The sequence below is a fragment of the Aurantibacter sp. UH7 genome, from assembly GCF_056839165.1.
The window spans coordinates 4,426,002-4,656,687 of record NZ_CM166388.1 but is presented as its reverse complement, the minus strand read 5'-3'; the positions used below and the strand labels follow the sequence as shown (position 1 = coordinate 4,656,687).

210 protein-coding genes, 2 tRNA genes and 1 other RNA gene (2 of these 213 only partly in view) are annotated in these 230,686 nt (G+C 33.3%); 103 read left to right on the top strand and 110 right to left on the bottom strand.

Annotated elements, in window-relative coordinates; all coding sequences use genetic code 11:
- Positions 1 to 46, bottom strand: the beginning of a protein-coding gene (gene ribD, locus UH7x_RS19845) for a bifunctional diaminohydroxyphosphoribosylaminopyrimidine deaminase/5-amino-6-(5-phosphoribosylamino)uracil reductase RibD (protein WP_482361668.1). Its footprint begins 980 nt before the window's first position; only the first 46 of its 1,026 coding nucleotides appear in the window; it begins with the start codon at positions 44 to 46; the stop codon falls past the left edge of the window.
- A 124-nt stretch (positions 47 to 170) separates the two neighbouring features.
- On the opposite strand from ribD, the gene prmC reads away from it, so the two are divergent.
- The 4 genes from prmC (at position 171) to UH7x_RS19825 (ending at position 4,359) form a co-directional block, all read left to right on the top strand.
- Positions 171 to 1,040 (top strand): peptide chain release factor N(5)-glutamine methyltransferase, encoded by an 870-nt coding sequence (gene prmC / locus UH7x_RS19840; protein ID WP_482361667.1) that lies wholly within the window; start codon positions 171 to 173, stop codon positions 1,038 to 1,040.
- A 77-nt stretch (positions 1,041 to 1,117) separates the two neighbouring features.
- A complete protein-coding gene (ligA, locus tag UH7x_RS19835; RefSeq protein WP_482361666.1) occupies positions 1,118 to 3,112 on the top strand; it encodes an NAD-dependent DNA ligase LigA in 1,995 nt (664 codons plus the stop codon).
- A 61-nt stretch (positions 3,113 to 3,173) separates the two neighbouring features.
- Entirely contained in the window at positions 3,174 to 3,767 is a 594-nt protein-coding gene (locus tag UH7x_RS19830) for a M23 family metallopeptidase (RefSeq protein ID WP_482361665.1), read from the top strand.
- 94 nt (positions 3,768 to 3,861) lie between these two features.
- Entirely contained in the window at positions 3,862 to 4,359 is a 498-nt protein-coding gene (locus tag UH7x_RS19825; protein ID WP_482361664.1) for a shikimate kinase, read from the top strand.
- Between the two features lie 26 nt (positions 4,360 to 4,385).
- Here the strand turns inward: UH7x_RS19825 and UH7x_RS19820 are convergent, their stop codons facing one another.
- The 3 genes from UH7x_RS19820 to UH7x_RS19810 all read right to left on the bottom strand — a co-directional run bounded on the left by UH7x_RS19820 (position 4,386) and on the right by UH7x_RS19810 (position 10,520).
- Positions 4,386 to 5,519 carry a glycerate kinase gene (locus UH7x_RS19820; protein ID WP_482361663.1) on the bottom strand — a complete coding sequence of 378 codons (1,134 nt, stop codon included), beginning with the start codon at positions 5,517 to 5,519 and terminating at the stop codon, positions 4,386 to 4,388.
- Positions 5,520 to 5,637: 118 nt separating this feature from the next.
- Positions 5,638 to 6,342, bottom strand: coding sequence for a hypothetical protein (locus tag UH7x_RS19815; protein WP_482361662.1), 705 nt, complete (start codon positions 6,340 to 6,342; stop codon positions 5,638 to 5,640).
- Between the two features lie 5 nt (positions 6,343 to 6,347).
- A complete protein-coding gene (locus tag UH7x_RS19810; protein ID WP_482361661.1) occupies positions 6,348 to 10,520 on the bottom strand; it encodes a DUF7619 domain-containing protein in 4,173 nt (1,390 codons plus the stop codon).
- Between the two features lie 128 nt (positions 10,521 to 10,648).
- On the opposite strand from UH7x_RS19810, the gene UH7x_RS19805 reads away from it, so the two are divergent.
- Positions 10,649 to 10,951, top strand: coding sequence for a hypothetical protein (locus UH7x_RS19805; protein ID WP_482361660.1), 303 nt, complete (start codon positions 10,649 to 10,651; stop codon positions 10,949 to 10,951).
- Here the strand turns inward: UH7x_RS19805 and UH7x_RS19800 are convergent.
- On the bottom strand, positions 10,948 to 11,859 hold the full coding sequence (locus tag UH7x_RS19800; protein WP_482361659.1) for a bifunctional metallophosphatase/5'-nucleotidase: 912 nt from the start codon (positions 11,857 to 11,859) through the stop codon (positions 10,948 to 10,950). The two genes, UH7x_RS19805 and UH7x_RS19800, sit on opposite strands and share 4 nt — an antisense overlap.
- Positions 11,860 to 11,864: 5 nt before the next feature.
- Positions 11,865 to 12,656, bottom strand: a complete 792-nt coding sequence (locus tag UH7x_RS19795) for a 5'-nucleotidase C-terminal domain-containing protein (protein WP_482361658.1) — start codon at positions 12,654 to 12,656, stop codon at positions 11,865 to 11,867.
- 45 nt (positions 12,657 to 12,701) lie between these two features.
- Here UH7x_RS19795 and UH7x_RS19790 point away from each other — a divergent pair, with 45 nt between their 5' ends.
- The 13 genes from UH7x_RS19790 to UH7x_RS19730 all read left to right on the top strand — a co-directional run bounded on the left by UH7x_RS19790 (position 12,702) and on the right by UH7x_RS19730 (position 25,165).
- Positions 12,702 to 13,232 carry a DUF6913 domain-containing protein gene (locus UH7x_RS19790; protein ID WP_482361657.1) on the top strand — a complete coding sequence of 177 codons (531 nt, stop codon included), beginning with the start codon at positions 12,702 to 12,704 and terminating at the stop codon, positions 13,230 to 13,232.
- On the top strand, positions 13,232 to 14,122 hold the full coding sequence (gene dapA, locus UH7x_RS19785; protein WP_482361656.1) for a 4-hydroxy-tetrahydrodipicolinate synthase: 891 nt from the start codon (positions 13,232 to 13,234) through the stop codon (positions 14,120 to 14,122). Before UH7x_RS19790 ends, dapA begins: the two co-directional genes overlap by 1 nt.
- A 121-nt stretch (positions 14,123 to 14,243) precedes the next feature.
- On the top strand, positions 14,244 to 15,086 hold the full coding sequence (locus UH7x_RS19780; RefSeq protein WP_482361655.1) for an outer membrane protein assembly factor BamD: 843 nt from the start codon (positions 14,244 to 14,246) through the stop codon (positions 15,084 to 15,086).
- A gap of 12 nt (positions 15,087 to 15,098) precedes the next feature.
- The gene (locus UH7x_RS19775; protein WP_482361654.1) at positions 15,099 to 15,431 is read left to right on the top strand and encodes a DNA-directed RNA polymerase subunit omega; all 333 of its coding nucleotides are present in this window, start codon (positions 15,099 to 15,101) and stop codon (positions 15,429 to 15,431) included.
- A 21-nt stretch (positions 15,432 to 15,452) separates the two neighbouring features.
- Positions 15,453 to 16,658 carry a bifunctional phosphopantothenoylcysteine decarboxylase/phosphopantothenate--cysteine ligase CoaBC gene (coaBC, locus tag UH7x_RS19770; protein ID WP_482361653.1) on the top strand — a complete coding sequence of 402 codons (1,206 nt, stop codon included), beginning with the start codon at positions 15,453 to 15,455 and terminating at the stop codon, positions 16,656 to 16,658.
- A complete protein-coding gene (gene porD / locus UH7x_RS19765; RefSeq protein ID WP_482361652.1) occupies positions 16,651 to 17,538 on the top strand; it encodes a type IX secretion system protein PorD in 888 nt (295 codons plus the stop codon). The genes coaBC and porD overlap by 8 nt, the downstream gene beginning before the upstream one ends.
- A gap of 62 nt (positions 17,539 to 17,600) precedes the next feature.
- Positions 17,601 to 19,253 carry a DNA repair protein RecN gene (gene recN / locus UH7x_RS19760; RefSeq protein ID WP_482361651.1) on the top strand — a complete coding sequence of 551 codons (1,653 nt, stop codon included), beginning with the start codon at positions 17,601 to 17,603 and terminating at the stop codon, positions 19,251 to 19,253.
- A gap of 93 nt (positions 19,254 to 19,346) precedes the next feature.
- Positions 19,347 to 20,156, top strand: a complete 810-nt coding sequence (locus UH7x_RS19755) for an enoyl-ACP reductase FabI (protein ID WP_482361650.1) — start codon at positions 19,347 to 19,349, stop codon at positions 20,154 to 20,156.
- A 74-nt stretch (positions 20,157 to 20,230) separates the two neighbouring features.
- A complete protein-coding gene (locus UH7x_RS19750) occupies positions 20,231 to 21,232 on the top strand; it encodes a glycosyltransferase family 2 protein (protein ID WP_482361649.1) in 1,002 nt (333 codons plus the stop codon).
- A 6-nt stretch (positions 21,233 to 21,238) separates the two neighbouring features.
- Positions 21,239 to 22,195 (top strand): CdaR family protein, encoded by a 957-nt coding sequence (locus tag UH7x_RS19745; RefSeq protein ID WP_482361648.1) that lies wholly within the window; start codon positions 21,239 to 21,241, stop codon positions 22,193 to 22,195.
- The gene (coaE, locus tag UH7x_RS19740) at positions 22,195 to 22,797 is read left to right on the top strand and encodes a dephospho-CoA kinase (protein ID WP_482361647.1); all 603 of its coding nucleotides are present in this window, start codon (positions 22,195 to 22,197) and stop codon (positions 22,795 to 22,797) included. Before UH7x_RS19745 ends, coaE begins: the two co-directional genes overlap by 1 nt.
- Before the next feature lie 67 nt (positions 22,798 to 22,864).
- On the top strand, positions 22,865 to 24,445 hold the full coding sequence (locus tag UH7x_RS19735) for a sensor histidine kinase (protein ID WP_482361646.1): 1,581 nt from the start codon (positions 22,865 to 22,867) through the stop codon (positions 24,443 to 24,445).
- Between the two features lie 6 nt (positions 24,446 to 24,451).
- Positions 24,452 to 25,165 (top strand): response regulator transcription factor, encoded by a 714-nt coding sequence (locus tag UH7x_RS19730; RefSeq protein ID WP_482361645.1) that lies wholly within the window; start codon positions 24,452 to 24,454, stop codon positions 25,163 to 25,165.
- A 50-nt stretch (positions 25,166 to 25,215) separates the two neighbouring features.
- On the opposite strand, the gene UH7x_RS19725 is transcribed toward UH7x_RS19730, so the two are convergent.
- The 8 genes from UH7x_RS19725 to UH7x_RS19690 are packed head-to-tail and all read right to left on the bottom strand — an operon-like array spanning position 25,216 to position 32,568.
- Positions 25,216 to 25,707 (bottom strand): gluconokinase, encoded by a 492-nt coding sequence (locus tag UH7x_RS19725; protein WP_482361644.1) that lies wholly within the window; start codon positions 25,705 to 25,707, stop codon positions 25,216 to 25,218.
- A complete protein-coding gene (gene miaA / locus UH7x_RS19720) occupies positions 25,700 to 26,611 on the bottom strand; it encodes a tRNA (adenosine(37)-N6)-dimethylallyltransferase MiaA (protein WP_482361643.1) in 912 nt (303 codons plus the stop codon). Before miaA ends, UH7x_RS19725 begins: the two co-directional genes overlap by 8 nt.
- Positions 26,611 to 27,444, bottom strand: coding sequence for an ion transporter (locus tag UH7x_RS19715; protein ID WP_482361642.1), 834 nt, complete (start codon positions 27,442 to 27,444; stop codon positions 26,611 to 26,613). The genes miaA and UH7x_RS19715 overlap by 1 nt, the downstream gene beginning before the upstream one ends.
- Before the next feature lie 2 nt (positions 27,445 to 27,446).
- Positions 27,447 to 28,730 carry an exonuclease domain-containing protein gene (locus UH7x_RS19710; RefSeq protein WP_482361641.1) on the bottom strand — a complete coding sequence of 428 codons (1,284 nt, stop codon included), beginning with the start codon at positions 28,728 to 28,730 and terminating at the stop codon, positions 27,447 to 27,449.
- Between the two features lie 41 nt (positions 28,731 to 28,771).
- Complete coding sequence (locus UH7x_RS19705; RefSeq protein WP_482361640.1) at positions 28,772 to 29,431, bottom strand: YggS family pyridoxal phosphate-dependent enzyme; 660 nt, start codon at positions 29,429 to 29,431, stop codon at positions 28,772 to 28,774.
- A gap of 41 nt (positions 29,432 to 29,472) precedes the next feature.
- Complete coding sequence (locus UH7x_RS19700) at positions 29,473 to 30,708, bottom strand: DUF1015 domain-containing protein (RefSeq protein ID WP_482361639.1); 1,236 nt, start codon at positions 30,706 to 30,708, stop codon at positions 29,473 to 29,475.
- Between the two features lie 7 nt (positions 30,709 to 30,715).
- Positions 30,716 to 31,603: a 3-hydroxybutyryl-CoA dehydrogenase gene (locus tag UH7x_RS19695; protein WP_482363632.1), complete on the bottom strand. Its 888-nt coding sequence runs from the start codon at positions 31,601 to 31,603 to the stop codon at positions 30,716 to 30,718.
- Entirely contained in the window at positions 31,603 to 32,568 is a 966-nt protein-coding gene (locus tag UH7x_RS19690) for a Gfo/Idh/MocA family protein (protein WP_482361638.1), read from the bottom strand. Before UH7x_RS19690 ends, UH7x_RS19695 begins: the two co-directional genes overlap by 1 nt.
- Positions 32,569 to 32,770: 202 nt before the next feature.
- On the opposite strand from UH7x_RS19690, the gene UH7x_RS19685 reads away from it, so the two are divergent.
- The gene (locus UH7x_RS19685) at positions 32,771 to 33,412 is read left to right on the top strand and encodes a protein-L-isoaspartate(D-aspartate) O-methyltransferase (RefSeq protein WP_482361637.1); all 642 of its coding nucleotides are present in this window, start codon (positions 32,771 to 32,773) and stop codon (positions 33,410 to 33,412) included.
- A gap of 22 nt (positions 33,413 to 33,434) precedes the next feature.
- Here UH7x_RS19685 and UH7x_RS19680 read toward each other — a convergent pair whose 3' ends face one another.
- The 3 genes from UH7x_RS19680 to UH7x_RS19670 all read right to left on the bottom strand — a co-directional run bounded on the left by UH7x_RS19680 (position 33,435) and on the right by UH7x_RS19670 (position 37,265).
- Entirely contained in the window at positions 33,435 to 34,928 is a 1,494-nt protein-coding gene (locus tag UH7x_RS19680; protein ID WP_482361636.1) for a mannitol dehydrogenase family protein, read from the bottom strand.
- Complete coding sequence (locus UH7x_RS19675; protein WP_482361635.1) at positions 34,928 to 36,649, bottom strand: purine-cytosine permease family protein; 1,722 nt, start codon at positions 36,647 to 36,649, stop codon at positions 34,928 to 34,930. Before UH7x_RS19675 ends, UH7x_RS19680 begins: the two co-directional genes overlap by 1 nt.
- A 139-nt stretch (positions 36,650 to 36,788) precedes the next feature.
- Positions 36,789 to 37,265: a GNAT family N-acetyltransferase gene (locus UH7x_RS19670; RefSeq protein WP_482361634.1), complete on the bottom strand. Its 477-nt coding sequence runs from the start codon at positions 37,263 to 37,265 to the stop codon at positions 36,789 to 36,791.
- A gap of 303 nt (positions 37,266 to 37,568) precedes the next feature.
- Between UH7x_RS19670 and UH7x_RS19665 the strand changes: the two genes are divergently transcribed.
- The 7 genes from UH7x_RS19665 to UH7x_RS19635 all read left to right on the top strand — a co-directional run bounded on the left by UH7x_RS19665 (position 37,569) and on the right by UH7x_RS19635 (position 43,399).
- Entirely contained in the window at positions 37,569 to 37,970 is a 402-nt protein-coding gene (locus tag UH7x_RS19665; RefSeq protein WP_482361633.1) for a response regulator, read from the top strand.
- Between the two features lie 76 nt (positions 37,971 to 38,046).
- Positions 38,047 to 38,589 (top strand): heme NO-binding domain-containing protein, encoded by a 543-nt coding sequence (locus UH7x_RS19660; protein WP_482361632.1) that lies wholly within the window; start codon positions 38,047 to 38,049, stop codon positions 38,587 to 38,589.
- Positions 38,582 to 40,177, top strand: a complete 1,596-nt coding sequence (locus tag UH7x_RS19655) for a PAS domain-containing sensor histidine kinase (RefSeq protein ID WP_482361631.1) — start codon at positions 38,582 to 38,584, stop codon at positions 40,175 to 40,177. Before UH7x_RS19660 ends, UH7x_RS19655 begins: the two co-directional genes overlap by 8 nt.
- Positions 40,174 to 41,307 (top strand): FIST signal transduction protein, encoded by a 1,134-nt coding sequence (locus UH7x_RS19650; RefSeq protein ID WP_482361630.1) that lies wholly within the window; start codon positions 40,174 to 40,176, stop codon positions 41,305 to 41,307. The genes UH7x_RS19655 and UH7x_RS19650 overlap by 4 nt, the downstream gene beginning before the upstream one ends.
- Entirely contained in the window at positions 41,307 to 42,365 is a 1,059-nt protein-coding gene (locus UH7x_RS19645) for a sensor histidine kinase (RefSeq protein ID WP_482361629.1), read from the top strand. Before UH7x_RS19650 ends, UH7x_RS19645 begins: the two co-directional genes overlap by 1 nt.
- Before the next feature lie 3 nt (positions 42,366 to 42,368).
- The gene (locus tag UH7x_RS19640) at positions 42,369 to 42,686 is read left to right on the top strand and encodes an Hpt domain-containing protein (protein WP_482361628.1); all 318 of its coding nucleotides are present in this window, start codon (positions 42,369 to 42,371) and stop codon (positions 42,684 to 42,686) included.
- A gap of 2 nt (positions 42,687 to 42,688) precedes the next feature.
- Positions 42,689 to 43,399, top strand: a complete 711-nt coding sequence (locus UH7x_RS19635; RefSeq protein WP_482361627.1) for a LytR/AlgR family response regulator transcription factor — start codon at positions 42,689 to 42,691, stop codon at positions 43,397 to 43,399.
- A gap of 438 nt (positions 43,400 to 43,837) precedes the next feature.
- Here the strand turns inward: UH7x_RS19635 and UH7x_RS19630 are convergent, their stop codons facing one another.
- Complete coding sequence (locus UH7x_RS19630) at positions 43,838 to 45,898, bottom strand: tetratricopeptide repeat protein (protein WP_482361626.1); 2,061 nt, start codon at positions 45,896 to 45,898, stop codon at positions 43,838 to 43,840.
- Between the two features lie 482 nt (positions 45,899 to 46,380).
- On the opposite strand from UH7x_RS19630, the gene UH7x_RS19625 reads away from it, so the two are divergent.
- The 4 genes from UH7x_RS19625 (at position 46,381) to UH7x_RS19610 (ending at position 50,452) form a co-directional block, all read left to right on the top strand.
- Positions 46,381 to 47,520: a response regulator gene (locus UH7x_RS19625; protein WP_482361625.1), complete on the top strand. Its 1,140-nt coding sequence runs from the start codon at positions 46,381 to 46,383 to the stop codon at positions 47,518 to 47,520.
- A gap of 132 nt (positions 47,521 to 47,652) precedes the next feature.
- Positions 47,653 to 47,955: a hypothetical protein gene (locus UH7x_RS19620; protein WP_482361624.1), complete on the top strand. Its 303-nt coding sequence runs from the start codon at positions 47,653 to 47,655 to the stop codon at positions 47,953 to 47,955.
- Between the two features lie 37 nt (positions 47,956 to 47,992).
- Positions 47,993 to 49,195 carry an MATE family efflux transporter gene (locus UH7x_RS19615; protein WP_482361623.1) on the top strand — a complete coding sequence of 401 codons (1,203 nt, stop codon included), beginning with the start codon at positions 47,993 to 47,995 and terminating at the stop codon, positions 49,193 to 49,195.
- Between the two features lie 18 nt (positions 49,196 to 49,213).
- On the top strand, positions 49,214 to 50,452 hold the full coding sequence (locus UH7x_RS19610; protein WP_482361622.1) for a glycosyltransferase: 1,239 nt from the start codon (positions 49,214 to 49,216) through the stop codon (positions 50,450 to 50,452).
- A gap of 54 nt (positions 50,453 to 50,506) precedes the next feature.
- Here UH7x_RS19610 and UH7x_RS19605 read toward each other — a convergent pair whose 3' ends face one another.
- From UH7x_RS19605 to UH7x_RS19575, 7 genes are all read right to left on the bottom strand, one after another.
- Positions 50,507 to 52,042, bottom strand: coding sequence for a cellulase family glycosylhydrolase (locus tag UH7x_RS19605; RefSeq protein WP_482361621.1), 1,536 nt, complete (start codon positions 52,040 to 52,042; stop codon positions 50,507 to 50,509).
- Complete coding sequence (locus UH7x_RS19600) at positions 52,032 to 53,264, bottom strand: hypothetical protein (RefSeq protein WP_482361620.1); 1,233 nt, start codon at positions 53,262 to 53,264, stop codon at positions 52,032 to 52,034. The genes UH7x_RS19605 and UH7x_RS19600 overlap by 11 nt, the downstream gene beginning before the upstream one ends.
- Position 53,265: 1 nt before the next feature.
- The gene (locus UH7x_RS19595) at positions 53,266 to 56,361 is read right to left on the bottom strand and encodes a hypothetical protein (RefSeq protein ID WP_482361619.1); all 3,096 of its coding nucleotides are present in this window, start codon (positions 56,359 to 56,361) and stop codon (positions 53,266 to 53,268) included.
- A gap of 303 nt (positions 56,362 to 56,664) precedes the next feature.
- Positions 56,665 to 57,660, bottom strand: coding sequence for a glycoside hydrolase family protein (locus UH7x_RS19590; protein ID WP_482361618.1), 996 nt, complete (start codon positions 57,658 to 57,660; stop codon positions 56,665 to 56,667).
- A 21-nt stretch (positions 57,661 to 57,681) separates the two neighbouring features.
- Entirely contained in the window at positions 57,682 to 58,563 is an 882-nt protein-coding gene (locus tag UH7x_RS19585; protein ID WP_482361617.1) for an alpha/beta fold hydrolase, read from the bottom strand.
- A 98-nt stretch (positions 58,564 to 58,661) separates the two neighbouring features.
- Complete coding sequence (locus UH7x_RS19580; protein ID WP_482361616.1) at positions 58,662 to 59,753, bottom strand: SGNH/GDSL hydrolase family protein; 1,092 nt, start codon at positions 59,751 to 59,753, stop codon at positions 58,662 to 58,664.
- A 121-nt stretch (positions 59,754 to 59,874) separates the two neighbouring features.
- The gene (locus UH7x_RS19575) at positions 59,875 to 61,335 is read right to left on the bottom strand and encodes a potassium/proton antiporter (RefSeq protein WP_482361615.1); all 1,461 of its coding nucleotides are present in this window, start codon (positions 61,333 to 61,335) and stop codon (positions 59,875 to 59,877) included.
- Between the two features lie 291 nt (positions 61,336 to 61,626).
- Between UH7x_RS19575 and UH7x_RS19570 the strand changes: the two genes are divergently transcribed.
- The 3 genes from UH7x_RS19570 (at position 61,627) to UH7x_RS19560 (ending at position 62,961) form a co-directional block, all read left to right on the top strand.
- A complete protein-coding gene (locus tag UH7x_RS19570) occupies positions 61,627 to 62,103 on the top strand; it encodes an Hsp20/alpha crystallin family protein (protein WP_482361614.1) in 477 nt (158 codons plus the stop codon).
- 95 nt (positions 62,104 to 62,198) lie between these two features.
- Positions 62,199 to 62,429 carry a YodC family protein gene (locus UH7x_RS19565; RefSeq protein WP_482361613.1) on the top strand — a complete coding sequence of 77 codons (231 nt, stop codon included), beginning with the start codon at positions 62,199 to 62,201 and terminating at the stop codon, positions 62,427 to 62,429.
- A gap of 43 nt (positions 62,430 to 62,472) precedes the next feature.
- Positions 62,473 to 62,961, top strand: a complete 489-nt coding sequence (locus tag UH7x_RS19560; protein ID WP_482361612.1) for a hypothetical protein — start codon at positions 62,473 to 62,475, stop codon at positions 62,959 to 62,961.
- Positions 62,962 to 63,096: 135 nt separating this feature from the next.
- Here UH7x_RS19560 and UH7x_RS19555 read toward each other — a convergent pair whose 3' ends face one another.
- The 5 genes from UH7x_RS19555 to smpB all read right to left on the bottom strand — a co-directional run bounded on the left by UH7x_RS19555 (position 63,097) and on the right by smpB (position 68,874).
- Entirely contained in the window at positions 63,097 to 64,197 is a 1,101-nt protein-coding gene (locus UH7x_RS19555; RefSeq protein ID WP_482361611.1) for a polysaccharide lyase family 7 protein, read from the bottom strand.
- 141 nt (positions 64,198 to 64,338) lie between these two features.
- Positions 64,339 to 64,971: a DUF998 domain-containing protein gene (locus tag UH7x_RS19550; protein WP_482361610.1), complete on the bottom strand. Its 633-nt coding sequence runs from the start codon at positions 64,969 to 64,971 to the stop codon at positions 64,339 to 64,341.
- A 65-nt stretch (positions 64,972 to 65,036) separates the two neighbouring features.
- Positions 65,037 to 66,620 (bottom strand): SGNH/GDSL hydrolase family protein, encoded by a 1,584-nt coding sequence (locus UH7x_RS19545; protein ID WP_482361609.1) that lies wholly within the window; start codon positions 66,618 to 66,620, stop codon positions 65,037 to 65,039.
- A 155-nt stretch (positions 66,621 to 66,775) separates the two neighbouring features.
- Positions 66,776 to 68,242 (bottom strand): Gfo/Idh/MocA family protein, encoded by a 1,467-nt coding sequence (locus tag UH7x_RS19540; protein ID WP_482361608.1) that lies wholly within the window; start codon positions 68,240 to 68,242, stop codon positions 66,776 to 66,778.
- A gap of 167 nt (positions 68,243 to 68,409) precedes the next feature.
- Positions 68,410 to 68,874, bottom strand: coding sequence for an SsrA-binding protein SmpB (smpB, locus tag UH7x_RS19535; protein WP_482361607.1), 465 nt, complete (start codon positions 68,872 to 68,874; stop codon positions 68,410 to 68,412).
- 118 nt (positions 68,875 to 68,992) lie between these two features.
- Here smpB and UH7x_RS19530 point away from each other — a divergent pair, with 118 nt between their 5' ends.
- Positions 68,993 to 69,745 (top strand): DUF6503 family protein, encoded by a 753-nt coding sequence (locus UH7x_RS19530; RefSeq protein WP_482361606.1) that lies wholly within the window; start codon positions 68,993 to 68,995, stop codon positions 69,743 to 69,745.
- Here the strand turns inward: UH7x_RS19530 and UH7x_RS19525 are convergent.
- The gene (locus UH7x_RS19525) at positions 69,723 to 70,274 is read right to left on the bottom strand and encodes a SixA phosphatase family protein (protein ID WP_482361605.1); all 552 of its coding nucleotides are present in this window, start codon (positions 70,272 to 70,274) and stop codon (positions 69,723 to 69,725) included. The two genes, UH7x_RS19530 and UH7x_RS19525, sit on opposite strands and share 23 nt — an antisense overlap.
- A gap of 192 nt (positions 70,275 to 70,466) precedes the next feature.
- Here UH7x_RS19525 and UH7x_RS19520 point away from each other — a divergent pair, with 192 nt between their 5' ends.
- On the top strand, positions 70,467 to 72,374 hold the full coding sequence (locus UH7x_RS19520) for a PorP/SprF family type IX secretion system membrane protein (RefSeq protein WP_482361604.1): 1,908 nt from the start codon (positions 70,467 to 70,469) through the stop codon (positions 72,372 to 72,374).
- Between the two features lie 141 nt (positions 72,375 to 72,515).
- Here UH7x_RS19520 and UH7x_RS19515 read toward each other — a convergent pair whose 3' ends face one another.
- Both UH7x_RS19515 and clpB read right to left on the bottom strand, forming a co-directional pair.
- On the bottom strand, positions 72,516 to 73,112 hold the full coding sequence (locus UH7x_RS19515; RefSeq protein ID WP_482361603.1) for a TetR/AcrR family transcriptional regulator: 597 nt from the start codon (positions 73,110 to 73,112) through the stop codon (positions 72,516 to 72,518).
- A gap of 115 nt (positions 73,113 to 73,227) precedes the next feature.
- Entirely contained in the window at positions 73,228 to 75,828 is a 2,601-nt protein-coding gene (clpB, locus tag UH7x_RS19510) for an ATP-dependent chaperone ClpB (RefSeq protein ID WP_482361602.1), read from the bottom strand.
- A gap of 163 nt (positions 75,829 to 75,991) precedes the next feature.
- Here clpB and ytxJ point away from each other — a divergent pair, with 163 nt between their 5' ends.
- A complete protein-coding gene (ytxJ, locus tag UH7x_RS19505; protein ID WP_482361601.1) occupies positions 75,992 to 76,384 on the top strand; it encodes a bacillithiol system redox-active protein YtxJ in 393 nt (130 codons plus the stop codon).
- Positions 76,385 to 76,455: 71 nt separating this feature from the next.
- Here the strand turns inward: ytxJ and UH7x_RS19500 are convergent, their stop codons facing one another.
- Positions 76,456 to 77,667, bottom strand: a complete 1,212-nt coding sequence (locus UH7x_RS19500; protein ID WP_482361600.1) for a hypothetical protein — start codon at positions 77,665 to 77,667, stop codon at positions 76,456 to 76,458.
- A 306-nt stretch (positions 77,668 to 77,973) separates the two neighbouring features.
- Here UH7x_RS19500 and glyA point away from each other — a divergent pair, with 306 nt between their 5' ends.
- Positions 77,974 to 79,248 carry a serine hydroxymethyltransferase gene (gene glyA, locus UH7x_RS19495; protein WP_482361599.1) on the top strand — a complete coding sequence of 425 codons (1,275 nt, stop codon included), beginning with the start codon at positions 77,974 to 77,976 and terminating at the stop codon, positions 79,246 to 79,248.
- A gap of 13 nt (positions 79,249 to 79,261) precedes the next feature.
- Here the strand turns inward: glyA and UH7x_RS19490 are convergent, their stop codons facing one another.
- From UH7x_RS19490 to UH7x_RS19455, 8 genes are all read right to left on the bottom strand, one after another.
- Positions 79,262 to 79,921, bottom strand: a complete 660-nt coding sequence (locus UH7x_RS19490) for a hypothetical protein (protein WP_482361598.1) — start codon at positions 79,919 to 79,921, stop codon at positions 79,262 to 79,264.
- A 121-nt stretch (positions 79,922 to 80,042) separates the two neighbouring features.
- Positions 80,043 to 80,711 (bottom strand): histidine kinase, encoded by a 669-nt coding sequence (locus UH7x_RS19485; RefSeq protein ID WP_482361597.1) that lies wholly within the window; start codon positions 80,709 to 80,711, stop codon positions 80,043 to 80,045.
- Positions 80,712 to 80,726: 15 nt separating this feature from the next.
- Positions 80,727 to 82,841: a tetratricopeptide repeat-containing sensor histidine kinase gene (locus UH7x_RS19480; protein ID WP_482361596.1), complete on the bottom strand. Its 2,115-nt coding sequence runs from the start codon at positions 82,839 to 82,841 to the stop codon at positions 80,727 to 80,729.
- Between the two features lie 75 nt (positions 82,842 to 82,916).
- Positions 82,917 to 83,078 carry a hypothetical protein gene (locus tag UH7x_RS19475; protein ID WP_482361595.1) on the bottom strand — a complete coding sequence of 54 codons (162 nt, stop codon included), beginning with the start codon at positions 83,076 to 83,078 and terminating at the stop codon, positions 82,917 to 82,919.
- A gap of 141 nt (positions 83,079 to 83,219) precedes the next feature.
- Complete coding sequence (locus UH7x_RS19470) at positions 83,220 to 83,951, bottom strand: LytR/AlgR family response regulator transcription factor (RefSeq protein ID WP_482361594.1); 732 nt, start codon at positions 83,949 to 83,951, stop codon at positions 83,220 to 83,222.
- A gap of 144 nt (positions 83,952 to 84,095) precedes the next feature.
- Positions 84,096 to 85,637, bottom strand: a complete 1,542-nt coding sequence (locus UH7x_RS19465; protein WP_482361593.1) for a hypothetical protein — start codon at positions 85,635 to 85,637, stop codon at positions 84,096 to 84,098.
- 26 nt (positions 85,638 to 85,663) lie between these two features.
- Entirely contained in the window at positions 85,664 to 86,065 is a 402-nt protein-coding gene (locus UH7x_RS19460; RefSeq protein ID WP_482361592.1) for an acyl-CoA thioesterase, read from the bottom strand.
- Positions 86,066 to 86,067: 2 nt separating this feature from the next.
- Positions 86,068 to 87,114: a glutaminyl-peptide cyclotransferase gene (locus UH7x_RS19455; protein ID WP_482361591.1), complete on the bottom strand. Its 1,047-nt coding sequence runs from the start codon at positions 87,112 to 87,114 to the stop codon at positions 86,068 to 86,070.
- Positions 87,115 to 87,441: 327 nt separating this feature from the next.
- Between UH7x_RS19455 and ffs the strand changes: the two genes are divergently transcribed.
- The 3 genes from ffs to fsa all read left to right on the top strand — a co-directional run bounded on the left by ffs (position 87,442) and on the right by fsa (position 89,132).
- Positions 87,442 to 87,540: signal recognition particle sRNA small type (gene ffs / locus UH7x_RS19450), an RNA gene on the top strand.
- A 70-nt stretch (positions 87,541 to 87,610) separates the two neighbouring features.
- Positions 87,611 to 88,417 carry an SDR family oxidoreductase gene (locus UH7x_RS19445; protein ID WP_482361590.1) on the top strand — a complete coding sequence of 269 codons (807 nt, stop codon included), beginning with the start codon at positions 87,611 to 87,613 and terminating at the stop codon, positions 88,415 to 88,417.
- Positions 88,418 to 88,478: 61 nt separating this feature from the next.
- The gene (fsa, locus tag UH7x_RS19440; protein WP_482361589.1) at positions 88,479 to 89,132 is read left to right on the top strand and encodes a fructose-6-phosphate aldolase; all 654 of its coding nucleotides are present in this window, start codon (positions 88,479 to 88,481) and stop codon (positions 89,130 to 89,132) included.
- Positions 89,133 to 89,187: 55 nt separating this feature from the next.
- Here the strand turns inward: fsa and UH7x_RS19435 are convergent, their stop codons facing one another.
- Positions 89,188 to 90,612 (bottom strand): transaldolase, encoded by a 1,425-nt coding sequence (locus tag UH7x_RS19435; protein WP_482361588.1) that lies wholly within the window; start codon positions 90,610 to 90,612, stop codon positions 89,188 to 89,190.
- Between the two features lie 197 nt (positions 90,613 to 90,809).
- On the opposite strand from UH7x_RS19435, the gene UH7x_RS19430 reads away from it, so the two are divergent.
- Positions 90,810 to 92,438 (top strand): ABC-F family ATP-binding cassette domain-containing protein, encoded by a 1,629-nt coding sequence (locus tag UH7x_RS19430; RefSeq protein WP_482361587.1) that lies wholly within the window; start codon positions 90,810 to 90,812, stop codon positions 92,436 to 92,438.
- Between the two features lie 27 nt (positions 92,439 to 92,465).
- On the top strand, positions 92,466 to 93,617 hold the full coding sequence (locus UH7x_RS19425) for a hypothetical protein (protein WP_482361586.1): 1,152 nt from the start codon (positions 92,466 to 92,468) through the stop codon (positions 93,615 to 93,617).
- Positions 93,618 to 93,668: 51 nt separating this feature from the next.
- Here UH7x_RS19425 and UH7x_RS19420 read toward each other — a convergent pair whose 3' ends face one another.
- Entirely contained in the window at positions 93,669 to 94,382 is a 714-nt protein-coding gene (locus UH7x_RS19420) for a hypothetical protein (RefSeq protein WP_482361585.1), read from the bottom strand.
- A gap of 215 nt (positions 94,383 to 94,597) precedes the next feature.
- On the opposite strand from UH7x_RS19420, the gene UH7x_RS19415 reads away from it, so the two are divergent.
- Positions 94,598 to 95,152 (top strand): fasciclin domain-containing protein, encoded by a 555-nt coding sequence (locus tag UH7x_RS19415; protein ID WP_482361584.1) that lies wholly within the window; start codon positions 94,598 to 94,600, stop codon positions 95,150 to 95,152.
- A gap of 18 nt (positions 95,153 to 95,170) precedes the next feature.
- Here UH7x_RS19415 and pheT read toward each other — a convergent pair whose 3' ends face one another.
- From pheT to UH7x_RS19400, 3 genes are all read right to left on the bottom strand, one after another.
- Complete coding sequence (pheT, locus tag UH7x_RS19410) at positions 95,171 to 97,597, bottom strand: phenylalanine--tRNA ligase subunit beta (protein WP_482361583.1); 2,427 nt, start codon at positions 97,595 to 97,597, stop codon at positions 95,171 to 95,173.
- A gap of 128 nt (positions 97,598 to 97,725) precedes the next feature.
- Entirely contained in the window at positions 97,726 to 98,844 is a 1,119-nt protein-coding gene (leuB, locus tag UH7x_RS19405) for a 3-isopropylmalate dehydrogenase (RefSeq protein WP_482361582.1), read from the bottom strand.
- Positions 98,844 to 100,016, bottom strand: a complete 1,173-nt coding sequence (locus tag UH7x_RS19400) for a 2-isopropylmalate synthase (RefSeq protein ID WP_482361581.1) — start codon at positions 100,014 to 100,016, stop codon at positions 98,844 to 98,846. The genes leuB and UH7x_RS19400 overlap by 1 nt, the downstream gene beginning before the upstream one ends.
- Before the next feature lie 146 nt (positions 100,017 to 100,162).
- On the opposite strand from UH7x_RS19400, the gene UH7x_RS19395 reads away from it, so the two are divergent.
- Both UH7x_RS19395 and UH7x_RS19390 read left to right on the top strand, forming a co-directional pair.
- On the top strand, positions 100,163 to 101,707 hold the full coding sequence (locus UH7x_RS19395; RefSeq protein WP_482361580.1) for a hypothetical protein: 1,545 nt from the start codon (positions 100,163 to 100,165) through the stop codon (positions 101,705 to 101,707).
- A 6-nt stretch (positions 101,708 to 101,713) separates the two neighbouring features.
- Entirely contained in the window at positions 101,714 to 102,586 is an 873-nt protein-coding gene (locus UH7x_RS19390; protein WP_482361579.1) for a DMT family transporter, read from the top strand.
- 50 nt (positions 102,587 to 102,636) lie between these two features.
- Here UH7x_RS19390 and UH7x_RS19385 read toward each other — a convergent pair whose 3' ends face one another.
- From UH7x_RS19385 to panB, 5 genes are all read right to left on the bottom strand, one after another.
- The gene (locus tag UH7x_RS19385) at positions 102,637 to 103,809 is read right to left on the bottom strand and encodes a hypothetical protein (protein ID WP_482361578.1); all 1,173 of its coding nucleotides are present in this window, start codon (positions 103,807 to 103,809) and stop codon (positions 102,637 to 102,639) included.
- A 335-nt stretch (positions 103,810 to 104,144) separates the two neighbouring features.
- Positions 104,145 to 104,675 carry a DUF4252 domain-containing protein gene (locus UH7x_RS19380; protein ID WP_482361577.1) on the bottom strand — a complete coding sequence of 177 codons (531 nt, stop codon included), beginning with the start codon at positions 104,673 to 104,675 and terminating at the stop codon, positions 104,145 to 104,147.
- Between the two features lie 51 nt (positions 104,676 to 104,726).
- Positions 104,727 to 105,422 (bottom strand): RluA family pseudouridine synthase, encoded by a 696-nt coding sequence (locus UH7x_RS19375; protein WP_482361576.1) that lies wholly within the window; start codon positions 105,420 to 105,422, stop codon positions 104,727 to 104,729.
- A gap of 2 nt (positions 105,423 to 105,424) precedes the next feature.
- Entirely contained in the window at positions 105,425 to 105,922 is a 498-nt protein-coding gene (gene lspA, locus UH7x_RS19370) for a signal peptidase II (RefSeq protein ID WP_482361575.1), read from the bottom strand.
- Positions 105,923 to 106,007: 85 nt separating this feature from the next.
- Positions 106,008 to 106,826: a 3-methyl-2-oxobutanoate hydroxymethyltransferase gene (gene panB / locus UH7x_RS19365; RefSeq protein ID WP_482361574.1), complete on the bottom strand. Its 819-nt coding sequence runs from the start codon at positions 106,824 to 106,826 to the stop codon at positions 106,008 to 106,010.
- A 96-nt stretch (positions 106,827 to 106,922) separates the two neighbouring features.
- Here panB and UH7x_RS19360 point away from each other — a divergent pair, with 96 nt between their 5' ends.
- Positions 106,923 to 107,378, top strand: coding sequence for a nuclear transport factor 2 family protein (locus tag UH7x_RS19360; protein WP_482361573.1), 456 nt, complete (start codon positions 106,923 to 106,925; stop codon positions 107,376 to 107,378).
- Between the two features lie 40 nt (positions 107,379 to 107,418).
- Here the strand turns inward: UH7x_RS19360 and UH7x_RS19355 are convergent, their stop codons facing one another.
- Both UH7x_RS19355 and UH7x_RS19350 read right to left on the bottom strand, forming a co-directional pair.
- A complete protein-coding gene (locus UH7x_RS19355) occupies positions 107,419 to 108,621 on the bottom strand; it encodes a sensor histidine kinase (protein ID WP_482361572.1) in 1,203 nt (400 codons plus the stop codon).
- 38 nt (positions 108,622 to 108,659) lie between these two features.
- Complete coding sequence (locus UH7x_RS19350) at positions 108,660 to 109,817, bottom strand: alpha/beta hydrolase (RefSeq protein WP_482361571.1); 1,158 nt, start codon at positions 109,815 to 109,817, stop codon at positions 108,660 to 108,662.
- Positions 109,818 to 110,124: 307 nt separating this feature from the next.
- On the opposite strand from UH7x_RS19350, the gene dnaK reads away from it, so the two are divergent.
- A complete protein-coding gene (gene dnaK / locus UH7x_RS19345; protein ID WP_482361570.1) occupies positions 110,125 to 112,026 on the top strand; it encodes a molecular chaperone DnaK in 1,902 nt (633 codons plus the stop codon).
- A gap of 77 nt (positions 112,027 to 112,103) precedes the next feature.
- Here the strand turns inward: dnaK and UH7x_RS19340 are convergent, their stop codons facing one another.
- Positions 112,104 to 113,009: a metallophosphoesterase gene (locus UH7x_RS19340; RefSeq protein ID WP_482361569.1), complete on the bottom strand. Its 906-nt coding sequence runs from the start codon at positions 113,007 to 113,009 to the stop codon at positions 112,104 to 112,106.
- 152 nt (positions 113,010 to 113,161) lie between these two features.
- Between UH7x_RS19340 and UH7x_RS19335 the strand changes: the two genes are divergently transcribed.
- The gene (locus UH7x_RS19335) at positions 113,162 to 114,076 is read left to right on the top strand and encodes a hypothetical protein (RefSeq protein WP_482361568.1); all 915 of its coding nucleotides are present in this window, start codon (positions 113,162 to 113,164) and stop codon (positions 114,074 to 114,076) included.
- Positions 114,077 to 114,082: 6 nt separating this feature from the next.
- Here UH7x_RS19335 and UH7x_RS19330 read toward each other — a convergent pair whose 3' ends face one another.
- A complete protein-coding gene (locus UH7x_RS19330) occupies positions 114,083 to 114,727 on the bottom strand; it encodes an alpha/beta hydrolase (RefSeq protein ID WP_482361567.1) in 645 nt (214 codons plus the stop codon).
- 76 nt (positions 114,728 to 114,803) lie between these two features.
- Between UH7x_RS19330 and UH7x_RS19325 the strand changes: the two genes are divergently transcribed.
- The 9 genes from UH7x_RS19325 (at position 114,804) to UH7x_RS19285 (ending at position 124,347) form a co-directional block, all read left to right on the top strand.
- Positions 114,804 to 115,226, top strand: a complete 423-nt coding sequence (locus tag UH7x_RS19325) for a PaaI family thioesterase (RefSeq protein ID WP_482361566.1) — start codon at positions 114,804 to 114,806, stop codon at positions 115,224 to 115,226.
- A 1-nt stretch (position 115,227) separates the two neighbouring features.
- A complete protein-coding gene (locus tag UH7x_RS19320; protein WP_482361565.1) occupies positions 115,228 to 116,265 on the top strand; it encodes a chorismate-binding protein in 1,038 nt (345 codons plus the stop codon).
- A 57-nt stretch (positions 116,266 to 116,322) separates the two neighbouring features.
- The gene (gene menD, locus UH7x_RS19315) at positions 116,323 to 118,074 is read left to right on the top strand and encodes a 2-succinyl-5-enolpyruvyl-6-hydroxy-3-cyclohexene-1-carboxylic-acid synthase (RefSeq protein WP_482361564.1); all 1,752 of its coding nucleotides are present in this window, start codon (positions 116,323 to 116,325) and stop codon (positions 118,072 to 118,074) included.
- 52 nt (positions 118,075 to 118,126) lie between these two features.
- Complete coding sequence (locus tag UH7x_RS19310) at positions 118,127 to 118,474, top strand: DUF2853 family protein (protein WP_482361563.1); 348 nt, start codon at positions 118,127 to 118,129, stop codon at positions 118,472 to 118,474.
- A gap of 80 nt (positions 118,475 to 118,554) precedes the next feature.
- Entirely contained in the window at positions 118,555 to 119,385 is an 831-nt protein-coding gene (locus UH7x_RS19305; protein WP_482361562.1) for a CvfB family protein, read from the top strand.
- A 180-nt stretch (positions 119,386 to 119,565) separates the two neighbouring features.
- Positions 119,566 to 120,168, top strand: a complete 603-nt coding sequence (locus UH7x_RS19300; RefSeq protein WP_482361561.1) for an SPOR domain-containing protein — start codon at positions 119,566 to 119,568, stop codon at positions 120,166 to 120,168.
- 2 nt (positions 120,169 to 120,170) lie between these two features.
- A complete protein-coding gene (menA, locus tag UH7x_RS19295) occupies positions 120,171 to 121,079 on the top strand; it encodes a 1,4-dihydroxy-2-naphthoate octaprenyltransferase (protein ID WP_482361560.1) in 909 nt (302 codons plus the stop codon).
- 37 nt (positions 121,080 to 121,116) lie between these two features.
- Positions 121,117 to 121,875 (top strand): LytR/AlgR family response regulator transcription factor, encoded by a 759-nt coding sequence (locus UH7x_RS19290; RefSeq protein ID WP_482361559.1) that lies wholly within the window; start codon positions 121,117 to 121,119, stop codon positions 121,873 to 121,875.
- A gap of 504 nt (positions 121,876 to 122,379) precedes the next feature.
- Entirely contained in the window at positions 122,380 to 124,347 is a 1,968-nt protein-coding gene (locus UH7x_RS19285; protein ID WP_482361558.1) for a histidine kinase dimerization/phosphoacceptor domain -containing protein, read from the top strand.
- Between the two features lies 1 nt (position 124,348).
- On the opposite strand, the gene UH7x_RS19280 is transcribed toward UH7x_RS19285, so the two are convergent.
- The gene (locus tag UH7x_RS19280) at positions 124,349 to 125,143 is read right to left on the bottom strand and encodes an SDR family oxidoreductase (protein WP_482361557.1); all 795 of its coding nucleotides are present in this window, start codon (positions 125,141 to 125,143) and stop codon (positions 124,349 to 124,351) included.
- 47 nt (positions 125,144 to 125,190) lie between these two features.
- On the opposite strand from UH7x_RS19280, the gene UH7x_RS19275 reads away from it, so the two are divergent.
- The 4 genes from UH7x_RS19275 to UH7x_RS19260 are packed head-to-tail and all read left to right on the top strand — an operon-like array spanning position 125,191 to position 130,038.
- Positions 125,191 to 126,243, top strand: a complete 1,053-nt coding sequence (locus UH7x_RS19275) for an o-succinylbenzoate synthase (protein ID WP_482361556.1) — start codon at positions 125,191 to 125,193, stop codon at positions 126,241 to 126,243.
- On the top strand, positions 126,234 to 127,208 hold the full coding sequence (locus UH7x_RS19270; RefSeq protein WP_482361555.1) for a CPBP family intramembrane glutamic endopeptidase: 975 nt from the start codon (positions 126,234 to 126,236) through the stop codon (positions 127,206 to 127,208). The genes UH7x_RS19275 and UH7x_RS19270 overlap by 10 nt, the downstream gene beginning before the upstream one ends.
- On the top strand, positions 127,183 to 128,253 hold the full coding sequence (locus tag UH7x_RS19265; protein WP_482361554.1) for an AMP-binding protein: 1,071 nt from the start codon (positions 127,183 to 127,185) through the stop codon (positions 128,251 to 128,253). The genes UH7x_RS19270 and UH7x_RS19265 overlap by 26 nt, the downstream gene beginning before the upstream one ends.
- A 42-nt stretch (positions 128,254 to 128,295) precedes the next feature.
- A complete protein-coding gene (locus UH7x_RS19260; RefSeq protein ID WP_482361553.1) occupies positions 128,296 to 130,038 on the top strand; it encodes a carboxypeptidase-like regulatory domain-containing protein in 1,743 nt (580 codons plus the stop codon).
- Here the strand turns inward: UH7x_RS19260 and UH7x_RS19255 are convergent.
- Positions 130,035 to 131,663, bottom strand: coding sequence for an acyl-CoA carboxylase subunit beta (locus UH7x_RS19255; RefSeq protein WP_482361552.1), 1,629 nt, complete (start codon positions 131,661 to 131,663; stop codon positions 130,035 to 130,037). The two genes, UH7x_RS19260 and UH7x_RS19255, sit on opposite strands and share 4 nt — an antisense overlap.
- 71 nt (positions 131,664 to 131,734) lie before the next feature.
- Here UH7x_RS19255 and UH7x_RS19250 point away from each other — a divergent pair, with 71 nt between their 5' ends.
- The 3 genes from UH7x_RS19250 to ettA all read left to right on the top strand — a co-directional run bounded on the left by UH7x_RS19250 (position 131,735) and on the right by ettA (position 134,747).
- The gene (locus tag UH7x_RS19250) at positions 131,735 to 132,718 is read left to right on the top strand and encodes a Gfo/Idh/MocA family protein (protein ID WP_482361551.1); all 984 of its coding nucleotides are present in this window, start codon (positions 131,735 to 131,737) and stop codon (positions 132,716 to 132,718) included.
- Between the two features lie 79 nt (positions 132,719 to 132,797).
- Positions 132,798 to 132,974, top strand: a complete 177-nt coding sequence (locus UH7x_RS19245) for a CAL67264 family membrane protein (RefSeq protein WP_172976327.1) — start codon at positions 132,798 to 132,800, stop codon at positions 132,972 to 132,974.
- 81 nt (positions 132,975 to 133,055) lie between these two features.
- Positions 133,056 to 134,747, top strand: coding sequence for an energy-dependent translational throttle protein EttA (gene ettA / locus UH7x_RS19240; protein WP_482361550.1), 1,692 nt, complete (start codon positions 133,056 to 133,058; stop codon positions 134,745 to 134,747).
- A gap of 78 nt (positions 134,748 to 134,825) precedes the next feature.
- Here ettA and UH7x_RS19235 read toward each other — a convergent pair whose 3' ends face one another.
- Complete coding sequence (locus UH7x_RS19235) at positions 134,826 to 135,635, bottom strand: MBL fold metallo-hydrolase (RefSeq protein WP_482361549.1); 810 nt, start codon at positions 135,633 to 135,635, stop codon at positions 134,826 to 134,828.
- Between the two features lie 4 nt (positions 135,636 to 135,639).
- A complete protein-coding gene (locus UH7x_RS19230; protein ID WP_482361548.1) occupies positions 135,640 to 136,104 on the bottom strand; it encodes a GNAT family N-acetyltransferase in 465 nt (154 codons plus the stop codon).
- 156 nt (positions 136,105 to 136,260) lie between these two features.
- Between UH7x_RS19230 and UH7x_RS19225 the strand changes: the two genes are divergently transcribed.
- Positions 136,261 to 137,148, top strand: coding sequence for a hypothetical protein (locus UH7x_RS19225; RefSeq protein WP_482361547.1), 888 nt, complete (start codon positions 136,261 to 136,263; stop codon positions 137,146 to 137,148).
- Between the two features lie 78 nt (positions 137,149 to 137,226).
- Here the strand turns inward: UH7x_RS19225 and fumC are convergent, their stop codons facing one another.
- Positions 137,227 to 138,624, bottom strand: coding sequence for a class II fumarate hydratase (gene fumC / locus UH7x_RS19220; protein WP_482361546.1), 1,398 nt, complete (start codon positions 138,622 to 138,624; stop codon positions 137,227 to 137,229).
- Between the two features lie 139 nt (positions 138,625 to 138,763).
- Between fumC and UH7x_RS19215 the strand changes: the two genes are divergently transcribed.
- Entirely contained in the window at positions 138,764 to 138,937 is a 174-nt protein-coding gene (locus UH7x_RS19215; protein ID WP_172976326.1) for a hypothetical protein, read from the top strand.
- A gap of 47 nt (positions 138,938 to 138,984) precedes the next feature.
- Here UH7x_RS19215 and UH7x_RS19210 read toward each other — a convergent pair whose 3' ends face one another.
- The 7 genes from UH7x_RS19210 to UH7x_RS19180 form a co-directional block, all read right to left on the bottom strand.
- Complete coding sequence (locus tag UH7x_RS19210) at positions 138,985 to 141,468, bottom strand: TonB-dependent receptor (RefSeq protein ID WP_482361545.1); 2,484 nt, start codon at positions 141,466 to 141,468, stop codon at positions 138,985 to 138,987.
- A gap of 1 nt (position 141,469) precedes the next feature.
- Positions 141,470 to 141,976: a hypothetical protein gene (locus UH7x_RS19205; RefSeq protein ID WP_482361544.1), complete on the bottom strand. Its 507-nt coding sequence runs from the start codon at positions 141,974 to 141,976 to the stop codon at positions 141,470 to 141,472.
- A gap of 105 nt (positions 141,977 to 142,081) precedes the next feature.
- On the bottom strand, positions 142,082 to 142,423 hold the full coding sequence (arsC, locus tag UH7x_RS19200; RefSeq protein WP_482361543.1) for an arsenate reductase (glutaredoxin): 342 nt from the start codon (positions 142,421 to 142,423) through the stop codon (positions 142,082 to 142,084).
- Between the two features lie 28 nt (positions 142,424 to 142,451).
- Positions 142,452 to 143,553 (bottom strand): peptide chain release factor 2 gene (gene prfB, locus UH7x_RS19195; protein WP_482361542.1). Its coding sequence is split into 2 segments (ribosomal slippage): positions 142,452 to 143,486 and positions 143,488 to 143,553, totalling 1,101 coding nucleotides; the frame shifts between segments, so codons are not numbered across the junction.
- A gap of 52 nt (positions 143,554 to 143,605) precedes the next feature.
- Positions 143,606 to 144,460 (bottom strand): transglutaminase-like domain-containing protein, encoded by an 855-nt coding sequence (locus tag UH7x_RS19190; protein WP_482361541.1) that lies wholly within the window; start codon positions 144,458 to 144,460, stop codon positions 143,606 to 143,608.
- A 41-nt stretch (positions 144,461 to 144,501) separates the two neighbouring features.
- On the bottom strand, positions 144,502 to 145,449 hold the full coding sequence (locus UH7x_RS19185; protein WP_482361540.1) for an alpha-E domain-containing protein: 948 nt from the start codon (positions 145,447 to 145,449) through the stop codon (positions 144,502 to 144,504).
- An 80-nt stretch (positions 145,450 to 145,529) separates the two neighbouring features.
- Positions 145,530 to 146,993 carry a circularly permuted type 2 ATP-grasp protein gene (locus UH7x_RS19180; protein ID WP_482361539.1) on the bottom strand — a complete coding sequence of 488 codons (1,464 nt, stop codon included), beginning with the start codon at positions 146,991 to 146,993 and terminating at the stop codon, positions 145,530 to 145,532.
- Between the two features lie 208 nt (positions 146,994 to 147,201).
- Between UH7x_RS19180 and UH7x_RS19175 the strand changes: the two genes are divergently transcribed.
- Positions 147,202 to 148,224, top strand: a complete 1,023-nt coding sequence (locus UH7x_RS19175) for a threonine aldolase family protein (protein WP_482361538.1) — start codon at positions 147,202 to 147,204, stop codon at positions 148,222 to 148,224.
- Here UH7x_RS19175 and UH7x_RS19170 read toward each other — a convergent pair whose 3' ends face one another.
- Positions 148,225 to 148,533, bottom strand: coding sequence for a YegP family protein (locus UH7x_RS19170; RefSeq protein WP_482361537.1), 309 nt, complete (start codon positions 148,531 to 148,533; stop codon positions 148,225 to 148,227).
- 186 nt (positions 148,534 to 148,719) lie between these two features.
- On the opposite strand from UH7x_RS19170, the gene UH7x_RS19165 reads away from it, so the two are divergent.
- Positions 148,720 to 149,820, top strand: a complete 1,101-nt coding sequence (locus UH7x_RS19165; RefSeq protein WP_482361536.1) for an OmpA family protein — start codon at positions 148,720 to 148,722, stop codon at positions 149,818 to 149,820.
- An 82-nt stretch (positions 149,821 to 149,902) separates the two neighbouring features.
- Here the strand turns inward: UH7x_RS19165 and UH7x_RS19160 are convergent, their stop codons facing one another.
- Positions 149,903 to 150,355, bottom strand: a complete 453-nt coding sequence (locus UH7x_RS19160; RefSeq protein WP_482361535.1) for a thioredoxin family protein — start codon at positions 150,353 to 150,355, stop codon at positions 149,903 to 149,905.
- 62 nt (positions 150,356 to 150,417) lie between these two features.
- Positions 150,418 to 150,744, bottom strand: a complete 327-nt coding sequence (locus UH7x_RS19155) for a YbaB/EbfC family nucleoid-associated protein (RefSeq protein WP_482361534.1) — start codon at positions 150,742 to 150,744, stop codon at positions 150,418 to 150,420.
- A gap of 56 nt (positions 150,745 to 150,800) precedes the next feature.
- Between UH7x_RS19155 and UH7x_RS19150 the strand changes: the two genes are divergently transcribed.
- The 3 genes from UH7x_RS19150 to capB all read left to right on the top strand — a co-directional run bounded on the left by UH7x_RS19150 (position 150,801) and on the right by capB (position 155,563).
- Positions 150,801 to 152,939 carry a S9 family peptidase gene (locus UH7x_RS19150; RefSeq protein WP_482361533.1) on the top strand — a complete coding sequence of 713 codons (2,139 nt, stop codon included), beginning with the start codon at positions 150,801 to 150,803 and terminating at the stop codon, positions 152,937 to 152,939.
- A gap of 83 nt (positions 152,940 to 153,022) precedes the next feature.
- Positions 153,023 to 154,063: a cysteate synthase gene (capA, locus tag UH7x_RS19145; protein ID WP_482361532.1), complete on the top strand. Its 1,041-nt coding sequence runs from the start codon at positions 153,023 to 153,025 to the stop codon at positions 154,061 to 154,063.
- 240 nt (positions 154,064 to 154,303) lie between these two features.
- The gene (gene capB, locus UH7x_RS19140; RefSeq protein ID WP_482361531.1) at positions 154,304 to 155,563 is read left to right on the top strand and encodes a cysteate-C-fatty acyltransferase; all 1,260 of its coding nucleotides are present in this window, start codon (positions 154,304 to 154,306) and stop codon (positions 155,561 to 155,563) included.
- A gap of 80 nt (positions 155,564 to 155,643) precedes the next feature.
- Here the strand turns inward: capB and UH7x_RS19135 are convergent, their stop codons facing one another.
- Both UH7x_RS19135 and UH7x_RS19130 read right to left on the bottom strand, forming a co-directional pair.
- Positions 155,644 to 156,762: a GTP cyclohydrolase gene (locus UH7x_RS19135; RefSeq protein ID WP_482361530.1), complete on the bottom strand. Its 1,119-nt coding sequence runs from the start codon at positions 156,760 to 156,762 to the stop codon at positions 155,644 to 155,646.
- 69 nt (positions 156,763 to 156,831) lie between these two features.
- Entirely contained in the window at positions 156,832 to 157,947 is a 1,116-nt protein-coding gene (locus tag UH7x_RS19130; protein WP_482361529.1) for a transporter, read from the bottom strand.
- An 87-nt stretch (positions 157,948 to 158,034) separates the two neighbouring features.
- On the opposite strand from UH7x_RS19130, the gene UH7x_RS19125 reads away from it, so the two are divergent.
- From UH7x_RS19125 to UH7x_RS19110, 4 genes are all read left to right on the top strand, one after another.
- Entirely contained in the window at positions 158,035 to 158,316 is a 282-nt protein-coding gene (locus tag UH7x_RS19125) for a DUF4834 family protein (RefSeq protein WP_482361528.1), read from the top strand.
- A 194-nt stretch (positions 158,317 to 158,510) separates the two neighbouring features.
- The gene (locus tag UH7x_RS19120; protein WP_482361527.1) at positions 158,511 to 160,946 is read left to right on the top strand and encodes a YfhO family protein; all 2,436 of its coding nucleotides are present in this window, start codon (positions 158,511 to 158,513) and stop codon (positions 160,944 to 160,946) included.
- A complete protein-coding gene (locus tag UH7x_RS19115; protein ID WP_482361526.1) occupies positions 160,946 to 162,217 on the top strand; it encodes a glycosyltransferase in 1,272 nt (423 codons plus the stop codon). The genes UH7x_RS19120 and UH7x_RS19115 overlap by 1 nt, the downstream gene beginning before the upstream one ends.
- On the top strand, positions 162,217 to 163,668 hold the full coding sequence (locus tag UH7x_RS19110; RefSeq protein ID WP_482361525.1) for an oligosaccharide flippase family protein: 1,452 nt from the start codon (positions 162,217 to 162,219) through the stop codon (positions 163,666 to 163,668). Before UH7x_RS19115 ends, UH7x_RS19110 begins: the two co-directional genes overlap by 1 nt.
- 100 nt (positions 163,669 to 163,768) lie before the next feature.
- Here the strand turns inward: UH7x_RS19110 and UH7x_RS19105 are convergent, their stop codons facing one another.
- Together UH7x_RS19105 and uvrA are read right to left on the bottom strand one after the other, a co-directional pair.
- Positions 163,769 to 165,004 (bottom strand): hypothetical protein, encoded by a 1,236-nt coding sequence (locus UH7x_RS19105; RefSeq protein ID WP_482361524.1) that lies wholly within the window; start codon positions 165,002 to 165,004, stop codon positions 163,769 to 163,771.
- Between the two features lie 172 nt (positions 165,005 to 165,176).
- Complete coding sequence (uvrA, locus tag UH7x_RS19100) at positions 165,177 to 167,963, bottom strand: excinuclease ABC subunit UvrA (protein ID WP_482361523.1); 2,787 nt, start codon at positions 167,961 to 167,963, stop codon at positions 165,177 to 165,179.
- A 255-nt stretch (positions 167,964 to 168,218) separates the two neighbouring features.
- Here uvrA and UH7x_RS19095 point away from each other — a divergent pair, with 255 nt between their 5' ends.
- The 4 genes from UH7x_RS19095 to UH7x_RS19080 all read left to right on the top strand — a co-directional run bounded on the left by UH7x_RS19095 (position 168,219) and on the right by UH7x_RS19080 (position 170,234).
- Positions 168,219 to 168,803: an RNA polymerase sigma factor gene (locus UH7x_RS19095; RefSeq protein WP_482361522.1), complete on the top strand. Its 585-nt coding sequence runs from the start codon at positions 168,219 to 168,221 to the stop codon at positions 168,801 to 168,803.
- A 73-nt stretch (positions 168,804 to 168,876) separates the two neighbouring features.
- The gene (locus UH7x_RS19090; protein WP_482361521.1) at positions 168,877 to 169,020 is read left to right on the top strand and encodes a hypothetical protein; all 144 of its coding nucleotides are present in this window, start codon (positions 168,877 to 168,879) and stop codon (positions 169,018 to 169,020) included.
- Positions 169,021 to 169,434: 414 nt separating this feature from the next.
- Positions 169,435 to 170,016, top strand: a complete 582-nt coding sequence (locus UH7x_RS19085; protein ID WP_153754829.1) for a sigma-70 family RNA polymerase sigma factor — start codon at positions 169,435 to 169,437, stop codon at positions 170,014 to 170,016.
- Positions 170,017 to 170,090: 74 nt separating this feature from the next.
- Positions 170,091 to 170,234 carry a hypothetical protein gene (locus UH7x_RS19080; protein WP_172976324.1) on the top strand — a complete coding sequence of 48 codons (144 nt, stop codon included), beginning with the start codon at positions 170,091 to 170,093 and terminating at the stop codon, positions 170,232 to 170,234.
- A gap of 49 nt (positions 170,235 to 170,283) precedes the next feature.
- Here the strand turns inward: UH7x_RS19080 and UH7x_RS19075 are convergent, their stop codons facing one another.
- Positions 170,284 to 170,943, bottom strand: a complete 660-nt coding sequence (locus UH7x_RS19075; protein WP_482361520.1) for an endonuclease III domain-containing protein — start codon at positions 170,941 to 170,943, stop codon at positions 170,284 to 170,286.
- 49 nt (positions 170,944 to 170,992) lie between these two features.
- Between UH7x_RS19075 and bcp the strand changes: the two genes are divergently transcribed.
- Positions 170,993 to 171,451, top strand: coding sequence for a thioredoxin-dependent thiol peroxidase (gene bcp, locus UH7x_RS19070; protein WP_482361519.1), 459 nt, complete (start codon positions 170,993 to 170,995; stop codon positions 171,449 to 171,451).
- An 18-nt stretch (positions 171,452 to 171,469) separates the two neighbouring features.
- Here bcp and UH7x_RS19065 read toward each other — a convergent pair whose 3' ends face one another.
- Positions 171,470 to 172,936: a TonB-dependent receptor gene (locus UH7x_RS19065; protein ID WP_482361518.1), complete on the bottom strand. Its 1,467-nt coding sequence runs from the start codon at positions 172,934 to 172,936 to the stop codon at positions 171,470 to 171,472.
- A gap of 76 nt (positions 172,937 to 173,012) precedes the next feature.
- Between UH7x_RS19065 and UH7x_RS19060 the strand changes: the two genes are divergently transcribed.
- A complete protein-coding gene (locus UH7x_RS19060) occupies positions 173,013 to 173,789 on the top strand; it encodes an MBL fold metallo-hydrolase (RefSeq protein WP_482361517.1) in 777 nt (258 codons plus the stop codon).
- A gap of 71 nt (positions 173,790 to 173,860) precedes the next feature.
- Entirely contained in the window at positions 173,861 to 174,355 is a 495-nt protein-coding gene (locus tag UH7x_RS19055; protein WP_482361516.1) for a hydrolase, read from the top strand.
- On the opposite strand, the gene UH7x_RS19050 is transcribed toward UH7x_RS19055, so the two are convergent.
- The 10 genes from UH7x_RS19050 to UH7x_RS19005 all read right to left on the bottom strand — a co-directional run bounded on the left by UH7x_RS19050 (position 174,352) and on the right by UH7x_RS19005 (position 185,119).
- Complete coding sequence (locus UH7x_RS19050; protein WP_482361515.1) at positions 174,352 to 175,011, bottom strand: alpha/beta hydrolase; 660 nt, start codon at positions 175,009 to 175,011, stop codon at positions 174,352 to 174,354. The genes UH7x_RS19055 and UH7x_RS19050 overlap by 4 nt on opposite strands.
- Positions 175,012 to 175,026: 15 nt before the next feature.
- Positions 175,027 to 175,350: a hypothetical protein gene (locus tag UH7x_RS19045; protein WP_482363631.1), complete on the bottom strand. Its 324-nt coding sequence runs from the start codon at positions 175,348 to 175,350 to the stop codon at positions 175,027 to 175,029.
- 26 nt (positions 175,351 to 175,376) lie between these two features.
- The gene (locus UH7x_RS19040; protein ID WP_482361514.1) at positions 175,377 to 176,633 is read right to left on the bottom strand and encodes a dihydroorotase; all 1,257 of its coding nucleotides are present in this window, start codon (positions 176,631 to 176,633) and stop codon (positions 175,377 to 175,379) included.
- On the bottom strand, positions 176,630 to 178,558 hold the full coding sequence (locus UH7x_RS19035) for a BatA domain-containing protein (RefSeq protein WP_482361513.1): 1,929 nt from the start codon (positions 178,556 to 178,558) through the stop codon (positions 176,630 to 176,632). Before UH7x_RS19035 ends, UH7x_RS19040 begins: the two co-directional genes overlap by 4 nt.
- Positions 178,559 to 178,653: 95 nt before the next feature.
- A complete protein-coding gene (locus UH7x_RS19030; protein WP_482361512.1) occupies positions 178,654 to 179,661 on the bottom strand; it encodes a glycosyltransferase in 1,008 nt (335 codons plus the stop codon).
- A gap of 25 nt (positions 179,662 to 179,686) precedes the next feature.
- Positions 179,687 to 180,529 carry a universal stress protein gene (locus UH7x_RS19025; protein WP_482361511.1) on the bottom strand — a complete coding sequence of 281 codons (843 nt, stop codon included), beginning with the start codon at positions 180,527 to 180,529 and terminating at the stop codon, positions 179,687 to 179,689.
- Between the two features lie 187 nt (positions 180,530 to 180,716).
- Complete coding sequence (locus UH7x_RS19020; RefSeq protein WP_482361510.1) at positions 180,717 to 181,580, bottom strand: SDR family oxidoreductase; 864 nt, start codon at positions 181,578 to 181,580, stop codon at positions 180,717 to 180,719.
- 54 nt (positions 181,581 to 181,634) lie between these two features.
- A complete protein-coding gene (locus UH7x_RS19015; protein WP_482361509.1) occupies positions 181,635 to 182,186 on the bottom strand; it encodes a TetR/AcrR family transcriptional regulator in 552 nt (183 codons plus the stop codon).
- A gap of 135 nt (positions 182,187 to 182,321) precedes the next feature.
- Positions 182,322 to 184,244: an alginate lyase family protein gene (locus UH7x_RS19010; protein ID WP_482361508.1), complete on the bottom strand. Its 1,923-nt coding sequence runs from the start codon at positions 184,242 to 184,244 to the stop codon at positions 182,322 to 182,324.
- 185 nt (positions 184,245 to 184,429) lie between these two features.
- Positions 184,430 to 185,119, bottom strand: a complete 690-nt coding sequence (locus UH7x_RS19005; protein WP_482361507.1) for a Crp/Fnr family transcriptional regulator — start codon at positions 185,117 to 185,119, stop codon at positions 184,430 to 184,432.
- A 119-nt stretch (positions 185,120 to 185,238) separates the two neighbouring features.
- On the opposite strand from UH7x_RS19005, the gene UH7x_RS19000 reads away from it, so the two are divergent.
- The 11 genes from UH7x_RS19000 to UH7x_RS18950 all read left to right on the top strand — a co-directional run bounded on the left by UH7x_RS19000 (position 185,239) and on the right by UH7x_RS18950 (position 196,782).
- Entirely contained in the window at positions 185,239 to 187,635 is a 2,397-nt protein-coding gene (locus UH7x_RS19000; protein ID WP_482361506.1) for a heavy metal translocating P-type ATPase, read from the top strand.
- Between the two features lie 130 nt (positions 187,636 to 187,765).
- Positions 187,766 to 188,200: a doxx family protein gene (locus tag UH7x_RS18995; RefSeq protein ID WP_482361505.1), complete on the top strand. Its 435-nt coding sequence runs from the start codon at positions 187,766 to 187,768 to the stop codon at positions 188,198 to 188,200.
- A 209-nt stretch (positions 188,201 to 188,409) separates the two neighbouring features.
- Positions 188,410 to 188,601, top strand: coding sequence for a cbb3-type cytochrome oxidase assembly protein CcoS (gene ccoS / locus UH7x_RS18990; protein WP_482361504.1), 192 nt, complete (start codon positions 188,410 to 188,412; stop codon positions 188,599 to 188,601).
- 15 nt (positions 188,602 to 188,616) lie between these two features.
- Entirely contained in the window at positions 188,617 to 190,812 is a 2,196-nt protein-coding gene (ccoN, locus tag UH7x_RS18985; RefSeq protein WP_482361503.1) for a cytochrome-c oxidase, cbb3-type subunit I, read from the top strand.
- Positions 190,813 to 190,819: 7 nt separating this feature from the next.
- Positions 190,820 to 190,987, top strand: coding sequence for a CcoQ/FixQ family Cbb3-type cytochrome c oxidase assembly chaperone (locus UH7x_RS18980; protein ID WP_482361502.1), 168 nt, complete (start codon positions 190,820 to 190,822; stop codon positions 190,985 to 190,987).
- A gap of 43 nt (positions 190,988 to 191,030) precedes the next feature.
- Positions 191,031 to 191,915: a cbb3-type cytochrome c oxidase N-terminal domain-containing protein gene (locus UH7x_RS18975; RefSeq protein WP_482361501.1), complete on the top strand. Its 885-nt coding sequence runs from the start codon at positions 191,031 to 191,033 to the stop codon at positions 191,913 to 191,915.
- 95 nt (positions 191,916 to 192,010) lie between these two features.
- Positions 192,011 to 193,429, top strand: a complete 1,419-nt coding sequence (gene ccoG, locus UH7x_RS18970) for a cytochrome c oxidase accessory protein CcoG (protein ID WP_482361500.1) — start codon at positions 192,011 to 192,013, stop codon at positions 193,427 to 193,429.
- Between the two features lie 5 nt (positions 193,430 to 193,434).
- Positions 193,435 to 193,881, top strand: a complete 447-nt coding sequence (locus UH7x_RS18965) for a FixH family protein (protein ID WP_482361499.1) — start codon at positions 193,435 to 193,437, stop codon at positions 193,879 to 193,881.
- A 1-nt stretch (position 193,882) separates the two neighbouring features.
- Complete coding sequence (locus UH7x_RS18960; RefSeq protein WP_482361498.1) at positions 193,883 to 194,608, top strand: sulfite exporter TauE/SafE family protein; 726 nt, start codon at positions 193,883 to 193,885, stop codon at positions 194,606 to 194,608.
- Positions 194,605 to 195,093 carry a GTP-binding protein gene (locus tag UH7x_RS18955; RefSeq protein WP_482361497.1) on the top strand — a complete coding sequence of 163 codons (489 nt, stop codon included), beginning with the start codon at positions 194,605 to 194,607 and terminating at the stop codon, positions 195,091 to 195,093. The genes UH7x_RS18960 and UH7x_RS18955 overlap by 4 nt, the downstream gene beginning before the upstream one ends.
- Before the next feature lie 99 nt (positions 195,094 to 195,192).
- Positions 195,193 to 196,782, top strand: a complete 1,590-nt coding sequence (locus UH7x_RS18950; RefSeq protein ID WP_482361496.1) for an FMN-binding glutamate synthase family protein — start codon at positions 195,193 to 195,195, stop codon at positions 196,780 to 196,782.
- 20 nt (positions 196,783 to 196,802) lie between these two features.
- Here UH7x_RS18950 and UH7x_RS18945 read toward each other — a convergent pair whose 3' ends face one another.
- Both UH7x_RS18945 and UH7x_RS18940 read right to left on the bottom strand, forming a co-directional pair.
- Positions 196,803 to 197,624, bottom strand: a complete 822-nt coding sequence (locus UH7x_RS18945) for a universal stress protein (protein WP_482361495.1) — start codon at positions 197,622 to 197,624, stop codon at positions 196,803 to 196,805.
- Between the two features lie 85 nt (positions 197,625 to 197,709).
- On the bottom strand, positions 197,710 to 199,461 hold the full coding sequence (locus UH7x_RS18940) for a PQQ-dependent sugar dehydrogenase (protein ID WP_482361494.1): 1,752 nt from the start codon (positions 199,459 to 199,461) through the stop codon (positions 197,710 to 197,712).
- Between the two features lie 430 nt (positions 199,462 to 199,891).
- On the opposite strand from UH7x_RS18940, the gene UH7x_RS18935 reads away from it, so the two are divergent.
- Genes UH7x_RS18935 through UH7x_RS18925 form a run of 3 tightly spaced genes read left to right on the top strand, consistent with a single transcriptional unit; the run spans position 199,892 to position 203,145 of the window.
- Positions 199,892 to 200,755 (top strand): UDP-2,3-diacylglucosamine diphosphatase, encoded by an 864-nt coding sequence (locus UH7x_RS18935; RefSeq protein ID WP_482361493.1) that lies wholly within the window; start codon positions 199,892 to 199,894, stop codon positions 200,753 to 200,755.
- Positions 200,756 to 200,766: 11 nt separating this feature from the next.
- Positions 200,767 to 201,771, top strand: coding sequence for a glycosyltransferase family protein (locus UH7x_RS18930; RefSeq protein WP_482361492.1), 1,005 nt, complete (start codon positions 200,767 to 200,769; stop codon positions 201,769 to 201,771).
- 3 nt (positions 201,772 to 201,774) lie between these two features.
- Entirely contained in the window at positions 201,775 to 203,145 is a 1,371-nt protein-coding gene (locus UH7x_RS18925; protein WP_482361491.1) for a GH1 family beta-glucosidase, read from the top strand.
- Between the two features lie 12 nt (positions 203,146 to 203,157).
- On the opposite strand, the gene UH7x_RS18920 is transcribed toward UH7x_RS18925, so the two are convergent.
- Positions 203,158 to 204,054 (bottom strand): sugar phosphate isomerase/epimerase family protein, encoded by an 897-nt coding sequence (locus tag UH7x_RS18920; RefSeq protein WP_482361490.1) that lies wholly within the window; start codon positions 204,052 to 204,054, stop codon positions 203,158 to 203,160.
- A gap of 176 nt (positions 204,055 to 204,230) precedes the next feature.
- Between UH7x_RS18920 and UH7x_RS18915 the strand changes: the two genes are divergently transcribed.
- Positions 204,231 to 204,301 (top strand) — tRNA-Cys (locus tag UH7x_RS18915).
- 13 nt (positions 204,302 to 204,314) lie between these two features.
- Here the strand turns inward: UH7x_RS18915 and UH7x_RS18910 are convergent.
- The 7 genes from UH7x_RS18910 to UH7x_RS18880 all read right to left on the bottom strand — a co-directional run bounded on the left by UH7x_RS18910 (position 204,315) and on the right by UH7x_RS18880 (position 211,424).
- Positions 204,315 to 205,493: a sialidase family protein gene (locus UH7x_RS18910; protein WP_482361489.1), complete on the bottom strand. Its 1,179-nt coding sequence runs from the start codon at positions 205,491 to 205,493 to the stop codon at positions 204,315 to 204,317.
- A gap of 31 nt (positions 205,494 to 205,524) precedes the next feature.
- Entirely contained in the window at positions 205,525 to 206,985 is a 1,461-nt protein-coding gene (locus UH7x_RS18905; protein ID WP_482361488.1) for a sulfatase, read from the bottom strand.
- A gap of 196 nt (positions 206,986 to 207,181) precedes the next feature.
- Positions 207,182 to 207,655: a hypothetical protein gene (locus UH7x_RS18900; protein ID WP_482361487.1), complete on the bottom strand. Its 474-nt coding sequence runs from the start codon at positions 207,653 to 207,655 to the stop codon at positions 207,182 to 207,184.
- A gap of 189 nt (positions 207,656 to 207,844) precedes the next feature.
- On the bottom strand, positions 207,845 to 208,243 hold the full coding sequence (locus UH7x_RS18895; protein WP_482361486.1) for a hypothetical protein: 399 nt from the start codon (positions 208,241 to 208,243) through the stop codon (positions 207,845 to 207,847).
- 320 nt (positions 208,244 to 208,563) lie between these two features.
- Positions 208,564 to 208,648: transfer RNA gene (locus tag UH7x_RS18890), tRNA-Ser, on the bottom strand.
- Between the two features lie 164 nt (positions 208,649 to 208,812).
- Positions 208,813 to 210,315 carry an ATP-binding protein gene (locus UH7x_RS18885; RefSeq protein WP_482361485.1) on the bottom strand — a complete coding sequence of 501 codons (1,503 nt, stop codon included), beginning with the start codon at positions 210,313 to 210,315 and terminating at the stop codon, positions 208,813 to 208,815.
- Positions 210,316 to 210,326: 11 nt separating this feature from the next.
- Positions 210,327 to 211,424, bottom strand: a complete 1,098-nt coding sequence (locus UH7x_RS18880) for an ABC transporter substrate-binding protein (protein WP_482361484.1) — start codon at positions 211,422 to 211,424, stop codon at positions 210,327 to 210,329.
- 282 nt (positions 211,425 to 211,706) lie between these two features.
- Here UH7x_RS18880 and UH7x_RS18875 point away from each other — a divergent pair, with 282 nt between their 5' ends.
- The 4 genes from UH7x_RS18875 to UH7x_RS18860 all read left to right on the top strand — a co-directional run bounded on the left by UH7x_RS18875 (position 211,707) and on the right by UH7x_RS18860 (position 215,224).
- Complete coding sequence (locus UH7x_RS18875; protein WP_482361483.1) at positions 211,707 to 212,462, top strand: sulfite exporter TauE/SafE family protein; 756 nt, start codon at positions 211,707 to 211,709, stop codon at positions 212,460 to 212,462.
- A gap of 75 nt (positions 212,463 to 212,537) precedes the next feature.
- Positions 212,538 to 213,173 (top strand): NAD(P)H-dependent oxidoreductase, encoded by a 636-nt coding sequence (locus UH7x_RS18870; protein ID WP_482361482.1) that lies wholly within the window; start codon positions 212,538 to 212,540, stop codon positions 213,171 to 213,173.
- 36 nt (positions 213,174 to 213,209) lie between these two features.
- Positions 213,210 to 214,403 carry a DegT/DnrJ/EryC1/StrS family aminotransferase gene (locus UH7x_RS18865; RefSeq protein WP_482361481.1) on the top strand — a complete coding sequence of 398 codons (1,194 nt, stop codon included), beginning with the start codon at positions 213,210 to 213,212 and terminating at the stop codon, positions 214,401 to 214,403.
- A gap of 32 nt (positions 214,404 to 214,435) precedes the next feature.
- A complete protein-coding gene (locus UH7x_RS18860; RefSeq protein WP_482361480.1) occupies positions 214,436 to 215,224 on the top strand; it encodes a 3-keto-disaccharide hydrolase in 789 nt (262 codons plus the stop codon).
- A gap of 100 nt (positions 215,225 to 215,324) precedes the next feature.
- Here the strand turns inward: UH7x_RS18860 and ribB are convergent, their stop codons facing one another.
- The 11 genes from ribB to nhaC all read right to left on the bottom strand — a co-directional run bounded on the left by ribB (position 215,325) and on the right by nhaC (position 227,070).
- Entirely contained in the window at positions 215,325 to 216,467 is a 1,143-nt protein-coding gene (gene ribB, locus UH7x_RS18855; protein ID WP_482361479.1) for a 3,4-dihydroxy-2-butanone-4-phosphate synthase, read from the bottom strand.
- Positions 216,464 to 217,960 carry an LptF/LptG family permease gene (locus UH7x_RS18850; protein ID WP_482363630.1) on the bottom strand — a complete coding sequence of 499 codons (1,497 nt, stop codon included), beginning with the start codon at positions 217,958 to 217,960 and terminating at the stop codon, positions 216,464 to 216,466. The genes ribB and UH7x_RS18850 overlap by 4 nt, the downstream gene beginning before the upstream one ends.
- Before the next feature lie 61 nt (positions 217,961 to 218,021).
- Positions 218,022 to 218,663: an outer membrane lipoprotein periplasmic chaperone LolA1 gene (lolA1, locus tag UH7x_RS18845; protein WP_482361478.1), complete on the bottom strand. Its 642-nt coding sequence runs from the start codon at positions 218,661 to 218,663 to the stop codon at positions 218,022 to 218,024.
- Positions 218,664 to 218,673: 10 nt separating this feature from the next.
- Entirely contained in the window at positions 218,674 to 221,055 is a 2,382-nt protein-coding gene (locus tag UH7x_RS18840) for an FtsK/SpoIIIE family DNA translocase (RefSeq protein ID WP_482361477.1), read from the bottom strand.
- A 113-nt stretch (positions 221,056 to 221,168) separates the two neighbouring features.
- On the bottom strand, positions 221,169 to 223,091 hold the full coding sequence (locus UH7x_RS18835; protein WP_482361476.1) for an LTA synthase family protein: 1,923 nt from the start codon (positions 223,089 to 223,091) through the stop codon (positions 221,169 to 221,171).
- Positions 223,092 to 223,133: 42 nt separating this feature from the next.
- A complete protein-coding gene (locus UH7x_RS18830; RefSeq protein ID WP_482361475.1) occupies positions 223,134 to 223,496 on the bottom strand; it encodes a diacylglycerol kinase in 363 nt (120 codons plus the stop codon).
- A complete protein-coding gene (gene tpx, locus UH7x_RS18825) occupies positions 223,489 to 223,995 on the bottom strand; it encodes a thiol peroxidase (RefSeq protein ID WP_482361474.1) in 507 nt (168 codons plus the stop codon). Before tpx ends, UH7x_RS18830 begins: the two co-directional genes overlap by 8 nt.
- A 118-nt stretch (positions 223,996 to 224,113) precedes the next feature.
- Positions 224,114 to 224,371, bottom strand: coding sequence for a DUF6952 family protein (locus tag UH7x_RS18820; protein WP_482361473.1), 258 nt, complete (start codon positions 224,369 to 224,371; stop codon positions 224,114 to 224,116).
- Positions 224,352 to 224,666, bottom strand: a complete 315-nt coding sequence (locus tag UH7x_RS18815; protein ID WP_482361472.1) for a thioredoxin family protein — start codon at positions 224,664 to 224,666, stop codon at positions 224,352 to 224,354. The genes UH7x_RS18820 and UH7x_RS18815 overlap by 20 nt, the downstream gene beginning before the upstream one ends.
- Before the next feature lie 57 nt (positions 224,667 to 224,723).
- Entirely contained in the window at positions 224,724 to 225,368 is a 645-nt protein-coding gene (locus UH7x_RS18810; protein ID WP_482361471.1) for a peroxiredoxin, read from the bottom strand.
- 232 nt (positions 225,369 to 225,600) lie between these two features.
- Positions 225,601 to 227,070, bottom strand: coding sequence for a Na+/H+ antiporter NhaC (gene nhaC, locus UH7x_RS18805; RefSeq protein WP_482361470.1), 1,470 nt, complete (start codon positions 227,068 to 227,070; stop codon positions 225,601 to 225,603).
- Between the two features lie 132 nt (positions 227,071 to 227,202).
- Between nhaC and lpdA the strand changes: the two genes are divergently transcribed.
- Complete coding sequence (gene lpdA, locus UH7x_RS18800) at positions 227,203 to 228,603, top strand: dihydrolipoyl dehydrogenase (RefSeq protein WP_482361469.1); 1,401 nt, start codon at positions 227,203 to 227,205, stop codon at positions 228,601 to 228,603.
- A 51-nt stretch (positions 228,604 to 228,654) separates the two neighbouring features.
- Here lpdA and UH7x_RS18795 read toward each other — a convergent pair whose 3' ends face one another.
- Together UH7x_RS18795 and UH7x_RS18790 are read right to left on the bottom strand one after the other, a co-directional pair.
- Positions 228,655 to 228,885 carry a CDGSH iron-sulfur domain-containing protein gene (locus UH7x_RS18795; protein ID WP_482361468.1) on the bottom strand — a complete coding sequence of 77 codons (231 nt, stop codon included), beginning with the start codon at positions 228,883 to 228,885 and terminating at the stop codon, positions 228,655 to 228,657.
- A 102-nt stretch (positions 228,886 to 228,987) separates the two neighbouring features.
- Entirely contained in the window at positions 228,988 to 229,944 is a 957-nt protein-coding gene (locus UH7x_RS18790) for a YHYH protein (protein ID WP_482361467.1), read from the bottom strand.
- Positions 229,945 to 230,168: 224 nt separating this feature from the next.
- Between UH7x_RS18790 and UH7x_RS18785 the strand changes: the two genes are divergently transcribed.
- A protein-coding gene (locus UH7x_RS18785; RefSeq protein ID WP_482361466.1) for a hypothetical protein crosses the window boundary here: on the top strand, positions 230,169 to 230,686 show its 5' portion. 181 nt of this gene lie beyond the right edge of the window; 518 of the gene's 699 nt are visible here — the first part of the coding sequence; the start codon lies at positions 230,169 to 230,171; the stop codon falls past the right edge of the window.

Here is a 230,686-nt window from a genome sequence, read left to right as displayed (position 1 = left end):
AGGTGCTACCCAAACCATTTTTGCCTAATTCTATGCAGCGCAACATGTATTTTGTATGTATATTCACTTCACAAAAATAGAATATTAAATCTTGTCTATTTCAATTGAAAAGGGTTTGCTTAATAGGAAGCTAAATCAATGTTAATTGTAAAAAGTAAATTATATAAAGTATGCTGCTTAAAGAGATAAAAAATGTTTTCCATTTAGAACTGGATTCAATTTATGGTAGAGAAGAAGTAGCTAGTTTTTTTTATATCTTAATTGAGCATCACCTTAAATTAGAACGTTTTGTTTTGGCGTTCCAGCCCGATATAAATATCAGCAAAGAAGATGAACAACCGCTTTTTGAAGGCTTGGCAAAGTTGAAATTGAATCATCCAATTCAATATATAATTGGTGCTACTAACTTTATGGATATGGATTTTAATGTGGATGAAAATGTGTTAATACCTAGACCTGAAACTGAAGAATTAGTTCGGTGGGTGATAGCTGAAGTGTCAATCAAAAAGGCTAGTGTAAAAAGTGATATAAACAAGCTAAAAATAATCGATATTGGTACCGGAAGTGGCTGTATTGCAGTTGCATTGGCAAAGAATTTACCAGATGCTAGAGTATACGCCTTGGATATTTCTAAGGAAGCCTTGGCGGTTGCAAGAAAGAATGCCTTACGAAATAAAGTTGAAATTGAATTTATAAAAGCAGATATTTTAAAGGAGTTTTGTATCGAAGAAAAGTTCGATGTTATTGTTTCCAATCCGCCTTATGTTAGAGAATTAGAAAAAACTGAAATGACAACCAATGTTTTAGAGTTTGAACCCAGTTTAGCTTTATTTGTTTCTGATGAAAATCCTTTAATCTTTTATGAAAATATTACTGTTTTCGCTACTAAGAATTTGAAAAAGGGAGGTGTTTTGTTTTTTGAAATAAATCAATATTTAGGGAAAGAGACAATACAACTTTTAGAAGCGAATAATTTTATAGATATTGAACTGCGAAAAGATATTTTTGGGAATGACAGAATGGTAAAGGCTGTATTATAAGCACATTTTCAATCTCTTTTAATTGATGAATAATTATAATTTAATTCTAGACTTAATGGTCGAGAATAACTATAGAAATGAATATAAAAAATCAAATAGAATCCCTTCGAAATCAATTAAGAGAGCATAATTACAATTATTATGTGCTTGATAATCCAACGATTTCAGATTATGATTTTGACATGCAATTGAAGGAGTTAAAAGCTCTAGAAGATAAGCACCCAGAATACTATGACGCTTCTTCACCGACTTTACGAGTAGGAGGTGAAGTAACTAAAAATTTTAATACGGTTGCCCATGAACAACGTATGTATTCATTAGATAACTCGTATTCCAAAGAAGATTTGGAAGAGTGGGAAAAACGAGTTCAAAAAATTTTAGGGAACCTTGAAGTTGAATTTACTTGTGAATTAAAGTATGATGGAGCGAGTATTAATTTGACCTATGAAAACGGAAAACTTACACGAGCAGTAACGAGAGGCGATGGTTTTCAGGGTGATGATGTTACGACCAATATAAAAACAATACGTTCCGTACCCTTGCAATTAAAGGGTAATTATCCTCCCAAGTTTGACATTCGCGGTGAGATAGTTTTGCCCTTTGAAGGTTTTGCAAAAATGAACCTTGAGCGAATTGAAAATGGTGAAGACCCTTATATGAATCCCCGTAATACGGCTTCCGGTAGTTTAAAATTACAAGATAGTGCTCAGGTAGCACAACGACCTTTAGACTGTTTGCTTTACGGAATTGTTGGTGAGAATACTGGAATTGAATCGCAATGGCAAATGCTCGAGAAAGCTCGGGAATGGGGATTTAAAGTACCCTCTATCGCAAAATTGTGTAAATCTACAGATGAAGTATTGGCTTTTATTGAACATTGGGATGTAGCACGTCACAACTTACCTTATGAAACAGATGGCGTTGTTATTAAAGTTAATAGCATACAACAACAAGAAGAATTGGGTTATACTGCCAAAGCTCCTAGATGGGCGATGGCGTATAAGTTTAAAGCAGAACAAGTTTCAACAGTTCTTAATGAAATCACGTATCAAGTTGGGCGTACAGGGGCGATTACTCCAGTTGCAAATCTAAAACCGGTTTTATTAGCGGGTACAACGGTAAAACGTGCTTCATTACATAATGCGGACCAGATAGCTAAATTAGACATTAGAGAAGGTGATACTGTTTTTGTAGAAAAGGGTGGTGAGATAATCCCAAAAATTGTTGGAGTGGATTTAACCCAGCGAAATACAAATTCAAATCCCACCAAATATATTTCAGAGTGTCCTGAATGCGGAACCGAATTGGTCCGGCAAGATGGTGATGCCAAGCATTATTGTCCTAATGAATATGGATGTCCAACCCAGATTACAGGTAGGATTCAACATTTTATTTCTAGAAAAGCTATGGACATAGATGGCTTAGGAAGTGAAACGGTAGAATTGCTTTTTAAAGGCGGACTACTAACAAATTGCGCAGATTTGTACACTCTAACAAAGGAACAAATATTGCCTTTGGAACGTATGGCAGAGAAATCTGCAGAGAATTTAATCGCTGGTGTAGCTGCTTCAAAAAAAATTCCCTTTGAACGCGTGTTATTTGGACTGGGGATTCGATATGTCGGAGAGACTGTGGCCAAAAAACTAGCAAAAGCATATAAAAATATTGATGCTTTAATGCTGGCTAATATTCTGGATTTAACTGCGGTTGATGAAATAGGGGAACGTATTGCACAAAGCGTAGTTGCCTTTTTTAGCAACCCGGAAAATGTAGAAATCGTAAATCGATTAAAATCATACGGACTACAATTTTCGCTTTCTGAAGAGCAGTTACAAAATCAGACTGATACATTAAAAGGTAAGTCCTTTGTGGTTTCTGGAGTTTTTGAAAAAGTAAGTCGAAACGAATTAAAAAAATTAATTGAGGACAATGGAGGCAAGGTTTCTTCTTCAATTTCTTCGAAAACTTCATATGTTGTTGCCGGGGATAAAATGGGACCAAGTAAAAGAACTAAAGCTGAAGATTTAGGCATAGCAATTATTACAGAAGATGATTTTTTAGCGATGGTTTAGTAATGAATAAAATTGTTTTTAAACATAAGCATACCTATTTGAATTCAGTTTTTAAGAACGCATGATAACCAACACTACTAATAGATTCTGGTTTGCAATGCTAACGGTTTTTGCTTTTATTTTTCGAAATAAAGGAATGCGAAAATGGTTTTGGGTTCCATTGGTATTTTTACTGATTGGATTTTTATTACCTCAAAATATGATTATTCCAGTTGAAGATGCGACCACGAAAAGTTGGGATAAAGAATCATTTTGGGCATACCCATGGGGTTCTTCAATTACCCATAAAGGCATCGATATTTTTGCAGAAAAAGGCTCGGCTGTAGTAGCCTCAACAAATGGAATTGTAATTTATACCCATGAAGGTGGTAAAGGAGGGAAGTCGGTAATGATATTAGGGCCGAAGTGGCGATTTCATTATTATGCTCATTTAAATGAAATACAAACATTCTCATTAAAACCTATAAAGAGAGGGACCACATTGGGTACTGTTGGCGATACTGGCAATGCGGCAGGGAAACCTCCACATCTGCATTATGCAATTACTACACCTTTTCCATATCCTAAATTATATGATTCTGTTGCCGTACAAGGTTGGAAGAAAATGTTTTATTTGAATCCAGATATTTGGCTGCGATTTGAAAGTGATTATTAATAAAATCTAAAGATTATTTGCTGCGGATAATGGTTTAAGTTAAACCATAATTCTTATATTTGGTAAACCAATCTGGTAAACCAATTAATTTTATATGAAAAATCACAATTACGTTGTTGTTCTAGTAGGAGTGTGTGGAACAGGGAAAAGTGCTATAGGTCAGAAAATTGCTAAGGTTTTAGATACTCCTTTTTTTGATGCAGATAAACTCTTTGCAAGTAAATTGCAAGAAGGTAAAAGCGGACAGGATGTAAATATCGAAAATTGGTTGAATTCAATTAAAGAACTAATAAGCAAGGAATCAAAATTAAAAGGTTGTGTTGTTTCTTGTTCGGTATTAAAAAAGGAAGATCGTTTAATGTTAGATGAAAATATTAATCATCAATTGGATTGGATTTTTATGAAGGGTTCTTACGAATTTGTCGCAGAACGAATTGAAAATACCCCAAATCACGACCGTCCAGCTTCTTTACTTAAAGCCGATTTTGAGACATTAGAAATGCCTAAACGCGCTTTAACTGTTGATATGACAACTTCGGAGGAGGACATTCTAAATACTATTTTAAAATATATGGTTCGTAAATATGAATAGTGCGATATCGTTCATTTAAATTCCCCCTATAGTTTACTTTGTAACAGCTTGGCAAAATTATAACTTGCTTTAACCAGATTGCCATAACTAGAGTCCATTGCCTCCTGCAAATTGGAGATTCCTTGAACAATTGAGGTAACATAGGTTAAATTTAATTTTTGTTGTTCTGCTATAGTAAGATTAACAGAACCACATAAAGCAGCTACTGGAATGTTCTTTTTAGCAGCAGAAGAAATTACACCGGCTATCGTTTTTCCAGCTAGTGTCTGAATGTCTATCATACCTTCGCCAGTAATAATCCAATCAGCAACTGAAATTTTAGAGTCAAAATTTGCAAGTTCTTTAATAAGTTCAATTCCAGAAGTTAGTTGTCCACCAAGAAATACTACAGCTCCACCGCCAATTCCACCAGCTGCTCCGGACCCAGAAATGTTCTGAAGATCAACCTCATATTTATTTGATACTACATTAGCAAAGTTCTGAAGACCGCCATCTAGTTGGGTTATTTCTTTTTCACTTGCTCCTTTTTGCTTTGCATACACATGTGCCGCTCCATTCTCACCATAAAAGGGATTAGAAACATCACAGGCTACTTTAAATTCTACGCCTTTAAGCTTGGAATTTTTTTCTGTGTCATCTATACTGGTAACTAAATTCAGATTGCTTCCTATTGGTTGTAATTCTTTGCCATTATTATCCATAAAACGGAAACCTAATGCATTAGCCATGCCCATTCCGCCATCGTTTGTTGCGCTTCCACCAATACCTATAATTATCTCTTTTGCACCACGTTCTAAAGCATCAACAATTAATTCACCAGTGCCATAGGATGTTGCATTTATACAATCGAATTCTGAAGGTTTTAATAACTTTAAACCCGAAGCTTCAGCCATTTCTATAAATGCAATTTTACTAGTATTTGAATAGAGGTACGTGGCTTGTATAGGCTTAAAAAAAGGATCGTTTACTGTAACTATAATTTTGTTGCCATTTAAATAATAATCGACAACATCAATGGTGCCATCGCCACCATCTGCTAATGGCATTTTTGAGAATTTTGCCTCGGGAAATACTTTGACGATACCTTCTTGAACGGCGTCGCAAAAATCGAATCCACTTAATGATCCTTTATATTTATCGGGTGCTAGTATGAATTTCATTTAACTAAATAAAGTTGGAAGGAAGATACTGAAAACGACTTTGAACCCAAAGAAAGAACCCAAAGAAGTTCTTTCCATCAAGCATTCTAACAAAAAAGGTGATATAAAATAATTTACACTAATTAGCCAAAAAGTTGAAAACTTCTGATGTGGATATATTCCCGGCTTCATCTTGTGTTTTAATCTTCCAAAAATATTCAATACCAGCTATCACATTAACCTCAAATGTATTTTCGTTTACGATTCCCAGACTTTCGGTTAATGTACTTTCAGTTCCAAAAAAAACTTCATATTCCTTTATATCATTATCGAGATCGGTAGCAGTCCATTCTAAAATAATTTTGCCATCTATTGGAGAAATCTCTTGATTATTTTCGGGCGAGATAATATCGGCCGGAAAAGGCGCATAATTAGTTGTTCCTTTACCAGCATTGTAAAATTGCCATGAATCACTCTCAGCTGTTTTGTCGCTATTTTCTGATTTTGATATTACGTACCATCTGTATGACGTACTTCTTTCAATAATTATTTCGGCTGAATTTGATGCACTTTCTGTTTCAAAAATTGTATCTATATCTAAATTTTTGAGGACAACCGTATAGGTGTCAGTGAATTCAGAATCGTTCCATTGAAAGTTTACACGACTTTCATTTTCGTTAATAATTACCCCTTCATTACATTCGGTATTGTCATCAGGAAAAGTTAAAATTGCAGCGATTGGATTGTTTACTAATTCTTTTGGTATGGTATCATTTGATTTATTACAAGACCAAATAATTAGTAATAGTATTATACTTAAATCATATTTTATAAAGGTTTTCATCCCCATTACTTTTTAATAATTTTAGCTATATCGTTCGATGATGCTGTAGTCATGATAATGGTATAAATTCCAGAAGGTATTTCGTCCATATTCAATTTGATAATGCCATTTTCGGTTTTTTCAATTTTTTCCAATATCCGTTTTCCGTTAATAGAAAATAGGGTTAGAAGTACTTCATTTTGGCTACTATTAGGCAAATGAATGCTTACTTCACCTTTTTCAACAGGATTCGGATATACTGTAACTTTGTCAAAAGTTGAAAGAATTGTTTCGGTATGTTGCCCTTGACAATCAATGTCAGTTGTAACGGAAATTGAATTATTTTCTGATGAAAGAGGGATTGTTATACTATTATCCGTAGTTGAATACTCCTTGCCGTTTATCTCAATATCGTATTTGTTAGCACCTTGCATTTTTAATGTTACCAATTTACCGGAAGGGTCTATATCAGATTGTACTATGAGCTTTTCAGGTTCGGTAACTTGTACCGTAAAACATTTTTCATATTCAGCTTCGTCTATAACTGTAATGCATATTTCGTAGTTGTCTGCCTCTAAATTTTGAAAACTTGTAAATGTGCTAAATGCTTTATCAATTGTACTGTTCTCAGTTTTTAGTGTGACTGAATAATTGTGATTTTCTACAGCCGTTATTAGTATTAAACCGTTGTTGCTTGAAGCACAGGTTTCACTAGTTACTTGTATTTTAAAATTATCTGAAGGCAAAGAAAAAGCGCTACAGTTATTTTTTTCTAATCCTTGACTTATTTCAAAAATTAAATCAGCTTGGCAGCCATTAGCGTCCCGCACAATTCCAGAATAAGATCCTGTATCTAAGTTCTCAAAACTAGCGCTTGTTTGAAAAGTGTTTCCTGAGTCTATAGAAAACTCGTATGGAGCAGTGCCGCCAGTAGCCATTAAAGTTGCTTGGCCATCATTGCTATTAGAACAAGTCAACCCATTTACTGAGAAAGATGCAGTTAAGAATTCGGGTTCTGAAATATCGATTAAAGCACTTTGTTCTTGACTTAAATTAGCGTCAGTAACCAATACGGAATATTGACCTGGTGGAAGGTCCGTAAAAATGTTACTTGTACCACTACTAATGGTAGTATTGTTCCCATCTAACAATTCATAACTATAGGGTTGTATGCCCCCAGTGGTATTTAATTCGAGCATTCCGTTGTTCTCACCATTACATTTGACGTTAGTATAGCTTGACAGTAGCACTTGCACTGGTAAGTCTGAATCTTGAACTATTTCTGTAGTAACTGTATTTGTTATTATTGCTGGATTAAAATCAAAATAGATTTCGGCATTTCCAGAAATAATGTCTCCAATTTGAATAGCTGATTTTGGTTTTATTTTAAAGGCTACATAACCATGACTTTCGACCTCGTTAGAATTGCTATCCGGTAAATTAATATCTTCAAACAAGAAGGTTACTTCATTACCATTCGCAACAGATGTTGTATTGGTATGGCTTGAGGATAAAAAAGTAAAGGAAGACCAATCTAATTTGGAATCTAACTCATGTGCTACGCTCACATTAATTGCTGATGCCGTACCAGTATTTTGAAACCTGATAATATAATTTAGATACTTGTCTTTATCCTCAACAGAAATTGAGTCTCCTTCAACAACTAAAATGTCATTTGGATCATAAGAACCAATTAATGTCTGCTCTAAATGAAAAATATTATCCTCGGGCAAGTAATCATTATCTACAGGATTAATGGTGCCAGTAAATTCAATAATATCATCAATATTAGCGGTTGGTGGAGCTAGAATAGTAAAGGTTGCATTTATTGATCTAGCCTCAAACGGTTTTAAATTAGTATAATTAAAGGATATAGCGCTTGGTGATTCTGACGATGTGGTTTTACTAGCTTCTAGAAAAGTTAGTTTGTCACTATCGAATTGTATAGTAATATCTCCTGAAATTGTTTTAGTGCCTTTATTATTAATATTTATACTGTAACTAGTTTCAAAGCCTGGTCTTGCTTCGGTAAGTGGCAGTATGGTAATTTGAACATCCTTGGCTTCAATTAATTTTGTTACGCAAAAGTCAATTGTGTCCTTTGCTTTTAAATTTTCAAAGGTGGAATACTGGTTCTGAGGCGAAATTGTAAAAACATCTTCGTTTAAAAAACTAGTAGTGGTGTAACTACCTTCCGAAACATAAATATTGAATATACCATTGCTGTCAGTTACATTGGAAAACACTTTAGTTCCGTTAGTAGCTTTTATGAGCTGGTTTTGAACAGGGTAATCAGTTAGGTCGCAACCATCTCCAATTTCGTCATATAAAATTTGTCCGGTAATTAGGTTTAAAGCACTACCACATCGGTTTAGAATTTCTACTTCCGTATCGCAACCCACTTGATTGTTAGTAATACTTCGCGGACCAGAATTACTTAAATAGTTACAAATACTTAAAGCTTCACAAACAGCTAAAGCCGGATTATCTTCGATAACCAGATTAGAAATAGATTCGTTATCAATATTTTGTATGCCAGATAAACTCTCTAATTTTTCATTATCATTTATTGAAAGAGTTCCTTCGATATAATTTAAAGATTCTAAACCTGAAAAATCAACTAAAGAATCATTATTCTGTAAAATTAAATCTCCTTTTATTTGAGATAGATTTTCTAATCCATTGATATTAGTAAGTTCCGTGTTGTTCGATAATTCAAATTCAAAAGCGTTTACACTTTTTAGCGAAGAAAGACCGTCTAATGATTTTAAGGTTATATTATTATTAATGTTCGAACTCGAAAGAATAGACTCTAAGTTGTTCAATCCATTAAGATTTAATAATGAAGCATTATAACCGATATATAAGTTTCTACCGACTTCAGTAATTTTTTCTAAACCTACTAGATTTAATAATAATGGATTTTGGCTAACACTTAAGTCACCACTTATTGTTTCTAAATTTTTTAATGCTTTTATTTCTTCTAAACTAGCATTTTGTGAAATTTCTAGATGACGTGTTACTGTTTTAAGATTATCAAGCCCGTTTATGTTTTGAAGGTTTGGATTGATGTTTATTTGAAGGTCGAGTCCTATGAATTCTAAAGACTCTAAACCAACTAAAGTTTCTAATGATGGGTTGTCACGAATCTGTAATTCTTGATTAATTGTAGCTAGAGAAGAAAGGCCTGTTAAATTTTGAAGTAATTCATTTGATCTAATTTCAACATTACCATTAATTGTAGATAAACCCGTTAAACCAGTAAAATCATCTAGTTTTTCATTATTAAATATTGTAAAATCTCCATCAATTAAAACTAAATTTTGACAACCATTAAAATTTTGCATTTCACTATTATGTGCGATTCTAACATTTCCTGAAATATTATTTAACGCATTGAAACCTTGTAAATTAAGAAGCGAAGAATTTGTTTCTATTTGTAAATCACTACCTATACTTTGTAACGAATTTAAACCTTCAAAATTTATTAATGATGAGCAATTAGTTATTGCTAATCGCGTAGTTATTGCAACTAAATTATTTAACCCATTAAGATTAGTCAATCCAGCACCGCTAATCACTAAACCTCCACTAATCATACTTATACCTTCTAGACCCGTTAAGCTGGTTAACGAATTATTGCCTTGTATGGTTAAGGTTAGAAAATTACCAAGAATTAAGGTCTGAAGATTTGCTAACGCATCAATCGAAGTTAATGAAGCATTATTCTGTATATTAAAACTATTGTTGACCCTGTTTAAGCCATTTAAACCATTTAAATTTAATAAAGATGGATTTAAACTTATTGAAATACCACTTCCGACTTGCGTACTGCCGACTTCTGTTAATTTAGATAGACCAGTTAATGTCTCTAAACTTGCATTTCGATTTATATCGAGCTTGCCTGTTATGGTTTCAAGGTTCTCAAGCCCAGATAAATTAGTAATCGATGTGCCTAAATTAAAGCCTCCTATTACAAGATTACCTGTAATTGAGGTAATTTGCGATAAGCCATTCAAATTTGTTATTCCTGATCCTTGAATTAAAAGGTTGTTTGTTAAATCGGTACAATTAGGGTAGTTAATTACAAAAGAATCAATGTCTTGTTGGCTGTTTATTACAATCTCTGAAGTAGGGCATTGTCCAAAAAAATAGGTGCTTGAAAAAATGAATAAAAGTGAGATTATATAATTCTTCATTCTTTGGTTGGTAGTTGTATAAAACTGAAAATATTGTTGTTTTGGTTTTTTTTTAACGCCAAATTCTATAATATATTTTTAACTAGACTCTCTATCTTTGTAATCATCAATGGTAAAATTCTTTAATAATGAGCATACCCAAAGAATATTCTGAGTTCCAACTGTCTTTAAATAGCGAAACTCCTCTAATAGATTGGCCAGAAGGATTAAAAGCATTATGGTTTGATGCAAAGGATGATTGGGAGTCTTCACATAACATTGCCCAAGACATGCATAATAGTTTGGGTAGTTGGATACATGCGTATCTCCATCGCAAGGAAGGTGATGAATTTAATGCAGGTTATTGGTACCGTAAAGCAGGAAGACCTTTTTCCAAACTAAGTTTAGATGAAGAATTACAAGAAATAGTAGAGTTTGTTTTAAAAAGCTAAACCGCAATACTAACGCCGTCGGTAGCTATATTTTTGGCATCATCAAAGTAGAAATCTATTCTCCCAAGATTAATACCATAACAACCAGCTTGGTTCACTAATATATCGTTACCTTTTCTGTTTTTCACAACTGTTGGTTTATCTAAAAAGGTATGCGTATGTCCACCGATAATTAAATCGGTATGTTCAGTTTTTGAAGCTAAACCTAAGTCAGAAGGTCTGTTTTCATTTTTATATGCATAACCGATATGCGAAAGACAAATAACTAAATCACAATTATCCTCAACTTTTAATTTATACTCCATATCCTGAGCTATTTCGTAGGGATCTAAATATTTAGTTTCTTGATAGAGCTTTTTAGTTACTAATCCATCTAAATGAACACCTAGGCCATACACACCAATTTTTAATCCATCAATATCATAAATGTGATATGGTTTGGTATGGCCATCCATAATGGTATTTGAAAAATCATAATTTGCCGACAACATCTTAAACGTTGCATGTGGCATTTGAGCCAACAGTCCTTCTAAACCATTGTCAAAATCATGATTTCCAATTGTGGCAGCATCATATTTTAATTTGCTCATTAATTTGAACTCAAGTTCGCCGCCATAGAAGTTGAAGTAGGGGGTACCCTGAAAAATATCACCAGCATCAAAAAGTAAAGTATTCGAGTTTTCTTGTCGTATTTGTTCAACCAAAGTTGCTCTACGTGCTAAGCCACCAAGATTTGGATAGCGGCTATGATTTTTTGGAAAAACATCAATATGACTATGAACATCATTGGTGTGTAATATGGTTATGTGCTTTTTTAAATTGGCATTACATGCATTTAAAGAAAGTCCGCCTATGCCAATTAAAGTACTAGCCGCTGTGGTATTTTTTATAAATTTTCTTCTTTCCATATAACTCATAACTTAATGACCCTATTATCTACTGTTGATTTGATGGTGTCTTTCTTCTTGAAATAATCAATCATAGCATTCCGAATGGAATAATCAATATCGGTGAAAGACAATCCATCTTTAAAAAATATCATATTATCGCCGCCGGTTACTAAATAACTACTTGTTGCAACAAAATAGTTTTTGTTTGGATTTAATGGTTTTCCATTTATTTTTATATCCTTTGTGCTGCCATCTTTGCCAATAGTTATTTGTATTCCGGCAACAGGATGCGGACGATCATAATCTTTAACATAGTTCACCAGTTCAGCGACCGACTTGCCACTTAACTCAACAATAATTATTGCATTTTCAAAAGGCATAACTTCATATGCTGTTCTTGCCGATATATTACCTTGAGAAATTATGGAGCGCATGCCACCATGGTTAAACAATACAAAATCTACAGTCTTGCCAGTGCGTGAATTAAAAGTTGGATTTGATTGTTCTAATAAAATGTCAGCCATTAAATTACCTAAAGAACTATTGTACTTTCCATCGTCTTTAGTAAGTGTTTTAGGAGTGAATGATAAAGTGCTATCTAAAACAACATTAATTCTATTATAATACGGTTGTATAAAACTATCTATTGCTGCATTTTTAAGCAAGCTGCTATCGATGGTTATTTCTTTGCCTGTAACAGAATTCAGTGATGTTTTCTTGGGCGTACACGATGTCAATAAACAAATTGTTATAAATACAACAATTTGTTTTATTTTAAAAAAAGAGGACTGTTTATCTTCGTATGAGAAATGCATGTAGAATTCTTTACATTTGTGTGATTGTTGAAAATGTAAAAATACATGTTTAAGGGAATAAAAGATAAATTTAAGCATAGATCGGCAGAAAAATTTCTGAAAGAGGAATTGAAAAAACCGATGCCGACTGTGCAACGTACACAGGGGATAACCTCTTTGGCATGTATAGTTGATTTGGATAATTTTGATGATGCTAACTTATTTTATGAGTTTGTAGAAGATTACAAATTGAGACCAAATGCTGTAAAAATAATAGGATACAAGAGTTTTTATGATAAGAATTCTCCGTATTCAACACCAGTGTTTTCTGATAAAGATTTAGGCTGGAATGGTGAAATAGAGAATAGTTATGTGCATGAATTTTTGAGTAGGGAGTATGATTTATTGGTAAATTATTACAATAGAGAAAGCCTTATGATTCAATTAATGAGCGTAAAAACAAAAGCAAGAGTACGTGTTGGTTTTAAAGAAGTAGATCAAATTTATAACGATATTATTCTAGATTCCCCCATAAAGGAATTTAAAGTATTTAAGTCAGAACTAAAAAAGTACCTCGGTGTACTAAACGAAATATAATGAAAGAATTAGTAGGAACAGGTGTAGCTTTGGTTACCCCTTTTAATGAAGATTTGTCAATTGACACGCTTGCGTTAACACGTATTGTAAATTTCTGTATTGATGGTGGTGTAGATTATCTTGTTGTTCTAGGAACAACTGGTGAATCCGTTACTTTAAATAAGGCAGAAAAGATGCAAGTGATGGATGTTGTTGTTGAAGCAAATGCAGGTCGCTTACCACTAGTTTTAGGTATTGGAGGAAATAGTACCTATAGAATAGTAGATGAAATTAAATCTTTTGAATCGGAAGATTTTGCTGCAATTCTATCTGTTTCTCCATATTACAATAAACCAACGCAAGAAGGAATTTATCAGCATTTTAAAGCAATTTCTGAGGTTACTAATAAGCCAATTATTTTATATAATGTACCAGGTAGAACAGGTAGTAATATGTTGCCTGAAACTAGTTTAAGATTGGCACATGATTTTGATAACATCATAGGTATTAAAGAGGCTTGTGGCGATATGGTGCAAGTGCAAGAAATAATCAAAAATAAACCAGATGACTTTATGGTGATATCTGGAGATGATATTACTGCGTTGCCTACTGTTTTAGCAGGTGGTTCTGGAGTGATTTCAGTATTAGGGCAAGGAGTTCCTGTAGCATTTTCAAGAATGATAAATTTTGCATTGGAAGGAAATGTTACAAAAGCATATGAATTGCACTACGAACTACAAGATGGAATGAGTTTAATTTTTAATGAAGGCAACCCAGCTGGTATCAAAGGAATATTTGAACAATTAGGACTTTCAAATGCTGTAGTTAGACTACCATTAATCGAAGCTACACCAGGCTTAAAAGCTAAACTTTCTACCTTTATTAAACCTTTTGCAAAGATTACGGCATAACAACTCATTTCTTTATCTAAAGTTAAAGTTTATTAAAATACCTATTTCATTGCTGAAATGGGCCTAAATTCGGATCTCGAAAATGTTTTTTAAACCCAACTATAATTCCTAATTTTGCAAAATGTTTTTAAAAATGAGGCAGTTACTTCTTTTTCTATTTGCTTTGGTCACCTTAGCTTCTTGTAGTGAATACCAAAAGGTACTCAAAAATGAAGACGTTAAGCCTAAATACGACTTGGCGCAGAAATTTTATGAAGCAAAAGATTTTAAACGAGCAAATCGTTTATTTGAACAAATTGCTCCAAAATATGCTGGTAAACCACAAGGTGAGCGCGTTATGTTCTTTTTAGCGGATACGTATTTCCAAAGAAAAGATTACAACATGGCTGGGTATCAATTTGAGCGTTTTTTAAAACAGTATCCTAAAAGTGATAAAGTACCGGAAGCTGCCTATATGGGCGCGAAAAGCTACTACGAACTTTCGCCTAATTATTCGCTAGATCAAGCAGATACCGATAAAGCATTAGCAAAGCTCCAAAACTTTATTAATACTTTTGGTGAATCTGAATATTTTGAGGAAGCCAATAATATGGCTATGGAATTGACGCAAAAAAAAGAGCGTAAAGCTTTTGAAATAGCAAAGCAATATAATAAACTAGGAAAGTTTCAATACGATTTGTTAAAAACAGCCGTTGCTGCTTTTGATAACTTTATATCTGATAACCCTGGTTCAATTTATAGAGAAGAAGCACTTTACTACAGAGTTGAGGCTAATGCTAATTTAGCATTTAATAGTTACGACTTTTTGAAAAAGGAAAGAATAGAAACAGCAAAAGCGGCATATGCCACTTTGTTTAAGAATTTTCCAGAAACTCAATTTGCTGAAAAAGCAAATACTTTAAATGAAAAACTAGATAAGGAATTAGCTAGTATTGAGAAACCCGCAGATACAAGTGCGAAATAAATTTATTTAATCATGAATATGAACGATTTAAAGAATTCGAATGCGGCGGTTAGCACAACCACCATCAACAAAAATGAGTTTGATGCAAAAACCGATAACATATACGAAGCTATTTCTATAACTGCAAAAAGAGCAATTCAGATTAATTCTGAAATAAAAAAGGAGTTGTTAGAAAAACTTGAAGAATTTGCTACTTATAGCGATAGTCTAGAAGAAGTTTTTGAAAACAAAGAACAAATCGAAGTTTCAAAATTCTACGAAAAATTACCAAAACCACATGCTCTTGCAGTTGAAGAGTGGTTGATGGATAGAATTTATTATAGAAATACTGAGAAAGATAATTAATCGAGTTCTAAAATAAGGCTCATGTTAAGCGGAAAAAATATCCTTTTAGGTATTACTGGAGGTATTGCCGCTTACAAAACTACCTTTCTTGTACGTTTACTTATTAAAGCTGGTGCTCAGGTTAAAATTATTTTAACAGAGAGTGCCAGCTCTTTTGTTTCTCCACTAACATTGGCAACGCTTTCTAAAAATGCGGTGTTAATTGATTTTGCCAAAGAGGATGAGCATAGTGTTGATTGGAATAATCATGTGGAATTAGGTCTTTGGGCTGATTTAATGATTATTGCCCCAGCTACTGCAAATACAATGTCGAAAATGGCAAATGGTAATTGCGATAACTTATTGCTTGCCACCTATCTTTCTGCGAAATGTCTTGTTTATTATGCGCCAGCGATGGATTTGGACATGTATAAACATCCATCCACTAAACATTCATTTGAAAGATTAGATTCCTTTGGAAATATCATGATTCCTGCTACTTCTGGTGAATTAGCAAGCGGATTACATGGCGAGGGGAGAATGGCCGAACCTGAGGATATAGTAGCGTTTATTGAAAACGATCTCGCCAATGGCTTGCCGCTCAGTGGCCAAAAAGTTTTAATTACCGCAGGCCCAACGTATGAGGCTATTGATCCTGTTAGGTTTGTAGGGAATCATTCTTCAGGTAAAATGGGATATGAACTAGCCATGGCAGCCGCCGAATTGGGGGCTGAAGTTATTTTAATTTCTGGTCCTTCTCATTTGCAAATTAATAATAGTCGTATAGAATTGATAAAAGTGGTGTCTGCTGATGAAATGTATGATGCTGCTCACGAATATTTTGATGAGGTTAGTGTCGCAATTGCAGCAGCTGCAGTAGCCGACTACCGACCGAAAACAGTTGCAGATCAGAAAATCAAAAAGTCTGATAATGATTTAAGTGTCGAATTTGTTAAGAATAAGGATATCCTTTTTTCTCTTGGTGAAATTAAGAAAAAACAGTTTTTAGTTGGCTTTGCACTGGAAACAGAAAACGAAGTAGAAAATGCCAAAAAGAAACTAAAAAAGAAGAATTTGGATGCTATTGTGCTCAATTCTTTAAACGATGCCGGAGCTGGCTTTGGCAAACCAACGAACAAAATTACCTTTATAGATAAGAATTTGACTATAAAAGCGTTTGAACTTAAGACGAAGGCCGAAGTAGCGGCCGATATTTGGGGCGAAATCGTAAATCGAATTCATGCGTAAATTAATTTTCACTTTTCTTTTTATGTGCTTAGCGTTTGTAGCTAAGGCACAAGAGCTTAATTGTACGGTTACCATCAATTCTGATCAGGTATCGCAAACCAATCAGCAAATTTTTAAAACCTTAGAGCGTGCTTTAAACGATTTTGTTAATAAGACGAAATGGACAAATAGAGTTTATAAAGAAAACGAACGGGTTAATGCTAATATGTTTATTACCATAACCGATTACGATTCGAATCAGTTTAAAGGTAATATTCAAATTCAATCATCTCGGCCTGTATATAACACTTCGTATGAGAGCCCGGTTTTTAATTATAAAGACAATCAATTAAATTTTGAGTATATAGAGTTTCAGCCTTTAATTTTCAATGAAAACTCTTTTGAAGGAAATCTTACGAGTGTAATAGCGTATTACGCTTATATTATTTTGGGCTTAGATGCCGATACTTTCTCATTAGAAGGCGGTAATGACGATTTTAGAATAGCTCAAAAAATAGTAACTCAGGCACAAGGAAATAACTCTGCGGGTTGGAGTCAGTCTAGTAATCGTGGTCGTTTTGAATTGATTGATAATTTATTGTCAAATACGTATCGTGAATACCGCATTGCTATGTATCAGTATCACAGAAAAGGATTAGATGTATTTGGTGATAATAATTCGACAGGAAAAGAACAGATAGCAGGCGTTATGCGCTTGTTTGAGACGATAACAAAGAGAAGACCTAATGCCTTTTTAATCACTACTTTTTTTGATGCAAAATCTGAAGAGATTCAGAATATATTTTCTGATGGTCCTAAATATGACATTGTTAGTTTAAAAAAGACACTTAATAGTATTGCACCGCTTTATTCTAGTACTTGGAATGATATTAAATACTGATACTTTTAGATCTCAGTAATTCTTATTGCTTTGCATATCTTTGTTCGTATTAAATAGAACAAGTGTTAAGCAACCTTTCCATAAAAAATTACGCATTAATAGATAAGTTAAACGTTTCGTTTGACTCAGGTTTTACTTGTATTACTGGTGAAACTGGTGCTGGTAAATCTATATTATTGGGTGGACTTTCATTAGTCTTAGGTAAAAGAGCAGACCTTTCTACTTTACGAGATAAAGATCAAAAATGTGTTATCGAAGCTGAATTCAAAATTGATAAATACAGCTTAAAGCCATTTTTTAAAACTCATGATCTCGATTTTGAGAAACTAACAATAATAAGAAGAGAAATTCATCCGAGTGGTAAATCACGCGCTTTTATTAATGATACCCCAGTAACTTTAGATGTGCTATCTAAATTGGGTAATAGGCTTATTGATGTGCATTCACAACATCAAACATTGCAATTAGCTGATAACAATTTTCAGTTAAAAATGTTAGATGCCTTAGCTGAAAATCACAAATTCCTAATATCTTATTCTGAGGCGTTACAGCGTTATAATAAAACTTCAGTAGATCTTGTTGAACTTGTTGATATTCAGAACAATGCAAACAAGGAATTAGATTATAATAGTTTCTTGTTAACTGAACTACAGGCAGTTACATTAAAAGCGGGAATTCAAGAAGAACTTGAAACGCAATACGAGCAGCTAAATAATGTTGAAACCATAACGGAGGAGCTTTCTAAAAGCCATCAAATTTTAAATGATGAGCAAATTGGGGTAGTTACGATGCTAAGTCAATTAAAGCAAGTTGCAAGTAAGTTAACCGAGTTTGGTAGCGGATATTCTGAATTGTACGAGCGAATTAATTCTGCTTTTATTGAATTGGACGATATTTCTTCTGAACTAGAAAGCTTACAAGATACTATTGAAGCCAACCCACAATTACTTGAAGAGGTAAATGAAAAGTTACAGCGACTTTACGATCTACAAAAGAAACATAGTGTACTTGATATTTCTGAATTGATTAACATCCGTGAGGAGTTGGCTGAGAAAGTGGGTATTACCGAAAACATAGAAAAGCAAATACGAGAAAAGGAAAACCTACTTAAGATTCAAGAAAACGAATTAGACGTTATTGCTACTAAGATTAGCGATAGACGAAGAAAGGTAATTCCAAACCTAAAGAAACAGCTGGAAGAAAAGTTAGCCATTTTAGGTATGCCTAGCGTTTCTTTTAAAATTGAAGTAAACCCTGCAGAAACATTTAAGGCGAGTGGAAAAGATGATTTAATATTTCTCTTCGCTGCAAATAAAGGAAGTAACTATGGTGAACTTAAAAAAGTTGCTTCTGGCGGTGAGCTTTCAAGAATAATGTTGACGATTAAGTCAATTCTGGCAAAATATGAGCAATTACCCACTATGATGTTTGATGAAATTGATAGTGGTGTTTCCGGTGAGATTTCGAATAAAATGGGTGATATTATGTTGGAAATGAGTAAAACAATGCAGGTTTTTTCCATAACGCATTTGCCACAAGTGGCATCTAAGGGGCATCAACATTTTAAAGTATTTAAGCAAGAGGAAGGGGAGACCACAAGAACCCAAATGCGTAAATTAACTAATGATGAGCGTGTAGTAGAACTTGCCGAAATGTTAGGAGGAAAGGACCTTTCAGATTCAGCCTTAGCTCATGCGAGACAATTACTCAACTAAATTTAAAATCAAAATTGTCAAGAGTAGGTTGGAAACTAGGATGCCAACTTTTTTAAATATCTTTGGCAAACTAAATACTACAAAATAAAGTGTATGTCTTACAATCTTCTTAAAGGAAAAAAGGGAATTATTTTTGGAGCCTTGGATGAAAATTCAATTGCTTGGAAAACTGCAGTGCGTGTGCATGAAGAAGGAGGAACTTTTGTATTAACAAATGCCCCAATAGCAATGCGTATGGGGCAAATTAATAAACTGGCAGAGGAAACAGGTTCTCAAATAATACCTGCTGACGCTACATTAGAAGAAGATTTAGATAATCTGGTTGAAAAATCATTGGAAATTTTAGGCGGAAAAATTGACTTCGTTTTGCATGCTATTGGCATGTCGGTTAATGTTCGTAAAGGACGGGCTTACACCGATGAAAAATATGATTTTACGCAAAAAGGGTGGGATATTTCTGCATTGTCTTTTCATAAAATGATGCAAAGTCTTTACAAAGCTGATGCCATGAGTGAATGGGGTAGTATTGTTGGATTAACATATATGGCAGCTCAAAGAACGTTCCCAGATTATAATGATATGGCTGATAATAAAGCTTACTTAGAATCTGTAGCGCGTAGTTTTGGATATTTCTTTGGGAAAGAAAAGAAAGTTCGGGTAAATACTATTTCGCAGTCACCAACTGCTACAACGGCTGGGCAAGGAATTAAGGGCTTTGATGGTTTTATTAGCTACGCTGAAAAGATGTCGCCTTTAGGTAACGCATCTGCTTTAGATTGTGCAGATTATACAATTACCTTGTTCTCAGATTTGACAAGAAAAGTTACCATGCAAAATTTATTTCATGATGGTGGTTTTTCTAACACTGGGGTAAGCCAAGAAGTAATAGATAAGTTTTCTTAACGTACAAAACCATATTTTCACAAGTAAGAGGAATCTTTTACATCTTTCGAATATTTAATAAGGGCGATTAGAATATGAACCTCTCTTTTTCATTTGTAATTCCTGTTTACAATAGGCCCGAAGAAATTCGTGAGCTACTTGAAAGCATGGCTGCGCAAACATACCATAGGCCTTTTGAGGTGGTAATTGTTGAAGACGGGTCTTCGTTGAGTTCCAATCATGTGATTGAAGAATTTTCAGAGAAATTGAATATTTCCTATTTCGAGAAAGAAAATTCGGGTCCTGGACCTTCCAGAAATTATGGAATGGAACGAGCAAAAGGGAATTATTTTATAATATTAGATTCAGATTGTATTCTTCCTACACAGTATTTGGCTGAAGTAGATAAGGCACTAGAGTTGTCTTTTGTACCATGTTTTGGTGGTCCAGACGCAGCACATGACTCTTTTAGTGTAGTTCAGAAAGCTATAAATTTTTCTATGACTTCTGTGCTAACAACAGGAGGTATTCGTGGTAATAAGGCTGCTGTAGGTAAATTTCAACCGAGGAGTTTCAATATGGGAATTTCAAAAGAAGTGTTTGAAAGGGTAGGCGGTTATGGAAAAATTCATCCAGGCGAAGATCCAGATTTAACTTTCAGAATCTGGAAGGCAGGATATAAAACTAAGCTTATACCTAAAGCATTTGTTTACCATAAACGTAGAATTGATTGGAGTAAGTTCTATGCACAGGTAAATAAATTTGGTATGGTTAGACCAATTTTAAATCAATGGCATCCAAAAACCGCTAAAATGACCTATTGGTTTCCAACAGTATTCTGTTTGGCTTTCATTGCTGCTACGCTACTATTTTTTTTAGGTATTCAAATGCCTATGTGGCTTTTTGGATTCTATTTTGCGCTAATATTTATTGACTCTTTAATTAAGAATAAAAATCTTGTTATTGCTATATTATCAATATTTGCGGTATTAGTGCAGTTTGTGGGTTATGGTTATGGTTTTTTAAAATCGACCATCTTGATTAACTTTAGCAAACGAAAACCACAAGAAATATTTCCGAATTTATTTTTTAAATAGAAACAATTGTCAAATTTTCTCAAAAATCGAATCAATAAACGAAAAGCTAAAGTATTTGTACTTTTTCTATTGGCTTCAGGTTTAATATGGTTTTTAAGTACTTTGTCTCATACGTATTCGGCCAAAGCTACTTTTAAAATAAACTATATAAATTCTAATAAAAGTTTAAAACTTAAGAAAGCGTATACAGATAGAGTGGAAGTTAAATTAAAAACCGGAGGCTTTAAATTTTTAGGTTTTAATCTTCAAAAAAAAGCGATAGCACTAGATTTGGCAGGAGTTCAGAAAAGTAATGATACTTATTACTTAGCTCCTAATGATTATAAAAGTCAGATTGAAAAACAGCTTCCTAAGTCAATGGTTTTGGTAGAAATGGCAACAGACACCTTGTTTTTTGATTTCTTGGAGATGACATCAAAAGAAGTATCAATTGTGTCTAATATAAAATTAGGTCTTGCACATAACCATATGTTAGAAGGTGAATTGAAAATTGAACCATCGAGTATTAAAATATTTGGACCTAAAAATGAAATTGATAGTATTAATGAGGTGCACCTTGTTAATGCTGATTTAACGGAAATAACTTCTAGCTTTAATAGGAAGGTGCCCATATATAAAGCCCCAGATTTAGTAAATACGAGCTATTCGGTAAATTACGTTCAGGTGAATGGTAAAGTTTCTAAATTTTCAGAGAAACTTGTAGATGTCCCTATTGAAGTTATCAATTTGCCTGCAGGCAAACAAATTATAACTTTTCCGGATGTGGTATCTGTTTTATGTAAAGCAAAAATTCTAGAATTAAAAATAATTAAAGCTTCCGATTTTAAGGTAGTTGCAGATTACGCTAAGTTAAGTAGCAATCGCTCTAACGAAATGGCACTAAAATTGGTTAAAAAGCCTAAAGATATCTTCAGTGCTACTTTAATGGAGACGAAAGTTGAATATATTTTGAATAAAGAATAATGATTATTATTGGATTAACAGGAGGTATTGGAAGTGGGAAAACTACTGTTGCAAAATTATTTAAAAACTTAGGTGTTCCTGTTTATAATTCAGATAAGGAGGCGAAAAAACTAATGAATTCTTCTAAAGAACTTAGAAAATCTATAACGAAACTTTTTGGAAAAGAGGCCTACAAGAAAAAAAAACTAAATCGTTCATTTATTGCTGAAAAGGTTTTCGCTAATAAAGAATTATTGGAAAATTTGAATGATATAGTCCATCCAGCAGTACGTCAGCATTTCAAAGATTGGGCGGTTGCTCAAAATACGCCCTATGTAATTCAAGAATCTGCTATCATTTTCGAGCAAAATAATCAGGATTTTTATGATAAAGTTGTGCTCGTAACGGCTCCAAAATCAATTCGGATTGAACGAGTACTTCAAAGAGAGAATACACAAGACAAAACTCAGATTGAGGCGCGCATGGCAAATCAATTGCCTGACAGTGAAAAGATTAGGCTTTCAGATTATGTAATAGAAAACCTCGAACTTGAGGCTACAGAAAAAAGGGTTTTAGCATTACATAATGTTTTTAGTTCCTTTAATCAAAATATTGCGGATTAAGCTTTATTGTTAAGTTTAGGTTAAACCAAAGAAGTGCTATTTGTTAAATTTCTAAATTTACACTCAGATGAATAAGAGGTTGTTTGTGCTTTTGGTGATTTTGATGAGCCTCTCGTTAATTGGAATCATCTTCGTTCAGGTTTTTTGGATTAAGAAATCGATTGAAGATAAAGAAGATCAGTTTTCAAATACGGTGTCGGAGGTAATCAATCGAGTTACTGATAAGATTGAAAAGAGAGAACAGAAAAATTATTCTGACCGCTATTTTAATTTAAAAGATAGCGTTGGTGAGTTAAAAAGTTCTCAATTAAATAATATTTTATTTATTGACCGCGATGAAAATTCGAATGAAATACGCTTGTATCAACATGGTATTTTAGAAGAAGATTATAACATCGCATCTACGTTCTTTGATTTTGGTAATGGTAGTGATAGCAGTACTATTAGGAATTTTACTAGTAAACGAACAACTACAATTTTAAGAGAAGATTTTGATTTGGATGGAAATCGAATGCGATTGAGTCCTGTTCAAACTTTACAAAAAATTGGAGGGTTATCTTCTATAGAGAAGGCACAGTGGGAAGATATGTTTAGTGAGATTGCTAAGAAAGTTCCGGTACACAAGCGGGTTTCAACTCAAGAAATTGAGTTGTTATTAGAACGTGAACTGGAGAATCGCAATTTAGATGTTGCTTTTGAGTATGGTATCTATAGTAAAGGTTTACCGACAAAAATAAAATCGCGAAAGTTTAAACCGACTGAGTCAACGTCGTACGAAGCTCCTATTTTTAGAGATGGTGAGGGGAATACAGATTTTTCATTGTTGATTAATTTTCCTAAAAAGGAAGGGTTTTTATTCAGTGAAATACTCGGTATGGCATTTTTGTCGTTCTTATTTACTTTAGTAATTCTCGTGGCTTATGCAGGTGCTATTTATCAACTTATTCGACAGAAGCAGATTTCTGAAATAAAATCGGATTTCATAAATAATATGACGCATGAGTTTAAAACACCTATTGCGACTATTAATTTGGCCGTTGAAGCAATAAGAAACCCAAAAATAATGGGTGATAAAGAAAAAACCTTACGCTATTTAGAAATGATTAAGGATGAGAATAAACGAATGCATGCTCAAGTTGAAAATGTATTGCGAATCTCTAGATTGGAAAAAAATCAACTAGATATTAGTAAGGATAGGGTAGATGTACACGACATAATAACAGATGCAATTGCACATGTAGAATTAATAGTTGAGGATAGAGGCGGTTATATAAAAACGCATTTAAATGCTACTAGATCAGAAGTTTTAGCGAACGAAATGCATTTTACCAATGTAATTGTAAATGTGTTGGATAATGCAGTAAAATATTCTCCTAAAGCGCCTAAAATAGATGTTTATACGGAGGTTGCCAATACTAGTATTATAATAAAAATTAGAGATCAAGGAGCCGGAATGAGTAAGGCTGTATTGAAAAAAGTATTTGAGAAATTTTATCGGGAACATACCGGTAATATACATAACGTAAAAGGCCATGGTTTAGGTCTGTCGTACGTAAAACGAATTATAGATGATCACCAAGGTGAGGTGTATGCAGAAAGTGAAAAGGATAAAGGAAGCACATTCTTCATAAAATTACCGTTAATTTAGAAAATTATGGAAACAGTAAACAAAAAGATTTTATTAGTTGAAGATGATCCAAACTTTGGCATTGTACTAAAAGATTATCTATCGATGAATGATTTTGACGTCACATTGGCGAAAAATGGAATGGAAGGGTTTGAGAAATTCAAGAAGGACAACTACGATGTATGTATTCTTGATGTTATGATGCCTTACAAAGATGGATTTACTTTAGCGAAGGAAATTCGCGAGAAGAATGAAGAGGTGCCAATTGTTTTCTTGACGGCTAAAACCATGAAAGAAGATGTATTAAAAGGTTATAAAGCAGGTGCAGACGACTACCTTAACAAACCTTTTGATTCTGAGGTATTGTTAGTGAAGCTTAGGGCTATCATACAACGTAAATCATCTAACACACTAGCGGATAGTAAGAAGTTTGAATTTGAAGTGGGTAACTTCCATTTAAACTCTAAACTAAGATTCCTAAAGTATAAAGACGAAGAAACTATTAAACTATCTCCAAAAGAGAATGATTTATTACGTTTACTCGCTTTACATGAGAATGATTTAATGCCTAGAGAATTAGCTTTAACAAAAATCTGGCGCGATGATAACTACTTTACTTCAAGAAGTATGGATGTATACATTGCAAAGCTTAGAAAGTATTTAAAGCGTGATGATACAGTAGAAATATTGAATATTCATGGTGAAGGTTTCCGTTTAGTTGTGAAAACTGAAAGTGAATAGAAAATATTGGAATTATATGGAGAGGCATTTCACTTGTGGAATGCCTTTTTTTATTTTACTTGTTTTAAAACATTCGCAACAATTTCTTCAGGTGTTCCAATAATAGAAACCACAATTGCATTCTTTGGCGGTTCAAGGGTCTCAAATTGAGACTTTAATAGTCCTGCTGGCATAAAATGACCTTTACGTGCCTGCATTCTTTCGTTTATTTCATCAAAAGTTCCTTCCAAATAAACGAATTCTACAGTGTCTTTAATTGATTCGCATAACGTAACTCTATATTTTTCTTTAAGAGCAGAACAAGCAATAACTGCACCTTTAGGGCTATGTTCAATTGCTAATTTATTTAAAGCTAGCAACCAAGCTTGTCTATCCTCATCATTTAATGGATGACCTTTCGACATTTTTAGTACGTTTGATTCTGGGTGAAAATCATCTCCATCAAAATAAGGTAAGTTTAATTTGTTTGCCAAAAGTTGACTTATAGTAGACTTGCCACAACCCGAAACACCCATAACTATGTAAACATTGTGATTACTCATTTATTTTGTTTTTAACCTTTAAAACAATTTCGTTAATATCATATTCAAAATCAACCCAAACCGTGTCTTCATTTTTCTTAAACCAGGTCATTTGCCTTTTAGCAAATCTACGCGTGTTCTTTTTAATCTCTGAAATAGCAAAATCAAGCTCCCAAGTCTTATCAAAATAATTAAATAACTCTTTGTAACCTACTGTCTTTAAGGCATTTAAATCTTTGTGTTTTAATAGTGATTCGGCTTCGTTTAATAAGCCAGCTTCCATCATTAAATCAACCCGATGGTTTATTCTGTCATATACTATTTCTCGTTCCGCTTTTATGCCAACTGTTATTATATTAAAAGGTCTTTTTTTCTTTTTCTTGTTTAAAAAAGAAGAATATGGTTTACCGGTACTAATACATATTTCTAATGCGCGAACTAAGCGATGCGGATTGTTTAAATCAATTCTATTGGCATGCTTTGGGTCTCTCTCCTTTAATTCTTCCTGTAGTATTGTTATGCCTTCTTTTTTTAATCTGCTATTTAATTCGTTGCGAATCTCTGGTGGTACTTCCGGGAATTCGTCTAAGCCTTTAGTAATGGCGTCAACATAAAGTCCACTGCCTCCAACAAGAATTAATATATTGGTTTTCTTAAATAAATTACTTATCAAGGCTAAACCTTCTTTTTCAAAATCGCCAACCGAATAATTCTCAAAGATACTTTTGTGTTGAATAAAATGGTGCGGTGCTGCTGCTAATTCTTTAATTGACGGAACGGCAGTACCTATCGACATTTCTTTATAAAACTGCCTAGAATCGGCAGAAATAATAGCTGTATTAAATTCTTTTGCAAGAGAAATGGCTAATTTGGTTTTACCAATAGCAGTTTGCCCAACAACAGAAATAAGCGTTTTATTGCTCATTAATCTTCTTCTAATTTACAACCACATTTTCTGCAATATTCAGCATCCATTCCCATTATATGTGTGCCACAGTCGCGACAAGAACTACCTTTTATCTCTTTGTCTTTGTCGTCTTTAGAAGCATATTCTGCTGAAACAATGCCAGTTGGTACGGCAATTATCCCATAACCTATAATCATAATAAAGGTTGCGATAAACTGACCTAAAGCTGTTTCTGGTGAAATATCACCATAGCCGACGGTTGTAAGTGTAACAATGGTCCAATAAATACTATGCGGAATACTCTCGAAACCATGTTCTGGGCCTTCTACTAAGTACATTATCGTACCTAATAAAACAGCGACAATGAGAACAAAAAATACGAATACGAATATTTTGGTACGACTTGCTTTTAGGGCGCGGACCAGGTTATTAGATTCCCCTACAAAACGCACAAGTTTTAAAATTCTAAATACTCGTAGTAAACGCAATGCTCTAAAAGCTGTAATGTATTGAGATCCGATAACGAAATACGATAGATACTTTGGTATTGTTGAAAGCAAATCTATGATGCCAAAAAAACTAAAAACGTACTTTTTTGGCTTGTTGATACAGATTATCCGCAATATGTATTCTATGGTAAAAAGAATGGTTACTACCCATTCCGATATATCTAAAAATCGATGGTATTTTACATCAAACCTCGGTAAACTTTCAAGCATTACAATGATTACACTGTAAAGAATTAAAACCAATAATAGGATATCAAAAAGCTTACCAGCCGGGGTATGCGTGCCATAGATTATCTCATGTATCTTAGCTCTCCAACCATGTTTTTTAGCGCTTGTTTCCATTATTATGGATTTAATTCAACAATCTTGTGGCTGCCTTTTTTTCGTAGGTGCGACATAATAAAATGATTGGTGTTTGCATCACCTTTTGCAGGTGTAATAATTGATTCTAAGATATGAATATTATTTATTTGATGGTTTAATTCGCAATAACCATATCCCTTATAAACTCCGTCTTTAATATATACAACACTTTGTTCCCCTATTTCGCGACCTTTATCAATAAGTAATATGGAGCGATTTCCAATACTATATCTTAAAAGTATAGCCTCAATCTCAGCATTATATGCCGTAATATTTTCTTTGCTAGTAGTAATTTCATTACTTACTTTTTGCAAGAAACTTGCGCCAGACTCAGTACCATTAAAAGTAATAATAGGTTTAGAGTTCTTATAAAGCACATTCATTTTTATTTGTAATACACCATTATCATCTTTCTCTTTATAGATGCCGTGTGTAAATAGCTTTCCTTTTGGCTGGTTATATCTTGGACGAATTCTCTTTAATTCTTCATATTCTTTTAGTTGTGCAATAAGATCGCTGCCAGTTTTTTCAAATGTTACTTTGCGCGTTTCTTTTTGGAGTTTCCTAGCTCTTGCTCCTGGTTTTATAAACTGCTGATTTACTCTTTTTTTAATATTACTTGACTTTGACAGATAAATGATTTCACCATCTTTATTGTGCATATAAAATACACCAGTAGCACTAGGTAATCTTTCAACTATATCTAACAAACGATCTGAAAGTTCACCCGTACTTGCTTCTCTTAAAACCGTTTTTATGATTACTTTTTCAGAATCTTTTGCTAATAAAAGTTTAAACAATTTTAAGGTTGCTAGAGCATCACCATTTGCACGATGTCTATCACTTACGGCTATACCTAATGAACGAACTAGCTTTCCTAAACTATGTGATTCAGCCTCTGGTAGTAATTTTTTTGATAAATCAACGGTGCAAATTGTTTTTCTTTCGTAGTCATAACCAAGGCGTCGAAATTCTGTTCTTAATATTCTATAATCGAACTGGGCATTATGTGCTACGAGTACGGTGTCTTCTGTAATTTCAACAATACGTTTGGCAACTTCATGAAATTTGGGTGCAGAATGCAACATCTTATTATTGATGCCAGTTAATTTAACAACAAACGGTTGTATGTCTTTTTCTGGGTTAACAAGACTTATGAATTTATCTACTACTTCATGGCCGTCGAATTTATGAATGGCAATTTCAGTGATGCCTTCTTCATTATATTTTCCTCCGGTTGTCTCTATATCAAGAACTGTGTACATATATTTTTTATCAGACAGCAAGCTTCTTTTGCCGCTTAAGTCTAGTGGTAATTTCTCGAACCAAAGATACTACTTCCCACGCGGATCATTGTACTGCCTTCTTCAATAGCTATTTGATAATCGCCACTCATACCCATTGAGAGTACAGAAATACTTGGTATTGTGTTTTTTAGAGCGTCAAATATAACTTTCAATCCTCCGAATTCTTTTCGCACTTGCGATTTATTATCGGTAAAAGTAGCCATACCCATTAGCCCAACTATTCGAACATTTTCTAAATTATTAAGCTCTCCTGAAGTAATAATTTCCTCAATTTCTTTTTTATCCAATCCAAATTTGGTGTCTTCTTCCGCAATGTGAATTTGAAAAAGGCAGTCGATTACTCGATTATGTTTTTTTGCCTGTTTGTTTATTTCTTGCAACAAACGTAAGCTATCTACTCCATGAATTAACGAAACAAATTCGGCCATGTATTTTACTTTGTTACGTTGTAAATGACCAATCATATGCCACTCAATATCTTTAGGTAACGTTTCCCATTTTTGAACCATTTCTTGAACCTTATTTTCACCAAATACTCTTTGGTCAGACGCATAAGCTTCTTCGATAGCTGAGTTGGGCTTTGTTTTAGATACGGCAACCAACATTACATTTTCAGGTATATTTTTACGAATTTGAGCTAGATTATTTTTTATGGACATTTTTAAATTTTAATAATAAATTAATCAATAAAAGATGCAAGTTACAATTCATAAATGGCGATGCCACTACGCAGCTTAGGTTCTATATAAGTACTTTTTGGAGGCATTACTTGTCCAGCATCAGCAATAGCTTTAATTTCAGAAATGGTTAATGGCATCATGCTAAAACCAATTGCGAATTTACCTTTATCAATTTCATCTTTCATTATAGCAATATTGTTTTTACCATAACCATAAGCAATGCGCTTATCCTTTCTTAAATCTTTTAAATTTAGAATAGGTTCTAGAATTGTTTTGTAAAGAATTTGTGTGTCTAAAGTACGTAACGAATTGGTTAAAGAATAATTTTTTTCTAGCAGGGTAAGTGAATAAAAATCACCAGCTAAATACATGCTAAATTGATGTTTTTTATTTGGCTTAAATATATTACTTCCTTTGTTTTCTATAATAAATACTTTGGCTAGCTTAGCAAGGAACTCTACTTTACTTAAACCATTTAAGTCCTTAATTTTACGATTGAATTCATAAATTTTAATTTCTGATTCGGGAATTAAAAAACTCATGAAATAATTATATGGTTCTTTTCCCGTATGGTTTGGATTGGCAGCCTTCGACATTTGTGCAAATAAATTCGATGATGCACTTCTATGATGACCATCTGCTATATATAGCGCATCGATTTTCTTGAATTCGGCTTCCATTTGAATTTTGACTTCCGTATTGGAAACAACCCAAAGTTTATGACTAACATTATCTCTAGTTGTAAAATCATATTCAGGTGACTTTGTTTTTTCCTTTTCAATTATATTGGCAATAGCATCATTATCTTCATATGTCACTAATACTGGCTCCGCATTAAATTCGACCGTTTTTAAATATTTCGCGAACAGTTCTTCACGACGCTGCAATGTAGCTTCATGTTTCTTAATAATGTCGTTTTGGTATTCAGCTATACTTGCACCACAAAGAAGTCCGCAACAAACAAAGTCATCTTTTTGAATTTGATACAGATAAAAACAATCTTGCGCATCCTTTAGTAAAACATTATTGGCTAAATATTCTAAATAAATTTGATGTACTAGTTTATAACGTTCTTGACCTTTAAAAATTCGAGAATGACGATACCCAGGATTTATGATATGTAAAAACGAAAACGGATTGAAGGCTAGTACAGCATTTAATTCTTTTCGTGAATATTCTTGATATGATCTTGAAGCAACGAATGCTACTTTATCCTTAGCAGGTCGTATTGCTTTAAAAGGTTTTATTATAGCCATTAAGGAGCTAGTTGAATTGTGAAGAAACTATTTCTGCTTTTTTTGAACTGGAATAATCATAAAAACCTTCACCAGATTTAACGCCTAATTTGTTCGCCATTACCATATTAACAAGTAGGGGACAAGGGGCGTATTTCGGATTTTTAAAGCCGTCATACATTACATTTAATATTGATAAACAAACATCAAGACCAATAAAGTCAGCTAATTGTAAAGGACCCATAGGGTGTGCCATTCCCAATTTCATTACTGTATCAATTTCTGAAACTCCAGCTACCCCGTTGTATAAGGTTTCAATAGCTTCATTAATCATCGGCATTAAAATGCGATTGGCAACAAAACCCGGATAATCATTAACTTCTGTTGGCGTCTTTCCTAATTTTTCGGAAAGTTGCATTATTGTTTTTGTAGTATTATCCGAAGTGCTATAACCTCTAATAATTTCTACTAACTGCATTATAGGTACCGGATTCATAAAATGCATGCCTATTATCTTATCTGCTCTTTTAGTTACCGCTGCTATTTGTGTAATAGATATAGACGAAGTATTCGAAGCAAGAATAGTTTGCGTATCACAAAGCGAGTCTAACTCCTTAAAAATTTTCAATTTCAAATCTAGGTTTTCAGTAGCAGCCTCAACAACTAGATCAACACCTTTTACGCCATTCGCTATGGACGTATGTTTTGTAATTTTATCTAGCGTGGCAAGCTTATCTGCTTCCGAAATTTTGTCTTTTGCAATCATTCGGTCTAAGTTTTTGTTAATTATAACCAAACCCATATTTAATGCTTCTTCAGAGATGTCTATTAAGTTTACCTCAAATGCATTTTGTGCAAATACATGGGCTATTCCGTTGCCCATTGTGCCTGCTCCTATGACCGCTATTTTCATAATTATTTTTTAAAAGAATCTATAATTCTTAGTGCAACTTCTAATGCTTTTGCACCCTGCTTTAGAGATACTACTGGTGTGGTATTATTTTCAATTGCATCTGCAAAAGCTTCTAATTCGTCTTTAATAGCGTTGTTCGTTTCAATCTCAGGATTCTCAAAGTATATCTGTTTTTTCTCCCCTTCGGCATTTTGTAAAACCATATCAAAATCACCAACTTCATCGGGCGCATCTTTCATTTTCACAACCTCTACTTTCTTCTCTAAGAAATCGACGGCTATGTACGCATCTTTTTGAAAGAAACGAGATTTACGCATGTTCTTCAAAGAAATTCTACTGGCCGTTAAATTTGCTACACAACCATTTTCGAACTCGATTCTTGCATTGGCTATATCTGGCGAATGGCTAATAACTGAAACACCACTAGCATTAATTTGAGCTACTTCTGAATCTACAACACTTAGGATAGCGTCTATATCATGTATCATTAAATCTAAAACAACAGGAACATCTGTTCCTCGTGGATTAAACTCAGCAAGCCGATGCGATTCAATAAACATTGGGTTGTTTATCTTTCCTTTTACTGCACTAAAGGCAGGATTAAAACGCTCAACATGGCCCACTTGCCCTTTTACATTATACTCTTTTTCTAATTTTAAAAGTTCTTTTGCTTCTTTGGCAGTATTGGTTATAGGTTTTTCAATAAAAATATGTTTGCCTTTTTTTATTGCTTTTTCTGCACACTCAAAATGAGAAAGAGTAGGGGTTACAATGTCCACAACATCGACTGCATCAATTAGGTTATTGATGTTGTCAAAATAAGTATAGCCAAATTCATCGGCAACTTTTTTCCCATTTATTGCATCAGCATCATAAAATCCAACAAGATTATATTTGTCCGATTCGTTAAGTAAACGCAAATGAATTTTACCTAAATGACCGGCTCCTAAAACACCAACTTTCAGCATAAGTATATTTTTATTCAAAAATAGGGAATAGTTGGTGGATTAGAAATATGACTAAATAGCTAATGCTTAGTGAATAAGAATTATTTGACTCTAATTAAGTACTAGTAATGGATAATAAAAGGAAAATTAACTTGTCTTTTACCGTTTTCTGTTTGTAAAAATTTAATTTTCTTCGCTAACTTTACAATCCAAAACCAAACCTTTGAAGGATACTTTAAAACACAGTGGCATGCGTAATAAATTAGCAGAAGTGCTAATTGAAAAAGGCATAGTCGACAAGAAAGTTCTTGATGCCATTCGTAAAATTCCACGGCATTTTTTTATGGATAGCAGTTTTGAAGGCCATGCCTACCAAGATAAAGCTTTTCCTATCTCAGCAGGACAAACCATCTCACAACCTTATACAGTTGCATTTCAATCGGAACTATTAGAAGTAAAACCAGGTCAGAAAATTTTAGAAATTGGTACAGGCAGTGGTTACCAAACAGCTGTACTTTTATTATTGCGAGCGCAAGTATATTCTATAGAACGTCAATTGGAACTTTTTAAAAAAACAAAACTCTTTTTTAAGAAGATGGGGTATCGTCCTAAACAATTAATTTTTGGTGATGGCTATAAAGGTTTGCCGAAAGAGGCTCCTTTTGATAGTATAATAGTTACAGCCGGAGCTCCTGAGACCCCGAAAGCATTATTAGGACAGTTAAAAGTTGGCGGACGTTTGGTTATTCCTGTAGGAATAGAAGACCAAATTATGACACTTTATGTGCGTACATCTGCAACAGAATTTGAGAAAAAAGAATTCGGTAATTTTAGATTTGTTCCACTTTTAGAAGATAAAAACTAGGTTTCGATTTTTTATTAGCTTTTTAGCCTTCGGTTAGAAGTTGTTTCATAATTACTTTGATGTTTTTAGTTTCATAAACCTCTTTAACCAATTTGGAATAAGTACTGGTGAAACGTGTATCATGTGCAAGATTTCCAAAAAGCGACTCTTGTTTTATAAATGCTAAGGAGTCTTGATTGGTAAGTTTTGCGGCTTCATGCAATTCGTTAGATTTTGCATCTATTATTTCAATTGGATTTCCGTTTTCATCTACAGTTTTATCATGATAATAACACCATGCAACTATTACTAAGGTTGCTAAAGTAATATTACCACCGGCTGCTAAATTCTCGTGGATTGTTGCAATCAAAAACTTTGGCAATTTTGCAGAACTCTCAGAGCAAATTCTTGCGACGCTATCTTTTATATTCGTATTAGCAAAACGTTCTTCTAAACTGTCTTTATAATCCTTTAAATTAATTCCTTTTACTTCATCAAGTACAGGACTTGCTTCGGTGTCCATGAACGTTCTTAAGTAAGACACAAACAACGGATCTTCCATACAGGCATTTATTGTTTGATGCCCATGGATGGAACCCAAAATTCCGAGTACTGAGTGCCCTGCGTTTAGCAATCGAAGTTTCATTTTTTCGTAAGGTTTTACATCAGGCACAAATTGCACGCCAACTTTCTCTAATTCTGGTCGCCCATTAGAAAAATTGTCTTCAATAACCCATTGTATAAAAGGCTCACAGGTTACCGGCCATTCGTCTTGTAATGAAAATGTATCACTTAAATATTGAATATCTGAAGGTGTGGTTACTGGTGTGATTCTATCCACCATACTATTCGGAAAGCATACCTGCGTAGCAATCCATTTGGCTAACTCCGGATCTTGTTGTTCTGCAAAAGCTAAAACCATTTTACGCGCTACATCGCCATTGTGTTCAATATTATCGCAAGACATAATTGTAAATGCCGGTAGGTTTTCATCACGTCGCTTCCTTAAAGCTGCCGTTAAAAAACCATATACCGTTTTCGGTTCTTGCGGATAATTTAATTCGTGTTGAATGTCTTTATTCTCAAAATTAAATTCTCCTGTAACTGCATTAAAATTATATCCACCTTCGGTAATAGTTAGTGATACAATTTTAGTATCTGTATTTGCCATCTTTTCTATTACACCATTAGGATTATCAACTCCCAATTCAAAATCAATTATAGCACCTAAAACTTCAGAATCGACATCACCGTTGGGGTGTTTTATAATTAAGGTATATAGACTGTCTTGCTTTTTAAAAATATCATATATTTTTCTATCACCTTCTCGTAAACCAACACCGCAAATTCCCCAATCGACAGCACCAAATAGTTCTTGTAATTGATTCATGTAGTATGCCTGATGTGCTCTATGGAAACCGCCAACCCCAATATGCACAATCCCAACTTTAATAGCTTCTCTATCGTATGGCGGAACTTTTATTTTTTCTTTAAGTTTCCCTAAATTGTTTTGTCTTAACTGTATAAGATTCTTCATTATAATGTAGGTTTTTTTGGTTTGCCTCGTTGTAAAGCCCAATATGCTGTAACAAAATATATAAGAGTGCAAATAAATGCATAGGTGTAAAAGGTATCTCTGTTGGCGATATACTCACTTTCATCTGCCGACCCAAACATAACTTTTATAGCTAAAATTAATGTAATTACTAAAACAGAAATTGATACAACTTTAAGTAGTTTCGAGAAGTTACTTTTATCTTTTATATGTACTATTTCTTCTTTAGCTTTTTGTTCTTGAAACTTTACAATATTTTCATTACGAACTTTTTCATTTTCTACTTCTTTGGGGTATTTTTCTTTTGCCCCGTATTGCCCCGCTAGTAATGTGTAAATTATAATAGTGAATACCCAAGTCGGTAAGAATAGATAAAAGAACGACATCACATTTAAGGCGTTAAGACCAAATCCGAATATTAAACCTAAGGTCCATGACGCAACGGCCGGCGTACTAAAAGTTAGTTTTTTATAGGAAGACCAATAACGTGTGTATCCAATTCTAGGAAATATTTGATGCTCTGCAAATACAATAGCTCCGACAGGAACAACTAATAAACCTGCATAAGTTAACAATGGTAATATTTGTGAGAATACAAATGGGAAACAAGCAATTACAATTGTTACTAGCCCTACAACTATAGTGGTTTGTTTTCTTGAATGGTTATAGAAAACTGCTTGGGCGGCCAAACCTGCTCTGTAAAGATTAGTTATAGCGGTGGTCCATCCTGCCACAATAACTATTACAAAACCAGACCAACCTAAAGCATAATAGGCAACATCACCTGGATCTAATTCTACAATAGTTTTTCCAATAATTACAGCAGCACCTGCTCCCATAATACCTGCAGCAATCCAAGCTACATAATGGCCAAACATCATCCCTGTACTAGTTGCCAAGCCGTATGATTTCTTTTTAGCAAATCGTAATAGGGCCATATCAATGAGTCCAAAATGGGTAATGGTATTTGCAGCCCAGGCAAAACCAATTACTTCAATTAAACCGATTCCAGGTTCTCCATTACTGTCAATACCTGTCCATATAGATTGATTACCTAATGCGATAAAATCACTCATACCACTGGGTAATGTTTTATTAAGAACATCTAAAGATAATGCAGGCATAAGTACCATTGCACCACTGGTAAACATTACAAAAAGCCAAGGGGCACAAATACCCGAAAATTCTGAAACAGCCTTAAAACCATACAAAGCAATCGATACTACGACAATACCTACAACAAAAACAATAACAATAAACCATAGGTTTGTTGGGTACCAATTTAGTTGCGCTGGTATGTCGAAGGCAAAACGAACAGCAGTTGAAGAAACAGTAATCATGGCTGCTGAAATCACCGAGAAAATTATAATATTAGCCCAATTGTAAAGTTTGGTCATAGAATCACCAGCAATCTTATTAAGGTAAGTGTATAGACTTAGTCGAGTGTCTACAGCTATAGGTGAAGTAATAAACGTCCAACTGAGAACTGCTAAAATGTTACCAATTAATAAGCCTAGTAGAATATCTTTTGTTTGGGCGCCTAATGCTACAAAAGTAGCTCCAATCACAAATTCAGTAGCTGCAACATGCTCAGCAGCATAGAGACCTGCAAAATGAGTCCAATCATGTAATTTGTGTTTTGCAACGGGTAGTTGCTCTTCTTCTAAGTTCTCGAACTGCTCATTTGAATTGTTATAATCCATTTATTTAAGTTAGTTGGTTAAAATGTATTTGATGTAATGAGCACATCAAAACTGTGAAAATAGTTGATTTTTCAATTTAACTAATTCTATTTTATTTCAGGGTGTTTCTAAAATTTATTTAGATTTAAAGGAGCTAGCATTAAAGATTTTTAACCATCCAAATGTTACAGGAGGTATGCCCGGAGTCACCCAAAGGTTTATCAAGATGAACAAACCCTGAATTTTCATACATCTTTATTGCGCTCGAAAAGTGAGGTAGGCATTCAAGATACATTTGGGTGTATCCAAAATCTTTTGCCGATTTTATATTATATTCTAAAATCTGAAGTCCCCATCCATTATTTCTTGCTTTAGGAGAAAAATAAAACTTGACTAGCTCCACACAATTCTCTGGCAAGCCTTTGGTTGGATAAATTCCACAGCAACCCAATACTTGGTTATCTTGTTCAATTACCCAAAGTATTGATTTTTCTTGTTCAAATAATTTATACAAGCTATCGGTCGTGGGATCCGAATATACAGTGCCTACTTTTGGAGCATTATATTCAACGAATATTGCCTTAATAATCTTCGCAAGTGATTTATTATCAGCCGCTAAAATTTCTCTTATTATCATATTTTATTCCTTCTCAATTCAGATGGTGCTCATTTTCGTTTAAAGAAACGCATTTTCGGATTCTTTCAAATCTAATAAATGAGATTTTAACTTAATAGTATAGCTGATTTCAATTGAAACTCCTTAAATCAATTTGATATAGCATATCAAAAATGCAGTATATATTGCTTTTTTGTCTGTTTTTGTGAATCCTTAACCGTCCGAAATAAACCATTGGTCGACAGTAAATCTCCATTCGTCTACACTTCTAAATCTAATTCTTCGTTATTGTAGAATATTGCACCACAACAAAACCTAAGTGCTATGAATATATTATTTATTGAAGATGATGCTATTGAAACAATGAAATTACTACGAACTGTTTCAAAATTAGAATGTAAGCATAATATAACTGAAGCTAAAAATGGCGAGGAAGCTTTAAATATCTTAAAATCGGATGCCGATTTACCAGATATTATCCTTTTAGACCTAAATATGCCTAAGATGAGTGGAATAGAATTTTTACAGATTCTTAAGAATGATGATGTATTAAAATATCTACCTACAATTATATTGACAACATCTGAAAATAGAGCAGATCTTTTAGAATGTTATAAAATAGGTATTGCTGGATACGTTCTAAAGCCCTTAAAATATGAGGATTACGAAACTAAAATTAGAAAAGTTCTTGAGTATTGGGAAACTAATGAAGTGGTAAAGGCATAAGAAAATAGCCATTTCACAACAAAAATTACTTTGAAAGTAATACATTTCCTACTTTTATTTTAAATTTAACTAGATAATGAAAGGAATTGTTTTTACTGAGTTTTTAGAAATGGTCGAATCTTCTTTCGGACTTGAAATTACCGATAATATTATTGAAAATTCTGATTTAGCTTCAGAAGGTATTTATACTTCAGTAGGTACTTACGATTTTAATGAAATGGTTAGTCTAATTACAAGTTTAAGTAATGAGGTTAATATACCCGTAAGTGATTTGATATATACTTTTGGTCTGTATTTGTTTAATAGCCTTGCTAGTGCACACCCAGAGGTAATAAATAGTTATAAATCTCCATTGTCTTTGTTATATTCTATTGAAGACCACATACATGTTCATGTTAAAAAGTTATATCCCGAAGCTGAACTTCCAACATTTAAAATTTTAGAGAAAACGGATAACTCTATTTCAATGATATATTCATCTTCCAGAGGTTTATATCGTTTGGCAGAAGGTTTAATGCAAAAATGTTTCGAACATTTTAATGGTAATGCTACTATAGTTTACGAATTATTAAAGGAGGATGGTACTGAAGTAAAATTTGATGTTACTCAAAATGGATAGCAAAGAAGTACTCTTACTTAAAAAAGCATTAGAGCGTCAGAAAAAAGCACGCGTTCAAGCTGAACAAATCTTAGAAGCTAAATCTAAAGAATTGTATGATGTTGCACATCATTTAAAAGAAACCAACGCGCGATTAGAGAGTTTAATTTGTACAAAAACAACGGATATTGATGGTGCATTTGTAAATATTATTGATCCTTATGTGGTTATGGATTTACAATTTAATGTTATATCTATGAATTCTTCGGCGAAAGAATTTTTTGGATACAAGTCTGGTGAAGAATATGTAAACTTATCGCAATTAGTTCATCCCGATTATTTAGAGTACAATATAAATTACATGCAGAATTTACTTCAGTATGGTACTTTTAATAAATATGAGTCTAAATTAATACTTAAAGATAAATCCGTTAAACTCGTTCAAATAAATGGGAGTTTAATTTACGATAAAGATAAAAATCCAATTGCAGCCCAAGGAATTGTTAGAGATATTACAAGAGAAACAGAAATTAAGCATTTGTTATCTGCTCAAAAGAAACAACTTGATATTATAGTAGAAAATTCACCATTAGGTATTGTACTTACAAATGCTGGTAGAATAATACGGTCTAATAAAACTTTCGAAAAATTAATAGGTTATACCGAACTAGAGTTAAAAAACTTATATGTAAGTGATATTTCTGTGCCAGAAGATATTGAACAATCTAAGGAACTAATTAATAAAATGCAATTGGGCGAGATTGATAATTTTACTTTATCAAAAAAATATACCTGTAAAAATGGTTCGTATTTATGGGCTAAAACTTCTGTTAATGTTTATAAAAATGATGATGATATAGATTACCAAGTTGCAATGATTGAAGATATTAGTGCACAACATGATCTTGAAATAGAAAGAAAGCAACTACTAGAAGATTTAGAAAAAAGTAATAAAGGATTACAAGAATATGCTCATATAGTTTCGCATGATTTAAAATCACCATTGCGCAGTATTAGTGCGCTGGCAACATGGCTTTATGAAGATTATAAAGATGTTTTAGACGAAAACGGAGTAAGCCAATTGCGCATGATGCAGGAGAAAGTTGAATCCATGGATAAACTTATTGTTGGTATCTTAAAATATTCTACTGTTAATAGTGATACAGTAAATAACACCAATGTAGATGTAAATGAAGTTATTAAAGAAATAACAGATATTATTTACATTCCGGAGCATGTACAGGTGAAAATCGTTAAAAAATTACCTACACTTTTTGCAGATAAAACTATGATTCATCAATTGTTTCAAAACTTTTTAAGTAATGCTGTTGTGCATATTGAAAAGGAAGTAGGCTTGGTAAATATAGATTATACAGAAACTTCAACACATTGGCAATTTAGTATCGAAGATAATGGAGTAGGAATACCTAAGGAGTATCACGAAAAAATATTTAAGATTTTTCAATCGGTAGGTGATAATGAACGCTCAACTGGTATTGGTTTGTCAATAGTAAAAAAAGTTATCGACTTATATGAAGGAGAAGTGTGGTTAGATAGTGCACCAGGTGAGGGTACAACTTTTTATTTTACCTTAAAAAAACAATCATGAAAATAGATCAGGGGGTTAAGGAGAAGAACAAACAATGGAAATTTGTAGATTCTCGTAAAGAATTAAAAGAACCTTTGGTTTTAGTTTTCGGTAATAGATATGCGCTAGAATCTGAAAGTATTTATCAAGAAATAAAATCATTGTATCCGGAAGGACATATTGTTTTTGGTACTACCTCTGGTGAGATTTTGGAAAGTCGGGTTTATGACGACAGCGTAGTTCTTACGGCCATCGAATTCGAAAAAAACAGCTTTAAAGTGGTACGAGAAAATATGACTACTTTCGATATGGATGTTGAGGCTTTAGGAAGAAGTTTAGTAAGTAAACTTCCGAAAGAAAATTTAAAACATGTTTTTATAATTTCAGAAGGAACTAACGTAAATGGTAGCGGATTAATTAAAGGCATTGAAGAGAGCCTAGACGCTCAGGTTTCTATATCAGGAGGACTTTGTGGTGATGATGCGCGCTTTGAGCGCACTATGGCATCTTACAACCAAAACCCAAAAGAAGGAGAAGTGGTTGGGATTGGATTTTATGGTGATACCTTAGAAATTACCAGTGCCAATTTTGGAGGGTGGACAGGTTTTGGTCCTGAACGCACTATCACCAAATCTAAGAATAATATTTTGTATGAATTAGACGGAAAACCTGCTCTTGATTTATATAAACTCTATTTAGGCGATAAAGCAAACGACTTGCCAGAAGCAGCACTTTTGTTCCCATTAAGTGTACAAAAACCAAATAGTAAAGAAGTAATTGTTCGAACAATTTTAAATATTGACGAAGCTAATAATGCCATGATTTTGGCAGGTGATGTTCCTGAAGGTTCTAAAGTACAATTAATGATGTCAACCGTTGATGATATTGCAGAAGGTGCTTCAGTAGCTGGTGATTATGCTATGAGAGATAGAAAAAATGAACCTGAACTAGCCTTATTAGTTAGTTGTGTAGGTAGAAAATTAGTTTTAGACCAGCGTACCGAAGAAGAAGTTGAAGAAGTAATTGGTAGTATAGGATCTAATGCAAAAATTGTAGGGTTTTATTCTTATGGAGAATTGGCACCTTTTGCCGGGCAGAAAGAGTGTAAATTACACAACCAAACAATGACTTTATCTCTATTTAGTGAATAATGCATAAATTATTAGCCAGACAAATTCGGAAATTCTTGCCTACGCAGTGGGCTGAGCAGGAATCTATAGCCAATTTTTTAGAGGCTATTAGTAAGTCTTATGCTGATAATGATTCTAAACTTGAAATAGTACAACGCTCCACTGTAATAAGTTCGCAAGAACTTTCTGAAGCTAATGAGGTCTTGAGAGAGCGAGCAGCATCACAAAAGAAAGTAATAGAATCATTAGAGCGTTCGATAGCTTCATTAAACCCAAATCCTAATAAGGCTTCTCATGGTGAAACTGAAGAGCATTTGTCGTACGAGCCTCTTGTATTAGCAAAAAAACTTGAAGAACAAGCATCGGAAATAAATAGAATATCTGAAGAGAAAGATTTGCTGCTAAAGAATTTGGAAGAACGTAATGAGGCATTAAATAATTATGCTCATATGGTTTCTCACGATTTAAAATCTCCAATGCGTAATATTAATTTTCTTATTGGATGTATTAAGGAAGATGATTTCGAAAATTTCTCTGAGCAAACAAAAGGTAATTGTCAGATTATTAGTGAGAATTTAGAAAAGATGGATGCCTTAGTAGATGGTATCTTAAAACATGCTACAATTACCAACCTTGAGGAAAAGGAAGTTTTAGTTGACGTTAAGGAATTACTAGATGAGTTGATAAAAACAATTTATGTTCCGGAAAATATTAAAATTGAATATTCAGAATCTTTACCAACTATTTTAATCGGTAAATATAAATTAGAACAGTTGTTTAAAAATCTTCTGCTAAATTCTATAAGTGCCACCGAAAGTAATCCGAACGGACTTATTAGAATAGATGCAAATGAACTAAAAGAGGCTTGGAAGTTTGCTGTCTCTGATAACGGAAAAGGAATTGCTAAAAAATATCAAGAAGATATATTTAAAATGTTTAAGAAACTTGAAGATGATTTTAAAGCTACAGGAATAGGATTGGCATTGGTAAAGAAAATTGTCAATTCATATAGCGGCGAAGTATGGTTGAATTCAGAAGAAGGGCAGGGGGCAACGTTCTTTTTTACAATTAAAAAATAAATTATGGAAACTCCGAATATAAAATACATAAATGAACTTGCAGGTAATGATGAACCCTTTAAAATTAAGTTCATTGAGATACTGAAAATGGAATTTCCTGTTGAAAAACTGGAGTACCTTGAAAATATAAAAAACAAAAGAACTGAAGAAGGTTCACAGAACGTTCATAAATTAAAACATAAGTTTAATATTCTTGGACTTGAAGAAAGTTATCGCTTGGCTGTAATTTTTGAAGAGGAATTACGTTTAGGAAATGACAGATTGAAAAGTGAGTTTGTTAAAATTCTAGATAAAATAGAAGAATATCTAAAAACTATTTAATTATGAATTGTATTATCATTGATGATGAGGCTACAGCGAGAGCCGTAGTTAGTCAGCTTTGTTCAAAAGTACCTGAATTAGATGTAATTCAGGAATTTGATAATGCAATAGAGGCTATTAAGTTTTTAAACCAACAAAATATAGATATCATCTTTTTAGATATTCACATGCCTGGTTTTAGTGGTATAGATTTAGTACAGACCATAAAAAATCCACCCAAAATTGTTTTGACTACTTCAGATACAAATTTTGCCATAGCATCATATGAATATGAGGCTATTGTTGATTACTTATTAAAACCAATAACCTTTGATCGTTTTGAAAAATGTATAGAAAAGGTAAAAAAAGAACTCTCTAAAAAATCGAATACGCCACAATCGACCGATAAGAACATTGATGTTAATGAAGATTTATACATAAATATTGATCGTCGGTTAATTAAGCTTAAGTATAATGATATTTTAGTAGTTGAAGCTCAAGGTGATTATATTGAGGTTAAGACTATAAATAAAAATTTTCGCGTACATACTACCTTGAAAAATATTAAAGACAAATTACCCGATAACATCTTTTTACATATTCATAGGTCTTACATTATTAATTTTACTAAAATTATTGATATTGAAGATAACAGCGTGTTAATTGAAAAGAATGTTGTTCCAATTAGCCGCTCTAATCGACCTGAACTTATGCGTCGATTAAACTTGTTATAAATCATTCTTCCTTAGTCATTTACCATTCATCTATAGTAATTGTTTGCTGGTCTATAGCACTCGATTTAGGATGTTATTCTATTATATATTTGAAGTATACTAAAGAAAAATATAACCTTAAATCTATACATTATGAAAACTTTCCTACTTGTTCTTATTTTGAAAGCTATGGTAACCGGACTTAAAACAGTTATTAGTACAGTAGTTGTTGGTACGGCATTAGCAATGGCAGGGATGCTTTAAATCTAATGACATAAATAAATGGGCTCAAACCCCATTGTTTCCCTTTTATTTTTTTTGGGTTCGGGGGAAACATTGTCAAACTAAAAAAAACAACCATATGTAATATATGGTTGTTTTTTTATGCTCTTTTTTTGATGATGGATAAACTAGGAAAGCATTTTCTTATAGCCTTTTAAACAAGTAAATCTGATTTTGTTAATTCTGAATTTTATTGAAGAACAATGGTTTTTTAAGAAATAACCATTTTACTTTAAGTCCTATTTCAGTAAATTCAAACCCAGCAGCAGTCGCTGAAGCGATGTTACTATACTTACCATAAATGCTACCACTTAACCGTTTAGAAAATTGATGTTTTAATGCAATTTCTGCCCTAAAAATAGCAGTATAAGGGTCTTCTTCAACTTTTTGAAAACCTGTAGCGGCACTAGCCATATATGTTGTTTTTTCTGTTATTTCACCGCGTATATCAGCAAATAATTCAAAGGCTTGATATTTTTCGGGACTAAAATAAATGGTAGGGACTTGATTTTTAAATGTAATATATTGATAATTTAATCCCATCTTTAAAGCTGGTTTTTGTGAAAGGGTATAGTACAGTGATGTAAATAATAGGTTTCGAACATTATCATCACTTTGTTGGGTGTGCATTAATTGTGTATACCAACCAAAATTTACATTAGTTCCTAAATTATAATTCAATCCATAGTGGTGTTGCACAATTTCACGCTCTATTAAATCTGCATTAAAATTTTGTACTTCTCTTTGATACCCAAGAGTTAGATTTTGCAATTTAAAAGGTTGCATCATTAATTTTACATCTAATACGGGTTGCGTATAGGAATCTGTAGTAAAGCTGGAATTGTTTAGCCCCACCACTGCTTTTAAAATTGTTTTAGGTAATAACTTATATTGTAGTCCACCTAAAAGTACGTGCGACTGTGCTTTGTTACCAGAAATACTGTTTTCAGTGGTACGATAAAAGTAAGAGACTGTAGTTCTAAATTTAGTGGTGAATGGAACGTCAACGGTTGTATTGGTGAAAAATGCAGCATTTTTACCATTGTCAAAGGTATAAGCTACATGTTCTTCTATTGTTGGAGTATGCATTAAATTGAGTTTCTCAATAAATCCTAATGCATCTTTTTGGTTGTCGTAATAATTAAGTGTGTTGTAAGCAGATTTATATGCTGGTATAATTAAGTCTGCAGCAAATAACGCATTAGCCTTACCTAGATTTCCGTCAAACGAAGTACTGTCATTTACCAGTATTCGATTGTAACTTTTCACACTTGTTTTTGAATCACCAGTATACAGGCCTAATGTTGCCCTTAATGCATGAATCCAATTCTTATTAGAGTTTTCTTGTTCTAAACTATCAATTTGTTTTTTAGCTGAAATAAATTTTCGATTCCATATTAACGCTTGAACATATCTATCATAAGTACGTTCAGTGAGCTCAGTATCTTCAATATTACATACCTTAGACTTTGATAATTCAGCTACTTCTAAAGCTTTTTTATCTGCCTCACCAATATGCTCTGCCAGTGCTATACCGTTTAATGCTGTTATAGAGTCTTTCGGTGAAGTAGCAAAACGTACATAGGTTTTTTTAGCACTTTTTACATTCTTAGTAATAAGATATAAATTAGCTAGATTTAAAAGAACATCTTTATCTTCAGGAAAATCTATAAAGATTTCTTTTAAGGTAGTTTCGGCTTTCGAATAATCTTGTTTATTTACAAATTCATTGGCATAGCCTAAGCGCATATATTTTCGTGATATTTTAGCATTATCGTTCTCAGGATCAAGTTTTAATGCATCTTCAACTATTTTTAAGGCCTCTTTATACTCTTTTAAATTGCTTAGCGTATTGGCATATCCTAAAACTGCTGCAAATTTATCGGGATTTTCTTTTACCATTTGTGCATACAGAGGTTTGGCTTCCGCATATTTCTTGGCCCATAAAAAAGACTCATTATAGTTAATAGCTACTTCAAAATCACCTGGGTACGATTCCAATAACTCTGCGAATAGTTTAGTTGCTTTAGTAGGCTCACCACTTAAACCCACAGCACGACCATAACAAAGCTTGGCAGTTTTGTTTTCAGGTTCAATTTTAAGGTAGTCATTAAAAAAAGACTCAGCCTGCTCAAAATCTCCTTTTTCTAGGAGTGAAAATCCTTCTTGCATGTCATTCTGAGAACTAACTTCTATAAATGAAAGCATAGCAAAAAGAAATAGATAAAAACGAATCATAAATTAGTGAGATTTTTACTACAAATACATAACGCTAATTGTTTGTATTTATTAGTGTTTAATTCATGTCGTAAAGGTAAAAGGGAAGAATCTGCTTTGGAAGTAGCCAATTTACCAACCATCTATAGATAATTGCAATCGAACGACTTCAATCAAATTTCTCATGTAATGTTAATGATATTTGCCTAACGAAAATATAATTTAAGTCTTGTAAATAGAATTTTAAGTTCCCCCGAGTGGTTGTTTAAGGGTAATTATTTCCTTAAAAAGATTTGATTACCCAAACAACTTTTAATATGTAAAAATAACTGTGTATTTCATCGAAAATACAGGTGTTTCAGCAATAATTAAGCTCAGTTGCGTTATTAGTAAGAATATACCTACATTATTTCAGGTTTATACAATTGCGCCAAATATCGCTTTTATATTAATTCATAAAAAATAAAGATTACACAAATCAATTTCTATATAAAACCTCAACTATGAAGATTTTAACTATTGACGACCAAGAATTAATTCTACTTTCAGTAGATAAGCGACTTAAAGAATTAGGCTATACTGTTGAGACGGCTAATTCTGGTGAAATAGGAATTGAACTTTTTAATTCATTTAAACCCGATTTAGTATTAGTGGATATAAATATGGGTGATATGTCCGGACTTGATGTTGTAAAGCATATTCGTGCTCATGAAACTGAAAAGACTCCGATTCTTATAATGTCTGGTAATACTGAAGAAAAAATCATCATGGATGGTTTTGACCTTGGCATCGATGATTATATGAAAAAACCTGTCAGTCTTGACGAAATGGCAGCAAGGATAAAAAGACTAATAGGAGTTCCTGAGACCGAAACTAACGTTGAAAGCTCTAACGATACTCAAATGCTGCAAAAAAATGTGGTTGGTGTTGTAATCCCTTGTTATAACGAAGAAGAGCGTTTATCCAGTGATGATTTTAAGGATTTTGCAAACAGAAACTTGGGATATCACTTGTGCTTTGTTAATGATGGATCTACAGATAATACTTTAAAAGTACTTGAGGAACTTAGAAAAGGAAATGAAAACAATATTAGTGTCTACGATTGTAAAAAGAATGGTGGAAAAGCTGAAGCTGTAAGACAAGGGATGCTTCATTTATATAAAGACGAACAATTTGATTGTCTAGGTTTCTTAGATGCAGATTTGTCTACAGATTTTAGAGATTTTGATGATTTGGTAAAAACCTTAGATGAATCTAATTATAAAATTGTTAGCGGTTCTAGAATGAGTAGAATGGGCGCCGATATTACTAAAGAGTCCGCACGTAAAATTATAAGTATGACTATAAATTTAATCATACGCTCAATATTAAAAATGCCTTTTAATGATACGCAATGTGGAGCAAAAATAATGGAGCGCGATATAATCCCAATGCTTTTCACAAAACCTTTTATTACCAAATGGATATTTGATGTAGAGATATTTATGAGAATGCGTAAACATTATGGCAAAGCAAAAGTACAACAGTTAATTTGTGAGCAACCTTTAAAACGTTGGATACATGCTGATGGGTCTAAGCTTTCGATGAAAGATTCTGTAAAAATTGTCGGTCAGTTAGCTAAAATAGCTATCTCTTACAGGTAATAATTAAATAACAATTCTTTTGAATTCACAGTCTATTTGGATTTAAAAATGACCGGTAAAATTGTAGTTTATTTTGACTCCATTTATTGCGAAAAATTAACGAATTAAACTCTTAATCTTAATTATATTATTATGGCATTACAAGTAAAAAAGAAAAATCAAATGTTGGAAGTTTTGGGAGAACTTACTTCTGAAAATACGCTAATCTTAAAGCAACATCTTGATAATTTCTTAAATGAATTTGATAATGTTATACTCAATTTAGAAAATGTTACAGTATTAGAAGAGAGTAGTGCAATAACAATGGAACAATTGTATCTAGATTATATCCAAAAAAGTAAAGGAATTCTGATAATCGGGAAGCAAAACAAGAATATTACCGAAATTATGAAGCAAACGAAAACCTCATATATTTTGTGTAATGACCGCGCTTAAACTGGTATTAAAAAAAGTTTCTCCCCAACAATTATTTATGGGTAGTGCTCTCATTGTTAATGGGGGTAACTATTTATATAATTTATTATTAGGTCGTTTGTTAGGTCCTGAAGCTTTTGCCGATGCGGCTTTACTTGTAACGCTATTATTAGTGTTGTCATTTGTAGGGATGACTTTTCAACTTGCAACTACAAAATTTGCTGTTCTTTTTTCTGGTGATAGTTGGTCCGCCTTTAAAAATACAATTTATAAGTATGCTTTAATATTTGGTCTTTTTACAGGTATAGTTATTCTCCTTTTTTCAAAATCACTTCAAGAGCTTTTCCACACGCAAAATCATTGGATGTTCGTAATATTTGCGATTGGAATACCACTTTACTTTGTAATGAGTGTGAACAGAGGAAGATTTCAAGGAAAACAAGAATTCACCAAATTAGCTGGTACCTACCAAACAGAAATGTGGAGTCGTTTAATTTTGACTTTTGTATTCCTATGGTTTATTCCATTACAACCTGGAATTTTAATAGCGCTCGGTATCGGAATATCTTTTGTATTTGGTTTGATACCCTCAGACTTAAAATCGATAAATCTTTTTTCAAAAAATCAATTAGTTGGAGACGATCTTAAACAAGTCTGGATTTTTATAGGATTAACTGTTGGTTATGAACTAACACAGATTATTATTAATAATAGTGATGTGCTTTTGGTAAAACATTTTTTTAATGCTGTAGATGCAGGACTTTATTCATCATTAGCATTAATAGGTCGTGTAGTATATTTTGTAGCATGGATGTTTGTTATGCTTTTAATGCCAACGGTAATGCAAAAGCAAAAAGATGGTGAACCAACAGCTCCAGTACTTTTTAAATATGTTTTCTTTATTGGAGGTTTGTCTGCACTTATTGTGGTTGTATGTTATTTAATGCCTGAGACTATCATAACATTAATGTTTGGCGATGCTTATATTTCTGTAGCTCATTTATTATGGCAATATGCCTTAGCCACTTCATTATTTGCAATCTCTAATATTTTTGCATACTATTTTCTTTCATTAAACCAATATGCACCGGTAGTTTTATCTGGTGTATTAGGATTATCTCAAGTCTTCCTAATTATAATTTTTCACAGTAGTCTAGCTATAGTTGTTCAAGTACAAATTCTTGCAATGGTATTACTATTGGTAGCTCAATTATTATTCTTTGTTTTTAAGAATTTCAATATTCAAAAAAAATCTATATAACCATATAAAATTACCAAGATGAAATTAGCAATAGTTACAGCATACCCTCCAAGTAAAGTTACGCTAACCGAGTATGCTTATTATTTGGTTAAACATTTTAGATTACAAGAAGATGTAACAGAATTAGTACTAATCACTGACTATACAGACGAGCCTAAAGATTTAGATTTTGAAGAGGAAGGATGTAAGATTACCGTAGAACAAAGTTGGAAATTTAATGGTTACGCGAATCTTTTAAATGTTAGTAAAACTATTTCTAGAACCAAGCCAGATGCTGTATTATTTAATTTACAGTTTTTAAAGTTTGGGGATAAAAAGGTGCCTGCAGCATTAGGTTTAATGTTACCTATGTTTTGCAAATTTAAAGGTATACCAACCATATCATTGCTTCATAATATTCTTGAACAAGTAGATTTAGAGAATGCTGGTTTTACCAAAAATCGATTGTTACAGAAAGCCTATAATTTTATTGGTACAACATTAACTCGATTTGTTTTAGCCTCAGATATCTTAGCAGTAACAATTAGTAAATATGTTACTATTTTAGAAGCGAAATATAAAGCTAGAAATATTGCATTAATTCCTCACGGTTCTTTTGAAACACCACCAGAGCCGAATTATCAATTACCAACAGGGCCAAAACAAGTAATGGCTTTTGGTAAGTTTGGCACCTATAAAAAAGTGGAAATATTAATAGAAGCTGTTGAAGTAATAAGAGCAAGAACGTCTGAAGATATTGAAATAGTTATTGCTGGTACTGATAGTCCTAATACACCTGGTTATTTAGATGCTATGAAGACTAAATATAGTCACGTTCCGCAAATAAGGTTTACCGGCTATGTAGCCGAAGAAGATGTTCCTGGTTTGTTTGGTGAAAGTGCAGTTACTGTATTCCCATATACATCAACAACTGGTAGTTCTGGTGTTTTACACCAAGCCGGTAGTTATGGTAATGCTGTTGTATTACCAGATTTAGGCGATTTAGGTGTATTAGTAAGAGAAGAAGGGTATACAGGTGAGTTTTTTGATCCAGCAAGTACAGAATCTCTAGCAGATGCTATCGAGAAAATAATAGTTAATGAAGACTATAGAATAGAATTAGGTAAAACTAATTATAAAGCGGCTTGTTCGTTACCTATGTCTGAAATTACAAGAATGTATGTTGAGTATTTTAAAGCAATAAAACTTTCTAAAAGTGAAGGTTTTGAGCTTGATTTGCCTAAGAAAATTAGTGAGCTGGAAGATCAGCACGCTTAAAAAAAAGGTTAGTGTTAATGTAAGGGGGATAGCAATTAATGTTATTCCCCTTTTTTATTTTTGTATTAGAATATTGAATATTTCCTTTCTGTTCCCTTCATGGTCAATAAGTCCAAAATAACCTTGTTTTTTTGTCTTCCAAGGTAAACTACCCGCTACAGCAGTAGGTACTTTTTCAAAATCATGAAGTGTCCAAAATATGAATGGTATTCCCGCATCTTTTAATTGATTCTGCATGGTAGTATAATATGCTATATGTTCTTTTTCACTGCTTTGATATAAATTCCATAGGCCATCATAAGATGAGTAACCATATTCTTGCAGGACAATAGGTTTCTCGTTCACAGCTTTTTTTAAATGGTTGTGAGCAGTTAAAAAATCTTTTGGCTTTCTATAATAATGATACGATACAAAATCGACTTCATCAACCAGTTCAGCTGCGGCTTCTGGACTAGACCACCCAATAGTGGTAGGATGATTGGGATCCCAAAGTTTTATTTTGGTATTCATTTCCTTAAGCCATGAAAGTACCATACGGCGACCTCTAGAATCGAAATCTAAGTCTGGCTCATTTTTAATATCCCATGCCAATAATGCTGGATGCTCTTTAACCGCATGCACGATACTCTCCGCATGTCTTTGGGTTAAGGTCCAATTTGGAATGTCATAGTCCCCATAGAAATCGAAAAGTGTTATAATAACTTTTAAATTATTTGTTTCAGCCAAGTCCAATACCCTTTTTAATTTATTTAGTTTTTTGAATTTTACATCAGCTTTTCCGAAATCTTCATACTGTGCAAAAATGCGGATTGTATTTAACCCCATTTCTGTTATTATCTTGAAATCGCAATCGATTATTGTATCGTTAAAATTCTTTCCGAAAGTTTCCCAAGGTGTTTTTCGTGGATAATAATTCAATCCCTTTACATTAGGAATATCAGCTACTATTGCATTAATATTTCGTTTTATTTTAGTTTCTTTAATTTTCTGTTGCTGTATTTCGTTAAAGTGTCTTATTCTCCAAAAACCATCTTCTAACAACATCATTACTTGATAATTGGTAGTGTCTTTCTGTTGGAATAAAAGTGAATCGCCTATATAAGTTTCTTGATAACGTTCTACATTAGTATCAGTAAAAACTACTAAGGTTCCATCTTCACTATAGAAATCTAATTCCGGAAAATGTTCTAACGTTGTTGCTTTATATGAATTCTCGTTTTTAATATTAAAATCGATATGTTCAAAAATACGAGCCCGGGCACTATCTGTATAAAAATCAGCAACACCATAGCGGTCATTTTTCTTATATGCTATATTACGCACGTGCCAGGCATTTAAGTAATCTCGTTCTATTTCTTGTAATGTTTGTTTCTCCATTGGCCGCCCAGGATTATCAGTATTTCCCCAAGTTACCTTAGGTGCATATACTTTATCCATTGGCACTTCTAAATGAAGCATCGAAGATTTATCTGCACCCGTATTTAAATAAGACAGAACGGCTCCAATACCTGATAAAATAAGACCGTTGATGGCTATAAAAGAAGCAATCAATAGAACTCTATAGATATTTTTTGTTAGCTTATTCTTCATCTAGTTTTACATCGAATTTCTTAGTTATTCCGGCTGCTTTAATTATAAGCTTATAATCTCCATTAGGATGATATTCTTTGGGGATTTCAATTTTGCCTAATCCATTTACTGAACTCACCTTTTTACTTTCAAGAAAATCGCCAGTGTCGTCATAAATATCGAGCTGAATCGATATTCCATCGGGTATCAATTGCTTCATAAAACTCTTCAATGGGCCCACTACTACAGAACGATTAAAGTTTGAAAACGAAACTGGATAATCGACTATTGCTGTTTCAAATTTTGTAGTAAGACTATTGCTTTTGGCTGCTCCAGTAACATAAGCCGTAATATTCCAAGTGTCTTTTTCTGATGGATGAAGTATAGAAGCTTTAGCAATACCATTAATAGTTGGGGCGGCGGTTTTTAAGTATGCTCCAGCTAAATTTTCTATAATAAAATTTACCATGGTGCCATCACTTATTATATTTTTGTATTCATCTTTTATGACATCTGTACGTAATTTTAAAATTTGATTACCATCTGCATAAATGTGATTGCGGTCGGCCTCAATTGTGAATGATTCGGCATTTGTAGGAAACACAATTGTGGTTAATTCTTTAGAAGTAACGCTTTCAAAAGATGTATGTACTAATATTCTTCCCGACTTGTGGGTAGCCTTTATATTTCTCCACGATATATAATCTTTAGAAGGAATGGTAAATTCTGAGATATCCTCTAAAAATTGTGATTGAAATGAAAGTTCAGTTCCTTCAGGGTATATATTATCATAAGGATCAGTGGTCACAGAAATTAGCATTGAATAATCAGTATTACCTGCTGTTATACTTCTTGGCCCAAAATAGGTTTCTAATGTTGCTTTCGATTCAGTTTCAGGCAGGATTTTTAAGCTCCCTTTTTTTGTTTCATTTCCATCCAATATTAATGCCCAGTTACACGGACCTGCTTTCCTACTATACGATTTAGGGAAGGCAAATATTAGCTTATCATCTTTTTTCTCGGGTGATATTATAGAGCTGCCAAAAGCATTCGTAAGCATAAGCTTACTATCGGCACCGCTATTAGTTTTAAAAGTTAGGCTGATGCTATCATTAGCAATATAAGCTGTTTTTTGGCTTAGTAAAATGACACTAATTGTTTCTACTTCAATAGCATTATTCACCGCCTTGTCGGAACAAGATAGTTGGCAGAGAATTATGATGAAGTAGCATAACTTTTTCATTTTACTTAGGATTTCCGACGTAATTATTAACATCAAATTTTATAAATGAAAACCCTTCTCCTTTATATGGTTGGTCTTGTGCATGATTATGGCTATGATCTCGATTTGGAAAAACCTTTTTTGAAATTGATGCATTAGGTAAACCGTTTACAAAACAATTCTCTAGACTACTCTCTATTACCTTAAGGTCATCTATGTTTAGAGGCTTATAATTGAAAAACTGTTTTCTTTGAACCCGAACACCTTCTGGCATAAATTGATGGTCTACCCAAAGCAATTCATGATTCTCGTCATAGTACGAAATTAGTAGCTGAGGTATTGTTACTTCTTGTATGCCACCATTATATAGTTCCCCATTAATTCCATGGTTTGTTATTTCTAAATTTTGGAGTGCAACACTTTTATATAAATCTGTATTGGCGACATTACCTGCCGATTGCAGATTGAATTTTACTGGTTGTTCTTCCAGTGCTATTGGAGTAAAATAATCTGGATCGAAAGTTGGTGGCATAGTGTCTTTGGTAGAAGCCCATGCAATACCCTCAAAGTTTACTTTATAGGGTGTCGTTTCTTTAGGCATTAATTTATGTTTCATATGAAACTTTGCATTATACACTGCCAATTCCTTATCTAAATCGTTATATAATGTAGCTTTTACCACAACGTCTGCAGGTACATCGTCAACGTTTTGTAATTCTCCAATAATACTATATTGCCCATTATAACTAACTACTTTAGCACTTAAAATCTCAAGTACAGGTTGTTTTAATACATCTTCATGGTGTGTTTGTTGGGTGGTTATTTTACGTCTACCATGATTATAGAACGTTGTTGTATTTTCTGTAAAAAGTTGATCTGGTGGAATGTCACTATCTTTTTTCTTAGTTTTTACATACCACTTACCATCGTTTTTTATAAGTTCATGGTAGAAATTTTTATGAACCCGTTCTAAAGGAGTTATCCATCTTGTTCCAACCTTGGCTTTTGCACTAATATCGGTTTCGTCAATAATTTCAATGCCTATAGAATCTAATTTGGCATAGGAACTTAGTATACCATCTGTTACAGAAACCTCTAACATATATTGGTCTATGGTAACATTTGCATTGGGGTCAAGGTATGAGTATGCTCTTTCAAATTCTTTAAAATCTATGGCATCATAATACGATTGAACTGTATTTTTTGGGGATAATTGTGCTGTATTTTTAATATAAAATATATAGAGACCGTAACCCAAACAAAGCAACACAATAACTGCCCATATGTGGTTTATTAAAACAAGTTTCTTTGGAAACTTGTCATATGCTACAGATAATTGCATAAAATTTGGAAGTTCACCTTTGCGCGCTTTAAGTTTTCTCAGCCAAAGCATCATAATATTCACTATAAAAGCAAATATTACTGTTAGCATTGGTATAAAGCCCCACATTATATTTAAAAACAAAGGTGTATGTTCTTTTGGTAATATTTCGGGAAGTGGAGGTACATTTAATTTTTCCCAAACCATTATTCCATTTTCTAATTGCTGTAAACGTTGCCATCCGCAGAAATAGAGTATAGGGTCGTAGAACTTATCATTAGAGAAAATATACTTTAAATTGTATTTCTCTGGCACCGTTAAAAACTGTTGCAAAGAGCCAATACCCTCTACACCGCGAAATTTTGAATTCTCAATACGTTCTATTGCTCTTGTAGTCAATTCTGGTAATCTTCTCGCCGAATGATAATTTCCGTCGACAGTCATAGCCATTGTCTGAGCTGATAACCATGCCATTTGATCACCAAATCCTAGAGGTAAATAACGCCATGCATCATGCGAATCTTGACTTAGAAAATTTACAATGGGTAGCATCTTAATTTGTGATGGCTGCGAAGGTCTAAAGTATCCTAGAGTCATTGTAAAACCAACCATAAGTAAAAGTCCGCCAGCTAAAGCACCACCTAATATTCTATGATAAACACGACCATACATTGCTTGTATTCGCTCTTTTAAATCTCCTTCTACAAATCGATAAGCAAATTCTCCAAAAATTGGGAGCGCCATAATTGTCGCCCATAAAGTAAACCGGTCTAAGGTTAAAATATTAAATGCAGTTTCACCTAGTAACTTTAGTGGAATGGGTGTTGTTCCTCCAGTACCTAAAATTGTAAGCATGGTAAAGGACATTCCGAAAAACATGTATCGTTTACTGTAAAATCGATAAAAGAGATACGGCATAATAAAAAGCAATATTCCCCATGGAATAACAAAGAAAACTAAGCCCGACGAGGTTACTTCTAAAAAGTTATCTCTCGAACCATGTGGTATTGGGACTTGTGTTATCGGATTCCTTTTTGAATTATACCAATAGGGGAGAATACACGTAATTATTAACACTAATGATGCACCTCCAAAAATAACAATTCGCCAAAAACTCTTTTTAAATGCTTTGTAGAATACTTTAAAGGATACGTCTTTAATGGTTGGTACTTCTTCTCGAGCAGCATCCATTACAGCCATTCCTAATAATGGGAATATAAAAAAGACCATACCAAAAATTGGAGTAACATGATGCGAGGTAACAGTAACAGCTATTAAGGTTAATGATGATAATAAGTATCTGTACTTCCCTGTTTTTGTCCAGAGATAAATCTCAGACATTACATGTAAAAGTATTGATAGTGCACAAATACTCGGTAATTGGCCGAAAATGTGCAAAGTTTCTATAAAGGTGGATGAAAAAACAGCAATAAGCGCTGTATAACCGGCAACCCTTTTATTGCCTGTCATTAATGCAGCAAACCTATAAACACCTGTAATAAATAATACAATACCTATAATACCTACGGTGAACATACCGAATTTAAGTCCACCAATATGTGATAGCAATCCAATCGTTTGATGAATTAAAGGAGGGTACGATTGTACTGTAAAGCCAGTATACCAGTGATAATCCCAAGGCTCGAACCAATCTGCAGCGTAGTGACTAGCAAAGAATAAATGAATTAAAGCATCATAAGTATATTCTAGTGTGAAGAAAATACTTGAACCATGAAATGCTAGCCCAATAATCAAGGCTAGTATTAATAAAGTATTTGTTCTTTGAATGACTTTCATTGTAAGAAAATATAACAAAATAAAGCTGTTATTATTGTATATATTTCCCTTAATTATGGGTGTGTAGTATATCGATGAGGTTAATGATAGTAGACAGAATCCGAATTCGTCTTTTTGGTTTCTAGTATTCTATAAAAAGATATTTCCAAATAGAATTAGAATCTATCTGTTATTCTTTCTGGGTACATTTGATTTTCTAGAAAAATTAAGTTTAAAATAGGCGAGTGATAATTAGCGAATTATTGCCTGCTTAACAGCTATACGGTTTAGATTATCTAAATTGGGATATAGTGTTCTTACTATTTATTTACCTTCTGTAATGGGCCAATTCCAATTAATTAAATCATCGCTCCAAGCAATTCCTAATGAAGCATTTTTATCAAAATCACCTTCTTCTTCAGTTTTTGGTCCAGAACCATGATAAAACATAAGGTACTTTCCAAACTTATAATCTAATCTAAGATCAATTACTGTTCCAGCAGAAATTCGACCTTTAGCCCAACGCCATTTATCTTGTCCTAAAACAATTAAATTACCCCAGTCTTTCCAGTTTTTAAGATTTTTGGAACGCTTAATTGCAATACCATTTTGAGGTGAATGGAACAAAATGTATTCATCATTTTCAGTTAATACGGAAACATTCTCTCCGGACTCTGTATTACAACAATACATCCAATTCTTAAAGTCGTAACTATAAGACATACTTACACCATTTTGTTTGTAAAAGCACCACCATTTGCCTTTTTCATTTTTATCTTCTATTAAATATGGATCAATCATTCTCCCCATTTCAGACTCTTTTACATCTAAGCCTTTTACCTTTAAAAGCTCAGGCTCGCTCCAATTTTCTAAATCTTTACTTCGCATTATAAAAACCCTAGCATCAGCAGTTCCATAACTTGTCTCATCTATTGCTCGCAAACTAGGTCTTGGATAAGTTTGTAAGCTTAATATCCATTCATTTTCAAATCGAATAACATTCCCTGGACTGCAGAAATTTAAATTCTGATTTTTTGGTGTAATTATTTTTTGGGGGCTCCAATGTTGTAAATTGGTTGAAGTACTTAAAGCTGTATACGAATAGATTAATCCGTTTTCAGATTTAACTAGCGTATAAAATAGGTGAAAGATATTTTTGTGATACAGAATTGCGGGGTCTCGATATGCAACAGAATCATTTCCTTCAAAAAGTATGGGAGATTTTAAATTATTTAAAATTGAGCTTTGTGAATTAGTTTTATTAATAATGAAAAGTGTAAAAACTAATAGAGCAATACGAAGTTGTTTGTTTGAAATCATATTTTAAATTGATACTTATTTCTATTTTAAATTTATACCGGGCTTCAGCGCTGCAAATATTACTTCTGCATGTTGAAAAATCACTAAATGTCCTTCATCTGGAAACAAATTCAAAGTTGAATTTTTAATTTTATTTTTCATTAATTCTGCCCATTGATACGGAACGTTGTTATCATTTTTCCCTTGCCAGAATGTAATAGGAACTTGAATTTTGTTTAATTCAAACATCCAGTCTTTTACTAGTATTTTAGATATTTCATAAGCTACACCGGCACTTCCTTGTCGAAAAGCTTCAACGAACATTCTTTCAATAATATTCTTTACGGCTTCGTTTTCAAGAATCTTTTGATCAGGTACACTCATTATTTTTAAAAAATTTTGGAGTACTTTTTTTGGGTTTTTATTTAATTGTTTAGTTTGAATTTTAAGTAATATTTTTAATAGAAATGGAGTTGACTTTGCTAGATTCAGCATTAACTTCACCTTTTTTGATAGTAATTTTTTGCTTTCAGAATTCAAAGGTGCAAAGCCACTAATAATTGCGGCCTTTTTAACTTTTTTAGGCATTTGATGTGCTATTCCAAGAGCAAATGGTGAACCTGCTGACATACCAGCTACAGAAAACATATCAATTTTTAATTTTTCAATTAATTGCTTAACATCATTGACAAAAGTGAGAATTGTACCGCAAGGGTTAAAATCTGAAATACCATGCCCAGGGCGATCTATGGTTATTATTTTCAATTTATTTTCGACAGCAAAAGACATGTCATAATGCATTTCGATACGAGAACTTTGTGAACCATGACAATAAATAATAGGATAACCATCTGAACTACCATGGATTTCAAACCCCAGTTTTCTTCCATCGTTTAGGATGATATGTTGGTCAACTTTATTCAATATACAAGTGCTTTTAATTGTTTAAAAATAGAGAATTACTATCGTATAAAATTTTCCTTCAATTTATTTCTTAGGATATTAGTTGTGGTGATTTGCAATTAATTATTCTCTTGATTCTCAATTTGTGGGAAATCTATAAGAAATTGATTAGCTAATCTTTTGGCGCCGATAGCTGTTGGGTGAACTTCGTCTTTAGCTAGTAAATCATGTGACCAATTACCATCACCATCAGATACCGCCTTATCAAAGTCAATAAATCGATATCCCGATTCTCTTATAAATTTATTTTTCTCTTTATGGTTTCTGGAAGGCACGGAAGGAATGGTAGAAAGGATTAATTTAATATTATTTTGTTTACATAAATCTATTACTTTTTCGGTATAAACTTTCCATTCTGCATCTGCGATTAATGCATCACTTTTATCATTCATACCCAAACACCATATGATATATTTTGGTTTATGAATTGAAAGAGCTGAAGTTAAAAAGCCATAGGAATCAATAGACCTTCCACCTGGTAGTCCATCACATAAAAATTTATAATCTTTATTATAAATGTAATAGGGCCATCTTTTAGGACTAGCACAATTCACATAGCTGTCGCCGAAAATAAAGACATTTGCTTTATACTCGTCACTATTAAAACTAAACCTGTCAATATTAATAATACTGCCCATTGAACGTACAAAAGGACTGTTCATACCCACGAAATCAGAATTGATTTGCAAGGTGTCTTTCTCATTTATTATAGTAACAAAACTTGAATCTAGTTTCCTCTTGATATTGATAGTTAAACCTTTTTGCATTTTTAAGTTATGCTTGTACGCTTTTCTTGTTTCAATGTTGGTAACCTTCTTGCATATAAGACTGTCTTTGGTTAACAGTATATTACTTGATAGATATCTACCAGAACCTTTACCGATTATTAAACTATCGAACTGCTCAATGAAACCGCTAAAAGAAATTTTGAAATTTTGTTTTAAGGCTGAGTTTATAAGTTTGTATTCCTCGCCATCTTTAAGTGTCAAATTTGTAAGTTCTTTTTTTAAGACTTGGAATTCTTCTTTAGTAGTAACATTGGTTTTTACAGGAGTCTCTTCTTTATTTTTAGTAATGAAGCAATAAAGTAGAACTGTGCCCATTAAAATCACTAAGCCAAGAAGCAGTTTGTTGAGGGTAGAATTTTTCATCAATAAGAAGTAATTAAATTTAGGTTGGTTACTACATTCTTTATAAATCTGGAATACAGTATTAAGTAAGCTAAATTTAATTATTTCTAATGGATTTATATATTACCGTTTCTTTGCTAAGTTATGTTTTCAGTACTTTATTTACTTCCTCGAAAACTTGTGGTCTATCGGCAAGCACAATTAGTGTGTCTTGAGCTTCTATTACAGTTGAGCCATTCGGAATTATATAACTATCCTCTCTTTTAATCATAGCTATGATAGCATTTCTTGGAAAGCCTAACTGCACTAACTTTTTATCTACAGCAATACAGTTAGATGTAATTAGTATTTCTTTCATTTCAGCCTTCGGGTTTTCCGCTAACAACAAATCGGTTGCATTCAATTTCTTTGCTTTTTCTGGCATACCTACATTAAACCATTTCGCAACAACAGAAAGCGTAGTGCCTTGAATTAAAATAGAAGTAACTGAAATAAAGAATACGATGTTGAAAATCATGTTTGCCTTATCGATACCTGCTAAAAGTGGATAGGTTGAAAATACAATTGGTACAGCACCGCGTAAGCCGACCCAGGAAATATAAAATCTTCTTCTCAATTTCATTTTAAAAAAGATGAGACTGAGAAATACACCAATAGGTCTCGCAATAACTATTAAGAATAAAGAAATAAGCAAACCAACACCCATGTACGGAATTATCTGCGAAGGAAAAACTAATAAGCCCAATGTTAAGAATAGTACAATTTGCATTAACCAAGCTAAACCATCGAACATTTTTAAAATAGTTCTCTTATGTATAAGGTCTTGATTACCTAAATAAACGGCACAAATATATATGGCAAGAAAGCCATTACCTCCAACAAAATCCGTTGCAGAGAAGGTAATAAACATTAAAGTGATTACTAGAACAGGATATAGTCCTTCGAAGTCAAGTTTAATTTTGTTTATGATATACTTACTAAGCATACCAAATGCAAACCCTGCTAATCCACCTAAAATCATTTGTTGTAAAAACATAGGAATTATCGATAGAAAACTTTGATCTTGATTAATTACTAATGTTAAAAATGCAATGGTCAGGACATAAGCCATCGGGTCGTTACTACCACTTTCTAGTTCTAAAGTGGGTCGTAGATTTGTTTTTAATGCGAGGCTTTTAGAACGTAAAATTGAGAATACAGCGGCAGCATCTGTAGATGAAACAATTGATCCTAATAGTAAGCTTTCGTAAATTGTGAAGTCCGTTATATACCATACAAAAGTGCCTAAAGAAACTGCGGTGAATAAAACACCTAATGTAGATAAGGCAATTCCTTCCCACAGAATTGGCTTAACGGCCTTCCAACTAGTATCGAGTCCACCAGAAAATAAAATAAAGTTTAAGGAAACAATGCCAATGAATTGTGCAAGTTTAGGATCGTCAAAATGAATTCCTCCAATACCATCGGAACCCGCCAACATTCCAATTGCCAAAAAGAGGAGTAATGTAGGAACGCCAAATTTGTAAGATGTTTTACCTGCAAAAATACTTATTAGTAGGAGCAAAGAACCTACTAATAGTATGTTTTCAATTGTTAAATTCATTAATTCTTTTTCACAAGATTCGCTATACAAAGTTAGCGCTTCTCTTTAAGTAAGAGGACATTAAATTGCTGATGTTTTTTAATAGTATATAGATTAGGCAAAAGAAAATATGTCATAAACTGAAAATAAAATATGACATTTATTCAGAATTCTGACAAGATTTCAGCTTATGAATTATAGTTGAAAAGAAGGAAAGAGAAAATTTTGTTTTGGCATTTTTTTTGTATAAAAATTTCTGAAATCGCAGTTGATTTCAAATTTGAAATATTGTTTAATTAAAATTTTGTTATTATGAGCAATTTAGTAAATGTTCCTAAAAATGGAGGTTTGGCAAACACTAATTCAAATACAAGCTTCCCAACTTTGTCTAACTGGATAGAGGATATCTTTAATAGAGATTTACCATCTGTGTTTACTTCAAATTTTAATACAGGTATTACTTTACCAAAAGTAAACATAAAGGAAACTGCCGATGATTTTAGGGTAGAAATGGCCGTTCCTGGTTTAAAAAAATCCGATTTTCATATAGATCTCGATAATCAATTGTTATCGATTTCTACTGAAACGAAGGATGAAAATGAACAGAAAGGAGAAAACTTTACGCGACGAGAATTTGGCTATTCTTCTTTCAAAAGAACTTTTAATTTGCCAGAAAGCGTTGATGAAGTAAAAATTAAGGCAAACTACCAAGATGGTATCCTGAGCATTCTTTTACCGAAAAAAGAAGAGGCAAAACAAAAGCCAGCAAGAACTATTAAAATTTCGTAGTTATATCATTAGGCTTTAGATTATGTTGTTAAGATGGGGCCGAATTTTTCAGCCTCATCTTAACAATACTATTTTAATCTTTATACGATATTGTTATGCCGAGAAAATTTAAACCTGGAGAATGGGTAAAACTAAAAGGGAAAATTGGCGCTCCCAAAATGGTAGTACTTAAATATGTTCCAAAAAAGGATTCTTTTATAGGTTCGGAAAGCAACGATAGGTATTTAGAATGTGTATGGTATAAAAATGGTGAGCGACAGTCTGATGTGTTCCACCAAAACAATCTAATAAAAATGATTGAAACTGGTGGTTTGTTTAAAATATAAAATATGAAAAGTATAAGAAAATTGAAGCTTAATATTTTAAAAGATGAAAAAGTATATTTTGTTTTTAATAATTGCTTCTTTAAGTATTAGCTGTAACGGACAAACACACGATACGGGTAAGGAAGCATTAAATGACGTTGAAAAAAATGGTGACAAAGAACCTAAAGGAGCTTGGAAAGTTGATAAAGAATTTGATGAGCTTGGGAATTTAATACGCTATGATAGTATTTACTCATGGTCTTCTAATGAAGACTATAATGGCTTGTCTTCTGTAGCTAAAGATAGTTTGATGAAATCTTTTAAGTCTAGATTTTATTCTAGTTTTTCAAAATTTCAAGATGAAGGTTTTGAAGATATTTTTTCTCAAGATTCACTTTTTAGTAAACGTTTTTTTAATGAAGATTTTTTTGGAAGTAGCTTTGGTAAAGATTTCATGAATGTTGATAAAATAAGAGAACAAATGATAGCAAAACAGAAAAAATTTCTAGAAAAATATCATTCAGAATTTATAGGTCCAGAAGAGATAAATTAATTCTAAAAAGTGGTTGTTAATCTTTGTGCGTAAATTTTGATTTTGTTCAGTTGTAGAAAAGTCCGTAAGGACTTTTCTACTTTTAAATATTAGGGAATTTTAGATAAAAAGTTGCAATGACGCCCAATTTCTACCTTAATCATTCTTAGCAAAGTAGCCATCGTTAGATACTGAAGCATCGCTAATTTGTATGCTCGCTGTTTTAAACCAAACCTCCGCATAATTTCCATCTGCATATTGTTTTTGAATATCACCACCATGTGTTTCTGCACCAGAGCACCAGTTCATATTTACATCTGGAGATTTACCATTTGTTTGATTGTAACAACCTAGCTTAAAAAAACAACCTTCACCGGTATATGCGCTTTCACGTTCTACACCATCTTGGCCTATGGGAACAAATAATTTTTTCGTTTGCTCTGGTATATCGGCTTTTGTAGCGAACTCCGATTCGATTAAGTTTTTTGTAAATGTTTTAGTTTCGTGTCCTTCACTTGAGAATTTTAAGTTCATTATACCATCTTTTACTTCAATTTCATAACTAAACTCTTCTCCCAATTCAATACCATCTTTTGGTTCTTCTGGGTAGGTGTTTGGAGCTGTACCAACAACAGAAAAGTCATTGCCCCAAACAGCTGTTGAATAATCCCATCTTTTAGAATTATCATCACCGGCAGTATTTATTTCGTAATGCCAAAAAACAGAACCTTTTGTATGCCCAGGAAATTTCTTGTAGAAAATTTTTAACGGTTCATTTTCATGAGCATCAGCACTATGAATTTGGCCTACAACAACAGCGTGTGAAGCCGCAACACGAGCATCACCAGTAGCAGAAACATTCATAACTTTTAATGTAGCTGTCAATTTATCATCTGCAGTTTTAGGATACCATTTTTTAGCCTGGGCTAGTTCTGTTCTTGTATTGTTAGAGGTGCCGTGAGTATCGCCAGCATTGGGTGCTTTGTAAACTACCCAATCTGTTTTACCATCATTTTTGGTATAGAAAAAATCTTTATTTTCAAATTTGTTAGCAATACCAACATTTGAACCATCGCCTAAAATTAATTTCCAATCATCGAAAAAAGGAATGACATCACTCGCATAAACAGTTTTGACTACTTCTTTTGCTTCTTGTGTTTCTGTGGTTTTTTCAGCTTTATTTTTACAACTAACGAGTACGAGGAAAATACCAAGAATAAAAATTGTTGCTACTGACAGGTTATTTTTTTTAATCATCTTCTTAGTATTAGAGTTAAAATTGTTGAACATTTAAGTTTATAGAATCCTAAACTTTAATTACAAGAATTGGAGTCATTAATCTTAAAGATAGCTTTTTAAATATGAATGAGTGTTTAAACAATTAGTTGGAAATAATAACTAGTCCCGGATTCTTATCGTTGTTCTAATTTTAAAAGCACAAATAAGTATCCATATTAAAATCAACGATTCTATAATACGTTGATAAATGCCTTTGAATACTGAATCGGGGTCGGTTATCAATAAGTTTACAAATACAACACTTAAAATTCCTAAGACAATCGCAATACTTGAAAGGCGCTTGTAGTTCTCGAATTTTCTTAATCCGATACCTGTCAGAATGATACTTATAGGAACAAAAACATACACTAATAACGCCATTAAATTATGAATGATTTGCGAAAAACTAGGATTTATAAAATCGCTATTGCAACCACTATCACAAGGAAATATGGCAACTACAATGGTGCCAATACCATAAAATAAACCAAGTCCGAAAAATCCAATTTTAACTAAATTAGAAGGCGGAAAATATTTGTACCCTAAAAATCCAAAAATTGCAAATAAGATGCCACTCGGAATGTGGCCAAAGATTCTTAATTGCATTCCATATACAGTATCTATTGCAAATGTTTCACTTATATACTGACTCGTAACACTATAGTTGTCGATTAATAGTCCACCAATAATACAGGTGCTGGTAAATAAAATAACACCAATAAATCCAACTAAAAATATTATTTTATTATTCATTATTTACTTTCTAATTCCAGATAAAATGGTGTTAATTAAAACTCCTATATAGTGTTTAAATTCTGTTACTGTTGTTTAATTCGTTCATTTATAATGTTCGACATTAAAAGCTGACCTTCTTTCTCTGGGTGAATACCATCTTTCGCTAATGTTGCCCAATCAGGAGCTAGTGTTGAGTGAATGTCAATATAGTTACAGTTATTTTTTTTCGCTACTTTCTCAAACTTTTTTAGTAACCATTTTACCTTTTGGGAGGCACCACGATATTTCTCTTTCATTATATAATCTTCACCACAGGGTGGGGGTGAAACTACGAAAATTTGTGGTTGGTATTCTATATATACCGGATGCGCTTTAATCAGCTGTAACAACTTGTTCATATTATCCGGAATTTCTTTTTTCCGATTATCAAAAACAGCTTTGCAATCATTAGTGCCAAGCATTATTACAATTTTATTTAAACCTCCTAGATTTTTATTTGCGGCATCCATATAAGCGTCAATATTTTTTAAAGTATTGAGCTTGGATTGTTCAAGATTATCAAACCCAATAGTATTGCCAGAAATACTTGTGTTATAAATAAAATCTTTAAAATTTGATTTCTTTAGCTGATTTACCCAACCATTTTCATGGGCGCCATTAGAGTCGCCAATAGTCAAAATTTTATTCCCAGTTATCTGATTAAGTGCAACACTTGTGAGGCATTCATGTGTACCTTCAAAAATTGTGATTTTAAGTAAATCGCGATATGTTTTTTCATAATGAACTAATCTGCCAGCTAGTGAGTCTTTCGTCACGCTAATAAAATTTCTAGCGGTAACCATTTCCAAAATATCTTTTTCAGGAACTAAGGCCGTAGTGTCTATACTGTCAAAAGCGGAAACAGTTTTATTATAAAAGTCTAAAGATTGCGTTATGGGTACTGATCCAGTATAACCATCATGAATGCCTGCATAGAGATACAGTTTACTTTTTCTTCTCTTTTCAACAGGGGTGTGCATATAAAACGGAGAACGTTTTATAGCTTCTTCTTCACCTAAATAATAATTATTCGAATCAAAATTTGAATTTTTTACTGTTGATGAAGCAATGTCTAAGGCATATTTATTACTTCTACCTTCAGATTCGTAATACCATTTTTTTAAATCTGAAATTGGCACCCATGCCGAGAAGGTTTTTACAGGATATTTTGTATTCATGTATGCAAGTAAGGTAGCATGGCCACCTCCACTAGTGCCAACTACATGAATATTGTTAATATCCACTTTACCATGTTTAATGGCGTAGGCAATGGCATCTTCAAGATCTTGAATTACATAGTTGCTGCCCGTGGCTTTAAATGTTTTATTGGCTCCTCTAAAGTCGGGATGTATGTAATTGTAATTTCTTTTTATACAATCGACTACCAATGTATCTTTTTGTGTATAATCTCCACTCCAGGTATGTAGGCTTATAACTAATGGACTATTTTCTTTTGTTGATGGATGGAAGATTGCGGACTGATTCTCATTATCTAATGTAGAAGGAATACTTACTTTTTGACACTCTTCTGGCCATTGGTCTTTCTTGCTACTGTCCCATTGCGGATCTTGTTGCGCTAAGGAATTTGTTAGAATTAAAAAGATAATTAATGTAACTCCAAATTTCATTGATTTCGATTTTATATTTTCATTGAGTTGATTTTTATAGTAGCCAGAAATACTTTTCGTATAACAGATGTTTTTTTAAACAAAATACATCGTTTTACACCTTCATAAAGTGTTCAACGATGTATTTTAATGCTGCTAAATTTCTAAGGAATTAACTATACCTCAAAACCTTTGCGATAGGTTCTGCCAACAAATTGGTTTGCTTCTTCAAAATTAGTAATGCGCATGTTTTCACCATCCCAAAGTAATTTTTTACGCCCAAAGAATTCCATTTTCTTTTCTTCGTTTTCACGACGTAATAAATATGAACGAATAGCCAAATTACCCATAAGTACTGTTTCAGTCATTGGGCCGGCATAATCGAAAGAGGAGGTAAGTCCTAAATGTTCTGCACTTCCAAATCCTGCTTTACAAGCATCAACCCATAAACGTTGGTGACCATATTCTGGTTCATCAAAATTTTCTTCTTCAGGTCCGAAATCTGTTGTGCCATCATTCAAATATAATTTTGGCATTAATGGCGAACTATCATTAATATTGGTTGAAATAATTCCTTTTTCACCAATAATTAAAACACCATTTGCGCTATCTTTTCCACCTATATCATGATCAGCAGGAATAATATCTGGGTGCGACGGACGAATACCTCCATCGCTCCATGTTAATTCAATTTTAGATTTGCTTTTTTCCGTAGCGTCAAAATGCAAGGTGATAAAAGACGATGCTGGGCATCCATCTGGGTTGTAATCAGCCGTCCACATATCAGAATAAACAGCACCTACACTACATTCTGCATCTGTTGGGTATTTAAGCCCCAAGGTTCTAAAAGGAATATCAATTAAATGGCAACCTACATCGCCAAGGGCACCTGTGCCGTAGTCCCACCAACCACGCCAGCTAAATGGGTGTAAGTTTGGCGTGTATGGAATAGTAGGTGAAGGACCTAGCCATAGATCCCAATTCAATGCACTTGGTTTTTTACTTACATCTGGTGTTGGAAAAGGCCCGCCTTGTGGCCAAACTGGTCTATTGGTCCAAACTTGAACTTTAGAAACCGCTCCGATTTTATCATCGTCTATCCATTTTTGAACAATATCTAAATAAGGATTAGAACCGCCTTGGTTACCCATTTGAGTAACGATCTTTTTTTCGCGAGCCATTTCGGTAAGGATACGTGCTTCACGAATATTATGTGTCATTGGTTTTTGAACGTAAACATCTATTCCGCGTTCCATTGCATATTTAGCTGCCGGACCGTGAACATGATCGGGAGTAGAAATTGTTACCGCATCAATATTCTTTTTCTTATCGAGCATTTCTCTAAAATCAGCAAATAATTTTGCCTTCGGAAAACGTTCTACAGATGATTTAGCTGATCCAGAAAAATCTACATCGCACAAAGCGACTACTTTTTCGCGGCCATTTACAGATGCATTTCTAATGTCACTAGCTCCTTTTCCACCTGCGCCAATGGCAGCAAGTGCTAATCGGTCGCTTGGTGAAATAAATCCTGGTCCGCCTAAAACATGTCGTGGTACAATAAAAATAGAGGAGGCAAGTGCCCCTTGTTTAATAAAATTTCTACGAGAATTTTTGTTGTTATTCTTGTCTTTTTTACTCATTAGTGGTCTGGTTTTTAATTGTATTCCAAATTAAAGAAGTTTGACCAAATAAAAAAGTGCAGAAATTTTAATTTTGTTAATAAATGGAGGGTGCTAAATTTTCACTTGTTTTTTGATAAAGAAACGTGAGTGAAGCATTTTATATAGTACTATGCAATTAACGCTGCTTAATTATTAAAACTCTTTTTAATACGGGCCAAATCTCTTTTATTATCGCGATCCTTCATCGTTTCGCGTTTATCGTAAAGCTTCTTACCTTTTGCTAAGGCAATGTTCATTTTAGCCAGCCCACGATCGTTTAGGAAGAGATTTAAGGGGACTATAGTATTACCCGATGAGTTTACTTCTTTTAAAAGCTTTTTAAGCTCTTGTTTATTCAATAATAACTTTCGGGCTGCTTTTGGTCTGTGGTTAAAATGTGAGGCATGAGAATACTCATCTACTTGCATATTAATAATAAAGAGCTCGCCCTTTTCATTAAACTCGCAAAAGCTTTCGGTAATAGATGCTTTACCCAACCGAATCGATTTTATCTCTGTACCCGATAAAACAATTCCTGCTGTATATTTGTCTAGCAGTTCATACTCAAAACGAGCTTTCTTATTTTTTATATTGATGTTTTTCTGTACCACGATGTAAAAATAGTAACAATTATAATAAGCTTCCTAGTATTCTTGTGTAATGAATGTATGCTTTTTACGATTAATAGTGCTATTAGTCTAAAATAGCCGTGAAAAATAAGATAAAAGTATGAATAGAATTGTTGTTTTTATTAGTATTCTAAGTTTAGCTGCTTGTAAATCAAATACAAAAGAACAGTTAACCGCACAACAAATAGTAGATAAAAGTATTGAAGTGAGTGGGGGAGCGTTATATCAAAATTCTACGCGCAGTTTCACTTTTAGAGATTTAAAATATATTTCTGAAAATGCTACGGATGAACAAGTTTTAAAACGAATTAGTATTAATGATGTCGATACTATTTTAGATGTGTATTCCAATCAAAAATTTGAGCGATTTGTAAATGACAATCTAATTGAGGTGGAAGATTCCATGGCAATTAAGTATGCAAATTCTATAAATTCTGTACATTATTTTGCGAACTTACCCTACGGATTAAATGATCCTGCGGTTAAAAAAGAACTGCTTGGTCAAGTAGATTTAAATGATAAAAATTATTATAAAGTAAAAGTTACATTTGAACAAGAAAATGGAGGTGACGATTTTGATGACACCTATATTTATTGGTTTAATACCAACAGTTTTACACCAGATTATTTAGCATATGAATTTCATACTGATGGAGGAGGCATGCGCTTTAGAGAAGCTTTCAACGAAAGATATATAAACGGAATTCGTTTTGTAGATTACAAGAATTTTAAAACCAAAGATCTAAATACATCGATCTTTAAAATAGACAGTTTGTATAATGGCGGTAGTTTAGAATTTCTCTCTAAAATTGAATTAAAGAATATTCAAGTTAATCCGGGCAATTACAATTAAAGTTTAGTTTTTGAGCGGTGGCAATTCCATTTGTGATTTGTACAATAAAAAGGCTTCCATTATCACTATCATCTAACTCGTAATATTTATCAACACCCAATAACTGATTTGCAAATTCTGGCGTGGTATTGCTGTGACCTACAACCAAAACATTCTTGTTTAAATTGTCTGTTTTAAATTGAGCAAGATCCATACTGCTAGGGTCGTAATAAATTACATCAACATCTTTTTTTACAGAAGTAGGTGCAGCAGTCATAGCTGTACGTTGGTAATCTGTTGAATATATCGCATCGATTGGAACTTCAGAAAGAATTTCTGCCCAGTGCATTGCACGACCTAGTCCTTTTTGTGATAATTCTGGATCAGTATTGTCTAGGTCTGAACGGTCTTTTTCTGCATGGCGAATTAAGTAAAATGTAGTGGTACCTTCATCAATAATTTGTTCAACAGCAGCATTATTAGGCTCATCTTTACAACCTAAAAAACCGATAGTTAACGACAACAGTAATAAAAGTCGAAATGTTTTCATTGATAAGTAATTTATTTCTCGATTAAATCGAGGACGTTATGCTAGTATTTTTTAAATAATTCTAATAGCTTAACGACGTATTTTGTTTGGTATTATTGAGGCCAACATCAATTGTTGACAACTTTTCACATATTCAAACTAAAATAATCGAAAAATAGTATGCAAAACTCGTTGTTTTTTGTTTTTTTGCATATGCTCAGAATCACACTACCTATTTTAATTTTCTTATCTGTTTTTAAGATTTCAGCTCAGGACGAAGTACGTCTTCCCGCTGACCTCAGACAGCATAATCTTACAAGCTATAATTCAAGTCTTTTTAACCCCGTTTTTGCATTAGATAGAAATGATCCTGAATCTGTAGCTGTATGGACCCGTTGGCAGTGGCAAGATATTGATGCTGACCCCACCACATTGTATGTAAATTATACAAGAAGACTAAATGAAAAGTCTGCCGTTGGTGCTGCTTTTTTTCAACATAATACTGGTATATTTTTTAATACGGGAGGGGTTGTAAATTACTCCAGACAAATTCAGTTTAGCAAAAGTGTTCGTTTAGCTTATGGTTTTAACCTTTTCGGTTTTGTACAAGAATTAGCCGACACGCGTTTTCAAGAAGATTCACAATTGCCTTTACCGGTTTCTGGAACGACTAGTGATTTTATTTTGCAATGGGCTCCAGGTGCTTCTTTAAGTGTTGAACGTCTTACATTAAGTCTGGCATCTGAGAATTTATTTGATTATAACTTTAGAGCAAAAGAATCGAATACACCTGCGGCGGATAAGATTTTTATGGGGATGATGTCTTATGATTTTCCTTTGAATCTTGGGAAACAAAAAGCATTAATTAGACCTTCGTTGTATTTACGTACAATACCACAACAACAAAATCAGATTGGAGTACTTTCTTTATTACGTACTGCAAAATATTGGGCACAAGTTGGATATAATAATTTTTATGGTGTAGGTATTGGTGCTGGTGGTACATTTCTAAAAAAGTTTAATCTTGGTGCTGTATTTGAGTTTGGTACAAGTGCTTCTATTAATTCTAAAGATCCTTCGTTTGAACTTGTAGCTTCTTATTTCTTAGGGAAAGCTGAAGAACGAGATGTAACTGAAGTTTATGGAGAAGATATTGAAGAAGAAGTTGTTCTGGGTGATGAAGAAGACATAAAAGAAGAACTTAAGAAAGCTGAAGAACTTGCTAATGAAACTGAGGAATCTAAAGATGAAGAAACGGAAGATTCTAAAACGGAAAGTGTAGTGAGTGAGGTTACAGAAGAAATAGCTGAAGTTGCGGAAGTAACAAATACCAAAGAACAACGTAAAGCGGAAAAGGAGGCTGAAAAAGTAGCTGCGGCGGAAGCGAAGCGTTTGAAGAAAGAACAAGAAAGTTTGGCTAAAGCTGAAAAAGATAAGTTAGCAGAAGAAGCAAAAGAGAATGCTCGCATTGCAAAAGCTGAACAAGAACAAATAGAGAAAGATTTAAAAGAAGCGAAAGAAAAAGAATTAGCAGATGCAAAAGCTGCTACGTTAGAAGAAAAGCAAAGGGAAGAGTTACGCAAAGCCGAGGCGAAAGCAAATGAAATGAAAGCTGCTAACGCAAAAGAGGTGGACGAAAAGAAAGCTGAACTTGAACGCTTGGCAAATGAAAAGGCCATTGCAGAAAAAGCTATAGCTCAAAAACGAATAGACTCTATAGCAGCTGTTAAAAAAGCGCAAGACCTATTACAAGCAAAAGAATTGGAACGGGTACAAGATTCAATTGCACAAGCTAAGGCTGCAATTACTGAAGTTGAACCTGAAACAGTGCAACCTAAAGCCGGTGAGAAATACGAAGAAGTTCAAACCGAAGATGGACTGGAACCTGGATTTTATTTAATTGCTAATGTATTTGGCACGAAGAAATATCATGATGCATTCTTAGCAGATTTAAAAAGAAAAGGTGTCAACGCTCAGACTTTCTTAAGAAGTAAAAATAATTATAACTATGTATATCTAGAGCGTTACAATACGATGACTGAAGCGCGTAAAGCAAGAGATAGTAATTTTAATGGTCGCTACGCAGAAAAGACTTGGGTCTTTAGAGTGGTGGGTAAATAATAAATTAAATTATGAAATCTCAGTACTTTCTAAAAGCAAAATTTCAGTGTGCCAAAAAATATAGCTCACTAGGTTTTTTAAATATTAAAACTTGTAGTTTTAATTAGTGCTTATTGCTTTAAATAGGGGAGGATAAGAAGCTTATTTTGCAAGCTCATTCTTAATTAATAAATCGAGATATGCAACCGTGTTAATAAGGTACTTACGATCTTGAGTAATTGTAAACATTGATGTTGCACCCATTAGCATTGTAAATAATTGCTTGGCAAACTGCAACGGTGTTACTGGTAAATTGATTTCTTTTCTTTGAACACCATTTTCTAAAACTAAAGCAATTTTTCCTTCAATATCTCGGAGAATTTCACGGTTAGCAGCAGTCAACAAACGATTGTTATTAAATGCATCAACTCCAGTATTTAAAACAGGACATCCGCCCATTTCAATAGTGAAAACATCGTACTGTTTGTAAAACTTAGTTAAATTAAAAATTTTGTCTAAAGCTGTGCCAGAAACTACTAGAAGCTCGTCAATCTTAGCAAGTAACAGCTTACTATTATATTCGTATGAAGCTAGTGCTAAAGCCTCTTTGTTTTCAAAATTGCCATAAATAGCACCTTTCGTTAAACCAGTTGCTTCTGTTAAGTCGCTCATACTGGTTCCAATATAACCGTGTTTATTGAAAACAGGGGCGACGGTCTCTATTATGTATTGTGAAGTTCTTTCCGCCTTGCTTGACATGTGCCTTATTTTTATACGAATATAAAAAAACTATATACTGCATGGTATTTATATTCCATAAAAAAACACCTTTCATAAAAAAATATGAAAGGTGCTCTCTTGCAATTGTATTTTATTACTCTACTAATTGATCTTGATTTCTAAAAACTAATTCATCATTAAAACTGTCAATTAAAACAATGCTCTCTGGTTTTATCGTACCTTTTAAAAGCTCTTTAGAAAGATTATTTAAGACATCTTTTTGTATAACTCGTTTAATTGGCCTTGCACCATACTGAGGGTCATAACCTTTTTCTGCTAAATACAGAATTGCATCTTCAGTAGCATCAATAGTAATGTGCTGTTTGCTTAACATCTTTTTCAATTGATCTATTTGTAAGCGTACAATTTCAGCTATGTTCTCCTTATTTAACGGAGTAAACATTATGATATCGTCAATTCTATTTAAAAATTCTGGTCGTACACTTTGTTTTAACAACCCGAGAACTTCAACTCGTGCTGCTTCAGTGGCACTGTGAATGTCTTTAGAATTTTCAAATTTCTCTTGAATAATATGACTTCCCATATTACTTGTCATAATAATAATGGTGTTCTTAAAATCTGCAACTCTACCCTTATTATCAGTTAATCTTCCTTCGTCCAAAACTTGTAACAATACATTAAAAGTATCTGGATGCGCTTTCTCAATTTCATCCAACAGCACAACAGAGTATGGGCGACGTCGAACAGCTTCTGTTAATTGTCCGCCTTCATCGTATCCAACATATCCTGGAGGTGCACCAACTAATCTACTTACCGAATGGCGTTCTTGATATTCACTCATATCAATACGTGTCATTGCATTTTCATCATCAAATAAATACGCTGCTAATGTTTTTGCAAGTTCTGTTTTACCAACACCGGTTGTACCTAAAAATAAGAAGGATCCAATTGGTTTTTTAGAATCTTGTAAACCAGCTCTGCTTCTTCTTATTGCATCAGAAACGGCTTCTATAGCTTCTTCTTGTCCTACAACACGCTTGTGTAAAACATCTTCTAATAACAATAATTTTTCACGTTCACTTTGTAACATTTTTGTTACCGGAATACCTGTCCATTTTGCAACAACTTCGGCAATATCTTCATTGGTAACTTCTTCTTTAATAAGTGTGTTTCCATTTTGCTGTTCTTGCATTTCAAGGTTAAGTTGATCTAACTTTTCTTGGGCATCTTTTATTTTGCCATAACGCAACTCAGCAACTTTACCATAATCACCATTACGCTCTGCACGGTCTGCTTCAATTTTATAGTTTTCAATATTTTCTTTCGTTTTTTGAATATTGTCTACTACAGTTTTTTCACTTTCCCATTTTGCGAAAATCTCATTTCGATCCTCTTTTATATTGGCTAAATCTGCATTTAAAGATTTTAATTTTGCTTTATCGTTTTCACGTTTTATAGCTTCAATCTCAATTTCTAATTGCATTATTTTACGATCTAGCACATCGAGCTCCTCCGGTTTTGAATTGATTTCCATTCGCAGTTTTGATGCTGCTTCGTCCATCAAATCAATTGCCTTATCTGGTAAAAATCGGTTTGTAATATATCGCTGCGATAATTCAACGGCGGCAATTACGGCCTCATCTTTAATTCTTACTTTATGGTGTGCTTCGTATTTCTCCTTTATACCTCTGAGAATTGAAATTGCACTTTCCGTGTCTGGTTCGTTTACGATAACTTTTTGAAAACGACGTTCTAGTGCTTTATCTTTCTCAAAGTACTTTTGGTATTCATCTAATGTGGTTGCACCAATCGCTCGGAGTTCTCCTCGCGCTAATGCAGGTTTTAAAATGTTTGCAGCATCCATAGCGCCTTGTCCACCACCTGCGCCTACTAAAGTGTGAATCTCATCAATAAATAAAACGATGTTGCCATCTGAGCTCGTTACCTCCTTAATTACTGATTTTAAACGTTCTTCAAATTCACCTTTATATTTTGCACCAGCAATTAAAGCCCCCATATCTAAAGAGTAAATTACTTTATCCTTTAAATTTTCGGGAATATCACCTTGTACAATTCTATGCGCTAACCCTTCTGCAATAGCAGTTTTACCAGTACCTGGTTCACCTACTAACATTGGATTGTTCTTAGTTCTTCTCGAAAGGATTTGAAGGATTCTACGAATTTCCTCATCACGGCCGATAACAGGGTCTAACTTTCCACTATCTGCCATTTGATTTAAATTCCGTGCATATTTATCCAGAGCATTATACGTTTCTTCTGCACTTTGCGAAGTAACCTTTCCGCCTTTTCTTAATTCCTCAATAGCTGCTTTTAAGTGTTTTTCATTAACACCTTGGTCTTTTAGAATTTGCGAAATCTTACTTTTAGATTTAAAAATGGCAAGTAAAACATGCTCTATTGAAACATATTCATCGTCCATTTTTTTTGCAATTATACTTGCTTCGTTTACAGTTTTACCTGCCTCTCTAGAAAGCATAATTTCGCCACCCGAAACCTTCGGATAGCTTTCTAATTCTTTATCTAATATCTGATTGAGCAAAGAAACATTTACACTTAGTTTCTTTAATAAAAAAGGTAGTACGTTTTCATCAACCTGCATTATGGCTTTGAAAATGTGTTCGTTTTCTATTTGTTGATGCCCAAATTCTTGTGCAAGCTGTTGCGCTAACTGCAACGCTTCTTGCGATTTTGTTGTAAAATTGTTTGGGTTCATAATTATATATTTTGTTGTTTTACCTTTGTTTTAAATGGTAAGGGCAACAACCCTACCAACACGTATAAGCAGACAAGATGTCTTGAATAATCAATAATAGCAAGACAATTAGGCAGTTTGTAAGTTAATAACCAAGTTACGACTCATTCTTTAAAATTATTATATGGGATTATTCTCAACATTGTTCGGAAATTCATCAAATGAAAAAAAGGAAGGCCCTGTTTTTCCATGGATAGAATTAACATCACTCCATCAGCTAGATGAAATTAAGGAAAAATCAAAAGCTAAAACACAATTAATATTTAAACATTCTACAACATGTGGTATTAGTAGAATGGTGATACGAACGTTTACTGATACCTTTGGTTTAACACCTGAACAAGCAGATGTGTATTATTTGGATTTACATAAGTATCGCGAGATTTCTAATGAAGTAGGGTATACGTTTCAAGTGATACATCAGTCGCCGCAATTATTAGTTATTAAGAATGGAAATGCGGTAGTTAATGCATCGCACGGTAGTATTAATGATATTAACTTGGTTGACTTCGCTTAATAGCCAAATTATAAAAGGAAAGGGTCTTCCTGTTTTGTAGGAAGACCCTTTTTAATTTATGTACTTTTAATTTATCGTGCTGACAAATTTCTATTAGGATCAAATTTATGTCTGGTAATAATAGTCTTAATTCTCGCTTTTAAATCTTCACCAGCATCATAAATCATCTCGGCATTATTCGGAAAAGGAACAGCGGCTAAATCTAGTTGGGCAACCAAATCATTTTCTAAGGCACGTTTGTCACCGTTATAATTAGCGTATGCATGTTCAAAAATAAAGGTGCTAGCCAAAGGATATGTGTTTAATTGCTGCTTAGATTTTAAATCTATATAACTTACATTACCCGTTACCTGTGCCGATTTGCTTTGTGTGAATTGATAAAAATCGCAGCGAACAGTTCTAAACTTATCTACCTTAATTTTTTTGCCTAAGCTATCTTTTACAATTGCTCCATCTTTGTCATACAGGTATTTAAAACCATCTTTTATTTGCTTTTCTTTAATTATCTGCTTTTCGTTAACGCGTTCCGGAGATATTGATATAGCTCTAAAAGCAACTTGCATTTCATAATCATAATCAATATTGTTCATGGCATTGGTATGATAACTTGTCCATAAATCATTTAGACCAAACGTATTGAAATTTAAAAGTTCTTCCTCTAATTTTGATGGAATTATTTGATCGGTATCATTAATCATATTTACCATTACAAAATCGAGTCCTTTTTGATGTGCTTCTTCAATTTTAGTTTTTACATCGTCGTAACCGGGATATATTTCTTCTAAATATGAAAAATCATCATATGCTTTTCTATAATCATATTTACTCGTGGCATTAGCCATTAAATCAGATGCATTGTCATACAGGTATTCAGATAAATCATCTTTCGAATCTAGAATGTTGTCTTGGTAATCTTTAAAAGAAAACTTTGCATCTCTATCTTCATCATAGATACGTAGCGGAAGTAAAGGCTTTATACTTTCTTGTATTGAACGTAAATTTGCATAACTGTTATATATGGTCTCATAATTTGCCGGATTCTCGTCATTTTCTAGAAATCTTATTTGATCTAGCTCTCGCTTTGTATTCTTTTTGAAAGCTTCTTCTAAGAGAATAATGTATGGCTGATTGCTTTTCTTACTTTTATTATTGGCTAAATTGGTGATTGCCTGATTTATAGCAATATTATAATCGCCAGTATTTATAGCCTTTTGTGTCTTTTTAACTCCTCCACAGGCTAGCATAACAAATGTTGTTGCTAAAAATAGTATTGCTTTTTTCATGATATTAGACTTTAATATTTGGCATGTATTTTCAATAGCTGTGCCAAAACAGGTCTAAACCATAACGAAAAACGATGAATGTTAGTACAAATCAGGTGTGCGACGTTATATGTAGTCTAGAAGAGCTATTTCAGAAGCTTTTAAATTTCAATTTTAACTAGTTCTTGCTTGTATTGAATTAAACTATGGAGTAATGTATATTAGTTGTTAACTGATGTTTAATAAAAATATCATCATAATTGGCTTTTTCTTGTTTATAAACACTTGCAATTTGTATTTTTGCCGCTTAATTAAATGACAAAAGTTATGCAACGCGATAGCCAAATTTTCGATTTGATAAAAGAGGAAGAACAACGCCAGATTAATGGTATTGAATTAATTGCTTCTGAGAATTTTACAAGTCCGGCAGTAATGGAAGCAGCAGGGTCTGTATTGACCAATAAATATGCTGAGGGGTACCCCGGAAAGCGCTATTATGGAGGTTGTGAAGTTGTTGATGTTGTTGAGCAAATTGCTATAGATCGTGCTAAAGAACTTTTTGGTGCTGCATATGCTAATGTACAACCACACTCTGGATCACAAGCTAATGCTTCTGTTTATCATGCTTGTTTAAAACCTGGCGATACTATTCTTGGTTTCGACCTTTCGCATGGTGGTCATTTAACACACGGTTCTCCTGTAAATTTCTCTGGTCGTTTGTATAACCCTGTATTTTACGGTGTTGATAAAGAAACTGGAGTATTAGATTACGATAAAATTCAAGAAATAGCGGAACGTGAAAAGCCGAAAATGATAATTGCTGGTGCTTCTGCATATTCAAGAGATATGGATTTTAAACGTTTCCGTGAAATTGCTGATAGCGTAAATGCTTTATTATTAGCAGATATATCGCATCCGGCTGGCTTAATAGCTAAAGGAATATTATCAGACCCAATTCCACATTGTCATATAGTTACCACCACCACACACAAAACATTACGTGGCCCTAGAGGTGGATTAATATTAATGGGTGAAGATTTTGATAACCCTTTCGGAATTACTTTGAAAAATGGAAAGCTTAGAAAAATGTCTGCTTTATTGAATTTAGCAGTATTTCCGGGTAATCAAGGTGGACCATTAGAACATATTATTGCAGCTAAGGCAATTGCTTTTGGAGAAGCACTTTCAGACGAATTCTTGCATTATATGATCAATGTAAAGAAAAATGCTGCAGCGATGGCTGCTGCTTTTGTTGCTAAAGGATACAACTTAATTTCTGGAGGCACGGACAATCATATGATGTTGATTGATTTGCGAAACAAAGATATTACTGGTAAAGATGCTGAAGCTGTTTTGGTTAAAGCAGATATTACTGCGAATAAGAATATGGTGCCTTTTGATACGCAATCACCCTTTATAACTTCGGGTATTCGATTTGGTTCTGCTGCTATTACTACTCGTGGTTTAAATGAGGAAGATATGATTACTGTTGTAGAATTAGTTGATGAAGTGTTAACTAACGCTGAAGACGAGGCTAAGATAGCAAGCGTAAAAGCACGTGTAAATGCTTTAATGGCTGGTAAGCAATTATTTAATTACTAAAAAGTATTATTGATTATTGCGGAAAAATTGTAACATCTTCAAAGATGAAGTCTGCGCTTTTTACGTCGTAAATTATAGTATCGAAATTGGACGCATAACACAAGCCCCAATAAGAAAAATACTCTGCATCGGAAGCTTTAGTAGTTAAATCTGAAAGTATCGAACAATTTTCTTTTCTATTGTTTGCATCAGTTAGTACCGGAATGTGTATTTCCTCAGGAATTTCGCGTATCTGTGAAACAATATAATTGTATGAATTTAAGACCACTCTAAGAATGTTATCGTATTGTCTAGCGATACTTAAACTGCCAATTCTTTGAATAACTATTGTAGTGTCTTCTGTAGTAAGTGAAAGTTCTTCAATATCTATTAATACATCATTCTCTTCTTGTAAGTCGGCAAGAATATTTAATAAGGCTTTTGAATTATAACCAGTATCGCTTAATGTTGTATTCCTAAAATATTCAACGTTCTGAGAAAATTTCCAAGGACTCTCAACTTCTATTACTAGTTTAACTTCTGAAGCATTGCTGGTGATGCATTCACGTAAGGATATCTGCGATATAAAGAATCGTTCTAGGTTTTTTATGAACCTATCTAATCCATTTAAATTTAGGTCGTTTGAAAACGTGCCTAAATCACTTGAATCAAAATTTACTCTGTTTGCTGCCATTAAAAATATACTACTTACCACTAAAAAAGTAAATGTATATTTTAAATGACTGGGATCATTACGTGAAAACCTTAAAAAAACTAGGGTTTTCACCCTATTTTAATCAAATGTAAGTGCTGTCTTACAAAAAGCCCTTTTTTCTTGCCTCATTAATTAGCGCAAGGTCATTTTCGTCCTTAATTCCGAAGTTTAATTTTAATTGTCTTTTGCGGTTTTCAACGGAAGCCTGTGAAAGTGGAACTTGGTCGCTAATATCTTTGGTACGCACGCCTTCTGCTATAGCTTGGAGTATCATAATATCATAATCATCAATTTCAAATTGGCGAGACATCGTTTTACGCATCGCAGTAAGTGCACTTGGAGAATAATATAAAATTCCAGTTTTAACGGTATTTACCATTTCGACTAAGGTATTTTCATCAATTTCAGATTTTACCATATAGCCATCTGGTGTTACAGATTTAAATAGACTTTGAATTCGCAGACTGTCACTATAAGATGACATGAAAACAATACGTGATTCTTTAGTGACTTCACGGGCATAAATGCCTACATCTTCTCCGGTTCTTTTATCATCAGAATCTAGTGATACCAATTGAATGTCTAATAGAATTATGTCGTACTTTCTATTGCTTACAGATTGTTTAATTTTTTGTTTTGCCATATCAAAAGTTGTAGCGATATCCACTTCAACTTCGAAATTATCAAAATTGGCATCTTCTAATATAAACTTATAGCCCATAACCGTCATCTTATGGTCATCTAATGCAAGAATTTTTAAAGTTTCCATTGAATTTCTGAGGTCTTAATTATTTGATATTTGGCTAGTAGTATCAAAATTATGGTTTTCTTTTGTAAAGAAGGTAATCGGAACCAATAATCTAACAGAAGTTCCTTCACCAATTTTACTATCAATAGTCCATTCCCCGTTCAATCTATTAACTCTAGATTTTAAGTTCAACATTCCTATTCCATTTTTCTTGGTTTTGGTTAAATCGAAACCAACGCCATTATCTGAAATTATTACTTGTATGTTTTCATTTTCAATAGAGAAATCTAAAGTAATTGTTTTGCACTGCGAATGTTTAATTGCATTTTGTATGCTTTCCTGTATAATACGATATAAGTTTATTTTAATATCACCAGTTAAATTGTCCCATGTAAATTCATTATCATAAGTAAACTTGTGCGTAATGTTGGCCGATGTAACATTGTTTTCCAATAATTCAGATATCGAACGAATAAAATTATGCATGTCTTTATATGCAGCATGACTAAGTTCATGCGAAATTAATCGCACTTCACTTTCAACATCTTTTAAAGCTGAAATAGCTTCTGCTCTAACAGTAATTGCGTCTGTATCAACTTTTTTATTTAGTCCTGTAAGTACCATTCTAGCTCCTAACATCTTACCCAAAATGCCATCATGCAATTCTTCCGAAATTCTTTTTTGTTCTATTTTTTTACCTTCTTCAAGTTTTTGCTTTTCGGAAAGCATTAAGCTAAATATTTTTTCATCGCTGGTTTGCTGTGCTTGTATAAACTTTAGTTTCTGGTTTTTTATGCGTTGGCTAATGATAACATAGGCTGCGGTAAATAATAATATAATAGATACTGTTATACCCGCCCATAATTGTTTTTCGCGTGCAAGCAGTTTATTTTCGGCTACAACTTCGTCGGTCTCAAAACGAATGCGTGCAAATTTGTTCCGTAAGATTCTCTCCGCATGTGCAAGACTGTCATTCAATTGTATAAAGCGCTCGCTATAGTTAGCAGCATTCTTTTTATCTATTTGTGCTAAAAGGGCTAAAGATTCTAAAAGTCGTTCGTTATTGCTGCTTTCTTCTGCATTTTGCTTAGAATTCAAAAGTGATTCTAATGCCTTTATAGAATCTTTTTTTAACAAGTAATATTCTGCCAAATTAATATAGCTCCCCGCCAAAGCCGATTTATCACTAATACTATCTCTTATTGTAATAGCTCTAATTAATGAGCTTAACACATCACTATCTTCATTGTTTTTATATTTAGCACTGGCATAATTATTTAGAGCTCTGGCAAATATTTCTGGTCTCTTGTAGAAAAGACTATCGATTCCGATTGTTTTTTCAAATTGAAGCAGTGCTTTCTTATAATCACCACTTTCTAAATAGGTAACACCAATGTTATTACCTAATTCACTTTCGAAATAGTCTTTTGAATTTGTTTTATTTAAAAACGCTGCAGCTAACTCGTAATAATAAAATGATTGTTCGTAGTCCTCTAAATCTTTAGATAATATACCTAATAAATTATAGCAGCGGTATAACATTAAATTCTCATTTAAAGGTTTTAATAACTCAATTGCTTTTATAGTATTAATTTCACTACCAGAATAATCTTTTACGTTTGATTGAATTCTTGCCATGTCATAGGTTATGAACCCTGCGCGTTTGGTCTCATTCAATAGAATTAAATTCTTTTGCGCTTTTGACAAATAGAAAAAAGCACTGTCTTGAACATCTAATCCTTCTAAATAAACACCAAGATCCCAGTAATTAAAACTAAGCCGAAGGGAGTCTTTTAATTTTAAAGCTAAAACTTGCGCTTGTTTATTTGTTTTTCTAAAATGTGTAGAATCTTGAAGTTGCGAAAATAACCATTGAAGTTTTGTAAGGTGTCTTATGCGTATTGTGTCGTTTTCATTACGTTGTTGAGCTAAATCAAATGCTTTGTTTAAAGCTCCTAATCTTTCCGCTTTGGACAATGCGTTATTTGACCCAATATTTATATAGAAGAGAACACTGTCTTGTTTATTTTCTGTTACTAGAGCACTTTTTTTTTCTATAGCATTATCACAAGAAGCGAGGCTTGTAATTGCAAGAAAAGCTGCGATAAATATTCGCAATGGATTAATATTTGATGAGATAAATTTGTACATTAATTACAAGATATAAAAAAAGCCTTAAATGTAATATTTAAGGCTTATACATATATTTATTTATATTCTAAAAGACTAGTCACCACCACCGCTGCCACCAGAATTACCATGACTATTGTCATCATTAGCTGAAACATTTATTGTATCATATACATCATTTTCTGCGCTGTCGTTATCGCATGAGAACATGCCCATTGTCATTACTACTACAGCTACAATACTTGCTACTTTTTTCATGGTCTTTATTATTTAATTGTTATTAGTTCTTTAATACACGACTAAACTACCATGAATGAGAGTTTATTAATTGTGCTGTAAAATTCTAATAGTGAAAAGCGTAGTTTTACGAGTAAGTGGATGTAGTTTGAGAGTATTCGATTAATTAACCGAATGAATGGTACTTTTTGAGAGAATATTTTTTAAATGGTCTACGTTTTCTCTGTACGATTTTGAAAACGGTAACTGTACTTTACTTAGTTTTAAAGCACAAATAGATTTACCATAATTAATACGAGATACATAGTTGGTATTTAAAATGTAACTCTGATGTATACGAACGAAGTTTTTTGGTAATTGTTGTTGATAGGTCTTTAAAGTTTTATAAGCACTAATAACCGAGCCGTCTTTCATTATAAAGTCGGTGGCATTATTATCTGCCTGTAGATAAAGAATGTCATTAGTTGATACGTAATGATAATCGCGATATGACTTTAAACATAAGGTCTCCAATTCTTTTTCCTTAGGCATCAATTTTTTAAGTTTTAAAATTGATTTGCGAATATTGAATTCACTATAGGGTAATAGCCAATAATCGAAAAAGTTATTCTTAATTGCGTCGTAGGCATGTTCTTTAGATTTTGAAATGCCTATAAAAACTGGAAGTTCTTTTATATATTGATAAAGCTCAGTTACCATTTGAAAATGTTCTTGTGCTTTATCATTCAAATTAATAAAAACAACATCGGGCGAAAACTTTAGAATGTTATCTATGCCTTCATTAGAATTTTTAGAATGCGATACAAGGCAGAAGTCACCATACTCTTCTAAATAATGCTGCAATTGCAGATTAGAAGTAGCGTCGGAATCTATAATAGCATATGAATATTCCATTGACTTTTTATCTACATGCAAATTAGTAATAGAACTAATATGTTGATTGTAGATTTCCCGTATAAATTTTAGGGTTTACGAACGCAATTTACTGAAAATGAACAGATTTGAAAGAAAATTCTTTCAAAAAATTAATATTTTAAATTATTCTTGTAGGGTAGATTCGAAAGCACCAATATCGGGGTTGATATTTCTCTTTGCACCTAAAATATCAAATGGTATTTGTTGAGCTGTTTCTAAATTGGCATTTCCGTTTGCTGAAGATAATTCGTTTATACGATAATCGCCACCAAAAGAATCAAAAAATTCGGGTGATTGATTAAAAGTATTATCTATAAAATTATTCTCATTATTAAAATTGTATAAAGAATTGTCACCAGTATTTACACCTTCACTAAACCGAATGAGACAATTTTTAAATGAGAAATTGAAGACACTAACTTCATTGTTTTCTAAAGTTAACTCCTTGGATTGTGAACCGTAAATAATACAATTTGTAAAGTTTGCATTTACCAAATCGAAGACTTTTGTTTCAGAAAAATTATCAATCTGTAACGCAGCATTCAATCTAAAATCTTTAAACCAATAGTTCGCAATTGTACAATGTGAGAAACTATAATTACCTCCAATATTACAATATAGTGATTGACTTCCCGCAGCACCTAACACTAAATTTTCACCTAAGATACTCGCAGATAATCCCCAGAGATTTACATTTGCACTGTTGTAAATTTGTGTGTTTTTAATCACTAAATTTTGCGTGCCACTTTGTGGTGGGCTGTTGTTTTCTTTTCCTTCAATTTTAATACCAACTGTGGCGTTTTTAATCGTTAAATATGTTATTGTATTACCGATACTTCCATCACCAATTAAAACAGTTCCCCATTGGCCAGGTATTGTTTGAAATTGTGGTTCTAAACGATCGCCTTCAAATATGACTTCGTTTTCTAATGCTTTTTTATCGGTGCTTAGGCTTCCGTTTATTTCTAGTTTTCCTCCACCATTTATATAAATTCCAGAGTCTTTATGAAAATGAACACGGGCACCGGCATCTACAATTAGAGTTTTTTCATCAGGCACTGCAGCATATCCATAAATTACATATGGCTTTTCATTTGTAAAATGCAATTGATTATTTGCTAATGAAAAACCATTAACTATTATGTTATTTCCTTCAGAATCGTTTCCAATTGAAATAGTCTCTTTTAAACCTTCAGAATCTTTATCAGGAAATAAGAAAACAGCATCCTTTACTAAAGTGACAAGCTCAACGGATTGCTCGTCTAAATCGACATCAAAAAGTAATTTGTCGGTATATAAAAGTTCGTTTATTGCATGAGGCGAAATATCGAAAGTAGTTTCGATAAAAATAAACATACTGTCTTGTGCTAATATGGGAATGTTTTTAAAATCTTTGCCAGCAACTCCATCTACATTTAATCGATAACCACTTTGCTCTCCTTTTTGTAACCGAATAGACGGAATTTCAATATCATCTCGGGTAGGGTTATACACTTTTAAACTATACGTACTACTGCCTATAGAACTAAAAATGGTATCTAAAAAAACGGTATCTTTTGAGAATTCTAAATTTCCAGCACTCGGTGCATATTCAAAATTTTTACGACAAGAGCTGCCTGAAACAAGCAAGATAATAACCAGAATGGAGTAGAGGTAAGGTCGCATTTTTTAGTACATAATCAGCGAAACGTTTATCGTGTTTCATTGGAAAAAATCGCTTTAATTTCATCCGAAATTCTCGTGGGCCTAAATGATTTTGCATTTAACAGACACCACTTAGTACTTGAACGTACTAAAAGTGAATTTGTTTTAGCATCGAACATCTCTACAACACGAATAGATATGGCACCACCACTTTTTTCGATATGAGTTCTTACTAAAATAGTGTCGTGTAATTTGGCTGCACTTTTATAGGTAATATTGTGGTTCATAACTACCCAAACCACGGTGTCTAAAATTTCTTTAGTTGCTTTCGCTTGCCAATGTTCTTTAGAAATATCTTGTATCCATTGCACATAACGTACATTGTTTACATGCTCCAGGTCGTCTAAATCATCTGCCCCGACAACTATGGTCTTTTCGTAGAATTGCATTTTTATTTCTTTGAGATAGTTACCTCAAAAAGCTTGTCCCAATCTTTACCAGTGACAAAGAATGTTTTTCTGGTTGGGTGATATGCAATTCCGTTTAATACATTATCTGTGGGATTCCAATTATCGCCTTTGGTCACTTTTTTATCTAAACCACCAAAATTGATTACACCTTCGATAGCTCCACTTTCAGCATCTATTATCATCACACTTGGGCGCTGATATACATTAGCATAAATTTTACCATCAACATATTCAAGTTCATTGGCTTTATTGAATATAGATTTGTTGGTTACAATTTCTATATGACCTTCTTCAACTAAAGTATTTGGATTTAAAAACCAAATCTTTTCGGTGCCATCACTCTTATATATTTTTTCACCATCGTTACAAAGTCCCCAACCTTGAGTGCTTTCACCATATTGAAAACTGTCTATTCTTTCAAATTTATTGAGGTCATAAACAAAACCAGTTTTTGCTTGCCATGTTAATTGGTATATCTTGTCGTTCATTATAGTAATGCCTTCACCAAAAAAAGATTTATCAAGATCTATTCTTGCAAAATCTTTCCCTGTTTTGTAATCAAATTTCCGTAAAAAAGAACGACCTTTTTTTCCAGTACCTTCATAAAGGGTATCGTTATGAAATTCTAAGCCTTGCGTATACGCACCCGTATCATGAGGATAGGTGTTTATTATTTCGTAGCTATAAACTTCGGGTGCCTTTTCGGCTAACAGCTTAATACCTTGCGAGATATCAATAGTACCGTCTTCATAAGTAACAGCAGCTTTTAGTATTCTATTTCCTAATAAATTGGTGCTTAAAGTAATTTTGTTATTGGTTACCGGTATCTCCTTACCGTCAATAGAATATATTACATTACTAATCTCCTTTTCTTGTTTATTATTTATAGTTATACCTACCGTCTGATTTTTTTGAAAAATGTTTTTGCCGCCTTCTAAATCAATTTTAAATAAATCGGCTTTTGATCCACCATCGCCACAGGCCATAAAAATTATAGAAACAAATAAAGAAACGAACAATTTAGGCATAATGTGATTTAATTTAATTAAGAATGTAAAGTTAAACGATTCTATGTAAAGGTTCAATAGGGTCGCTTTATTAATAGGAGGCCAGGAGTTAGGGTGGGTAATTTATAAAAAGAAATAACATTTAAAATAGTATCAGTTTTATATTACCTGACAATGATTTTTTTAAATATCTTTTATTAGACAATTGTGTTTGAATAAGTTACGCAGTGTTCTACATGCTGTGTAATTAAAGTTAAACTTTAGAATTTCATTATTCAAAATACTTAGGTATGAATTAAAACATTTCTCTTTTGGATATTGCCTTTTGTTCGTCGTATATTTGCAGTTCGGCAAGTCCTACACGACCAGCTCCTGTAGAATCCCCCAGGGTGGGAACGCAGCAAGGGTATATGGTTGTAGCGGTGCGATGTAGGTAGCTTGCCGTTTTTTTATGCGCTAATTTTAAATTAGCACTTCTTTTAGAATTAAATTCCAAAATCATTAATTTGCAAGCCTTATGTCACAGAAAGTAGTTCTTGTTACGGGCGGTTCTTCAGGTATTGGTAAATCTATTGGGACTGTATTGGTGTCAAAAGGATACATAGTTTATGGAACCACAAGAAATCTCGCAAAATACCCCGATTTTAAAACATTTCAACTTTTAGAGATGGATGTTAGAAATGTAGCAAGTATTAAACAAGCGGTTGAAACTGTAATCACCAAAGAAGGTCGATTAGATGTTTTAATTAATAATGCGGGCGTAGGCATTACCGGACCTATTGAAGAAACTCCGCATGCAGAGATATTAGGAGCTTTTGATACTAATTTTAATGGACCTATACATACAGCTAAAGAAGTAATGCCTTATATGCGAAAGCAAGGTGGTGGATATATTATTAATATTACCTCTATTGCTGGGTATATGGGATTGCCTTTTCGTGGGATATATTCTGCTTCTAAAGGAGCCTTGGTAGTAGTTACAGAGGCTATTCGTATGGAGGCTAAGGAATTTGGCATTAAAGTATGTAGTTTGGCTCCTGGTGATTTTGCTACGAATATTGCTAGTGGACGTTACCATGCGCCAGTGGTTGCGAATTCACCTTATAAAAAGTATGCCGAGAGTCTTGAAACGATGAATGAGCATGTAGCTGATGGCCAAGATCCTATTTTGGTTGCAGAAACTGTTGTGAAGATTTTAAATACAAAGAACCCTAAGGTGCATTATAGAGTAGGAGCCTTTATGCAAAAGTTTTCGCTATTTTTAAAAAAGATTCTGTCAGACAAACTCTATGAGAAATTATTGATGAACCATTATAAATTGTAGCTTTGTTAATTCCAACTTCCTTTGTGTTAAAGGGGTAACTTAAAACTTAAAAACTAAAGAAATGAAATTTTTTATTGATACTGCCAATTTAGATCAGATTCGTGAAGCGCAGGAATTGGGCGTTCTTGATGGAGTTACAACTAACCCATCTTTAATGGCAAAAGAAGGCATTACTGGAAAAAATAATATTTTAAAGCATTATGTAGATATATGTAATATTGTTGAAGGTGACGTTTCTGCTGAAGTTATTTCTACTGAGTTTAGTGAAATGGTGAAAGAAGGCGAAGCTTTAGCTGAATTGCACGATCAGATAGTAGTTAAAATACCGATGATTAAAGATGGCGTAAAAGCATTAAAGTATTTTTCTGATAAAGGTATTAGTACCAATTGTACTTTGGTTTTTTCACCAGGACAGGCACTTTTAGCAGCAAAAGCAGGAGCTACTTATGTTTCTCCTTTTATTGGTCGTTTAGATGATATTTCTACAGATGGCTTAAATCTTATTGCTGAGATTCGCCATATCTATGATAACTATGGTTTTCAAACGCAAATTTTAGCTGCATCTGTAAGACATACAATGCATGTTATTGATTGTGCAAAATTAGGAGCAGATGTTATGACGGGACCTTTATCGTCTATAGAAGGATTATTAAGACATCCACTTACAGATAGTGGTCTTGCTAAGTTCTTGGCAGATTATCAGAAAGGAAACTAAATACTAGTAGTTTTAAAACGTATTATAAAAGCAGCATAATTATTTATGCTGCTTTTTAGTTTTTAGCGAGCTGTGTATAACCGCTCATTTGTTGCTCTATAGTACTAGAGAATATGTTACTAAAGGCATTAACTATTTTACCGTTTTCAGCAATAATGCATTTATTAATTGGGAATATGATTAGTGCTTTTGTTAATTCATCAAAGTTATCGGAACGATATTGTTTCAAAGGATCAAGATTTGTTGTTTGTACAAGCCCTTTCCAATTAGCCTCTTCTGTTTTAACATTTATTCCTATCAATTGATAGTCCGGTTTTCTTTTCTGCAACCATGCAACTCGTTTGTTCACTTCATTTAAGTGACGCTTGTCTTCGCCCGTCCAAAAATAGAAAAGTGTCTTTTTATTCTTTGATATACTTAGTAGTGATACTTTTTCACCTAGAGAATTATATACTAAAACTTCAGGAACAGATTTAGTTGGCTGTATGTTTTTTATGCCTTCATATAACTCATCAATCTCTTTATTGTGTCTGTTATTACTAGATAACTTATGAAACTTCTCAATAAATGCCTCATTGTTCTTTTCAGAATCGTGTGATTTTAATAAGTAATCAAAAGCAACTTTTCTCAACAAGTTGTCTTTTAGTTCTTTATCTACAACTATGCTATCAATTAAATAAAGCTTATGGCTATTAAAATGCATTCGATTTTTAACTACATTTTCTTTTAATTCACAATTAGACTTGCAGCTCATGTACGTTACATTGCCAAAATGATTGTTCATAAAATTGTAATACGGACGTAAATAGGTTAAATCGCTATCGCCAAAATCTAAATTTTTACGGTAGTCGTAAAAATTAGCAGGTACTTTTTGAATTTTTTTGTCTTCGGTATATTTTCGATGTACAAAAGGGTATTTCTCTTTATAGGAATCATATCCATAAACAATGCTAACTTTAGCAATTTTAATCTCCCGCTCAGTTAAATTATCTTCTTCTATCAGGGTATTAAGAATTTCTAGTTTCTGGTTTGCAAGGGAATCTAATTTTTTGGTAAAAGCATCAGGCTCTAAGCGAAACGTAGCATTTATTCCTGGTCTTTCTTCTTCATTTGCTAAAAAGAGCTCCAATAAAAAGTTATTTATTTCTTCACCATCACCTGAAAAAACTAAAGATTCATCGAAGGCAACCGTATTTAATCGAATAACGAGACTATCGCCTTTTTTTAAATATACGTATTGTAATTCTGGAGCATGATTAAAATGGTATAAACCATCTGCAATAGAATCAAAACGAAATACGAATCTATTATGTTCATCTAATTTAGCAGAATCGATTACGTTGTCACCCTTAAAGAGCACAACATGACTGGAAGTAGGGTTTACAATTTCACCTGTAAAGTGAACATCAGGGGAACTGTTTTTGCCTTTTCCACAACTGGCTAAAACTATAACTAAGAGATAAAGTAATTTTCTATTCATATAAAAATTGCTACACCTATAACACTCAAAAATAGTAAACCGGTATAGGCAAGCCTGTTAAATGGTAGTTAAAAATGATGGCATTTAGTTAATATATTGATGTAAGACACATTTTTTTTAACGCATTTTTGCTGTATAAATGGGCGCTTAAGCGATAATATTGTGTATTTTTGCGCCAATTTTTAAAATAGAAAACTATGTTGACTGTATCAAATTTATCGGTGCAATTTGGAAAAAGAGTGCTTTTCGATGAGGTAAATGTGTCTTTTACACAAGGAAATTGTTATGGTATTATTGGCGCAAATGGTGCTGGTAAATCAACGTTTTTAAAAATTCTTTCAGGAGCTATTGATCCTACCTCCGGAAATGTTTCTTTAGAGCCTGGTAAGCGTATGTCAATCTTGGAACAAGATCATAACGCGTATGATGAAACTGGAGCCCTAGATGCGGTGGTAATGGGGAATAAGCCATTATTTGCTATAAAGACTGAAATTGATGCGTTATATGCCGATTACACGGATGAAAATGCAGATAAGATTGGAGAACTTCAAGTGCGATTCGAAGAAATGAATGGTTGGAATGCAGAGAGTGCTGCTGCTGCATTATTATCTAACTTAGGAATATCTGAAGATTTGCATCATACAGCAATGGCAGATATAGATCCAAAATTAAAAGTACGTGTTCTTTTAGCTCAAGCATTATTTGGAAGTCCAGATGTTTTAATAATGGATGAGCCAACGAACGACCTTGATTATGAAACGATACATTGGTTAGAAAACTTTTTAGCTGATTATGAAAATACTGTAATTGTAGTATCGCACGATAGACACTTTTTAGATACAGTTTGTACACATATTGCTGATATAGATTATAGTAAAATGAACCTGTATTCGGGTAATTACACTTTTTGGTACGAAAGTAGCCAATTAGCCTCAAGACAAAGGGCGCAACAAAATAAAAAGGCGGAAGAAAAAGCAAAAGAATTACAAGAATTTATTTCGCGTTTTAGTGCGAACGTCGCTAAAAGTAAACAAGCAACTTCGCGTAAGAAAATGTTAGATAAGTTAAATGTGGAAGATATTAAGCCGTCTAGTAGAAGGTATCCTGCGCTAATATTTGAACGTGAAAGGGAAGCGGGCGATCAAATTTTAAATATAGAAGGATTATCTGCTACCTCTGATGATGGCGATTTGTTGTTTGATAAAGTAAATATTAACCTCTCTAAAGGTGATAAAGTTGCAATTATTTCGAGGGATGCGCGAGCTACAACTGCATTTTATGAAATAATAAATGGTAAGCGTAAAGCTAATAAAGGAAGCTATAATTGGGGAATAACTACTAATCAATCGTATTTGCCTGCTGATAATTCTAGTTATTTTAAATCGGACGATAGTTTGGTAGACTGGTTACGTGAGTGGGCCAAAACTGAAGAAGAAAGAGAAGAAGTTTTTATTCGTGGTTTTTTAGGTAAAATGCTTTTCAGTGGGGAAGAGGCTCTAAAAAAGTGCTCGGTCTTATCAGGGGGCGAAAAAGTTCGTTGTATGTTAAGCCGTATGATGATGCTTAGAGCTAACGTATTAATGTTGGATGAACCGACCAATCACTTAGACCTTGAAAGTATTACAGCTTTTAATAATTCACTAAAGAATTTTAAAGGTACTGTGTTATTTACTACTCATGATCATGAATTCGCTCAAACTGTGGCTGATAGAATAATAGAATTGACACCTAAAGGCAACATTGACAGATATTTAACGTTTGATTCATATATGTCTGACAAGACAATAAAAGAACAGCGTGATAAGATGTACGCTGTTTCTGTATGATATTGTAAAACCCAAATTTTACAACTTATGAAAACCTACAACATACTCTATGCATTTTTGGCATGCGCTATTCTGGGCTGCAGTAAATCTGATACTGGTAACGAAGACAATGGCGGTGGCGGTGAAACACCCGGTGCAGATGCTAGCTACAATTTATTGGTAACAGACGAAGGAATTTTATCAAGTACTTTGATAAATGCGACTGCAGAAGTCATTACTAAGAATCCGGCCAAAAGCGAGTTCGAAAATATGCTTATTCCCGATTTAATTTATAATGACGGTACAGTGTTAACATCATACCACAAAGACACTAATTGTAGTGGTACTATTTTTCAATTCGATTTTGCAGATAATACAAGTACATCGCTAGATTTATTTACAGACTTATCTGATTGTAATTTAAAGGTTACCGGTATAGCACACTCAGATGCTAACCTTTATGTTTCATATCATCTAAACGATAGTAACGACTATTTCGTTCGTGTAATTGACCCAAGTAAGACAGATTCAAATTTTATAGATGTACCCTTAAAAAACGAATCTTTCGACCCAACATATATTCCTAAGGAATTAGTCTTTGCTAATGGTAAACTTTTTATACTAGGGCATGATGAAGCGGCTACAGATGAATATCACTTACTAATAATGAATAGCAGTGATAATACTTTGATGACTGATATGAATTTAGGTTTTGATGTAAAGCAAATATTTAAAAATCCAAAGGAAAATATAATTGTTAGTTATAGTACGCTTCACTCAGAGGTGAATAGCGGTACATTAAAAATTAAATACACAAATTACAACGAGACTACTGCACCAAACTTTATTAATTCTAAATTTAATTATTTCGATAAAGAAGGAAGAATGTATTACGAAATGCCCCCTGGTGCCTATAGTTCATATGCTATTATTCCAGCGGTTTACGATTTTGAAAATCAATTGGCTATTCTATATGCATATGAAAATTTCTTAACTGAAGCGCAAAGCATATTCGAATTTAAGATTGAAAATACCACAATGGTTTCCTATGATGATAAAAATAATTTTATCATAATAGGCTATAAGAAAATGGAGAGTTCGAATAAAGGTGGAATCTTACGAATTAAACCAGCTCCAGAACCAGCTTTGATTGACAACTTAGATGTTGACGGAATTCCGTATAAACTATATGTAAAGTAAAACAAGACTACATCAAATTCAAAAAAGGCTGTTTAATTAAACAGCCTTTTTTTATGTATTTATATATCTACTATTCCAAATAGCATTACTAAAATTCTTTCCTTGAGCAAATGCATAAAATACTACAACAGCGGCTATAGATTTAAAGCTGAAGAAAAATAGCAATCCGAATTGAGCGGCAGAAGTAGATTTTGAAAATAAACCAGAGGGAATCATTGTTGCAATAATAAAACTAATCAAAACGGTAAACCACACTAAATTTACCATATCCTTAAAAGGCCACATTAATAATTTTCTTAGTGGATGCAAATCATTTCCCCACTTGTGTATTAAGTAGTAATAACCGTTACCTAAGGGTGCAAATAATATAGGGTCGTCCTTATCCTTCAATTTAAATAGTTTTGAAGGAGCTAAAATTTTATAGCCTGCAAGCTCTGTTTTATGATCTTTTTCAATTTGTCTAATCTTAGAAACTGCTTCTTCTGGAATTGTGCCTTTAAATAGTTTTGAATCTAAAAACCGTAAGCGATAAGCAACACAAATATTTTTTATTTGATCAATATGAAAAATATTCTCTGTTATCAAAAAATCTATATCAAAATTATTCTTTGGAACTTCTGATCCGTTCGAAATATTATTTTTAATAGTATTTCGTTCAACTTGGTTTTCCTTTAAAATAGCATAAATAGATGCTAAATTTTCTTCAGTATTGGGAGATTTTTTTCTCGCTAGAATTAACTTTTCTTGTATGTTTGTTCTCTTCATATTCTAAAATTTGAACATAACTATTACCTCAAATATAAAATATTATGAAACGAGATGCGTTTTATGTAGTGTATACCATGTTAATATTTTGTTAATTTAGTTGTAACGTGTTATTGACTATTGTTTTGAAAAGCATTTTCATTGTAACTTAGGCGGATATAACTAACAGTTCGTCGAGAATAGCCCCTTTTAAGAACGCAGACTACTTACAACCTATGAAATTTTTAACCTCCGGATTCCCCTTGTTTTTTCTAATGTTTTCCTTTCTCGCATCTGCACAAAACCATAGTTATGAACTGTTGTCTGAGATGGATCCTGAAAAATCTATTTCAACGAATACTGCAGATTCGGAAAATTATAAGACGCTTTTAGAGGTAATGCGAGCATCTGAGCTAGAAGAACTTTTAGCTGATGATGGTCCGTTTACAGTTTTTGCACCTACAGATAGTGCCTTCGAAAAATTACCAAGAAATACGGTGGCCGAACTTTTAAAGCCGGAAAATAGAAAAGAATTAAAAGATTTAATGGCGTATCATATTGTAGCGGGGAATTTTTCAGCTTCTAAAATATTGAAAGCGATGTGTCGCGGAAATGGGACCGCCACTTTTACTACAGTGCAAGGCGATGAACTTACGGCGACCATGCAAGGCATCGATATTATTTTAAGTGACAGCATTGGTAATTCTGCAAAAATCACTACTGCCGATGCAAATCAATGTAATGGCGTAATGCACGAAATAGATGGTGTAATTGCTCCAGGAAACTTATAAAATAGAATAATTTGCTTTTTATCTAAGTTCAGCACTCAATTCCTTTTCATAGCGGGACTGTAACTTTGACATTATTTTATCTATTTGTTTATCAGTTAATGTGCTTTTCTCATCTTGTAATGTAAAACTTACTGCATAAGACTTTTTGCCCTTTGGCAATTTAGAGCCTGTATATACATCAAAAAGATTAATATTTTTAATTAGCTTTTTCTCTGTTTGAAAGCCTAATTCATAAATCTTTTTAAAAGGTATAGCTTCATCTAACAATAATGCGAAATCTCGTTTAACCTCAGGATACTTTGGAATTGGTTGATAAACAATTTTATTCTTCGTTACTAATTGTAATAAATTATCCCAGTTAAAATCTGCATAAAGAACTTCTTGCTTAACATCAAATTTCTTCAAAACCTTAGGAGTAATAATACCAAAAGAGACAATGTCTTTTTTCTTTTCCGTAATGGTCAATCCTTCAGAAAACAAATCATTTTCAATTGGTGTAGAAGAATTTGGACTAATACCCAGTCTAATTAAGGTGTTCTCAATTACGGTTTTAAGATAAAAGAAGTCATTTTTCTTATTAGGTGTGACCCAACCGTCTTCTGATCTATTGCCCGTTAGAAATAATGCTAAATGCATTTTTTCTAAAGTATCTTTTTCACCTTTATTATAAGTTTTGCCAAACTCGAAAAGTTTAAGATTTGGTTTCTTTCTATTTATATTATATGCTATAGTTTCTAGGCCGTTAAATAACATGGAACTGCGCATTACTGAAAGGTCACCACTTAAAGGATTCATAATTTCAACAGAGACTTCTGATGATAGTTGGTCTGAAAGCTTCTTAAAATCTGGCGAAGTAAGACTATTGGTCATTATTTCAAAAAAACCTTGAGATGCTAACTGATCACCAATTTTTTGTTCTAGTTTGTGTGTGTCGAATTTAGAACTTTTAGCTACCGAGGCATTTAATTTCTCGCCAAACTTTATGTTGTTATAACCGTAAACTCTAAGAATTTCTTCAATGACATCTACTTCTCTTTGTACATCTACTCGATAAGTAGGAATTGCTAGTCCTAATCCACTTTCAGTAACACTTTTAACTTTAATTTGTAGTGATGCTAAAATAGATTTAATGGTGTCTTTTGGTATCTCTTCACCAATAAGTTTATTTATTTTTTCAAAAGAAAGAAATACTTGATGGTCTTCAAATTGTTTCGGATAGAAATCAACAATGTCCGAAGTAATATCACCACCAGTAACTTCTTTAATTAGTAGCGCTGCGTGTTTTAGCGCGTATTCTACATTTTCTATGTCAATACCTCGCTCAAACCTGAAAGAGGCATCTGTATTAAGACCATGTCTTTTGGCTGTTTTGCGAATGGTTACTGGATCGAAATATGCGCTTTCAAGAAATATAGATGTTGTTTTCTCTGTAACACCCGTATTGATTCCTCCAAAAACTCCAGCTATACACATTGGTTTTTCAGCATCACAAATCATTAAATCGTCTTCATGCAGAATATGTTCTACACCATCTAAGGTCATGAATTTAGTACCTTTTTCAGCAGTTTTAACAACAATGTTTTTATCATATACACGATCTGCATCAAATGCATGTAAGGGTTGACCGAGCTCATGTAATACGTAATTAGTAATGTCTACTACATTATTTATTGGCGAAACACCAATTGCATTCAATCTATTCTTTAACCAATCTGGTGATTGTTGAACATTTAAATTACTTAAGGTAATGCCACAATATCTCGGTGCAAGTTTACTATTCTCTACAGTTACCTGTAATTTTCTGGAACGTACATCTACATGAAATTTACCAACAGAAGGTGTAATAAGTTTTTTGCTGATTTTTCTTCGTTCAAGACCGGCTTGTAAATCTCGAGCAACACCAAGATGACTCATAGCGTCCGCTCTATTAGGAGTAAGGTCTATTTCAAAGACTTCGTCATTTTCTATTTCAAAAATATCAGCACAGGGTGTGCCAGGTTTCAGTTTTGAATCGAGTACTATTATACCATCATGATCGGTGCCCAAACCTAATTCATCTGCAGCACATATCATTCCTTCACTAACTTCACCTCTTATTTTTCCTTTTTTTATTTTCCAAGCTTCACCTTTGTCATCATATAGGGTAGTGCCAATTGTGGCAACAGGTACTTTTTGTCCTTTTGCTACATTAGGTGCTCCGCAGACTATTTGAATGGGATTTTCTTGTCCGATATCAACAGAAGTTACTTTTAGTCTATCAGCATTAGAATGTTGTTCGCAGCTAAGTACATGACCAACTACAACTCCATTTAATCCCCCTTTAACAGATTCGTATTTTTCTATTCCACCTACTTCAAGACCTAAATCGGTCAACATATCAGCAGTTTTACTTGCTTCAAATTCAATAGGAATAAACTGTTTTAGCCAGTTGTATGAAATCTTCATTGGTTAGGTTTGTAGAGGGTAAAGATAATTCAATATATCAGAAATTAAAACGCCTATCATTTAATTGTTAATGATAGTTTGGTTTTTCATTCAATCGTAAGGTAATTTAATCTGTAATGTAGTTATGGTTATATGATTGTAGATTTGCCTAAGCCGATATTTTCATCATTAATATTTCCAAAATTATCAGCATCGACAATATTATCAGCAATAAAATTCCCAACATAATCGGTGCCGTATTTACTGCTGCCCATGATGTCTGTAGTAACTACCTTTTTCATAAAAGACTTTCTAACAGCTATTACAACAGCATTAGACTCTTCTTTTAAGCCGAAATGACTCAGTAGCATTGCGGCGCTAAGAATTGAGGCCACTGGGTTCGCTATATTTTTCCCTTTAGCTTGCGGGTATGAACCATGTATTGGTTCAAACATGGCATTATCTTTTCCTACTGAAGCGGAAGGCAATAAACCTACGGAACCGATAATTACACTTCCCTGATCAGATAATATGTCGCCAAAAAGATTATCAGTAAGAATAATGTCAAATTGTGCAGGGTTCTGAATCATTTGTACCGTTGCATTATCAATATACATGCATTCCAGTTTTACCTGAGGATAACTTTTTGCAATTTCTGTAACTATCTTACGCCACAATCTAGAGGTGGCTAATACATTTGCTTTGTCAACTAAAGTAACTTTTCTTTTTCTGATTTTTGCAGCCTTAAAGGCTAAATGAGCTACTCGGCTAATTTCTTTTTCCGTGTAAGTGTAAAGATCAGATGCGGTTGATTCATCTTTAGATAACTGCTTATTGTCAAAGTCTATACCTCCTGATAATTCTCGATAAATCACTAAATCTGTCCCAATAATTGTCTTATTATTTAAGATGGCATTTCTAGTAATGGAAGGGAATACTTTAACCGGACGAATACATGCGAAAAGTTCAAGTTCTTTTCGTAGCTGAAATAAGCCTTGTTCTGGTCTTATTTCTGCAGTAGGATCATTGTCATATTCAATTGCACCAATTGCTCCACATAATATAGCGTCAGCTTTTCTGCATATATCCAAAGTAATTTCTGGTAATGGTTTCCCCGTGTTAGAGATAGCGACCGCTCCAAAACTTGCTTCTTTGTAGGTGAAATTATGATTAAACGTTTCTTCAACAGCTTTTAAACACTTTACTGCTTGACTTAGAACTTCTGGTCCAATGCCGTCTCCTCCTAATAGGGCTATTTCTAATTGCATTAGGCAATACTTTCAATATTCACCTTAGAAGAGGCAATTATTTCATGAATATCATTATCTACAACTTCTTTTTTCTGATCAGCATATTTCAAGAATTCTTGATATACATCGTCTAATTGAAGTTTAGTTAATTCATAACCTACTTTTTTAGCTCTATAAGCTAAGGCAGCTCTACCACTTCTGGCAGTAAGCACTATTGATGATTCGTTTACACCTACATCTTCAGGATTAATAATCTCATATGTTTCACGATTCTTAATAACACCATCTTGGTGAATTCCAGAACTATGAGCAAAAGCATTTGAGCCTACGATTGCTTTATTTGGCTGTACAAGCATTCCCATTTTTTGAGAAACCATTTGGCTTGTACTATAAAGTAATTTGCTATTTATGTTTGTATCTATATTTAAAGAAGGATGCTGACGCATCACCATTACAACCTCTTCCAATGATGTATTACCAGCGCGTTCGCCAATACCATTTATAGTGCATTCTATTTGTCTTGCACCGTTTATAGCTCCTGCAATTGAATTTGCAGTAGCCAAACCTAAATCGTTATGGCAATGGCAAGAAAGTATTGCTTTCTCTATACCTTTAACATTTTCCTTTAAGTATTTTATCTTTTCACCGTATTCAGAAGGTAAACAATACCCTGTGGTATCAGGTATGTTTAATACTGTTGCACCTGCTTTAATTACGGCTTCACAAACTTGAGCTAAAAATTCATTGTCTGTTCTACCGGCATCCTCAGCATAAAATTCAACGTCATCAACAAAGTTTTTTGCATGACTTACAGCAGCTACGGCACGTTCTATTATAGCATCTTTGTTGGAATTAAACTTGTGCTTTATGTGTGATTCAGAAGTGCCAATACCAGTATGTATTCTAGGTCTTACCGCCGGTTTTAACGCTTCGGCTGCTACTTCAATATCTTTCTTAACAGCTCTTGTTAAACCACAAACAGTTGCATTCTTAACCAATTTGGCTATTTCATTTACTGATGTAAAATCACCAGGGCTAGAAATTGGGAAACCAGCTTCAATAATATCGACGCCCATTGTCTCTAACCTTTCGGCAATAACCAACTTCTGCGTAGTGTCAAGTTTACATCCTGGTACTTGCTCTCCGTCGCGTAATGTGGTGTCAAAAATTTGTACTATATCTTTGCTCATTATATTTGTGTAGTTTAGCTGTACTATACGAATATATGGCCCTTAGGCGAAAAGATTACTATTTTAGTCTCACTTTTACAATGCCGATGTACTTTTGGTATTGTTTAAAATACTGTAAAACAATTGTTTAACCCTTATTTTTTACGATGACAAATACGCACAAAGATGCATTATTTGTTCTGGTGAAATCGCTTTCTAAATCAGAAAAGCGACAGTTCAAGCTATATGTTGGTCGATTAGGCGTTAATACGGACGCCAAATTTTTGTCTCTTTTTATTCTTTTAGATAAACTAAGAAATTATAATGAAGCTACAATTTTGGAAAGTGGCATAGTAAAAAAAGCACAACTTTCTAATCTTAAAGCTCACTTATATAAACAAATTCTTGTTAGTCTTCGCTTAAATCCGGTGAATCAAAATATTCGGGTTCAAATTCGAGAACAATTAGATTTTGCTACTATTCTGTATCAAAAAGGATTATATAAACAAAGCTTAAAAATTCTTGATAAAGCAAAAAATATTGCGATTGAGAATGAGGAAAAGAATATTGCTTATGAAATTGTTGAACTTGAGAAAATAATTGAAACTCAGTTTATAACCAGAAGTATTCCTGATCGTGCTGATGAGTTAGCTGTTCAGGCAAAAGAATTATCTGCCCAAAACGTAATGACCAGTAAATTATCTAATCTTTCGCTACAACTATATGGTTGGATGCTGAAAGTTGGATATGTTCGTGGTGATGACGATTACCAAAGAGTTAAGAAATATTTTGAAAAGCAGCTGCCGGCGTATAATATTGATAGATTAGGCTTCCGAGAAAAATTATGGCTGTATAAGTCGTATTTGTGGTATAGTTTCTTAACACAAGATTTTCTTTCTTGCTATAAATATTCTAGAAAATGGGTAGAACTTTTTGATGAACGACCAGACATGATTGAAATGCATCCTGTCTTTTTTCTAAAAGGAAATAACTATTTACTTGAATCTTTGTTTAACGTAAAATATAGTTCTCAATTTAAGCAAACCCTCGAAGATTTAGAAAAAAGGGTATCTGAAAAAAGTTTTCCAAAAAATGACAATATATCGTCTTTAGTTTTTCTGTATGTCAATTCACATAAATTGAATTTGCATTTTATGAAAGGTACTTTTAAAAAAGGACTGTATTTAGTACGTATTATTGAATATGGAATTAATAAGCATAAAGATCGAATAGATGCGCATCATATTATGGTGTTGTATTATAAAGTAGCCTCGCTTTATTTTGGAAATGCAGATAACAAAAACTGTATTTTATACTTAAATAAAATTATAAAAAACAAGAATCTTAAAATGCGAGAAGATTTAATGTGCTTCGCAAGGGTTTTAAGTTTAGTGGCTCATTATGAGGCGGGTATGGATTATCATTTAGAAGTTCAATTAAAAAGCACCTACAAGTTTTTATTGAAAATGAATGATATGCATGCGGTGCAAAAAGAGATGTTGAATTTTCTAAGAAACCTTAGAAATATATATCCACATGAATTGCGTAGTGAATTTGAAAAACTTCATAAAAAGTTGAAAAAGTATGAAGATCATCCATATGAGAAAAGACCCTTTTTGTATCTTGATATTATTTCGTGGTTAGAGAGTCATTTACAAAATAAACCAGTTGCACAAATTATTCAGCAAAAGGCGAAACTACTTACACGATAAACATTTTTGAATAGTACAAAATTACATACAAGGCATTTACTAGAATTAAACGTAGCAATGTTATTTGGTAGTACCTCTGGTGTCTTGGGGCGCTATATACAATTACCAGTAACAGTTACTATTTGTATTCGTACTTTATTGGCGTTTATATTGCTGTATGTTTATTGTAAATGGAGGAAAATTTCTTTAAAAGTTCATAAAGAAGATCGATTACAGCTTTTTGTTAGTGCTGTTTTAATGGGAGCTCATTTTGTTACGTATTTTTATGCATTGCAATATTCTAATGTTGCTATCGCAATGCTTTCTTTATTTACTTATCCGGTGATAACATCTTTTTTAGAACCTATTTTATTAAAGACAAAATTTCAGAAAATACATTTGCTTTTAGCCGCATTATTACTCTGCGGAATTTACTTTTTAGTCCCTAATTTTAATTTAGATAATTCATATTCAATTGCCGTTATTTTTGGAATTGTAGCAGCTGTTTGTTATGCATTAAGAAATATCTTAATGAAGTCTAAGGTGCAGAAATATAATGGCTCTTTTTTAATGTGTTATCAAATGGGTGTTAGTGGCTTTTTACTAATTCCTGCCTTGTTTTTTATAGATTTTGAGATTGTTGTAACCCAATGGAAAGGCTTATTGGCTTTGGCATTTTTAACAACAGCAATTGGCCATACTATGTTCTTAAATAGTTTCAAACATTTTTCAATTACTACTGCGAGCATTTTAAGTAGTATTCAACCTGTTTATGGAATAATTTTAGGAGCCCTATTTCTTGCTGAAATACCAACGCTAACTACAGTTTTTGGAGGAGCGCTAATATTAGCTTCTGTCATAATCGAAAGTTTGCGAACTAGGAAAAAAGCATTGATTTGATTGTAGATGCTAATTTAGCAATGAGGTTCATAAAAAATTCTATATTCTAGTTATTTTAGTAGTTTTTCTATATTTAACTTTTGAATATATTTCCATAATTTTTCTCCATTTAGATTTGAGCTAGAAGCATTTACGATTATTCTATCATCAAATTTATAGAATAATTGTGTCATTTTTTCACGCTCACTGTATTGTGAGATATAAGGCTTTAAATCTTTTTCATCTTTACCATTGTTTTCCATTGCATAGGCAAAATTTACCATTTCCATATCATCAGGACTTTTAGCTGCATCTATAACATATAACATTATTTCTTTCTTTTGACTTTTATCTGTATATACTAAATGAATATTGTTTTTGTTTTTTTGTCGAGCAGGTAGATTTCCATATTCTTTTTTGGTTAACGCTAAATCACTAAGTTTTTTCGGGGCCCATTTTTCGAATTGTATTTCGGTTAATGGAGTTAGAGCATCTAAACTTTTAGCAATTTCTATTTTTTCATCTTCCTGTATTTGCCTTAAAGTCCATTGCACCTTTTTATTGGAAGGTAAAAGTTTAGAATAATTTGTATGAATTGGTTTAGGATTGTTTGTATCATTATTACTATTCGACACCGTGTTTTCTTCAATAAAATTCCAACCTTTTTCAAATTTGATGTCCGTATTAATATATTCATAAACGTTACCCGTGCTAGAATTTACGCTACTACATTTTTCTTTATATGGAATAGTTCTGTCAATATAAAACCAAAAATATTTGCTGCTTGTAATAAGTCCTTCACTATCCGCAGTATTAGTTCCCAAGGTTCTTTCTTCGCTCTTTGGTTCTAATATTGCTACATTAATACCATATTTTCTTACCAAAAGTTTATATTTCTGCGAGTAGACATCATCAAAAGGCGTTTTAGCAAAAAGATCTCTGTCTTTACATTTACTATCAATATTAAATAATTGATGAAGATTATAATTTTGTAATGGAATACTATCGTACATAGCTTTAATATCGAATATTGGTAAATTAAAATGAATCGTACCATCAGTATTAATTTTTCCAAGTACTATTTCTTTGCCATTTTGTTGTGTTTGAACTAAATCTAACGACTCATGAACATAGTCTATATCACCTTTTAAATGGTTTTCAACCTTGGGTAAATCAGTTTGTGCTTGACACCAGAAAAAATTAAGTGTCATCATTAAAATAAGTTGAATTGTATTTTTTTTCATAATAGGATGGCTTTTTTAAATACTTCGGCTGAATTTATATTCGTTTAATCAAAGCATTATATTCTTGTAGTTAATACAAATACTTTCAAGAAGTAAACATTAAATCTATTTTAAATAAAATGTAATTACATTAATTCTTTAAGAATTATACACTAATTTTCTAAATGAATTTTGTGTATAAATTGTAATAGTACGGTAAAAAGTAAATTGTTATTTTATAGTAGTAACTTCTATGGAGTTTTCATTTTAGTACAAAATCAAGGGGACTCCAAAATATTTTTTGAAGTTTTATTTCAGATATAATTATTAGTAATAAAGTATTAGAAAATGTTATATTAATTTTCTGGATTTACAGTAGGAGTGCCCATGCCAAACTGACTTATTAGACCATCGCCAAGTTTCTGAAACTCTTCATTTTTTGCCATTTCTCTAACCTTTACGGGATCAAAATTCCCATTAAAATATAGAAAGGAACCTGTTGCTGTATTGTTATTATAAATAAGAATTTCTTTAACCGCATCTCGCTTTTCTCGTATAGAAACCACGTTGCGTTTTAACTCATTATTTTTTCGATAAACTTCAATAAATGAACTTCCAGTAATACCACTCATTTGCTTGTTTAGAAATTCGGTGCGCTCTGCTGTAGCACTTGGAAATTGCATGTAACGTAAATCTTTTGTACTCCCAATTAAAGAATTCATTTCTGGTGAAATATTACTTAGCATAGACAACATAAAATGTGGAACACGAACTGCAGTTACGTGATTATCATTCTTATGTGCTTCGTAAAAGGTGTCAATAGAATTGTAAGTTCCGCAAGAAGAAATTACAATGAGACTCAAAATTAAAAGTGCTCGCTTAATCATGGTTTAGTGTTTTAAGTTTGTTAAATATATGAAAACGTGTCTAATAGATACTTAACAACAAGCGTTCCAAACTGAATCTTCGGGTGGAGGAGCTAAAATATGTAGTGGTTCTTTTTTTACCGGATGTATAAAAGAGAGCCCTCGTGCATGTAGATGGATACTTCCGTTTTTGTTACTCCGGTCTGCGCCATATTTTAAATCGCCTTTAATAGTACAGCCAATTGCAGCTAATTGTGCACGAATTTGATGATGTCTACCGGTATGTAAATCAATTTCTAAAAGATAAAAATTGTCCAGTTTTTTTACTACTAAATAGTCTAAAATAGCCTTTTTGCTGTCGTCTACTTCTTTATTATGTGCGTATGATTTATTTTGTTTTGGATTTCTTTTAAGCCAATGAACAAGCGTGTTTTTTTGTTTTGGAGGATTATTTTTTACAATCGCCCAATACGTTTTTTTTGCAGTTTTTTCTGCAAAAAGTTTATTCATTCTGGTTAAGGCTTTCGAAGTTCTTGCAAAAACTACAATGCCCGATGTAGGTCGGTCTAATCGATGTACAACGCCTAAATACACTGCACCAGGCTTATTATACTTTATCTTGATATATTCTTTTACTACATCACTTAATGGTGTGTCTCCTGTTTTATCTCCTTGTACAATATCACCTGGTCTTTTATTTACGACAATTAAATGATTGTCTTCATAAATAACCAGCAAATTAGAGGCTATGGAAATAATTTTTTGCATCGCTAAATAATTTCTTTTTTAGTAATGATTGACAAAAATAAAATCAATAATACTCCAAAGGTTACAGAAACATCGGCCATATTAAATATGCCAGTTTTAAGTATTCCTATTTCGACAAAAAAGAAATCGGTAACCGAACCATGTGCAATTCTATCTATAAGATTGCCAATACCACCACCAATAACGCATGCAAATGCTAACGCCATAAAATTGTTTAAGTCTTTTTTTCTCAAAATTCTAAAAAGAAGTATTAATAAAACTAGAACTGGAATAGCTTGCAGAAATATTATTTTTAAAATAGGAGAGAGGTTACTTCCAAAACCTAGCATTGCTCCAGTGTTTTCAACATTTGTTAAAATGAAATTATCACCAATAAGTTGAATATATTCACTGGTCTCAACATTTTTTCTAACTGCCTCTTTTGAGATTTGGTCACAACCAATATTAAGCAATACCATAATAATTATTAGTACATTTCGTAAAACGGAATTTGAAGGCATGCTGAAAATTTTATGAGTAAGGTAATAAATTGATTATCCATAAGTATAATGGATAATTAATGCCATAATTCAATAAATTTGACGACTAATATTGTTCTTCGTCGTTAGGGAAATCTTTACTTTTTACATCGCCAACATATTGCGCAATGGCATTTCCCATATCTTCATATAGATTCATATATCGTCTCAAAAAGCGAGGATTAAATTCATGTGTCATTCCTAATAAATCGTGAATTACAAGTACTTGACCATCGGCGTGTTTACCGCCACCAATGCCTATAGTTGGAATTGAAATACTTTCGGAAACTTTTTTGGTTAAATCAGCTGGAATTTTTTCAACAACGATACTAAAGCATCCTAATCTCTCAAGTAATTTAGCATCTTCTATTAATTTTTCAGCTTCATCTTTTTCCTTAGCACGAACAGCGTAAGTACCAAATTTATAAATGGCTTGTGGTGTTAAACCCAAATGTCCCATTACTGGTATTCCTGCATTTAAAATCCTTTTAACCGATTCTTTAATTTCAATACCGCCTTCTAGTTTTACGGCATGGGCTCCACTCTCTTTCATTATTCGAATCGCAGAACGTAATGCTTCTTTAGGGTCGCTTTGGTAACTGCCAAAAGGAATATCTACTACTACCAAAGCTCTTTTTACAGCTCTTATTACCGATGAGGCATGGTAAATCATTTGGTCCAAGGTAATTGGTAAAGTAGTTTCATGGCCGGCCATTACATTACTGGCAGAATCACCAACTAAGATTACATCTACTCCCGCAGAATCAACAATTTTGGCCATGGAATAATCGTAGGACGTAAGCATGGAGATTTTCTCACCTTGCTGTTTCATTTCAACCAAAGATTTTACGGTTACTCTTTTGTACTCTTTTTTTGCAGTTGACATTAAGTTATATTTAGAAGGATAAAAATAAGTAAAAAGTTAAAGAATAATGAGGAAGTATTATTCTGTTATTTTTGAACGTCATTTATTTCAATTAAAATGAAAAACTATTTTACCATTATAGTAATATTCTTATGTTTTCAAGTTTTTGGTCAATCTGATGAAAAATTAGAAGTACAAGAATCGATTGAGAATTTTTTTATAGGTTTTCATGCCCAAGATTCTATTAAAATGAAAAGTATAGCAGCAGATGATCTAATATTACAAACAGTTGTTAAAGCTGTCAACGGAGAATACAAGGTGAAGACAGAAGAATTCAATAGTTTTCTTTTGAGTATTTCTAAAATACCAGAAAGCGTGAACTTTGAAGAAAAAATTTTAGATTATAATATTCAAATAGATGGTGGTATGGCTAATGCATGGACCAAGTATGAATTTTGGATTAATGATGAAATTAAGCATTGTGGTGTTAATTCCTTTCAACTACTGAAAGAAGGGGGGCGTTGGAAAATTATTTACTTAATTGATACTAGACGTAAGGAAGATTGTCAATGATTTTTCTATAGTAATTATAGGTTTTATTTAAAAGCTACTTTTACTTTTCTAGCGTAAAGGTGAATTTAGCTCCACTGCCTTTTTCTGAATTTACATTTATTTCGCCCCCACTTTTTTCTACTATTTTCTTTACAGTAGCGAGTCCAATACCATTACCGGAAACACCAAATTTATCTTTATGAGATAGCACATTAAATATTTCAAATATTTTTTCTTGGTTTTCAATAGCTATTCCCGGACCGTTATCTTCTACATAAAATTTGTAGTGTGTATCTGCATCTGTTAAACCTATTTCGATGTCAATTCTTTCCTTATCACTATACTTTATAGCGTTTGTAACAAGATTTATTAATACCTGTTCTAGTGCAGCTCTATTGGTACTTATTTCACTCATTGAACTTCTTATATTTAAATTCATTTCATTCTCAAAAGCGAAAAGCCCATTTATATCTTTCACTAAATCTTCAAGGTTAATCAGGGACTTTTTCTCAGATAAGACACTTTCACTTCTGCTATAATCTAATAATCCAGTTATTAATGTTCTAAGTTTTTCCGAAGACTTTGCCATTAAGTCGAGCATTTTATTTCCATCTTCATCTAACTTATCACCGTATTCTTTAATTAGTAACTGCGAAAATCCGTTTATATGGGTTAGTGGAGATTTTAAATCATGTGCTGCCAGAAAAGCAAAACGTTCTAATTCTTGATTTTTCTCTTCTAGATTCTCCTTAGTTTTTTCTAACGTAATCTTGGTCTTTCTAAGATTTAGAATATTCATTACCTGATTACCCAGAGCGGTTAATGAATAAATTTGACTCTGGCTTAGTAATTTCGGTTTATCATCAATTACGCATAATGTACCAATAGGTAGTCCATTATCACTTACTAATGGAACACCTGCATAGAATATTACCTTTGGACCACCGACTACCAATGGATTGTCATGAAAACGCTCATCTTGTCTAGCATCTTGCACTACAAGTACTTTGTCTTGGTCGTTTATAGCATGTGCACAAAAGGCTAAATCTCTTGGTGTTTCGGTAGCATCGAGGTTATGTTTAGACTTAAACCACTGACGGTCACTATCAATTAAACTAATTAAAGAGATTTTAGTTCCACATATTTCAGAAGCTATAGCAGTAATATTGTCATAGTCAGCTTCTGATATAGTATCCAGAATTGAGTAAGATTCAAGAGCCTCTATACGTTCTTTTTCCTGCTTATGCTCCTTTGGTTTTATCATTTTAGAATAACCCTTTTAATTAAAATATTTATAACGTACTATATTCCTATTTTTAAATATTCCATGATTGCTTGTGCTCCCATTAAAGCATTTTTTGGTCTTTCATGTTTTGCATCAAAAACCTTTAAATCATCGCTAGAAAGAATCGTTACATAGCTTTCATCAAAACCATCATCATACGGCGTATTATAAGGTAATTTTAAATGATGCTTAAAAAAATTATACGCTGCGGCCCTTTTAGAATACGCATAATCATGACGCTCAAGAGGCAGGTGTACATTCTCAACTCTATTTTCGGCATTATATTGTGCATATACCCTTTGAACATACGGGTATTCTATACGAGGCGTGTTGCTCGTCCAATCTCCGCCGTCTGAAATAAGTAGTAGTGGACGTGGTGCACACAAAGCAGCGATTTCGACATTATTAGTTTGATGGTTGGCACTCTGATGAACTGGCATTCCACTCTCACAAACACAACCTCCAAAAAAGTGAGCCGAAACTTGTACGGCTGGTATGGATACGCTTATTCTATCATCAATAGCAGTTAGCATAAATGTTTGGGTTCCTCCTCCAGAGCCACCAGTCATTCCAATTCTAGTGGCATCAACATCGGGTCTTGAGATTAAGTAATCTAATATTCGTTGACTATTATAGGTTTGAAGTAATAGTGCTATTGGCATTTTATGAATAGTTTGGTCGTTTTCACCATAACCTATCATATCATAAGCAAATACAATGGCACCCATTCGAGCTAAAACAGCCGCTCGTTTTTGAACGTAATGTGTAAAACGTTTATCGGCTAAATGACCATGTGGACTTAAAACTGCAGCATATTTCTCTTTATCACCAATTGGTCTGTACAAATTGCCAGAAATATAAAAACCCGGGAAGCTTTCAATGGCAATATTCTCTACAATATAACCATCCATTTCTCTAGTGTTGTGAATAATCGGATTAAAATTGCCAGTGATTTTTGGCATTTTTTCTAGTTGCATACCTTCAATAATACCCTGTTTTATTCGGTCTGCACGTTTTTCCCAAGATTCTAAATCATCCCATTCCGATGCAAATTTTTTCATCCCTACGTTTGCCTCATCTTCTGTCCAAAAATGACCTTGACAAAGCCTATTCTCTTGCGCAACTGATGTTACACTTATTAAAAAAAGTAATATGAAATTTAAATAATTTTTCATTTTGATAAGGGTGTAAAATTGAATGAATGAATTTAAGTTCTTTCTTTTATGATTACAAAAACTGTTGCATTAATCTTTTTAGCCTTGTTTATGTTAGCCAAGAAACCCCTATTCAAAAATTTTCAACTGTCAATGTCTGATATGGCACTAATTTAAACCGACATTTATTGATGAATGCGGTATATAAATCCAATGTTGCCATAAGAATTGAATTAATAATGACATCCTGTCAGTATTTTTGTCTTGGCATATTGTTTGACAATAGTGTTATGATTATAAAATAAACGCTAATTAAATACATATATAAATGAGCAAGATTATTGGAATAGATTTAGGTACAACCAACTCTTGTGTCTCCGTTATGGAAGGTAACGAGCCAGTGGTTATTCCTAATGCAGAAGGTAAAAGAACTACTCCGTCTGTAATCGCATTCGTTGAAGGAGGCGAGATAAAAGTTGGAGATCCTGCCAAAAGACAGGCAGTAACAAACCCAGAAAAAACAGTTTATTCAATTAAACGTTTTATGGGGAATAAATACTCGGAGTCTAGTAAAGAAGCTAAACGAGTACCTTATAAAGTAGTGAAAGGTGATAACGATACGCCTCGTGTTGATATCGACGGTAGATTATATACTCCGCAAGAATTATCAGCTATGATTCTTCAGAAAATGAAGAAAACTGCTGAGGATTATTTAGGGCAAGACGTGACAAGAGCTGTAATTACAGTACCAGCATATTTTAATGATGCACAACGTCAGGCAACTAAAGAAGCAGGTGAGATTGCAGGTTTAACTGTTGAGAGAATTATCAACGAACCTACAGCAGCATCTCTTGCTTACGGTATGGATAAAAAAGATACTGATCAGAAAATTGTTGTTTTTGATTTTGGTGGTGGTACGCATGATGTATCTATCCTTGAATTAGGAGATGGTGTATTTGAAGTATTGTCAACTGATGGCGATACACACTTGGGTGGTGATGATGTTGACCAAAAGATAATTGACTGGTTAGCTGAAGAGTTTAAAAAAGATGAAAGCATTGATCTTCGTGATGATGCTATGGCTTTACAACGTTTACGTGAAGCGGCAGAAAAAGCGAAGATTGAATTATCTTCTTCTGCACAAACCGAAATTAATTTACCATACGTTACAGCAACGGCAACAGGACCTAAACACTTGGTTCGTACATTGTCTCGTGCTAAGTTTGAACAATTGATTTCTGATTTAGTTGCACGTACTATTGAGCCATGCCAAACTGCTTTAAAAGCAGCTGGACTTTCAAAAAGTGATATTGATGAGATTATCTTGGTTGGTGGATCTACTCGTATTCCTGCTGTGCAAGAAGCTGTTGAGAAATTCTTCGGAAAAGCTCCTTCTAAAGGTGTAAACCCTGATGAAGTTGTTGCCGTAGGTGCCGCTATACAAGGTGGTGTTTTAACAGGAGATGTTAAAGACGTATTGTTATTAGATGTTACTCCTCTTTCATTAGGTATTGAAACTATGGGGAATGTTTTTACTAAATTAATTGAAGCCAATACAACGATTCCTACTAAGAAATCGCAAGTGTTTTCTACAGCTGCTGATAACCAGCCTTCTGTTGAAATTCATGTGTTGCAAGGTGAACGTGCAATGGCTGCTGATAACAAAACAATTGGACGTTTCCATTTAGATGGAATTCCACCATCACAAAGAGGTACGCCGCAAATTGAAGTAACTTTTGATATTGATGCAAACGGAATCATTAAAGTTTCTGCAACTGATAAGGCAACTAATAAAACACAAGATATTAGAATTGAAGCCTCTTCAGGTCTTACAGACGAAGAAATTAAAAAGATGAAGGCTGAAGCTGAAGCTAATGCGGAGTCTGACAAAGCTGCAATGGAAAAAGCAGGAAAGTTGAACGAAGCCGATAGCATGATTTTTCAAACTGAAAAGCAGTTGAAAGAATTTGGAGATAAATTATCTGACGATAAGAAAAAGCCAGTTGAAGAAGCTTTAGAAGAATTGAAAACAGCATTTGATACTAAAGATATAGCTGTTATTGAGCCTGCTTTAGAAAAAATCAATGAAGCTTGGAAAGTGGCATCTGAAGAAATGTACAAAGCGCAAGCTGAAGCAGAACAAGGTGGTGCAGCTCCTGAAGGAGAAGCTACTGCTGATGCTGCTGAAGGTGATAACGTTGAGGACGTTGACTTCGAAGAAGTAAAATAGAAATTAATTTCTATTTTAAATAAAAACCCGCAAGATTTGAATCTTGCGGGTTTTATAATTTTATAAAGTTTTGAGAATTACTTTAGTTTTAATTTTCTTGAAGGTTCTCTTCCATAGCCATTAACAATAATAGAATCTTTTGTGAAGTTCACGGTAGCAAAAGAAGTTGAATCATTTGTATCAACCATTCCTTTAAAATTTAAATAGTGAACACCATTTCTTTTTACATAGTCGCCCCTATGGTGATGCCCATTAAAATAAAATTTTACGTTTTCATATTTATCAATAAGCGATAAAAGCTGTTTGTAATTCCATAAATAAAGAGATTGTTCTTCACCAATTACAGGAAAATGACAATAGAATCCTACTAGTTCATTGTTTTGTTGGGCTAATTGTAATTCGTTCTCTACCCAAGATAATTGCTCGTTGCTAATACCACCATTCCATTCAACTAAATTGGGCATATCTTCCTTAGATAAAAGCTTAAAAATAGAATCGGTCTGTAGCTTCTTTTCTTCAGTTAAAGCACCATGCTTGCTTAGGTCGTTTCCATCTAAAATAATAAATCGCCAATTCTTTTTTACAACACTATAATAGCGGTTTGTAAGATTCATTTTTTCAAAAACAAATGGTTTTAATGAATCTGCTACACTAAAATCATGATTGCCTAATACATGGTATTTATCAGCTTTAAGACTATTCCAAATTGGAGCAACGGTATCGAAGCTTGTGAAATTTTTATCAATAAAATCACCTAAATGAATTGAATAATTTAAATCCTGACTATTAAAGATGTCTACAGCGTGTTGTAATCGCTCCGGAGATTTTTTATAAAAACGTACGCCAGCAGGTTCACAGTAACAGTATTGGCAGTCTGCAACTACACCAATAGTAAACGACTCAGGTTTCGGCTCTACTTCTTTTTTAGTTTTACAAGAACTAAGTATAAGTAGTAACAGCACTAAAAGATTCTGTTTTAACATGTTTTTTAAGTTTTATCAGGTATATATTTGTTGCTAAAGATACAAGTCAATATTTATTCAATAAAATTGAATACACTGCGTTCTATTTACTTAAATACAGTTTTAGCACGGTAATTGTTTCCATTTGAAGGAATAACAAATAATTTTACCATATGTATAATAGTCTTAAAATAATATTTATCTTTTTTGTTTTCAGCTTATTTAAGCTGTCTGCACAAGAAGCTCAGATTTTCAAAGTCGCAGATTTTGATTTGAAAGGGAATGTGAAGTCATGTCTAGTGGTTACTAAATATGGTAAAGAGGAGTATGAGTTTGATAAAAAAGGAAGATTAATTAAATCAGTAACGCGCTATAGTGATACGGATTATGATATTACCAGATATAAGTTTCAACAGAATCAACTAATAGAAAAGCGTACGGAAAACTATAGAGAAGGAAAATTTGACCCGGCTATTTCTTTTGGCAATTTTTATACTGTTGAACAATCGGAACCACGAATAGTGATTGAAAAAGTATTCTCATATGAAAAGGAATTCTTAGATAGCTACCAATATACTTATGATAACGAAGGTAAATTGATTGCAATTTTACATTCCGGAACAGATGGTGAAAATGAAACGGTCATTAAACATACACAGAAAGAAAATATCTCAGAAGAAGTTCATAGTCTAAATGGAGTAATTAAGAAAACTATAAAAGTTACTTCTAATGAAAATGAAAACACTAAAACAGAACGCACTACCGAGTATATGGATGGTGTTTCAACAGCAGCGCTTGAAAAGGTTTTTAAAAATGAGCAACTAATTTCTGAAACACAATTCATTTTTGATGCTAAAACAAAGAAACTAAAGCCTCAGGAAACAAAGAAAATTAGTTATGTGCAAAGTGGGGTTAAGAATAAAGTTATAACTATTGTTGGTAACTCAGAGACTTTACATCAATATATTTATCAGTTTGATAATGGAGATTCTGGAAACTGGGTAAAGGAAATTATTGCACCAGATAATTTATATACCACACGCAAAATCGAGTATTTTCCTGAAGAAAAAGTCACAAAGCCTGAGTAGTAGAATTTAAATTAATTCTGTAATCAGTTCCTTTTTAACTTCATGGCCACCATCAAAACGAATATATTTCGCTTTTTTATTAAATAGAATGTCTATTCTACTATACTCAGATTTCATTCGTTCAGCTGTTAAATATTCATCTTTATCACCTGTAATTATGCAAACCGCTGTTTTATTTTTTTCTAAGAATTCAAAATCATTAGCTTTTAATTCATTAGGTAAACCACCAGCATAACATACTAATTGCGCACATTTTATTTTTCTTTTAGCTACCCATCGTGTGGCTACTGAAACACCTTGCGAAAATCCGAAGACAATTAAATTAATATGAGGTGGTAAATTTTCATTTTGAATAACGGAATCAATCGAATTTAAAACATTTTCAATTTCTAGTTCAGTACTTTCTTTAGTTAACCAACTGGCACCTACATGCCTGTATTGGTTTTTTAAGTAATATTTAGAGGGTGCTTGTGGTGCTATGATATAATTTTCATCAGCTGAAAGTAAATCGAAAAAGTTGATAAAATATCGGCTTAAATAACCAATGCCATGAAAAACAACCCAAACATTTTTAGTTCTCGGTCCGAGTGTATTTAGGGTGCTATAAGTATTAGTGGTAGTGTAGGTATTCTGCTTTTCAATGCTACTCATATTTTAATTTCAAATTGCCTGGTCGGACTTCAATATATTTCGAATGGTAATAGTATTTTTACAAAAATTCAATTTTATGAATGAATTTCAAGAAAAGATACTCAAAATCTGTAACGAAACAACAAAAAATACTTTAATGGAAACTTTGGGTATTGAGTATGTGGATGTAGGTGCAGATTATTTAACAGCAAAGATGCCGGTTACACCAGCCGTACATCAACCAGATGGTGTCTTGCATGGTGGTGCTACGGCTGCTTTAGCAGAAAGTGTTGGAAGTGTTGCAGCTCATATTTTTTTAAACGCGCAAGATACGATGATACGTGGTACAGAAATTACAGCTAATCATGTTGGTGGTATTAGAGATGGGGTAGTGTATGCTACTGCAATTGCTATTCATAAAGGGCGTACTACACAACTGTGGGATGTAAAAGTTACTGATGGAGATGGAAAATTAATTTCATCTTGTAGACTATCAACGATAGCATTACCGAAAAAATAATATGTGGCAACGTATTGAAAAACAGTTGAGTGCTGAGCTTCCTTTAGTGGTTTATAGGAATCCAAGAGAATACGAAATTCATACAATTTTTCAGAAAGATGATGCGCTAAACTACGTCTCTGATTTTAGTGAATCAGGATTTGTATTTGCTCCGTTTGTATCAGAAAATGATACTGTACTGATTAATGTCGATGAATTGTTTAGTGAAGAATTCTCGCATACAAATGTGGAATCAAACATTACGGATATTCCAATCGATGCTAATACCGCACATGACTCATACATCACATTACTTAAAAAGACAATTCAGAAAATTGAATCGGGACTATTTAGTAAGGCAGTGCTTTCTCGTAATTTAATAGTTGAAAATACTACTTCACCGATAGCTCTTTTTAAAAGAATAGTTTCTTTGTATACTAATGCATTTTGCTATTTATGGTATCATCCCAAAGTGGGATTATGGTTAGGAGCCACACCTGAGATTTTACTGCAAACTAATAAAGATAAATTAACGACAATGTCTTTAGCAGGTACAAAAGCATATCAGGGTGAGAGTCAGCCCAATTGGGGCTCAAAAGAAATTGATGAGCAAGCTTTGGTTACAGAATTTATAATGAATGCATTAAAAGGTGAGGTTGACAATCTTAATAAATCTCAATTAGAGACTATAAAAGCAGGTGAATTACTTCACCTACGCACAAAAATTACAGGTACATTAAAATCAAATAAGTTGAATAATATTATTAATGCATTGCATCCTACGCCTGCTGTTTGTGGATTTCCAAAAAAAGACACAATGGAATACATATTAGAAAATGAATCGTATAATCGGGAATTTTATGCTGGTTTTTTAGGAGAATTAAATTTTGGGGATAATAAATCGACCACACTGTATGTGAATCTTAGATGTATGCAAAAAATTGATAGCATTATTAAAATTTATGTTGGGGGAGGAGTTACCAAAGATTCTAACCCAGAAAAAGAATGGCGAGAAACTGTAAATAAAAGTAGAACAATGTTGCGCGTGCTTTCTAATTAATAATTTTGGGTAGCATTATCGTGGGTCGTATTTTTGTATAGTACTCGTTCAAAACTTATGGATCAATCAAGTATACCCTCAGCTCAACTATTAGTTCAGCAATGCAAAGTTTACGGCATTAAAAATATTGTAATATCACCAGGTTCAAGAAATGCGCCACTTACTTTAAGTTTTACTGAAGATTCTTTTTTTAAGTGTTTTAGTATTGTTGATGAGCGAAGCGCAGCATTCTTTGCGTTGGGTATGGCACAACAACTAAAAGTGCCTGTAGCTACAATATGTACATCTGGTAGTGCTTTATTAAATTATTACCCAGCAGTAGCTGAAGCATTCTACAGTGATATTCCTCTTGTTTTGATTTCAGCTGACCGTCCTAGTTATAAAATTGATATTGGCGATGGTCAAACTATTCGACAAGACAATGTTTTTGATAGGCATATTGGTTATTCTGCTAATCTAAAATTAGATGTTTCACATGCTACTGATGAGATACAAAAGTACGCTCCTGAACTCTTAAATGAAGATTCTATCGTGGTTTCTCAGAATAAAGTAATCGATTTTAATAGTTGTGAGATTAGGAAGGCATTAACGATGGTAAGCTTAAAGACGATTCCCGTTCATATCAATATTCCTTTTGAAGAACCATTGTATGAAATGGTATTAAAAAATGATAATTCGTCAAAAATATCATTGCCAAAGGAAAGTGTAATCTTTGATTCTGATTTTGAAAAATATATTTCGATATGGAATAGTACCAACCGTAAATTGGTACTGGTAGGAACTAATCCTCCAAATGATATTGAACAAAAATATCTTGATGTCTTAGCGGCAGATAAATCGGTTATATTCCTAACTGAAACAACATCAAATCTACATCACCCTAGTTTTTTTACAAGTATAGATAGTATAATTGCGCCTATTGAAAAAGCAGAGAATAATGAGGAATTATTCAATTCTTTGCAACCCACAGTACTTTTGACATTTGGAGGGCTTATTGTCTCAAAAAAAATCAAAGCTTTTCTAAGAAAGCATAAACCGGATCATCATTGGCATATAAATTCTAAAAAAGCCAATGATACTTTTTTTAGTTTATCGCATCATTTTAAGATGCATCCGAATATTTTTTTCAGCAAATTTATTAAGCATGTACAACCAGTTCAGAGCGATTATTTTGAATTTTGGAAAGAAAGAAAGAACTATTACGAATTTAAGCGTGAAGAATATTTGTCATCAATTCCGTTTTCAGATATGTTAGCTTTTAAACATATTTTACAGTGTATTCCGAATGCTTATCAATTGCAATTATCAAATAGTTCTACAGTTCGTTATGCACAACTTTTTGATTTAAACTCATCGTTGAAAGTATTTTGTAATCGCGGTACTAGTGGTATTGATGGAAGTGTGTCTACTGCAGTAGGAGCTTCTATTTACAGTGAATCTCCAACATTATTGGTTTCAGGAGATTTAAGTTTTTTATATGATAGTAACGGTTTGTGGAACAACTATTTAAGGAAAGATTTACGTATTATAGTAATTAACAATGAAGGTGGAGGGATTTTTAGAATACTTCCTGGTCATCGTGAAACAGAAAATTTTCAGACCTATTTTGAAACACCACAAAAACTTCAAATTTCTCATTTGTGTAGCCTTTACAATTTGGAATTTATTACCGCAAATAATTTGGATAATCTTAAAAATGCATTGCCCGAATTCTTCTCACCAGCAGAAAAACCCAAGCTTTTAGAAATAAAAACACCGAAATCTATCAACAATCAAATTTTGCTCGATTATTTCGATTTCATATCTTAGCAATACATAACTATTAACATATTACTATAAACATTTATTAAACACTTAAATTATGAGTTCAAAAAGAGACGATTTAATCGTAAAGTATGTTGCAGATATCAAAGATAAATTTGGTGAAACACCAGATATGGATCTTTTAACAAAAGTAACAATTGGCTTAGGGCCAGCTATTTATAATCTTGATGCTTCTAAAGTTTCTGGAGGTGATCCAAAAGAATTGGAAACAGTTAAGAAAAACTATTTGATGAAAAAATTAGGTCTAGATGATAGCCCTAAATTAATGGAAGCCGTAAAAAGTGTTATGGATACTTATGGTTCTTCAAATAGAAATAAGCATCGTGCTGTTATCTATTATATGCTTTGCAAGCACTTTAAGAAAGCTGCAGTTTATAATAAATAGACTTTTATAAGTTAATAAGACCGTCAAGCATTTGTTTGACGGTTTTTTTTTGCGTAGAAATTAAAATATACCTTTGCAGCATGATTGAATTGGGTAATTACAATGAACTGGAAATCTTAAGAGATACCAGTGTCGGACTTTTTTTAGGAAGTGAGGGTGGAACAGAAATTTTACTACCAAACAAATATGTGCCAGAAACTTACGAGATTGGAGATATGCTTCGGGTATTTTGTTATCTGGATTATGAGGAAAGACCGATATCTACCAATATAGATCCATTCATAAAAAGAAATTCTTTTAGTTTATTGCGAGTCGCTGAAGTCAATCAATTTGGTGCCTTTTTAGACTGGGGCCTAGAAAAACATTTACTCGTTCCGTTTAGTGAACAACGAGATAAAATGAAAGAAGACCAATGGTATGTTGTTTTTTGTTATCTAGATGAGAAAACTTTTCGTCTTGTAGCTTCTAATAAGTTGGAAAGATTTTTAGACAATGAAAACTTGACCATTAAAGATGGTGATAAAGTAGACTTAATAGTTACTCGCTTAACCGATTTAGGGTGGGAGGTAATAATTAACGACGCTCATAAGGGACTTGTTTATGACAATGAGGTTTTTCAGAAAATTGCTATTGGAGATAAAATTAAAGGCTACATAAAAAATATAAGACCCGACAATAAAATTGATGTGTCATTACAGCCAATGGGCCTAGAAAGTTTGGAGCCAACTGCAGAAAAAATCCTTAATAAAATAGTTGAACGAAATGGTTTCTTACCACTGCATGATAAATCTAATCCTCAAGATATTTCAAAAGTACTTCAAATGAGTAAAAAATCTTTTAAAAAAGGAATAGGTGTTTTATATAAAGCTCGAAAAATTGAAATAAAAGAAGACGGTGTATATTTAATTTAAACACGTAATTGTTTTATTATCAGGCTTTACAAGGATATCTGTTTTTCAAATAATATTGACCACGAATTTATTAGGTTTTACCACTAAAATTTTTACTTTTACAACATTCTGTTATCTAGATTCAAAAACATTGATGTTATTTGGTTAACTTTATATGAAACCCTGTAAAACCTTGTAAACATGCCTTTTATAGAAGAAAGCGATTTATTAGAATTGCATAAGGATATTGATAAAGCTCAAATTATTAATGAGCGTTTATTAGATCAAATAAAAATTAAGAACAAAGAGTTGAAAACAAGTAAAATTCAACGAAATGTTCTTGGTGGTATTACGGCATTGTTTTTAGCAGGTACTTTAGCTGTTACGGGTTTAACAGCTGGCTTAAGTATGAACAAAAATTCATTTGAACAACAAAATAATCTTCTTGTTTCAATCGATAGTTTAGATGCTATTAAATCTAGAATTGATAACTTGAAACAGCAGAATGAAGAATTAAGCTTGGTTAATGATTTTTACTTGGCTAAAAAATTCTTAGAAAAAGAAACTATTTATTCGGTACAAGTAAAATCTTTTGTGGATAATAATGTTGCTCTCGCTTCTGAAGCATTAACCAATACGTTGTTTGTAAAAACAAATCCTTTTTACTCTTATTCTCTTGGTAATTTTGGCACCTTAGAAGAGGCACAAAAATTTAGAGCGGAATTAGTTGATATAGGTTTTCAAGACGCATTTGTTGCATCTTATAAAGAAGGCAAACGAATTCAAATAGAAGATCCTTATTAGTTTTGACGAAAATTAAGGCATGGTTAAATGCCGCTAGGTTACGTACATTACCACTATCTGTTTCAGGAATTATTGTGGGGACTGCTGTTGCAAAATATCATGGAAAAAGTGATTTAATAATTTTCATTCTAGCGCTATTGACTACAATCGGATTTCAAATTACTTCGAACTTCGCCAATGATTATGGCGATGGTGTAAAGGGTACAGATAATAATAATCGAATTGGCCCTAAAAGAGCTTTACAAGCTGGTCTACTTACCCGCAAAGAATTAAAGAGAGGTATTATTATTTCAATAATAGTTAGTTTGATATTTGTAGGTTGTTTAGTGTACGCGGCTTTTGGAAATCAGAAATTAGAATATATATTATTATTCTCTGTTTTTGGAATTTTAAGTGTTTGGGCTGCCATAAAATATACGGTTGGAGATACTGCATATGGATACAAAGGACTTGGAGATTTGTTTGTCTTTTTATTCTTCGGAATACTCGCAGTATTAGGCTCAATGTTTCTTTATACAAAATTTATAACCCTAATATCAGTATTGCCAGCAATAGCAATAGGACTACTTTGTACTGCAGTTTTAAATTTAAATAACCTTAGAGATTATGAAACTGATAAGAAATCTCAAAAGAATACGTTAGTAGTAATGATGGGGTTTGAAAATGGAAAGAAATACCATTATTTATTATTGATTATTTCTTTTCTCTGTACGGTTGTTTTTATGGCCATGAGCTTTAGTAATTGGCTTCTATATCTACCTTTAATAGCATTTGTGTTCATTTTCGTACATTTGTTTAAGGTGTATAATATCAAAGAACCAGTATTGTTAGACCCTGAGCTAAAGAAATTAGCCTTAAGTACTTTTTTCTTAGCTGTACTGATTTTTATCAGCTGTTATTATAAAATCTAAATTGAAATGCTAACTAACCACCTAAACGCCCTACATCTTGGAACAACCAATTAGAATTCTTATCGTTGAAGACAACGTTATTATAGCTGATGATATGCAATCTATGCTTGAAGAGATTGGCTATGAAATCGTTGATAATGTAATAGTGTACGAACAGGCAGAAGAAGTGTTAAAAACAAAAGAAGTTGACCTTGTGTTAATTGACATAATTCTTGCTTCTGATAAAACCGGAATTGACCTAGGTAAACATATTCGAGAGAATTACGACATCCCTTTTATTTTCGTAACATCTAACTCGGACCGTGCAACAGTAGAAAACGCCAAAACTGTTAAACCTAATGGATATCTGGTAAAACCATTTGAGCAACAAGATTTATATACTTCTATTGAAATTGCACTTTCAAATTTTATTCATTCGCCAAAAGGGGAGAATGGTGAAAGTACTCCAGCTCCTGTTGCAGACGGACCAATGTCTAATGCTGTATTAAAAGATTCCATTTTTGTAAAAAAACAACATTTATATTATAGAATACAATTTGGAGACATACAGTTTATTAAAGCAGACAATGTTTATTTGGAAGTAAATACAGTTGATAAAAAATTCTTAGTCCGATCTCCATTAAAAGACTATTTGGAAAAATTGCCTAAGAATAAATTTTATAGAGCGCATAAATCTTATATTGTTAATGTGGATCATATTGATGCTATTAACTCTAAGGATATCATGATAAATGAAACGCTAATTCCTATTTCAAAAGATTTTAAAGAATTTATTATTTCTGCAATGAATTCTTAGTTTTAATAATTAGGAGATACAAAAAAGGTGCTTATAAAGCACCTTTTTTGTGTTTTAGATATTTGATCTTCGATGATGTAAATTGTATTCAGAAATATATTTCGTAAGTAAATACTTATTTTATAAGTAGGAATAGTAAATGTTTAAAATTTATTCAATTCGATTAAATGCTTAATTAATCGATGAAATACTGCTTTTTACCCATTAAGTATTCTTAACCACAAAAAAGGGCACTTACGCAACAAATAAAAAATGAAATTTTGTTGAAACAGTAATTTTGTCATAATAGAAAGGGTACAAATACTTTTTTCAAAGTATTTAAAAGCACTTTTATATATCGAGAATTCAATTAAACCTGCTATGAAAATGATGGAAAAACGAATATCATGGTAAAACAACGTTTTTAATTGAAAATTATATGTCAAAAACGTTATTTGGCGACAACAAATATTAAGACAAAGCGTTGAATTATATAATGTTTTGCATTGTTCCGTTCACTAAACCATGAAGAAATTACTTTTCAAAATTCTTTGCTCTGCCATACTATGCAGTCTTTCTGTTTCGACACTGCGTGGTCAGGAAATAGAGGTGCCCGAAGTTAATTCGTATAATAGCTTTATAAAACTTAAGGGTGCTACAGAACGATTCACTTTTTTCTTCAATACTTCAAATAGATATCATGCCTATTCTGCATATGATTGGATAGATAGAGTAAATGAGTATGCTCACAATGCAGAAAAGGATAGAGATTCAACTGCAATACGAAATTACAAGCTAATACAGGCTCAGATTTACCATGATTTAGGTGATTTTGATAGAGGCTTAGCAATTGCTAAAGAAGTATATAAAAATATAGATGGTTTAGATATAAGCCAAAAAACTATATTGCTAGATATTATGGATCAAACATATGGTCAGTTAGAACTATATGATGATCAAATGAATGTTCGTGAGAAAAAGAAGGAATCTGGTATTATTGAAAATGTATATTTCTATGACATCTATGCTAATTTGGGAATGTTTAAAGCAGCATTAGATGATTATTATGATAAGATAAAACCAAACTTAGATGATACAAATTCTTATGAACAGGCTTATTTTTATAATAACGTAGGCAACTTTTTAAGATTAGATAACTCCACTCCAACTGCTTTGAGCAATTATAAAAAGGCCTTCGGTTATATAGAGGTTTATATCAATGATTTTATGTTGGATAAAACCGAAAAAAGTGAAACTCAAGGGCTTTTATTAAAAGGAATTATTGAGGGAAATATTGGTAAATGTCATGCTCAAATGAAAAATTATGAGTTAGCCATACCGAAACTTGAAAACAGCTTAGAATTTATAAAAAAGCATAGCGCTGGTAAATATTCGAAAGATTATATCGAAAATACGCTGGCTATTGCAGATTGTTATATACAATTAAAAAACTTCGAGAAAGCAACGGATTATTTAAGCGATAATTTAGATATTAAAAGAACAAAAGATGTTTTAAAAAAGAATGTTCTTTTTGCTGCTTATTATGAAAAAACAGGTGACTATAGAAATTCTACGCAGTACTTAAAAAGAAATCTTCGGATTCACGATTCTATTGCCGTAAATAAATCTGAAGTTCAAAAACAGATGTTAGCGTCTGTTATGGGACGAGATTTTAAGAATAACCAAACGATGATATCTAATCAGCGTGCATTATTAGAACAAAGTAGAAATGAACTGGATGCTAAAGAAAAACGTAATGAATATGTAATTATATTTTTAGTATTTACATTACTTTTCTTGGCAGGTCTTGTATATGCTTACATGAGAAGTATTAAAAACCAGCGTCTAATTGCAAAACAAAAAGGTATTATAGAAAATGCGCTTGTTGAAAAAGATTCATTGCTAAAAGAGATTCACCACAGGGTTAAAAACAACCTGCAAATGGTTTCTAGTTTATTAAGCTTGCAAACTAAGAATACAAGAAGTAAAGCTGCAATAGAGGCACTTGAAGAGGGTAAGAGTAGGGTAAAGGCAATGGCACTAATTCATCAGAAGTTATACCAACATGATGACCTTTCTGTAATTGAAATGCAAGGTTATATAGAGAGTTTAATTAATAGTGTGCAATCGGTTTATAAAAAAGGTGGCCACAATATTAATATTACAATTGATGCAGAAGGAGTAGAATTGGATATTGATAGAGCTATTCCGTTTGGTTTAATGCTTAACGAATTGGTATCTAACTCTTTTAAGTATGCGTTTCCAAATGACGAAGAAAACGGTAAAATTTATATTCATTTAAGACGGACAAAAGGTGAAGAAGGTTTCTTTGAATATACTGATAATGGAATCGGTCTTCCTGAAGATACAGACGAACGTGCCAATAGTTCAATGGGCTTGCGTTTAATGAATCGTTTGGCAAATCAATTGCAAACTGTTCTAAATGTTGACAAAGGGGTTGAAGGCGTTCGCTTTTGGTTCAACTTTAAATAGTTTATTTAACAGTGCTTCTTAAAACTACACGGTGCAAAAGCTTTGGAAAAAATCGTTTCAAATAGATTCCCATTCTTTCTTTTCTAGCTATATAGGCTTCAAACTTTTTATTTTCTATCGCCTTAATCATAGCTATTGAAAATTTTTCAGCAGAAATACCATTCGCAGTAGCAGTATCATTTTTCTCTTGTAAGTTACCATCTCCTGTTAATGCATTTTTGGCAACATTAGTGTTTACGAATCCCGGGCAAATTAAAGTTACAGCAACTCCGTCCTTTTCATGTTCCATTCGAAGTACATCAAAAAAGCCATGAAGCGCATGCTTAGCACCGCAGTATCCTGAACGGTAAGGGGATCCAAATTTCCCCATTAAGCTAGTCACCGTTACAAAATGACCCGTTCTATTTTCAATAAAATATGGTAAAATGGCCTTTGTTAACGCTACGGTGCCTAGGTAATTTACATCTATCAATTTCTTGTAAACACCAATATCGGTATCAACAATTAAAGAGCGCTGGCTAATTCCAGCATTATTAATTAGAATATCAATTTTTCCAAATATTTTTAAAGCTTCAATTGTCTTGTCTTTTGCCTCATTAATTTCCGCTATATCCATTGCTAGTTCTGCAATATTATCTTTATGAACGCAATTATTTTTTACGCGATTCAGTTCACTTAATCGTCTTGCGGAGATTATTATTTTGCAGTCTTTTTTGTCCAAAGCGTAAGTTAATGCTTCGCCGATACCCGAAGAAGCACCGGTTATCCAAATTGTCTTTTTGTCAATCCTTGTCATTTGTAACGTTTAGTACCGTAAAATATAATTAAATTTGTTGTCTTCGAATGAAAGCAACATATAAAAAACACATACTCGATTTTAAAAGACCTAGTGGTACATCGAGAGGTGTATTAAAGCAAAAGGAAACTTGGTTTATTACTTTGCAAGAAGACGAGCGAATTGGAATAGGAGAGTGCGGGCTCTTAAAAGGATTAAGTATTGATGATGTCGCTAATTATGAACAAAAATTAGAATGGACCTGTAACAACATTTACTTAGGAAAGGAAGTTCTTTGGCAAGAATTAAAAGACTTTCCAAGTATTCAATTTGGTGTTGAACAAGCATTTTTATCTTTTTTAGCTGAAGGGAGCTTTAAATTATTTCCATCCGATTTTACAGAAGAAGAAAATCAAATTCCCATTAACGGTTTAGTATGGATGGGTGATTTTGAGTTTATGCATAGTCAAATTCAGCAAAAACTATCTGAAGGTTTTAAATGTATAAAGTTGAAGATTGGCGCTATCGATTTTAATCAAGAAATATCTTTATTAGAATCATTGCGAAAACATTACGCTTCAGATGTTTTGGAAATTAGAGTCGATGCAAATGGTGCGTTTTCTACTAATGAGGCATTGGAAAAATTAAATACGTTAGCTGAATTTGATTTGCATTCAATAGAACAACCAATTAAACAAGGGCAGTTTTCTGCTATGCAACAACTCTGTAGCGATACCCCTTTGCCAATTGCTTTAGATGAAGAGCTAATTGGAATTTCCGAAATATTAGAAAAAGAAGAATTATTACAGACAATTCGCCCGCAGTATATTATCTTAAAACCAAGTTTAATAGGTGGATTTAAAGGAAGTCAAGAATGGATAAATCTTGCAAATAAATATAATATTGGTTGGTGGGTTACGAGTGCTTTAGAAAGTAATATTGGACTTAATGCTATTGCGCAATGGACATACACTCTAAAAAATAAAATGCCACAAGGTTTAGGTACTGGTAGCCTGTATACCAATAATATTGAAAGTCCGTTAACTGTTGAAAATGGACATATCTTTTATAGTCAAACAAAAAAATGGAACATGAATCAAATTAATAATATATGTATATAGAGCAGGCGTATAAAGGTGTGCCAGAAAGTTGGCGTTATATTGTGGGCCTAGTTACTGTTTTTGCAATGTGGCAAGTAATAGGTGGGTTTCCGCTTTTAATTGCTGTATTGCTTAAATCAGATTCGATGAACGTATTGGCTGGGGGCGACATTACTGCTATTGCTAATATTCTAGGTTCCAATTCTTTCTTATTTTATATGCTTCTTTCCTTTGTAATAGGCCTTGTTAGTCTTTTTTTATACGTGAAATTTGTACATAAACAATCTATTACTAGCTTAACTACTTCTCGTAAAAAGATTGATTGGAGTAGAATATTCTTTGCATTTACCGTTTGGGGAATTGTTTCAGGGGGCTTTGTATTAATTGATGTTTATTTGGCTCCTGATGATTATATATGGAATTTTGATGCTGATAAATTTATTTTTTTAGCAGTAATTGCAATACTTATGATACCTATACAAACCAGTATGGAAGAATATTTTTTACGTGGGTATTTAATGCAAAGTTTAGGAATATTGGCGAAAAATAGATGGGTACCTTTAGTAGTAACTTCTGTTCTGTTTGGAGTAATGCACTTATTTAATCCAGAGGTTGAGAAGTTGGGATACGGTATAATGGTCTATTATATTGGTACCGGTTTTTTTCTAGGACTTTTAGTTTTAATGGATGAAGGACTTGAATTGGCATTAGGTTTTCATGCAGCGAATAATTTAATTACAGCATTATTAGTTACAGCAGACTGGACAGCCTTTCAGACGAATTCAATATATCGAGATGTTTCTGAACCTGCTTTAAGTTGGGACGTATTTGTTCCTGTACTAGTTATTTATCCGATTTTAATCTTTGTTTTTTCAAAGAAGTACGGTTGGTCTAATTGGAAAGAACGCCTTACCGGTAAAGTGTATTCTCAAGAAGAATTTTTAGCATTAGAACAAAACGATGCAGCAGTACAAAACCCTACATAAAGATTTTAGATTTAATGGATCTTCTTATTCAGTAGCGGAACTATTAGCGCTATCTGATAAGTATATTTCCGAAGGTAAAGAGTACCAGCAGGCTATAGGTACGTTTCTTAAAAATTGGCTTAATGACGATTCTTCTGTAAAAGTGAATACTTCCGGTTCAACTGGAAAGCCGAAACAGATTGTACTGCAGAAATCTAAAATGGTTAACTCTGCTTTTGCTACTGGTGTTTTTTTTCAATTGAAACCAAAGAATAAAGCTTTGATGTGTTTGTCTGCGGACTACATAGCTGGTAAAATGATGTTGGTTCGAGCAATGGTTTTAGGTTTGGAAATAGACTGTATTGAACCTAGTTCTAGTCCTTTAAGCGTGAATGAGAAACAATACGATTTTTGTGCAATGGTGCCATTACAAGTAGATAATTCTATATTAGGATTATCACATGTTAAAACTTTAATTATCGGCGGTGCTGCCATTTCAAATGCTATAAGAGATAAACTACAGCATACGGATTGTATTATTTATGCGACCTATGGTATGACGGAAACTATTACTCATGTGGCCGTGAAACAGCTAAATAATTTTGGTTTAAGTAAAAATAGCTCTAATTACCAGGCAATATCAAATGTAACTTTTACTATAGATGAGCGAAATTGTATTGTCATACATGCTCCTAAAATAACAGACGAGATAATTATTACAAACGATGTGGTAAATCTAATTTCGAAAACCGAGTTTATTTGGCTCGGCCGTTTTGATAACGTAATTAATTCGGGTGGTATAAAATTATTCCCTGAACAAATTGAAGCCAAATTGGAGAAATTAATATCAAATCGATTTTTTGTATCAGGATTATTGGATGATCAATTAGGTCAGAAATTAATTGTAGTAATTGAAGGGAACGCTGATTTAGAAAAACTTCGTGAAACTATAGAAATTTCTAGTTTGGACCTTTACATGAGACCAAAAGAAATCTTCTTACTTCCTAAATTTATAGAAACCAAAACTGGCAAAATTCAAAGAACGAATACTTTAGGTTTGATTTAAAGTAGTCTTTTTCTTATTTTAGACTAAACAGAATAAATAATAATGAAAAATATATTATTTACATTTTTAGTTGGTGTTTTAGTTTCAATGCCAATTTTTTCACAAGAAGTCGAAAATAGGATTACTGGAATTGTTACAGATTATGGCGAACCTTTGTCTAATGTTAACGTTGCGGTAAAAGGAAGCATCAATATCACGAAAACAAATGCTGATGGAAAATATGTTATAAATGCAAAACCTTTAGATGTTTTAATTTATACACATACGGGCATGCGTCCTGTAGAAATAATAGTTGAAGATATTACTAGTGTATTAAATATTCAGATGTCTCCTAAAGTAGAAAAGCTTAATGAGGTAGTGGTGAAAAGTATTAAAAAAACGCAAATTGATTTGAAGGGCGAATATGCATCCAATAAAAATATTATTAAAACTTCTCGTGGATTTGTAGATAAAAATAGAGCATCGTATTCTATGCGTGTAGTTGATGGTGCTGATTTAAATCCTGGGGCATCAGATTTACTTGCGGCTCTTAAAGGTAAATTTCCCGAAATCATTGTAAAAACTATAATTAATCCAATCTCTGGTATTCCAGAACAGGGAGTATTTTTACGTGGAAGTAATTTTTCAGTTGGTGATGCAAGGTCAGCAGCTTTTGAAGTAGATGGAAGCATTACCAATTCATCTCCGTTATTTTTACCCATTAGTTCTATTGATCGCGTTGCAATTGTAAAAGGTCGCTCTTTATTGGTTCAATATGGTCCTAAGGCCTTTGGAGGCTTAATAATAATAAATACTAAAGAGCGAAGTAATAGTTATGCAATAAAGAAAGATGCTAAACAGAAAGTTACTTCTAATGATGCTTTTGTTTCCAAATCAAATTTGGTTCAAGAAGCACCAAAATATCTTTTAAATATTAAAAATAGCAGTTCTCTGGAAGATGCCATACAGCGTTACCGCGAACAGAAAAAAGTTTATGGCTCAAATCCCTATTATTTTTTAGATGTTTATGAATACTTGACTACAAATGGAAAAGATAACACGTTAACGACTGAAGTATATAATGACTTAAAATTAATATCAGTGCAGAATGTTAATGTACTCAAAGCCTTAGCTTATTTTCAAGAGGAAAACGGCAAAATTACCGAGGCTTTAGAATCTTATAAGCAAATATTACGCTTACGTCCTAGATACGCTCAGTCTTATAGAGATTTGGCTAACGCTTATGGAAGATTAGGTGACAATAAAAAAGCCTTAAATATGTATCGTCGTTATGAAACGTTTCGGCAAATTGATACAATTACATCAACATTAAACCCTATAAATTCTATAATTAGAACAGAATCTAATCGGGTAGCAGTCGCACTCGGTGAAGAATTAAACCTTACGGAAAACATAAAATCAGATATTGAATTGGGGCAGACGAGATTGCTTTTTGAATGGAATAATAGCGAAGCTGAATTTGAAATTCAGTTTGTAAAACCAGATTTCGATTTCTTAACATGGACTCATAGTATTGAGGAGAATGCAGAAAGAATAAGAGAAGAAAAATTGGTTGGTTATTCTTCCGAACAGTTTTTAGTTGACAATAATGTGATAGGTAAATGGTATGTAAACCTTAAATATTTAGGAAATAAAGGCTACAATCCTACGTATTTAAAAACAACAGTTTCCAACAATTATGGTCTTCCAACACAACGTAATAATGTTGTTGTGTTAAAACTAATTGAAAAAAATATCAACCGAGAGATTTTCTCGTTTGTCAATCAACCTTCAAATAGCAATTAAACTTGTAATATTCCCATATTAAAAGGTTTTTCAATAGGAGCATGGTTTGCTGCTTCTATACCCATTGAAATCCATATTCGCGTGTCTAAGGGATCAATAACTCCATCTGTCCAGATTCTTGCAGCGGCATAATAAGGTGAAATTTGATTATCATATCGCGACTTTATTTTATCAAAAAGCTCCTTTTCTTTTTCAGGTGTAATTTCTTCACCTTTCTTTTTTAAGGATGCTGTCTCTATTTGTAGTAATACTTTTGCTGCGGAATTTCCACTCATAACTGCAAGCTCGGCACTTGGCCATGCTGCAATTAATCGCGGGTCGTAGGCTTTGCCACACATGGCATAATTACCTGCACCATAGCTATTGCCAATTACAATAGTAAATTTTGGAACAACAGAATTACTAACTGCATTCACCATTTTTGCACCATCTTTTATTATGCCACCATGTTCACTTTTACTACCAACCATAAAACCAGTAACATCTTGTAGAAATACAAGTGGAATTTTTTTCTGATTGCAGTTTGCTATAAAACGAGTTGCTTTATCAGCAGAGTCGGAATATATAACTCCTCCGAATTGCATTTCACCATTTTTGTTTTTTACTACCTTTCGTTGATTCGCAACTATACCTACTGCCCAACCTTCAATTCGAGCATAACCAGTAAGTATCGTTTTTCCATAACCTTCTTTATATTGTTCAAATTCGGAATCATCAACCAATCGTTTAATAATCTCAACCATATCATATTGCGCAGATCTAGATGCTGGCAATATTCCATAAATGTCTTCTGGATTCTCTTTCGGTTTTTTAGCTTTTGTCTTGCTATATCCGGCTTTGTCAAAATCACCAATTTTATCTACAATATTTTTTATGGTATCTAAAGCTGCTTTATCATCCTTAGCTTTATAATCAGTAACACCACTAATTTCACAATGGGTTGTAGCACCTCCAAGGGTTTCGTTATCAATATTTTCGCCAATAGCAGCCTTTACTAAATAACTACCTGCTAAGAAAATACTGCCCGTTTTATCTACAATTAAGGCCTCGTCACTCATAATAGGTAAGTACGCCCCACCTGCAACACAACTGCCCATTACAGCAGCGATTTGGGTTATACCCATGCTACTCATTACCGCGTTATTTCGGAAAATACGTCCAAAATGTTCCTTGTCTGGAAAAATTTCATCTTGTAATGGAAGGTAAACTCCTGCGCTATCCACTAAATAAATTATAGGTATGCGATTTTCTATAGCTATTTCTTGAGCACGAAGATTCTTTTTACCAGTAATTGGAAACCAAGCACCCGCTTTAACTGTGGCATCATTTGCAACAACTAAGCATTGTTTTCCGCTAATGTATCCCATTTTTATAACGGTACCGCCAGATGGGCACCCACCATGCTCTGCATACATTTCATCTCCGGCAAAAGCAGCAATTTCAATGCTACTTTTATTTGTATCTAAAAGATAATCAATACGTTCACGAGCTGTCATTTTACCTTTGGCACGTTGCTTTTCTAAACGGGCTTTACCACCCCCGAGTTTTACCTGTGCCAACCGTTTTTTAAGATCGGAAAGTAAAAGTTTATTATGATCTTCGTTTTTGTTGAAGTCGATATCCATGAACAATACTTTAAATATATTAGTAAAGATAAGGAGTTAAAATGATTACTTTTAAACCTAAAATTTTCAAAATGGGGAATAGTATTAGATGGGGAATTGCAGGCCCAGGGAAGATAGCTCATAAGTTTGCGCAAGATTTGCAATTGGTTGATGGGGGTAAATTAACTGCCGTGGGCTCTCGTAGCATTGAAAGAGCGAAATCTTTTGCAGCAGAATATGGAGCAGAACATACTTATGATAGTTATGAGGCTTTATTTAAAAGTGATGAAATTGATGTGGTTTATATTGCCACGTTGCATATTTCGCATGTCGAACTTTCGTTATTAGCGATTAAGAATGGTAAACATGTGCTTTGCGAAAAGCCAGCTAGTATTAATAAAAATGAATTAGTAGCAGTGGTGAATGCAGCCAAAGAAAAAGGTGTTTTTTATATGGAAGCGCTATGGAGTAGATTTAATCCTGCAATTAAAAAAGTTAAGGAACTCGTTGATTCAAATAAGATTGGTGAAGTAAATTACCTGAAGGCCGATTTTGCTTTTTACGGATTAGATAGGGCAGAGGAAGGCAGGATGTTAAATGCTAATTTGGCCGGTGGCTCTTTATTAGATATTGGTATCTATCCGATTTTTTTATCTTATTTAATTCTTGGTAAACCTCAGGAAGTTATAGCTAAGTCTAAATTTCATACTACAGGAGTAGAAATTCAAACTGCCATGATTTTTGACTATAAGAATGCACATGCTATTTTATATAGTGGTAATTCAACAAACTCAGAATGTAAAGCTGAAATTGCAGGGAGTAAAGGATCATTATTTTTACCCGGTAGGTGGCATGAGGCCCAGGGATACCAATTGGAGCAAGATGATAATTTAGTTACTACAAATTTACCAACTATTGGTAATGGATATACCTACGAAATAGACGAAGTACATAAATGTCTAAATAACGGAAAAATAGAAAGTGAGCTTTGGTCGCATCAAAATAGTTTGGATTTAATTGAAATATTAGACGACGTTCGAACGAAAGCGGGAATCACATTTCCTTTTGAACAATAATATTTCGCTTTTTGCACTAAAAAGTCTTTCTATTTTTGCGATATTTGATGTTCAACCAAAACGAAACAAATACTCAAGAATGAATAAGAATACAGTATTGGCCTGGGCCACATGGATAATGATTTTTGTCGGATTAGGTTTAATTGCGATGGGGGCTTTTCGCTATGCGGAGGTTTCTGGTTGGGGTTTTGCTGCTGTTGGTGTTGGTTTCTTTGCTATTGCATGGGTTTTCAATGCTTTAAAAGGAAGAGTTTAATATACCTATCCGGTAAATTATAAAACTAATTTTGCTGAATTAATTCTTATTTTTTTACTACTCTCTTTATAAAATATTGCTATGAGCGACGATAAAAAGGTTATTTTTTCAATGTCTGGGGTTACTAAAACCTTTAAAAGTGCAAATACACCTGTTCTTAAGAATATTTATCTCAGTTTTTTCTATGGTGCCAAAATTGGTATTCTTGGTTTAAATGGTTCTGGTAAATCGACCTTATTAAAGATAATTGCAGGCGTTGATAAAAATTTTCAAGGCGATGTTGTTTTTTCTCCAGGCTATAAAGTTGGTTATTTAGAGCAGGAACCAGACTTAGATGAAGAAAAGACAGTTTTAGAAATCGTAAAAGAAGGGGTTGCCGAAACAGTTGCTGTTTTGGATGAATACAATAAGATAAACGACATGTTTGGTTTACCTGAGGTCTATGAAGATGCAGATAAAATGCAAAAACTCATGGATAAGCAAGCGATACTTCAAGATAAGATAGATGCTTCAAATGCATGGGAATTAGATACGAAGCTTGAGATTGCTATGGATGCACTGCGTACGCCAGAAGCAGATAAGAAGATTGGTGTGTTATCTGGTGGTGAACGAAGAAGGGTCGCCTTATGCCGTTTGCTACTGCAAGAACCTGAAATTCTACTACTTGATGAACCTACAAACCACTTAGATGCTGAGTCTGTACACTGGTTAGAGCATCATTTAGCGAGTTATAAAGGAACTGTAATTGCAGTTACGCACGATAGATATTTCTTAGATAATGTTGCTGGTTGGATTCTAGAATTGGATAGAGGTGAAGGCATACCTTGGGAAGGTAATTACTCGAGTTGGTTGGATCAAAAATCGAAACGTTTGGCGCAAGAAAGCAAAACTGCATCCAAAAGGCAGAAAACACTTGAGCGAGAGCTTGACTGGGTGCGCCAGGGAGCAAAGGGGAGACAGACGAAACAAAAGGCTCGTTTGAAGAACTATGATAAACTGATGAGTCAAGATCAAAAACAACTCGATGAAAAGCTAGAAATATATATTCCTAATGGCCCTAGATTGGGGACTAATGTAATTGAAGCCAAAGGCGTTAGTAAGGCTTATGGTGATAAATTATTATATGAAAATCTTAATTTTAATTTACCACAAGCGGGTATTGTTGGAATAATAGGCCCAAATGGCGCAGGTAAAACAACGATTTTTAGAATGATTATGGGGGAGGAAACCCCAGATGCTGGTAGCTTTGAAGTAGGAGAAACGGCGAAAATCGCATATGTAGATCAGAGTCATTCTAATATTGATACCGATAAAACCATTTGGCAGAACTTTAGTGACGAACAAGATTTGGTAATGATGGGTGGTCGAGAAGTGAATTCACGTGCGTACTTAAGTAGGTTTAATTTTACGGGTAGTGAGCAAAATAAAAAGGTAAGCATGCTCTCTGGTGGCGAACGTAACCGATTGCATTTGGCAATGACTTTAAAAGAAGAAGGTAATGTTTTGCTGCTTGATGAGCCTACTAATGATTTGGATGTCAATACATTACGCGCACTGGAAGAAGGTTTAGAGAATTTTGCTGGTTGTGCAGTTGTTATTTCTCACGACAGATGGTTCTTAGATCGTGTTTGTACGCACATATTGGCTTTTGAAGGTGATTCTCAAGTATATTTCTTTGAAGGTTCTTTTTCCGATTACGAGGAAAATAGGAAGAAACGTTTAGGAGCTGATATTATGCCAAAACGTATTAAATATAAGAAGTTGATTCGGTAAAATGAAGTAATAAGTAGAAAGTAAGAAGTTCAAAGTTTAAAGCGAAAAGTACTATCTACTTATTACTACCAACTAATTTTAAAAATCATCTTTCGGGTACCAATCTAATTGTATCACTTTAATATCCGAATTTCCAGAATTCACTAAAGATTTAAACTTTTTCACATCACTTACATCAGGATTACCACGATAGTGATATGGATAGACTTGTTTAGGCTTGAATTCTAAAACTGTCTCTGCGGCACTTTCTTCTGTCATGGTATAAGGTAAGTTCATACAGATAAAAGCTTTATCGATATTCTCTAGAGCTCGCATTTCAGGTATATCTTCAGTATCACCAGAAAAATATATTCGCTCATTTCCTATATTTAATAAATAACCGTTACCACGACCTTTCTCATGGAATTTTAATGCTTCTTCACGTAAATTATACATGGGTATTGCTTCTACGTTTATACCGTAACGTTCTTTTGACTGTCCGTTGTCCAATATATCAAGTTGTGGTGTAAATTCCTTTGGTAGTTTATCTGCAACTGCTTTAGGCACTATTATTTTAGCTTTGGATGTATTAAGTCCTTGTAATGTTTCTACACTTAAATGATCCCCATGAATATCTGTAATCAATATAAGGTCTGGTTGTTTTTGCCCTTCAAATGCTTTCGCTCCCCCTACAGGATCTATGTATATGGTGATTTCTCCCCATTCTAAAACTGCAGTGGCATGTTCGATTGGGATTATTTTTATCTTAGAAGGCGGCGGGGGTGGAGGTGGAGGGTTTTCTAGCTCTCCATACACAGGTTTAGAATCTAAATCGGTTGAAGTATTCACCTTTTCCTTGCATCCAAATAGGACAAGACTAATAAATAGGATAGAAATATAATGCTTCATAATATTATAATTTAAGTTCCATTTTAATTTCACTTCTGGCATAATCAAGTTCGTTATCTATTATAACCTCTTGAAAGCCAATTTTTTTATAAATATGTTGTGCTACAGGTAATTTAACACTTGTATAGAGAATAATCTCATCCCAACCTTGTTGTTTTCCAAAATTTACTGCATAATCTAGTAGTACTTGTCCAATTTTTAAACCTTGATAGTTTTCATCAACAGCCATTTTCCCTAATTCATACGATTTATGGGTTAGTTTGATAAAACAAAAGCATCCGACGATTTCTTCATCATATTTGGCAAAAAATATATATCCTCCTTTTTTAATTATATTTTTTTCACAGGCTTCAAGTAGTTCTTTGTCCTTTTGTTCTACATAGAAATACTTCTCAATCCATACCAAGTTAAGGTCTCTGAAGTGGCTTTTGTACTGGGGTTCATACGATGTAATGGTAACTGTCGACATACTAGCTTGTTAGTACTTATAAAGATAAATGAACCTTATATATAAACAAATGGATGAATTAATAATTTTAACATCTAAAAAATCCAATATTAAAATTGTATCGTATATAGACTGATACAAACAAAATTTACAAATAGTAAAATTAATTTTTACATTATGACTGAAACAAAAAATAACAACGGATTAAAGGTTTTAGCAGGTTTGCTAGGGGTAGTTCTTTTAGGAGTTATCATTTATACTGTTAGTCTTTATCAAGACAAAAAGAAAACTACTGCTGTTTTAACTCAAGAGAAGCAATTAGTAGTTGAAGATTTAAATAGTTTGAAATCTGAGTATGACAAAGCTATTTTGGAAAGCAATGCTACCAATGAAGAATTGGTTACTGCAAGAGATAATATTGCAAAATATATCGATTCTGTAAAAAGCATGAAAGGTGATATCGCCTCTTTATCAAGATACAGAAGACAAGTTGGTGTTTTAAAAGCTGAAAGAGAGCAACTTTTAAAGCAAGTTGATTCACTTACAAAGTCGAATACTTTAATAGCTATGCAACGTGATAGTACGTATGTTGAGTTAGAAAAACAAACAGTTTTCAACGATTCTTTAGTAGTACAGAACACACAATTGGCTGATGTTGTTGAAAAAGGTTCTGCATTAAACTTATCTAAATTTAATGTTGATGCTGTAAAAGAAAGAGGTAGTGGAAAATTAACTTCTACATCTAGAGCTAAGCGTACAGATAAATTCAAAATTTGCTTTACAGTAGCTGATAATGTTATAGCTAATGCTGGTGATAGAGAGTTTTTCGTAGAAGTTCTTGATCCTCAGGGAAATGTACTTGGTGAAAGTTATTCTAAAACTAATGATTCTGGTGCTTCTGTAACTTACAGCAAAGGAACTAGTTTCTATTATGAGAATAAGTCACTTGATGTTTGTGATTATATCAACAAGCCATCTGGTGAATTTCAAAAAGGTAACTACATGGTGAATGTATATGACGATGGATTGAAGTTATTAGGTACATCAAAATTTACTTTAAAGTAATAAACGCACTAACCATTAATATAAAAAAGGGACAATCTTAATTGATTGTCCCTTTTCTTTTGTAGCTTTTTAGAATGGTTATTTAAGACCTCCAACCATATCTTCTGGTTTTACCCAATCGTCATAATCTTCCGCTGTTACATAACCTAGATTAACAGCTTCTACTTTTAATGTAGTTCCATTTTTATGAGCTGTATTAGCGATTTCTGCGGCTTTATAGTATCCTATTTTTGTGTTAAGTGCTGTAACTAGCATTAAAGAATTATTCAACAGTTCTTTAATAACTTCATTATTAGGTTCTATACCGGCAGCACAATTAATATCAAAGCTTACACACGCATCACCAATTAGTTGAGCAGATTGTAAAATATTAGCTGCCATCATTGGTTTAAATACATTTAACTCATAATGACCTTGCGTACCTCCCACAGAAACAGCTACGTCGTTGCCCATTACTTGTGCACAAACCATAGTCATAGCTTCACATTGTGTTGGGTTTACCTTGCCAGGCATTATAGAACTGCCAGGTTCATTGGCAGGAATGATTATTTCACCAATACCAGAACGTGGTCCGGATGCCATCATACGAATATCGTTGGCTATCTTATTTAGTGATACTGCCAATTGCTTAAGAGCACCATGACTCTCAACAATGGCATCATGTGCAGCTAAGGCTTCAAATTTGTTTTCTGCTGTTATAAACGGCAACTCCGTAAATTGAGCTATATGTTTAGCAACCAATACATCGTAGCCTTTAGGTGTGTTTAAACCCGTACCTACAGCAGTTCCACCTAATGCTAATTCACTTAAATGTGATAAAGTATTCTTTAACGCTTTTAAACCATGATCCAACTGCGATACATATCCTGAAAATTCTTGTCCTAAGGTTAGGGGAGTGGCATCCATTAAATGCGTACGACCAATTTTTACAACACTTTTAAATTCTTCTGATTTTTTAACTAATGTATTTCTAAGCTGTGTAACTCCAGGAATAGTGTTCTCAACAATCTTTTTATACGCAGCAATATGCATGCCTGTTGGAAATGTATCATTTGAAGACTGCGATTTATTTACATCGTCATTCGGCTGAATGGTCTTTTCGCCTTCACCAATAGTTTTCCCTGCAATTTCATGTGCACGATTGGCAATAACCTCATTTACATTCATATTACTTTGCGTACCGGATCCAGTTTGCCAAATAACTAAAGGAAATTGGTCGTCATGTTTTCCTTCTAAAATTTCATCACAAACTTTTGCTATTAAATCACGTTTTTCAATAGCTAAAACTCCCAATTCATGATTGGTGTAGGCAGCAGCCTTTTTTAAATATGCAAAACCATATACTACATCTAATGGCATCGATGCTGGAGCACCTATTTTGAAGTTATTTCGCGAACGTTCGGTTTGCGCACCCCAATACTTATCGGCGGGCACTTTTACCTCGCCCATGGTATCTTTTTCGATTCTGAAGCTCATTTCTAGTGTTTTTAGGTTAACAAAGGTACTGTATACAGCATTTATTTCCACCTACAGAAATTTATTTTCGTGTTTTTTTGATTTTGATTTGCAATTTTTATCCTTTTCAAACTATCTTTGTATTATAAATTAATAGCTCATGTTTGAATTTGACCAATATTTAGGTTTTATAATGTTTTTGACAATATTTACAATTGGCTTTTGGCTGATGCTTTTTTTGTTGATGTTTGTTGTGCCGTATTGGTTAGGGGGCAACCTTTTAGAAATGTGGAAAGAAAAACGTGAAGCCAAAAAGGCTAAACGACTAGAATAAAAAAAGGAGCCAATTGGCTCCTTTTTTAGATTCCTACTTTATTTTTGTTATCCTTCTTCGTCAAAATCGCCGCCATCATTACCACCGCCGCGATTTCCTTTACTTCGCTCTTTAGGTTGATTAAATCTATACATAAAACCTAAGGTTATTTGTCTTTGTCTAAATTGAAATTCACTTTCTGAAGTAAAGAATTCTGTTTCTGTAAATGACCTTCTTTTTCTAGTATTTAATAAATCACTTACATTCATTGATATCGTTCCATTATCATTTAAGATGTCCTTACTAAAAGCTAAGTTTAACGAGAGAATTCCTTTACTTTCGGTTTGTGCATTTTGTGATGGACCTCTATAAAATGCATTCGTTTGCCAATCAATTTTAGCAGGTAAAGATACTTTAGAACTAAATCGTGCAAACCAACTTGTATTTGTCGCACCATAGTCTACACCGTTAAATAAACCTTCTGATGAAAATTGGAAGAAGTTGAAACTAGAATTTAAACGCAACCATTTAGCAGGATTATATAGCATTCCTGCTTCCAAGCCTATTCTGTTATTAGTAGAAAGGTTAATTGGTATAGACCTAATTATTTCTATGCCGTCTGTAGTAGTTTGTCCAGTTTCTTCTTGTATTCTTTCAAACGAATTTGTTTCCTTCTGGTAGTAAATGGAAGAAGTTAAAGTTAATTTATCCCATCTTTTCAAATAACCTAAATCAAAAGCATTTGAAAAAGCTGGGTTTAAATCAGGATTACCTTGAAAGATATTAGTTCTACTGGATCTAGAAGGAAAAGGATTTACATACCGACCCCTAGGTCTATTTATTCTTCTATTATAGCCCAATGTTATGTTTTCATTTTCTGCAACTTCCAAAATCAAGTTTAATGTAGGAAACAATCCTAAATAATTCTTGTCAAAATTAACATCAACATCTACACCTAATTGTTCTTCTAATTCTCCAGTATCGAATTCAGATTCCAATTCTCCTTTTAATTGCGTGTTTTCTAACCTTAGCCCAAATAGAAAAGAAAACTTACCAAACTTATTGCCATATTGGGTGTACAGCGCATTTATATTCTCGGAATACGTAAATACATTGGTTAGGTTCTCATTTAAATCGTATTGCCCGGTTATTTGGTTTAATGAATCTAATCTATAGTCTGTAATATCCTCTTCGAATTTCCCTCTATAACCAATTTCAAATTGTGAGTCTTCCATTGGAAGGACATAATCGGCTTGTACTAAATATTCATTTTCAGCTTCAATTTCAAATACATTTTCAAGTACAATAAGGTTTTCGGCCGGCATTGTTTCATTCTCCTCAATGATAGAAAATTTATCTTCGTCTCCTCTAGAGTATTGAAGATCTACTGTTAATTTCTCTCCATCTTCATTTAAATCATTTACATAATTTAAAGAGAATTGGTAATTCTCATCATCTTCAGTCTCATTTTCTGTTCTAAACGTTAAGCTATTAAGTGAGCCGTCTATATATCTCTGATTTGTATTTTCAGTTAAATCATCGCCATCGGAGGTTCTATAAAAAATACTTCCAGTAATTGACGATTTGTCCGTAATAAAATACTCTAACCCTAAGTTGGTATTAAAACCTTTACGAAGCCTATTGTATTCTCTATCTTCATAAATTCTATCATAGCTTCCTGAAGTATATGTATTATCGAAAAAAGCATTTCCAGGCGCATCACGATAGCTATAACCAGTAGTGTTAAAAATATTGAATTTGTCAGTTCGCAAATTTGTATTAACGGAAATACCACTAGTAGTAGGGAAACCAATAGTCGTATTAACTGACCCATTAAAGCCTAGTGTTTTTTCTTTTTTTAAAATAATATTCAATATACCCGCTGTTCCCTCAGCATCATACCTAGCGGATGGACTTGTAATTACTTCTACCTTTTCAATTGAATCAGCGGGAAGTGCTCCAAGAGCATCGGTAGACCCAAAACCAGCTAACGCCGAAGGTTTGCCATTAATTAAAATCCTAACATTCTCGTTTCCTCGTAAACTAATAGCACCTTCTACATCCACATCAACAGAAGGTACATTATTTAATGCATCGGTAATAGTTGCACCGCTATTGGTTAAATCTTTACCTATGTTATAGATTTTTTTATCTAGACGTACCTCAACAGTTGTCTTTTCACCAACAACTTCAACACCTTCTAATTGCGCTACATCTAAGGAAAGCTTAACTGTGCCTAAATCTTTAGATTCTTTAAATGTTTGTTCGGGTAATTGGTATGTTTTATAAGAAATATACTCAATGCGAACATTATATTTTCCGGGTAATGTTTCAACATCGAATCTGCCATCAATATCCGTAATGCCGCCGGTAACTTTTTCTGGATTTCGGACACTTTGCAAGACCAAAGTGGCATATTCTAAAGGTAGTCCGTCTTCACTAGCAATAACGGTACCTGTAATGTGAATGGGTTTGGATCGCTGACCCTCTGGCCTTTGGGAATAAATAATTGAACTAAATAAAATTAAGGAGAGCGTCAGTATTTTTTTCATGCTAGTCTTTAGGTTTTTTCTTTCTTTTCTTTTTTCCTTCTTTTTTCTTTTCCTTTTTCGCCTTTGCTATACCTTTCTTCTGAAGTTCAACAAAAGCTTCATATTTTTCTTCTGATAAGCCCGCTTTTAATTCTTCGGTTTGTTGCGCGGTAATCTTTTCCATTGCCTCACGAACTTGATCAGGTTCTAATTCCAATATTTGTAGTTCAATTCTCTTTTGAATAAACTTTTTCAAAATTGAACTCATAACCGCGGCTTCAAATTCATTTAGTTCTAATGCTTCTGAAATTGCTGGCATTTCATCGTCAACTATTTGACCAGCAGTTTTAGGTTCTGGTGCCTTTGGCTCTGATGTTGCTTGAGGGATAGAATTACGTTGTCTTCCATAACCATAGCCTCCGCCGCCATATCCATATCCTCCATTACCATATCCGTATTGTGCCTGTAATTCGGCTCCGGATAAAAAAATTAGTATTGCTGCAAATAGAAACTTAATATTGATTTTCATAATCGCGAACTTTTGTTAGATTCTAAATTTATATGAAGGTTTAACCGAGTTTGGTTAAAACTTTGTTAAATGAAATTATGGGTTAAAATACAAATCTTATGCCAATTATATGATATTCAGAATGTTTTGTGGTGGCCTACCGATAACAGCCGTTTTTCCATTAACAACTATAGGTCTTTCGATCAATTTTGGGTTAGCCAACATTATATCAATAATTTCTTCATCGGTGTATTCATTGCCCTTATATTTCTCTTTCCATATAGCTTCACCTTTGCGGACTACATCTTGTGCATTAATTCCTAAAAGGCTGATTATTTTAGTGAGCTCTTTTTTTGTAGGAACCTCTTCTAAGTATTTTATAACTTCATAGTCTTTATTAGATTCTTCTAAAATGGCTAGTCCCTCCCGAGATTTACGACATCTAGGATTGTGGTATATTTTGATCATTGCCTTAAAATTTTAACATTTGGAATGTTTATTCTTCTTCTTTTTGTCCCATCATCATAAGAAAAGCTTTTAAAAAGCGATCTAAGTCTCCATCCATAACCGCATCTACATTGCCAGTTTCCTCACCTGTTCGTACATCTTTTACTAACTTATATGGGTGCATTACATAATTACGAATCTGTGAACCCCATTCAATCTTCATTTTAGAAGATTCTATCTCTTGTCGGGCTTCCATCTTTTTGCGTAATTCAATTTCATACAATTGAGATTTTAGCATTTTTAAGGCGGTAGCTCTATTGTCGTGTTGACTACGAGAATCCGAACATGAAATTTGAATACCAGTAGGCTTGTGAACCAATTGAACTTTGGTTTCTACCTTATTCACATTTTGGCCACCAGCACCACTAGAGCGTGCAGTAGTAATTTCAATATCCGCGGGATTCACATCAATTTCAATACTATCATCCACCAAAGGGTATACGTATACCGATGCAAATGAAGTGTGTCTTTTGGCATTACTATCAAAAGGTGAAATTCGGACAAGACGATGCACTCCATTTTCACCTTTCAACCAACCGAAGGAAAATTCTCCATCAATTTCTAAGGTTACCGTTTTAATCCCCGCTACATCTCCTTCCTGATAATTGAGCTCTTTAACTTTATAACCGTTTTTTTCTGCCCACATCATATACATTCTCATAAGCATAGCCGCCCAATCGCAACTTTCTGTGCCACCAGCACCAGCGGTAATTTGAAGCACAGCAGGTAATTCATCACCTTCTTCCGAAAGCATGTTTTTGAATTCTAGTTTTTCAATTAAATTCAGAGATTTTTCATATTGATTGATTACCTCTGCTTCTTTAATTTCACCTTCCTGAAAAAATTCAAGTAAAACTTCGAGGTCACCAACCATATTCATTCCCAAATTGTAATCGTCAACCCACTGCTTTTTAGATTGAATGAATTTCATATGGGCTTGGGCTTCTTGCGGATTATCCCAAAAATCTGGAGCAAGGGTTTTCTCCTGCTCGTTTTCTATTTCAATAAGTTTCGCATCGATGTCAAAGATACCTCCTTAACGCACCAAGGCGATCTTGAAGACCTTTAAAATGGTCTGTTGTGATTGTCATTTAATTATTTTTTGGCTAAAATAAGACTCTTTATTGTACTTGTAGAGAATTATTATTGTTGTTGACTTAAAACCTGAACGCTATGTTTGGTTTCATTAGTACCTGAAGTATTAAGTATGCCTTTAAGTGGGGCGCAATCTGTATAATCTTTGCCATGTGCCACTTTAATATGATTTGTGTTAGCTAGTAAATTATTAGTTGGGTCAAAACCTATCCATCCAATTTTAGGAATATAAGCTTCTGCCCAAGCATGCATTTGAGAATCGCCAAAAAAACCATTTCCTTGATGCAGATAGCCTGAAACATATCTTGTGGGAATACTGTTTTGTCTTGCTAAAGCACAAAACAAGTGCGTGAAATCTTGACAAACACCTTGTTGCTTAATTAGAATTTCTGATAATTTAGTGTTTACATCTGTTGCCTCTGACTTAAAAATAAGATGGTTAAATGTCCATTGATTTAGATTTTGAAGGTTGTCAAAAATAGATAGACTTTTATCAAAAACGAATAAATTCTGTTGTGTGGCCAGTAAATGCGTATACTTGGATTCTTTTAAAAAACGTTCATATTGGATTTTAAAATCTAACTCTAATAGATTCGCATACTGTTCTTCAACTTGATCATTCAAATTAAAATCATACGGATTTACTTCGCTTTTTATCAATTTGAATGAAGCTTCAAACGAGATTTTTTTAAATTTTATTTTTGGATTTAAGCGTATGGTTTTAAAACCATACCCATTAATAGAATACTCACTTATTGTATTAAGCGAATTTCTAAAATCTGTACTAATAAATTTTTGAGATCTATTGTTTTCGGGTATAATTAGAAACTGCCAATGAGCATCATTAACCCAGTTGGCGTAATTATTTTCAGCTTTGTAAACTATAGAATATTCTAGTGACATTATTTTTTTGAAAGGAATGCTAAGATAGCAGTTTATAAAGACTAATAACTAAAAAATTCCTTTTCCATTTTCTCACTTATTTCATTTAAGTTTTTCAAAATATTTTCTATAAAAGATTGTATGTTCTCTTCAATCTCCTCTATATATTTATATTCATATTCTGCTCTTACTTTTCCAATTAAAAATGCCGTGGTATTTTTATCATAAGCCCTGCTAGGGTCTAATATTTTAATATGACTGTATACCTGGTTCAAGCTATTCATTATTGACCTTGGACAATTAGGATTTAGAATTAAAAATTCTAGTGTAGAAATAGTTGTAGGTGTTTTTTTATAGTATCGACGCATCATGTCATAAGATTCGGCGCATTTTAATAAAGTTGTCCATTCGAAGCTATTGTTAACTTTATCACCATAGCTGCCTTGTGCGCATATGGCATCATTATACTTTGCATTTATTATTCGAATTATTTGAGTGGCACGTTCTATATTTACGCCCATCATAATTATTGCATAAATAGAATCGTGTAATAAAGTACCTCTAATTTTCCCTCTAAGAATTGCCGTCATTTCAGCAACATTGCTAGTAAAATCGTGTAGTCCGTTTTTAACAAATGAGTCGCTTGAATAATTTAAAACAAAATGATAGAATTTATTAATCGATTCATACAACTCTGTCGAAATTAAATCTCTTGCACTATTCGCATTTTCACGAGCGTGCCTAATATTATTTATAATTGAATAGGGAGAATCACAATCTAAGCCTATTTGGTAAAGAACTTCTTGCTCAACCAAAATTTTATTATCATCCAACTCCGGCGTTCCTACCATAAATAACATAGAACGAAGTACAAATTGTCGGTTTTGAGATTTTGTATTGGGCGCATCTAAAGATGAAAAATAATTCACATTAAGATAACGGGCAATGTGCTCTGAACGCTCTATATAACGACCCATCCAGAAAAGATTATTTGCTACTCTTGCAAGCATATATTTAGTTTTTCAAATTCAATTAATTGGTTCTATTAAAAAAATGTTTCTCTAACTTTATATTTGGAAATTTTTAGACATTAACTTTTTAATACCCATGTATCTTTAGATCCACCGCCTTGCGAGGAATTCACTATTAGATTTCCTTTTTGTAAAGCTACTCGAGTTAAGCCTCCCTTTAAAACAAATTCTTTCTCCTTACCGAGAATTGTAAAAGTTCTTAAATCGACATGTCGTTGCTCAAATGATTGACTTTCTTCGATATAAGTGGGATGAACAGATAATGACATTATTGGTTGTGCAACGTATTTTCGTGGTGATTCTGACACTTGTTTTTTTACAACTTCAATTTCTTCTTTTGTAAGCCTATTTCCTATAGAAATACCATATCCACCAGCCTCATCAACTGGCTTAATTACTAATTCATGAATATGTTCTAAAACATACTTTAATTCATCTGGTCTGCTACAATGGTAAGTATGCACATTATTAAGTATTGGTTCTTCATTTAAATAATACTTAATTATTTGTGGCATATAGGTGTAAACAGCTTTGTCGTCTGCCACACCTGTGCCAGGAGCATTGGCTAAAGTAACATTGCCCTTTTTATAGGCTGCAAATAGACCTGGGACACCAAGTGCAGAATCTGGGTTGAATTCCAATGGGTCTATAAAGGCATCATCTACTCGACGATAAATAATATCAACTTTTATAAGTCCTTTTATCGTTTTCATGTACACAAAATCATTTTCCACCACAAGATCACGGCCCTCTACCAATTCTACTCCCATAGTTTTAGCTAAATACGAATGTTCGTAAAAAGCTGAATTGTACATGCCAGGCGTTAAAACTACGGTGACAGGAATGTCAATTCCTTTGGGTTTCGCTGTTTCCAAGAGGTCTAAAAGATTTTCAGCATAATTGGTAACCGAGTATGTTTGATAATGATTAAAGACTCCAAATAGGGCTCGTTTTAATGCAGTTCTATTACTTATAACATAGCTTACTCCTGAAGGACACCTTATATTATCTTCTAAAACATAATACTTACCATCATTGTGTTTAATAATATCCGTACCAGAAATATGATTGTAAATACCACCTGGTGGATCAATACCAACCATTTGATCTAAATAATTATCAGAAGAAATAATTAGATCTAATGGCACTATACCTTCTTTAATTATATTCTTATTGTGGTAAATATCCCAAAGAAAAAGATTTAATGCTTTACTTCTTTGTATAGCACCTTTTTCAATTATTTCCCATTCATCTTGGGCAATTATTCGAGGAAATAAATCAAAGGGGAATATTTTTTCTTGCGTTTCTTTCTTACCATATACTTGAAAAGTAATACCCTGATTAAAAAAGGAAGATTTTGCTTTTGTATTTAAACTGACATAATCCTCTATTGAATGCTCTCCATAGAGTTCAAATAACTTTTTGTATACCTTTTTTATTTCCCCATGCTTTCTATAGATTTCATCATAAAGACTAGGGTTTCTTTCGTAAGAAGAAAAAATTTGATTTTCAACAGTGCCCATGCATTTTTATTTTTCTTTAAGGTAATGGTTTTTTGCTTTTTTTATGTTATTAATTCGCTAATAATGAATAGGTGATTTAACAATTCTAATAAAAATTAATGCTCATTTTTAACAAATATATTTTCAAATTCATATTTGAAATGGGTGAATGGGGCTTATTTCATTCTATTTGATTAAAATTGTTGAATAAATAGAAAACGTAAAAACTTTGGAAATAAACCTTATTAGTGATACGGTAACAAAGCCCTCTGCAGGCATGATTGAAGCTATGATGAAAGCGGAAGTTGGCGATGATGTTTTTAAAGCAGATCCTACTGTAAATGCTTTGGAAAAAAGGGTGGCCGAAATGTTTGGAAAGGAGTCAGCTCTGTTTTTTCCTTCTGGGACAATGACCAATCAAACAGCTATTAAATTACATACGAATCCTGCAGATCAATTAATCTGTGATAAGTTTGCCCATGTTTATAATTATGAAGGTGGAGGTATTAGTTTTAATAGCGGTGTTTCATGTAAACTGGTTGATGGGAATCGCGGAATGATGACAGCAACCCAGGTTGAGGCAGCAATTAATCCGCCTGATTTTTATCACAGTCCGTTAACCTCTTTGGTGTGTATTGAAAATACAACGAACAAAGGGGGAGGAGCGTGCTGGAATTTTGATGAATTAAAAAGGATTAAAGAAATATGTGATCAAAATGGATTAGCATATCATTTAGATGGTGCACGTTTATGGAATGCTTTGGTTGCTAAGAATGAAACACCTAAGCAGTATGGAGAACTTTTTGATACTATTAGTGTTTGCTTGAGTAAAGGTTTAGGTTGTCCGGTAGGTTCTGTTTTAGTTGGAAGTTCAGAATTGATTCATAAGGCACTGCGCGTACGTAAAATTCTAGGTGGAGGAATGCGTCAAGCCGGTTTTTTAGCTGCAGCTGGTCTTTATGCGCTTGACAATAATATTAATCGTTTAGCCAAAGATCATGGCAGGGCAAAAGAAATTGGTGATGTACTTAAAGATTTATCCTTTATTAAAAAGGTTGAGCCTATTGAAACTAACATCGTAATTTTTGAAATAAATAATAATTTGTTTCGTGAAGATCAGTTTCTAAATAAACTAAAGGCATTAAATATTCATATAATTGGTATGGGACAAGGAAAGTTACGAATGGTTACACATTTGGATTATACCCAAAAAATGCATGAAATATTACTCGAAACTTTAAACAATATGTAATTAAGATTTTAGCGAAGCCAGTACTATTTTTAGATTTTTAATTCCATTTTGCATACCTGCTTCTGAATTGTAGCATTGGCTTGTACCAATTAACCTGCCTGAATAATTCTTCAAGCCAAATAAAAATTCTCCGCTATTATTTGTTTTCCTTTCAAAAGTAAATTGTGTAATTTGATTATTGGTTAAATCATCTATTATAGATGTAACTTCTTCTTGTGTAGAAAATGCCTCGCTATTTAGTAGCGCTTCTTCGCTCTCAGCCTGAATTTTAAATGTATAACCAGCGTCCGTTTTATATAAAGCTATCATATTCTAAACGTTCTTTTAGTAAAAATACAATTTTTTAAAACTAATTACTCGTCTAATAAATTGGATAACCAAAAATATAGGGTAAAAATAATATCTACTTGTGAAAAAATAACATCTTAAAAAAATTAACATTTTGCTAAAAAATGCCTATTTTCGCAGTACCATTAATTATAAACATAAATTAAAATGAAGAAAGTGTTATTTTTTCTTGCAGTATTTGCAGGAGCAATTAGTTACGCTCAGGATTTACCACAGAATCCAGAGCCAGGTAAATGTTATGTGCGTTGTACAACCCCTGATGTTTACGTAAATGAAACTGTTACCTTAACTGTAAAGCCAGGTTATAAGGTTTTAAAGACAGTACCAGCAACATTTAAAACTGTTACTGAAAGAGTTTTAGTAAAAGAAGAAGGTAAGAAACTAACAGTTGTCCCAGCTAAGTGGGGTAAAGAAACTGTTACTTACGTTGCAAAACAAGGAGGTAGTACACTTAAGGTTGTTCCTGCATCTTTTGCTTCGGGATCTGAAACTGTAGAAATTAAACCTGCATACGCACAATGGGAATTGGGAGCTTCTGCACCTGATTGTGCTTCTGGTAACCCAGATGATTGTCGCTATTGGTGTTATAAAGGTTACCCTGCTGAATTTACTACTATAGATACACAAGTTTTATCTAATGATGCATCTACAAGTAGTACTCCAATAGGATCTAAAGATGCTTCTTATACGAAGACGGTCATGTTAGAGCCAGCTAAAGTAGTGGAAGAGATTATTCCTGCAGAGTATGCAGAGATTACCAAAACTGTACTTGATACTGATGCTCAGACAGTAGAAGACGTAATTCCTGCTGTTACTAAAACTATTTCTAAAGAGGTTCTTAAAGAAAAAGGTGGTTTAACTACTTGGAAGGAAGTTGAGTGTTCTTTAGTAGAGTATCAAGCTTTACCTATTAGTTGGAATTTAGGTAGTGCAAGTTTAACTTCTCAAGCAAAAAGTATTATTGATACTAGATTAATGCCAGTATTATCTCAAAACCCTGGTGTTAAATTAGAGATTGCATCTCATACTGATGTTAGAGGTACAGCTTCTTCAAATAAAGATTTATCTGAAAGAAGAGCTAAAGCTGTTGCTGATTATTTGATAACTAAAGGAGTTAATTCTAGCCTTTTAGTAGCAAATGGTTACGGAGAAAATAAAGTAAAAAACAGATGTAAAGAAGGTGTCTCTTGTACTGAAAGAGAACATTCTGTAAATAGAAGAACAGAATTTAGATTGATTAACAACTAAATGAAATTATCGAATTCATTCGATTAATACTAAAAAGGGCTTTCAATATTGAAAGCCCTTTTTCTATTTTGTACGAGATTATTTAAATATTTCTCTTGAGAAAATCTAAGTGATAACTTATTTCTCCATTCATATTATATCCCGAATATTCGTCTAATTCCTTTTCATTGGCATTTAATATTTTAAACAATGGAAAAACACCTTTTTTATTCAGTTTTTTAAGAAGTATTTTGTTTTTCTCCATTTGCTTTGGTCCAATTGCGTCTATACTTCTTGGAATGTCTACATAAAGCATCACATAAGATTGGGTATAGGCCTGAAATTCGTCTTTTACGAATAAATCTTTTTTAAGCATCTTGCATGGCCCACACCAGTCACTACCGGTAAAATATACCAATAGATGTTTATTTTCTTTTTTTGCTTGTTTAATTGCAGAATCGTAGTCTGTCGTCCAGTAGGAAAAAACTGCGGATTCACTTTCTAATTGGCCATAAGATAAAAATGGCATTAAAAATATAAGGATAGCGTATTTCATAAAATTGTATTACTATTTATAATAGATTTACTTTCATTGAATTACAAATAACTTGCCAAAGTCTACTTTAAGAACGAATCCATTCCTGGAATGTTGGGCATACCTTCTTTTGCTACAGCCCCTAACTCAGTTTCATTAACCTCCGTTGCCCGTTCTATAGCCTTGTTTAAAGTAAGTACAAGATAATCTTCTAATTGCTCTTTATCCAGTAAAAGACTATCGTCTATTGCGATGCTTTTAATATTTCTATTGGCAGTAATTGTTACTTTAAGTAAATTGTCAGTAGATGCTTCATCTAGCAATACGTGGTCCAATCTTTCTTTCGTAACCTTTACTTTTTCTTGGGTTTCTTTTAATTTACCCATCATACCCATTAAATCTCCAAACATAATATGTGTTTAATTTTCATTCAAAATTACTAAATTCCATCTTAAATAGGATTTTCATGATACACATAGAAAAAAGAGCATTGTTTTATCTGTTTAGTATTACTTTTGCGATCTCTTGTCAAAATCAGAATAATACAATGCTTAAAATGGATGCTCCTAGTGCTAAAAAAGTAGCAAAAGAACTTGAAAAACATGGTGATGTTCGTATTGATAATTACTATTGGATGAATGATCGTGAAGACGATGAGGTGATTGCTTATTTAGAATCTGAAAATAATTACTACACTAAACTAACAGCGCATACTAAAGATTTTCAAGACAGTCTATTTACTGAAATGAAATCTAGAATAAAAGAAGACGATACTTCAGTGCCGTATAAACAAAACAATTACTGGTATTTGAAAAGGTTTGAAACGGGTAAGGAATACCCTATTTATTCACGAAAAAAAGAAAGTGAGAGTGCTCCCGAAGAAATTATGTTCGATGGCAACCAAATGGCTAAAGATCATGAGTATTTTCAACTGGGAGGTATTAGCGTAAGTCCAGATAACACAATGGCTTCTTTTGCTGTAGATACGGTATCTCGGCGACAGTATGACATTCAAATAAAGAATTTAAAAACTGGTGAAATTTATCCTGACAAGTTGGAAAATACCACAGGTGGTTCTGTTTGGGCTGATGATAATAAGACTTTGTTTTACACCAAAAAGGACCCAGTTACATTACGGTCAGACAAAATTTATAAGCACGTTTTGGGTACTTCTGCAGAAGAAGATGAATTGATTTTTCATGAAAAAGATGAAACTTTTTACGCTTTTGTATACAAATCTAAATCAAAAAAATACATCATAATTGGTTCTACAAGTACATTAACATCAGAATATCAAATTTTAAAGGCTGATAATCCGAATGGAAAATTTATGATGTTCAATGATAGAGAGCGTGGCGTAGAATATGGAATTTATCATTACGATGATAAGTTTTATGTGCACACTAATAAAGATGGAGCTACCAATTTTAAAATGATGGTAACTGATGAAAATCATACATCATCTGAAAACTGGCAAGAATTCATTCCACATAACGAGAATGTACTTTTAGAAGATATAGACATCTTCAAGGATTATTATGTGATTTCTGAACGTGAAAATGGTTTAAATAAGCTAAAAATTATCCGTTGGGATGGTTTTGATAACTACTTTCTTCCTTTTGATAATGAAACATATACGGCTTATACAAGCACAAATGTTGATTTTGACACTAAAATTTTACGTTATGGCTATAATTCAATGACTTCTCCTAGCTCGATTATCGATTTCAATATGGAGACTAAAGAAAAAACGGTTAAAAAAGAACAAGAGGTATTAGGGGGTAAGTTTAATAAAGATAATTATAAGTCAAAAAGAGTATGGGCAAAGGCTGAAGACGGAGTAAAAGTTCCAATATCATTAGTTTACCATAAAGACACAAAATTAGATGGTAGCAGTCCTTTATTACAATATGCTTATGGATCATATGGGAATACCATAGACCCATATTTTTCTACAGTACGGTTAAGTTTACTGGATCGTGGTTTTATTTATGCCATTGCACATATTCGTGGGGGGCAATATTTGGGACGCGAATGGTATGAAACTGGCAAAATGTTTCAAAAGAAAAATACTTTTACAGATTTTATAGATTGTTCAAAGTTCTTAATTCAAGAAAAGTATACTAGTGCCGAACATTTGTATGCTTCTGGTGGGTCTGCTGGAGGTTTACTTATGGGAGCAATAGTAAATATGGCTCCTGAGTTATATAATGGGATAATTGCGGCAGTACCTTTTGTAGACGTTGTTACTACTATGCTTGACGATTCTATTCCATTAACAACTGGGGAGTATGATGAATGGGGAAATCCGAATAATAAAGATTCTTACGAGTATATGAAATCGTATTCTCCTTATGACAATGTTGTAAAACAGTCTTATCCTAATATGTATGTAAGTACTGGTTTACATGATTCTCAAGTGCAATATTGGGAACCAGCAAAATGGGTAGCCAAATTACGAGAATATAAAACTGATGAAAATATTTTATTCTTAGATACGAATATGGAAGCCGGTCATGGTGGGGCTTCTGGACGTTTTGAAGCCTTAAAAGAAGTGGCAAAGGAATATGCTTTTATAATAGATCTAGAGGGTAAAATGGACTAAATCGGAAAAAATCCGTAATTTTGTCTCTGGAACAAAACAATATGAACGTTGATGTTACGTTCCCCTAAACAAGATTAACCTTTATGGAAAATCAAATTAATGCGCATGACAGTATCCTAGAATTAATAGGAAACACTCCAATTGTTAAACTTAACAAGATTACTTCTAAGTATACTGGTAATTTTTATGCGAAAGTAGAGGCCTTTAATCCAGGGCATTCTTCTAAAGACAGAGTAGCTACTTATATTATTGAAGAGGCCGAAAAAAAAGGTATTCTTAGCAAAGGCAGCACTATAATAGAAACAACTTCAGGTAATACAGGTTTTAGTATTGCAATGGTAAGTATAATAAAGGGATACAAATGCATTCTTGCGGTTAGTTCTAAATCGTCACCAGATAAGATAGACATGTTAAAAAGCATGGGTGCTGAGGTATATATTTGCCCTGCCCATGTAAGTGCAGATGATCCTAGGTCTTATTATGAGGTTGCGAAAAGACTTCATCAAGAAACTGAGAATAGTATTTATATAAATCAGTATTTCAACGAATTAAATATAGAAGCACATTACCGTAATACGGGTCCGGAAATTTGGAAACAAACTAATGGAAATATTACACATTTGATTGCTTGTAGTGGTACTGGAGGTACAATCTCTGGAATTGGCAGATATTTAAAAGAACAAAATCCAGATATTAAAATCTTGGGTGTAGACGCTTTTGGCTCTGTGCTACAGAAATATCATGAAACTGGTAAGTTTGATCAAAATGAAATTTATCCATATCGAATAGAAGGTTTAGGTAAAAATTTGATTCCTGCTGCGACAGATTTTAAGGTAATCGATAAGTTTATGAAGGTGAGCGATGAAGATAGTGCGCACACTGCTAGATCCATAGCTAAAACAGAAGGCATGTTTGTTGGCTATACGAGTGGTGCAGCATTACAAGCTGCTAAACAGTATGCAAAAGAAGGGGAGTTCGATGAAAATAGTAATGTTATTATTATGTTCCCTGATCATGGTTCTAGATATATGAGTAAGATTTATAGTGATGATTGGATGAGTAATCAAGGCTTTTTTGATACTGAAAATGTAGAAGAAAAGCAGCAAATTCAGACGATAAAATAATTTTTATATAATTTTTATAAAAGCAACGATTCTTGAGTCGTTGCTTTTTTTTTGTTTTACTTTTTTTATCATATAAGCAATGATAATTGCTTATTGTGCTATTAAATATGGTGATTTCGGGTAATTAGTTAATATACAGTTTATAAGTGGTTAAAAAGTGTTTTAGATTTTCCATAACATAAAACACGTTCAAGTAAAAAAATCCATATTTTTGCAGTGTAATCAAACGCAGTATGCTAGATGAGAGATATATTTGATAGAATTATTGAAAATAAGGGCCCTTTAGGGAAATGGGCTTCACAAGCCGAAGGATATTTTGTTTTTCCGAAATTAGAAGGTCCTATTTCGAATCGAATGAAATTTCAAGGGAAAGATGTAATTACTTGGAGTATTAATGATTACTTAGGTTTAGCTAATTTGCCTGAGATAAAAAAGGTAGATGGTGAAGCAGCAGCAGAATATGGTTCTGCCTATCCTATGGGTGCTCGAATGATGAGCGGCCACACCGATTTTCACGAACAATTAGAACAAGAATGTGCGGCTTTTGTACAAAAGGAATCTGCATATTTATTAAACTTCGGTTATCAAGGAATAATGTCTGCAATTGATGCGTTGGTTGCTAAAGATGATATTATTGTTTACGATGTAGATTGTCATGCATGTATTATAGACGGTGTACGCTTGCATATGGGTAAACGTTTTACCTTTAAGCATAATGATATGGAGAGCCTAGAAGTTAATTTGGAAAGGGCTACCAAAATGGCTGAACATACTGGTGGAGGAATATTAGTTATATCTGAAGGTGTTTTCGGAATGAGAGGTCAGCAAGGAAAATTGAAAGAAATTGTTGCTCTAAAGAAAAAATATAATTTTAGATTATTAGTTGACGATGCTCACGGTTTTGGCACTTTAGGTAAAACAGGTGCTGGAGCAGGTGAGGAGCAAGGTGTACAAGATGATATTGATGTTTATTTTGCAACCTTTGCAAAGTCAATGGCAAGTATTGGAGCGTTTCTAGCTGCTGATAAAGAGATAATCGATTATTTAAAGTACAATTTACGTTCGCAAATGTTCGCAAAATCACTTCCAATGGTGTATGTGAAAGGAGCATTGAAACGTTTGGATATGTTACGCACACAACCAGAGCTTAAAGCAAAACTTTGGGAAAATGTAAACGCTTTACAGAACGGCTTAAAAGAACGTGGTTTTGATATTGGTACTACAACTAGTTGTGTTACACCAGTTTACTTAAATGGAAGTATTCCTGAGGCAATGGCATTAGTAAAAGACTTGCGAGAAAATTATGGAATATTCTGTTCTATAGTTGTTTATCCTGTAATACCTAAAGGATTAATTTTACTACGTATGATTCCAACTGCTACGCATACTATGGAAGATATTTCAGAAACTTTAGAAGCATTTTCAGCAATTAGAGAGCGTTTAGAAAACGGAACTTATAAAAGACTCTCAGCCGCAGTTGCAGCTGCAATGGGTGAATAATTAATAGGCGTAAAGCTTGTTATTCAAATGAAAAGCTTCAAATTCTTAATTTTAAAATGTTAAGAATTTGAAGCTTTTTTTTATAATACTTTTTTATAAGTGCAGCGCCTTTTATATATTTTTGGATCAAAGTGTTTCCACATTTGTTTTATGGCAATATTATCTTCTAATTCTGGTGTTCTGTAGCACATTTCAATTTTTTTATCATTGAAAGTTTTATAGTATTCATTAAAAATAATAGCGGTAACACCTTTGTTTTGGTATTCTGGGTGAATTCCAATTAAATAAAATAAAACGTCTTTATTGTGTTTCTTAGCCTTAAGCATGTGAAAAATACCAAATGGAAATAATTTACCCTTTGCTTTTTGTAATGCATCTGAAAACGAAGGCATTACTATGGAGAAAGCAATTAGTTTGTCTTCTTTATCAACAATAAATTTTATGTACTCTGGATTAATAAAACTGATGTATTTCTTTTTAAAATAAGCCTTCTGAACCTCTGTTATGGGCACAAATGATGAAAGTTTAGCATATGTTTCATTAAAAAGGTCGAACATTTTGTCTGTCATAGGCAAAACATCCTTAGTATTGGTAAAGTTTATTTCCTTAAGACCATATCTACGTTTTACTAAACTGTTGAGTTTTGTAAATAATGCGGGATCAGCATTTGATGCAGGGAACTTATTCTCAACATACTTTTTTGCCACCTCAAAACCTAATCTTTCGTAATGGGCAACATAGTAAGAATGATTGTACCATGTAATCATACTCCCAATATGTTCAAAGCCTTCGGTAAGGACACCTACTTTGTCTAAATTAGAGAATCCTACAGGGCCTTCAATAAAGTCTAGTTGCTTTTCTTTGCCTATTTCCGCAACCTTTTGTATTAGCGTTTCAGAAACTTCTGTGTCATCAATAAAATCGAACCAACCAAAACGCATTTTTCTAACTTTTTGGTCATTAACTTCAATCCAATTAATAATTGCGACAATTCTTCCGGCAATTTTCTTGTTCTTATAGGCTAGAAAAAAACGGGCTTCAGCATTTTTAAAAGCTGGATTCTTATCCTTATTAAAAGTTTCAAGTTCATCAGTAATTATTGGCGGAACCCAATATTTAGAGTCTTTGTAAAGTGTAAATGGAAACTTTACAAAGCTTTTGAACTCTGATTTTGAATCGACTTCAACAAGGTTGACCATAGTTGTTTTTTCTATAGTCAATATTAGGTATAAATGTGGTTAGAATAAAATTTGAAACGTAAATCGATATTAAAAATCTATAGCACCGTTATCTTCTTTTTTACTCTTTTTCTTTTTCTTGTCTGCCTTTTTCTTATCGCGCAGTTGTTTTTTAGAAGGTCCTAAGTCAATATCTTCAGCACCAGAGCCGTTTGCGGCGTTTTTAGCCTTTTTCTTTTCTTCTCGGCTTTTCTTTTTCATGCTATTCTTCTTAATTTCCCCACCGTTTTCATTGGCATTTTGGTCTTCTATAGCCTTTATGTCATCTTTGTGAAAATCAAAACGATACGAAGCCCCAGCACTCATGAAAATTCGTGAGGGTGTATTTTTAAAGCTAGCACCAAGATTAACATCTACTTGTAGTTTTTCCGATAATAAATGTACTACTCCACCTCTTATAAGTAAATCTGCATAGCGATCACTATCAAAACCTTGATGTTCTACAAATGTGCTCCATTTCGGGTTTCTAAATGCGTATGAAATTGAAACTGCATAATTAAGTTCTGGAAAATCGGTGCCTATGCGGTCATAAGCAATGTTCGAAATAAGTACAAATCGAGGTGTTAATCTACTTTGGGTGGCCACCATAACCCTAGGAGAAATTGTTGGATCACCAACATAAAAGGGGTTGTCACCAAATAAAATGTTTGCTCCAGCGTATAAAGATACCGAAGGGATTAAGTTGGCTAATTGAAAAACATAGTTTTTACGCCAGCTATATAAATTCGGCTTATTCCGTAAAGGGGATTTATAACGATCGTAAATTAGAAACTTAAGTCCTATTCGATTTCGGTAAAAATTTGTTCTGTTTTCTGAAGTGCCAAAATTTGCAAATGTGATATTCTGGTTCTGGAAGGTACCTTCCCAATTAATCTCAAGTTGTTCAAATAAAAGACCGTATCTAAGGGCATAGTCCAATCCCCAAATACCAGATTGGGTATTTAATAAGGCGTGATCTTGTTGCTCGAAAATTGCACCACCCTCTAGCTGAATAACGTTTTTGCCGACTGCATATGCGCTTACTGCTTTACCTGGTCGGTTAGAATTAATTACGTCTGTATATTGTGATATACCTAAGAAAGGAACTGAAAATACTAGTAAAATTAATGCTTGATTAAACTTTTCTAAACGAAAACGGTGTTTCATAAACAGCTACTTTATTAAATTTTTAAGACAATTGCTCATATTATACAACGCTAGAATCGTATTTTTGATATATATAGATTGAATAAAATGGTATTACTAAAAACTATATTAATTATTCTTTTGGTGTATTACGGGCTAAAAATTATAGCGAAGTGGTACGGACCAAAATTGTTTAATTATGCTGCAAAGAAAACAGAGGAGAAATTTAAAGAACGCTTTGGTGATTTTAGCAATCAACAAGGTGGCTTTGGACAGCAACAACAAGACGAAGAGCAGATTGGCGATATTTCGATAAAAAAGAAAAGTAATCGCAAAAGCAGCTCCAAAGAGCCTGTAGGGGAGTATATTGAATTTGAGGAATTGGATTAGTATGAATTGAAGTCTTTTTTCGCTTGTTTTTTATTGTAAGTAATTAAAAATTAAATCATTGTTTTGTCGTGGAACTATGAAATACTATTATTTGCAATCTTTAGATTGCAATTTTTTTTATAAAATTTCTTCAAGAAAAAATTCCGTCAAAGAACCTTATCAATTCGTAAATTTGCGGGAATCAACATAATTCCATGCAAATTACTTTAAAGGCCTTTTTAATTCATTTTTTTGTTCTTGTACTTTTTGTCGTTGCGGCACTAGCTTATTTTAGCCCCGTATTACAAGGAAAAGTAATCGAACAATCCGATATTATTCAGTACACTGGCATGGCTAAGGAACAGAATGATTTCAGAAAACTTACTGGTGAAGAACCCTATTGGACCAATAGTGCTTTTGGTGGAATGCCCACATATCAACTTGGTGCAAATTATCCGCACAATTACGTTAAAAAATTAGATAAGCTAATTCGATTCTTGCCTAGACCAGCAGATTATCTTTTTCTGTATTTCTTAGGGTTTTATATTCTTCTTTGTTGTTTAAAAGTTGACTTTCGCCTGGCCGCTCTAGGTGCACTAGCTTTTGGTTTTTCTACCTATTTGATAATTATTTTAGGTGTCGGCCATAACGCAAAAGCTCATGCCATTGGCTATTTACCAATGTTATTGGGTGGTATTGTATTGGTTTTTAGAAAGGAATATCTCTGGGGATTTGTTTTAGCAGCTTTAGCAATGGCATTGGAAATAGGAGCGAACCACTATCAAATGACCTATTATTTTATGTTGTTGGTATTGATCTTAGGCGTGGCTTATTTAGTAGATGCTATTAGAAAGAAAAAACTAAAACATTATTTTACCTCAGTGGCAATTTTATTAGGCGCCGTATTTATTGGAATTGCAGCCAATGCTACAGGACTAATGGCGACAAAGGAATATGCAGATTGGAGTACACGTGGTAAATCTGAAATCACAATTAATCCAGATGGTACGCCTAAAGAAAATACAGGCGGATTAGATAAAAGTTACATTACGCAGTGGAGCTATGGAATAACTGAATCTCTTAATCTTTTTGTTCCTAGACTATTCGGAGGAGGAAGTCAAGAACAATTGGGTGAAGATTCAAAAACCTTTGCCTATGTTATTAGCAAAGAAATACCTAAAAGCACTGCATTAGAATATTTTAGTTCCTTACCTATGTATTGGGGGAAACAACCTGGGACCTCAGGTCCGGCGTATATTGGTGCTATTATATTTTTCTTATTTATTTTAGGATTAATTTTAGTAAAAGGACGAGCAAAGTGGTGGCTTTTGGGTGGTACTATTATGTCTTTAATACTATCATGGGGAAAGAATTTTAGTCTACTTACGGACTTTATGATTGACTATTTTCCGTTGTATGATAAATTTAGAGCTGTATCTTCTATCCAAGTCATTCTGGAATTATGTGCCCCGATAATGGCCATTCTAGCTTTAACGGTTCTTTTCAATGAATATATTTCGAAAGAGAAAAAAATGAAAGCGCTTAAACTTTCATTTTATATAACAGCGGGATTGTGTGTTGCTTTGTTTTTAGTCAAAGGAATGTTCGATTTTACATCACCTTCTGATGAACGTATGCGAATGACAGGGCTTGAAGGATTGCCAGAGGTATTACAGGAAGACCGTAAGGCATTATATACAAGTGATTTACTTCGTTCATTCATCTATGTTTTCTTAGCTGCGCTAGCAATTTGGTTTTTTTTAAAAGAAAAAATAAAGGAAAATGTTTTCGTACTTGCTTTAACTGCATTAATTCTTTTCGACTTGGTAGGAGTAGACCGTCGTTATGTGGATAATGATGATTTTGTTGCAAAGCGTAAAATGACTCAGCCTTTTCAAGAAACTCCTTTACATCAGCAGATTTTAAAAGATGAAGGTATTTATCGTGTTTACAACCCTCGTGAAGGTTGGGATTCTGCTAGTACATCATATTTTCACCAATCTATAACTGGGTATCATGCAGCGAAACCTGCTGGTATGCAAGACCTTTTTTACTTTTATATTTTTAAGGGTAATGTTAGTGTTTTAAATATGTTGAATGTGAAATATGTGGTTCAACAGACTGAAGAAGGCCAAAGTTACCCTGCAGTTAACCCCGATGCCAATGGAAATGCTTGGTTTGTGAAACAATTAAAAGAAGTGGGTAGTGCTAATGAAGAAATTTTGGCATTAAAAGATTTTGATGAAAAAAATGAAGCCATAGTTAATACGGCAAAATTTAGCAATATTAATCGCACTAGCTTTCAAACAGATTCTACAACAACTATTACCTTAACAGATTATTCACCCAATCATTTAACTTACAAATCGAATAACCCAAATGCTGGTGTGGCTGTGTTTTCCGAAATGTATTACGCAAATGGTTGGAATGCATACATTGATGGTAATCCAACAGATCATTTTAGAGTTAATTATGTTTTACGTGCATTAAAAGTTCCTGAAGGTGAACATACTATCGAATTTAAATTTGAGCCTACAATAATAGCAGAAGGTAGTAAAATAGCTTTGGCTAGTTCAGTGCTATTTGGACTTGTTGTCTTAGGAGGATTAGGTTTCTCATTCTTGAGAAAACGTAAAAAAGAAGAAGAGTAATGCAAAAAGTTTTGATTGTCACGTATTATTGGCCGCCAGCAGGTGGACCAGGGGTACAGCGATGGTTAAAATTTGTAAAGTACTTACCGGAGTTTAATATAGAACCTATAGTTTATATTCCAGAAAACCCTAATTATCCAATTGTAGATACAACGCTGGAGAAAGAAATTCCAGCTGGAATTAAAATTCTAAAGCATAAAATTTCTGAGCCTTACAAATTGGCTGGGTTGCTATCATCTAAAAAAACGAAACGTATAAGCTCTGGAGTTATTCAAACTAAGAATCAATCCTTACTTGAAAAATTGATGCTATGGATAAGAGGAAATTTCTATATTCCAGATGCGCGTAAAAACTGGGTTGCCCCGTCAATTAATTATCTTTCAGAAATTATAGTTAAAGAAAACATCGATACTATTATTACTACTGGGCCACCCCATAGTGTTCATCTTATTGGTGATGGATTAAAAAAGCAATTTGATTTAAAATGGATAACTGATTTTAGAGACCCATGGACTTCTATTGGATATCATAAAAAATTGAAGCTTACCAAATCATCCGAAAAAAAGCACAAAGAATTAGAGTACAAAGTCTTAAATAATGCTGATCAAATTGTTGTTACCAGTGCAACGACAAAGCAAGAATTTGAATCTATTACGAAAAAACCAATTAAAGTTATCACTAACGGGCATGATACTGATTATTCAGGTGGTTCTAATTTAGATTCTCAATTTACAATCACGCATATCGGTTCACTACTTACCGGTAGAAATCCTCAAAATCTTTGGAAGATAATTTCTGAAATAGCTCGTGAAAATGCAGTTTTTAGAAAGCAATTACAACTAGAATTTCTTGGGGTAGTAAGTCAAGATGTAATGGATAGTTTACATCGTTTTGAACTTGAACCCTATGTGAAGTTAAATGGCTATGTTTCACATGCTGCTGCTATTCGTAAACAAAGAAGCTCGCAAGTATTGCTGTTAATAGAAATAGATTCTGAAGAAACAAAAGGGATAATACCGGGTAAATTATTTGAATATATGTCGGCAAAGCGTCCTATTTTGGCAATAGGTCCCCATAATTGGGAAGTTGCTAATCTAATCATTGAAACGAACTCAGGTTCAATATTTGATTATACGGCACATTCCAAATTAAAAGATATACTTTTAGAATGGTTCAATGCGTTTAAGGATGAGCGACTCTCGGTTTCGTCAAAAAACTTAGAAAAATATAGTCGCCGGTCATTAACCGAGGAACTTACGAAATTGCTATAATGGGCATTGTATTCAAACAGACACTTCTAAATACAATTATCACCTATCTCGGGTTTGCGATGGGTGCCGTTAACGCATTATTTCTTTACACCAATTTTTTAACTGATGAGTATTACGGATTGGTTGGTGTTGTTTTATCTACATCAGCGATATTGATGCCCTTAATGGCCTTTGGTGTTCAGAATACATTGGTTAAATATTACAGCAGCTTTGACAAAAAAGATGGCTTTTTAACCTTAATGGTGTTGTTACCATTAATAGTGATTGTTCCGTTGGCCTTTTTTGCATACTTCGGAAATTCTACCATCGCTGCCTTTTTATCTAAGAAAAATGTTATTGTAAAAGACTATGTGTGGTCAATCTTCTTAATAGGTTTAGCTATGGCTTATTTTGAAGTATTCTATGCATGGGCTAGGGTACAATTAAAATCCGTATTTGGTAATTTTATGAAAGAGGTTTTCGTGCGATTGGGAGTTTCTATTTTGCTTATCGCGGTATACTTTGATTATATTTCTGTAGATGATTTTATGACGGCCCTTGTAGGCCTTTATATATTACGCATGTTAATAATGAAAATTTATGCTTTTGGCTTAAAGATGCCAAAATTAACTTTCAACTTTCCAGAAAATGCAAGAGAAATTATTATTTATAGTGCATTGATTGTTCTTGGAGGATCTGCAGCTGTTATCCTGTTAGAGATAGATAAGTTTATGATTAACCAATATATAGAAATTGAAAATGTAGCTTATTATGCTGTTGCTGTACATATTGCGACAGTAATAATCGCACCGTCAAGAGCAATGCACCAAATTGCATACCCTATGACGGCGGAATTACTAAACAGTAATAATCTAATTGATCTAAAAGGATTATACCAAAGAAGCTCACTTACTTTATACATTGTAGCCGGTCTTGTTTTCTTAATGGTAATCCTCAATTTAAACGATTTGTATCAAATGATTCCTGCGGAATATCGAGGAGGATTTTTGGTAGTATTATTAATTGGACTCATTAAACTTTACGATTCATTTTTAGGATGCAATAATGCTATTCTTTTTAATTCGGAATATTACAGAGCAGTCTTGTGGTTGGGGGCATTTCTTGCTGTAATGACGATATTGTTTAATATGTGGCTAATTCCTGAGTATGGAATGGAAGGTGCTGCAATGGCTAGCTTTTTGGCCGTATTTATTTATAATACCTGTAAGTTAGTCTATGTGAAGGCTAAATTTGATATGTGGCCATTTACCAAGGAAACATTTAAGGTTACTGCCTTGATATTATTGGTTGGAGTATTGTTCTTTTCATTTCAATTTAGCTTTCATCCGCTTGTCAATATATTGCTAAAACTTTTCTTAATGACAGCAATGTATGTGGGTATACTGTATCGTTTTAGAATTTCTGAAGATGTATTTGGGGTATTACATAAATTTTTAGGTAGAAAAAAGTAGTTTTCTTCTACTACGAATTTTATATAAATAAAACCCCGGTAAAAGAAGCATCTTCTACCGGGGTAAACAACTAACCAACCTAAAAACTATTTTTATACTTTTATTGTCTTCTTCTTGTGCTACTTGAACTTGAACCAGTAGACCTTGATGTACTTCTTGAAGGAGCTCTACTAGCAACGCTTCTTGAACTTGTACTTCTGCTATACGTATTGCTCTTTCTAGCAGGTGCTCTACTTACCGTTCTTTTTGATGTAGCACTTCTAGTTGCTACAGAAGTTCTACTTCTAGAAGGAGCTTTGCTCACATTTCTAGAATTATTAGTTCTACTCTGTGGTCTTTTTACCGTAGTGCTTCTATTTATAGTTCTATTCGTTGTAGTTCTATTTTGAGGTCTTTTCACCGTAGTACTTCTGTTTACAGTTGTACGTTGTGGTGTACGAGTTACAGTTCTTTTAGTAACAGTACTAGTTCTAGGTGATCTTACCGTAGAAGATCTATTCGTGATTTTTCTATTCGTTTTAATGGCATTTCTTCCATTGCTATTGTTTCTAACAGTTCTACCACGATTAGCAATAGATCTATTGTTTTTAACAGCATTATTATTTCTTCTTACAACCGCTGTTTTATTAGAACGAACACTTCTGTTTTCTCTTACTGCAACACGCTTGTCATTTCTGTATACTGTAGCTCTATCTCGTCTTACTTTATTGTATCTATGCTCTCTACCAATTTTGGCATATGCACGTCTATGGTTAAATCTATATGGATTGTAGTACGTGTATCTTATTGGGCTGTACCATCTTCTATATGGATTTCTGTTTACCAGACAAAATCCTAATGCTGGTCTTGCAAAGAATGCGTGAAACGGTCTCCAAACATATCTTCTGTTAAAAGTATTGATATAACCTGTGTGATAATCATAGAAACCACGGTTGTTATAAAATACATACATACCGCCAAGTCTATTCACTCTACCACTACGGTAATTAATGTTTATATCACCAATTTGAGTTACACGACCAAAATGATCATAATAAACAGGAATGTTTTCAACTTGAATTACTGCACCATAATCATCATATTGCGCATATGGACTATAATCGTAACCTGAATTAAAAGTTACATTTCTATTTTGATTATTAATTCTATTGTCGATGTAAAAATCAAATTCACCATCTGGGTATACCGAAAAGGTAATTCCGTCTTCTACAAATATGAATGAATTGTTATTTCTTAAAGCTGTACTTTCAACAACCTTGTTTTCTGTCGTTACAGTTGCCATGGTACTTGTAGTACCTAGGATCAAAGCTGTAAATAGGAGTACTAAATTTCTCATGATATAAGGTTTTAAATCTCGAATGCAACTATTTACATTCGATTAGTATATACCAAACAGCATGCCAAAAAATGGAGTTAAAATGTAATATGTTGATTATCAATAAAATAAATCGCCTTTTCTGACTAGCATAAAACACAAACTCAAATAAACAATCGGGAATATTTAAATGCTATGATCGCTGAAGTTTCTCTTTAAGATATTTAGCAGTGAGTGAAGTTTTACTTTTTGCAATAGCCTCAGGGGTGCCTTGTGCTATAAGCTGACCACCTTTTGTGCCGCCTTCTAAACCAAGGTCTATTATGTAATCTGCACATTTAATGAGCTCAATATTATGCTCAATAACAATTACTGAATGTCCTCTAGCTATAAGTGCTTCGAAAGATTTTAGTAATTTTTTGATGTCGTGAAAATGGAGTCCAGTAGTGGGTTCGTCAAAAATAAAGAGTGATTTGTCTTTTGTATTACCTTTTACTAAAAAGGATGCCAACTTAATGCGTTGTGCTTCACCACCGGACAAAGTAGAAGATGATTGCCCTAAGGTTACATATCCTAAGCCGACTTCTTGTAAGGGTCTAAGTTTATTGGTGATTTTCTTTTGTTCATGGGTGTCGAAAAATGCAATTGCATTATCAATTGTCATATTTAATACATCATCTATAGATGCATTTTCAAATTGAACTTCTAATACTTCCTTTTTAAATCGCTTCCCTTTACATGTCTCACATTCTAAATGAACATCAGCCATAAACTGCATTTCTACTGTAATTTCACCTTCGCCTTTGCATTTCTCGCAGCGACCGCCATCTACATTAAAAGAAAAGTGCTTCGCCTGATATGCTCTTATTTTACTGAGTTTTTGAGCAGCAAAGAGACTTCGAATATCATCATATGCCTTTATATAGGTAACCGGATTCGACCTTGATGATCTGCCAATTGGATTTTGGTCTACAAATTCAACGGTTTTTAAAGTATTAAAATCTCCTTCTGCCTTGGTATATTGTCCAGCTTTTTCACCGTAACTACCAATTTCTTTTAAAACAATAGGATACAATAACTTCTTTACGAGGGTACTTTTGCCACTACCCGAAACCCCAGTAACCACGGTTAACATGTTTAGTGGAAAAGCAACATCAATATTTTTGAGATTATTTTCTCTTGCACCAATAATTGTAATAGAATTCTTTATTTGTCTTCTTTTTGCAGGAACTTCAATCTCTTTAGTTCCATTTAAATAGCTGGCAGTTAATGAATTAGATTTAAGTATTTCACTTAAAGGACCAAAAGCTACTACTTCACCACCATGAGTGCCTGCCTCTGGGCCTATGTCAATTACTTCGTCGGCAGCTTTCATAATATCTTCATCATGCTCAACTACTATGACAGTATTACCTAAATCACGTAATGATAAAAGTACTTCAATGAGGTTTTCTGTGTCTTTAGGATGTAGTCCTATACTAGGTTCATCTAATATGTACATGCTTCCTACTAAGCTACTTCCTAATGAAGTTGCCAGGTTTATACGCTGACTCTCACCGCCTGAAAGTGAATTAGATTTTCTATTTAAGGTTAAATAACTTAATCCTACTTTGGTTAAAAACCCTAAACGTGTATTTATCTCCTTTAATAATCTTTTGGCTATTTGTTCATCATGTTCGTTTAACGCCATGTTTTGAAAAAAACGAACTAAATCTTCAATAGGTAATTCAACTAAATCTGATATTGATTTTTCACTTACCTTAATGTAATCCGTTTCTTTTCTTAATCGCTTTCCATTACAGCTATTGCATCGTGTTTTACCGCGATAGCGGGAGAGCATAACTCTATTCTGTATTTTATAACTCTTTTCTTCTAGCATTCCGAAGAATTTATTCAAGCCAGTAAAATGTGCATTTCCTTCCCAAACTAGAATTTTATGTTCATCTGATAATTCAAACCATGGTTTATGAATTGGAAAATCGAATTTATATGCAGAATTCACCAATTGGTCTCGGTAAGCACCCATACTTTCGCCTCGCCAAGGAAAAATAGCATTTTCATATACTGACAAAGCTGTATTAGGAACTACTAAATCTTGGTCTATGCCAATAACATCGCCATACCCTTCACATTTAGGGCATGCTCCATACGGGTTATTAAAACTGAATAAATGTACATTGGGTTCTAGGAAAGACATGCCATCGAGCTCAAAATTATTACTAAATGACGCTTGTTTTCCAGTTTCAAGCTCTTCAATAATACATTCTCCGTTACCTTCAAAGAAGGCAGTATCTATAGCATTAGCAAGGCGATTGAAGAAATCTTCATCTTCTTTGTAAATAATGCGATCTACAACCAAATGAAATTTACGTCCAATAGTATCAGGCGCTTTATCAATTCTAATTACTTCATCATTATATTTAATACGTGCATAACCTTGCTTGGCAAAAATTTGAAGCGACTTTATGGGGTCTCTTTTTTTATCTACTGTAATAGGAGCGAGGAGCAATAATTTTGTTCCCTCTTTATATTTTTTAATATGGTCTATTACATCACTTACAGTGTGTTTTTTGACTTCTTTACCAGAAATAGGAGAAAAAGTTTTACCAATTCGAGCATATAATAATTTTAAGTAATCATAAATTTCAGTAGTTGTTCCTACTGTAGAACGCGGGTTGGTAGAATTTACTTTTTGCTCAATAGCAATTGCTGGAGCTATTCCTTTAATATAATCAACTTTAGGCTTATCTAACTTGCCTAAAAATTGTCTAGCATACGATGAAAGGCTTTCTACATAACGTCGTTGACCCTCCGCATAAAGGGTGTCAAAGGCCAAACTTGACTTACCTGAGCCAGATAAACCAGTAATTACTACTAATTTGTTTCTTGGAATTACAACATCTATATTTTTTAAATTATGCAGTTTTGCACCTTTAATTATGATGTTTTTTTTGGGGTCTATGTCTTTAATTGCAGTCATTAGCGTGAATGTGGTCGCAAAGATACAATATGTGTCAATCAATAGCGAACATAGGCAAACACGAATATAATTGTAACTTACTACTTGTTAAATTTGTTAATACTATATTATTTTTTCTATCTTTGGCTTTCACTCACACAAATAGTGCCTATAGCATAAAATTACTTTTTTAAAACGTAGAGATCAACCTAAACGACCATTGAAGCATCAATGGTAACTGATTATTCTAGTTTTAACCCTGAAAAAGTAATTGCAATGGATACACACTTATTTAACGATTCCGAACTTATTAGACTTTATTCTCAAGGCAACGAGCGTGCTTTGAATACTTTAATTAATCGTCATAACCAAAGACTTAGTAGTTTTATTTATTCAAAGGTTGGTGATAGAGAGATTACAGAAGATATTTTTCAAGACACTTTCATAAAAGTAATTCGTACCCTTAAAAGAGGTACGTATAATGAAGAAGGTAAATTTTTACCTTGGGTAATGCGTATTGCGCATAACCTTATTATCGATTACTTTAGAAAAAGTAGTAGAATGCCTTACTTTGAAGGAACTAGCAATTTTGATGTATTCTCTATCATTAGCGATGAACGCCTGAATGCTGAAGGACAATTGATAAAAGATCAGATTAATCTTGATTTAGGAGTTTTAATTGATGAATTGCCAGAAGACCAACAAGAAGTATTGAATATGCGGATATTTAAAGATATGAGTTTCAAAGAGATATCGGAGAATACAGGTGTTAGTATTAATACTGCTTTAGGTAGAATGCGCTATGCTCTTATTAACCTCAGAAAAATTATTGAGGAGCATGATATAGTTTTGACGAATTAATCTACATCAGGTCGATTAGAATTATTATATTGCCTCTTGCTTCGTTATCCTTATATAACAAGACAAAAGCGATATGAAAAAATTATACTCGAACAAAAGGAAAAGAAATAAAGTAGTAGAAGCGAAACCAGAGACCATTCAATTTCTGCTGAACTACTCAAAATCTCTAAACATTACCGAAGTTGACGGTCACAAGTTTGAAAGCAATTTGAACTAGAAACGATTTTATATAGGTTAGAATCCTCAGGCTTTATTATAAGTTTGAGGATTTTTTTTGTCTAAAGGTTTTCGGCTATATAGGACTTAAGCTAATGTTGACTATTGGGTCGTATTACTTCTATTGGTTCAGAACCACTTATTTAACGAGATGTTCTGTTGTATTTTCTGACAAAATGGTGCTTCAAAATTCCGTTGAAATATGCCTGATAATTGTAAAACTAGCGTTTCACATCAAAAAGTGGTCGTTTTACAACAATGTTTTTTCCAGACACCCCCTTTTATCTAGTTTTAGGTCATAATTAAGAAATGAAACGATTCATAATAATAAAAATTGTTTCAATAATTAAACTAATAACTTAAAAAAAAGCTTTCTCAGTCGAAAGCTCTAATCTTAACCAAAAATACAATCTGTATGAACTTGCAAATTGAAGACTCAGTACTAGTAAGAGATTATATCTCAGGAGATGAAAAATCACTTGAAGTATTAATTAACAGACACAACCAACGTATCTCAAGCTTTATTTACTCAAAGGTTTTAGATAGAGATATTACCGAAGATATTTTTCAAGATACTTTTATCAAAGTAATAAAAACCTTAAAAAAAGGTACTTATAGTGAAGAAGGTAAATTTTTACCATGGGTTATGAGAATTGCTCATAACTTAATTATCGATCACTTTAGAAAAAACAAGAGAATGCCAATGTTTGAAGGCAGTGATGATTTCAACATATTCTCGGTAATTGGTGATGACAAGTTAAATGCCGAAAAGCAAATAATAAAAGATCAAATAAATACTGATTTAAGATATTTAATTGATGAATTACCAGACGATCAAAGAGAAGTACTTTTAATGCGTATCTATAAAGATATGAGTTTTAAAGAAATCTCTGAAAATACTGGAGTTAGCATAAATACTGCACTTGGTAGAATGCGCTATGCACTTATAAACCTTCGTAAAATCATTGACAAGCACAATATAGTTTTGACTAATTAGAATTTACAAAATTACATAATAAACAATATTTCCATATCGGTGTCGTTATTAATACATAACTAGATATAATCGATATGGAAAAAATTTACTCAGAATATCCAAAAAGACGAGGGTTAACCAAGGCTGCACCGGAAACTATTCAGTTTCTGATGAACTTTTCTAAATCTTTGCATATTATTAAGCATGCGGAATTCTCATTTGAAGGAAGCTTAAATTAAAAAACTGTTTTAAAGTTTTTATTCTGAACATAATTTTCAAAAAGACCTTTTAGGTCTTTTTTGTTTTATAATACTTATCTAAAACAGTTTTTCTGCCAATTGTTTTTGTAATAATATCCTTTTCTAAGTTCCAACCTCTAGCAGGTGAATAATCTCTACCATACCATATAATTTGTAAATGTAAATCATTCCATAGTTCTCTAGGAAATAGTCTTTTAGCATCCTTTTCTGTTTGCACTACATTTTTTCCATTTGTAAAACCCCAACGATACATTAATCTATGAATGTGCGTGTCTACAGGAAAAGCTGGAATGCCAAATGCTTGTGAAACCACGACACTAGCAGTTTTATGGCCTACGGCCGGAAACTCTTCTAAAAGTTCAATTTCTTTTGGAACTATACCATTATATTTTTCAATTAGCATTTTAGATAAGCCATAGATACCTTTAGATTTCATAGGCGATAAGCCTACAGGTTTTATTATTTCACGAATTTCTTCTACCGATAATTTTACCATATCATACGGATTATCAGCTCTTTCAAATAATAATGGAGTTATTTTATTTACGCGTACATCTGTACTTTGTGCAGACATTAGTACCGCAATTAATAGGGTATAAGGGTCTTTATGATCAAGTGGAACTGGAATTTCAGGATATAATTCTTGTAATTTTTGTATTGTAAAATTTACTTTTTCGGCTTTAGTCATTTTTGATTAGTTTCGTATCGGGTTTTACGAAATTAATTAAAAATAGACTATGAATACTTTGAAAGTAGGAGATAAGGTAGCAGATTTTACAAGTGTGGATCAAGATGGAAACACAGTTAAATTTGCAGATTATAAAGGAAAAAAATTAATTGTTTTTTTCTATCCAAAAGCAAATACTCCAACGTGTACAGTAGAAGCTTGTAATCTAAGAGATAATTATAAATTACTATTAGATGCAGGTTACTCTATATTAGGTGTTAGCGCTGATTCTCAGAAAAGACAATCTAATTTTAGAGATAAATATAGTTTCCCATATCCATTATTGGCTGATGAAGACCATACCTTACTTAATATTTTCGGTGTTTGGGGTGAAAAGAAATTCATGGGTAGAATTTACGATGGTATTCATAGAAAAACCTTTGTAATTGATGAAAACGGTGTTGTAGCAAAAGTAATTGATAAAGTAAAAGCCAAAGACCATGCTGCCCAAATTTTAGAAGAAAACTAAAACGAAAAAGTAGTATAACTACTTTTTCGTTTTTACTTTTTTATCAGATTTTAATTGTTTGGTAAAAAGCTGTTTTTCTTTAATGACTTCAGGAATACCTTCTGGTAACATGTCTTCCCAACCTTCTTCATTGTTGATTATTTTCTTGAGAACATCTCTTGAGAAAATATGCATAATTTCTGGATCATAATCAATAATATCCATCACTTTACCATTGTACTTAAAGAACTTATAAAGCTCTTTCATTCTCGGGTGAACCTTTACATTATTACTGGTCATAATTTGACCAGTTTCAGCATTTTTCATTGGATATAAGTACACCTGTAAATCTTTGAAAAAGAGTTTACCAAAAGCCTCTAATATACCACCGCTTAAGTCGCGATAGTATTTTTCATCAAATATATCGACCAAATTATTGACACCCATTGTGAGGCCAATATGCTTTTTAGTGTAATTATTAAAGTATTCTACAAGTTTATAATACTCCTGAAATTTTGATATCATTACCGTATGCCCTAGAGAACAAAGCAATTCAGCTCTATCAAAAAAGTCACGTTCGTCAATTTCTCCCGAAGCTTTCAAATTCGATAAAGTAATTTCAAAAATTACTATACTATTGTCTACATCTACAGTTTGGTTCCTAACAAATATGTCGTACGATTTATTCAACATATCCTCATTAACCTTAGTTACAGGTCTAAAACTCCCGCGTAAGGCAAGAATATTCTTTTTGTATAGAACAGATGCAGGTAATAGATTGTTACCATCAGGGCCAAACATAACCGCATCGGTCATATCGTTTCTTATCAATTGTAAACTGATTAATCTATTGTCTACATTTTTGAAATTAGGACCAGAAAAATTAACCATATCAATTTCAACTGTATCTTTATCAATATGGTCATATAGATATTTTATTAATTTAACAGGCTTATGATGCTTGTAAAATGCACCGTAAATAAGGTTAACGCCAAGTATTCCGAGGGTTTCTTGCTGTAATCTTGCTTCATTTTGTTTAAAACGCACGTGCATGATTATTTCATCAAATTCTTTTTGATCAGGATCTAATTGAAATCGAATTCCTTGCCAACCATGGCCCTTATATCGTTTCGAAAAATCAATTGTTGCAACGGTATTTGCATATGAAAAGAATAATCTTTCTGGGTGTTTATCCCTCGTGATTCGTTCTTCCATTAAATTCATTTCATGAGACAACATGCGCTTTAAACGTGGTTGACTCACATAACGCCCATCTTTTTCTATACCGTAAATAGCATCGCTAAAATCTTTATCATATGCACTCATTGCTTTAGCAATTGTACCAGATGCACCACCAGATCTAAAGAAATGTCTAGCTGTTTCTTGGCCAGCACCAATTTCGGCAAAAGTTCCGTATATATCAGGGTTGAGATTTATGCGAAGGGTTTTCGCTTTGATTGATGGTATGTTTTCAAACGCTGTATCTCTTTTACGCACTGTGGCCATTAGCTATATTTTGTGTTTTACAAAGTTAAGAAGTTCAAAAAATATTTTAGGTAAATATGTTATAAATTTGAAATTAATGAAAGATAGCCTAAAAATCACTTTTCTTGGTACTGGAACCTCTCATGGAATCCCTATGATTGGTAGTAAGGACCCCGTATGTTTTAGTAACGATTTAAAAGACAAACGATTGCGTTCGTCGGTATTACTATCATGGGATGATTATAATTATGTAATAGATTGTGGCCCAGATTTTAGACAACAGATGCTTCGCCACAATGTGCAAAACTTGGATGGTATTCTATTCACGCATGAACATTCTGATCATACTGCCGGTTTAGATGATATTCGACCGTATTTTTTTAAGCAGGGTGATATTCCAGTATATGCTAACCAAGAAGTGATTAATTCATTGAAAAAACGTTTCGATTATATTTTTGCCGATGAAAATCGATACCCTGGTGCGCCAGCGGTACAAGTAAACCGAATTGAGTCGGATAGTATTTTAAACCTTAAGGGTAAGAAAATATCAGTAATAGAAGCTTGGCACAATAGATTGCGCGTGTTTGGGTTTAAGGTTGACGGTTTTACTTATCTAACCGATATTAAGCGTATTGATGAAGTGGAATTGGAAAAAATAAAAGGATCGAAAGTGTTAGTAGTAAATGCTTTACGTATAGAGCCGCATCATTCACATCTTAATTTAGAAGAAGCTTTAGAGTTTGTTGAAAAAGTAGAACCAGACGTCGCCTATTTTACACATATTAGTCATATGCTGGGATTTCATGAGACCGTTGAAAAAGAGTTGCCCAAAAATGTTCATTTGGCTTTCGACGGACTTACAATAAATGTTTAATCTCAAAAATATATACTTCACTCTGCCGTTTATTAGCTACAGAGAACGTTTAAATATTAAATAAGATAATTATGAAAAAGAGCTTATTCCTTTACCTGTTTGTTTTTGCTGCTTTAATTTGTTTGTACTTAGTGGTTAGTAATAAAAACATGCAAACGTTTGGAGAAGCCAAAATTGTTCGATTACAAGAAGAAAATGTAAGCCTGCAAGATTCAATTCAAAACCTTCATTTAAAGGTTTTGGACATGCAATATTTCTCCTTAGAGAATAATGACGATGCTCTTGCATATTATGACCATTTAAACATTGAAGATCCAGCAAGATACATTGCCGATAAATTATTAGAAACAAATGAAAAAAAGGGTGATAACCCTTTGATACCCTATGAGGGTATGGAAAGTGATTTTAAGATAAATAAAATCAAAATTCTAAATCATAAATGGATTGTCTGTGATTTTTCAGATGGAAAATACTGGGGTGAACTTATAGTAAAGTATGAACTAAAAGATGATTTAGGAGTTGACTTTACTTTAGTTGACCATTTGTTGTATACGCGTAGTAACTAAATTTTTTCTAACAGCCACTTTTTAAACGAATAGAAATTCTGAGGTGCAACACCGTGACCTACAGGAAATTCTTCATAAACATGTTCAATTTGTAAATTCTTTAAGAAGTCGGGAATTCGTTGAGCCCACTCGGGTGGAATTACTTGGTCGACCTGTCCATGTGAAGCATAAACCCTTAGTTGTGAATGGTCTTTTTCCGCGTAACCATCGGCTAGAATATCAACATTTATATATCCACTTAAACCAATTACATTTTTTACCTTCTCAGGATAAGATAAAGCTACAGCATAACTTAATATTGTACCTTGACTGAACCCTAAGAGTGTAACATTATTGGAATTTAAACCATAAGCAGTGCAAGCCTCATCAATAAAATCTCCTATTTTTTCACGCGATTCTATCGCTTGGTCATCATCGCTCCATTTTCCATTTAAATTATCAAAGTGTATTGCATACCATGCATAGCCGTAAGGCTCAAGAGGGTAGGGCGCGCGAGCAGAAATGATAAAAATATTATCCGGTAATTCTTCTGCAAATGAAAATAGGTCTTCCTCATTGCTACCATAACCATGTAACATAATAAGCAAAGGGGTTTTTTCATTAATTTCTTTCGACGGACGAATAAGATGTTTTAGAGATAATTCTTTGGGTTGCATTCGGGGTAGTTTGTATTAGCTAATAAAAGTAAACCATTTTTGAAAATATGGTCCTAAAATAGGTACAGCTTGTTTTTTGTTATTTAAAGCTCCTAAGAAACCATAAAACCATAAAACTAAATAGAATATGTATAAACCATACCAAGCATATTCATTAAACCATTGACTTAGAAAAAGAGCAAATCCTAAGAAAACAAGGTGAAGACCAAAGGCTTGTCGAATATGAAATCGAGCAAAATCGTGCTTTGGTTCCCAATTCATACTCATTGCTATAAGGGAGCCAAGTAGAGTAAAATAAGCTATAACTGCAGTTGTTTTTCCTTCAATCTCTTCTTCCATCATACTACATTAATCAAATTGATAATTTAATTTATTTGGAAATGGTTCTTCGTAACTATGCCGATAACTTTACCTTTTAATTCTTCGTCAATAAACATACTATTCTTAGACCTAGAATAAATATTCGCTAGATTAAATTGAGAGGTATTTGTTGGGTCAAAAAATGTTAAACAAGCATCGGCACCTTCTTTTATTTCTACTTCCTGTATATTAAAACGGTTTCTTCCTTTGGTTAATAATGCAGCAGCCATTTCTGTGTCAAAGAGTTTGTTTAATATACCAAAAGCACTTTCTAGACCAATAGTCCCATAGGATGCATTATCGAACTCTAGTTCTTTATATTCTATATTAATGGGCCTGTGGTCTGTTGTTACATAATCTATTGTGCCTGTCTTTAAACCACTTATTAAGGCCTTTATGTCTGCTTTTTCACGTAATGGTGGTCTTACTTTGTATTTGCTATCAAAAGATTCGAGCTTGTCATCTGTAAAAACAAGATTGTGTATGGCTACGCTGCAGGTTACATTTAATTTTTTCTTCTTGGCCTCTGCAATTAACTTTACAGAATTAGCTGTAGAAATTGTAGGTATGTGAAGTTTTCCGCCAGTATATTGCAAAACGAATAAATCTCTTGCTATTTGTAATTCTTCTGCCATTGCTGGCATTCCTTTTAATCCTAATTTGGTAGAAACCGGCCCCTCGTTTACAATACCTTTACCCGCAATGTTGTTATCTAGAGGATATGAAAAAACTAATCCATCGAAATTTTGAGCATATTGTAATGCTATTTTTAATAGGTTAGAATTACGAATAGGTTTCTTATAATCGTAAAAGCCAACAGCGCCAGATTTCTTCATATCAAAGAGCTCAGCTAAATCTATATTTTCAGATTTTACAGTTAATGCGCCCAAAGGATGCAATGAAGTTGCACTATCTTTTGCAGCATTTTTTAAAAAAATAATATCAGAGCTGCTATCTGGTACAGGATACGTATCCGGATTTAAAACAATATCTGTAAATCCGCTTTTGGCTGCGGTTAAAAGTCCGTTTTCTATAGTTTCTCGGTCTTCATAACCAGGTTCGCCAAAACTTACACCAGTATCTAACCAGCCTGCTGAAACATGTAAATTTTTATTTTCAATGACTTTCGTTTGTGCATTAGGCACAACCTTATCGGCAATCTTTTCAATCTTACCATTCTTAATCCAAATATCCTTTTTCTTCAAATGCAGGTTTTTGTTACCCGCATCAATAATTTTGGCTGATTTTAAAAGTATATTCATCGAAAGAATTTTTGAATAAAAATCTCAAATAATAAAAATAACAGAGCTAAAATAACAAACCATTTCCAAAGCTCGGTGATGCTACTGTCTTTTTGTAAAGTATCAAATAAATTACTTATTGAGCTTGATTTGTTAGTTTCCTTAATACCAGAGAGGTTAGCATATGTAAGGTCACTTTCATCTCTTGGGTAATTAAAACTTAAATTCTGATATATTTTCTGATTATCTGATATCGAATAAATACCGGCCTCTATAGGGTTTTCAATAAACTTAAGGCTAACCTTATTATTAAAAGATTGCTGCTGAGGAATAAATTCATATGCATCTTTTTTCATTCTTAAAATATCATCTTTGGCCAGTGTAATAGCTAGGTCTACAGAATTTGCGTTGCCTATTATTGCATAGAGTTGCGAGGATTCTAAACTTTTTAAACCGACATTATATAGCGTAGGAACAATCAATGGGGAATTTTTGAAATTTGAATTTTCACTTGAAAGCGCCGCTGTAAATAAATAGGTGCCTCGAGAGCCAATGAAAAAGGGACTTTTATCTTGAAACGATAATATCGCTGGTACAGAAGTCTTTATTCTATTATACTTCTTAACCATTGGATATTGAAAATTAGCAACCTTTTTCTCGAATACATTTTTGAATAGTGGATCCGATAAATTGATATCGGTTATTTTAATTTCATTAGTAATCGGTTGTAAGATTGTAGTGTTGGATAGTCCTACTAAAAATTGATTGTAAGCCTCAATTTCAATATCATTGGCAGGAATTATTAATATACTACCACCATTAGATTTAAATGATTTAAGACTCGTTTGTAATGCCGTATTAATATTCTTTAATTCGTTTAATACAATTAGATTCTGAGATTCTATCTCACTAAAATTTAAAGTTTTAGTCGTATTAGAATTAAAATCAAATTCTTCTTTACTGAAAATTCGTTGTAAAAAGTTGTCATCTGCGGAGGTGGCATTAATCGCTAATACCTTTATTTTTTCTCTTTTATTAATGTTAAAATATAGTGTGTTATCATAAGCTAAGCCATTATCAGTTATATACAGTCTGCCATTTAAAACCTCATTATGTGGTATTGAAAAGTTTACTTTTCCTGCACCATTAGTATCAATTTCAACTGCTGTTTTTGCTATTAATTGCTCATCGTTATATAAGGATATAGGAATGCTATTACTTTCAGAGTTGCCCGAAATTAATACTTCAACTTCAGTTCCTTGTGCATTTTCTTTACTTATATAAACGGAGTCTATTGCAATATTGGAGGCTATATCTGGTAATACTTGTACAAAATGGTTTTCAGTTTTTGCTACAGAATCAGATAGAATAGGGGCTAATCGATTTTGAAAATCAGAAATATAAATAAACTCCTTTTGAGTATCATTTTCAGTGCTAAAGAAAGTTTCACCTTTTAATTGAATTTCTCTAAGAGATAATTGTTTTGCACAATAGTCTAGACTTAATAGTTCGTTTTGAATTTCATCAATAGTACTATTTCTAAATTCTTTAGTATTCGTAAATAAATTGAAATGACTGTTCTTAGGTATATTTTGAATTAATTCTTGCACTGCATTCTGAAGCAAAGTAGCACTGCCAGCTTTGGCTTGCATACTAAAAGAATTATCTATGTAAATTGTGGTTTCTTTGCTTTTTAGGGCATTTTTTTTAGCAAAAAAAGGTTGTGCAAAAGCTATTACCATACCTGCTAATAGCATCATTCTCGTAAAAAGGAGTAGCCATTTCTTTACGGTACTACTACGGCGAGATTTAGAAACTACTTTTTGAAGCAATGCTACATTGGTAAAAGGTGTTTTTTTAAATCTACGGAGTTGAAATAGATGAATAAAAATAGGAATCAGTAGTAAAAGTAGGGCCCAAAGTAATTCTGGATGTTTAAACTGCATTGCCTATTTTGATTACGCAAATATAGCTAAATTGGTTGAGTGCCATCAAGACAAAGCCAAGGAAGTTCGAGATTTTTTATTCATTACAGTAAACACTAACAAAAGAAGAAATAATCAACCATAGGTAATTTCTCTAATCCTATAAAATAGTTATGTATTGTTTTTTGTTCATGAGGATTAGCAACGGTTATTATACACTGCCAATTATTTATTTCACTCAATTTTGAGAAATGGTGCATAGTTGTACCATATATCACTTTACCTATCTTCTTTGGATTGTCGCAGTACCAGTTAAATTGTATACCTAACTCTTTTAATTTCTTGGCTATTGTTTTGCCTTTATTGCCAGCACCCCAAATGGCCAATGGTATGTTTTTTTCATATTCCAACTTTAAGAAATAATGAAGTTTAATGTCTAGGAAATAATTTTGGGCATAATGTGCACTAGTTCGCGAAGTTCGATAATCATAATCACGCCAATGATGCAGTATTTGTTGACTTGGAATGCATTTTATATTATTCTCATAAAATCGAAAGGCTAGGTCATAATCTTCTGGATAGGTATCTGGAGCAAACGCTTTGCATAAGTCAAAATCCTCTTTAAAAACCATCCAACAAGGGGAGGGGATAACACATTCTTTATAGATTTCTGTATAGTTTTTACCGATTGCTGTTAAGGAGTTTAACCATTTTTCATAACGTGCATAGCCATCACTTATACCAGAAGCCGAAAAATATTTTACTTGCGCCAGTGCTACATGCCTTTTACCATTTATTAAAAGTGAATCAACCATCACTCTTAATTTGTCCGTAGTCATTAAATCATCCGAATCCATACGGGTAATTAGTTCGCCATTGCTTTTAGAATATGCCTTTCGCAAAGCAGTAATAATTCCGTTTTCATCATTCTCAAAGACCTGAATTCTTGAATCTTTAGCAGCAAATTTCTGAAGTATTATTTTACTAGAGTCCGTAGAATGGTCATTTACCGCTAGTAGTTGCCAATTATTGTACGTTTGATTCACTATAGAAAGAAGACAATCTTCTAAAAAAATCTCGGTATTCTTAACGGGCATTAAAATGCTTACTAGTGGGTTTTGCATTTAGCCAAATTACTGAAAATACAATCTAATTCGGAAGAACTAGTAATGGTATTTTACAATGATATGCAATATTGGTAACAACAGGTTCACGCATTAATTGGTCCAAAAAGTTCCGTTCATTATATACCAAAGTCAGCATGTTAATATTTAATTCGTTTAAAAAGTTAGCGATTACGTTTGTCTTAGCGGAATAATGAGGTACAAAGTGCACTTGATGTTTAACGGGTGCCATATATTCCATAAGTGTGAATTTGTTGGACTCCTGAAATCTATCCGATTTATTGGATTCGTTTATATGTAAAATGTGAATTTCAGAATTAAATTTCTTCGCTAAACTCAATAAAGGTTGTAATATTTCTGCGCTAAAATGGTGTTTGAAATCCGTTGGAAAAGCAATATGCTTCAATTTTTGAAACTCATGCACTTCTGGAACCGCAATAATTGGTATATTTTTTACCGTTTTAATCATGCGTACGGTATTCGTGCCTAGAAAAACTTCTTTATATCCTGATGCACCTTTTGTTCCAGAAACTATAATATCTATTTTCTCCGATTCAACCGTCTCTATAATTTTTTGAGTTAAGAAGTCAAAAGAAGAAATGGCTTCATAATTATGAAGTTTATTAGAATTTAGTTTTTTTATTTGTTTAAGAGCTTTTTGTAAGCCCTGCTTGGATAATTTACTTTCATTTTCGGAAACCAGCGTTTTACCTTTTGTTTCCGCTAAAAATCGACTGTGTACTATTGAAGGTGTATATGCATTTAAGAAATAAAATTTGCATTCCTCATTGTCAAAAAGTTGTGTTGCATATTTCGCCGCATTTAAGGCGTTTTCAGAAAAATCAGTAGGCAGCAATACATTTTTCATTGATAACTCTTTTCAAAACCACCTTGTAAATGTATTGCCTGCCCTTTACTAATTCTATGACAAATGTCAGTTTATAGAAATTGAAATTGACTTTATTTTTAATTATCAAAAATGTTTTTAAACGACTTTCAATAAGGACAAGGCAATTGTTTCCAGAAACTTTTCATAAAATTTTAAATCCGATTGGTTACAGAAAATATTCTATTACCTCACTAACCAATTTTTTTCCGTCTGGGTCAGCATTGGTTTTTAGGGCACATAAATTTTCAGCCCATTCAGATGTGCGCACTCGTAACGGAGGGTTCTTAGATATTGCTATTTCTAAAACAACAGCTGCAACTTCAGCACCTGTTTGATAAATAGTTGGGCCTTCACCCTCGGAGCGATTCTGGGCACCGTTGATGTATTTATTGAAAATTGGAGCATATTCTCCAGTTGCCATTTCACCTTTGCCGTTGATTGTTTTTAACACAGCATTATTCATGAATTCAGTGGCTATACCACCCGGTTCTACTAATGAGAAGTTAATATTGAAAGGAGCTGAAACATAAGTCGCAAGCGCCTCAGTGAATCCTTCAACAGCAAACTTAGCACCGCAATAAAGTTCATTAAATGGTTGTCCAACAAGTCCACCAACTGATGTTATATTAATAATATGACCAGCTCTGTTTTCACGCATTGAAGGTAGTACAGCTTTAGTTGTTCGTACAACACCGGTATAATTTACGTCGGTGACCCAATCAATTTCTGTTTGCGATGATTGTTCTAAGGTTTTTGCGAAACCAGCCCCAGCATTATTTAATAAAATATCTATTCTACCATCCTCTTTTAGTATATGATTTACTGCATTCTCGATTGAATCAGTATTAGAAACATCGAGTTGTAATATTTGTATGTCTAAATTATCTTTTGCAATTCGTTCCTCTAAAGCGGTAGCTTTTGCTAAGTTCCTCATTGTAGCATACACTTTGAAGCCATTTTTTGCAAATAAAATTGCACTTTCTAAACCTACTCCGGTAGAAGTACCAGTAATTAATATGTTTTTATTCATAATTGTGTTATTTGATTTGGATTGAACATTCATTCCAAAATATTAATAAAAATTTTATTCTTTAATTGCGTCCCAAACCATTTGTAATTGGTTTGATAATGTTGTTTGTGTTTTGTGATCTTTATTTAAATACCAACTAACATACGATATAACTGAACCTCCTAAGAATTGCATTATTTCGTGCGATTCTACATTCTTAAAAATTCGTTCTTCTTTTCCTTTTTTAATTAATTGGAAGACTGCATCGACAGCTTCTATACCTACTTCACGACTAGTTTCAGATATTATTGGCGATGCTTTCATTTGCTCCATAAAGTTGAAATACAGAGGGTTGTCGATAAAAAATTCACATGTAATTGTATAGTAGCTTTCAAATTGAGTTTTTATCGGATTCTCATTTGAATAATTACTATAGAGTTTTTCTTCTTGTTTTTTTATAGCAACGTATATTTCATTAATTAGAACTTCCTTATTTGGAAAATAATTATAAATAGTGCCCATACCTGTACCTGCTGCTTTTGCAATAGCAGACATTGGTGTATTATGCACTCCTTTTTCGGTAAGAAGTTCTAAAGCTGACTTTAGAATGATATCTTTTTTATTCACAATGCAAATATAAATTATATTGGAATGATTATTCCAATATAATTTAAAAAATTATTTAATCCTTGTTATTACGTCTATGGTATTGTAGTGGATACCTTCTATAAGAATGCAAAATCATTAAAATTAATTTTAGTTTTACTCTAGGCTTATAACGCTTTCAACTCCATTCTCATTTACTAATAAATTAAAACTATTCGAGACTAACTTATTTTCAATTAACTGAACGTTAATGTTTGGTATTTCCTTTTTGTAGGGAGCAACGACTGTTATAAATTTAATGACCTTTTCTTTTACCTTTTTTATATGATACTTAAATGCAGGGCGAGGTTCTTTTTTTGTATATATAAATGAGACCCAACCTTCTTCTTCAATAAGGTCTAGATTACTTTGTTGGTTAGTTCTGACAAAAATGTTCCATCCATCTTTGAAATTAGATTGTACCGATAATTTTTTATGGTCGTATATGGCTTCACCTGGTGCAAGTTGAAAGTGGATATCCACATCGCCAATTGCTTTTCCAATGGCTTCATCAACTATAATAAAATATGATTTATCAATAAAAATAACGGAACGACGATGCTTTAAACCTGTGTAGCTGTAATTTTCAATCACTAGAATGTCCAAGTTATCGTTAGACTTCCATTTTATAAGTTTTGGTTTATACGCAGCGTCTTCTCCGTTTAAGGTAAGTGTTTGGTGTACTTTTGTCTGTCGAAACCATTTGCGCCATTTCGGATCACCGCTATAAATATAACTGCCAGAATCGGGCATTAAGGTACGCCCACCAGCATAAAGTGTAAATGTGCCGTTATCGGGCTGAGTGTGATAACCGGCATCTGGACCATTTTTTAAAACAAGACAAATGGCTTCATTTGTCCAATCACTCCGCATAGAATATAAGCCACTATCTTCTAAAGCAAATGAAGTTTTTTTTGGTGCCTCTCCTTGTTCTCCATTACTGGATAAATATAAAAAATCGTTTCGATTATAAAGTTTGGACCATTCCTTAAACCGTTGTGAATACTGTCCTGGTTCACCAGCCCAAGAATCTCCAAATTGAGCGTTTGTACCATCGGGCAAACATAGTTTCATTGGAATTTCACTCATTTTTTCAAGCTTCTTTATATAGGATTCAGAAAAAAGGCTTTCTTCTCCATTTAACATAGCCAATTCAAAAGTTCGATAAAACCATTGAATACTACCAATGTGATAACCCATTGCTAATTCCTTTTGCTGTCCATCAGGATACACTTGTTTGTCTATTTCAATATTATATCTGCGTATTGCTTCAGCTTTCCATTTTTCTGCTTGTTTAAATTCGGGAAAAGTAAATGCTATTGTAGCTAATCCTTCAGCTTCCATTAAGGCCCAATTACTTCCAGAACTATATGTTGTCATTAAATATTCGGCATGATCAAAGCAGCTATTCATAAATGAGACGAGAACTTCTGGAGTAAAATGTTCGGAATGTAAAAATTGATAGAATTGGCCAGACCAACTATTACCTCTTATCCCTACTTCAATAGACCTCCAAGCGTAATTATGTTCTTTATCATTAGGATTTTTTTCAATCCAGTCTACTATTTGTTCGCACCATGCTTTAGCATATCGTTCATCATTGGTATGAGCATAAACTCGCTTCATGGAATTCCAGAAGTACATTCTATTAAGTTGCCAAACCCATTCTTTGTCTGGTACTGGTCGCGAGTTCCAATTGATATCATCACCACAGAAATGAGCTGGGTATGCAGGTTGTCCTACAAAAATATGTTCCAATGCATCGTTGGCATATTTTAAGTCTTTATCAGAAATGGAAGCTAATATTTTATTATCTGTACGATGCTTTACAGTAGTTCGATTTCTATAGAATTTTAGTAATTCTTTGTTAGTTAAACTATTCTTTTTCAAGTGCGAAGAATCTAATATTTCGCTTTTTAATCGATTTAGAAGCAGTGTTGTACCTAAATCTGAAGAACTCGATTGACAAAATGCTTTTGAAGAAATGCTAAGAAGTAAAATTAATAATAAATAGGCTTTATTCTTGAGGAAGATTTTCATTTAATATTTGGTTCTTATAAAGTACAGGACATCCTAATTATGGTTTGCATGTAAATTTCTATGAATAGACAAAACATGGCTTAATTCAACCATATTTAATAAAATTCTAATTTAAGAAAATCGTACTAAGTTCTACTCATTTTTGTGAAGAAGAAAAGGAGTAGTTGCTAAGATAAAAAATGTATTTAAAACCCGGCAATCAAATCTAAAAGTCCTTTTTCATCTGATATACCAATTTTCTTACCAGCGGTTTTAATAAGTCCTTTTTTCTTAAATTCTGAAATAATTCGAATGCAAGATTCAGATGCGGTGCCAACGATATTAGCGTATTCGTCACGAGAAAGGGTGAGGGTTAGAAACCCATCTTTATCTTCACCATAACTCTTTTTAAGATATAAAAAGGCTTCTCCAAGACGCTGCTTTACCGTTTTTTGAGACATATTTACGATTACATTGTCGGCTTCTTTTAAATCGTGAGCCATATGACGTAAAACTTCAACTGCAAAATTTGGATTGGTGTTTAAAGTATTAATTATGGTGTTTTTTGGAATAAAACAAACGGTCATGTCATTAATTGCTACGGCGCGTAAATGTGTTGTTTCGTCCGCAATTACCGAGCGTTGGCCCATTATAACTCCATTACTTGCTAATTTAACAATATGTTCTTTGCCATTGGCACTAAGTTTAGAGAGTTTTGATACTCCATCGCGAACACAATATACGCCATCAAGTTTTTCGCCTTCTTCAAAAAGAGATTCACCTTTTTTAACTGATTTCAAAACCTTAGAATTAGATACTTCTTTCAGTTCATCTTTACTAAGTGCTCTTAATGAATTATATTGTCTAACTATACAACTCTCGCATCTCGTTTCCATGTATATACTTTTATTCAACGGCGAAGGTAGTATTCGAAGATATTTCAAAAACTGACAAATGTCATGTAAATTTTATGCATGTTAATTGAAATTTGTACTGGGTATAAGTAAATGTGAATATGGCTGAAAATAAATGTTATCATTGTGGTGACGCTTGCGGAAGTTCTGGTATAAAATTCGATGAAAAAGAATTTTGCTGCAATGGTTGTAAGACCGTTTATGAGATTTTTGCAAGTAACGATTTATGTAATTTCTACGATATACAGGCAGCGGCAGGTGCTACACCAAATTTGGTTGAAGGAAAGTATGATTTCTTAGACAACGTAAAAATTGTTGAAAAGCTTACAGAATTTAATGATGGTACTATTCAAATAGTTAATCTTTATGTACCACATATTCATTGTAGTTCTTGTATTTGGGTGCTTGAGAATCTTAATAAATTGAACCCCTATGTAAATGCCGCTCAAGTTGATTTCCCTAAAAAGACAGTAAGAATCACATTTAATAGCAAGGATTTCTCCTTGAAGCAATTGGTGAATTTGCTAGCAAGAATAGGTTATGAGCCTTATATTTCTTTAAATGATTTTGATAAAGAGGAGAAAACTACAGATCGAAGTCTAATTTATAAATTAGGCGTAGCTGGTTTTGCCTTTGGTAATGTGATGTTTCTTTCATTTCCAGATTATTTTGATTTGTCTTCTAGTGAAAATTCTGGAGGTGAATTTTGGTTAAATCAATATCAAAATGTATTTCGTTGGCTAATGTTTACTTTTTCTTTACCCGTGGTGTTCTATGCCGGAAAAGATTATTTTATTTCGGCATTTAAAGGGTTACGAAGTAAGATTTTGAATATAGATGTTCCCATTGCATTAGGTATTTCGGTGCTATTTTTAAGAAGTACTTTGGAAATTATTTTTGATTGGGGCAGTGGTTTTTTTGATTCATTAACGGGATTGGTCTTTTTTCTCCTATTGGGTAAATTCTTCCAGCAAAAAACCTATTCATTCTTGTCATTTGAACGTGATTACAAATCGTATTTTCCAATAGCGGTTACAAGAATAACGAAAGAAGGTAAAGAAGAAAGCACACAAGTACATGATATTAAAAAAGGTAATCGTTTATTAATACGTAATGAAGAATTAATTCCGGTTGATGGTATTTTAATCAACGGTAAAGCACGTATTGATTATAGTTTTGTCACTGGTGAATCTGAACCAGTTGAAAAAGTTTCAGGCGATAAAATTTTTGCTGGAGGAAAACAATTACAAGGTGCTATAGAAATGGAGGCTTTAAAGTCCGTTTCGCAGAGTTACTTAACACAACTATGGAGTAATTCGATTTTTCAGAATGATAAAACCAGTAAATTTCAAACACTAACCGATAGTATTGGTAAAAGGTTTACCATTGCTGTCTTAACCATAGCTTTTGTAGCTACAGGTTTTTGGTTGTTTTATGATCCAAGTAAAGCAATGAACGTTTTTACCGCTGTGCTCATTATTGCTTGCCCTTGTGCTATTGCATTAGCGGCCCCCTTTACTTTAGGTAATTTATTGCGGATTTTTGGACGTAAAAAATTGTATCTCAAAAACACTCAAACTATCGAGCAGTTAGCACAAATTAATACCGCAATTTTCGATAAAACAGGAACGATTACAACATCAAAAAAAAGTACGGCGACTTATGAGGGAATGCCATTAACACTGGAAGAGGAAGCTTTACTAAAAAACACTTTGCGTGCATCTAACCATCCATTAAGTAGGTCCTTGTATAATCTCTTGGCCGAACAAAATATTGTTAGTCTAGATGAGTACGAAGAACATTTGGGTAAAGGTGTAGCAGGTAGTTTAGATGGGGAGTTTATAAAAGCTGGATCTGCTGATTTTGTTGGTGATAAAAGCACTAATGATATATTAAATACCGCTGTTCATGTTAGTAGTAATGATATGTACAAAGGCAAATATGTATTTCATAACGAATACCGTAAAGGCATTTCTGAAGTGTTCGAGAGATTGTCAGAATCAATGCAATTGGCAATTCTTTCAGGTGATAATGAAGGAGAAAAACAACGTTTAGAGCAATTATTACCAAAATTAACTCCACTGTATTTTAATCAGAAACCAGAAAATAAATTGAATTTTATAAAGTCGTTACAAGACCAGGGAAAAAAGGTTCTTATGGTTGGCGATGGTTTAAATGATGCTGGTGCTCTCGCACAAGCTGAAGTAGGGATTGCTATCTCAGAGAACGTAAATGTTTTTTCACCTGCATGTGATGGTATTTTGGATGCATCTAAGTTTCAGCAATTACCAAAATTTGTAAGTGTCGCTAGAAAGGGAATTAAAATAATTAAATGGAGCTTTGTGCTTTCGCTAATTTATAATGTTGTGGGACTTTATTTTGCCGTTACCGGACAATTAGAGCCAGTTATTGCAGCTATTCTAATGCCTTTAAGCTCTATTAGTATTGTGGTATTCACAACGGTAATGACTAACCTTTTAGATAAAGATTTAAAATAGTCTTTTAATTAATTGAAAGAAAGAATAAAATAGTGAATAAAAACCATAAGTTCTTTGTTAAAATCGCCATCTTAAGAGTTTAAAAAGTTAGGTTTGTAAATAATAGATACTAAATTAGTTTTTAAGTTAAATGCCTACTGATAACACCAATTCCTTAATTTCTCATTTCAAGAAAATTTCATTACTCCAGATTTCAATAGGAATCGTATACTTATGGTTTGGGGGACTAAAGTTCTTTAATAAAGCTAGTCCAGCAGAAGAAATTGCAAAAGATACCATTGGTATTTTAACAATGGGAATCATTCCTCGAGAAACAGCTTTAATACTCTTGGCATTATTGGAAGTAGGCATAGGAATTTTTTTACTACTAGATATTTACCGCAAACAAACAATAGTAGTGACCTTAGCCCATATGGCATGTACATTTACTTCATTATTAATTTTAAATGAAGCTTCGTTTACTTATAGTCCGTTTGCACCAACATTATTAGGTCAATATATTATAAAAAATTTGATTATTGTTGCTGCATTAATTTCTATTTATCAGAATTCAAGAAAGGCCTAATAATTAATTTTGTGGGTTTTATTTACAATGTTAAAACTGAGTGATTTAAATTCTAATAATTTAAAAATGTAAGTGTTATGAATTTTATAAATTCATTTTATTCTAATATATTTAAAGAAGTTTTGGAATAATTATTCAAAACCTGATATATGTCATATTAATTGAAATCATCACTATATATTTTTACAAAATAATTCAGGTAAGTAGGTATGAGTGCTATTTATATATTGTTAGCCATAAGTATTGTGGTTGCTCTTGTTTTTTTTGCTGCTTTTTTATACGCAGTGCGTAAGGGGCAATACGATGATTCTTATACACCTTCTGTTAGAATGCTTTTTGAAGACGAAGTCGTAAAAGCACCTTCCCAAAAAAATAAGACCGAAATTAAAAAATCCAACTAAACATTAATATTGATTATGGAAGTACAGCAGTTTTATTATGATAACAAAGTCGTAAGAAATTTCCTCTACGCCACTATTTTTTGGGGCATTGTAGGTATGTCAGTAGGTTTATTGCTTGCTTTCATGTTTCTTTTTCCGAATGTTACCGATGGTATCTCGTGGTTAAGCTTCGGTAGGCTAAGACCCTTGCATACCAATGCAGTTATTTTTGCATTTGTTGGTAATGCAATTTTTGCTGGTGTTTATTATTCTACGCAACGCCTATTAAAGGCAAGAATGTTTAACGACGTTTTAAGTAAAATCAATTTCTGGGGTTGGCAATTAATCATTGTTGCAGCAGCTATTACTTTACCACTCGGGTATTCAACCTCCAAGGAATATGCAGAATTAGAATGGCCTATAGATATTGCGATTGCGGTTATTTGGGTAGTTTTTGGTTGGAACTTAATTGGAACAATTATAAAGAGAAGACAACGCCATATGTACGTTGCAATTTGGTTTTATTTAGCCACGTTTGTTACAATTGCTGTGTTGCATATTTTTAATAGTTTAGAACTCCCGGTAAGTGCTTTTAAAAGTTACTCGGTATATGCTGGTGTACAAGATGCCTTGGTACAATGGTGGTATGGACATAATGCCGTAGCATTTTTCTTAACCACTCCGTTCTTAGGATTGATGTATTACTTTGTTCCTAAGGCAGCGAACAGACCTGTATATTCATATCGTCTTTCTATAGTTCACTTTTGGTCTTTAATTTTTATATATATCTGGGCTGGTCCACACCACTTATTATATTCTTCATTACCCGATTGGGCTCAGAATTTAGGGGTCGCTTTTTCAGTAATGTTAATTGCACCTTCTTGGGGGGGTATGATAAACGGACTATTAACGCTGAGAGGAGCATGGGATAAAGTTCGTACAGATCCGACCTTAAAATTTATGGTTGTAGCAATTACCGGTTATGGTATGGCAACTTTTGAAGGCCCATTACTTTCATTAAAAAATGTAAATGCCATAGCACACTTTAGTGACTGGATTATTGCGCACGTACACGTTGGTGCTTTAGCTTGGAATGGGTTCTTAACTTTTGGTATGATTTATTGGTTAATTCCTAGAATGACCAAAACAAAACTATACTCCGTAGGTTTGGCTAATACGCATTTCTGGATTGGAACCTTAGGGATTATTTTATATACACTTCCTATGTACGTTGCGGGCTTTACGCAAGCCTTAATGTGGAAAGATTTTAACCCAGACGGAACATTGGTATACGGTAACTTTTTAGAGACTGTAAATGAAATTATGCCAATGTACTGGATGCGTGCTATAGGTGGTAGTATGTATATACTAGGTGCATTTGTAATGTTGTATAATGTTATACAAACAATTCGCTCTGGTGAGGCTGTTGAAGATGAATTGGTGGAAGCATCTGCTTTATCTAAAGTTTCAAAAAGAAGAACATCTGGAGAAACTTTCCACACTTGGTTAGAGCGCAAGCCAGTTCAATTAACAATACTAGCAACAGTTGCAATTTTAATTGGGGGTGTCGTTCAGATTGTACCTACCATAATGGTAAAATCAAACATACCTACAATTACTAGTGTTAAACCATACACACCTTTAGAATTAGAAGGAAGAGACCTTTATATAAGAGAGGGTTGTGTTGGCTGTCACTCACAAATGGTTCGTCCGTTTAGAAGTGAGGTAGAACGTTACGGTGAATATGCGAAAGCTGGTGAATTTGTATACGATCACCCATTCCTTTGGGGTAGTAAAAGAACGGGTCCAGATTTACTTAGAGTAGGTGGTAAGTATTCCGATAATTGGCATCTAAATCACATGTATGACCCACAGAGTACATCTTCTGGTTCGATAATGCCAGCGTATCAATGGTTGGTTAGAAATGAACATGACCGAAGTAATATTCAAACAAAAATGAGAACAATGCAAACTTTAGGTGTTCCATATACCGAAGAAGATGTGGCGAATGCAAAGCAGTCAATGGATGAGCAAGCAGCGAAGATTGAAAAGAATCTTTATACAGATCCAGATTTTGCAAAGAGCTATGAAGCTGATAAGGCGTATGCTAAAGAAAATAACGAAGAATTTGTGCAAATGAGAGATCGTGAGATAGTTGCATTGATTTCTTACCTGCAACGTCTAGGTACAGATATTAAAATTAAAGATGCATCAGAAACAGCAGCAAAATAATTAAGTTATGTTGAAATTTATTAAAGGACATTTAGAAACTATAGATGGTGTGGCAACGTACCCAATGATATCACTATTAATTTTCTTTATCTTTTTTGCTATCCTTTTTTGGTGGGTATTTACAGCATCAAAAGCGCATATTAAAGAGGTAAGTGAATTACCCTTAGAAGATTAATCAATTAAGTAAAACACTATTAACCGACCGTAAATAAGTACACATGAAAAATAGTTCAGTTTGGTGGATTCGTGTCCCCGTTATTTTCTTTATAATAATCGGAATAACAGAATATTTTATTGATTCTGGTGATAAACCAGCATTTATAGAATACCCGATATTGCTTTGGTTTTTCGTATTGGTATTACTCATATTGGTTGCCATTGAGATTATCGTTCAAGCAATAGAATCGGTGATGTTTAGAACCTTAGATGAAGCTGCTCAAAAGCGATATCTTGAAGCTAAATCGTCTAATTGGGAATGGACATGGGGAAAGAATACTTATAATAGACTTTTGGGCTCGAAACCAATTGAAAAAGAAGGAGATATTACGCTAGACCATAACTACGACGGTATTCGTGAACTAGATAATACACTTCCACCATGGTGGGTATATATGTTTTACGCAACAATTGTTTTTGCTGTTGTTTACTTAGTTAGGTTCCATATATTTCATGATTATACGCAGGCTGAAGAGTTTGAACAAGAAGTAGCTGAAGCACGAGCTGAAATTGAAGCTTATAAACTAACTGCTAAAGATTTAGTAGATGCTAATACAGTTGAGTTGTTGACAGATGCAGGAGACCTTTCTGCTGGTAAAGCTATTTTTACAGCAAATTGCGTGGCATGTCATATGGCAGATGGTGGTGGTGGCATCGGGCCAAACCTTACTGATGAGTATTGGATTTTGGGAGGTGGTATTAAAAATGTATTTAATACAGTATCTGAAGGTGGTAGAGATGGTAAAGGTATGGTGGCTTGGAAACAGATATTAAAGCCTGTAGAAAGAGCACAAGTATCAAGTTATATTCTCGCTGAAATAAATGGTAAAACTCCAGCTAACCCTAAAGCACCAGAGGGTGATAAATGGGAGGAGACCGTAGAGTAAAAGAATCTAAGTGTACTTCTTGTAAGTTATGAGATGACAGAAATGATTTTTTTAGTTTGATTAGAGGTTGTTGAATCGTCTGTATTTATAAAGTAATGGCACAAGATCAAGAAAATTTTAGAGACTCAATTGGTACAATAAGTGAAGACGGAAAACGCGCATGGGTTTTTCCAAAAAAACCAAGTGGTAAGTTTTACCAGTACCGTAAGCTCGTTAGTTATGTATTACTATTATTCTTAGTAGCTGCACCATTCATTAAAATAAATGGGAATCAGTTTCTAATGTTTAATGTTCTTGAGCGTCGATTCAATATTTTTGGTTTTCCTTTTTGGCCACAAGATTTTCACTTATTTGTAATCTCTATGATAATTGGCGTAGTTTTTATTGCGCTTTTTACAGTTGCTTTTGGACGTATTTTCTGTGGATGGATGTGTCCACAAACCATATTTCTAGAAATGGTTTTTCGTAGAATTGAATTTTGGATAGATGGAGATCGAGGAGCACAAATTAAGTTAGATCGTCAACCTTGGAATGCTGAAAAAATTAGAAAAAGAGTAATAAAATGGATAATCTTTTTTATTATTTCATTCTTAATTGCTAATGTTTTTTTAGCCTATTTAATCGGTAGTGATCGTTTAATGGATTATATAATAGATGGTCCTTTAGAGCATGTAAGTACTTTAGTTTCGTTGCTAATTTTCACTTTAGTTTTTTACTTTATTTTTGCGTGGTTTCGCGAACAGGTTTGTATTATCGCATGTCCTTATGGTAGAATGCAAGGGGTATTACTTGATAATAAGTCAATAATAGTTGCGTATGACCACAAACGCGGTGAAGGTGAAAACGGTAGAAAGAAATTTAGAAAAAATGAAGATAGAGCGGCATTGGGTAATGGTGACTGTATTGATTGTAATCAATGTGTAAATGTTTGCCCAACTGGTATCGATATTAGAAATGGTACGCAATTAGAGTGTGTAAACTGTACTGCTTGTATAGATGAGTGCGATGCTATAATGGAAAAAGTAGACTTGCCTAAAGGTTTGATTAGATATGCTAGTGAAGATGAGATTGTTAAAAAAGAAAAGTTCAAATTCACTCCACGCTTAAAAGGTTATACTGCTGTTTTGGTAATTCTTACCGGTATCTTAATAGGAATGTTATTCTTACGAAATGATCTTGAAGCAAATATTTTACGATTACCAGGGCAATTGTATGAGCACAAAGAAGGTAATATAATTAGTAATGTTTATACCTTTAAATTAGTAAATAAAACTACTAAAGATGTTGAGGATGTCAGTTTTAAACTGCTTTCACATAAAGGTAAGATTGAACTTGTGAGGCATGAAAACTTTGTGGTTCCTGCTCAAGAAATGGCGGAAGGAACCTTATTTATTGAAGTTAACAACGCAGCTTTGGAAGGAGATAAAACTACTTTAAAAATTGGTGTTTTTAGTGGTGATAAACAAATAGAAACTACAACGGCTAGGTTTTTGGCACCTAGAAGTTATAAATAGCTGATATGAAAATAAATTGGGGAACGGGTATCGTATTGGCCTTTGTAGCATTCATTTCATTTATTCTGTATTTTGTAATACGGATGAATACCGAAGTAAAAGCTGAACATGATTTGGTCACTGAAGACTATTATAAAGATGAGTTGGGTTACCAAAAAGATATTGATGCGGAACAAAATGCAAAAGATTTGTCCAGTGAATTAAAAATAAATATTTCTGATGCAGGATTGAATATAGACTTTCCTAAAAGTCAAAAAAATGAAAATATCAAAGGTCATGTGTTCCTATACAGGCCATCCAATAAGCGATTAGATTTTGACTTACCTATAAGTTTATCTAATTCACATATGCTCATACCTGACAAAAGTTTGTTGGATGGTCGTTGGAACATAAAAATTTTATGGGAATATGATAATAAGGAGTTTCTGCATAAAGAAAATATAAACTACTAGTATGTTGTTGTCGGCATTAATAATGGGCTTGGTAGGCAGTCTACATTGTGTAGGCATGTGCGGACCAATTGCATTTATGTTGCCGGTGGATAGAGAAAATGAGTATAAAAAATTTTTGCAAATATTCTTATATCATTTTGGTCGATTGTTGGCTTATGGGATAATCGGATTGTTATTTGGCTTATTAGGTAAAGGACTATACGTTTTTGGAATGCAACAAAAGTTGTCAATTGCGATTGGTGTTTTAATGATTGTCATTGTTTTTATTCCTACCAAAACCCTAAATAAATTTAGTTTGTCGAGACCATTTTATAAAGCTATTTCGAACGTGAAAAATAGACTTGGTAAAGAATTGAAAAAAAAATCACCTGATACCTTCTTAACTATTGGTTTCCTAAATGGATTTCTGCCATGTGGATTGGTCTATATGGCTTTATTTGGTGCTGTGGCAATGGGTAATGCCGCTGAAGGTAGTCTTTATATGATTTTGTTCGGAATGGGCACCATTCCGCTAATGACTACTGCTATTTACTTTAGTAGTTTATTAAAAGGAACGTTAAGAATGAAGGTGCAAAAATTAATCCCAGTCTTTGTTGTGCTTATAGGTGCCTTATTTATTATTAGAGGCTTAGGAATGGGTATTCCGTATATCTCTCCAAAACCAGTAATTGAAATTGCTTCTGATAGTATGGCTTGCCCTAGTGATGTAACGCTATCTGCAGAATGAAACCGCTTTCTAATGATATCGTTCTTAGACCAAGGTTTCAATTAGAAATACCCAAGACCAAAGAAGTTGCTTTACATTCTTTCGAAAATATTGAGAATTGCCCACTGAACGTAAAACGATTAGATGAACATATTTTCATCAAATTTAAACCGGAACAAAATAATTTTTGGTCGCCTCAACTACATTTAGAAATTGATGAGATTAGTAAGACTAGTTGTAAAATCTATGGCGTATTCGGACCTAATCCGGTGTTATGGACCTTTTTTATGTTTCTTCATTTTAGCGTAGCGTGCTTGTTCATAATTCTGGCCATTTGGGCGTATTCAAGTGCTGCTTTGCAAAAGCCTTTTACATTACAATTAATACTTATGGGGGTTATGGTTGTATTGTGGTTTACACTTTATTTATTTGGTAGAGCAGGTAAGCACAATGGTAAGCCACAGATGCACGAATTGTATGATTTTATGAATAAAACCTTGTCTTAAACTCATTCTTATATTTTGTAAAAAGTCTTTGTTTTACAAATGAATAATTTATCACATTCGTAATAATTTTCGTTAATTTTGTCGGCAAATTAACCTTCTATGAAAGTTCGTGAGAAATTTATAATTATTTCTTTAATTGTAGTTGTTGCAATTGGTGCTATTTCGTTAGTCTGGATGCCTATTTTGTGGCTCTTCGTATTGGTTGGGCCCCTAGTAATCATGGGGATTTTCGACATTGTACAAAAAAGCCATACGATACGTAGAAACTTCCCATTACTTGGACGATTTAGATATTTATTGGAATCGATTCGACCGGAAATAATGCAGTATTTCGTGGAAACTGATACTGAAGGAAGGCCATTAAACCGTATTCTAAGATCATTAATATATAGAAGAGCAAAAGGTGAAAATGATACGGAACCTTTTGGTACTCAGAAAGACCTTTATCATTCTGGTTATGAATGGATGGAGCATTCAATGTATGCTAAACAAAACCCTAAGGAAATTGGAGATTTTCCACGCCTTTTAATTGGTGGAAAAGATTGTAAGCAGCCGTATTCTTCTAGTTTATTAAATATCTCCGCAATGAGTTTTGGTTCGTTAAGTAACAATGCAATTATGTCATTGAACAAAGGAGCTAAAATGGGAAATTTTGCACATAATACAGGTGAAGGAGGTATTAGTGATCACCACTTAAAATACGGTGGAGATTTAATATGGCAAATAGGAACTGGTTATTTTGGCTGTAGAAATGATGACGGTACTTTTAACGAAGCAACTTTTGCCCAGAATGCTCTTAGACCAGAAGTTAAAATGATTGAGATAAAACTCTCTCAGGGAGCTAAGCCAGGTCATGGAGGTATATTGCCAGCTATAAAAAATACTGAGGAGATAGCAAAAATAAGACACGTACAACCTGGAATTGCTGTGCATTCACCACCATCACATTCAGCTTTTTCCGATCCAATACAGTTTATGTATTTTATTAAAAAATTGCGTGATTTATCCAAAGGGAAACCTATAGGTTTTAAGCTTTGTCTTGGTAGAAAACAAGAGTTTATGGATTTCTGTGAAGCTATGATTTTTACGGGAATTACTCCAGATTTCATAACTGTAGATGGTGGAGAAGGAGGTACGGGAGCAGCACCTATTGAATTTTCTAACACTATGGGAATGCCCTTAAGAGAGGGACTTATCTTCGTTCATGATACTTTAGTTGGCTTTGGATTACGTTCGGATATAAAGGTTATTGTAGCAGGAAGAATTATTACTGGTTTTCATATGGCACGTGCTTTGGCACTTGGTGCTGATGGTTGCAATAGCGCTAGGGCTATGATGTTATCAATAGGTTGTATACAAGCATTACAATGTAATACCAATACTTGTCCTGTTGGTGTAGCTACGCAAAATAAATCATTAGTAAAAGGTCTAGTGGTTGAAGATAAAGCTCCACGAGCCAAGAACTTTCAAGCAGCAACCATTCATAGTTTTCTAGAATTAGTTGCTGCTGCAGGCCTTGACTCGCCGAGCGAACTAAGACGTGAACATATTAGCAAGCGCGTTGGTATGTACATTGTAAAAACATACGATGAAATTTACCCTTATATGGAAGAAAATTCGCTTTTAAAAATAGAGACTATTCCTGAAAGCTATAAAAAGTTCTTCCAATTAACACGAATTATGAAATAGCTAATTTGTTTGTTTTATGCCTATATCTTAAAAGTAACCACAGGAATAGGAGAGTGGTTAGCAACATCTTCACCAATACTACCCATAAAGAAATGCGAAAGACCGGTTCTACCATGTGTTGGTATTGCTATAATGTCTGCAGCGATACTTTTACTATAGTTTAAAATGCCATTTTCAACCGTATAATCATTGTATACTTTAACCTCGTCAGATGAATTAGCAGTAGCTAAAAAGGTATTTATACGTTTATAAATATCTTCAGTACTCATAAAATTATCACCAGGAGTATTTATGTACACTAATTTCATTTCTGCAGATAATAACTTTGCAAACTGTTGCGCTTTTTTAAACGCGCCTAACTTTTCTACATTAAAATTACTAGCAAATACAAACCGGTCTACTTTAAAATTATCAAAAGATTCTTTAATTACTAATACTGGAATATCAGCATTACGCACAACACGTTCTGTATTAGATCCTACAAAAAACTCTTCTAAACCATCAGTCCCATGTGAACCCATAACAATTAGGCCAGCATCAGAGTCCTTGGCAATAGTATTAATCTCACTAAATACTTTGTAATGTTTAATGATTGGAGTAACCTTAATACCCTTCAGATATTCCTTATTTAGGAATTTAGAAAAACGTTTCTCCGCAAGTTTAATTAGAAAAACCGTCTGTTCTGGGTGAAATCCTTCAGAAGAAGAAATCATATTATAATTCAATTCTAGCATATGTACTGCTAAAATTTCAGAATCATGTTTTTTAGCTAATTGAGCTGCTACTTTTAATGCATTTTCAGATTGCTCAGAAAAGTCAAGTGGTACGATTATTTTTTTCATGATATTTCTTTATAAGATTAGTCTAAATTATAAAATTCTAATTGTATGTAGTATGATAAAAATCATATTACAATAACTAAAATTCTTACATTTTATTACAACCTACTACCTTATAAACTTTACCGTTACTTTTAGCAAAAATGTACATTTCACCAGCATTATCTTGACCGAATCGTATTTCAACTCTCTGATTATTAACTACATCAGTCATTTTGGTGACTTTTCCGTCAATTTCTATTCCTAATCTATATGCTGGTGCAAGATTACCGTCTACAATATCATCAGTGTTTGAATAAAAGAAAGTTCCTCGTGGTATATCTCCAAAAATGTATTTTCCTTTTAATTCCGGAATTTTATCACCATAATAAATGTAGCCTCCACATACTGCGTTACCCTCATCGTGATCATACTGTATAACTGGATTGATATATTTAGTAGTGTCATTTTCTGGTAGTGGGTACACTAATTCTGTATTTGCATTTACATCATACAAAAAAGTACCTTCTCTATTTGGCCATCCGTAGTCTGCTCCTTTTTTAATCAAATTGACTTCTTCTACACTATGCTGCCCAATATTTGATACTAACATTTGACTAGGGTTATTTTTATTCCATGCAAACCGATGTGGATTTCTAAATCCTCGTGCCCATATTTCCCCTACCTTCTGTGGATTATTAACAAACGGATTGTCTTTAGGAATACCATATTTTCCATTTTTACTGTTGGTGCCAAGTGGATCAATTCTAATAATGCTAGACCAGATATTAGCATCGTTATCACAATATTCTGGGTGGCCACCTAATGCTAGAGAGCCATCGCCAATACCTAAATAAAACAAACCGTAATCGGCATCACCTTTTTTCGCAAAGGGATTAAAGGTTAATTCTTGAACTCCATGGGCGGTTGCGTACATCTCTATTCTTAAGACTTCTCGTTTAGTGCCAGAGAATATTTTAGCTTTAGAATCATTAGCTTTCCATTCCGTAATAACCCATTGCAATCTGGTTTTTATGCCATCGGGCATTGGAAAATCGGCTGGTGCTGTATCTGCAGGCACGGTGTGTGTTGTATAGATAAGTCCGTTTGTTTCAAATTCAGGATGAAATGCGTAACTACCTAAACCATTTGCCCAACCAGGGCTATGGAAAAAATCTGGCTCTGTAGATAGATCCATATAAACCTGAACTGTATCATTTTCGATTTCATATAATTTTCCACGTAAATCAGATATAAACAAACGTTCTTCAGATGAAGTTTTTAATGATGCGAATTTGTTAATACGAGCTAAAGGAGTTTTATCATCACTCGCAGGTATTGTTAACCATTCTTCTAAAACTAAATTTAAGTTAGAAGTTTCAATTTTTTCCGGCACCGGATTCACTAATCCGCCTGGTCTATTGCTTTTATTTTTCTTTTCTGCTTCTGAAAAATGATGAATAAAACCCAATAAATTTTCGAGATCATCACCTTTTATATCAGGAAAGGCAGGCATATATAACTTGTATGTTTCAAACTTAGCAACAGCTCGTTCGTCACCGCTTTCAATTACTTCTTGCGGGTTATTAATAAATGCTTTTAACCATTCTTTATCTACTTCTGATGTAATTCCACTTAAATTAGGTCCGATTTCAGACATTTCAAAATTGTGACAACTAGCACATTTATTATTGAAAATTTCCATTCCACTTGCCCATACCATTTCACCTCTGGCATATTCGTTTTCTTTCTCAGACATTTTTTGATTACTCTTCTCTTTAACACTGTCTTTACAACTGGATAAAAAGATTAAAAAAACGGCAAATATGGTACTTGCAAACAGGTTTTTATTTGAAATCATTGTATTTAAATTACTTGAGGAAGATTCTAATTTTCATTATCAATGTTGGAGTGCCCTAAATTTCAACAAATAAATTGTAAAACACTATTAAGACTGTTGGTTATTTACGAGAATAACAATTTTAGAATAAAATTTTACAGAAATATACTTGAAATTATATCTTCATTTATGTTTGATGAGTAAGTGCAAATTTGATGTATTTGATTTCTAAAAACTTTTGGAAACTATTTTATAACCTAAGTTTAAATTTTCCTTTACAAACGTATCCGAATTTATTTCAAACTTTGATAATAACAATATATGATGTCATGGAAAAGGTTGTAGCATATTTTTCAAGCATAATAGATTACTATATTATTTTTCAATTACGGAGTTCCTTAGCTTCATCAAAATTGAGAAAAATCCCCAAACACAATCGTAAGAATTTTATATGAAAAAAAGACCAGTTGATATTGTTGTCATATCTGATGTTCACTTAGGAACTTATGGTTGTCATGCTAAAGAACTTTTGAAATACATGAAATCAATAAAGCCTAAACAAGTAATACTGAATGGTGATATAATTGATATTTGGCAATTTAGTAAACGCTATTGGCCTAAGGCGCATATGAAGGTTGTTAAGCTTTTAATGGAATGGATTTCTAAAGGAGTCCAGATACATTATATTACTGGAAATCATGATGAAATGTTACGAAAGTTCGTCGATTTTAAAATGGGTTCGTTTAGTATTTCCAATAAACTTTTACTGGATATACATGGAAAAAAAGCATGGTTTTTTCATGGTGATGTTTTTGATGTAACCATGCAACATTCCAAATGGATTGCAAAACTTGGAGCCATGGGTTATGACTCGCTGATACTTTTAAATCGAGCTATTAATTATGGATATAAGAAAATCGGGAAGGGACCAGTTTCCATGTCCAAAAAAGTTAAAAATGGAGTAAAATCTGCTGTCAAATTTATTAATGATTTTGAAAATGTCGCTGCCGATATTGCTATTGATAATGAATTTGATTTCGTAATCTGTGGACATATTCATCAACCGGAAATAAAACAAATAGAAACTAATAAAGGAAGTGTAATTTATTTGAACTCAGGTGATTGGATTGAGAATTTAACAGCCCTAGAATACAATGAAGGTAAATGGAAACTATACCATTATGAAGAAGATATCGAAACCAAATCGAAGGATATTGAAATTACTGATCCGGTAGAAGTATTAGAGCAAAGTCAACTTTTTAAAAGTTTAATTGACGAATTTGAAAAGATGTCGGTTTACAGAGCACCTAAATAATATACACATTTATGAAAGTACTTTATGCAATACAAGGCACCGGAAATGGACATTTAAGTAGGGCAAGAGATATAATACCGATTCTACAGCATAAAAAAATTGAATTAGATGTGTTAGTTAGTGGAACTCAAGCAGATGTTAGGCTGCCACATCCCATAAAATATAATTTAAAGGGGTGGAGTTTTATATTTGGTAAGAAAGGGGGAGTAGATATGTGGCGTACCTATTTAAAAACTAATTCTAATAGACTACAAAAAGAGATAAAAGCCGTTCCAGTTGAAAAGTATGATTTAGTAATTAATGATTTTGAACCTGTTTCCGCATGGGCCTGTAAACTCAAACATATTAATTGTATTAGCTTAAGTCATCAGGCAGCAGTTATCGCTCCAAAAGCTCCTAAACCAAAAAAGAACGATTTAATAGGAAAAACAATTCTTAAGAATTATGCGCCTACGAGTATACAATATGGTTTGCATTTTAAAGAATATGATGACAACATGTATACGCCAATTATACGACAGGAAGTTCGAAATATAGCGCAAAGCAGTAATAACCATTATACGGTTTACCTGCCTTCTTATAGTGATGCTAAGATTCTAAATATGCTACTGAACATTAAGAATGTAGATTGGCATGTATTTTCTAAGCATACCACCACTAAATATTATTGGCACAACATAGCTGTACGGCCTATAGATAATTATGCTTTTATAAAAAGTATGGCCAATAGTACGGGTGTATTATGTGGTGCTGGTTTCGAAACTCCGGCAGAAGCATTACACATGCGTAAAAAGTTGATGGTGATTCCCATGAAAGGACAATATGAACAACAATGTAATGCTGCAGCACTAAAAGAAATGGGAGTGCCAGTGATTAAAAGTTTGAAATTAAAACACTTTGATAAACTAAAAAGCTGGGTTGATGGGGCTTCAAAAATAGAAGTTGATTATCCTGATATTACCGTAAATATTATTGATCGCGTTTTAGAGGAGGCTATTGTAGGTTCAAGAATTTAATTGATGTCAAAAAATAGCAAGCCTCAAACATTCAACCTAAATACAGCTGATTTTGGTAAAGATTTTGTCTGGGGAGTTTCTACTGCAGCTTACCAAATAGAAGGAGCGCATAATCTTCATGGAAAAGGTGAATCTATTTGGGATCGTTTCGTACTAAAAAAAGGAAATATTTACAATAATCACCATGGGCAAAATGCTTGTGAATTTTACGCTGATTATGAAAAGGATATTCTCCTGATGAAAGCTATGAATATTGAAAATTTCAGATTTTCAATATCATGGACTAGATTGTTGCCAAATGGAGTTGGTAATGTAAACAAGGAGGGAATAAGTTTCTATAACAGGGTAATTGACTTTTGCATTGAATGCGGAATTACACCATGGGTTACCTTATACCATTGGGATTTACCACAGGTATTAGAAGATAAAGGGGGATGGACAAATAGAGAAATACTAATTTGGTTTGAAGAATATGTAAAATTATGTGCTACTAGTTTTGGCGATCGAGTAAAACACTGGATGGTCTTAAATGAACCTATGGTTTTTACTGGTGCCGGTTATTTTCTAGGGGTTCATGCCCCGGGAAGAAAAGGGTTGAATAATTTCTTACCTGCAATTCATCATGCTACAATGTGCCAAGGAATAGGAGGTAGGACTCTTCGCTCTGAAGTTTCAAATGCAATCATAGGCACAACTTTTTCTTGTTCCCAAATAACACCTTTTTCAAATAAGAAAGCTGATTTACAGGCTGCCCAAAAAGCGGACACTTTATTAAATCGACTTTTTATTGAACCCCTATTAGGGCTGGGTTATCCTTCAGAAAATGTGAAGGTTCTTAGGCGTATTGAAAAGTATATACAACCAGATGATAGTAATAAAATGGTTTTTGACTTCGATTTTATTGGGATACAGAATTATACTCGTGAGGTAGTTAAACATAGTTATACGGTACCATATCTACAAGCCAAAATTATAAAGGCATCCAAAAGAAAAGTAGCAACAACCTTAATGAATTGGGAAGTTTATCCGCCTAGCATCTACGAAATGATTAAAAAATTCAATAGCTATGAAGGAATTAAAAAATTAATTATAACAGAAAACGGAGCAGCCTTTGAAGATATACGATCGAAGAATAAAGTAAACGATTTAAAAAGGCTTTCTTATCTACAGAATTATTTAAAGGAAGTAAAGCGTGCGCAAGAAAATGGTTTAAAAGTTTCCGGCTATTTCGTATGGACGTTTACTGATAATTTTGAATGGGCTGAAGGTTATAACCCTAGATTTGGATTGGTTTATATCGATTTTGAAACTCAAAAGAGAATTATTAAAACCTCAGGGAAATGGTTTGGTAATTTTATATCTAATAACAATTAAAATTTAATTTATTTACTCTTTGTAAACTTTTTCAATAGTCTCTTTTACCTTTGCAGTAAAAGCGTCAATAACTGCTGTGGCATCTCCTTTTTCTAATGTTTCAATTGGCACATATCCTCTATAACCTGAATTTTTAATTATTTTGTATATACGTTCTAAATCCGCTTTCTCTTCTTTTCCATTCATGTAAATCATTTCTTTTACCTGCCAGTTTACGGCATACTTTACGGTTTGTTCTATTTGAGCATAGCTATCACCTTCCCAATAGCTGCCGGTATCTAATATTAATCCAAACCAAGGGGAATCTACTTTTTTAATAATATCAATTACTTGATCAGCATTGGCTATAAAATCGTGATGATTCTGAAGGGCTACTACAACACCATGTACTTTCCCAAAAGCTACGCATTCTTTTATATCTTCAACCAACCAATCGGTTACTTCTTCTCTACTGTAATTAGAAACATCACTTACCCCAGCGAAAATCCGAATAACTGGAGCACCTATTTTTTCAGCTGCAACAATCCAATCCTTTACTAATTGAACACTTTCATTTCGTTTTATTGGATCAGGGTTGGTAAAATCATTACGGACTCCAGTACCACTAATAGCCAACCCCAGTAAAAAAGCCTTTTTCTTAACTTCATAAAGAAATTCATCTGAAGGTACTTCTGGGTAGGTTGGAAAATAATAAGCAGTGAGATCAACCGCATCAATTTCTCTCGACGCGCAATACTCAAACAAATCATTAATATCCATTGTTTTTTCAACTACCAACAAAGAGTTGAAAGAGAATGCATTTAGACTTGTTTTTATATGGGAAGGTAAATTTGTTTTTTCTTGGGCATTAATATTACAGGCGAAATTAATTGTAATGCAAATTGTAAAAAGTGATAAATAACTTTTCATGTTGGTTTTCTTTTAGTTGGTTGTAGCCAATTAAGTTACTAATTTTTAGAATAGCTTTAATAGTGTTTTCCTAATTGTAAATAGCTAGTATTTTTATATAAAATGCTTTGTAGAAAGGTTACAATTAATACTTTTGTCAACAATATAAATGTTGAAAACACATTAGTATTTAAAATGGCATTGTGGCTGAATGGCTAGGCGAGACTCCGCAAGAGTTTTTATAATGGTTCGAATCCATTCGATGCCTCTAAAAAAAACTTTTATTTATAAATCCAATCGAGACTTAATCGAGTAATATTTGTTGTTGCTAGTCCGCTACCGCTAGCACCTTTTTTTCTTATCCCAGCACAATAGCCAAGTAGTGCGTGGTCATCTACAAAATCAATAGCTGTATAGCAATACCATCCTTCAGGGTCACTTTCAATATTTTTTATGTTCTGCCAACTTTTACCTTCATCTTTAGATATTGAAATAGTCATAGGTGTTCGTTTGCCTTTTATCGTTTTTTTTGATCCGTCATTATTATTCCAAACCATTAACCAATCTCCATTGGATGGAATTTTCTCAATTGTAGCGGGGGAAAGTGGTGAGGGAATATTAGTGTTTTGAAGGTGACTCCAAGTAACTCCATTATCAATAGAGTACGTATTCATTTGAAAACCATCACTAGCTCTTGCATACATCATAATACGACCATCAATCATTTCAATAAGTCCAGGTTCTTGTACTGTTATGTTAGTACTATCTGGGACTTGAGTACTAGACAACCAAGTGTTACCATTATCATCGGAATAATAACAAAACAAATCACCTTTATTACTCCATTCACTATCAGGAGTGTTATGTCTAGAAACGGGAAGTATTATTCTTCCGTTCTTTAATTGAATTACTCTATCGTTATTTAGTACAAAATATCCTGGTTTGTCCGTAATACATTTAATTGGTTTACTCCATGTTTTTGCTTCGTCGTTAGAGATACGCATCATAGGTGAAGCATCCTCATTCGAATTTTTCTTTATATAAAACATGGCAATATTTCCATTTTGCAATCGTAATAAAGAAACGGACATTATATTCATGCCTCCTTCATTGGCTACAATAATTTTATCTTTAATTGTCCATGTTTTTCCTTCATCATTAGAATATCTTCCTGCTAAAGAAGCAGGAGCATGGTCACTTGCAGAATCACCACTATACCTACTATATATGAATAATATTCGTCCATCTTGTAAGGTGATAAAATCTCCTTCACTGTTTCGTGGGTTATTTTCTGAGGGTTGTAATGTTAAGACTGTTTTTAAATCCTTTTCTCCGATTGTATTTTTAAATTTTGCACTAGAACAAGCGTTAAAAAGGTTTAAAAGTGAAAATAGACCTAGTATAACTAAAACAATTTTTCTAAATGGTTGAGGAATGTTGCTGTTTTTACTAAAGTTCATTTTTAATATTATTCTTTAAGTGTCTTCTGTATTATTTACCTTGATAATTTATACCTAAATCATTAGTTCTAACTGCTGCTAATTTTGCTTTTAATTTTTGCTGCATATTATTTAATACAGTACTAAATTTAGGATTGTTTGCTAAATTATTATACTGTTTTGGATCTAGATCCATATCAAATAATTCCATTCCGGCGCCGGCATCTTCGTCGTATTGAATATAGGCCCACTTTTCTGTTCGTATTAAAAAAGACTTTCCACCCTGACTTACAGAAAAGGCCATATCGCGTGCGGCATGTAATGGATTGTCTAGTGTAGTGCTAATACTTTTCCCTTGTAAATGTTTATTGCTTTTAATTCCTGCTAAATCAATTAAAGTGGGGTAGAGGTCTAATAATTCTGTAAATGAATTACAAACAGCTGGAGATTTCCCGGGCACTTTAATTATCATAGGTACACGTACCGATTCTTCATGCAAACTTACTTTCATCCAAAAGCGATGCTCTCCTAAATGAAAACCATGATCAGAAGTGAAAACAACAATAGTGTTATCTTCTAAACCTTCTTCTTTTAAGGTGTTTAGTATTTTACCAACTTGCGCATCCATATATGAAACCGATGCATAATATGCTGCCACAGCTTTTCTTTCCTGTTCTTCTGACATTTGGCCATTTACACTGGTTACATAATTAATACCTCTAGCAGGAATATCATCCCAATCATTTTCCACCTTTGGGGGTAAAACCATTTGTTGTTGTGGGTAGGAATCAAAGTATTTTTTGGGAGCAACAAATGGGACATGTGGGCGCACTAAACCTACCGCTAAAAAGAAAGGTTCGTTTTTATGCTTGCGAAGTAATTCGGATGTTTTTTGAGCTGTTCTACCATCAGAGTGCTCTAAATCATCGCCGTCTGCTTTTACAATGGTCATTACATTACCTCCTTTTCTGGGTAGGTTTCCATATGGATTGTTCTGTACTAATTCGGCTTCGCCTGCTGCCTGCCATTCAGGTCCCTGACTGTTAAAGCGTTCGGTCCATGAGGCATCATCGTCTTTTCCATTCGAACCCTTTTCAATATCAATGGGAACACCCATATGATAAATTTTGCTTACTCGAGCTGTATAATAGCCATTGTCTTTAAATACCTGCGACATAGATTTTCGAGAAGGGCCTACATTATCTCTTCCGCTTACGTAACCATAAGTTTGCGTGGCATTGGGGTAATATCCAAAAAGTAAAGAAGCACGTGAAGGTCCGCAAACAGGATATTGGGTATAGGTTCGAGTATAACGCGTTCCTTGTGCAGCCAATGCATCTATGTTTGGCGTATGAATTGCCTGATTTTCATATGATGATAGTGCCGTTGCCGTTAAATCATCGGCAATAATAAAAAGTACATTGGGCTTTTTATTCTTTAATCTGAATTGGGAAGCCAATAAATTAAGGTTCAATAAACATGTAGTAATTAAAACTAGCTTTATTTTATTCATACTGAATTTAAGATTGCTTATACATTTGTAATTTCTGAAAATATATGCTAAAACGTAGTGTAATGGCTGTACTATAATGATTTTTTAATATCCTTCAATTCAATTAAAAAATTGTTGTACCATAGTTTGAAGATAAGCTAAATATAGAAAACAAAAAACCCATAACTTTCGTTACGGGTTACCATAAAATCGAAAATTAAGCCTGTATGAGTTTCTTCCATTTCTCTGCCCTCATTACCTCAAGGTTTTCGCTGAACATGCGGTTATGGTCGTAAAAATTAAGCGATTTCACTTCTAAGTTGTCGTTAGTACCATGTAATTGAAGGTCAACTTTTTCTAAGACATTATCGTTCTTATGTTTTGTCTTTATCCTTTTATACACGGTGTTTATTTTACATTCTTCTATGGTTTTTAAATCGAGAAAACACTCTTCAAAAGAATCTTTTTCATAACGTAAGAATAATAATTTTTGCTTTATGGTGTCTATACCTATATAGGCATTACCCCAAAATTCTTTGTCAGTAATTTTTAATTCATATTTATCGGCCAAAGCATTGAATTGTTTACGTAATCTGCTTTTGTTGTTATTACCTACTTTAATTAATATGAGAAACGGCCCGAAGATAGATGCGACAATTAGCACATTTACCAATGTTAGATTTGAATCCATTTTATATGTTTTAATATGATGTGTAATTTTTAAAAATATTCGATTGAAATAATCGAAATAAGCCACCATATATCATCATGTTAAAGTCTTTGACAATAATATGGTCAAGTACACATGACCCTTTTTTTGATTTATCAAAGAAAGGTCTAATGCAATTATGCTATTTCGATTTGATTAAGGAAAGGAAAATTATATTCTAAAAACCTGAAAAAGTAGATGCTTTCTGCAAGAAGAGTAAGCAACTCTTTTTTTTAGAATTGAACTTAAATTACTACTATAAAAATAATCGGCTTTATCTAATGTTTTAAAGTAACCTAAAAAATATGGGCCGAGATTTAAATGGGTGGAACTTTCCTCTTCGGTTCCAACTTTAGATAGTATTAAATTGGATATTTCAACAATACTTGGTAGTAATGTTTTGGAGTGGACTAGTTGTCTTACACTACTAATTTCATTATTTGAATTCTTCCAAATTTCTTGGCTTTCAGTTAAATGAGCAATATTACTTTTGGCGGTCGTATCCGCAAGCATTTGATTGAAACCAATCAAAATGCAAATAACCAAAAGATATTTAAAAGTTGCTTTCATAATTCTGAAGGTCAAAATTATAGCAATAACTTAAAAACCACAAAAGAATGGTATATAAATAATTGTTAAGATAGATAGACTAATTTCTTTTATAGAATTGTACTTTCTCATGACAAAATGGAAAACAAAAAACCCATAACTTTCTTTATGGGATTTTTCTACGGAGAAAGAGGGATTATCTTCGATTTTCTCTTATCATCCTGTCCTGTATATGTAATTTCTAAACTTTTCAGGATTAACATCTTGTAATAAAAAACCCCATTCAAATAAATTTGATGGGGCTTTTATCTTTCAAGCTATAACGAAGTTACACTTAATTGCGGAGAAAGAGGGATTCGAACCCCCGGAGGTGTGACCCTCGCTAGTTTTCAAGACTAGTGCATTCGACCACTCTGCCATTTCTCCAAGTGTCTCATCAGGTATTCCCTGAATGCGGGTGCAAATATAGCAACCTTTTTTAATTTGGTAATAAGTTGTTTCATTTTATTTTTATCGATACCGTATTTTTTTTAAATCGATAATCTTGAAAAGATCCAAATTTTGAACTTAGGCCATTGTTTTCGGGCAATTTAGGCTTCTGCCAAATTCTTTGACAATGTAAAGTAAAAAGTGCTTCCTTGGTCTAATTCAGACTCTACCCAGATTGAACCACCATGTAATTCTACGATTTTAAGACAATGGGCGAGGCCAATGCCAGTGCCTTCGTATGTTTTTTTTGAATGAAGGCGTTTGAAAATGGAGAATATTTTGTCTTGATGCTGTGGCGCTATACCTATTCCATTATCCTTTACAGCAAATTTCCAAAAGTTTAAATCTTCCATTATAAAGACTTCAACTGTTGGCAAAACACCGGGACTTTGAAACTTTACAGCATTATTAATTAAATTTTGAAATAATAGTCGTAGCGAGGTATTATATCCATAAATTTTCGGTAATTTATTGATAATCAATTTAGTATTGGTGTTTTTTAATAACTCTAGTAAATCCCCCTGTACACCTAAGAGCAATTCTTGACAATCTATTAATTCTAATTGCTTATCACTTCCTAACCGACTATAGTCCATTAAATCTTTCACCAAATATTGCATGCGCGATGTGGCTTGTGAAATAAAATGTAAACTGCGATTTCCGGTATCATCAAAATGACCGGCATATTGTGCCTCAAGTAATTGAGAGAAACTACTTATGGTTCTAAGTGGTTCTTGTAAATCGTGAGATGCGATATACACAAACTGTTCTAATTCTTTATTCTTACTTCGAATATCTTCAAAACTATTATTTAATGAATCGGCCATGTTATTAAAATTATCACCAAGTATGCTTAACTCATCGTTACCCTCTAACGAGACTCTATGCAGGTATTCTCCTTCGCTAATTCTTTTTGCACCGTTTTGTAATATTTTAATTGATTTCACAATAGAATGTATTGTTTTGAATGCCACGAGGATACTAATTAGTATGGCCACCGTACTAGAGATTGTAATTATTTTATTAAGATTTAATAATTGTTGGCTTAGTTCTGCTCGTTTTGTTTTACTTTCTAAATTAAAAGCTAATTGTAAAGCAGATACTAAATGGTCTATTTCATTAAATTGAAGGGCTACTTTATCTTTTAGTAATGTTGATGAAACATTTAATCGCTCAATTTTGTCATAATCGTTTTTAGTTTGAAGAATAATAAACATATCCTTTATATTTAAAATAGCATTATCCGAAGTGCTTATAATTTTCATAAAGTCTGAAAGTTCGGGACTATTTTTAGGTAAAGTATTTATTAGGTCAAATGTCATTTTGTTTAAATGTGGTAATTCTACCTCGGTAATTACCTTCATTCGATTTGTTAATTTTTCACTCTTAACCTTTGCAACTTTATTTAGTGCTATTAAGTATAATTCATTATTATAAGATCGATAGCCATTTAATATGTGTAAAGCTGGATCAATTTTTAAATTAATTTCCTGTTGAATAGTTTCAGATTTTTTCGAATATAATGACTTAAGCACCATCACCAACAAGAGCACCGTTATAGTGGTGCCAAAGGCAAATATTAACTTTGTTTTGATAGTGTTCAATGCTCTATTTATTAGTGTTTAACTTGTGCCAATTTACCTTTTGATTTGTATTGGTAAAGTGAAAAGTAAATTCCTTTAGAGGATCTGTTTTCAGAGATTAATAAATTTCCGCAAACGCCTTGGTGGTACTTAACATTGCTAATTTTGTGGCGCAACCAATCGGATAAAGTAGGGTATTGATTTTGGCCAACTTGATAGTTTTTTAATTCATTTAGTACAAGATTCATAGCATCATATGCTTGCATTGCCGGCCACACAGAAGTAGGTTTTTCATCAAACATGTTGTTATATTGCTCTAAAAATTTATTTGCTAAAATAAAATTGCCATCAGAAGGAGTGAAAAAACTACATTCAGTACCAATTATAGCACCTTCAGAATTGTCGTAAAAGGCGGGGTCTAATAAGACCGTTGAACCAAAGAATGGTGCTGTAATTTCTAAATCCCGTGCTTGTTTCATAGCGTAACCTAATTCTTTATATCCAAAGAATACATACGCATCGAAGCCCTCATTTTTTGATTCGGTCAATACTTTTGTGAAATCTTTTTCACCAATATTAACTGGTACTACTTTATATTCTACATTAGCTTCTGCTAGTATTTCAACGGCAGCATTTGTAGCCCGCGTCATATAATCATTAGGGTATTGCAAGAAGAGTACTTTTTTAAGCCCTAATTCAATAATTCGAATGGCAATTATTCCATTTGCTTCTTCTGTTCTTTTAGCAATTCTAAATGTGTTTTCATTTGTCGTAGCAAGTAAATCATCGCTATTCAGTGGGTTTACGGCAATAACTCCGTCTTTTAAAATTTCATTTTGCACAGCCATTGTTCCGTCTGTACTACTAATAAAGAGGACCTTGATGTCGTGCTCCGTTTTTAATTTTTGATATGCTGGAATTGCATTATCAATATTCCATTCATCATCTTCAATAAATAGATTTATCTCGGGTTGATGGTTCAACTTTTTTTCGTTGTATTGATGTATAGCTAATTGCATTGCTTTGGCGGTAGGGATGCCTAAATCCGTAGCTCTGGTAGATAATGGACCAATATAGCCGATATTAATAGCCTCGTTATGTGCAGAATTACAATTGTAGAGTATGGTCACTATTAATAACAAACTAAAGGATTGTAACCAGAGTATTTTGCTCTTCGAATATCCTTTTTTTGAATCATTACCCTTCATCTGCCCCGACTTTAAAAATCAACAATCGTATAATTACTAATCGTCATTTTTTTTTTTCAATTAATTTTTTCTTACATGGTTTTATTTATAACGATAAATATGTAAGAATATTCTTAAATACTAATAATAATAACTGTTTCGTTGGATTATAACATTTTAGCTAAATCTCTGGGGCTTTATTTTATTTGAGCTTATTTTTACAAAATGGAAGAATGGTATCATTATCCACTTTTAATTTTTGTTGGTTTTATCGTCGGTTTTATAAATACAGTAGCTGGTGGTGGATCTTTATTAACTTTACCAGTATTAATTTTTTTAGGCCTGCCTCCAAGTGTTGCAAATGGCACTAATAGAGTAGGCGTGGTTATTCAGAATTTAATGGGTGCTGCAGGTTTCCACAGTAAAGGCGTCTCTACGTATCCATTTAATTTTTATCTTGGTATTTCAGCCTTTTTCGGAGCTATACTAGGGGCTTATATTGCCGTGGACATTGAGGGAGAAACGTTCAATAGAATTTTGGCCATCGTAATGATAATCGTAGTACTAATCATTCTATTTAAACCAAAAATGAAGACTGATGAACTTATAGAGAAAGTAACAGGTAAGCAATTATGGATAGGAATTATTGCTTTCTTTTTCTTTGGAATTTATGGCGGATTTATCAATGCAGGCTTGGGCTTTATAATTATCTTATTTTTACATTATATTAATCAGCTTACCCTTGTTAAAGCAAATGCTACAAAAGTTGTAGTCGTACTTATTTATTCGTTTGCAGCCTTAGTGGTATTTGTATTAAATGATAAAGTTATATGGCTGGTTGGTTTAGTTTTAGCCATTGGTACTGGTTCCGGAGCATGGGTCGCTAGCCGTTATTCAGTACAGAAAGGAGATGGATTTATAAAATCTTTCTTAGTAGTTATGGTTGTAATTATGGCTATTAAATTGTGGTTTTTTAATTAAGGTTTAGCTCATTATACTAAAGTATTAGATACTATTAGTGTTACTTTCTGCTTTAGCGGAAACTCAAAATAAACTATGAAGGACATTATTGAACATATGAATTGGCGATATGCTGTTAAAAAATTCGATTCAAAAAAAATGTTATCGAAAGATAAAATTGAAAAAATTAAGTCAGCTTTTAACCTTACAGCAACGTCTTATGGTTTGCAACCTATTAGTCTTTTAATTATTAAGAATAAAGAATTACAGCAACAGCTTCTACCATTCTCTTATAATCAACCGCAAGTAGAACAGGCTTCTCATGTATTGGTATTTTGCGTTAATACGACCATTGATGCCGATTATATTTCTAAGCATTTTGAACAAATAAAAAAAGTGCGACAGGTAAGTGATGAAATATTAAAACCATTTAAAAATGATTTACTCAATAGCTTTTCTAAGAAAGATATTGAGCAAATAAAGAGCTGGAGTACCAATCAAGCCTATTTGGCCATGGGAAATATTTTAACAGTTTGTGCTGTTGAAAAAATAGATTCATGCCCAATGGAAGGCTTTCAACCGGAGCCGTATGATAAATTGTTGAAACTGAATGAGAAAGGGCTCACTTCTGTTTTAGTAATGCCTATAGGTTATAGAGCCGTCGACGATATATTTGCAGACTTTAAAAAAGTCAGAAAAGATATGCATGAAAGTGTCATCGAAATAGAGTAATTTCCCAAAATTCAAGTAAACAAAATTATTTAGTAAATGCCAGGATTCGAATTTTTTGGAGATGCCGAAAGAAAACAAGTTAATGAAGTCTTAGATACTGGAGTATTAATGCGCTATGGTTTTGATGGCATGCGCAATGGTATTTTCAAGGCAAAAGAATTGGAGATTGCTTTAGCAGAACGATTTAATAGTAAACATGCACAATTGGTAAGTAGTGGAACTGCGGCAATTACCATAGCCTTGGCTAGTGCAGGAGTTGGTGCAGGTGATGAAGTAATTGTTCCAACTTTTACTTTTGTTGCAAGTTTTGAAGCCGTTTTAGCACTAGGAGCTGTGCCAATTTTAGCTGATGTTGATGAGACCCTTACATTAGACCCTCTGGCTGTAGAAAAAGCAGTAACAGAAAAAACAAAAGCCATAATGCCAGTACATATGTGTGGTTCTATGGCAGATTTAAGAGCTTTAAAAGCTATTTGTACCACTCATAATTTAATATTACTAGAAGATGCCTGTCAAGCTATTGGCGGAACTTATGAAGGAATTCCTTTAGGAACTTATGGAGATTTAGGTGCTCTTTCTTTCGATTATGTAAAAACTATTACATGTGGCGAAGGTGGTGCAATTCTAACTAATAATTCTAAGTACATTCAGAATGCAGACCACTATTCGGATCATGGCCATGATCATATCGGAAATGATAGGGGGGCAGAGAAGCATCCATTTTTAGGCTATAATTATCGTATTTCTGAGTTGAATGCAGCAGTTGGTATAGCGCAATTAAATCGACTAGAAGAGTTTTTAGCAATTCAAAAGAAGAATTATACAATCTTAAGAGATGCGTTATCTTCTATTACTGAAATCAAGTTTCGTGAGGTTCCTGAAGGTGGCATTGAAAATTATTCTTTTCTAAGTTTCTTTCTTCCAACAGAAAAATTAGCAGTTCAAACACATAAAGCATTATCTGAAACAGGAGTGGATGGCTGTTTTTATTGGTACGCAAATAATTGGCATTACTATAAAAAATGGGAACACTTGGCTGATAGAAAGTCTTTAGGTAAATTGCCACAAGAAGTTTTAGATGGACTTCAGGATTTCGCAACAACTGATTTCTCAAAATCGGATCAATGGGTTTCTAGAAATATCTCCTGCTTAATTAAATTATCATGGACAGAAGAAGAAGTACATGAAAGAGCTCAAAAAATAGTTAAGTGCATTAAAAATATATTGTAATAAAAATCAACACAATTTAAATCTATATTAAAATGAAATTAAGAGTATTAAGTATTTGCGTTTTTACAGTACTAGTTTCCTTTGGTGCACAAGCACAAAGCAAATATTCGAGTACACCGCCCGAGGTGTCTCCAATGCCTATGAAACCTGAGATGACTGAGATTTGGGAACCTGAAGTTTCAGTAGTAACACCACCGAAAACATTAGGTGATGCTCCCTCAGATGCGATTATATTATTTGATGGTTCAAGCTTAGATCAATGGGTTAGCCAAAAGGATTCTTCTAAAGCTGCTCCATGGAAGATTGTTGATGGTAAACATTTTGAAGTTGAACCGGGAACTGGGGGTATTCAAACAAAAATGAAGTTTGGTGATGTACAATTGCATATCGAGTTTAGTGCGCCAGATAAAGTTGAAGGTGTAAGTCAGGGTAGAGGTAATAGTGGTTTGTTTTTACAAAACAGATACGAACTACAAATTTTAGATTCTTATAATAATAGAACGTATAGAAATGGCCAGGCTGGTTCTATCTATAAAGATGTAGCCCCATTAGTTAATGCTATGCGTAGTCCACTAGAATGGAATACTTATGATGTGATTTATACAGCACCTCGCTTTAAAGCAGATGGTCGATTAGATTCTAAAGCTCGTATTACAGTATTACATAATGGTGTATTAGTCCAAAATAATACTACTATAAACGGTAATACATTTTATATCGGATTACACCATTACCCTGAAGCTCATGGTGATGATGTAATTGCTTTGCAAGACCATGGTAATAAAACTCAGTTTAGAAATATTTGGCTTAGAAAGTTATAACCGAATAATTCTTAGTAAAAATAAAAGAGCTCTAAAATATCAATTTTAGAGCTCTTTTATTTTAAAATATATTAGTTATATGAGGTACTAATTTTAAGATTTAATACGATACATATTCTACAATTTCTAAACCATAACCCACCATTCCAACTCTTTTTACTTGAGAAGAATTACTAAGTAATTTGATTTTCGAGATATTTAAATCGTGCAATATTTGCGCGCCAACTCCGAAATCTCTTGCATCCATATCAATCTTTGGTGCTTTAAAAATCCCTTTTTTCTGTAATTCTTTTAATTCCGATAATCTATTCAAAAGATTAAGCGATTTAGGTTCTTGATTAATAAAAACAAAAGCTCCTTTACCAGCTTTGTTAATAGTAGAGAACATATCTTCTAGCTGCTTATCCGGATTATTCGTAAGCGTTCCTAAAATGTCATTATTGATTAAAGTAGAGTTTATACGTGTTAAAACCTCTTCATCTTTATTCCAACTACCTTTAGTCAAAGCAATATGGACTTGATCATTAGTGGTTTGTTTATAAGCTCGAAGTCTGAAATCTCCAAAGCGCGTACTTATATCAAAATCTTCCTTTTTCTCAATGAGACTATCATGCTCCATTCTGTAAGCAATTAAATCTTCGATTGAAACTATTTTAAGATTAAATTTTTTAGCAACCTCTAATAGTTGTGGTAATCGTGCCATACTACCATCATCATTCATAATTTCAACAATAATACCAGCAGGTTTAAGACCAGCAAGTCTTGCGAAATCTGTAGCAGCTTCTGTATGGCCCGTTCTTCTTAGAACACCACCTTCTTTAGCAACTAACGGAAATATATGTCCTGGTCTTGCTAAATCGTGCGGTTTGGTATCTTCATCTACCAAAGCCAATACTGTTTTAGCACGGTCTGATGCAGATATTCCTGTAGTTACACCTTGTCCACGTAAATCTACAGAAACGGTGAAAGCGGTCTCCAGAGGATCTGAATTATGGGTAACCATCATAGGTAAACCTAATTCTTTACATCTGCCTTCTGTTAATGGAGCACAAATAAGCCCTTTACCGCTAGTAGCCATAAAGTTTATCATTTGTGGTGTAACCAATTCAGCTGCGGCTATAAAGTCTCCTTCATTCTCACGATTTTCATCATCTACAACAATAATTACTTCACCATTACGTACCGCTTCAATAGCTTCTTCTATGGTGTCTAGCTTTATTTTATTTTCTGTACTTGTACTCATGTGATTTCTATTTCTTCCTTTTTTCGAAATAATTTTTTAAAGTAATCGATTGCATTACCAAAGTTGATCATACCCTTATCAGCGGTGGCTCTTTTGGTTAGAAATATGCCCAATGGAAGCATGATAAAAGTAGATAACCAGGCACCTAATACAGGGTGAATGTTACTTTGTTTTGCATAATTCTCGGCAAAAACACCTAAGAAATAATACACTAGAAAAAGCAATACTGCAATAACCAAAGGTAAGCCAATACCACCTTTTCTAATAATAGCGCCCAATGGTGCACCTACAAAAAAGAGTATAATGCATGATAATGCCAAGGCATATTTTTTGTGTAATGAAAGTATGTGCCTGTTGTAAATTTCATATCTTTTATCAAGTTCTTCTCTTTTTCCTTTTATAGATGATAGTATATTGGTAACCGTATTCTTAGCTGAACTATACAATTGAACTTTTTGCCATTCATCATAAAGCCCGATTATGCCTGCTATATCAGTTATAGTATCGTTCTTAACATCATTTTTTATAGCATTTGTTTGCCGTAAGAGATTGGTTGAATCTATAGCAGCTAGTTTTTTGTCTTTGATAATTTTGGCAGAATCTACTTTAATAATTGGAAAGGCTCCGACACGGTGACTTATATTTTTTGAGAATGCACGTACAATTTTAAGATTGTCTTTTTTTAATGAATCGATATCCTTTGTTAAACGGCCAACACTCTTCATTTTATCTGTGCTTACACCTCCATCAGCCTCTAAATCTTCACCGCCTAATTGTGGTGCCTCAATGTTCATACGGTAGATTTGGAATTCAGATTTTATAAAGGGATACTTTAATTTTTCTCTGCCATTCTTAGTATTCATATCTTGGTAATGATGACCATCTCGCAATACTAATTGAATAAGTTCTGAATCTTCACTACTAATTAATTCGCCAGTTTTTGCCTTTATTACAGTGGTGTTAATTTGTGTAGCTGACTTCTGATGAATAATGACATTGTTTAGAAAGCGGTCTTTTTCACCATGCTTGGTATCTACTTTAATACTCATGCCTTCGAAATCACTAAATACACCTTCTTCAATTGCCGCGGCTGGTTTTACCTTGGCAATATTCCTTCGCATATTATAAATTTTCTGTTCTGATGCTGGTATTACACTATTAGCAAAATAGAAGGTAACACCACCTAATAATGTTACAAAAACAATAAGTACAAGCATAGAACGCTGTAATGAAATACCTGAAGCTTTCATCGCGGCAAACTCATAGTTCTCTGCAAAACTACCGAATGTTAAAATTGAAGAAAGTAATACGGTAAGCGGTAAAACCTTTTCGGTTAAACTAGGCATCATGTAGAGAAAGAACTTGGAAATGATACCAATGTCCAATCCTTTACCTGCAAAATCATCTATAAAGAGCCATATGGCTTGAAAGATGAAAATGAACATCAATATAACAAATGAACTAAAAAAGTTATAGAGAAATCTCGATAGAATATATTGATCTAGAATCCGCAATTTACCAAGGTTAGATTAAGAACTCAAGACAAGTTCAATACTAGTTTTTTATGATGTAAAAGCCATCAGCTTCATACTTGCCTTCATCAAAGGTAAATAAGGTTTCTGACAATGGAAGATTCGTTTTAAAAGAATTAACAATAATCGTTGTCTTCGTCCCGTTTTTCCCTGTCATTATCAATTTATGAATATGTTTTGTTTCTACATCAATACCCAATAATTGCGAAGCTATTTCAGATTCAGTATCAATAGGCGTTAGCTTTATGAATTGAATCTTTCTTCCTTGCACGTTTTGTTCTATATCCCAAGAATAGGTTTGTCCTTGCTTATAAAAAGTAAGTAATTCGGAAGGGGAGAAGGCGTTTGGGTCATCAGACTTATCTTCAATAGACACTTCTTCATTTTCAGGAGTGATCGTGTACACCTTTTTGCCATCATACATTTGGGTTGCGCCAAAGAAATTAGCAACATAATTATCACCTTTCATAGTAACTTCCCCTCGTGTTTCCTGATTTATATCTGCTTCTGTGTTATTTAAAGTGTACTTAAAGTCAACAACAATATTATCGTAGCTCTTCACCTTATTATAAACTTCATCAAGCAAATTCTTTGCTTTGTCAGAATTCTGAGCCGAAGCTACAGTTGAAATTGTTAAGAGTATTAAAAATAAAAACTTTTTCATTTTTATTGATTTATTCGTTTTTTAATAATTCATCTAAAGCAATTAAATCAGGTACATATACCTGTCTTGCTTTGCTTCCTTCAAACGGACCCACGATTCCTGCAGCCTCTAATTGGTCAATAATTCTACCAGCTCGGTTATAACCTAATTTTAGTTTTCGTTGTATTAATGATGCTGAACCTTGTTGCGCAGTTACAATAACTACAGCAGCATCTTTAAACATTGCATCGCGATCAGCTTTATCTAACTCAAGAGTTGTGCCAGAGTCTTCACCAACATATTCAGGAAGTTCATGTGCATTCGGATATGCTCTCTGAGACCCTATAAATTCAGTAATCTTGGCAACTTCTGGAGTGTCAACAAAAGCACATTGTAAACGTGTCACATCATTACCTTGTGTAAATAGCATGTCACCACGACCTATTAGTTGGTCTGCACCTTGCGCATCTAATATGGTTCTGGAGTCAATTTTTGAAGCAACTCTAAAGGCAATACGTGCCGGGAAGTTAGCTTTAATAATACCTGTTATTACATTTACAGAAGGTCTTTGTGTGGCAATAATTAAGTGAATACCAATAGCTCTTGCCAATTGAGCCAAACGAGCTACTGGAGTTTCTACTTCTTTACCTGCTGTCATTATTAAATCGGCAAACTCATCAATTACAACAACGATATATGGTAAGAATTTATGACCGTCATTCGGATTAAGCTTTCTAGATTTAAACTTAACATTGTATTCCTTAATGTTACGTACCATTGCCGCTTTTAGCAATTCGTAGCGATTGTCCATTTCAATACAAAGGGAATTTAAAGTGTGTATTACCTTAGTATTATCCGTTATAATTGCCTCTTCTGAATCTGGTAGTTTGGCTAAGAAATGACGTTCAATTTTATTATAAAGTGTTAATTCAACTTTCTTTGGATCTACAAGAATGAACTTTACTTCAGCCGGATGTTTTTTATAAAGCAGTGAAGTAAGTACCGCATTAAGTCCCACCGATTTACCTTGGCCAGTGGCACCTGCCATTAGCATGTGCGGCATTTTTGCTAAATCAACCACAAAAGTTTCGTTACTAATAGTTTTACCAAAAGCAATTGGTAATTCCATTTCGGCTTTTTGAAACTTGCTGGCTGCTATTACCGAACGCATTGAAACAACGGTAGCATTTTTATTCGGCACTTCAATACCAATGGTTCCCTTACCAGGAATGGGAGCTATAATTCTAATACCTAGGGCTGCTAAAGAAAGTGCAATATCGTCTTCTAGGTTCTTTATTTTAGAAATTCGAACACCCGCTTCGGGCACTATTTCATAAAGTGTTACAGTTGGACCTATGGTTGCTTTAATCTGCGCTATTCCAATTTTATAGTTACGCAGTGTCTCTACAATCTTGGTCTTATTTTCTTCTAACTCTTCCTGATTTATAGTTATGCTACCACTAACACCATGTTGCTCTAATAAATCTATCGTTGGAAATTTGTAATTGCCTAATTCTAAAGTTGGGTCAAACTCCCCGAAATCTTCAACCAGCTTATCTGCAATGTTATCTGTTTCCTCAGGCTCCACGGTAACTTTAGCCACTTCCATATCTAATACTTCTTCCTCTTCAACAGGAGCCACTACAGGCATCTCTAGCTCAACTTCTTTTTCAATTTTAGGAATATCCTTTTTATGGGTGTAAGTGTCTACAACAATAGGTTCTACTTTTTCAGGAGTAAGTAGTATTTCTTCATTAGATTCTTCCGAATCGGTTTCGGCCTTTGGTGTTTTCTTAAATTCAGATGCTATCGATTTACTTTTACTATTTACAAAGTTCCCAATACCTTCCGGAGAAAATTTAAAAAGGCGAACCATTATAAAAACGAGACCAAAAAGCAATAATAATATAACGCCTATTTTGCCGGTATAATCTTGTAGAAAATCGTTCATTTCATAGCCAACCATTCCACCCAATAACGGACGTTCAATTGCAAAGAAACCTAAGGTGATAGATATCCAAATCATGAAAATTAATCCCCAAATCCATTTCTTCCAAAGTCCTTTCTTTTCGAGACTTAAGAATAAATATAGCCCTGTAATACACAATAGTCCGATAAGAATAAAAGATGCTAAACCGAAGCCGCGGTACATTACCATATGACTTATGCTGGCGCCAAATTTCCGAAGTAAATTTTCGGCTTCAGCATTACGGTCGCCAAACTGATTCAGTAGGCTCTGGTCGAATTGCCAAGTGAAATAGAAAGATGCGAAACTAAAAAATAAGGCAATACTAAGTAGAATTAAAAGGCTACCTAGAATAATCTTATTTTGTTTCGAAGGCTTAAATGAAATCTTTTTTTTAGGTGTAGAAGTTTGCTTAGTTTTTCTTCTTACCGTTTTCTTTTTTGCCATTAACTTGGGTTGTATTCATCACAAAAATACAAATAACCTTTGTTTTAGGAAGTTTTATATTCTTTGCTTTTTTACCAATTTTTGAAAGCTAGCTTTTAATACACTTTCGATTATTATTGTGCACTTAATTGGCCTTCTATAATTCGGTTCATATAATCTTGTTCAAAACCACGTGCCAATTGTTCAATTTCGGACATTGCTTTTGTCTGTTCTGATTTTAAGTTTTTGGTTAATCCTTTATCATCTATACTATAAAACCCTAAGGTGTTGTCATTTGAGAAAACGCCGATAAGGCTATCGCGCATGAACATCATATTAGACCCGTTATGGGCGATTGCGTATGGTTTTTGAATACTGTCACTTACTAAACTTCTTCCCCAACTTCTAAATGGTTTGTTGTACCCAGTTAGATCCATAAGAGTAGGGTATATATCAATTTGCATTGCTAAATCCATATCAACTCCCAACAGGCTTTCATTCGGAGAATAAAATAAAATAGGAACCGCAAAGCGATTTACCATTTTTAAATATTCATCATAATAAATTTGATTAGTATGATCTGCGGTCATCACAAAAATGGTGTTTTCAAACCAAGGTTCTTTAGATGCGGCTTCAAAAAATGTCTTTAACGCATGGTCTGTATAACCTACGCATTTATGCATTGCTAAATGTCCTTCAGGGAATTTGCCTTCGTAGGCTTCAGGAATGATATAGGGTGTATGTGAGGTAACTGTAAAAACTGTCCCCATAAAAGGTTCTTGTTTTTTTGATAATTCTTCATTTACATAGCCAAGAAAAGGTTCGTCCCAAATGCCCCAAATGCCATCATAATCGTCATCGTTGTTATATTCTGTTTTGCCATAATAGTGGTCGAATCCAAGAATATTGGCGTAACCAGAAAAGCCCATAGATCCATTAGGTGCTCCATGAAAAAATGAGGTGTCATATCCCATTTCATTAAGACTTGATATTAACGATTGTGTTTTTTGTGTAGCGAACGGGGAGGAGGTATACGCAGTTTTAAAAGAAGGTATACCAGCCAATATCGAAGACATCGCATGAATGGATTTTCTTCCATTTGTATAGGCATTCGGAAAAATTAAACTGTGACCAGCTAAAGAATCTATGAATGGAGTGTACCCAACATAATCATTAATACCCATCTCCTTATTAAAACTACCAATGTATTCTCGACTAAGGCTTTCTAAGATTATTAAAACAATATTCGGTTTCTTATCAACCGCTCGTCTGTACTCTTTTATAGGATGGAACGCCTTTTCTATTACTGCTTCTGATACCCCAGTCTTTTTTTCAAAATTGTTATTCCCATAAGTTCTAATAATGCTAAAGGGCGTGTTTAATACGATGTTGGCGTATTCCGGCATATCAACATGTCTACTGGCATCAATAAGTGTAATCGGTCGTGTACTGTGTTTAAAGTCACCACGAATTCCACCTACAATTAAAACACCAATGAGTATAAAAGCAAGAATTGAAAAAGAGAAGTATTTTATGCGATTGTAATTCTGAATTGGAATCAAACTTTTTCGTTTGTACAGCTTTACCCAGAAAAAAGCACAAATAGCAAATAGTAGAAATATGTGCCAATAATCACCTACAAACGAAAATAGTAATCCCGATTTGTTAGGTTCGTTATTAATGGACTCCAATGAAGCCATTGAGGCTCTGGCAAAGGTGAAGCGATAATAAGCAAAATCAATAAAATTAGTAGCAAATGCAATTAAGTTTGGAATAATGTAAATCCAAAATAGCACCTTCTGATAATTCCTTAAAGTGTTGATTGTGAGCGGTAATACACTAAGAAGTATAAAGAGAAGGTTGGTGTATAAAATTGCAGTGGTATCAAACGTTAAACCAAGAACACACAATTCTAAAAAACTAGTAATAGAATCTATAGCTATTAAATCTTGATTGTAGATGTAGAAGATAACGCGTGCAACAAAATAGAAGAAATAGGCCAATAAAAGACGGTAGGCTAAAATCTTATATTCCTGTATGCGGAAGGATTTGTCCATAATTGTTTTACACTCAAAAAGGATTAAATAACTAACCCTTTACTATATTTTTGGAAGGTAAATAATGAAACCGATAATCGTTGCACCAATTGAAACTAACATAACCGCACCCGCAGAAACATCTTTTATAAAACCGATTTTAGAATTAAAATCGGGATGTATAAAATCACAGATTTTTTCAATGGCAGTATTGGCACCTTCAACGCCCATTACTAATGAAATTGCTATGATTTGAAGAATCCATTCTGTATTTGAAATATCAAAATAGAATCCAAGACCGGTCATTATTAAAGCAATGCACACTTGAATTTTAATACTTGCTTCAGTACGAATCAAAAGCAGAGCGCCCTTCATTGCGAAACCCACACTTTTGATTCGGTTTACTAAAAATGATTCTTTAGGCATTCTTTAATGCGTTGATTGCTGCCTCATAATTGGGTTCATCTACTATTTCACCAACTTGTTCCGAATAGATTACTTTTCCGTCGGTATCAAGTGCTACCACGGCTCTTGAATGTAAAGGCGTTAAAGGGCCTGTATTGAATGCAACCTTGTATGCTTCGCCAAAATTACCATCTCTAAAATCAGATAGCATTTCAACATTTTCGATGCCTTCAGCACCACAAAAACGAGCTTGTGCAAATGGTAAATCTTTAGAAATACAAAGTACAACTGTGTTTTCTAATCCTGAAGCTTCTTTGTTAAACTGACGAACAGACTGTGCACAAGTACCTGTGTCTACACTTGGAAAAATGTTTAAAACAACTTTTTTTCCTTTAAAATCAGCTAAAGTTGCCGCAGATAAATCGCCTTTCGTTAAATTAAATTCTGGGGCTGTACTGCCAACTGCTGGTAATGTACCTATTGAGGTAATTGCATTACCATGTAAAGTTAATGATGCCATATTGAGGTTTTAATTTTTTGTGAAATTAAAAAATATTAATAGATTCTAAGAACTTCTTAAAATAAAAAGCCTACCATAAAAAGGCAGGCTCATATATTATAATGATTATTGGATTGCTCTAATTATCAATAGCGCCCATTACACGTTGCATAAAATCATTTAAAGCTTCCTTTTTAGGTTTGCCTTCTTTTACAGATTTATGCACTTCTAAAGCGCCATACATGTTTGATATTAATTCGCCAATAACATCAAGTTCTTCATCTTTTAAAGAATTCAATTCAGTAAGGTCTTCTAAGGTTTCAATTGTTTCAACCAAATAGTCCTCATCATTATTCTCTATGAAATTCGTTAAATGCTTAATTACTGGTAACTTCATGTATCAGTTCTTTTAAAACGTCGTATTTATTAGTTTGGACCTGATTTTTTAATGCTCCTTTTGTGAAAGCAGCAAAAGTAGGTAGGTTGTCAACGTTCGCCATTTTTCTAGATTCTGGGAATTTTTCTGCATCCACAAGAACAAAAGTTACAGCTTCGTTTAAAGTTGCTTCTTTTTTGAATTTTGGCTTCATTATACGACAATTTCCACACCAACCTGCAGAATATTGAACAACTACATTGTCATTCTTAGCTACTATTTCTTGTAAATTATCTTGTTCTAGTTCTAGTACCATAATTGTGCTATTTAAAAATTGTCACCAGCAATAAACTGGTGACAATATCTATTAAATTTAGTTTTGTTGAACTGCTAAGTAATTCGCAACTCCGTTTCTATCGGCAGTCATTGCTTCTTTACCTTCTTCCCAATTTGCAGGACATACTTCACCTTTTTCTTGTACATGTGTATAAGCATCAACTAAACGAATAAATTCATTTACATTTCTACCTAATGGCATGTGGTTTACACCTTCATGAAAAACAGTTCCTTCTTCATCAATTAAATATGTAGCACGGTATGTTACGTTATCTCCTTCTACTTCAACTACACCAGTTTCTTCATTGTACTGTTCATCAGAAATATCCAATATACCTAATGTATTGGCTAGGTTTCTGTTGCTATCTGCTAATATCGGATACGTAACACCTTCGATACCACCATTATCTTTAGCTGTATTTAACCATGCAAAGTGTACTTCTGCAGTATCACAAGATGCACCGATAACTACGGTATTTCTTTTTTCAAACTCACCTAATGCAGCCTGAAACGCATGTAATTCAGTCGGACATACAAATGTGAAATCTTTTGGGTACCAAAAAAGCAATACTTTTTTATTGTTTTTTTGAGCTTCCTCTAATACATTTAATTTAAATGTATCGCCCAAATCATTCATTGCATTTACTGCCAAATTGGGGAATTTTTTACCTACAATACTCATGTGAAATATTTTAATTGTTGTTATTTTCTAGTAACAAAATTATTTCATTAGTAGCTTTTAAACCAGTAATAGTATTCAAAAAATCGATGTTCCAATAAGGTTTATATATGCTACTGAAAAGCGATGCGTAAAGTGTTAAATCTCTAAAAAAACAAGTTTAAATATAGGATATAGACAAATTGTTCCTTAAAAAATTTCGATGTTGAAAATTGAGGAATTTCGATGAGAAAATTTATTTTGAAACTTTTGTGGCTAGCATTCGAATTTTAATGCTAAATGCAGCAAAAAGCAGTGTTGTAATCGGACTTAGCCAATTGAATATAGCATAAATAAAATATTCACCTACACCAACACCCAAAACTCCCGACTGATATGCGCCACAAGTATTCCATGGAATAAGTACAGAGGTAACGGTACCCGAATCTTCTAAAGTTCGACTAAGGTTTTCAGGAGCTAGGCCTTTATCTTCGTATGCTTTCTTAAACATTTTGCCCGGAATTACTAATGCCAAATATTGGTCGCTGGCGATAATATTTAATCCCAAACAACTAATAACCGTACTTGCGAAAAGTCCAAATATTGTAGTGGCTACGGAAAGTAATGCGCTAGTAATTCGCGACAACGCTCCTATACCATCCATAACACCACCAAAGACCATTGCACAACATATTAAGTAAATTGTCCAAAGCATGCCCTCCATACCTCCGGCGCTAAATAAATCGTTTAGTTTTTCATTTTCAGTAACTATCTGTGTGTCTGTAAAAATTGCTCTGAATAAAGCCGTCGATTCATTTTCTGATATCTGTAATAATATATCCGTTTGAAAAATCATGGCACAAATTGCAGCCGCACCAACACCAACTCCTAAGGCAATTAATGGTTTTGTCTTAAACAAAATTAAAATGATCACCAATACCGGTACGATAAAGAGGTATGGCGTAATATTAAAAGTGGATTCAATGGTAGCGAGCAGATTATCGACATTCGCTGAACCATTAGTTGCAATATTCATGCTTAAGATTGTAAAAACAATTAGCGTGATTACTATAGATGGCACTGTGGTAAGCGCCATATAGCGAATATGTGTAAATAAATCGGTACCGGCCATAGCAGGTGCTAAGTTGGTAGTATCACTTAAGGGAGACATTTTATCTCCGAAATAAGCGCCAGATATAACTGCACCGGCAATTATTCCCGCAGGAATACCCAATGCAGACCCAATTCCAACTAAAGCAATACCAACGGTGGCAGAAGTAGTCCACGAACTTCCCGTGGCTATAGATATTAATGCTGCGATTATTACTGAAGCAGGTAAAAATATTTCGGGACTCAATACTTTTAATCCGTAATAAACCATTGCCGGTATAATACCGCTAACGAGCCAAGTTCCTGCTAATGCACCTACCAAGAACAAAATCATGATTGGAACAAAAACACTGCGTAGGTTTTCCCAAATTTCAGCAAGCATCGTTTTTAGTGTTGTTCTATTAAAAAAACCAACAATTGCTGCAATACCGCCACCTATTAAGAGAATAAACTGATTTGAATATGTGCCTAAAGCCTCTCCATCGGCAAAAAAGATATTGTAAGCTAGCATAATCATTAATAACACAACAGGAATAAAGGCTTCCAAAAGGCTTAGTTCTTTGTTTTCCACTATATGTTCATCTTCACGATGTTCTGCAAATTCTTTTTCACTCATATTTTGAATCAGTCTCTTGTTTGTAATATTACGATTTTGGCCTGTGGCGTGCAAACTTGGAATAGAATTGCCTTAAACTTTAATACTATTCGAAATAGTAGTAATTTTGAAATTCAATTAAAACACCAAATTATGAGTCAATACGATGTGGCCATTATCGGTTCAGGGCCCGGAGGTTATGTAGCAGCTATACGTTGTGCACAATTAGGAATGAAAACAGCAATTATAGAAAAATATTCAACTTTAGGAGGTACGTGTCTTAATGTAGGATGTATTCCGTCTAAAGCTATGCTCGATTCTTCGCATCATTACGAGTCGGCTATTAAACATTTTGATGATCATGGTATTGAAATACCTGGTGAAATAAAAGTGAATTTAAAGAAAATGATAAGCCGTAAGCAAGCTGTGGTTGACCAAACTTGCGCAGGGGTGAAATTCTTAATGGATAAGAATAAGATTGATATCTATGAAGGTGTTGGTAGCTTTAAAGATGCTGCGCATATCGAAATAAAAGGAAAGAAGACGGAAACTATCGAAGCTAAAAATATCATTATTGCTACGGGTAGTAAACCATCTACGTTGCCATTTATTAAATTAGACAAAGAACGTATCATAACTTCTACAGAAGCCTTGGAGCTTAAAGAGATTCCAAAGCATATGATTGTTATTGGTGGTGGTGTTATCGGTTTAGAACTTGGCCAAGTATACAAAAGATTAGGAGCAGAAGTTACTGTAGTAGAGTATATGGATCGCATTATTCCTACTATGGATGCTTCACTTTCTAAGGAATTGATGAAAGTATTAAAAAAGCAAAAAGTGAAATTTGCGCTATCTCATAAAGTAAAATCTGTTGAGCGTAAAGGCAATGAAGTTATTGTTAAAGCTGATGATAAAAAAGGTAACGAGGTTGAATTTAAAGGAGACTATTGTTTAGTTTCTGTTGGAAGAAAACCGTATACCGATGGATTGAATGCTGAAGCGGCAGGGGTGAAAATAGATGAAAGAGGAAAAATAGAAGTTAACGAACATTTGCAAACTTCTACTGCTAATATCTATGCCATTGGTGATGTTATTAAAGGAGCGATGTTAGCCCACAAAGCCGAAGAAGAAGGAACTTTTGTTGCGGAAACAATAGCGGGTCAAAAACCGCATATCGATTATAATTTAATTCCCGGTGTAGTGTATACATGGCCAGAGGTTGCTGCTGTTGGTAAAACCGAAGAGCAGTTAAAAGAAGCTGGTGTTGCTTATAAAATAGGGCAATTTCCAATGCGTGCTTTAGGACGTTCGCGTGCGAGTATGGATTTAGATGGCTTTGTAAAAATATTGGCTGATAAGAATACCGATGAAATTTTAGGATTTCATATGGTAGGAGCAAGGGCCGCAGATTTAGTTGCTGAAGCTGTTGTAGCGATGGAATATCGTGCTAGTGCTGAAGATATCTCTCGTATGTCTCACGCGCATCCAACATTTGCAGAAGCGATTAAAGAAGCTGCATTAGCTGCAACTGACGATAGAGCGTTACACGTTTAAGTTTACAATAATTTGATTATAAAAAAAGGCTGTCTTTTAAGACAGCCTTTTTTAGTTTTTATGAGTTCCGTCGCAATAGGGCGGATTACTGGTAAGCTTGCAGGTACACAAATGTACTTTTTTGTCTTCTGCAACTTCAAATTTTAATGGTGGTGTTGCTTTTGCTTCACGGTGTGCTCCATTGCAAAATGGTTGTGTTTCGCTATGGCCACAGGTGCACCAAGCGTATTTTTTACCTGCTTCTAATTCGCAAGCTATGGGAGAAAATTTTGTATCGCTCATTTTTTTATTTCTAGTTAGAGCCTTAAAAATAGTGCAAACTTTTCCCGTTTTCAGTCTAGCGAATTAATTTGTACTGAGTCCAAATAGGTGTGTTGTAAATGTTTATTCTTGCAGCGTTATTTTCCCAGGTACACCGTGCAAACATTTAATAATCTGATTACCTCCTGGAGTTCCAGCGTGGTAATGATATCCTCTAGTGGCGTCTGTATGTCCACCACAATCATCTAAATTTGAAGGCATATGTTTGTCTTTGTCTGCTAATGCATAAATTCCAAATCCATCAATAGCATAACCGATTATTGGGGAATGTACATCGGGTTGTTCAACTTCCTTTGTGGAGCCAGTTACAGCATGGTAGTGATAACCACCATGCGGATTCACATGACCACCATGATCGTCTAATGGTGCAAGTGTGTGTGCCGCTAATATAGCTTCCGTTGGGGCAGGAGGGTCAAATTTTACACCGTTAAATGCAAGACCAATTCCGCCTCTTCCAAAACGTTGCGAAGTTTCTTGATAAGTTGGTGTTACAGGTATTGTATATGTTGTTATCTGATGCTTAAAGTATTCTGGTAAACACTCTACACAATGATTTTGGTATGCTTCTTCAACGTCTGGTTTCGCAGCTCCTAAACAAGCTTCTTTAGATTCGGTAACTTTTATAGAACCATCTTCGCGATATAATTTCCACTTTTCATCTTTATAAAACTCATCGAGCTTTGCAATAAAATGACCAGTTACATCATATACATTTCCATCGCTAAACCATAAGCCACCTTTCTCTTTTCCCTCATCAATATGGCGCGGACACCAAGGACCCATTTGGTGCTCTGTTGCCTGTGAATTAGTTTTAATAATATAGCAAAGCGTTTCTACTCCATTTAGGTTTACTTTTTCTTCTTTTATATTACCTATAATATTTTCCGCGATAAAAAAATCTTTGTTTACGGTAACCGTTTTTATCTCAGTACCAGCAGTTTCAACATCATTCTTTTTTTGATTTGACTTACATGAAAAAAGTAGCGTAACGGCTAGTAATAAAAGTGCGGATTTCTTCATTTTTAGGGGTTTAGAATTATATTGAACAAAAGGGCCTAATTTAGAAGGACTTATATAATGCGAGATTATAAATATACATAAACATTCGATGCTAAATTCTGATAATAAAACCGATTATATTAGGAACTTCATTATAATGTGCAAAATGGACATTTTGTTTTGGTAAGGTATTGACTTTGAATGTTTTCTATGTTAATTTTGTGAAGTATATAAATACTATAATAATGGCATTGGTAAAAAAATCAAAAAGTAAAGGGTCACAAACTTTAGTGACTTTTACAGTTGCAAAAAATGAAGCTCCAAGTTCGGCTAACGTTTTATTGTTAGGCGATTTTAATAATTGGCAAACAAATGATAGTTCTTGTCAAATGGAAAAAAAAGGTAGTTCTTTTGTTAAGACTATTGAACTAGAGAATGGTAAAAGTTACCAGTTTCGTTACTTAAGTGAAGACAAAGGATGGTTTAACGACCATGCTGCTGATGCTTATGTACCATCTCCTTATGCAGATATAGACAATAGCGTTGTTGATTTAAGCGCATTGCCAGAAAAAAAGAAACCTGTAAAAAAAGCTGCTAAAAAGCCAGCTGCCAAAAAACCGGCTGCAAAAAAGGTAGTTGCAAAAAAGCCAGCTGCTAAGAAACCTGCTGCTAAGAAAGTTGTAGCGAAAGCTAAAAAAGATGATTTAAAAAAGATTGAAGGTGTTGGTCCAAAAATAGCTTCAATTTTAACTGAAAAAGGTAT

Coding starts and splice junctions, on each gene's coding strand:
- prmC (WP_482361667.1), top strand. CDS start 171: ATGCTGCTTAAAGAGATAAAAAATGTTTTCCATTTAGAACTGGATTCA.
- ligA (WP_482361666.1), top strand. CDS start 1,118: ATGAATATAAAAAATCAAATAGAATCCCTTCGAAATCAATTAAGAGAG.
- UH7x_RS19830 (WP_482361665.1), top strand. CDS start 3,174: ATGATAACCAACACTACTAATAGATTCTGGTTTGCAATGCTAACGGTT.
- UH7x_RS19825 (WP_482361664.1), top strand. CDS start 3,862: ATGAAAAATCACAATTACGTTGTTGTTCTAGTAGGAGTGTGTGGAACA.
- UH7x_RS19820 (WP_482361663.1), bottom strand. CDS start 5,519: ATGAAATTCATACTAGCACCCGATAAATATAAAGGATCATTAAGTGGA.
- UH7x_RS19815 (WP_482361662.1), bottom strand. CDS start 6,342: ATGAAAACCTTTATAAAATATGATTTAAGTATAATACTATTACTAATT.
- UH7x_RS19810 (WP_482361661.1), bottom strand. CDS start 10,520: ATGAAGAATTATATAATCTCACTTTTATTCATTTTTTCAAGCACCTAT.
- UH7x_RS19805 (WP_482361660.1), top strand. CDS start 10,649: ATGAGCATACCCAAAGAATATTCTGAGTTCCAACTGTCTTTAAATAGC.
- UH7x_RS19800 (WP_482361659.1), bottom strand. CDS start 11,859: ATGGAAAGAAGAAAATTTATAAAAAATACCACAGCGGCTAGTACTTTA.
- UH7x_RS19795 (WP_482361658.1), bottom strand. CDS start 12,656: ATGCATTTCTCATACGAAGATAAACAGTCCTCTTTTTTTAAAATAAAA.
- UH7x_RS19790 (WP_482361657.1), top strand. CDS start 12,702: ATGTTTAAGGGAATAAAAGATAAATTTAAGCATAGATCGGCAGAAAAA.
- dapA (WP_482361656.1), top strand. CDS start 13,232: ATGAAAGAATTAGTAGGAACAGGTGTAGCTTTGGTTACCCCTTTTAAT.
- UH7x_RS19780 (WP_482361655.1), top strand. CDS start 14,244: ATGTTTTTAAAAATGAGGCAGTTACTTCTTTTTCTATTTGCTTTGGTC.
- UH7x_RS19775 (WP_482361654.1), top strand. CDS start 15,099: ATGAATATGAACGATTTAAAGAATTCGAATGCGGCGGTTAGCACAACC.
- coaBC (WP_482361653.1), top strand. CDS start 15,453: ATGTTAAGCGGAAAAAATATCCTTTTAGGTATTACTGGAGGTATTGCC.
- porD (WP_482361652.1), top strand. CDS start 16,651: ATGCGTAAATTAATTTTCACTTTTCTTTTTATGTGCTTAGCGTTTGTA.
- UH7x_RS19755 (WP_482361650.1), top strand. CDS start 19,347: ATGTCTTACAATCTTCTTAAAGGAAAAAAGGGAATTATTTTTGGAGCC.
- UH7x_RS19750 (WP_482361649.1), top strand. CDS start 20,231: ATGAACCTCTCTTTTTCATTTGTAATTCCTGTTTACAATAGGCCCGAA.
- coaE (WP_482361647.1), top strand. CDS start 22,195: ATGATTATTATTGGATTAACAGGAGGTATTGGAAGTGGGAAAACTACT.
- UH7x_RS19735 (WP_482361646.1), top strand. CDS start 22,865: ATGAATAAGAGGTTGTTTGTGCTTTTGGTGATTTTGATGAGCCTCTCG.
- UH7x_RS19730 (WP_482361645.1), top strand. CDS start 24,452: ATGGAAACAGTAAACAAAAAGATTTTATTAGTTGAAGATGATCCAAAC.
- UH7x_RS19725 (WP_482361644.1), bottom strand. CDS start 25,707: ATGAGTAATCACAATGTTTACATAGTTATGGGTGTTTCGGGTTGTGGC.
- miaA (WP_482361643.1), bottom strand. CDS start 26,611: ATGAGCAATAAAACGCTTATTTCTGTTGTTGGGCAAACTGCTATTGGT.
- UH7x_RS19715 (WP_482361642.1), bottom strand. CDS start 27,444: ATGGAAACAAGCGCTAAAAAACATGGTTGGAGAGCTAAGATACATGAG.
- UH7x_RS19710 (WP_482361641.1), bottom strand. CDS start 28,730: ATGTACACAGTTCTTGATATAGAGACAACCGGAGGAAAATATAATGAA.
- UH7x_RS19705 (WP_482361640.1), bottom strand. CDS start 29,431: ATGTCCATAAAAAATAATCTAGCTCAAATTCGTAAAAATATACCTGAA.
- UH7x_RS19700 (WP_482361639.1), bottom strand. CDS start 30,708: ATGGCTATAATAAAACCTTTTAAAGCAATACGACCTGCTAAGGATAAA.
- UH7x_RS19690 (WP_482361638.1), bottom strand. CDS start 32,568: ATGCTGAAAGTTGGTGTTTTAGGAGCCGGTCATTTAGGTAAAATTCAT.
- UH7x_RS19680 (WP_482361636.1), bottom strand. CDS start 34,928: ATGAAGAATCTTATACAGTTAAGACAAAACAATTTAGGGAAACTTAAA.
- UH7x_RS19675 (WP_482361635.1), bottom strand. CDS start 36,649: ATGGATTATAACAATTCAAATGAGCAGTTCGAGAACTTAGAAGAAGAG.
- UH7x_RS19670 (WP_482361634.1), bottom strand. CDS start 37,265: ATGATAATAAGAGAAATTTTAGCGGCTGATAATAAATCACTTGCGAAG.
- UH7x_RS19665 (WP_482361633.1), top strand. CDS start 37,569: ATGAATATATTATTTATTGAAGATGATGCTATTGAAACAATGAAATTA.
- UH7x_RS19660 (WP_482361632.1), top strand. CDS start 38,047: ATGAAAGGAATTGTTTTTACTGAGTTTTTAGAAATGGTCGAATCTTCT.
- UH7x_RS19655 (WP_482361631.1), top strand. CDS start 38,582: ATGGATAGCAAAGAAGTACTCTTACTTAAAAAAGCATTAGAGCGTCAG.
- UH7x_RS19650 (WP_482361630.1), top strand. CDS start 40,174: ATGAAAATAGATCAGGGGGTTAAGGAGAAGAACAAACAATGGAAATTT.
- UH7x_RS19645 (WP_482361629.1), top strand. CDS start 41,307: ATGCATAAATTATTAGCCAGACAAATTCGGAAATTCTTGCCTACGCAG.
- UH7x_RS19640 (WP_482361628.1), top strand. CDS start 42,369: ATGGAAACTCCGAATATAAAATACATAAATGAACTTGCAGGTAATGAT.
- UH7x_RS19635 (WP_482361627.1), top strand. CDS start 42,689: ATGAATTGTATTATCATTGATGATGAGGCTACAGCGAGAGCCGTAGTT.
- UH7x_RS19630 (WP_482361626.1), bottom strand. CDS start 45,898: ATGATTCGTTTTTATCTATTTCTTTTTGCTATGCTTTCATTTATAGAA.
- UH7x_RS19625 (WP_482361625.1), top strand. CDS start 46,381: ATGAAGATTTTAACTATTGACGACCAAGAATTAATTCTACTTTCAGTA.
- UH7x_RS19620 (WP_482361624.1), top strand. CDS start 47,653: ATGGCATTACAAGTAAAAAAGAAAAATCAAATGTTGGAAGTTTTGGGA.
- UH7x_RS19615 (WP_482361623.1), top strand. CDS start 47,993: ATGGGTAGTGCTCTCATTGTTAATGGGGGTAACTATTTATATAATTTA.
- UH7x_RS19610 (WP_482361622.1), top strand. CDS start 49,214: ATGAAATTAGCAATAGTTACAGCATACCCTCCAAGTAAAGTTACGCTA.
- UH7x_RS19605 (WP_482361621.1), bottom strand. CDS start 52,042: ATGAAGAATAAGCTAACAAAAAATATCTATAGAGTTCTATTGATTGCT.
- UH7x_RS19600 (WP_482361620.1), bottom strand. CDS start 53,264: ATGAAAAAGTTATGCTACTTCATCATAATTCTCTGCCAACTATCTTGT.
- UH7x_RS19595 (WP_482361619.1), bottom strand. CDS start 56,361: ATGAAAGTCATTCAAAGAACAAATACTTTATTAATACTAGCCTTGATT.
- UH7x_RS19590 (WP_482361618.1), bottom strand. CDS start 57,660: ATGATTTCAAACAAACAACTTCGTATTGCTCTATTAGTTTTTACACTT.
- UH7x_RS19580 (WP_482361616.1), bottom strand. CDS start 59,753: ATGAAAAATTCTACCCTCAACAAACTGCTTCTTGGCTTAGTGATTTTA.
- UH7x_RS19575 (WP_482361615.1), bottom strand. CDS start 61,335: ATGAATTTAACAATTGAAAACATACTATTAGTAGGTTCTTTGCTCCTA.
- UH7x_RS19570 (WP_482361614.1), top strand. CDS start 61,627: ATGAGCAATTTAGTAAATGTTCCTAAAAATGGAGGTTTGGCAAACACT.
- UH7x_RS19565 (WP_482361613.1), top strand. CDS start 62,199: ATGCCGAGAAAATTTAAACCTGGAGAATGGGTAAAACTAAAAGGGAAA.
- UH7x_RS19560 (WP_482361612.1), top strand. CDS start 62,473: ATGAAAAAGTATATTTTGTTTTTAATAATTGCTTCTTTAAGTATTAGC.
- UH7x_RS19555 (WP_482361611.1), bottom strand. CDS start 64,197: ATGATTAAAAAAAATAACCTGTCAGTAGCAACAATTTTTATTCTTGGT.
- UH7x_RS19550 (WP_482361610.1), bottom strand. CDS start 64,971: ATGAATAATAAAATAATATTTTTAGTTGGATTTATTGGTGTTATTTTA.
- UH7x_RS19545 (WP_482361609.1), bottom strand. CDS start 66,620: ATGAAATTTGGAGTTACATTAATTATCTTTTTAATTCTAACAAATTCC.
- UH7x_RS19540 (WP_482361608.1), bottom strand. CDS start 68,242: ATGAGTAAAAAAGACAAGAATAACAACAAAAATTCTCGTAGAAATTTT.
- UH7x_RS19530 (WP_482361606.1), top strand. CDS start 68,993: ATGAATAGAATTGTTGTTTTTATTAGTATTCTAAGTTTAGCTGCTTGT.
- UH7x_RS19525 (WP_482361605.1), bottom strand. CDS start 70,274: ATGAAAACATTTCGACTTTTATTACTGTTGTCGTTAACTATCGGTTTT.
- UH7x_RS19520 (WP_482361604.1), top strand. CDS start 70,467: ATGCTCAGAATCACACTACCTATTTTAATTTTCTTATCTGTTTTTAAG.
- UH7x_RS19515 (WP_482361603.1), bottom strand. CDS start 73,112: ATGTCAAGCAAGGCGGAAAGAACTTCACAATACATAATAGAGACCGTC.
- clpB (WP_482361602.1), bottom strand. CDS start 75,828: ATGAACCCAAACAATTTTACAACAAAATCGCAAGAAGCGTTGCAGTTA.
- ytxJ (WP_482361601.1), top strand. CDS start 75,992: ATGGGATTATTCTCAACATTGTTCGGAAATTCATCAAATGAAAAAAAG.
- UH7x_RS19500 (WP_482361600.1), bottom strand. CDS start 77,667: ATGAAAAAAGCAATACTATTTTTAGCAACAACATTTGTTATGCTAGCC.
- glyA (WP_482361599.1), top strand. CDS start 77,974: ATGCAACGCGATAGCCAAATTTTCGATTTGATAAAAGAGGAAGAACAA.
- UH7x_RS19490 (WP_482361598.1), bottom strand. CDS start 79,921: ATGGCAGCAAACAGAGTAAATTTTGATTCAAGTGATTTAGGCACGTTT.
- UH7x_RS19485 (WP_482361597.1), bottom strand. CDS start 80,711: ATGGAAACTTTAAAAATTCTTGCATTAGATGACCATAAGATGACGGTT.
- UH7x_RS19480 (WP_482361596.1), bottom strand. CDS start 82,841: ATGTACAAATTTATCTCATCAAATATTAATCCATTGCGAATATTTATC.
- UH7x_RS19475 (WP_482361595.1), bottom strand. CDS start 83,078: ATGAAAAAAGTAGCAAGTATTGTAGCTGTAGTAGTAATGACAATGGGC.
- UH7x_RS19470 (WP_482361594.1), bottom strand. CDS start 83,951: ATGGAATATTCATATGCTATTATAGATTCCGACGCTACTTCTAATCTG.
- UH7x_RS19465 (WP_482361593.1), bottom strand. CDS start 85,637: ATGCGACCTTACCTCTACTCCATTCTGGTTATTATCTTGCTTGTTTCA.
- UH7x_RS19460 (WP_482361592.1), bottom strand. CDS start 86,065: ATGCAATTCTACGAAAAGACCATAGTTGTCGGGGCAGATGATTTAGAC.
- UH7x_RS19455 (WP_482361591.1), bottom strand. CDS start 87,114: ATGCCTAAATTGTTCGTTTCTTTATTTGTTTCTATAATTTTTATGGCC.
- UH7x_RS19445 (WP_482361590.1), top strand. CDS start 87,611: ATGTCACAGAAAGTAGTTCTTGTTACGGGCGGTTCTTCAGGTATTGGT.
- fsa (WP_482361589.1), top strand. CDS start 88,479: ATGAAATTTTTTATTGATACTGCCAATTTAGATCAGATTCGTGAAGCG.
- UH7x_RS19435 (WP_482361588.1), bottom strand. CDS start 90,612: ATGAATAGAAAATTACTTTATCTCTTAGTTATAGTTTTAGCCAGTTGT.
- UH7x_RS19430 (WP_482361587.1), top strand. CDS start 90,810: ATGTTGACTGTATCAAATTTATCGGTGCAATTTGGAAAAAGAGTGCTT.
- UH7x_RS19425 (WP_482361586.1), top strand. CDS start 92,466: ATGAAAACCTACAACATACTCTATGCATTTTTGGCATGCGCTATTCTG.
- UH7x_RS19420 (WP_482361585.1), bottom strand. CDS start 94,382: ATGAAGAGAACAAACATACAAGAAAAGTTAATTCTAGCGAGAAAAAAA.
- UH7x_RS19415 (WP_482361584.1), top strand. CDS start 94,598: ATGAAATTTTTAACCTCCGGATTCCCCTTGTTTTTTCTAATGTTTTCC.
- pheT (WP_482361583.1), bottom strand. CDS start 97,597: ATGAAGATTTCATACAACTGGCTAAAACAGTTTATTCCTATTGAATTT.
- leuB (WP_482361582.1), bottom strand. CDS start 98,844: ATGCAATTAGAAATAGCCCTATTAGGAGGAGACGGCATTGGACCAGAA.
- UH7x_RS19400 (WP_482361581.1), bottom strand. CDS start 100,016: ATGAGCAAAGATATAGTACAAATTTTTGACACCACATTACGCGACGGA.
- UH7x_RS19395 (WP_482361580.1), top strand. CDS start 100,163: ATGACAAATACGCACAAAGATGCATTATTTGTTCTGGTGAAATCGCTT.
- UH7x_RS19385 (WP_482361578.1), bottom strand. CDS start 103,809: ATGAAAAAAAATACAATTCAACTTATTTTAATGATGACACTTAATTTT.
- UH7x_RS19380 (WP_482361577.1), bottom strand. CDS start 104,675: ATGATTAAGCGAGCACTTTTAATTTTGAGTCTCATTGTAATTTCTTCT.
- UH7x_RS19375 (WP_482361576.1), bottom strand. CDS start 105,422: ATGCAAAAAATTATTTCCATAGCCTCTAATTTGCTGGTTATTTATGAA.
- lspA (WP_482361575.1), bottom strand. CDS start 105,922: ATGCCTTCAAATTCCGTTTTACGAAATGTACTAATAATTATTATGGTA.
- panB (WP_482361574.1), bottom strand. CDS start 106,826: ATGTCAACTGCAAAAAAAGAGTACAAAAGAGTAACCGTAAAATCTTTG.
- UH7x_RS19360 (WP_482361573.1), top strand. CDS start 106,923: ATGAAAAACTATTTTACCATTATAGTAATATTCTTATGTTTTCAAGTT.
- UH7x_RS19355 (WP_482361572.1), bottom strand. CDS start 108,621: ATGATAAAACCAAAGGAGCATAAGCAGGAAAAAGAACGTATAGAGGCT.
- UH7x_RS19350 (WP_482361571.1), bottom strand. CDS start 109,817: ATGAAAAATTATTTAAATTTCATATTACTTTTTTTAATAAGTGTAACA.
- dnaK (WP_482361570.1), top strand. CDS start 110,125: ATGAGCAAGATTATTGGAATAGATTTAGGTACAACCAACTCTTGTGTC.
- UH7x_RS19340 (WP_482361569.1), bottom strand. CDS start 113,009: ATGTTAAAACAGAATCTTTTAGTGCTGTTACTACTTATACTTAGTTCT.
- UH7x_RS19335 (WP_482361568.1), top strand. CDS start 113,162: ATGTATAATAGTCTTAAAATAATATTTATCTTTTTTGTTTTCAGCTTA.
- UH7x_RS19330 (WP_482361567.1), bottom strand. CDS start 114,727: ATGAGTAGCATTGAAAAGCAGAATACCTACACTACCACTAATACTTAT.
- UH7x_RS19325 (WP_482361566.1), top strand. CDS start 114,804: ATGAATGAATTTCAAGAAAAGATACTCAAAATCTGTAACGAAACAACA.
- UH7x_RS19320 (WP_482361565.1), top strand. CDS start 115,228: ATGTGGCAACGTATTGAAAAACAGTTGAGTGCTGAGCTTCCTTTAGTG.
- menD (WP_482361564.1), top strand. CDS start 116,323: ATGGATCAATCAAGTATACCCTCAGCTCAACTATTAGTTCAGCAATGC.
- UH7x_RS19310 (WP_482361563.1), top strand. CDS start 118,127: ATGAGTTCAAAAAGAGACGATTTAATCGTAAAGTATGTTGCAGATATC.
- UH7x_RS19305 (WP_482361562.1), top strand. CDS start 118,555: ATGATTGAATTGGGTAATTACAATGAACTGGAAATCTTAAGAGATACC.
- UH7x_RS19300 (WP_482361561.1), top strand. CDS start 119,566: ATGCCTTTTATAGAAGAAAGCGATTTATTAGAATTGCATAAGGATATT.
- UH7x_RS19285 (WP_482361558.1), top strand. CDS start 122,380: ATGAAGAAATTACTTTTCAAAATTCTTTGCTCTGCCATACTATGCAGT.
- UH7x_RS19280 (WP_482361557.1), bottom strand. CDS start 125,143: ATGACAAGGATTGACAAAAAGACAATTTGGATAACCGGTGCTTCTTCG.
- UH7x_RS19275 (WP_482361556.1), top strand. CDS start 125,191: ATGAAAGCAACATATAAAAAACACATACTCGATTTTAAAAGACCTAGT.
- UH7x_RS19270 (WP_482361555.1), top strand. CDS start 126,234: ATGTATATAGAGCAGGCGTATAAAGGTGTGCCAGAAAGTTGGCGTTAT.
- UH7x_RS19265 (WP_482361554.1), top strand. CDS start 127,183: ATGCAGCAGTACAAAACCCTACATAAAGATTTTAGATTTAATGGATCT.
- UH7x_RS19260 (WP_482361553.1), top strand. CDS start 128,296: ATGAAAAATATATTATTTACATTTTTAGTTGGTGTTTTAGTTTCAATG.
- UH7x_RS19255 (WP_482361552.1), bottom strand. CDS start 131,663: ATGGATATCGACTTCAACAAAAACGAAGATCATAATAAACTTTTACTT.
- UH7x_RS19250 (WP_482361551.1), top strand. CDS start 131,735: ATGGGGAATAGTATTAGATGGGGAATTGCAGGCCCAGGGAAGATAGCT.
- UH7x_RS19245 (WP_172976327.1), top strand. CDS start 132,798: ATGAATAAGAATACAGTATTGGCCTGGGCCACATGGATAATGATTTTT.
- ettA (WP_482361550.1), top strand. CDS start 133,056: ATGAGCGACGATAAAAAGGTTATTTTTTCAATGTCTGGGGTTACTAAA.
- UH7x_RS19235 (WP_482361549.1), bottom strand. CDS start 135,635: ATGAAGCATTATATTTCTATCCTATTTATTAGTCTTGTCCTATTTGGA.
- UH7x_RS19230 (WP_482361548.1), bottom strand. CDS start 136,104: ATGTCGACAGTTACCATTACATCGTATGAACCCCAGTACAAAAGCCAC.
- UH7x_RS19225 (WP_482361547.1), top strand. CDS start 136,261: ATGACTGAAACAAAAAATAACAACGGATTAAAGGTTTTAGCAGGTTTG.
- fumC (WP_482361546.1), bottom strand. CDS start 138,624: ATGAGCTTCAGAATCGAAAAAGATACCATGGGCGAGGTAAAAGTGCCC.
- UH7x_RS19215 (WP_172976326.1), top strand. CDS start 138,764: ATGTTTGAATTTGACCAATATTTAGGTTTTATAATGTTTTTGACAATA.
- UH7x_RS19210 (WP_482361545.1), bottom strand. CDS start 141,468: ATGAAAAAAATACTGACGCTCTCCTTAATTTTATTTAGTTCAATTATT.
- UH7x_RS19205 (WP_482361544.1), bottom strand. CDS start 141,976: ATGAAAATCAATATTAAGTTTCTATTTGCAGCAATACTAATTTTTTTA.
- arsC (WP_482361543.1), bottom strand. CDS start 142,423: ATGATCAAAATATACCACAATCCTAGATGTCGTAAATCTCGGGAGGGA.
- UH7x_RS19190 (WP_482361541.1), bottom strand. CDS start 144,460: ATGTCACTAGAATATTCTATAGTTTACAAAGCTGAAAATAATTACGCC.
- UH7x_RS19185 (WP_482361540.1), bottom strand. CDS start 145,449: ATGCTTGCAAGAGTAGCAAATAATCTTTTCTGGATGGGTCGTTATATA.
- UH7x_RS19180 (WP_482361539.1), bottom strand. CDS start 146,993: ATGGGCACTGTTGAAAATCAAATTTTTTCTTCTTACGAAAGAAACCCT.
- UH7x_RS19170 (WP_482361537.1), bottom strand. CDS start 148,533: ATGATAGCTTTATATAAAACGGACGCTGGTTATACATTTAAAATTCAG.
- UH7x_RS19165 (WP_482361536.1), top strand. CDS start 148,720: ATGAAGAAAGTGTTATTTTTTCTTGCAGTATTTGCAGGAGCAATTAGT.
- UH7x_RS19160 (WP_482361535.1), bottom strand. CDS start 150,355: ATGAAATACGCTATCCTTATATTTTTAATGCCATTTTTATCTTATGGC.
- UH7x_RS19155 (WP_482361534.1), bottom strand. CDS start 150,744: ATGTTTGGAGATTTAATGGGTATGATGGGTAAATTAAAAGAAACCCAA.
- UH7x_RS19150 (WP_482361533.1), top strand. CDS start 150,801: ATGATACACATAGAAAAAAGAGCATTGTTTTATCTGTTTAGTATTACT.
- capA (WP_482361532.1), top strand. CDS start 153,023: ATGGAAAATCAAATTAATGCGCATGACAGTATCCTAGAATTAATAGGA.
- capB (WP_482361531.1), top strand. CDS start 154,304: ATGAGAGATATATTTGATAGAATTATTGAAAATAAGGGCCCTTTAGGG.
- UH7x_RS19135 (WP_482361530.1), bottom strand. CDS start 156,762: ATGGTCAACCTTGTTGAAGTCGATTCAAAATCAGAGTTCAAAAGCTTT.
- UH7x_RS19130 (WP_482361529.1), bottom strand. CDS start 157,947: ATGAAACACCGTTTTCGTTTAGAAAAGTTTAATCAAGCATTAATTTTA.
- UH7x_RS19125 (WP_482361528.1), top strand. CDS start 158,035: ATGGTATTACTAAAAACTATATTAATTATTCTTTTGGTGTATTACGGG.
- UH7x_RS19120 (WP_482361527.1), top strand. CDS start 158,511: ATGCAAATTACTTTAAAGGCCTTTTTAATTCATTTTTTTGTTCTTGTA.
- UH7x_RS19115 (WP_482361526.1), top strand. CDS start 160,946: ATGCAAAAAGTTTTGATTGTCACGTATTATTGGCCGCCAGCAGGTGGA.
- UH7x_RS19110 (WP_482361525.1), top strand. CDS start 162,217: ATGGGCATTGTATTCAAACAGACACTTCTAAATACAATTATCACCTAT.
- UH7x_RS19105 (WP_482361524.1), bottom strand. CDS start 165,004: ATGAGAAATTTAGTACTCCTATTTACAGCTTTGATCCTAGGTACTACA.
- uvrA (WP_482361523.1), bottom strand. CDS start 167,963: ATGACTGCAATTAAAGACATAGACCCCAAAAAAAACATCATAATTAAA.
- UH7x_RS19095 (WP_482361522.1), top strand. CDS start 168,219: ATGGATACACACTTATTTAACGATTCCGAACTTATTAGACTTTATTCT.
- UH7x_RS19090 (WP_482361521.1), top strand. CDS start 168,877: ATGAAAAAATTATACTCGAACAAAAGGAAAAGAAATAAAGTAGTAGAA.
- UH7x_RS19085 (WP_153754829.1), top strand. CDS start 169,435: ATGAACTTGCAAATTGAAGACTCAGTACTAGTAAGAGATTATATCTCA.
- UH7x_RS19080 (WP_172976324.1), top strand. CDS start 170,091: ATGGAAAAAATTTACTCAGAATATCCAAAAAGACGAGGGTTAACCAAG.
- UH7x_RS19075 (WP_482361520.1), bottom strand. CDS start 170,943: ATGACTAAAGCCGAAAAAGTAAATTTTACAATACAAAAATTACAAGAA.
- bcp (WP_482361519.1), top strand. CDS start 170,993: ATGAATACTTTGAAAGTAGGAGATAAGGTAGCAGATTTTACAAGTGTG.
- UH7x_RS19065 (WP_482361518.1), bottom strand. CDS start 172,936: ATGGCCACAGTGCGTAAAAGAGATACAGCGTTTGAAAACATACCATCA.
- UH7x_RS19060 (WP_482361517.1), top strand. CDS start 173,013: ATGAAAGATAGCCTAAAAATCACTTTTCTTGGTACTGGAACCTCTCAT.
- UH7x_RS19055 (WP_482361516.1), top strand. CDS start 173,861: ATGAAAAAGAGCTTATTCCTTTACCTGTTTGTTTTTGCTGCTTTAATT.
- UH7x_RS19050 (WP_482361515.1), bottom strand. CDS start 175,011: ATGCAACCCAAAGAATTATCTCTAAAACATCTTATTCGTCCGTCGAAA.
- UH7x_RS19045 (WP_482363631.1), bottom strand. CDS start 175,350: ATGGAAGAAGAGATTGAAGGAAAAACAACTGCAGTTATAGCTTATTTT.
- UH7x_RS19040 (WP_482361514.1), bottom strand. CDS start 176,633: ATGAATATACTTTTAAAATCAGCCAAAATTATTGATGCGGGTAACAAA.
- UH7x_RS19035 (WP_482361513.1), bottom strand. CDS start 178,558: ATGCAGTTTAAACATCCAGAATTACTTTGGGCCCTACTTTTACTACTG.
- UH7x_RS19030 (WP_482361512.1), bottom strand. CDS start 179,661: ATGCAAAACCCACTAGTAAGCATTTTAATGCCCGTTAAGAATACCGAG.
- UH7x_RS19025 (WP_482361511.1), bottom strand. CDS start 180,529: ATGAAAAATGTATTGCTGCCTACTGATTTTTCTGAAAACGCCTTAAAT.
- UH7x_RS19020 (WP_482361510.1), bottom strand. CDS start 181,580: ATGAATAAAAACATATTAATTACTGGTACTTCTACCGGAGTAGGTTTA.
- UH7x_RS19010 (WP_482361508.1), bottom strand. CDS start 184,244: ATGAAAATCTTCCTCAAGAATAAAGCCTATTTATTATTAATTTTACTT.
- UH7x_RS19005 (WP_482361507.1), bottom strand. CDS start 185,119: ATGGAAACGAGATGCGAGAGTTGTATAGTTAGACAATATAATTCATTA.
- UH7x_RS19000 (WP_482361506.1), top strand. CDS start 185,239: ATGGCTGAAAATAAATGTTATCATTGTGGTGACGCTTGCGGAAGTTCT.
- UH7x_RS18995 (WP_482361505.1), top strand. CDS start 187,766: ATGCCTACTGATAACACCAATTCCTTAATTTCTCATTTCAAGAAAATT.
- ccoS (WP_482361504.1), top strand. CDS start 188,410: ATGAGTGCTATTTATATATTGTTAGCCATAAGTATTGTGGTTGCTCTT.
- ccoN (WP_482361503.1), top strand. CDS start 188,617: ATGGAAGTACAGCAGTTTTATTATGATAACAAAGTCGTAAGAAATTTC.
- UH7x_RS18980 (WP_482361502.1), top strand. CDS start 190,820: ATGTTGAAATTTATTAAAGGACATTTAGAAACTATAGATGGTGTGGCA.
- UH7x_RS18975 (WP_482361501.1), top strand. CDS start 191,031: ATGAAAAATAGTTCAGTTTGGTGGATTCGTGTCCCCGTTATTTTCTTT.
- ccoG (WP_482361500.1), top strand. CDS start 192,011: ATGGCACAAGATCAAGAAAATTTTAGAGACTCAATTGGTACAATAAGT.
- UH7x_RS18965 (WP_482361499.1), top strand. CDS start 193,435: ATGAAAATAAATTGGGGAACGGGTATCGTATTGGCCTTTGTAGCATTC.
- UH7x_RS18960 (WP_482361498.1), top strand. CDS start 193,883: ATGTTGTTGTCGGCATTAATAATGGGCTTGGTAGGCAGTCTACATTGT.
- UH7x_RS18955 (WP_482361497.1), top strand. CDS start 194,605: ATGAAACCGCTTTCTAATGATATCGTTCTTAGACCAAGGTTTCAATTA.
- UH7x_RS18950 (WP_482361496.1), top strand. CDS start 195,193: ATGAAAGTTCGTGAGAAATTTATAATTATTTCTTTAATTGTAGTTGTT.
- UH7x_RS18945 (WP_482361495.1), bottom strand. CDS start 197,624: ATGAAAAAAATAATCGTACCACTTGACTTTTCTGAGCAATCTGAAAAT.
- UH7x_RS18940 (WP_482361494.1), bottom strand. CDS start 199,461: ATGATTTCAAATAAAAACCTGTTTGCAAGTACCATATTTGCCGTTTTT.
- UH7x_RS18935 (WP_482361493.1), top strand. CDS start 199,892: ATGAAAAAAAGACCAGTTGATATTGTTGTCATATCTGATGTTCACTTA.
- UH7x_RS18930 (WP_482361492.1), top strand. CDS start 200,767: ATGAAAGTACTTTATGCAATACAAGGCACCGGAAATGGACATTTAAGT.
- UH7x_RS18925 (WP_482361491.1), top strand. CDS start 201,775: ATGTCAAAAAATAGCAAGCCTCAAACATTCAACCTAAATACAGCTGAT.
- UH7x_RS18920 (WP_482361490.1), bottom strand. CDS start 204,054: ATGAAAAGTTATTTATCACTTTTTACAATTTGCATTACAATTAATTTC.
- UH7x_RS18910 (WP_482361489.1), bottom strand. CDS start 205,493: ATGAACTTTAGTAAAAACAGCAACATTCCTCAACCATTTAGAAAAATT.
- UH7x_RS18905 (WP_482361488.1), bottom strand. CDS start 206,985: ATGAATAAAATAAAGCTAGTTTTAATTACTACATGTTTATTGAACCTT.
- UH7x_RS18900 (WP_482361487.1), bottom strand. CDS start 207,655: ATGGATTCAAATCTAACATTGGTAAATGTGCTAATTGTCGCATCTATC.
- UH7x_RS18895 (WP_482361486.1), bottom strand. CDS start 208,243: ATGAAAGCAACTTTTAAATATCTTTTGGTTATTTGCATTTTGATTGGT.
- UH7x_RS18875 (WP_482361483.1), top strand. CDS start 211,707: ATGGAAGAATGGTATCATTATCCACTTTTAATTTTTGTTGGTTTTATC.
- UH7x_RS18870 (WP_482361482.1), top strand. CDS start 212,538: ATGAAGGACATTATTGAACATATGAATTGGCGATATGCTGTTAAAAAA.
- UH7x_RS18865 (WP_482361481.1), top strand. CDS start 213,210: ATGCCAGGATTCGAATTTTTTGGAGATGCCGAAAGAAAACAAGTTAAT.
- UH7x_RS18860 (WP_482361480.1), top strand. CDS start 214,436: ATGAAATTAAGAGTATTAAGTATTTGCGTTTTTACAGTACTAGTTTCC.
- ribB (WP_482361479.1), bottom strand. CDS start 216,467: ATGAGTACAAGTACAGAAAATAAAATAAAGCTAGACACCATAGAAGAA.
- lolA1 (WP_482361478.1), bottom strand. CDS start 218,663: ATGAAAAAGTTTTTATTTTTAATACTCTTAACAATTTCAACTGTAGCT.
- UH7x_RS18840 (WP_482361477.1), bottom strand. CDS start 221,055: ATGGCAAAAAAGAAAACGGTAAGAAGAAAAACTAAGCAAACTTCTACA.
- UH7x_RS18835 (WP_482361476.1), bottom strand. CDS start 223,091: ATGGACAAATCCTTCCGCATACAGGAATATAAGATTTTAGCCTACCGT.
- UH7x_RS18830 (WP_482361475.1), bottom strand. CDS start 223,496: ATGCCTAAAGAATCATTTTTAGTAAACCGAATCAAAAGTGTGGGTTTC.
- tpx (WP_482361474.1), bottom strand. CDS start 223,995: ATGGCATCATTAACTTTACATGGTAATGCAATTACCTCAATAGGTACA.
- UH7x_RS18820 (WP_482361473.1), bottom strand. CDS start 224,371: ATGAAGTTACCAGTAATTAAGCATTTAACGAATTTCATAGAGAATAAT.
- UH7x_RS18815 (WP_482361472.1), bottom strand. CDS start 224,666: ATGGTACTAGAACTAGAACAAGATAATTTACAAGAAATAGTAGCTAAG.
- UH7x_RS18810 (WP_482361471.1), bottom strand. CDS start 225,368: ATGAGTATTGTAGGTAAAAAATTCCCCAATTTGGCAGTAAATGCAATG.
- nhaC (WP_482361470.1), bottom strand. CDS start 227,070: ATGAGTGAAAAAGAATTTGCAGAACATCGTGAAGATGAACATATAGTG.
- lpdA (WP_482361469.1), top strand. CDS start 227,203: ATGAGTCAATACGATGTGGCCATTATCGGTTCAGGGCCCGGAGGTTAT.
- UH7x_RS18795 (WP_482361468.1), bottom strand. CDS start 228,885: ATGAGCGATACAAAATTTTCTCCCATAGCTTGCGAATTAGAAGCAGGT.
- UH7x_RS18790 (WP_482361467.1), bottom strand. CDS start 229,944: ATGAAGAAATCCGCACTTTTATTACTAGCCGTTACGCTACTTTTTTCA.